This is a genomic window from Flavobacterium notoginsengisoli, assembly GCF_042686225.1.
In the GTDB taxonomy this organism is placed as follows: Bacteria; Bacteroidota; Bacteroidia; order Flavobacteriales; family Flavobacteriaceae; genus Flavobacterium; species Flavobacterium notoginsengisoli.
In genome coordinates, this window is sequence record NZ_JBHUOT010000013.1 from 1 (window position 1) to 187,987 (window position 187,987).

Here is a 187,987-nt window from a genome sequence, read left to right on the forward strand (position 1 = left end):
TACCTGCGAAATAACGGCTAATTTAAAGCCTAAGTTGTAATCTCGCTGACTACGTCGCTCTTTTTTAAATTCTGGATTATTCATAAATAAGTCAATTTTATGTCAACTTATTTCAGGACGAGACAAACTATATAAAAAAGCCCAGTGTAAATACCTGAGGCTTTTTTTATTTGTTCTTAACGAACCTTTGCGTACAATTTAATATTCTTTGCAGTTAAACTCAAATCATTTAATTGATATTCTTTTTTCTTTAAAACATAAGATGCTGATTGATAATAAGCAATAGTTTCGTCTGCTAAATTTTTATTTTCCGTTTTTAAAGGAATCTGATCATAATAGATTTGAAATTCTGGCAAAACACCTTCTTTTTTATTCAGTTTTAACTGAAATTGTTTAATCTGTTGTTTTGGAGAAAGAATGGTTAATACATTGTCTTTAATTAGTCCCAAATCCTGATAGGTTGCAATTAAAGCTCTTGGCTGATAATTGGATTTCAATACATCTTGTCCAAAAAACTTACTTTCATAATCAAAATTCAATAATCCGAATAAGGTTGGCATAATATCAATTTGCGACATTAATTGAGTATATTTTTCAGGTTTCATATCTGAAGAATAAATTAAGGCCGGAATACGGTATTTATCTAAAGGAAGTTCTGTTTTTCCGGCACTCGAAGCGCAGTGATCGGCAATAATTACAAAAACAGTATTTTTAAACCAAGGTTGTTTTTGGGCTTTATTAAAAAACTGTTTTAGTGCATAATCTGTATATTTTACACCGCCGTCACGAGATTTAATATTTCCCGGAATATCAATTTTATTATTTGGATAAGTAAAGGGTCTGTGATTGCTAACCGTCATTATATGATTGAAGAAAGGCTTATTTTGTTTCGCTTCAGAATTCATGATTTTAATTGCCTTATTATACATGTCTTCGTCACAAACGCCCCATACATTTGAGAAAGTAATTTCTTTGGGTTCAAAGCTCGATTTGTCAATAATCTGATATCCGTTTCCGGAATAAAAATCCTGCATATTGTCAAAGAAAGCATCTCCACCGTACATGAATTTTACATTGTAGCCTTTTTTTAGAAAAACAGATCCTGTAGAAAATTTGTTTTTATTGTCTTCTCTTTTTACAACACTTTCTCCCGCAGTTGGTGGTAGACATAAAGTTACAGCTTCAAGACCACGAACAGTTCTGTTTCCTGCTGCGTAAGTATTAGTAAATAAAAGGCTTTTTTGCGCTAAGCTGTCTAAAAACGGTGTTATATTTTGTTTGTTTCCATACGCTTTCATAAAATCAGCACTAAGACTTTCTACTGTAATTAAAACAACGTTTTTACGTTTTTCTACTGAATCATTAGTGACTTTTTGTATCGTGTTTTGTCCGGAAATTGCTGGTATCTGTTGTTTCAAAAGTGCGAAAGCTTTCTGATCAGGGATAGTTTTATAGAATTTAAAATAATCCAGTTTATTATTCTGAAAAGCCAGGTAGAATTTGTATATTCCGTTAGACTGCAATTCGTTAACAAAAATATTTTTTGAGTTTTCTGTTTTAGCCAGACCCGGCACAGCAAACAAAGAGAAAACAAACAACGTACAGTAAATAGCTGTTATTTTTAATTTTTCGGAAATGTTTGGTATTTCATCAATATAATTTCGTGAATATTTGATGATGAAGTACGTAATAGTTCCGGTAATAATAAATAATGCAGAAAATATCGGAACAACAGGATAAGACTGCATAATGTTTCCTATAACTTCATTAGTGTATATTAGATAATTAACAGCAATGAAATTGTATTTTACTCCAAATTCATTCCAAAAAAAGAATTCACTAATTGAATTTTGGAGGATCAATAAAACATATAAAAAGATCACAAAAGCAAAAAGCCAGAATCTAATTTTGTTACGATGTTTAGGAAGGAAAAGTAATAAGGAAAATAAAATTGTTTTAATAGAAACGAAGATTAAAATAATTTTAGGTAAAGCACCGCCGTATTCGTCAAAAATACTTTTTCCGGATACTATATAAATTAAAAGGGTAATAAAACTTCCAAGAATTACGTAACCATATGGCTTATTATATTTGGTATTAGAAACAAAAATAAGGTAAAGCCACAAGAAAGATGAAGCCAAAACAAATACAAAAAAATCTGAAATTAAACCTAAACTAAAGATCTTCAGACTTTCTGTGAATGTAAATGAACTTTGAGTAATAGGGTGAAAAAGAAGCACTATTCTCAATACGAAACTCACAATAAAGTACAATAGGGCAAGATTGTAAAAAGGCGAAAGTTTTTTGTAAAAAGTCATTATAAATATTTTTTTACAAAATTAGTTGCGATTCATTAACGTGAGATTAAGTTCGACTTTAACCTTACTTAGCAATAACTTAAAGTTTGCTTAAGATATTGGTTTTCTTTATATCTTTAAGCTAAGCATTTAGTTGTGACTTTTAAATACTATATCTTTGATACAGAAAATTAATGCGAATCTTAATAAATTACGATAAATGCATATTTTAATAGTTGAAGACGAATTAGGAATTGTACAATTCTTAAAACAAGGTTTACATGAAGAAGGTTATCAGGTAACCACAGCAAATGACGGTTCTAAAGGTTTTGAACTCCTTCAGGAACAAAAGTTTGATTTAATTCTTTTGGATTGGATGCTTCCTAAAATTAACGGACTTGATCTCTGTAAAGCCATCCGGGTTAAAGATCAAATAACCCCAATCATTTTTTTAACTGCTAAAGATACTGTTCAGGAAACTATTGAAGGTCTTAAAGCAGGAGCCAATGACTATATCAAAAAACCTTTTAGTTTTGAGGAATTAGTAGAACGTATAAAAGTTCATTTCAGAAATAAAAAACAAACCGAAATCTTAACACTCGGAACGATTACTATTGATTTATCGAAACACATCGTCTTAAAAGACGAAGAAGAAATTTCACTTACACAAAGAGAATTTGAATTGCTAACGTATTTGATTCAACATAAAGGGAAAGTCTGTACGAGAAATCAGATTTTAAGAGATGTTTGGGAGATAAACTTTGAATATGATACTGGTGTAATTGATGTTTTTATGAATGCTATTCGTAAAAAATTGAACCTTAAAATTGAAGAAGATTATATTAAAACCATCCGTGGCATTGGATATATTGCCAATGATTAAAAACAATGACATCATTATCTTTTAAAAACAGAATTGCTCTAAATTATATTCTAACAACCGGACTTTTGGTTTTGGTAGCTTTTTCGGCTATTTATTTTATTGTAAAACTTACGGTTTACAACCATATTGATGAAAACTTAAATATCGAGATTCAGGATCATTTAAAGGAAATCAGGATGGAAAACAAAAAAGTAATCTTTATGGATGTTGAAGAATGGGAGGAACGGGAACATAATTCGGTTGATGTGAATCCTGTTTTTGTCCAGTTTTTGGATTTAAACAAAAAGATTATCGAAAAATCACCTAATTTAAAGAATGAAAAATTGATTTTTCATGAAAATAAAGAACATTTTCAGCTTTTTGATACCAAATTATTAGGAAGTAAAATTCGTCAGATTCAGGTTCCCTTGCATGTCAAGTCAAAAAAAGTTGGTTATCTGATTATTGCAATGTCATTATCAGATTCTTCAAAAGTTTTAGAGAATTTGCTGGATACTTTAATGATTGCGTTTCCAATTATTTTATTGTTACTGTTTTTTCTAGCTCGTTTTTTTGCCGGAAGAAGTATAAAACCAATAAATGAGATCATAAATACCTCAAAAATTATCACAAAAGATAACTTAAAAACGAGGATTCCGCTTCCAAAAACAAGAGACGAATTGTTTACACTTTCTAAAACAATCAATAATTTATTAAACCGAATTGAAGATGCCATAGAGCGTGAGAAACAATTTACTTCAGACGCTTCTCATGAATTACGAACACCTTTAACGGTTATTAAAGGAACACTTGAAGTGCTGATACGTAAGCCTAGAGATAGCAAGGAGTATGAAGAAAAAATAAATTACTGTATTAATGAAGTGGATCACCTAAATTCTTTGGTTGATCAACTATTAATGATGGCTCGTTTTGAGAATCAAAAACAGAATATCCGTCAGGAAAATGTTTATTTAAATGCAATTGTTTTAGATGTACTGACTTTAAATTCAGAGAAAATAAGAACTAAAAAGCTTAATGTTATTTTAGATGCCAAAGAAGAATTTAATGTTTATTCTGATAATTATTTGATCGTTACTATTCTTCGAAATATTATATCGAATGCAATAAAATATTCAAAAGACAATACAGAAGTTAAGATTTCATTGTCGAGAGAGGACAATAAAATTAATTGTGTCGTTTTAGATCAGGGAATTGGGATTGCAAAGGAGGATTTGGAATCTATTTTGAATCCGTTTTTCAGATCAGATTCCTTAAATCATTCTGAAATAAAAGGAACAGGACTTGGTTTGTTCATTGTAAAGCGAATGACCGATTTACTTGAAATTAAATTTAAAATTGAAAGTGAAATTGGAAAAGGAACCAAAGTTTCATTGTTTTTTGATGAATTTGATAATTCATTAAAGTAATTTAAATATTAGTGCATATAAAGCAGTCTGAAATGTTTTTTAACAATAAACTATCGTTAAGTTAAAATAAAAATTGCTTTTTAATTAATTTATCTATTATATTTGCAACCGAATCAAAGAAGTAAAAAACAAAACAAATCATGATTTCAATTCAATTACATCATCATCATTTACATTATTGCTCTCAAGCGATGTGTTAATGGTATGCATGTAAATCATCATATTTTAAAACCCGTTTGAGTACATCAAACGGGTTTTTTAATTCTAACTCTTTGTACTCAAACTCTAAACCAACAAACAACTAAAAAAAATGAGTACTTTAAAAATTGCAATTCAAAAATCTGGACGTTTAAACGAAGACAGCATTCAAATCTTAAAAGACTGCGGAATCTCAATCAACAACGGAATTGACCAGTTAAAAGCAGAAGCTTCAAATTTCCCTCTTGAAGTTTTGTATTTAAGAAATTCAGATATTCCACAATATTTGATTGACGGAGTAGTAGATTTAGCTATTGTTGGCGACAATCTTTTAGTAGAAAAAGGAAAAGGAATTGAAGTAGTTCAAAAACTGGGCTTTTCTAAATGTAAGGTTTCGGTAGCAGTTCCTAAAACATTCGAATACAGTTCTGTACAGGATTTAGCAGGTTTAAGAATTGCAACATCTTATCCGAATACAGTTAACGAATATTTTAGTAAATTCGGTTTAACTGTAGACATTCACCAAATTTCAGGTTCTGTAGAAATTGCACCAAATATTGGTCTTGCAGACGCGATTGTAGATATTGTTTCAAGTGGCAGTACTTTGTTTAAAAACAATTTAAAAGAAGTTGAAGTTATCTTAAAAAGTGAAGCGGTTTTAGCTGTTTCTCCAAAAGTTTCTCCGGAAATCCAAAAACACATTGATACTTTGAAATTCAGAATTCAGGCAGTTTTAAGAGCAAGAAATTCTAAATATATTTTGATGAACGTTCCTAATGATAAAATCGATGCAGTTGGAAAAATTCTTCCGGTTTTAAGAAGTTTAACGGTTCTTCCTTTGGCACAAGAAGGCTGGAGCAGTGTTCACTCTGTAATCGATAAAGATACTTTTTGGGATGTAATTGATCAATTGAAAGAAGTAGGAGCAGAAGGAATTTTAGTTTGTCCAATTGAGAAAATGGTGCTTTAAAAAAGGAAAAGATACAATTTCAAAAAGCCAAATTTCAATACTTAATTTTAGAGAACAGCTTTGCGAACTTTTTTAGACAAAGAAAATAAAAAACCTTGCGCACTTTGCGGTAAAAAAGTTGCGAGGGTAAAAACACAAAAGCATGAATAAGATAAACAATCCAAAACCAGAAACCTGGTCAGATATATTAAAAAGACCAACTCAAACCATTGACGATATTGAAGTTACGGTAAAAGAAATTTTCAGGGAAGTTCAGAAAAAAGGCGATGAAGCTGTTGCGAAATACACTTCGATTTTTGACGGAATCTCATTAGAGAATTATGAAGTAACTTCAGAAGAAATTGCCGAAGCGGTTAGTTTAATTCCTAGTGAATTAAAAGAAGCCATTGAATTAGCTAAAAACAATATCTATAAATTTCACAAAGCTCAGAAAACCGATAGAGTTGAAGTTGAAACTATCGAAGGCGTAAATTGCTGGCAGGAAAAAAGACCAATTCAAAAAATAGGATTATACATTCCAGGCGGAACAGCTCCTTTGTTTTCAACGGTTTTGATGCTCGCAGTTCCTGCAGAAATTGCAGGCTGTAAAGAAATCGTATTGTGTTCTCCTCCTGATAAAAAAGGAAAAATAAATCCAGCTATTTTATACGCCGCAAATTTATGCGGCGTTACTAAAATCCTGAAAGTTGGAGGAATCCAAGCAATTGCTGGAATGACATTTGGGACACAATCAATTCCTAAAGTATATAAAATCTTCGGTCCAGGTAATCAATTTGTGACTGTTGCAAAACAATTAGCGACTCAGTTTGGTGTTGCAATCGATATGCCGGCTGGACCATCAGAGTTATTAATTGTTGCTGATGATACTGCAGTTCCTGCATTTGTAGCTTCGGATTTATTATCTCAGGCAGAACATGGAACAGATAGTCAGGTGATTTTAGTTTCAACTTCAAAAAAACTGATTGACGAAGTAGAAAAAGAAGTTCAATCACAATTAGAAGTATTGCCTAGAAAAGCTATTGCTGAAAAAGCGATCGAAAACTCAAAATTAATTTATGTTGAAAATGATCAAATCGCTTTAGATTTAATCAATGAATATGGGCCAGAACACTTTATTATCTGCTCTGAATATGATGATTTCTATTGCAACGGAATCGTAAATGCAGGCTCTGTATTTATCGGAAATTACACTCCTGAAAGTGCGGGAGATTATGCTTCAGGAACCAATCATACACTTCCAACAAACGGTTACGCTAAAAATTACAGCGGTGTAAACCTGGATAGTTTTATGAAATCGATGACATTTCAGAAAATATCTGAAAAAGGAATTCAGAATATTGGTAAAGCAATAGAATTAATGGCTGAAGCCGAAGGTTTACAGGCGCATAAAAACGCTGTTACCTTAAGATTGAAGAGTTTAGAGTAAAATTAAGATAAAAGAATATAGAGATTTAACAGATCAGATGAGAAGTCTATTCTCTATATTCTATTTTCTAAAAATTAAGACAATGAAATTCGATATAAATACAATTACACGTGAAAACGTAAAATCCTTAAAACCCTATTCTTCTGCGAGAGATGAGTTTGAAGATTTTGATACAGCCGAAATGATTTTTCTGGATGCCAATGAAAATCCATATCAAAATGGCGTAAATAGATATCCCGACCCACAACAAAATTCAGTTAAAGCGATTTTAGCAAAAAATAATTTAACAAAACAAAGTCAGATTTTATTAGGAAACGGAAGCGATGAAGTGCTTGATTTGCTTTTCAGGGCTTTCTGCGAACCTAATAAGGACAATATTATTTCACTGCCTCCAACTTATGGTATGTATGGCGTTTTGGCTAACATTAATGCAGTTGAAAACAGGGAAATTTTGCTTACAATAGATTTTCAGCCACAAGTTGAAAAAATTTTAGAAGCAGTGGATGAGAATACAAAGATTATCTTTTTGTGCTCTCCAAATAATCCAACAGGAAATTCATTTTCAGATGAAAGCGTGGTTAAATTGCTTCAAAACTTTAAAGGTTTGGTGGTTATAGATGAAGCTTACATCGACTTTTCGGAAAAAGAAAGCTGGTTGGTAGAAATTGATGCTTACCCGAATTTAGTAATAACACAAACGCTATCAAAAGCGTATGGTTTGGCTGGAATTCGTTTGGGAATTTGTTATGCTTCTGAAGCTGTTATTTCAATTTTAAATAAAATCAAACCGCCTTATAACGTAAATGAATTAACGCAGCAAAGAGCAATTGAGCGTTTAAAAGATTCAGAAAAGATAAAACAAGAAATAGCTTCAATCATTGAACAAAGAGAAGAATTACTTAAAGTTTTGCTTGAAGTTGATTTTGTAGAAAAAGTGTATCCGACAGAAGCCAATTTTATTCTGGCAAAAGTCGATGACGCCAATAAAAGATACAATCAGTTAATTGAAAAAGGAATCGTAATTCGTAACAGAACCACACAACCTTTATGCGAAAATTGTCTTCGTTTTACAATTGGCACAAAAGAAGAAAATGCGGTTGTTATTAAAGAATTAAAGTTGTTAAAATAGAAGAAAGAATATAGAGCAAAGAAGAAAGAAAAAATGAAAGAGCTTTTTGGATAGAATGAAAAGTCTATTTTCTTTACTCTTTTTTCTTTATTCTCAAAAATAAAATTATGAAAAAAGTACTTTTTATCGATCGTGACGGAACGATTGTTTTAGAACCTGAAAATTATCAATTAGACAGCTTGGATAAACTGGAGTTTTATCCAAAAGCTTTTCAATATCTGGCTAAAATTGCCAACGAATTAGATTACGAACTGGCAATGGTAACCAATCAGGACGGATTAGGAACAGATAGTTTTCCTGAAAATACCTTTTGGCCAACGCAGAATTTCATTTTAAAAGCTTTTGAAAATGAAGGAGTTGTTTTTGATGAAATCTTTGTGGACAGAACTTTTCCAGAAGAAAATGCACCTACACGCAAACCAAGAACCGGAATGTTGACTAAATATTTAAACAATTCAGATTATGATTTAGCTAATTCTTTTGTTTTAGGAGATCGTTTAACTGATGTAGAATTGGCTAAAAACCTTGGTGCAAAAGCCATTTTTATGAATGATACTGACGGAGCAGGAAGTAACGAAATTTCGGCAAAACGTGAAGAATTGAACGAAACAATCGTTTTGCAAACAATGGATTGGAAGAAAATCTATGAGTTTTTAAAATTAGAAGTGCGTTCAGCATCGATTACCCGTAAAACTAACGAAACAGATATTTATATCAACTTAAATCTTGACGGAACCGGAAAAAGCAAAATCGATACCGGAATTGCCTTTTTTGACCACATGTTGGATCAAATCTCACGTCACGGACAAATGGACTTGGAAATCCTTGTAAAAGGCGATTTAGAAGTCGATGAGCACCATACAATCGAAGATACTGCAATTGCTTTAGGAGAAGTTTTCGCGAAAGCGTTAGGAAACAAATTAGGAATCGAGCGCTACGGATTCTGCCTTCCAATGGATGATTGTTTAGCGCAGGCAGCAATTGACTTCGGAGGAAGAAACTGGTTGATTTGGGAAACGGAATTTAAACGTGAAATGGTAGGTAAAATGCCAACAGAAATGTTTTATCATTTCTTTAAATCATTTACAGATGGAGCAAAAGCCAATTTAAATATCAAAGCAGAAGGAATCAACGAACATCACAAAATCGAAGCCATTTTTAAAGCTTTTGCAAAAGCCATAAAAGTAGCTGTAAAAAGAGATACAGAAAAAATGATTCTGCCTTCAACGAAGGGAATGCTTTAAAGTTTATGGTTGTTGGTTGATAGTTGTTAGCCATCAACCAATAACCATCAACCAACAACTAAAAAGAATGAAAATAGTAATTATAAATTACGGAGCAGGAAATATTCAGAGCATTATGTTTGCCATTGAAAGATTGGGTTTTAAAGCTATTTTGAGTAATGACCGTGAAGAAATTGAATCGGCTGATAAAGTGATTTTTCCTGGTGTAGGCGAAGCAAGTTCTGCAATGAGTAAACTTCGTGAAAGCGGTTTGGATAGTTTAATTCCGGAATTGAAACAACCCGTTTTAGGAATCTGTCTCGGAATGCAGCTAATGTGTAATAAAACCGAAGAAGGAAATACAGAAGGTTTGGGAATTTTTGATATTGATGTTTTAAAATTCTCCAACAAAGTAAAAGTTCCGCAAATGGGCTGGAATCAGATTTATGGTTTAAAAACCGATTTGTTTAAAGATATTTCTGAAAATGAATTTATGTATTTGGTTCACAGTTTTTATGCGCCAAATTGTGAAGAATCTATTGCTACAACAAATTACGATGTTGAATATGCATCGGCTCTGCAAAAAGATAATTTTTACGGAACTCAATTTCATCCAGAAAAAAGCGGGGGTGTTGGAGAAAAGATTTTAGGAAATTTTCTAAAAATGTAAATATTTCAATATCAATCAAAATATCAAAAATCAATTTCAATTTTTAGAGTATCTAAAATCTGAACTCTAAAATCTAAAATATTAAAAAATGAGAATAATACCAGCCATAGATATCATTGAAGGAAAATGCGTTCGTTTGTCCAAAGGTGATTATGATACCAAAATAATTTACAATGAAAATCCGCTTGAAGTGGCAAAATCATTTGAAGCTCATGGAATTGAATATCTTCATTTAGTAGATTTAGATGGTGCGAAATCAAGTAAAATCGTTAATTATAAAATCTTAGAGCAAATTGCCACACAAACCAGTTTAAAAATTGATTTTGGAGGTGGATTAAAATCAGATGATGATTTGAGAATTGCTTTTGAAAGTGGTGCAAACCAAATTACTGGCGGAAGTATTGCAGTAAAAAACAGAGAAATCTTCGAAAAATGGATTTCAGAATACGGTACAGAAAAAATCATTTTAGGCGCTGATGCTAAAGATGAAAAAATTGCGGTTTCTGGTTGGTTAGAAGAATCAAACGAAGATTTAGTGCCGTTTATTCAAGACTATCAGTCAAAAGGAATTCAGTACGTTATATGTACCGATATCGCTAAAGACGGAATGCTTCAAGGCCCAAGTTTTGATTTATACAGTAAAATTTTAGCAGAAGCTAAGGGAGTAAAATTAATCGCTTCAGGAGGAATTTCAACTTTTGATGAATTGCCAAAATTAGCTGAATTAGGTTGTGAAGGAACGATAATCGGAAAAGCGATTTACGAAGGAAGAATCAGCTTAAAACAATTAGAGAACTATATAATTGGCTTATAATTTATTGTTTCTGGTTTATAGTTACGATACGAACCAAAAATAATAAACAACCAACAATAAACATTAAACATGTTAGCAAAAAGAATTATACCTTGCTTAGATATAAAAAACGGAAGAACTGTAAAAGGCGTTAATTTCGTTGACTTGCGTGATGCCGGAGATCCGGTAGAACTGGCCGAGATTTACTCAGCTGAAGGCGCAGATGAATTGGTTTTTCTGGATATTTCAGCAACTGAAGAACGACGCAAAACATTGGTAAATATGGTGCGAAGCGTTGCAGAGAAAATCAATATTCCGTTTACGGTTGGAGGTGGAATTTCATCTGTTGAAGACGTCGATATTCTGCTGAATAACGGAGCTGATAAAGTTTCTATTAATTCATCGGCAGTAAAAAATCCGCAGTTGATAAACGATTTAGCACAGAAATTCGGAAGTCAATGCGTTGTTGTTGCTATTGATGCTAAACAAATTGACGGACAATGGATTGTGCATTTAGTTGGAGGAAAAGTGCCAACAGAACTGAATTTATTCGATTGGGCTGTTGAAGTAGCAGAACGTGGTGCGGGGGAAATCTTATTTACATCAATGGATAACGACGGAACCAAAAATGGTTTTGCAAACGAAGCTTTGGCTAAACTTTCAGAATTGGTAAATATTCCGATTATCGCTTCCGGAGGAGCTGGAAATATGCAGCATTTCGTAGATTCGTTTAAAGAAGGAAAAGCAGACGCAGCTTTAGCAGCAAGTGTTTTTCACTTCAAAGAAATCGAAATCAAAGCTTTGAAACAAGAATTAAAAAATAACAATATAGAAGTTAGAATTTGAGAAGAAATTCCAATTTTTAAATTCCAAGAATCTAAGTTTAGAAATTAATCTAAAATCTGAACTCTAAAATCTAAAATCAACTATGGAAATCGATATTAAAAGCGCACATGGCTTAATTCCAGCAATAATTCAGGATTCAGAAACAAAAAATGTTTTGATGTTGGGTTATATGAACGAAGAATCGCTTCAAAAAACAATAGAAACGCAAAAAGTAACTTTCTTCAGTCGTTCAAAACAAAGACTTTGGACAAAAGGCGAGGAAAGTGGTAACTTTTTAAATTTAGTAAGTATCAAAAATGACTGCGACGGCGACACACTTTTGATTCAGGCAAAACCTGTTGGACCAACATGTCACACAGGAGCAGATACTTGCTGGCAGGAACCAAATGAGGCAAATTATGGTTTTATTTCTCATTTAGAAAATACAATTAAAACAAGAAGAGAGAATGCTGATTCAGAAAAGAGTTATGTAGCTTCTTTATTCGAAAAAGGAATCAATAAAATAGCTCAGAAAGTAGGAGAAGAAGCTGTAGAAGTTGTTATTGAAGCAAAAGATGATAATGATGATTTGTTCCTTAGCGAAAGCGCCGATTTACTGTTTCATTACTTGATTTTATTACAGGCAAAAGGATATCAATTGAATGATGTTATTGAAGTTTTGAAGAAACGTCAAAAGTAATGTTTTGTTTCAGGTTTCAAGTTTCAAGTTTCACGTTGCTAAGCAGAACCTGAAACTTGAAACTTGAAACAATTTTATTCGACAAACTCAAAAAGAGCAAACTCTTCTGGCTGATGAAAACCAAATTTTAAACTCTTATAAGGTTGTAAAGCTTGATATTCAATCGTTTTTCCATAATCAATTCTAAAGGCATTTGCTTTCCATTTTGTGCCAATTTTAGGTTTTGTAAAGTTCGCATTTCTAATCTTTTCAAGATTTGCGAAGGGGATTTTAATTTCCACAGTATAACCCTCTGAATTGATATTACTGACGGTTTCCATTCCTTTAATATTAAAGTTAGTTTCAGTTTTCCATCCTCCGCATTCAGGCGAAATGCATTTTAAAAGTAGATCATAATTGGTTGAAAAAGCATTTACTCCAATCTCGACATAATTTTGCCCGTCTCCATCTGGATCTATAAAAATTTCCACTAAATCATCTGTATAAAAGATTTGTGCATCTTTGGTTTGTGGTTTTCCAATAATATTCGAATCGGTGCAATTGTATGCGATATACAGGTTTTCATCATTCCATAAAAAAGAAACATAAGTATTTTGCAAAGCCTTTTCTCCAGAATTGTGAATGACAAAAGGCCCTAAAAAAGGCTTGTCCCAGTCCGATAAATTTCCATCAATTCTAATTTGATTATTGGTTTTATATATGGCAATTTTTTGTGAATTGGCAACTATTGAAAACATTATTATTAAAAAGAAAATTAGTGTCTTTAATCTCATACTTATGAAATCTAAAATTTTTAAAAGCACTAAAATAAAGAAGAATAATGAATTTGAACGTTGTTAGTTACTATTGAAAGTATAATTTTCTAAAAAACTTGATTCGAATGTTTACATTTGTTGAAGATTAAGCTGGTTTAATTGCCTTATTATTTCAAATTTATAAATAATGAAAAAATACTTCGGTGGCGTAGTTTTCGCCTTTTTGATTGGTTTCAATGCCAATGCTCAGGGACTTTTGAATAAGTCAGAAACGGTTTTTACACATCAGGACACTTTGCGCGGAAGCATTACAAAAGAAAGAGCTTGGTGGGATTTAAAATATTATCATTTGAATGTAAAAGTAAATCCTTCTGAAAAATCAATTTCCGGTTCTAATACAGTTCGTTATACTGTTTTAACAGAAAATAACAGAATGCAAATTGATTTGCAACAACCAATGAACATTACAAAAGTAACTCAAAACGGAAAAGAGCTAAAGTTTGAAAGAGACGGTAATGCTTTCTTCATTACTTTGAATGAAAAACAGAAAGTGGGCGACACTAAAGAAATTATAATTTCATATAGTGGAAAACCAAAAGAAGCTGTAAAAGCACCATGGGATGGGGGATTTTCTTGGAAAAAAGATAAAAATGGAAAAGATTTTATAGCAACATCTTGTCAGGGTTTAGGCGCGAGTGTTTGGTGGCCTTGTAAAGATCATATGTATGATGAAGTTGAAAATATGTTAATCAGTGTGAATGTTCCCGGAGATTTGACAGAAGTTTCAAATGGAAGATTGCAAAGTGTCAAAAAGGAAAAAGACGGAACTAAAACCTTCAATTGGTATGTTTCAAACCCAATTAATAATTACGGCGTAAATATCAACATTGGAGATTATGTGAATTTCTCTGAAGTATTTAAGGGAGAAAAAGGCAATTTGGATTGTAATTATTATGTGTTGAGAGATAATTTAGCTTTAGCTAAAGAACATTTTAAAGATGCTCCAAAGATGCTGAAAGCTTTTGAAAATTGGTTTGGACCATATCCGTTTTATGAAGACAGCTATAAATTGGTTGAAGTGCCGTATTTAGGAATGGAACACCAAAGTTCTGTAACTTATGGAAATCAGTATAAACAAGGTTATTTAGGAAAAGATTTAAGCGGAACCGGTTGGGGATTGAAATTTGATTTTATAATTATTCATGAGTCTGGTCACGAATGGTTCGCTAACAATATCACGTATAAAGATATTGCTGATATGTGGATTCATGAAAGTTTCACTAATTATTCTGAAAGTCTTTTTCTGGAATATTATTATGGAAAAGAAGCTGGAGCTGAATATGTTATTGGATGCAGACAAAATATCGAAAATGATAAACCCATTATTGGTCATTATGACGTAAATAATGAAGGATCTGGAGATATGTATCCAAAAGGAGCAAACATGCTTCATACGATTCGTCAGATTATTAATGATGATGCAAAATGGAAATCGATCTTAAGAGGTTTAAATAAAACTTTTTACCATCAAACCGTTACTTCAAAACAGATTCAGGATTATATCAATGAACAATCAGGAGTTAACTTCAACAGAGTTTATGCACAATATTTGACAACAACCAAAATTCCTGTTTTTGAATATATGTTTAAAAACGGAACTTTAGGTTACCACTGGACAAACTGCGTTTCTAAGTTTGATATGCCTGTAAAAGTTAAAATTAACGGAGTTGAAACTGTACTGAAACCAACTACAGAATGGCAGTCTGTCAAAACAGATAATGAAGACAGAAAATTGGAAGTAGATAAAAACTTCTATGTAACAACTTCTAATATCATAGAATAGATTTTAATTCTTTAAAAAGTTCTGACGAATGATTCGTAAATTATTTTTAGTACTAATAAGCATAATTTTAATTTCTTGTATATTTAAAAGAAAAGAGAAAAGTAATGTTTTATTAGAGAAAAAAGATTCAATTGTTGTTCGTCAGGATTTTAAAAAATATTTTGACTCTTGTGGAGTTACAGGTTCAATTGTTATTTATGATAATGTAAAGCATAAATGGATTTTGTCTGATACCGTTGATACGAATGTTCAGACATTGCCAGCTTCTACTTTTAAAATTGCGAATCTTCTCATTGCGCTTGAAACAAAAACAATCAGCAGTGAAAATGATGTCGTAAAATGGGTAGGAACAACAGATACTGTAAAATACGGTTACAGGCCTGAAATTTATCATGATATGACAGTAAAAGAAGCTTTTGAAGTTTCCGCTGGCTGGGTATTTATAGAATTGGCGAAGAAAATTGGGAGAAAAAATTACGAAAAGTACCTAAAGTTATGTCGATACGGAAATGTCAATCTTTCTCAAAAAGATAGCGACTTTTGGAACTTTGGTGATTTTGCCATTTCGCCTGTTAATCAGATTGAATTTGTAAAAAAGTTATATGAAGAAGAGTTACCTTTTTCAAAGAGAAATATGCAGATTGCAAAAAATGTAATCCTAAGTGAAACAGGTTCTGATTATAAAATTTATTCAAAAACCGGATGGACTCGCGAAAAAGGTTTCAATATCGGCTGGTGGGTAGGTTATATTGTAAAAGAAAATGGAACTTATTTTTTTGCTACCAGACTTTTACAAAATCGAAACAGTAATCGAGCTGATTTCGGAAGTTGTCGAAAGGATATTACCAAAAAAGTGTTTAAGGAATTGAAAATTAAGAGTTTTTAAGAAATTGTTTTTTAAGATATTAAACCCAACAGGTTTTAAAACTTGTCAGGTTTATTTTTTTTTTACATAGTTTGTCATTTCGACTGAAAGGAGAAATCACACTCGAAACTCTACAAAGATTGGCGATTATCTTTGCAGAAATGTTAGTTTGATTTCTCCTTTCAGTCGAAATAAAAAAAAGGTTTTAAAAACAATAGTTTTTAAAACCTTTTTTATTGGAATTTTAAAAAATTGGAATTTAAACCTATCGATTGTTCAACTTCGCTTTTTCCTTTATAATATCGGCAATTTTTCTGTTTTCGATTTTGCTTTCCAGCCACGAAATGATATCTAAATATAAGAAAGCTCTTTTTTCGTAAGTATTCTTTTCAAGCTCAACAAAACGAGCGTGCATTTTTTTGAATTCTTTCTTAATGTCGGCAGGATAAAAGTTGTTTAAATTTCTAAGGAATTTGATGATTTCTTTCTGGACTTCATGTAAATCATTCATTTTCAGTAAGAATTTGTAGGTGCTTTTCAGATGATTCTCTAAGTAATAATCTTTTCCAAGTTCATAATGTGCAATTAAAGATAACAATCTCGCAAAACACATTAAATCTTCACGCATTGTTAAGTTCTTGTTATTAATAATTTTATCTAAATAATTGATGCATTCGTTGTATTTTTCGATACCAAAATAAATAGAAGCAATTTTATAGAAGAACACCATTTCGTGATGCTCATCAAGATGTTCACTATGAATCTTAAGCTTACTTAAAATCTCAGGAATTAAATATTCGCTTTCTGCGAAAGTACCTGCTAAAATATGCAGATTTAATTTGTTGTTGTAGACATATAGGAAAGATAGTGATGCAAGATTGTCATTTGTTGGAAATTTAGGATCTGCAATGGTTTCTTCCAGAAGATTAAGGTATTTCTTGAAATTAGATTTATATTTTAGCATATAAAGGGATTCTAAGAAATAATGATTTCCTTTTAAAAAGAATACAGGATTCAAATAAATCATGTTCGGATTATCATAGAATAATTGTACCCATTTATAAGCATATTTATAACTGGCCAAAAAGTCTTGAACCAAAAAGCTTCGCCAAAGATTAGCATTGTAAAACCAGTATTTTTCGCGAAAGCCAAATTTACTTTCATCTAGTTTTGCAATATGTCTATTGAAATAATCGTCTATATATTTATATTCTTCATCACTTTTTACGTAGCCGGTTTTTAGCATTATTCCGTATAATTGAAGCGATAAATTCGATAATTTACTTGAAATGGTATTTCGGTAGTTTAATTCTTTAGCTTGAACAACCAATTCGTCAGCACGGCCTTGAATACTTCGGGTAATATATTGCGATTCGATCAGTTTTTCAAACTCAACAATTTCATACGCCATATATTTTTCATCATTTTCAAGCGCCTGTTGTTTGGTTTTGTCTAAAATTTTTAAACTCTGTTTGTATAATCCTTTATTATAAAGAATAACAGCAAAATCCATTTGTTCACGAAGCTGATAACGAATATTCTGGCTCGGAATATTCAATCGGATACTAACTAAAATTTGTTTGTATAAGTATGATTTTAAGTTAGATAGCTGTACCTTTTGAATTACACCACTCTTGAGAATGAGTTTTTCATCATACACTTCAGATTTATCCAAAATGTTGAATAATTCGATAAATTTTGTATTTGAACTCGTCTCTAATCGGCTTGCAAAAATTTTAAACTGCCTTTTTTCTGATTTCGAAAGTGATTTGATTAAAACAAATAAGAAATCTTTTTGATGGTTAGCCATTGTAAAAAATAATAATGTAACTTATTGATAATAAAGAATTTAATAAGGTATAAATCGTTTTATGAACAGTATAATTTCATTAAAATGAATTTCGTACTGCGATAGTACAATATATATTTGTTATCAAGATGTGAAATTACATTAAATTAATGAATATGAATAGAGAGAAAGTTCAAATTTTTGACACCACTTTGCGAGATGGTGAACAAGTTCCAGGATGTAAGTTAGATACTAAGCAAAAATTAGTTATCGCAGAACGACTAGACAAAATGGGAGTTGACATTATCGAAGCAGGTTTTCCTGTGTCAAGTCCGGGCGATTTTTTATCGGTCTCTGAGATTTGTAAAATTGTAGAAAATGCAACCGTCTGCGGATTAACAAGAGCCGTAAAAAACGACATTGATGTTGCTGCAGCTGCTTTAAAGCATGCTAAGAAACCTAGAATCCATACTGGAATCGGAACTTCAGAATCTCATATACTCCACAAATTACAAACTACGCCTGAAGATATTATTGCCAGAGCAAAATATGCTGTATCTCACGCAAAATCTTATGTAGAAGATGTAGAATTCTACGCAGAAGATGCTGGTAGAACAGATAATGCGTTCTTAGCAAAAGTTTGTGAAGAGGTTATTAAATCCGGAGCTACAGTATTGAATATTCCTGATACTACAGGATATTGCCTTCCGGAAGAGTATGGTGCAAAAATTAAATACTTAAAAGAAAACGTAAAAGGAATCGAAAACGTAATCCTTTCATGTCACTGTCATAATGATTTAGGAATGGCAACTGCAAATTCTATAGCAGGAGCTATCAATGGAGCGAGACAAATTGAATGTACTATTAATGGTATTGGTGAAAGAGCTGGAAACACAGCACTTGAAGAAGTGGTAATGATTTTCAAACAACACCCTTATTTAAATTTAGACACAAACATCAATACGAGAGAATTAAACGAAATGAGCCGTTTAGTTTCTGAAAGTATGGGAATGATTGTACAGCCAAACAAAGCAATCGTAGGAGCTAATGCTTTTGCGCACAGTTCTGGAATTCACCAGGATGGTGTAATCAAAAACAGAGCAACTTACGAAATCATGGATCCGCTTGAAGTTGGTGTAAACGAATCCTCAATTATTTTAACTGCAAGAAGCGGAAGAGCTGCTTTGGCTTATAGAGCTAAAAAAGTAGGTTACGAGCTTACAAAAACACAATTAGACATTGTATATATTGAGTTTTTAAAATTCGCAGATATAAAAAAAGAAGTAGTAGACGCAGATATTCATCAAATTATCGAAGCTTCTAAAATTGAAGGAGAATTAATTAGAAGCTAATTAAAACAAGGATTAGGAACAATATTAGGATTTAAATACATAAAGAACGAGACGTTATGAATTTGAAAATTGCAGTTTTGCCGGGAGACGGAATTGGACCTGAGGTTATTTTACAAGCAAAGAAAGCTTTATATGCTATTGCTGAAGTTTACAATCATGAATTTGTTTTTGAAGATGCGCTCATGGGAGCAGTTGCGATTGATAAAACAGGAAATCCATTGCCGGAACAGACACTAAATCTGTGTTTAAATACAGATGCAGTTTTGCTTGGTGCCATTGGTGACCCAAAATATGATAACAATCCAAATGCAAAGGTTCGTCCGGAGCAGGGATTGTTAAAGCTTCGTAAAGAATTAGGTTTATTTGCTAATATTCGTCCAATTAAACCTTACAAGGCTTTAATCGAAGCTTCTCCTTTAAAAAGAGAAATTATAGAAGGAGCTGATTTTACAATTTTCAGAGAATTAACAGGTGGTGCTTACTTTGGTGAAAAGACACTGAATGAAGAAGGAACATGCGCCTCAGATTTATGTGAATATTCAGAAGAAGAAATTACTAGAATTACGCATTTAGCATTTAAATCGGCACAAAAACGTCGTAAGAAGCTAACAATGGTTGATAAAGCAAATGTTTTGGAAACTTCAAGATTATGGAGAAAAGTAGTTCAGAAAGTGAGCGAAGAGTACTCGGATGTTAAACTTGATTTCCTATTTGTTGACAATGCAGCAATGCAGTTAATTCTGAATCCGAAACAGTTTGATGTGATTTTGACTGAAAACCTGTTCGGAGATATTTTATCTGATGAAGCTAGTGTAATTACAGGATCTATTGGTTTACTGCCATCAGTATCTTTAGGAGAAAAAAATGCTTTGTTTGAGCCAATTCATGGATCATATCCACAGGCAAAAGGAAAGAACATAGCCAATCCGATTGCTTCAATTTTAGCAGCAGCACTTTTGTTAGAGCATTTTGGATTAACTAAAGAAGCTCATGTAGTCTTTAAGGCGGTAGAAAAAGCAATTGAATACAAGGTAGTTACTGTTGATTTGAAACCAGATTCAAAATTTGGAACAAACGAAGTAGGAGAGTTCGTTTCTAATTTTATTTTCAGTAAAGATGATTTGCTGTATTTTAATAATGACAATGTAAGTATTGGGCAATCTACAATTGTTTAATATTTTCTGTTAAAAAGTGAAGATAATCACAAGAAGTATTTGAAATGTTGAGATTTTATTTTTTTAGTTCCATAAGTTTGTTTACTTTTGTAACACTAAAAAATTAAAGGATGCAAATCTCAATTATTATTATTTCTGTCGTTGTTGTCAATGTGATTCACACATCTGCATCGGGAATGTTATAAATATAATTGAAAAACTATATTATAAACCTTCCAAATACTGGAAGGTTTTTTTTTGAATAAAAAATTAAAAAAAAAATAAAACTATAATGGAATTAAATAAGTACAGCAAGACCATCACCCAAGATCAAACACAGCCTGCGGCGCAAGCAATGTTGTACGGAATTGGTTTAACTGAAGAAGATTTGAAAAAAGCACAAGTAGGTATTGTGAGCATGGGTTACGATGGTAACACTTGTAATATGCACTTGAACGATTTAGCAAAAGATGTTAAAAAAGGTGTTTGGGACGCAGATCTTGTCGGGCTTATTTTTAATACCATTGGTGTTAGTGACGGAATTTCTAACGGAACAGAAGGAATGCGTTATTCCTTAGTTTCTCGTGATGTAATTGCAGATTCTATTGAAACAGTTGCAGGAGCACAATGGTACGATGGTATTATTGCAATTCCTGGTTGTGATAAAAATATGCCTGGAGCATTGATTGCAATGGGTAGATTAAACCGTCCGGCGATGATGGTTTATGGAGGATCAATTCACTCAGGAAAATGGAAAGGTGAATCTTTGAATATTGTTTCTGCTTTTGAAGCTTTAGGAAAAAAAGTAAAAGGCGAAATTACTCCGGAAGACTTTAAAGGAGTGATTCAAAATGCTTGCCCGGGAGCGGGAGCATGCGGTGGTATGTATACTGCAAATACGATGTCTTCTGCTATTGAAGCCTTAGGTATGAGTATGCCTTACAGTTCTTCTAATCCTGCTTTAAGTCAGGAAAAAAGAGATGAATGCGTTGCTGCCGGAGCTGCAATGAGAGTTTTATTAGAAAAAGATATTAAGCCAAGAGATATCATGACTCGCAAAGCTTTCGAAAATGCTATTACAATTGTAGCAGTATTAGGAGGTTCTACAAATGCAGTTATGCACTTAATCGCAATGGCTCACTCGGTTGGTATCACAATAACTTTGGACGATTTTCAGGCAATTAATGACAGAACTCCTGTTCTTGCTGATATGAAACCAAGTGGTAAATATATGATGGAAGATATTCATGAAGTCGGAGGTATTCCTTCGGTTATGAAATATTTATTAAAAGTGGGACTTATTCATGGTGATTGTTTAACTGTAACAGGAAAAACAGTGGCAGAGAATTTAGCTTCGACTCCGGATTTACAAGATGGACAAGAAGTAATCCATGAAATTCAAAAAGCTTTAAAACCAACTGGAAATATTCAGGTGTTATACGGTAACCTTGCTTCTGAAGGAGCTGTTGCTAAAATCAGCGGAAAAGAAGGAGAGTATTTTGAAGGTCCTGCTGTAGTATTTGAAGGTGAATTTGAAGTAATTCCAGGTCTTCAGGCCGGAAAAATTAAACCAGGTAATGTAGTCGTCATCAGGTATTGCGGACCAAAAGGTGGTCCAGGGATGCCTGAAATGCTGAAGCCTACATCTGCTATTATTGGTGCCGGATTAGGAAGCAGCTGTGCTCTTATTACAGACGGTAGGTTCTCTGGAGGTTCGCATGGCTTTGTCGTAGGACACGTTACACCGGAGGCTTATGATGGTGGTGGTATTGCACTAGTAAAAGATGGAGATATAATCGCTATCGATGCTGTGAAAAATACAATCGACCTGAAAATATCTGAAGAAGAATTTGCAGCTAGAAAGGCAAGCTGGGTTCAGCCGCCATTGAAAGTGCAAAGAGGAGTTTTACTTAAATATGCAAGATCGGTTTCTAGTGCTTCAACTGGCTGTGTAACCGACAATTAATTTTAAAATAACAATATCAAAAAGCAAATTTCAACATCAATTAAAATTTTAAATTGATTTTTGACATTGAAATTGAAGTTTGATTTTTGAAAAAATATATACTATGAGAATATCAGGGGCTGAAGCCGTTATAAGATGTTTGTTAGAAGAAGGTGTAGACTTAATTTATGGTTATCCAGGTGGAGCTATAATGCCGGTTTATGATGAATTATATAAATTTCAAGATCAATTGCACCATGTATTGGTTCGTCACGAACAAGGTGCAACACATGCAGCTCAGGGTTATGCAAGAGCTACAGGAAAAGTAGGGGTAGCGATTGCGACTTCCGGACCAGGAGCAACTAATTTAGTTACTGGTATTGCAGATGCTCAAATCGATTCAACTCCAATGGTTTGTATTACAGGACAGGTTGGAAGACATTTATTAGGCTCTGATGCTTTTCAGGAAACTGATATTATTGGAATCTCAACTCCGGTTACAAAATGGAATTTTCAGGTAACTGAGGCTTCTCAAATTCCCGAAATTATTGCAAAAGCATTTTATATTGCTCGTTCTGGTCGTCCAGGACCAGTATTGATTGATATTACTAAAAATGCTCAGTTCGATGAGTTTGATTTTAGCTATGAAAAATGTACTGGTATCAGAAGTTATACTCCGGTTCCTAAATTAAATTTAAATAAAGTTGCTGAAGCAGCAGCTTTAATCAATAGTGCTAAAAAACCGTTAATTGTTTTTGGTCAGGGAATTATTTTGGGACAAGCTGAAGCTGAGTTTAAAGCTTTGGTAGAAAAATCTGGAATTCCGGCAGCGTGGACAATTTTAGGTTTGTCGGCTTTGCCAACAGATCATCCTTTAAATGTTGGAATGTTAGGAATGCATGGAAATTATGCGCCAAACTTAATGACAAATGAGTGCGATGTATTAATTGCTTTCGGAATGCGTTTTGATGACCGCGTTACAGGGAATTTAAATACTTATGCTAAACAAGCCAAAGTAATTCACTTCGAAATTGATCCTGCTGAAATTGATAAAAACGTTAAAACAGAAATTGCTGTTTTAGGTGATGTAAAAGAATCTTTAGCTGCTTTGCTTCCATTAATCGATGCTAAATCACATGATTTATGGCATAATGAATTTAAAGCATTAAAAGAAGTTGAATTTAATTCTGTTATTAAAGAAGAATTAAACCCAACAAATGGTAAGGGAATTTCGATGGGAGAAACTATTGAAATGATTAACAAACATTCAAAAGGTGATGCAATTATCGTTACCGATGTTGGTCAGCACCAAATGTTTGCTTGCCGTTATGCAAAATTTAATTCAACAAAGAGTAATATTACTTCCGGCGGATTAGGAACAATGGGATTTGCATTACCTGCTGCAATCGGAGCAAAAATGGGGAAACCAGAGCGCGAAGTTGTAGCAATTATTGGTGATGGTGGTTTTCAGATGACAATTCAGGAATTGGGTACAATTTTTCAGACTCAGGTTCCGGTTAAGATTGTGATTTTAAATAATGAATTTTTAGGAATGGTACGTCAATGGCAGGAATTGTTCTTTGACAACCGATATGCATCAACAAAAATGATTAATCCAAATTTTGTTGCTATCGCAGAAGGATACCATATAAAATCTAAAAAAGTAACACAACGTGAAGATTTAGACGAAGCAGTTGCAGAAATGCTGGCTTCAAAAGATTGTTTCTTCTTAGAAGTCATGGTGGAAAAGGAAAACAATGTTTTCCCAATGATTCCAACAGGAGCATGTGTTTCAGAAATTAGATTAAGCTAAAGAGAAAAGTTTCAGGTTTTAAGTTTCAAGTTTCAAGTTCTGCAGAGAACGTGAAACTTGAAACATGAAACAAAAAAAACTAAAAAACAATGGAAGATAAAACATTTACCATATCGGTATACTCAGAAAATAACGTGGGATTGTTGAATAGAATATCAGGAATATTCTTAAAGCGTCACATTAATATATTAAGTCTAAATGTTTCAGAATCAGAAATAGAGAATGTTTCTAGATTTATTATTGTAGTAAATACTACAGAGAAATGGGTTCAGAATATTGTAGGGCAAATTGAAAAACAAATTGAAGTGATAAAGGCATTTTATCATACAGATGAAGAAACTATTTATCTTGAAAATGCACTATTTAAAATAGCTTCAAGTTTGTTGTTTGATGAGAAACAAATTCAGAACATCATTAAAGAAAGCCAGGCTACAATTGTGACTGTTTCCCGCGATTTCTTTGTGATTTCAAAATCAGGGAGACGTTCTGAGATTGAAGAACTATATGCAAAATTTAAACCATACGGAATTATGCAGTTTGTACGTTCAGGAAGAATTTCGGTTTCAAAAGAGAAGATGGAAATTTCCTCTTTGTTAGAATCATTTACAGTTTAGCTATAAATTAATCAATTATAAAATTTCATTTCATTAAATATTAAAACAAAAATGGCAAATTATTTCAATACATTACCACTTAGATTACAATTAGAACAATTAGGAGTTTGCGAATTTATGGAGCAATCAGAATTTGCAGACGGAATTGCAGCATTAGCTGGAAAAAAAGTTGTAATTGTGGGTTGTGGAGCACAAGGTTTGAATCAAGGTTTAAACATGAGAGATTCTGGTTTAGACATTTCTTATGCATTGCGTGCAGATGCAATTGCAGAAAAAAGAGCTTCTTATAAAAATGCAACTGAAAATGGTTTCACTGTAGGAACTTATGAAGAATTGATTCCAACTGCAGACTTAGTTTGTAACCTTACACCAGACAAACAACATACAGCTGTGGTAACTGCTATTATGCCATTAATGAAAAAAGATTCTACTTTGGCTTATTCTCACGGATTCAACATTGTAGAAGAAGGAATGCAAATTCGTAAAGACATCACTGTAATTATGTGTGCTCCTAAATGTCCGGGTTCTGAGGTGCGTGAAGAGTACAAAAGAGGTTTCGGTGTACCAACTCTTATTGCAGTTCACCCGGAAAATGATCCAAACGGATTAGGTTTAGATCAGGCAAAAGCATACGCTGTAGCAACTGGAGGTCACAGAGCAGGAGTTTTAAGATCTTCTTTCGTTGCTGAAGTAAAATCAGATTTAATGGGAGAGCAGACAATTCTTTGCGGGTTATTGCAAACGGGTTCTATTTTATGTTTCGATAAAATGGTTGAAAAAGGTATCGATGCAGCTTATGCTTCAAAATTAATTCAATTTGGATGGGAAACTATCACTGAGGCTTTAAAACATGGAGGTATTACAAACATGATGGATCGTTTGTCAAATCCTGCAAAAATTGAAGCTTATGAATTGGCAGAAGAATTAAAAGATATCATGCGTCCATTATTCCAAAAGCACCAGGATGATATCATTTCTGGAGAATTCTCTAGTACAATGATGGCAGACTGGGCTAATGATGATGTGAATTTATTGAAATGGAGAGCTGCAACAGGAGAAACTAACTTCGAAAAAACAGCTCCGCAAGAAGCTCCAATTTCAGAACAAGAATATTTTGATAATGGAGTATTGATGATTGCAATGGTAAAAGCTGGTGTTGAATTAGCTTTCGAAACAATGACAGAGGCTGGAATCATTGAAGAGTCTGCTTATTACGAGTCATTACACGAATTGCCATTAATTGCAAATACAATTGCAAGAAAGAAATTATTCGAAATGAACCGTGTAATTTCTGATACTGCAGAATACGGATGTTACTTATTTGATCATGCATGTAAGCCTTTATTGACTGAATTCATGAAAAAAGTAGAAACAAATATCATTGGAAAACCATTTTCAACTTCAAATGGAGTGGATAATGCTGTTTTAATTGCTGTAAACAGAGAAATTCGCCAGCATCCTATTGAAGAGGTTGGAGCATGGTTGAGAGAGTCTATGACGGCTATGAAAAAAATTGGATAATTAAGAAATTGGGAATTCCCGCAGAATTGGATTCTGTGGGATTTGCACTGTATCAATGATTTGTAATATTTTGAATTAGTAAGCACTTATTAAGATAATAGATATAGATGCATATTGCATTCACTTAACTTCTGTAAGAGTAAGTTAAGTGAAGCTGATCCCTTATAATGGGGTATATTTTCAAAAAAAATATACTTGTTGAAATTTCTGTTTTAATTAATAATGATGCTGCTATTTTCAAAATAGAGAAAAGTATTGTAAAGCAGTTTACAAGATTAATTGTTATTGAAATTTGTTAAATTTAAAAAGGCATAATATCTGTATATTATGCCTTTTTTTGCCTTTCAATTTTGGTTTAAAAAGTAAAATTTTAAATCAAATGCAAATAATTATCATATTTTATTAAAGAAATGTTTTTATTTGGTAAAATTTATGAATTAAATTATTTTAAGAATACATCCAGATTTAATACATTTATAAAAAATTCCAAGAAACAGATGAGCTATTACAAAATTGAAAATTTAGAACAATATTTCAAGCATTACAATAAGTCAATAAGAGAGCCAAGAAAATTTTGGGGAAAAATAGCCGAAGAAAATTTCACATGGTACCAACAATGGGAAAAAGTAGTTGATTTTAATATGGCAGAAGCTGAAGTAAAATGGTTTACTGAGGCTAAAGTTAACATTACAAAAAACTGTATCGACAGACATTTAAGCAAAAGAGGAGATAAAACGGCCATTATTTTTGAGCCAAATGACCCTTCTGAAGAAGCTTTACATATAACGTATAACGAATTATACGAAAGAGTATCTAAAATGGCAAATGTTCTCCGTGAGCAAGGTGTTCGCAAAGGAGACAGGGTTTGTATTTATTTGCCAATGATTCCGGAACTAGCTGTTTCAGTACTAGCTTGCGCCAGAATTGGAGCGATACATTCTGTCGTTTTTGCTGGATTTTCTGCTTCTGCAGTTTCTGCCAGAATTAATGACTGTGAGTGTAAAATGGTCATCACTTCAGATGGTGGTTATAGAGGAAATAAAACAATTGACTTAAAAGGAATTGTTGACGAAGCTTTAGAAACTTGTCCATCTGTAACAAAAGTTTTAGTGGCTAAAAGAACTAATACTGATGTCAAAATGAAAGAAGGCCGTGATATTTGGTTACAGCCATTATTAGAGACTGCTCTGGATAATAGTGTTGCTGAAATTATGGATGCAGAAGATCCATTATTCATTTTATATACTTCAGGCTCTACTGGCAAACCAAAAGGAATGGTTCATACTACAGCTGGTTATATGGTCTATACGGCTTACACATTCAAGAATGTTTTTAGCTATGAAGAAAATGATATTTTCTGGTGTACTGCAGATATTGGATGGATTACAGGGCATTCGTATATATTATACGGACCATTATTGAATGGAGCTACAACAGTAATATTTGAAGGAGTTCCATCTTATCCTGATTTCAGCCGTTTTTGGGAAATTATCGAAAAACATAAAATTACTCAATTTTATACAGCACCAACAGCTATTCGTTCGTTAGCGAAAGAAAGTTTGGATTATATTCAGAAATATCCTCTTAAATCACTTAAAGTGATTGGATCTGTTGGAGAGCCAATCAATGAAGAAGCCTGGCACTGGTTTAATGACCACGTAGGTGATAAGAGATGTCCGGTTGTGGATACCTGGTGGCAGACAGAGACAGGTGGAATCATGATTTCTCCTATTTCTTTTGTTACTCCTACAAAACCAACTTATGCTACTTTACCGTTACCAGGAATTCAGCCTGTTTTAATGGATGAAAAGCGTAATGAAATCGAAGGTAATCAAGTTGTTGGAAGTTTATGTATAAAATTCCCTTGGCCAGGAATCGCAAGAACAATCTGGAATGATCACGATCGTTATAAAGAAACGTATTTCTCTGCTTTCCCTGGGAAATATTTTACCGGAGACGGGGCATTAAGAGATGAAGTTGGGTATTACAGAATTACCGGTAGAGTAGATGATGTTGTAATTGTTTCTGGTCACAACTTAGGAACAGCACCAATTGAAGATGCAATCAATGAGCATCCTGCAGTTGCAGAATCTGCTATTGTTGGTTTCCCGCACGATATTAAAGGAAACGCTTTGTACGGTTATGTTATTTTGAAAGAAACCGGAGAAGTTAGAAACAAAGAAAATTTATCTAAAGAAATCAATCAGTATATTGCAGATCACATTGGACCAATTGCTAAATTGGATAAAATTCAATTCGTATCTGGTTTACCGAAAACACGTTCTGGAAAAATTATGCGTAGAATTTTACGTAAAATAGCCGAAGGAGATTTCTCTAATTTCGGAGATACTTCGACGTTATTAAATCCGGAAGTTGTAGAACAAATTATGAAAGAAAGAATTTCTTAAGTAATAAAAAAAATGCCTCTTAATTTTAAGAGGCATTTTTTTTTATTTATTTAATTCCCAATCTTGATTTTAGTTTCAAAAATAAGAGTCCAATCCTGTAAGCATCTTCAGAAGAAGAGTTACGATCACTTTTTGGGATTTTATAAATTTCACATAAATCGTCTAAAGAAAACTGTTTATCATTTATGTCTGTAAGTTTTCTGTACATTACATCAACATCTAAAGCCTCATTTTTTAATCGGCCACAATCTAGACGCTCTAAAGCAGCATTAAGCATTTCGACATCAAAATTAATATGATGTCCTACCAAAATTGAATTTCCGATAAAATTCACGAAAGCTTCCAAGGCGTCAGGCTCCGGCATTTTCATCATTTTACTTTCAATAATAAATTCATTAGAAAGTCCGTTATCCTGAAGGTATTTATATTGTAGCAGAACAGTTTCGAAGCTTTCTTTTATAACAATACTGTCGTCGATAACAGAAAAAGCTCCAAGAGATAATATAACATCTTTATCGGGATTCAGCCCTGAGGTTTCTGTTGATAAAACAACAAACCTGTTAGGTCTAGTTTCGAATTTTGTTAAATAATCTTTCCAGAATTCCGGATAGTCTTTATTAATATTTTTAAGCCAGTCTAGCATATTTTATGAGAATTGTGTCAATTGAAATTTACTCTTAATTAGTTCCTCGAGGTCTTTCATTGGGGCTAAAGCATTTTTTAGTTTCTCCTTATCTGTTTTCGACATTTCTCTTAAATTAATGTATTGACCAGAGTCGTCATTTTTTAATCCCTCAACAGTTCTGAATTTTGAAAGTGTTAGAAAAGCTTCAGCACAGCTTAAATAAATTTCTGCATTTTTAGAATCTGTTATTGCTAACTGCTTGAATCTTAGGTAGGTGTTTTGGATGCCTTTGATATTAGCATTCAAAATTAATAAACGTGCACCATCTATCAAAGGCATTAAGGCACGAGTTTTAATATCAAATTTTCCTTTATGTGGTCCTTCTTCTTCAACGATGAATTTTTTAAAGAAACTTAATGGAGAATTTCTTTTTAAAGCATCATTTCCTAAGAAATCAAAAAATAAAGTATTATTTACAGCATTCTTAAAAATAACATTTTCAATTGCTTCTTCAATTTTTGGCTCTCCAAAAACAATTTCATAATCAAAGAAAATACTACTCAAATCATTACTGTTTTCACCTGGAGTATTCATCCAGCTATTGTATTGTTTAGTCCAGTCACTCAGTGATTTACACCAAAGCATGTTACTGCCCATATGACCATTTGGACAATATTCATAGCCCACTTTTTCTAATATAGAAGTTGTTCTTTTTGCTAATCTTAAGAAATAATCTTTTACTTCTCGGTATTTTTCAGGAGTAACATCTTCGAAAATCAAAATACTATCCTGATCTGTTAATAAAAGTTGTTCTTTACGTCCTTGACTACCAATGCTTAACCATGCAAAACGTGCAGGAGGGGAGCCTAAATCTAAAATAGAAAGTTCTACAGCACGTTTAATAATAGCCAGATTGATTTCGCTTGCAATGTTGCTGACATGAGAAATCGGAATATTTTTCTGAATTGAATTCTGAATTAAGTCAGATAAGCGATCACGAATCTGTTTTAAGTCTTTTGGAAGCTGAGAACGCTTAATTTCTTTAATTAAAACACCAGGATTACTGGCTTGTGCGACAATAAGATCGTGTTCAGAAATTATTCCTTTTACGACAGATTTACTTGTACCATCTTTTGTAACACAAAGATGAGTAACATTATGTTTCAACATCAACAATTGCGCTTCTGCTAACGAAACATTTTCTAATACAGTAACAACCGGAGAAGACATGATTTTATCAATAGTTTCAGTAATAGGATAGCGGCCTGTTGCAATTTTTGAAGACAAATCAGCATTGGTAACAATGCCAATTGGATGATTTTTTTCGCAAATAATAATGTTATCCACCATAGACTCAGTCATTAAAATCGCAACATCTTTCACAATATGACTGGCCTGAGTTGTTAACGGCGAATTATTATAGTTAAGTGACTGAATATATTGCATTTCTGACTGCTGATCGATATAATCCGCATCAGAAACAAGCTTACCATTTGAACTAACACTGTCTTTTGTATGACGTGAATTTACCGCAAAACTCTCTAATAAAAAGTTTAAAACATCTGAATTATTAGCAACAAAAGGTCTAAAAACCGCGATTGGAATAGCATAAATGATACTTTCTTCACGTGCTTTAGCCGTCATCATGTAGTTGTTTTTAGCAAAAAACGGACGTAAACCAAAAATATCACCTTCATGGCATTTATTTATAATAGTTTCCTCAGCGTCAGCAATTGTTGTAAGATTAATTACACCAGAAGCAACTACATAAAAACTATCATGTAGCGGGTCGTTATTTTGAAATAAGACTGCATGTTTTTCTAAATTAATGACACGAATATTAGTAGCAATATCTGATAATTCCTGAAAAGTTAAATTATCAAAAGGTTTGTATTCTTTCAAAAAATCAGCAATATGCTCAGCAACTGTATTCATACGTTTTTGATAAATTTTTTAATGTATTCAATGTAAAAATAATAAAATAAACTCTTACAATGAAAGCAACTTGATGAGAATCTGGCATATTTTAAAGAAATGTTAAGAATTACTGATAATAAGGCGTTAAAAGGTTTTTTTGGAATTAAAAAAGAATCAAATCATTTGCATGGATATTACAATAAATACGATTTATGAGAATCGTATAAAACGGAATTTATTTTATTTTTTTTCAAATATGAGATTTTAAGGAAGTTTTTTAAAAACTTTAATTTTAAAACAGTATACTATAAATCATTAAAACCATACAAAATTAAATTTATTGTTTTTTTTAATTATTAGATTCTCATAAATATTTCAATATTTGATTAAATCAAATTATCGGGATAATCAGATTATTTTGCAAAAGAAACTGATCGCTGAGAATCGCATAGAATTATTTTTCCTGATATTATTTCTGAATATTGAATTCTCACAAAGTTTTATTTCTATGTTTAACAAGATGAAGGGGGATTGTAAGTCTAATTTTTTTTATGAAATTAAAAAACCTATAAAAGAAAGTATAAATTTTCTATTTTACATAATATAAATTATAGTTCATTTGTGATGTAACTAATTAACATTAACCAATGGCTTTAAAACGTTCCTCTTTAGAGAATTACACGCTATTACTTGTAGAACTAAACAAGATGCGTCACACAAATTTCAATGCGAAAACATTTTTAAAAAAAATGCGCCCATTTTGCAAAACCTCTCATTTAAAGTTCAAAACATTATTCCTAAGAATCCGTGGATCAAATATAGGAATTACAATTAAAGTTTGTACGGATTGCTTTATAGTAACTCAATCTTTTTGTGTTCACGAATTTATTTTTTACTGCAATTCTCAAAAAACTCTGATTTCAAAACTTCTTAAACATAATCTGTTAATACCTTAATATATGTCAGCAATTACAGAATTAATACAAAAACGTGAGAATTTAATATTTGAATTAGCGAGTTTAAATTTTGATTTAAACGAATATTCTAAGCATCCAGTTGAAACTGTAGATTTAATTCAGCTAAAATTTCAGCATGATTTTCTAATTAGAGAAATTCAGCAACTTGCTCAAAAAATAAATGTTTTATTCAATTCTCAGGTAACCAATTATAAAACTAAATTTTTTGAAGCTGAAAAGAAAATCACAGAAGCAATTTCGAAAAAGGAATTTACTGTAAATGATTTACCTAAAAATCATTATTCACTGTGGCAAAATGCCTAAAAATTTCATTTAGCTACTCCCCTTTCGATTTTTTCAATTGTTGCCGTAGGGTATAACGGCAACTAACTCACTCAAAACCTACTAAAAAAAATGATTTCATATAGAGAAAGGCATCAAGCCCAAACCAAATTTAAAAACAATAATCTAAAACCTACTCTTATAAATATAGACTACTTAATTATCAATTTAGAGGGTCAACCGTTTGGAGAATTTCCTGAACATTCAAAGTTTCGTTTAAAACCTTACGAATACGGAACTAAGATTTTTGAGCTAAGAGCAGACCTATATTATGAAGATCTAAAAATCGGTATTTATACAGCAAAACCACGTTCTGCAATTATGAGCGAACAATTTGCACAGCTTCAATTTGAAAACAATCTATTTTATACATTATCTAACGACGCTTTAAAAGGTGTCATAAATGCTTTTTGCGATGAAACGAACTACTTATTTAAGTCTGTTAATAGACTGGATATATGCCTTGACAAGTCTGATATCAACAATTCTTACCGTAATTTATATAGTAATGTGGTTGCAGGTAACTACCTTATTTCAGGTCGTCCGAAAAATTTACAAAGCTATTTTGAAACGTACAAAGGAAAATCAATACTTAACGGTTTCCAAATAGGAAAAAGAACATCTGACAAAATAATACGATGCTATAATAAAACGCTGTCTTTGCAATTAACTGAAAAGCCATACATAAACGAATATTACGCAAATAATGGTTTGAAAAATGACAATGTTTGGCGTTTTGAATATCAGTTAAATTCAGCGTTTTTCAGAGGATTAAACGAACATTCGAAAGGAGATGTAAATATCAGTCAGGCAATGACTTGGGGTGTTTTTGATAAAGCAAATCTTTATGAGTTGTTGAAAATTGCAAATAAAGGTTTTTTTGAACTTCGTGAGAATACTGGTAAAAGTCAAATCAATAAAGAAAAGCAAATAGTTTTGTTTGATTTTGATTTTTTACAATCCCAAATTACCAAGTTCAATCCTATAATTAAACGCTTGAAAAGGGTTGTTCTTTCTTCTACAACCATTAAAAAACGTCTTGCAAAATCTCTATTTAGAGAATATTACGCAAACAATCAGGATATATCTTATATCGTTGCTCTAAATCTTTTACTTGAAGATTTAGACATGATTACCGAAAAACCACTTATTAATTGGTTCAAAAACAAATTGCATTTCTATATGCATGAGTTTAGAACAAAGGAAAAATTAGTAAATGATTTTGACTTTGAATTATTCCACGAACATCAACTTTTATTTTTATAAGCCATGAAAACACAGAATACAAGCCAAAAAGTGACTAAAACCCAGTTAATGCATATTCTTGAATTAAGCTATAAAACTGCTTGTAAAGAATATCAAGTTATACTCGATTCCTTGGAATTAAAAAGGAGTTATTTAACTGTCCAAGACCTTATTAAGTACGGCATATTATAGGGAAAATTAGGGAAAATTGTGGAATTATAGGGAATTTTAGGGAACGTCAAATAATAGTTGCAATAACCTTTGTGAAAGAAATTTAAACAAATAAAATTTATAACAAATGAAAATTGCAACTATTACAGGCGTTACAAAATCGCCAGAACTACAAGTAACAAAAGCAATCGGTGCTTTGATTCTTTCAAGTGATGTGGCTTTATCAGCCTTAACTACTGAAAAAATCAGTATTTACATTGAACGTGGAAACGGCTCGAATGTCATTTTAGCAAACAAAGTGTTGCTTAAAGATTTCATTTTAGCAAGTACCTACGGAACTGAAAACACTCAATCCGATGCTGATAATGCAATGATTGCATTATGTGAATTGGCAGACGAAGGTTCAATTTATCTTGCAGATAAAGAGAGTATTAAAATTACTCTTGAAGATTTGATTGCAGATAAACGTTACGATTTGCACGGTATTGAAGAACCACAACAAACAAACAATTTATTTTTCTTCGAGCAAAAATCTGTTGCATCAGAAGAGTTCAACAAAAAAATTGATGTTCAGGGATTTGATTTGGCTGTCATGACTGTTGACGATTCAGTAAGTGATTTGTCTTATCAGTACTCAAATGGTCAGGTTGTAAAATATCTGCCATTCGAATTGCAAACCTTAAGCCGTGATATTGACCCGATTCAAGCTGTTCTTGCAGATGGGAAAGTTTTACAAGGCTTAACGGATAGATTAACCTTGCCTTTAGTCGCTGTGGTTGGTATTGAAATCAATAAGTCACAAGGCTCAATTATTAATTTCGTCGTAAGATGTTTAAAAACTGTGTAAACTATGGGATTTTTCAAAAAAATTGGAACGGCGATTAAGAAAAACGTTTCGTTTAAAAATTTGGTAAAGGTTGCTACTCCTATTATGGGTGCTATTCCTTTCGTCGGTGGAACTGTTCAAAATATCTCGCAGAATTTGCAAGATGCTCACGAAGCAAAAAAGGCAAATAAACAAGCCGAGGAAGAATACAACAAACAGATGGCTTTAAATACAGCAAGTCAAGCGGTTGGTGCTGTAGCAAATGCAGGTTCTCAGATTTTCGCAAAAGCTGTAACAACTGGGATTAATGACGGTTTAAGTACTGGATTTGTTCAGGGAAGCGGTCAGGTTGGTGCTACTGTTGTAAGTTCAACTATTAAAGTTTGGTTTCAAAGAAACTGGAAAATTGTTTTAGGTGCTGTCGCTGGTCTTATTGCATTGATTTGGTTTTTAAGACGTGACCGCAATAATTCAGGCAGAAGAGTTGCTCGAAAAAGATAGCAAGCCGAAAAATTACTATCGAATCTATCTTATTGTATTTCTGATAGATTCGGCAGTAATCATAGTAAAAAAACTGGCTGAAATCATATTATTAATTAAACACATTATAAAGTAATGGCACAAAATAGAAAAAATTCTAATAATCAGAATTACAATAACAATAACCAACAAAAAGTAAAGCATTCAGGCGCAAAGTATACTACTTACATGCCTGTTACAGGCCCGAATAAAGGTGTTGAACAACATTTAACAACTGGTTGGAGATTGTCTAAAGGGGAATTGATTGCAATTAAGTGTGTAACTACTAATAAATCAAATCTATCTGAAAAAGGTTGGTTTGGTTCGGTAGCATGCACTTTTACAAACACTAAAACTGGTGTTCAATCATTTCACTGGGGTACAATGCAGAAAAACGGCGGTAAAGTCGTAATTGACAGTATGGCATTTGTAATTAATCCACGTGCGAAAAACGGTGGTTACGCAGGTACGTTTATCCGTTCGAACTAATGTTTAGGTTCATACTAAAATTCCTCCCTCTTATACTTCATGAGGGGGTTGATTTACTCAAAGAGCATTTAGAAAAAAGAAAACAATTAAAACAAAATAAGTCATGAAAAATTTGAAAGGAATTGTTTCGATAATTGGTATTATCGTGAAATATGGTGCGGTTGTTACTGCAATTTTAAAAGGTATTCAGGTTGTTTCTGATGAATTAAGCAAGCTTGATTTCGGAAAAGATGAACCTGAAACCTCTGCCAAACCTTTAATTACAGAAGAAAATGAGTAATTTTTTAGGCAGAAAGGACTTAACAAGAGGTATTCGAAATAATAATCCGGGTAACTTGGTTTTGACAAATATTGCTTGGCAGGGAAAAATACCAAATGCACAAAATACAGATAAACATTTTGAGCAGTTTACAGAAGTAAAATACGGTATTCGTGCCATGCTGAGAGATTTGACAAACGATATTGACAAAGGGAAAAATACGGTAAGAAAGCTTATAACTGAATATGCACCGCCATTTGAAAATGATACGCAAAAATATATTGAAGTTATTTCAAAAGCTGTCGGTTTAGACCCTGACCAAACAATCAAAATTGTAGATGCAAAATTCTACTTAGTAATTGCACGTGCAATTATTAAACATGAATGTTCGCCCGATCATAATTTAATTTACGATTCAGACATTCAGGACGCTATTGACATTATGGGAGATTACAACCTTGCAAGCGTTACTGTAACAGCTAAAAAGAAATTCAAATTCAATTATTTGATTATTCCCGTACTACTTTTTTTTTATACTGTTTACAGCGTTACAGTCTAAACAAACGCCCAAAACGATAGAAATTATTAATTCAAAATTTAAACAAGATGTTAGATAAAATCAAACTTTTTTACGCAAACAATAAAACCGTTGCAAATGTTGTACTAGTTGCTTTAGCGGGATTCTTAGCTTATAAATTATTTAAGAAAAAATAATTATGGCTCAAAGAGAGATAGTTAATAGAACAAAGAGCCAAGCCAATACTGTTTGGCTCTTTGATTTTCTGCAAAAATACTGGCTTTTGTGCGTTGGTATCATTGTGTGTTATCCACTAATTAAAAAATGGTATTCTAAATTCACACAAGATGCTGAAGAAAAGGCTTTGGAAGATGCAGAAAAGGATTTAAAAATTGCGGTTTCTAATCCGATGACAAAAGAGATTGAATTGAACAAGATTACACCTCGTAAAGAAGTTCATGACATTGCAGAATCTTTGGCGGTTTGGTTAGGAACAAATAAGCAAACAAAAGATGCTCCTTGGTACACTTGGATAACTGAACCGATGTCTAATTTCGAAAATGAGAGAGAGACAATAAATGAGTTATTGAGAGTAAAGCAAGTTACAACTGTTCCTTTGGTAATCGGCTGTTATTATGTTATTACACGACGTGATTTAAAAGCTGATTTGAAAAAATATTTATCAACTTCGGACTTGAAAAAAGTTCCGTTATTTAATTAATTAAGTATGAATTTTATTCAATATATAGACGATACTTACGCAGTAAAAGTAAAAGAGATTAATTCATCAGAAGGTTTTTATATAAATGGTATTCAAACACCGTTTTTCATTTTATCTGTATTTATAGATAATAAACGTGTTCAAGGTGTTGATTTTTTGAATTACGATAGTTTGCCTATGCTTTCAGTTATTAATGATTTGGGCAATGTTGATTTAAATGTGATTCCAGAAAATTATTTTGCAACTGCTTTTACAGAGATTTATTTTAAAATTCCTTTTGGTGGCGATTCTGCAAGTGTGGAGATTTCAAATTTTAGCGATTTTCAAAAAAAGCCGTTAAGATATCTAAAAGAATATAAATTACCTCAATTTAGATTAGATGGTAGATTTTCTCAGGGTTCAGGTTATCAATTTGATACTAGAGTATATTCGATGCTTAATATTGGTACTATTCAGGCGGATAATAAATTTTATTTAAATAGTTATGATACTTATTTAAATCATACTCATTTAGATACAGTTTATTATCAAGGGGAAACGGTTAATTATCTTCAAAATGGATATAATTTGGTTAATAGTTTTCCAGTTCAAAATAACGGTAGTATCATTCAATTTGGTGACTTTTATGTAAAAATGACCACAAACAAAACTGGCTATCCTTATGGATTGAGAATTTACATTTTTACAGATATTCGAACTAATGAATTTTGGATTATAGCTAATTATGTGGAACAAGGCACAAGTTTAATCAAAAAAGCAGAATTTGATATTTCAACATTTGTTTGTGTAAACGGCGGTTTCAAAATTAAGAATCTTCTTCATGATGTAGAGATTCAAATCAGCAACGTTTATGGCTAATACTACTCCAACGCCATACAGTTGTACGGTCTTTAATAAGGATAAATCCATAAGACCTATAAAAATTGAGTTTTGTAAATCAATATTTTACTTGCATAATTGGTGTAAACATGTTGGATTTGATTATCACTACATTAATATTTATAATCGAAAAACAGGTAAATATATTTCTCGACAATATTTCAATGAGTATATAATAGATAAGCCTTTGTATTAAATTACAAAGGCTTTTTTATTAACTTAAATCTATTGCAGTAATACACTCTAAATTACTTGAAAATTTGGTTTGTTCTTTTTCTCCTACTGTAAAATCTTCATATCCGTCTAGATAAATTCTTATCTTATCAATAGGTTCTTTTTTTAATAAATCAATATAATCATCTAATAAAACGCTTAACATTGTTGTCCCGCAGTCAATTTCGGTGTAGGCATTAGGAATTTTAATCTTTTCCCCATTTTTAAATTGAATGTGTACATAGGAATCCTTTGATCTACAGCCTTTAATTCTTCCCCATAACATCAATGATATTTGTTGTTTTTTGTTCTTTTTTTCTACTGTCTTATTAATGATGTATGATAAACCGTCTTTTGAAAGTGAGTTGTCACTAAATGATGTATTGTAATTCCAAACTTCGTCAAAATCATCATACTTATATTCGGTGTTGCATTTATGATTTACTTTACATTGACCTTTAGATAATTTTTTGTATCCTTCTAATTGTGAATAGCAATTAATGCCTATAAACAACGTAATAATTAGTAGTTTTGTTTTCATTGATTTGATGGTTTGTTAAATTTATATTTTGGGTTTTCGTAAGAATTTTTAAATATAATTATTTATTCTTTTATAGCAATTGACAAAGTGAAATTAAAATTATTGGCATTATATTTGAAAATCTTTAGTAATTATAAACTCACAAATAAACCATTATGAAAAAAATTACTTTATTATTTTTTGTTTTTCTTGCTTTGCCGGTTATGGCGCAGGATTCGGATATGAAAGTATATCTTGAAAAAACAGAAACTGCGAGTATTGAACAATATGAGCTAATAAAAAAAGTTAATCAGTATTATCCCGATATTATGATTAGCAAAGAAGTTAAAAATAAATTCAAAAACAATTTTAAAACAAATGAATTTTTGTCGGCAGATGTTGTTTATGAAAATACATCGAAGTTTAAATTATATAACGTAACTATTTTGGATAATCGTTGTTTATCCTATACATTTTTAACTCCTGACGATGTTTTGACATTTGGAGAGGTTCGAACGTTTGATGGTAACACAGTCAGGACATTGTATAAGCTTGATAAAGGTAAATCTTTAATGCAATATTTTATTAATGGTAAATTAATCAACGAAGTAAAAGGATAAATTTACATCTTAATATCAATAAATAAGCCCCAATAAAACGGGGCTTTTTTTTATGTTCCAAATTTTTATATATTAGATTTCTTCAAAAATAGGGTTTAAAAATGCTGTTAATAAAGTTGTTAACATCTTCTTGGACATACTGTAAATCATACTATAAATTATAGGTCAAAAGTGTATATATTGTAAAAGAATCGATTCTCATACAAATTCACTTCAATTCGCTGATTTAAAATAATTTATATTCCCATTAGATTTTTTATTTCTTCTAAAAAAAAGAAATATTCTATCCTTATTTGAGAAAGTAAAATTATTTTTTTGAAATTTTAAATTCTCAGTGATTTGCAAAACAATAAATTATAATGATAAATTTTATTGAATGCATGAATTCCAGATTGTAATTCTAGACATTTATTCTAAAAGTAAAATTAAAATGTTTAAATTTTAAATTCTCAGTCATTCTATAAATAACATTTATCAATTAGCACATCATTATTCTAAAGTAAAAATCCTATATTTGAAGTTTAGGACAAATATCGACATGACAGAGAAAAAAAATACATCAAGGTAGAAATATTAAGCGTTTCCGCGAAATGCTAAGCATAAAACAAGAAGCCCTTGCTTTTGAATTGGGAGAAGATTGGAGTCAAAAGAAAATTTCCCTTTTGGAGCAAAAAGAAATGATCGAAAAAAATATTTTAGATCAGGTTGCTAAAATTCTTAAAGTACCTGTTGAAGCAATTGAGAACTTTGATGAAGATGCTGCAATTAATTTTATAGCAAATACTTTCCACGACAGCGCTGTTGCTTTTACAGATAATGCACAGGCAAACTTCAATTGTTCATTCAATCCTCTTGATAAAATGGTGGAACTTTACGAGCGTATGCTTCAGCAACAAAAAGAAATGATTGAAAAACTAGAAAAGCTAATAAAATAAAACGTTATTAGTACAATTTCTTCAAAATTACTTCTTTAGGAACTATATCAGCTCCACCACGCTTTGTAAACTGTATAACTCCCTCATCTGTTAATAAAACGGCGCTGGACGAAATTCCGTCTTTATCTTTAAGTTTGATTTGCGCTTTATCACCATGCGGATATACATATCCTGAAACTTCCAAAACTCCTGAATTTAATTCTTTATGTTCACTAGTAATTTCAGCGGTTCCAACAATCGCATAATTGGATTGTGCAATGGTTATTGTGAAAACATATTCTTTTTTACAGTCTTTACAATTCTCATTACTCCAGGTTCCTGAAAAACCGTTATGCTGCGAGAATGATTTTAAGGATATTAAAAATGCGATAAAAAGAATTTTTTTCATTGTAAATGATTTTATCAAAAATTGGAATCAAATATAAACCAAAAAAGCATCACAATATTGCGATGCTTTTTTATTAACTGAACAAAAATTATAATTTTTTCAAATAAACTGATTTTCCATTTAGTGAAACATCAATTTGGTTTGTTTTTTCGTTAAAAGTTGTTCTCAATGCATTTCCATTAAATATAGTAACGTTACCATATACATGTCCGGTTTCATTTGAAACGTAATCAAATTTAACTTTTTTGTTGTCTGGTTCAATGCCTAATTTATAACTGGAAAATTTTGTTCCTCTTAAATCAAAGTCTTGTTGTGAATCAATAATGTTTCCGTCGGCGTAAAAATTAGTAACAGATTTACTCAAAGTAATATCAGGATAATATTGATTTACTTTTTTTAAGAGCTCATATTGTGCTGTACTTGCATCTTCTTGTTTAGATGTAATAGTTTGGGCAAATGAAATAGATGTAAATAGAACTGCTACTAATAAAAGGTACTTTTTCATAATTTTTAATTTAAAGATTAATAAATAGTTATACCAAATAATGCTGGCTTTGACTTTAATTTATTGTTATAAACTCCGGGAAGTTATATAACAAGGTACGAAATCTTTACCTTTGCAAAAAATTAAAAGCCCATTTTTAATAAAATGACAACAAAAAAATACATCAAACTGATCCTTATTTTAGGTTCTTTAACTGCCCTTGGTCCTTTTTCAATTGATATGTATCTGCCTGGTTTCTCTGGTATCGCCAAAGATTTAAATACAACTGTAGCAAAAGTTTCTATGAGTTTGTCCAGTTATTTCATCGGAATTTCTGCCGGACAACTACTTTATGGTCCTTTGTTAGATCGTTTTGGGCGCAAAAAACCTTTATTTATTGGCTTACTGGTTTATATTCTGGCTTCTTTAGGATGTATTTATGTTGCTGATATTGATTCTTTTATATTACTCCGTTTTGTTCAGGCTATTGGAAGTTGTGCTGCAACTGTGGCATCTGTCGCAATGGTTCGTGATTTGTTTCCCGTAAAAGATATACCAAAAGTATTTTCACTTTTAATGCTGGTCGTTGGGCTTTCGCCTATGCTGGCGCCAACAATTGGCGGTTATGTGACAGAGGATTTAGGCTGGCATGCTGTATTCTTCATTTTAATGTGTATGGGAATTGTAATTTTAGCAGCTTCGCAAATTGGACTTCCCAACACTTATAAGCCGGATGTATCAATTTCATTAAAACCAAAACCAATTATTGCTAATTTTATTTCAGTTCTAAAAGAACCACAATTTTATACATATGCTTTTACTGGTGCAATCGCGTTTTCAGGATTGTTTTCTTATGTAGCTGCTTCTCCAATCATTTTTATGGATATTTACAAGGTTGATGCGAAGACTTACGGATGGATTTTTGCCTTAATGTCTGTTAGTTTTATTGGTTCCAGTCAATTGAATTCTATGTTATTAAAAAGATTTTCGAGTGAACAAATGATTTTTGGAGCTTTAATATCACAATCTGTTATTAGTATCATCTTTTTGATTTTAGCTCTAAATGACTTTTTAGGATTGTATCAAACTATCGGAATGTTATTTCTGTTTTTAGCTTGTTTAGGAATTTCAAATCCGAATACCGCAGGATTAACGCTTGCTCCTTTTGCTAAAAATACAGGAAGTGCATCTGCATTAATGGGGGCTATTCAATTAGGTTTAGGAGCTTTAGCTTCATTTGCCATCGGAGTTTTTGTAAAAGATTCTGTAGCACCAATGGTTGCCATTATGACCACTACAACTATTACAGCCTTTATTATTCTAAATATTGGAAAACGATTTATAAAAAATAAAGTTACACTTTCTGAAAGTGATGATGTTATGATAGCTCATTAGAAAATTGAAATTCCAATTCAAAAACTTGGCAAAATATACTTAGATGTACAATTAGCATAAAAGCCGAAATCTCACGATTTCGGCTTTATTTTTATTATAATTTCTTAAAATTTTAATTCTAGTTCTGTAGTTTTTTATCCGGTCTAATAATCATTCTAAGCGATTGATCTTTTGCAAAATAAGCCACCATCCAGTTCCAGAATGTGTTCAATCTGTTTCTGTACGTAATTAAAGAAATTAAGTGGATAAACAGCCAGATAATCCACGCAAAAAAACCTTTAAAATGCCATTTTGGACTTGGTAAATCTACCACGGCTTTTGCTTTTCCAATAATTGCCATCGAGCCTTTGTCTTTGTAAGCGAATGGTTTAAGAGGTTTATTCGTAACCATTGCTTTAAAGTTTTTAGCCAGATTTAATCCTTGCTGAATAGCAACTTGTGCAACTTGCGGATGTCCGTCAGGAAAATTTTTATCTCCGGCTGTAATAGCAGTATCACCAATAGCATAAATATGATCTACGCCATTTACTTTATTGAACTCATCTGTTGCCATTCTTCGTCCGCGGCCATAACTTTCTTTTGGAATTCCTTCGAAAATTTTAGCAGAAACTCCTGCAGCCCAGATTAAATTTTTGGTTTTAATAGTCTCTCCATTTTCGAACATTACGGTGTCATCAACATAGTCAACAACTTTCGTATTTAATTTGACTACAACTCCTAGTTTAGTTAAAGCTTCATAAGTATCTTTTTGAGATTCTTTACTCATTGGTGCCAAAAGCGCATCGCCTCCATCAACCAGATAAACATTACTTGCAGAAGTATCTAATTCAGGGTATTCTTTTAAAAGGATATTTTTACGCATTTCAGCAAACATACCGGAAACCTCCACTCCTGTCGGGCCCCCTCCTGCTACAACAATTGTAAGTAATTTACGTCTTTTACGCATATCCTTGCAAATGGCAGCTTTTTCAAGATTTTTAAGCAATGTGTTACGCATTACGATGGCGTCATTTAAGGTTTTCATCGGAATGGCATTTTTCATCACGTTTTCCATGCCAAAATAACTCGTTTCTGCTCCAGTTGCAAAAACGAGATAATCATATTCTAAATCGCCGTTACTTAAAGTGATTTTCTTTTCAGCGGGAGAAACAGATAATAATTCGCCTAAACGAAAACTTAGATTCTTTTTTCCTGCAAAAAATTTTCTAAATGGATAACTAATGCTCGAAGGCTCTAAAAATGCCGTAGCAACTTGATATATAAGTGGTGGGAAAAAGTTATAATTATTTTTATCTACAAGGGTTACTTGTATTTGAGGCTGATTTACAAGCTCTTTTGCCAGATTGATTCCTGCAAATCCGCCTCCAATAATGACTATTTTCATATAGGTTGTAATTAATAGGATTATAGAATAATTCCTTATAAAAGTACAACTTTAATATACAATGACAAAAGTCATATTATTTACTTTTTGAATTTTTTAACTGTTTTATCAACTATATCGATTTTGTTCTGTAAGACATAACTCGCCATTAATTTCTCGATTAGTTCGTCTTTCGTTAAATGATGAAAAACAGTTTTGACTTTTGTTTTTAATTCAGTTGAAAGTTCATGATTGGGTTTTGTTTTGAAGATTTGTTTGGCCCATAAAAGCATATTATTCTCTTCTAAACTTGCTGCCGTAGGTTTTTTAAACTCAGAAAATTTAATTCCCAATTCTCTTTCAAAATCAGCAATTTCGAATACTTCTTCTTGTTGCAACACAGTTAACGAAAGACCTTTTGCTCCTGCCCTTGCGGTTCTTCCGCTTCGGTGAACATAATTTTCGTAAGTATCAGGTAAATGGTAATTGATTACATATGAAATTTCTTTTACGTCTATTCCTCTCGCTGCTAAATCGGTTGCAACCAAAATATTGATATGCCCTTCACGAAATTGCTCCATAATTCTGTCACGAATTCCTTGTGTCAAACTTCCATGAAGTGCTCCGGAAGAAAATTTATTAATCGCCAGATTTTTAGCTAATTTATTGACAGCAGCTTTTGTTTTGCAAAAAATAATTCCTCTTTCTCCATCTCTTGAATTTAAAAAATGCATTAAAACTTCCAGTTTCTCTATCGGATCAACCACAATATATTCATGATCGATTCCTTCATTGCCGACAGTTTCCATGTTGGCACTTATTTGAACTACATTTTTATTCAAATAATTCTGGATCAATTGTTTAATAGCTCCGGGAAGTGTTGCTGAAAATAACAGCGTGCGACGTTTTTTAGGAAGTTCAGCTACAATTTCGTCTAAACCTTCTTTAAGGATGGCAATCATTTCGTCTGCTTCATCCAAAACTAAATATTCGGTAGTTTTTAGATTGATTGCTTTTCGCTGAATTAAATCGATTAAACGTCCCGGAGTTGCTACAACAATCTGTGCACCTTCTTTTAGTCTTTCGATTTGTGGTTTTATTGGAGTCCCTCCACAAATGGAAGCAATAGATATACTAGGAATATATTTTGCGAAATCTTCTAAGTTTCTAACAATCTGCTGTCCTAGTTCTCTTGTTGGTACTAAAATTACAGCTTGAACTGCAGTTGATTCTATATTAACTAATTGTAATAATGGAAGTCCAAAAGCGGCTGTTTTTCCTGTTCCGGTTTTTGCTAAACCTACAATATCATGATTTTCAGATAGTAAAAGCGGAATTGTTTTTTGTTGAATTTCAGTGGGTTCAACGATATTTAATTCGCCTAAAGCTTTTAGAATTGGCGCTGAAAGTCCTAATATTGAGAATTGTTTAGACATGTTCTTTAATTTGTTTAAAGTTTCAGGTTTCAAGTTACACCAAAAACTTAATAAGTTGAAAGGAGAAATCACATTTGCTTTGAAATGCTATTTCTCCTTTTATAATTATAATACTATTTTAGATTCCAATAACTTGAAACATGAAACCTGAAACAATTAAACTTTTAAATGATCAATCTGGCTCATTCATGATTTTCTCACGATATTTTTTACCAATTAATAAAGTCAATCTTTGTTTGTAATCGTCAACCAGCCATTCACGGTAGTTTTTACTGCATTGACTTAAACATTTTGAATAACGTTTGATACGGTCTTCAATATCATCATCCAGTTCTTTTGCAAGCATTTTAGCTTCCTGAAGTGTTTCAGTATTATCTACACACATTCCTGCATGCTGATCTAGAGATTTATCCAAAACAACTTTAGAACGTAAATTCTGTTTGATGATTAATTTGTGTTCTTCATCAACATCAAAACTAACATCTGCAGTTTTACTGAATTTAGCACGTAATTCCGGTGGCATGCTGTATTTGAAAAACATTTCAATTTCATGATCATCACGAAGGTTTTCCAAATAAAACTCTGGCGATTTAAAAATATGCTGCCAGTTTACAGGATCGCTCCACAAACCAAAACGTGCAGCGTTGTTCCCTAAATCAATAACTGTAAATTCATCTTTTCCAGGAAGTTTACGAGAACCACGACCAATCATCTGGAAATACAATGTCAATGATTTTGTTGCTCTGTTTAAGATAATCGTTTCAACCGTTGGTTCGTCAAAACCGGTAGTCAAAATTCCGACAGAAGTCAAAATGGCGTCTGGAGTCTTTTTAAACCATTGTAAAATGTCTTTACGTTCTTCAGAGCTGCTTGTGTTGTCAAGGTGTCGAATATCGTAACCTGCTTCTCTAAAAGTTTCATAAACATATAATGAAGTATGAATACCGTTATTGAAAATTAAGGTTTTCTTACCTAAAGAACGTTCTGTATAAGCATGAAGCAGTTTTTCCTGCATTAAAGTATTGGTATACAAATCATCCGATGATTTTACAGTATAATCACCATTGATACCTACTTTTAATGACGTTAACCCAACATCGTAGCTGTAAGTTGTTGCTTTTGCCAAAAATCCTTTATCAATCAACGAACCAATTGTATCACCCACAATAAGCTCGTGATAACTTTGGTGCATTGGCAATTTTATATTTGAACTCAAAGGTGTTGCTGTCACTCCAAGAATAAAAGCATTTTTGAATGAGTTTAACAATTTTCTAAAGGAGTTGTAATGTGCCTCATCAATAATAACCAAACCGATATTATCCAAATGAAGTTTTTCATCATTAATACGGTTTTTTAAAGTTTCTACCATTGCGACAAAACAAGAAAAATCGTTTTGGTCCGGCAGTTCTTTTACTTTACTATTGATTATTTTGTTTGTCACACCAAAACCAGTCAACATTTTTGAGGTTTGTTTACATAATTCGATACGGTGCGTTAAAACCACCACTTTTTTATCATTATGTGACAAATAGCGGCGAACGATTTCAGAAAATATTACTGTTTTTCCTCCTCCTGTTGGAAGTTGATACAGTAAATGATGTTTCGGAGGAGCATTATCTAAACGGTCAAAAATGGCATCAATATCGCCTTTTTGGTATGCATACAGCTCTTTTTTCTCTTCTCTTTGTATTTCTAAAGTGTTTTGAGACATTGTTTATTTTTGGATTTTTGCAAAAATACACCGAAAAAACAGTTATTCATCTTTTTTTAACCTAAAATAAATGTTTTTTTTAAACTAAGATTTTTTATGAGAAGGGGTTTTAATAGTCGATTTTCTCCAAAATGGCCTCAAAATCGTACTTATTTTTCCATTTTTGGTTTACAGTTTCTTCCAAAATACCATTAATTCGCAATTTAAATTCGTTAAAAATTCCATTTGAGACAATAAAATTAACAGCTTGTTCAAAAGAATTAAAGATACTTTTGTAGAATAATTCCTGCTTGATTAAATTTTGAGAAGAATACGTTTGGGCAATTTCGATATTGTACAACATAATATCAGCCAAAACAAAAGAATCAACTCCAAGCGTCATAAAATGTTTAATTAATTTCTGAGCGACAGATCTACGCATTTTAGCTTTTGGACGCCATCTTGCTCCCGGTTTTTTGATTGGAAAGTATTCGTGCGAGATTTTGACTTTTGCTTCCTGAAGAAGCTTATCTTCCTTCGGGTTAAAAACAAAGTCGTAATAGGTTTTTACAGGAGCAAATTTTTCATATAATTCAATTAGTTGTTCTTCTAATTGTTCCTTAGTCAATTCTCCTAAATATTTTTTTAAATCTCTTTTACTCATTATCAAAACTTAAGATTACAAAAGTAAATTACTTTCTCAACAAATGCCTCAAAAACCATCGATATTACTTAATTTTGCCGGCATAAACTTAAAAAATATATACATGCTCAAGATTTTCAAAGTTACCGCAATTTTAGAAGGAATCTCTTATTTAGTGTTATTTGCTAATATGTTGATTATCAAAAATAATAATCCTGAACTTTATCATACATTATTACGTCCGTTAGGAATGACACACGGCGTGTTGTTTATTGGTTATATTATTTTGGCTTTTTTATTGAAAAAATCAATGAATTGGGATTTAAAAACTTTTGCAATCATTTTAGTTGCTTCACTTATTCCGTTTGGAACTTTTTATATCGAGAAAAAGTATTTAGAAACTAAAGCAAATGCATAAGCTTTTGGATAAAATATTTAATTTTTTATACCCTGTTTTCAGAGATTGGGGAATGAGCCGTAATGTTGCGTCTTATACCAGTTTAATCTTTAATATTGCTATTTTAATAGCTCTGGCATATGTAATTTATTATGCCGCCAAATTTATATTAGTCACTTTGACGGCTGTTTTTGCACAGCGCACCAAAACAAAGTTTGACGATTATTTAATTCAAAACAAAACCACCAGATATACAGCTTATCTAATTCCGTTTTTCTTTATTTACAAAGCCGTTCCCGTAATTTTAGATAAATACGAATATTGGGAACTAATTTTCGGAAAAATAGTTGGTGTATATATCGTTCTGCTTGGATTATGGATTGTTCGAACTGTTTTTAATTCGCTGCGAGATTATTTAAAACAAAAACCGGAATACAGCGACAAACCAATTGATAGTTTCGTTCAGGTTATTATGATCGTGCTCTGGATTTTTGGAGTTGCGATGATTATTTCTACTTTGTTCGGAATCAAAAAAGGCGAACTGTTAACCATTCTTGGAACGCTTTCGGCAATTATTATTTTGATTTTTAGGGATACCATTCTTGGTTTTGTTTCGAGTGTGCAGGTTGCGATAAACGACATGGTTCGTATTGGCGACTGGATAACAATGGACAAATTTGGAGCCGATGGAGATGTTATCGAAATCAATTTAACGACAGTAAAAGTTCGAAATTTTGACAATACGATTACCACTATTCCAACTTACGCTTTAAGTTCCGATTCGTTTCAGAACTGGCGCGGGATGCAGAAATCTGAGGGAAGACGTATTAAAAGACACGTTTTAATAAAAAGCAGTACAATTCGTTTTTTAAATGATGAAGATCTACAACAATTACGAAAAGTACAACTGATAACCTCTTATATCGACAGCAGACAATCAGAAATTGACCGCTACAATGATTTGAGAGGTGTTGATAAAACGCTTTCGCTAAATGGCCGTAATATGACTAACTTAGGTTTGTTTAGAAAATATATCATGCAGTATTTAGTCAATCATCCAGGACTGAACAAAGATATGCATATCATGTGCAGACAATTACAGTCAACAGCGCATGGAGTTCCATTAGAAATTTATGTTTTTTCGAGCGATAAACGCTGGGCAAATTACGAATATATCATGGCTGATATTTTCGATCATGTTATGGCTTCTGTAAAATATTTTGATTTGGAAATATTTGAACTTCCTTCTAGGATAGGGAAATTTGAATAAAGTTATTTTGTTTCAGGTTTCAGGTTGCCTAAACCGCAAAGAACGCCAAGATTTACGCAAAGTTCGCAAAGTTTTTTAGACAAAGCTTTGCGAACTTTATGTTTTATAAGTCTTGTATATTAAAAGTCTTGTTCACAATAACTATCAGAGTTGCGGTCAAAAAATTAACTCATTCTAAGTAAAAACTTGAAACTTGAAACCTGAAACCTCAAACAAAAAACAAACTATTTAGTCACTTCTTCAAAAATAAATTCTGAATTATTGTACTCAATTGGGACTTCCGGAACAAAGCACGGAAGGTTGAAATAAGTACCAATTACTCCATTTCCTAAAAATAATTTATGATCTTTCTGTAAAAGTGCGATAGGAATTCTTTTCCAGTTTCCACCAAAAGAAATATAATAATAATCCCCTCTCAGCGTATCCCCTCTTAAATCGCCTTTTACATCTCCGGAGTCTTTTCCATATCCATATCGCGAGATTTCGTATCGACCGTAAAAACGTTTATTGTTAATATGAATATCTAAAACCGCTGTATCTTTATTATTTACAGCGCGATACAATTTATGATTGTATTTTTCTTTGTTTTCTTTCGAGTTGCAAGAAACTATTAATAAACAGAGGAATAGAAAAAATCGCATATTTTATTTTTATAAAAAACAAAAATAGGTTTTTAGCGTGGGATTATTTCGTTAACTTTAAAGAAAACTAAAAACAAAAAAACATGGAAGATAGAGACACCTTTTTAAAAGAATTCAGAGGCGAAACTTTAGGAACTGTAAGTGCTCAATCTTCTTCAGATGAGATCTTTCAAAATCAGACGATCAGGCCTATTTTAAAATTACAAAATGATTTATTTATAGCCGTTTTCATTAATTACGTAAACAAAAACAAACCTGATTTTTATTCGTATTCGGTCGAAAAGAAACTGCAGACCATCGAAAATTCCATTCAAAAAGATATTAAGTTCAGAAATTCTTTAAAAGGAATTGTAATGGCGCTTTTTACAGTTGACGAATACAATACTTATATTCAGAATTCTTCTGACTTAAATAAACGAATGATGAATTTATTAATTGACCGATTGAAAAATCAGGTACAGTTGTTTGAAGTGGAATCGGATTCTAAGTGATTTTAATGGAAATAGAAATTCTTCAAGATAAAAAACGAAGTTTATACGTTTATAAAAATAATAAACTTTTATTCTATTCTAAAGTAAAATCCAACTGGACAAACAGGATTACAGAAATTTACAATCACGATGATGTTTTGCTTTTAGAGGTGAAATATAAAATGACTCTTATAAAATCTTATTATAAGATTTTATTTCAAAATGAACTAGTTAAAGAGGATATAGTAGAAATAACAGATACGAGAATAATTTTTGATAGTAACAAAAGATTATATACAAAACAAGATTATTTTATCGCTATTTATGGTAATTATTCCTACTATTTTGAAGAAAAAAGAGTTTCTCAGTTAAAACAAAAAAATTGGCTTTCAAATCCAAAGATATTTTTAAGTATAAATGATGAAAATCTGGAATTTTTAAATCTAGTAATCTTTCATATTTTAGCAATTGAAGCAGGATATAGTTATGATTAAAATAATGTAAAATTTTATAATAGATCAATGTTTAACCAATTCCGAAGCAAATTTCCTTTAACTGATGAAAAATGGAACGAATATCTCGGTTATTTCAATCGTCTTGAAGTTCCGGCAAAAACAACACTTTTAGAAGAAAACGAAGTTTCAAAAAAACTCTACATTATAGAAAAAGGCTGTATTCGAGTTTGGTTTAACAATAACGGAAAAGATCTTACTACACAATTCTTTTTTGAAAATGAGAGTGTTGCTTCTATCGAAAGTTTTATGAAGAAACTCCCGAGTCCGACAAATATAGAAACGATTGAGTCTTCAGTTTTGTGGTGGATTCATAAAAATGATCTGGATAAAATTCTAGAAGAAATCAAAGAAATTCCAGAATTGAGGGATAGTCTAATAAATAAGCTTTTTGAGCGTACTTTTGATTATATGAAATATTTTGTTTCGTTTATAAAAGATTCGCCTGTAGAGCGTTACACTAATTTAATTAAAGAAAGACCTCAAATTATATTGCGTGTTCCGCAACATTATATCGCTTCTTATTTAGGCATAACAACTGTGCATTTAAGCAGATTAAAAAGTAAATTAGTAAATAAAAATAGTTGACAAGCCAAACTTAAATTAGCTTATATAACTTATATAGTTTGAGAAAAATTTGATAACAAATGTTATTGTCTAACCATAACCTGCTGTCTAATTTTGCTTCATAAAATTTAATAATTATGAAAGCAGCAGTAGTTTACAAAAAAGGCGAATTGCCAAAATATGCAGAATTTGCAGAACCAATCCCATCAAATGAAAATGAAGTTTTAGTTTCGGTAAAAGCGGTAGCAATCACCAATCTGGATAAAGGAATTGCAAGTGGTGAACATTATTCTTCAGAAAAAGAAAATCAGAACGGATTTGTAGTTGGAAGTGACGCAATTGGTATTTTAGAAAACGGAATACGAGTTTATGCTCGCGGGATCTCTGGGACAATTGCTGAAAAAGCTCTGGTAGAGAAAATAAGAATGATTGCATTGCCGGACGGAATTGATGATGCAACGGCCGCAGCGATGCCAAATGCGGTCGCAGGTTCGGCAATGGCACTTCGCTTTAGAGCAGGAATAAAATCTGGTGAAACTGTTTTAATAAACGGAGCAACCGGGTTTACCGGACAAATGGCAATTCAGATTGCAAAACATTATGGAGCAAAGAAAATAATTGTTACAGGAAGAAACGAAAAATCGCTTAAAAGCCTTTTAGAATTAGGTGCGGATGAAATTGTTTCACTAAAACAAAATGAGGAATCATTTGTTTCACAGTTAAGAGAAATCCATAAAAACACTCCAATAGATATTGTAATAGATTATTTGTGGGGACATTCTGCAGAGCTGATCCTTTCCATTCTAAAAGGAAACGGAAACTTTAGCCATAAAACCCGATATGTTTCTGTCGGTTCTATGTCTAGTGATACGATTCAATTGTCTGCTCAGATTTTACGAAGTGTAGATCTTCAGTTATCCGGTTCTGGATTAGGAAGCTGGACAAAAGAAGAAGTAAAATTATTATTTTCTGAAATACTTCCTGAAATGTTTCTTTTGGCTTCAAAAAAATTATTAAAAGTAAATATTGAAACAGCAAATCTAATCGATATCGAAGAAAAGTGGAATGCTGAAATCCCTGATGGAAAACGATTGGTAGTTGTTATTTAAAGCTTCTAAGTTGCTGAGTTGCTATCTCGACAGCTATTTTTCTTAGCGTTCTGGCAACTCAGCATATTAAAAATTTAGTATTTTAGTAACTCAAGCAAAACTTCTTCAAAACGATTTCTTGGTAAAAACTGATCTTCTAATGCTTTTGTAAATGGAATTGGCGAATCTAAACTCGCTACTCTTTTTACCGGAGCGTCTAGATATTCAAAACAATTTTCAATAATTAAAGCTGAGATATCACTTGCGATTCCGCCGAAAAGGGTGTCTTCCTGATAAATTATAGCTTTTCCTGTCTTTTTAACCGATGCAAAAATAGTTTCGGTATCCAAAGGTTGTAATGTTCTTAAATCAATTAGATCGGCATCGATTTCCGGATATTTGGCTAAAGTATCTAAAGCCCAGTGAACCGGAGCTCCAAAGGCAATAATTGTAACTGCATTTCCTTCTTTTATCAAAGCAGCTTTTCCAAAAGGAATGGTGTAATAGTCTTTTGGAACTTCCTGATAAATACTACGATACAGTAATTTATGTTCAAAAAACAATACCGGATTCGGATCGTTAATTGCTGTATTTAGAAGTCCTTTTGCATCGTATGGAAATGCCGGATAAACTACTTTTAAACCGGGCGTCTTAGTAAACCAGGCTTCATTGGTCTGCGAATGAAAAGGTCCCGCCTGTGTTCCGCCGCCGCAAGGCATACGAACAACGACATCTGCTTTTTCACCCCAGCGATAATGAGATTTTGCCAATAAATTCACAATTGGATTAAATCCTGTTGAAACGAAATCAGCAAATTGCATTTCTACAATGGCTTTATAGCCGTTTATAGACAATCCCATTCCGGTTGAAACAACGGCACTTTCGCAAATTGGTGTATTTCGAATTCTGTCTTTTCCAAAAACATCAACAAAGTTATCTGTAATTTTAAAAGCGCCTCCATATTCAGCAATATCCTGTCCCATAATAACAAGGTTTTTGTGACGCCATAGAGATTGCTCTAAACTATTTCGGATGGCATCTATAAAGCGAATATTTTCAGATTCAGAACTATGGCTATATTCTTCATATTGAAACTCTTCGTAAACATCATCTAATTCTCCGCTGTAAGTTGGTTCAATTTCAGGTTCGGCATTTGCTTTTGCCCAGTTTTCATCAATTTCCTGTTTGATTTCGGAATGAAACTGCTCGTCCAGTTCAGCTGTCAGAACTCCTATTTCTGTCAAATATTTTCTGTAATTGGTAACCGGATCTCTTAATTCCCATTGATCCATTAATTCCTTTGGAACGTATTTTGTACCACTCGCCTCTTCATGACCACGCATTCTGAAGGTTTTAAATTCTAATAAAACCGGATGAGGATTCTCCTGCATTTCTTCTTTAAGTTTTGACAATTTGTTGTAAACTTCCAGAATATTATTTCCATCAATAATCCAGCTTTCAATTCCATAACCAAAACCTTTATCTGCAAGGTTTTCGCAGGCATATTGTTCGTTTGTTGGTGTTGAAAGTCCGTAACCATTATTTTCAATAATAAACATTACAGGAAGTTTCCAGACTGCAGCAATATTCAAAGCTTCATGAAAATCACCTTCACTTGTTGCGCCTTCTCCTGTAAAAACAGCTGTAACTTTTTTGTTATTCTGAAGTTTATCAGCTAATGCAATTCCGTCAGCAATTCCTAACTGCGGACCTAAATGCGATATCATTCCGATAATATTGTATTCCTGAGTTCCAAAATGAAAACTTCTGTCTCGGCCTTTAGTAAAACCATTTGCTTTTCCTTGCCATTGTGAAAAAAGTCTGTGAAGCGGAATTTCCCTGGTCGTAAAAACTCCCAAATTCCGATGCATTGGAAGTATATATTCAGATTGATCTAAAACAGCAGTAACACCAACAGCAATTGCTTCCTGTCCGATTCCGGAAAACCATTTAGAAACTTTTCCTTGTCGAATTAAGATCAACATCTTTTCTTCGATTAATCGTGGTTTTAATATTTTTTTGTATAAATCTAATAATTGCTCGTTGGTTAGGTTTTGTCGGTAAAAAATCATGAGGTTTTTCTGTTTTTTAGTGTTTCAAATATAACAATTTGCGTCAATTTTATTGGATTCTGAAATATTTTTTTAGTCAGAAACGAGCTTTTAATGACTTGGTTTAAGATTATTTCCTAAAATATTCTATACCTTTGTTAACGAAAGGTGCTTATGACACCTTTTTTCTTTTAAATAAAAAATGTAAAGTATGCAAAACATTCCTAGTGTAGACTTACGTGATTTCCTTTCGGACGACCCGAAACGTAAACAAAAATTTGTAAATGAAATCGGCAGTGCATTTGAAAACATTGGCTTCGTAGCCTTAAAAGGTCATTTTCTTGATGATCAGTTGGTAGACGAACTTTATGGCGAAATTAGAAACTTCTTCGCCTTGCCAATAGAAACTAAGCATAAATATGAAATTCCTGGAATTGGCGGACAAAGAGGTTATGTTTCTTTTGGAAAAGAACATGCTAAAGGACGCAAAGAAGGAGATTTGAAAGAATTCTGGCATTTTGGTCAATATGTTGATGCAGATTCCAGATGGGCTTCAGAATACCCGGATAATGTTGAAGTGACTGAATTACCAAGATTTAATGTAGTTGGTAAAGAGGCTTATCAAAAATTAGAGAAAACCGGAGTTTATGTTTTAAGAGCTTTGGCTTTACATTTAGGTTTAGATGAGTTTTATTTTGACGAATATGCAAAAGAAGGAAACTCTATTTTAAGACCTATTCATTACCCACCCATTACTTCTGAACCGGAAAATGCAATTCGTGCAGCAGCTCATGGCGATATCAATTTGATTACGCTTTTAATGGGAGCTCAGGGTAAAGGATTACAAGTTCAAAATCATGATGGTGAATGGATTGATGCCATTGCAGAAGATGACGAATTGGTAATCAATGTTGGGGATATGTTGTCCAGACATACTAATAACAAATTAAAATCTACAATTCACCAGGTAGTTAATCCGCCTAGAGAATTATGGGGAACTTCACGTTATTCTATTCCGTTTTTTATGCATCCGGTAAGCGATATGCGTTTGGATTGTTTGGAAAACTGTATTGATGAAGAAAATCCAAAGAAATATGAGGATATATCTGCTGGCGAATTTTTACACGAACGTTTAGTAGAATTAGGTTTAATTAAAAAATAAACTGAAATAAATTCCATTTTATTAAAAATTCCAAATTCCAACTTTCTGTTGGAGTTTGGAATTTAATTTTTAAATATCTTTATACTTGGAATTTATTTTTTAGAATAAAAAAAAGATGGACTTAAAAGATCAATTAAAGAACTTGTTTCCAGATCATATTGAAACAAACGAACCGGAACAGGTTGAAGAACAAGAACATGTGTTATATGTTCAAAAAGAACCAATGATCTGTAAATTTGAAAAAAGAAAAGGAAAACCAACCACGATTATCGAAGGCTATGAAGGATCTGACGAAGATTTTAAAATTTTAGCCAAAGAAATCAAAACAAAACTAAGCGTTGGAGGAACCTTCAAAGATGATTCGATTATTATTCAGGGTGATTATCGTGATAAAATCATGGCAATCTTAAAAGAAAAAGGATTTAAAACAAAACGTGTTGGTGGTTAGATTTATAAAATTTCAATTTTAAAAATTGCTTCGCCTATTCGCTATCGCTCGAATCCAAATTCCAAGATAAAAACTTTGAACCTTTGTTGCTTTGTTCCTTTGAACCTTAAAAAAGAAAAAAAATGATTCAATCATCAGAATTAATACTAAACCCTGACGGAAGTGTTTACCATTTAAACCTTCGTCCGGAACATATTGCTCACGACATTATTTTTGTTGGTGATCAAAACCGAGTGGAAAAAATTACGCAATTTTTCGATTCAATTGAATATTCGACTCAAAAAAGAGAATTTAAAACCCAGACGGGAATTTACAAAGGCAAAAGAATTTCTGTTATTTCTACAGGAATTGGCCCGGATAATATCGATATTGTTTTGAATGAACTGGATGCTTTGGTTAATATCGATTTAAAAACTCGTGAACCAAAACAAACTTTAACCTCATTAAATATTATCAGAATTGGAACGTCAGGCTCTTTACAGGAAGGTATTCCCGTTGACAGCTTTGTAATGTCAAAATTTGGACTAGGTTTAGATAATATGCTTCGTTCCTATTTGATTGATAATGTTTCGATTACCGAAATTGAAGATGCATTTGTAAAACATACCAATTGGGATCCTAAAAAAGGAAAACCTTACGTTACACAATGCTCTGAAAAACTGGAAAAACTAATTGAATCAAATAGAATTTTTAAAGGAATTACGGCAACTGCAGGAGGATTTTATGGTCCGCAGGGAAGAGTTTTACGTTTAAATATTCAGGACGAAGAATTAAATAATAAAATGGATAATTTTAGTTTTAATGAGACTAAAATCACTAATTTAGAGATGGAAACGGCAGCAATTTACGGACTTTCTGCTCTTTTAGGGCACAACGCCTTGTCGCTTAATGCGATTATTGCCAATCGTGCTTCAGGAACTTTTAGTGCAGATCCGTATAAAGCTGTAGATGAATTAATAGCTTATACTTTGAATAAAATTGCAGGTAAAAACTAATGTTTGCTCATATTGTTGGTGAACCTATAAGAAGATTTACACTTGGAATTGGAGGGTTATTTAGATGGTGTTTGTTTAGATTTTTAAATGCTGCTATTGAAGATAAATATCCCAAAAAATTAGAATATTATCTAGATCAAAAAAATGAAACTGTAGATAAAAATGGTTTTAATACAGCCCAGAAAAATTTTCTAGCAGGAATATTTCTTTTTATATGTTTTATATTTTTAATTAATAAAATAGAATAATGTTTTTGAGAGTTGCGCGACATACCAATAATTTAAGAAAAATAGAGGATTTCTATGTTGATATTCTTGGTTTTGAACTATTGGGAGGCTTTGAAAAGCATAATAATTATGACGGAATTTTTCTTGGGAAATCAGGTTTAGACTGGCATTTTGAATTTACACAGTCCAATGTTATAGCAAATCATTCTTTTGATGAAGATGATATTATAGTGTTTTATCCCAAGACGATTTCAAATTATAACGAATTAATAAATAAGCTTACACACCATAATATAAAAACGATAGAGCCTGTTAACCCTTTTTGGAAGGAAAACGGAAAAATGATTCAGGATCCGGATGGTTATCGAATCGTAATATCATCATTAAAAGCCATAATAAACGAAATAGAATAATGTCTGAAACTCATAAAAAAATACTATTTAAATATTACAGCGATTATCTGGACGAAGTAGTTTCTGAAACCATGTGGGCAGAAATTTTAGATCTGGAAAAAGGTCTTTTTAAACTGGATAACATTCCATTTTTTGGACCATTAATTGCAACAGACGATATATTTTATGCAGAATATGATGAGACCGAAGAACGTTTCATGCATAGAAAAACAATACAAAACTCAGGAAATTCGATTGTTCAGATTGCTATTTTAGAAAAAGGTTTTGACAAAGAAATCATCCGCGAAAAATTAAAGGCAATAAATTGTTTGTCGGAAGGATTAAATGAAACTTTTTTTGCAGCAGAAATCGTGAAAGATGTAGATTATGCTTTGGTAAGAAGCCTGTTGAGTGAATATGAATCACAGGAAATTATCGAATACGCAGAGCCTTGTCTTTCTGAAAAGCACCGAACAGATTTATTGAAAAACTAAACAAACTTAAGCATACGCATACCAAACAAGCAACTTAACTTAAACTTAAAATAAATGAAAACTGTCAAAATTGCGGGTGTTCCGGAACACTTCAATTTGCCATGGCATCTCTGTATTGAGAATGGCGAATTTGAAGCTGAGAACATCGACTTAAAATGGACTAATGTTCCCGAAGGCACCGGAAAAATGTGTCAAATGCTTCGGGATGGAGAAACAGATTTGGCTGTTATTTTAACCGAAGGTATTTTGAAGGATATTTCAGCCGGAAATCCAAGTAAGATTGTTCAAATATATGTGCAATCGCCTTTGATTTGGGGAATTCATGTAGCAGCAAAATCTGATTTTCAAACCTTGAAAGATCTCAAAAACAAAAAAGTAGCAATTTCAAGAGTGGGCTCGGGATCACAATTAATGGCTTATGTCAATGCAAATGAACAAGGCTGGCAGGCAGATGATCTTGAATTTGAAATTGTAAATACAATTGACGGCGCGGTTGATGCTCTGACCAATGAAAAAGCCGATTATTTTATGTGGGAACGCTTTATGACAAAACCTCTTGTAGATCAGGGAATATTCAGACGCATTGATGACTGCCCTACTCCATGGCCTTCTTTTATTATTGCAGTTCGTGATGAATTTTTGAAAAAGAATCCTAAAGTGGTAGAAAAAATTCTGGATATCATTAATAAAACAACTGTTGATTTTAAAGAGATTCCTGAAATTGATAAAAAGCTATCTAAACTTTTTAATCAAAAAGCATCAGATATAAAAGAGTGGCTAAAATTAACACAGTGGTCACAGAAGAATTTAACAGAAAAGTCTTTTAATAAAATTCAAAATCAGTTATTTGATCTGGGAATTATTGATAAAAAAAGTATTTTTGTAGAAACCGTAAAAGCACTGTAATACTGCTTTTTTGATTCGTATGATGAAATTCCCTAAAATCGACTTTCCGCAGTTAAAATCCAAACTACAGGTGAAATCACCGTGGGACAGGATTATTATCTCGCTGTTGAGTTTTTTAATTACGATTCCGATTTTCATCATACTGCATCAAAATCTTATCGATCTGGAATGGGCATTCAATCTGGACCGTGTATTCATTTTTATATTTGTTTTTGCAGCTATATTTTTTCTTCTAATGTATCTCAGAACCATAATTATTTTGTGTATTGCAGTTTATTTATTGGTTTTGTTTTATGGAAGTGTAATTGGGAATTACGGTTTCAGTGAAATATCTGAAGATTATAATTCGATGATTTATACAATGTCGGACAATCCGTATCCTCAGGATATCATTGTGGCGAAATTGCTTCCTTTTCCCAATAAATCAAAAATTATTAATGCGATAGAATATCAGAATCCCAGAGTTCGAAATTTTGCCATTATGGCAACTACTAAACATTTTAAAGGAATCAGAGGATATTCAGATTACAGAACTATTATTCAGTGTTTTGCCGTTTTTAAAGAAATAAATGGCAGATGGAATTACGTCAACGACCCAAAAGATGGTGATTATATCGCAACCGCCAGCGAATCTTTAGATTATTTCTCCGGTGATTGTGATGATCACTCTATTTTGATGGCAGCAGCTATTCGTTCAATTGGAGGAACACCACGACTTATTCATACAAAAGGGCATATTTATCCGGAGATTTTAATTGGTTCAATGATTGACCTGGAAAAAGTAAATTACTTAATAAAAAATGTTCTTTTCGTAAAAGAAAGCTATGGTAAAAAACTGCATTACCATATTGACGAGCGCGGACAAGTCTGGATGAATCTGGATTATACGGCAACTTATCCCGGTGGACCATTCATGTATGAGGAAATACTGGGAGCCTTAACTCTCAATTAGGTTCTGTTTTTTTTGTGATTTTTGTAGTAAAAAAAATCTTCATAAATATTTGATTCCGAATAATTTAATGTCGTTTTTTTTTGTAACTTTTTCCTGTTTAACTTTTTAATCACATAATCATGAAAAACTCTAAATTATTTACCCTCGTAATTGCAGTTGTTGTTCTATTAATGGTTTCATGTCATACTAAAAGAAATAGGTTGGTGAATTCATGGAAAGTTACTGCAGTCGAAGCAAAAATACCAATGTCCGATTCTACTAAAAATGCCATTTTAACCAATGGAACGCTAACTTTTACAGAAGATGGGCATGTTACCGGGTATTTTCTTCGTGAAATAAATGATGGAACTTTTGCTTTAACAAAAAAAGGAACTAGTCTTGTTATCAAAGATGAAGTTGGTACACCTTACCCTTGTGTAAGTACAATTACGGAGGACCAACTAATTTTAGATGCCAAAGAAGCAAAAATTACCCTAAGTAAAATTTAAATATAACATACGTTGATATAAAAAACCATTCTTAAATCGTTAAGAATGGTTTTTTGATTTTTAAAACTAAAATAAATATCTTTGCACTACTCTAAATAAGTTTTAGAATATGTGAAAAATAATTTCTTTCGGAAAATTTAGTGAGTAGCCACAAACTTGTGGTACTTGATTATTTATCTATAAAAGAAAGGAATTATGCTTATTCTTCAAAATATCTCTTATCAGCATGAGAACAAAAACATGCTGTTTCAAAACATTAGTTTTACTATAAACAAAAACGACAAAACTGCTTTAGTTGGAAATAACGGTGTCGGAAAATCTACATTATTAAAAATTATTGCCGGACAATTACAATCCAATTCAGGTCAGATTATACAGAATTCAAGACCTTATTTTGTCCCGCAATTATTTGGTCAGTTTAATCATTTAACTATTTCTGATGCTTTATCTATAAAGGATAAAATAAAATCACTTAAAGAAATACTTGAAGGTGTTGTAACCGAAGAAAATTTACAATTACTAAATGATGATTGGACAATAGAAGAACGTTGTACAGAAGCATTATCTTATTGGCAGCTTGAGGATTTGGATTTAGATGAAAAAATGGAAACGCTTAGTGGCGGACAGAAAACCAAGGTCTTCTTGGCCGGAATTATGATTCATCAGCCTGATTTGGTTTTACTGGATGAGCCTAGCAATCATTTAGATTTTACCGGAAGAAAATTGCTGTACGATTTTATAAAATCTACTTCAAGTTCGCTACTGATTGTAAGTCATGACAGAAAACTTTTAAATCTTCTCCATAAAACTTTTGAGATGACTAAAAACGGTATTTCTACATACGGCGGAAACTATGATTTTTACAGTGAACAAAAAAAGATAGAAAATAATGCTTTGGAACAAGATGTTCAAAGCAAGGAAAAGGCACTTCGGAAAGCCAAAGAAAAAGAACGGGAAACAATTGAGCGTCAGAATAAATTAGATTCGAGAGGAAAAAAGAAACAGGAAAAGTCCGGTGTTGCGAGAATTATGATGAATACATTACGTAACAAGGCAGAAAATAGCAGTTCTAAGCTAAAAGATGTCCACGCTGATAAAATCAACGGAATTTCAGAAGACTTAAGACAACTTCGTTCGTCACTTCCGGCGATAGACCAGATGAAATTTGGGTTTTCTGCTACTTCATTTCATAAAGGGAAAATGATTTTCAGAGCAGAAGAATTAAATTATAGTTATGATACTGAATTGCTTTGGAAAGAAAATCTCAATTTTGAGATTCTTTCGGGGGATCGTTTAAGCATAAATGGTTTAAACGGTTCGGGAAAAACGACTTTAATTAAAATTATTATTGGAGAATTAAAACCTAAAAACGGGAATATTACCTCACTTGCGAAAAAAGTAGTTTATATCGATCAGGATTATTCACTTTTGCTTAACGATTTAAATATTTATGAGCAGGCTCAATCTTTCAATGATTGCGGCCTAGAAGAACATGATATAAAAATGAGACTGAATCGTTTTTTATTTTCTCAAAACGATTGGGATAAACCTTGCAGGGCTTTAAGCGGAGGCGAAAGAATGCGACTTATGTTATGTTGTCTCACAATTGGTAACGAAGCTCCTGAAATTATCATTTTGGATGAACCTACAAATAATTTAGATATTCAAAATATAGAAATTCTGACAGCTGCACTCAATGAATACATAGGAACATTGATTGTAATATCTCACGATGAATCTTTTTTAGAACAAATAGATATTAAAGGAAATATTGCTCTTTAGAAAAGAAAGCGTCAGAATTATTCTGGCGCTAATCTTTTGATTTCGTTACAAATCAGATCAGGTTCCTGAAGTGTTACATAATGTCCGCTTTTTTGGGCGAAAATTTGTTTGCTGTTTGAAGAAAGATGAAGTAAATCTTTTTGCAAGCTATTATGAACAGCTAAATATTCTTTTTCCAGTTTTTTATCTCTTCCTCCTTCTACTCCATTTGGATATTTTCCTGTAATAATAGTTAAGGGAACCGAACCAAAATCATTTATTTCTGATGCTTCTGTCATTAGTTTTTTATCATTTTCCAATTCCGTCATCATTCCGTCGAAAATACGATAGAAATAAGTTTTTACGTTTTTATTGAACCAATGTTCTTTTGGAACTGCAGTTGTAAAAGGAACATTGCTGTATAAAATGCGAATAACTCCAATTTCATTCAAAAAACTCAACAAAAGTCTTGGAGGTGGCTGTACCGATTTTTTTAATTCCGAAGATGATTTTTCCAGTTGTTTAGGATGGGAAACATCAACAAATACAATTCCTGCCAGATCTTTAGCATTTTCTTTAATAAATAACCTAGGCGTGATGCCTCCAAAAGAATGTCCAACTAAAATATAAGGCTTTGGACAATTGGTTTGTTCCAGAAGGCTTTTAAGATCATCAGCATATCTTCTTAATGTGATTTTTTCTGAAGGATCGCTCCACATAATTCCGGCCTTATCATAAGCTATTGTAGTGTGATTTTTAGAAAGCTTTTTCTGAATTTCCTGCCAATGCAAATAATCTCCTCCTAAACCGGATTCAAAAACGATGGTACAATTTCCTTTCCCTTCTTTTTTATAATGAATCTTTCTTCCGTCAATTTTTACAAATTCTGAATCATCCGGATACTTGCTGTCAAAATAGAGCCTTGAAATATGTTCAAATATAAAGCCAATCGCTATTAGAACTAAAAGTATTAGGGTTATTATTTTAAAAGCTTTGAATATCTTTTTAATCATTTTTAGATTATTTTATAGAAGTATAGGTTCAATTAATGTTCTCAAAATAAAGCAATTTTATTCAAAATTCAAAACTATTTATAATTATTCTAAATAACAACATCATTCTGAATGCTTTTATATAAAATTTTATTTCTTTAAAAGAACTATTGCATTGATCTTCAAAATTTTATAATAATTGCGTAAATTGCAGAGAAAGATTTTTATTACAGGAATGTATAAAGATTAAAAAAATCTGCTTTGTCCCCTCTTCAATACATTAATCCATGTTGAACTAAAATGCAAAAACTATGAAATCACGAAACAAAATTTTCTCACTTTTACTTGCTTTTACCCTTATCAGTGAAACTGTGTTGCCTTGTACAAGAGTTGTTTATGAAGGTTTAAATGGAACGATAATTACAGCCCGATCAATGGACTGGCGCAGTGAGATACCGGCCAACTTATGGATTTTTCCACGTGGTATTGAAAGAAACGGTGAAGTTGGAACAAGTTCTGTAAAGTGGAAATCGAAATATGGTAGCGTAATTACAAGTTCGTGGGACATTGCTTCATCTGATGGTATGAATGAAAAAGGGCTAGTTGGTAATCTTTTATGGCTTGTAGAATCACAGTATCCAAAATTTGAAAAGAATGGTAAAGTCAAAGGTTTAGCAGTTTCATTGTGGCTGCAATATGTTTTAGATAATTTTTCTACAGTTTCTGAAGTTGTAGCGGCTTTGGAGAAAGAAGAATTTGTAGTAGCTTCGTCGCACATTCCGGGTACAAATATCTTTGCAACTGTACATTTATCTGTCTCTGATGCTACTGGAGATAATGCGATTTTTGAATACATTAATGAAAAACTGGTAATTCATCATGATCGAAAATATGTCACGATGACAAACTCCCCTATTTTCAACGATCAATTGGCTATTAATACGTATTGGAAAAGTATTCCGGGAACAGTAATGCTTCCAGGAACCAACAGAGCAGCAGATCGTTTTGTAAGAGCGTCGTATTATATAGATGCAATCCCTAAAACAGATAATACAAGAAGTGCCTTGGCAAGTGTCTTTGGTGTAATTAGAAATTGTTCTGTTCCATTAGGAATTGCTTCTCCAACGGAACCAAATATTTCCTCTACCCGCTGGAGAACAGTTGCAGATCAAAAAAATCTGGTTTATTACTTTGATAATGTTTTAAATCCAAACGTAATTTGGGTAGAGTTCAATAAAATTGATTTTAGCGAAAAGGGGAAAATCAAAAAGCTGAGTTTGGCTAATAATGAAAATTATTCCGGTGAATCATTAATTAATTTTAAAGAAACAAAACCATTTCAATTTGCCGGACTTGATTAATAAATATCTCAAAATATGTTAAAGTTTAGATTTTTATAACAATTATTTAACTTTTGTAGTTAAAATAACACATTTTGATTTATATTTGGTGTACTTAATCCTAAAAACATTCTCAAATTATGAAGCATTTTTATGGTAAGGCATTATTAAGTGCCTGTTTTCTATTATTCCTTTTTAGTTGCCAAAATGATGAGGCAGATTCTCCGGCTGTTGAGCAACAAACGAACGTATTGTTTTCTGTAGATTTTGGTAACTCATATAAGGGGAGTATTAAAGGATATCTTGCTGCTTATACTCCTGAAGGTGAATTACTAAACTATGGTAGTTTAGGAGATTCTACAAAATGGGATTTAAAAGGAAAATATAATGGTGATAAAATAGATATCTTGTATTTTGAGGTAATTAATGGTTTAGGTATTCAACATATAAAAAATATTCCTGTAGGTCAAACTTTTACCAATTTGAGAAATACTGCCACTTATCAGGAAACGGACAAGAAAACTTTTAAATTTAAAGTAGAAGATTTTGGTAAAAGAGAAGGAAATGGTACCGATGAATTTGGATTTATGAGTACAGCTTATTTGAGCCGAAGCGGATATGCTACTTTCAATCCATTAAAATGGGCTAAAGTTGAAAATGGATATACTTATACGGATATAAGTTTTTCTAAAGGAAATGATCCTGGAGAAAAAGAATACGGTGCAGAGCTTCTTCTTATTGATCGAGTTACTAATAAGGCTTATATTAAATATTTAGATTTGAAAACACTTACAGAAAACTATACAAGCAGTGACGTAATTACATTAAATAAAAGTGATTTTAAAGAAGCTGATATTAAATCTGTACAGATGAATGCGAATAATAGTCCTTATGAAAACATGTTTTTATATACCTATAATAAGCAAACCGACAGAAGAGATATAATTAGATCTTTTAATCATATTATAACGGGCTATAATATTTGGTATGTGAGTAGTAATCAGGAAATGCCTATTGATTACTGGACGTTGATTTATTCAGCCAAAACAGGAAAAACCCACAACGTTATTACAAGTAATAAAGAACAAATTCCAGCCTCAGTAAATGTAAGGGAACTTTCAGGTCATAGTATAACTAAAAATGGTGATAAATTTTCTTTTAAACATGGAACAATTTTTTCCGATAAAAAGCTTTTAAAAACTTATGTTTCTTTTTTTAAATATAGATATGCTGGTAATAGTATTAGCTATTATATGAATTTTGATAGTTCCGAAAGTACAGGAACTTTAAGTTTAAAGCCTTTTACTATTCCTACAGGAATTTTAGACAAGTATCCAAAAATTAAAGAAGTTGCACAAAGAGATTGGGAAATAGGAGATTATAGTCAAGTCTACGATACAAGATCTTTTACAAATCCAATGTTAGAATATCTTAAGGACATGTTGCAATGGAAAACAAGTAATCATTCTGAAACTGAATATACAAATGAGAGTTATTCTATTAAGCTTTAATTAAAGTATATTATGTTCCGTATAAAACCTTCAAATTAACCATTTGGAGGTTTTCTTTTTAAAATAAATACCAAAAAATATTGCGCAGTCAAATGACTTCATTATATTTGCAGTCAAATAACTGCGTAATGGAAATTAGAAGAGATGTATTTCAGGCAATAGCCGACCCGACCCGAAGAGCTATATTGAGTCTGGTTGCTGTACAAGCAATGACACCTGGTGCAATTGCTGAGAACTTTAATTCGTCAAGACAGACGATTTCGAAACATATTCAGATTTTAAACGAATGTGAATTGTTGCATCAAACACAAAACGGAAGAGAAATTTATTATCATTTAAATCCTCAAAAAATGAAAGAAATTGACAACTTTATTGAACCGTTCAGGCAAATGTGGGATGATCGTTTCAATAAACTGGAATCGATTATGAAAAACTATAAAAAATAAAACCATGGAAAAGAAAACAAAAATTCATGCTGAAGATAACAAACACGATCTCATTATTACCAGAGAATTTGATCTACCTGTCGAATTGCTCTTTAAAGCTTATGAAGAACCCGAAATTGTTGCACAATGGATGGGAACTAAAGTCATAAAGTTAGAAAGTAAAAAATTCGGCGCATGGGAATTTGAAACCAGCGATCCTAACGGAAATGTTGTTTTTAAAGCGAGTGGCGTTATTCATGATTTTGTTTCAAATGAAAGAATTGTACGCACTTTTGAAATGGATCATATCAATTTTGCACCACAATTGGAATTTTTAGAATTCGAAAAACTTAGTGATGAGTCCAGTAAACTTACCATGCAGATTATCTACAAATCGATTGAACACAGAGCAAATCAATTGAAACTACCATTTGCACAAGGTTTAAATATGGCACATAACAGATTAGAAGAAATTGTAACTAAAATAAAATCATGAGTAAACGAAACAAAATTATTTATTGGATTGCTACGCTTTGGCTGGCTTTAGGAATGATATCAACCGGAATTGTACAATTAATGCAGATCAAAGAAGAAACAGAAATGATGAATCATTTAGGTTATCCGCTTTATTTTTTAACTCTTTTGGGTGTGTGGAAACTTTTAGGGGTGATTGCAATTTTAATTCCGAAATTTGGTTTGCTGAAAGAATGGGCTTATGCTGGTTTTTTCTTTGCCATGTCCGGAGCTGTAGTTTCTCATTTGGCAGTTGGCGATAGTGCAAAGGAACTTTTTGGACCAATACTATTAATTGTCCTGACTATCGTTTCCTGGTATTACAGACCTGCCAATAGAAAATGCTTTACTAACTAAAATTTGAATGTGATGAGAAAAGAATTGACACTCAACGAACAGGAAGAAATTTTAAACACGCTTGAAAAACGTTTTGAGAAAAATAAAAACAGACACACAGATTTAGATTGGAAAACTATAGAAACGAAATTAAAAGCCAATCCTGAAAAATTATGGTCTTTGGATGAAATGGAAAGAACTGAAGGGGAACCTGATGTTATTGGTTTTGATGAAGAGACGAAAGAATATCTCTTTGTAGATTGTTCTCCTGAAAGTCCAAAAGGTCGAAGAAGTGTTTGCTACGATCACGAAGCGCTCGAAAAACGAAAAGAACACAAACCTCATAACAGTGCTATCAATATGGCTGAAGAAATGGGAATTGAAATTTTAAATGAAGAACAATATAAAGAACTTCAAAAGTTTGGAAAATTTGATACTAAAACATCAAGCTGGATTTTAACTCCTGTTGAAATTAGAAAATTAGGAGGTGCCATTTTTTCTGATTTTAGATACAATACCGTATTTGTTTATCATAACGGTGCAGAATCCTATTATGCCGCGAGAGGATTTCGTGGTCTATTGCGAGTTTAGGCTAAACAAAAACCTCCTAAATATTTTAGGAGGTTTTTGTTTTAATCACGGAGAATCTTTTCCATTTTCTTTCCTTTGGCTAATTCATCTACAAGTTTGTCCATATAACGAATTTTCTGCATTAACGGATCTTCTATTTCTTCTATTCGATAACCACAGATAACACCTGTAATTTTTGAGGCATTTGGATTTAGTTTTGGAGCTTCATCAAAGAAAGTCTGCAGATCTGCTTTATTTTCAATTTGAGCTTTAAATTGAGTTTCGTTATAACCTGTTAACCATAAAATTACAGTATCTACTTCTTCTTTAGTTCTTCCCTTCTTTTCTGCTTTCTGGATATACATTGGGTAAACACTCGCAAATATTATTTTGTATACTCTGTCGTTTTTCATTCTGGTTCTTTTAAGTTTTTAATTAGTTCTCCCGGGTTGAGTTGTTCTCATATCCATATTCTTCGAGAGGATCATAGTTAACAAATCGAATCATTTCGTCACTTGAACCTGAATATGTTTCAGATCGAAGCTTTCTTTCTTTATTTTTTTCAATCAGATAAATTTCGATTTTTCTATCCATGATATCTACCCGTGCAAATTCAATTAAATGATCTTTTTTAAGTTTTAAAAATGTTGTACTTGAACCTGCGTAAACACTTAAAGCATCAATACAATCCAGCTTTTTATTATATTGAAGATTAGGATACAAATCTGAATTTTTTATTTCTATAAATTTATGCTCTTTATTTGAAAAAATAAACAATTTTCTAATATCATTGGCTCCTCTCGCAGCTGTTGAATAATGAATTGTAAAATCATTGAGTCCATCATTATTGAAATCATCTATTTCTGTGATCAAAGGAACGTCACTTTCTTTCTTTAAAGAATAGTTTTGAATATTGGTCCATTTGCCTTTTTGCTTTAGAAAAAGTTTAAAATAAACAGTCGTACTAGTATCAATCGTAGTCTGTGTAATTTCAATTTTATATTTTCCTTTTTGAGCAATTTTAGTACTGTCAATAAAAGTTTCAGTTTCTGCAAAACGCTCTGTTGCTTCATTTTTACTTGGTTTTACTTGATTCTTTACTCCCTTTTGATTAATAATTATCTGGGAAGAAGTTTTATTATTTTCAGCTGATTTATTAGTGCAGTTAATTAGCAAAATAAAAATCATTAACAATCGAATATTTCTCATTTGTATTTATTTAAGCTTAAAATTATAAAATTAGTTAAATCAACAGCAGAATATAAAATGCGATAGTATAGAAAAATAATTTACCTTAGTTACTAAAATTATAAAAATTTTAAGATGGAAGAGTTAGTAAATAAAGATAAGTCAACAGAACCAAAAGTTACGGGACTTGGTGGTATTTTCTTTTTTATGGATAATCCGAAAGAAACTAAAGACTGGTACGCTAAAAATTTAGGATTAGAAATTAACGAATGGGGTTCTTCAAGTTTTGAATCCAGAAATATTAATAATCCGGAAGAAATTGAATCGACGCAATGGTGTCCATTTAAGAAAGGTGACGAATATTTTTCGCCTTCCAAAAAAGAATTTATGGTGAATTATCGTGTTCAGAATATTGAAGGACTTTTAGAAAAGCTTAAAGCAAACGGAGTCACCATTCTCGATGATATAGAAACGTATGAATACGGAAAATTTGTTCATATTATGGATACTGAAGGAAATAAAATTGAGCTTTGGGAGCCAGTTTAATTATAGGTTGTAAGGTGTTAATTGTCAATAAAATATATGTTTTGTAAGAAAGAATATGTTTAATACATTAGTTAAAATAAATTGTCATTCAAAAAGTGGTTTTTAAGACAAATTGCCGGCAATTTTTTAGAAAAGTTTTATTGTTGTGAGATTAATTGTGCCGAGATGGATAAAACTGTTTTGTTTGCGCATCATGGTCGCGGATGTACAATTGTAGCTTCTAAAATTTGTGAAAATGTCGTGATCTTTCAAAATGTTTCCATAGGAGCTAATTTGAAGTATAATAAAATTACTGATGAATGGGAAAATGTCGGAAATCCGGTTATTGCCAGAAATGTTATTATTGCTGATGGTGCTAAAATTTTAGGACCAATAGTAATTGGAGAGAATTCGGTTATTGGTGCCGGATCCATTATAACTAAAAGTATTCCTGCAAATAGTGTAACGTATGGTGTAAATCGATTTAAACCAAAGGATAGTAATTATGATTTTATATTTAATAAGAACATGATTAACCCACAGAAAATAATAGAAGCAAATAAAAAGTTAGTAGCAGATTTTAATAAACAATTCGATAAATAATCTGAGTTTAAAATGAAGGAAATTCTACAAACAAATCGTCTTATACTGAGAGAATTGACTATTGAAGATTCCGGATTTTTGTATGAATTAAATTTGAATCCGAATGTTATTAGATATACCGGAGACAGAAAATTTGACAGTATTGAGGATGCTAAGTTTTTTCTGGAAAATTATAATGATTATAAGCTAAATGGTTATGGACGCTGGGCTGTTATTGATAAAACAACAAAAGATTTTCTTGGATGGTGCGGATTGAAATATGACAAAGAAAGAAATGAAACAGATATAGGCTTTAGATTCTTCGAGCAATACTGGAACAAAGGCTACGCTACTGAAAGTGCAAAAGCATGTCTGCAATATGGATTTGAAAAATTAAAACTTGAAATTATAATAGGAAGAGTTAGAACAGAAAATATTGCTTCTATAAAAGTTTTAGAAAAACTCGGACTTATCTATAAAAAAAAAATTCGATTTTGACGGACAAAAGGGTTTGATATATCAAATTGAAAAGGTAAATACAAAAAAACTCCATTAGAAATAATGGAGTTTTTTATAGTATATATGAAAAATGTCTAGTTCCAAATTTCATTCATTTCAGTTAAAATAATCGGTTTGCCTTCCGTCACGACAATAGTGTGTTCGTGCTGAGCCATAAAACCACCTTTATTTCCAATCATTGTCCATCCATCGTTCAGTGTTTCGGCATAAGTAGAAGTTGTTGAAATAAAAGTTTCAATGGCTACAACTGAATTCTTTTTAAATCTTGTCACATTAAAACGATCTCTGTAATTAGCAATTTCGTGTGGCGCTTCATGAAGACTTCTCCCTACTCCATGTCCGGTTAGGTTTTTAATGACTTTAAAGCCTTTTTTCTTTGCTTCAGTTTCAATTAGAAAACCAATATCAGAAATACGAACACCGCCTTTTATATTATGAATTGCTTTGTGCAGGATTTGTCGAGAAGCTTCCACTAATTTTTGATGTTCGTTTATATCCTCTCCAATCACAAATGATCCACCATTATCTGACCAAAAACCATCTAATTCAGCAGAAACGTCAATATTGATTAAGTCTCCTTCTTGTAAAATTCTTTTATCCGAAGGAATTCCGTGACAAAATTCGTTTCCAACGCTAATACAAGTCCATCCCGGAAAACCATACGTTTCATAAGGTGCAGATTTAGCTCCAAGATCATTTAATATTTGTCCGCCATAGTCGTCTAATTCTTTGGTTGACATACCGGCTTTGGCAAATTTTCTCATTTCTTTTAAAGTGAATGCTACAGCTTCACTCGCTTTTTTCATTCCGGCTAATTCTGCTTCTGTTGTAATAGACATGCTTTTTGTTTTTGAAATTTTTCAGGCTACTAATTTACGGCTTTAAATTTTATTACTCTTTGTCTTTGGTTATTTTTAAAAACATAGAATGATAGTTATTTACTTGTCTGAAAAAGAAAACAAAAAAGAAACTGGTTTCTAACACATAGTTTTTGCTATGTGTATTAATGCAAATGAAATGCCTTTAAGCGATTTTTAAAACTATGTTTCTATGTGTTTAAAAACTATACCCAAAGTATTTTTATGACAATTTAATCTAAAACGATAGATTTTAAAAATAAAAACTCCAAAATCGAATGACTTTGGAGTTTTGTTATTATCTGAAATTCCATTTTACCACGGACTTTCTTCGCTTTCGTCTTTAATGTCATTACTGAAAAATTTTCCAGTTGGACCATTTTCATCCGTAAGAGTATGTTTAATGATAAAACTTGAAGCGCTTTCTACACTTCCCGGTCCATTGAAATGATTAAAATCTGTTGCTGTATAACCTGGATCAATAGCATTTACTTTAAAACCTAATTCTTTTAATTCATAAGCTAAAGTAACTGTAAAGGCATTTAAAGCTGTTTTGGATGAAACATAAGAAACGGCTTTAAACGGATAATAATCCCAGGTTGGATCGCTGTGTAATGTTAGTGAGCCCAAACCGGATGTAATATTACTTATTCTTGGATTTTTAGATTTTTTAAGCAGTTCAAGAAATGTCTGAGTAACTCTTATTACACCAAAAAAGTTAGTATCAAACACATTCTGAATATTTTCAACCGATGTTGTAGAAGAATCTTGCGGCATATTTCCTAAAATTCCGGCATTATTAATTAGAATATCCAGTTTTCCCTGCTCCTTTTCTACAATACTTTTGGCTTCTAAAACACTTTCCTGATTTGTGACATCAATTTGAATAGCTTTTATGTTTTTAAATCCATTTTGAGTTAGTTCATTTACAACTTCCTCCCCTTTTTGAAGGTTACGGCTTCCCAAATAAACAAATAATCCTTTTTCTGAAAGCTGTTTTGCTATTTCTAAACCTATACTTCTATTTGCCCCTGTAATTAATACTGAATCCATTTTTTATCTTTTTAAATTATTGATTACAAAGTTGCATCGATTAAAAATAAAAACATTTGCCAAATGGCAAAAAGCAACTTTAACGGATATTTTTTCGAATGCGGCTTAAAGAAGATTGTGTGATCCCAAGATATGAGGCCAAATAAGACAGCGGAACACGATTGATTACATTTGGAAACATTTCCATAAAAGATAAATAGCGTGTTGTAGCATCCTCAGAGACCAGCGGACTTCTTCGGGATACTTTTAGTATTAAAGCTTTATTGATGATTTTATGAACGATTTTATCCCAGCCTATAATGGTATTAAGAAGTTCTTCCCAGTCCTTTTTAGAAAAAACAATCATTTTGCAATTGGTAACGGCTTCAACATAAGCCGACGAACAAATACTGTTTTCAAAACTTTCTAAATCGACAACCAGATTGTTCTCGTCAATAAAATATTTAGTGATTTCTTCGCCTTTGTTGTTGTAATAACAAACCCTCATAATTCCTTCTACGATAAACCCAACTTCAACGGAAACTTTTCCGGCCTCAGAAAAATAACTTTCTTTTTTAATTTCTCTTTCCTGAGCTTTGCTTAAAATTAAATCAATTTGTTGCTGATTTAAACTGCCAAACTGCAATATGTATGCTACTAATTCTTTCATGTGTGAAAGTTAGGAATAAGTTTTTGATAGAAATTTGTCATATGGCAAAAAGAATAATGTTATGTTTATATATTAGCAAATCTATAATTATGTATGTCTTAAAATTATTGAATGAAGAAAACTGAAAAGAAAAAAGAGTTGTATTTCGAAAAGGTTTATGACAATATTAGAAATAAAGGATATCATATCACTGCTGTATTAGAAGAGGATGATGTTACTCCTTTTGCATATTCGACTGGCATATTTGAAAATTTTAAAATACCGGAATTATTTATATCTGGACTAGGGCCTAATTTGTCAGGAGAAATTATTCGAAATTATGCTGAAAAATATAAGTTTAGCGAAATTTCTTTAAATGAAAAGATAGATGATTTAATAGAGAATTTTCCAGTTTGTTTTATAAAAGTGAAAATTGAAAATTTATCAGAGTATGTATTGACATCTATCAAATTTTATGAAAATCGAGAATATACTTATTTACAACTTATATTTCCGGATTTAAAAGGTAGATTTCCAAATGAGTCGGGATATGATTATGACCAAACAATAGTTGGAGAATTTTTGTTTTAAATTTACATTCCCGGCCAATACAAAAAATTAAATTTATGTCCATCAGGATCGGCAAATGTAAAAGTATAACCTTTTTCGTAGTTTTCAGGTTTCGAGACTATTGTCCCTCCTGCTTTTTGAACTATTTCAGCCCATTGTTCCACTTCTTCCCTACTTTGAGCTGCTAAAGAAAATATAACTTCATTTTCATTTAAAGTATTAGTCAATTTTCCTTTTAAGGCATTTTCAAGCCTTTGGGCAATAAAAAAATTGATTATAAAATTATTCTCGGCAATAGAGAAACTGACTAATTCATCTGTTTCTTTTCCGTTTTGACTAAATCCTAAACCAGAATAAAATTGAATTGTTTTTTCTATGTTCTTTACGGCAAGATTTGCCCATATCATTTTCGTTTTCATTTGTTTTAGTTTTATATGAATAGATAGTTTGGTAAAGTTAAGCAATTTAGCTCTTAGTTTGTTTTTAAAGATATTTCTTATATTAGCTTAAACAGATTTTAAAGAAAACAATAGTATCTGATATGAAAAACATATTCATTTTGTTAGTTTTATTTTTAAGTATTTCAACTATCCGTTCACAGCAAAAGAAGAATACTAAAGCAATAACAAAACCTACTGCTCTAAATACAACTCCAAAACTGGAAAAGCGAATTGAAACCATTAAAATCAAAGGGCATTTATATGATGTTTATTTAAGACATGAAAAAGAACTTATGTCTCAACAAACTACACAAGATACGTTAGTTACCTATGACTTTACATTTAAAAATACGAAGTCGAGCGCAATTGCAAGAACAGCACAAAAATATGCGACCATAAAAGGTAAAATTGCCAGAGAAGGATTCTACAGAATAATAAACGACACCTTGGTAGTAACAGTTGATTATTATGATCCGTATCATGGTGGCAGATTTATCGATTATTATGTTCCTGATAAAAAGGGCTGGTTACGTCAAGTAAAAGACGAAATGAGAGGTATTGATACCGATACTGTTTCGGATCGATACATTAAAACAGAAAAGATGAAAGTGCCATATAATGGAAAAAATTAAAAACAAGTATTTATGAAAATTTTAAAATCATTCTCCTCATTAGTCGCCTTAGTTCTGACTGGATGTGTTGGAAATATGAATCCTACAGGAGGAAATTCTTCTCCTGATTATCCTTATTTTATTACGACAGAACCCATGATGGTGAAGAAAATTATGGTTCCAAAAGGTACAAAACTGACTTATGACGAACACTTTTTTGTATCGGGAGAACAAAGTCATAAAATGAGTGAAAAAAGACTAACTACAATAAAATTGCCGGAAGGACAATTCATAAATTGGGGCGGAGTTCCTGTATATGAAATTTACAAGTTTTTTAATTCCGAGATGCGTGGCTATTCTGTCTACGCGGACTTTAGTAAATTGAGTGCCGACAAAAAGACGAAATTTTCTGAGCTCTGGCAAAGCTGTAGCAATGATATAGGGATCACCATTAAAAATGAAGACGATTGGTCGTTCAATAAAGAAAATATAGCCGATGTAGAAAGCTGTAGTGTCTTATATCAGCGTTATTTTAAGGATGATGCCAAACAACAGGGTTTTCTAAATGAAATGTTGACAGAGCTTAGGAAAGTTAACACCAAGTAATATATCTTCGTTATTATAAATAAGCCTTTTAAAAATTATGATCTTAGCTTTTGATACCTATTATTTTGACCAAAAAGCCAAAACAGTTTGCCTTGAATTTTCTGAATGGAATGAAGATAAAAACTTTAAAGTTTACTCAGAAATCATTGATAATGTCGAAGAATATATTCCAGGAGAATTTTACAAAAGAGAATTACCTTGTATTCTAAGTTTACTAAATCAAATCGATTTATCAATTGTAGAAGCTATTGTTGTAGATGGTTTTGTTTATTTAGACGACGAACAGAAATATGGCTTAGGTGGTTATTTATATGAAAAACTAAATAAACAAATTCCGATTATTGGCGTTGCTAAAACAAATTTTGCTTCTATAGAAAAGAATAAAAAAGCTTTGTTCAGAGGAGATAGCAAGAAACCGTTATATATTACTTCTATTGGGATTGATCTGGAGGAAGCTTTTAAAAAAGTCAAAAGCATGCATGGTGAATTTAGATTTCCTACTTTACTAAAAGAATTAGATAGATTAACAAAAGAAATTTGATTGAAAAAAAGCTCCAAATTCATTTAGATTTTGGAGCTTTTTTGTTATTAATTTGAAGTACTCAGAAAACGATAATACTCTTTAATCTTATTTTGCAGTCTATTGGCTAAATACTGATTTCCGTCTTTTAATTCGCTCAGTATTATTTCAGCTTCCTGAATATATTTCAGTTTCTTTTCATCATCCCAATAATATGGTGGTTCGTATAAATTACAGATTCGATCGGCCATTTTAACAGCCCAGACTTCTATAGGTTGTTGTTTAATTCTGCTTAAACTGTCAAGCATTTTCTCAAGAGAATCTTCTATTTCTTCATTTTTAGTTAATGCTAAAACTCCTGAAGCCACTTCACTCCCAAATAAATCATTTACTCTTTCAAAATTAAATGAAGTGTCTTCAATGGTATCATGAAGCATTGCACATTTAACAGCTAAATCTGAATTCATATTTTCTGTTAAACGACTGGCATTTAAAACTTCAAAAACAACGCTTCCGATATGATTGATATACTCTACCCTTTCGCCTTCATTACTTCCACCATATTTTTGCCCGTCATGAAGTTTTGAAACCAATTGCCAGGTATTCTGAATTTCGTCTATTGACCAGTCTTTTTGTTTTTGCATATCTCTCCCGAATGTTTTTTAGATTTATGTAATTTATTGCTTTTTTCTAACATCTCCAACAATTCAACGTTCATTATATATTTTCTATTGTTGGAATGATTGTTATATTAGCCTAAAATATCCCTGAATCGAATTATTAATGATCAATACCGAAAAACAATTAAGAACAATTCCTTTTCCGGATTTAGCAAATGTATTTCATACAATCAATGGTAGAGAAAAATTTATATTTCTTCCATTGGTGAGTGTTCAGTTTGATAATCATTCAGAATTTGAAAACAGACACTTTCATTTTATTTCAATTTGGGATACTGGAACTTATGAAGATGATTTTTTTAATGAGTTTAGAAAAGATATCAGATGTATTAAATTCAAACTAGAAGACAATAAATATTGTTATTTAGGAAAACCAAACTTTCCTTTTGTTGATTTACTTCCCAATGCCTATGATTTAATTGAAAGTCATTTTCAAGAGCATCTAGAGTATTATTTAAGACCTAAAAGTTTTAGAGAATTTTCAGATGAAAATGGAGTTTTCAATAAAGGACGTGAAATAATCTTAAGCAAGTTGAAAGATTTTGACAAAGCTGATGCAGCATATTATTATGAAAGAATCATTCAGTACTTGTATACTAAGAAAAAATATGAGCTTTTTGATAAAATTAATTCTGACTTCTCTTATTCAGAGCTATTTATTGGACGCACCACAACCAAAGAAAATGTAATTGCGACCTTTAATGATGAAGGAAAATCAGATCATGAAATAATCAATAATTTGCTAGGAAAACCTAATTGGCTCCAAAAACCGGAAGATATTTCTAAAGATCTTAGTTTAATTTTTGTAGGAAGTGTTTCAGAAAATGACTTTACAAATGGTTCTGCTGAAATATATCTTTTCTGGGATAAACAAAATGAAGAAGTATATCAATTTTTTCAATGGACTTAATGCCGTTTAACCTAAGATAAACTCTTTAAAAGCGGTATATTAAAAACTAACTAAATTTTTAAAAGTATTATGAACGAATATCTTGAAAAAAATCACAATATTTCTGACTGGTTCTATAGTAGTTATTATGGATCTAAGTTGGAAAATTTAAATGGAAGCATTCGATTTATGAAGCAGACTGCTTACGATTTTGATACAGATATTAATACCTATAAATTAGTTGACGGAACAGATTGTTTTTCTTTTGAGTTTAACAGACAAAAAGAAATTATCAGGAGATTAGATGGAAAGGAAAGATTTGAAACCAAATACAAGAATTTTAAAGATAAAAAAATAACTTCAATAGAATATTTACCGGATAATTCTATTGAATTGTATGAATATGATGAAGCGACAGATTTAGCCATTAAGTACATAAACATCAATAAAGATGGGGTCAGAAAAGAAAAAGAATTAAAAATCGAGAAGTTAAAAGATCGTTCGATGATTCATCACAACGAGCATTTTAGCAACTATTATAATGCTAACGACAGGATAATACTTCAAAAAGCAAATTATAGTGATTTAGAGTTTGTTTACGATTATTCTACGTTTGTAAAAAAAGGATATTATACGAAAACAAGTAGGGAGAAGGATAAAATAAATTCAATTGAAAGGTTCAGTCAGGACGACTATATTCTTCAGAGTATCATGAATCATGATGGTATATTTTCCAGTAAAAGAATGTTCTTTTATGATGAAACGAATCAGTTGATACAATGTTTAATCTTTTTTGATGACGATTCATTTGAGAACCACTACTATTTTTACAATGAAAAGGGATTATTAATCGAAGATAAAATTTCTTATCCGGGAGGAAAAATTGGAACTTGTGATTTTTTTGAATATGACATCCATGATAATGTAATAAACAGTCGTGATCGTTCTTATCAATACAAATATGATGAACATGGAAACTGGATTGAACGAATTGAAATTGCAAGTGCCAGAAATGAAATCCTCTATAAAATAACAAGAGAGTTTGAATATTTTCCCAGAGGATTACATATTGTCTAATGTTGATGCTTTTTGGGCTTTTGTTTAATTCAAAATTATCATTATTCAAGCTAAATAAAAGTATTTTAATAATTTGAAGAAGATAGCTTTATATCTTTTAAGGAAATATTTTCGTCTTTGGCAGTTTAGTTTTCAAATATTCTAAATCTTCCTTTTTATATATTCCTGTACCACAAAAGTTAATTTCTTTCAAATTGGACGGAAATAAATTCCAGGTTAGATTGGTAAGTCTTGTATCGGAAAGCCCTAAAATTTTCAAGTTTTTCAATAAAGATAATGTCCTTGGTATTTTATTTAATGGGCAATTTTCAATTCTAAGTGTTTTCAATTTTTTCAATCTGGATATTAAATCGGGAATTTCGGTAATATCTGTTCCTCTAAGCATTAAGTATTGCAAAGATTCTATTTCAAATATCCATTCAGGGAAAGTCTTCAATGGAAAATTCAAGACTGAAATTTTTTTAAGTTTTTTAAGATTTCCAATTACAGCTGGAAGTTCAAAATCATCCAAATAATAAATAGAAGTTTCGGCTTGTATTTCTAATATTTCCAGATTTATAAACTTTGAAAATATTTCTCCCTTATCTTTTAGGTTCTGATTATAGGACATTAGAGAGAGTTTCTTGCAATTTTCAGGATTCTTCAGGGCTTCATCCAAAGAAGAAAATTTAGTTTTTCGAAAGAGATACATAAATTGCATGAAGTTTTTATTAGATTTAGTATAGCAAACTTATAAAACATTTAAAATAACAAATCTTATTATGAGAAAATTTGTTTTAGTAATTATCTATTTTGTAATATTTCAAACATACGCCCAAGATAAAAAAGCTGTAAGCTGGATTAATGAAAATGCAATTAAAATTGAAGATGCAAATCCGGATACAAACCTTACAATATTTAACAATAACATTCCTCAGAAGTTTTTGAATGCTAAAGTTTTCGGTTTCGGAGAAACTACTCATCAGGGAAAAGAGTTTTTCGATTTAAAGGCTAAATTCTTTAAATATTTGGTTTTAAACGAAGGTGTTAAAGTATTTATTATGGAAGATTCCTACACTTCAGAAGCTGGAATAAATGAATGGATTACCGGTGGAAAAGGTAATGCAGAAACCATTGTCAGGAACTTTAGCATCGGATTTTGGTCTTGTAAAGAAGTGGTCAGTCTTTTGCAATGGATGAGGAATTATAACCTAGGGAAAAGCAAGAATGAACAAATTCAATTTTATGGTATGGACATTCAAAATGTAAAAAACCTCGATCAGGAAATAAGAGGTTTTGTGAAAAAATATAATCTACCTGTTAGTGAAGAACTTCTTTTAGTAGTAGATAATTGTGCAGAAAAAAAAGTAGATTACAATGTATCAACTGATTGGGCAGACATTCAATTGCCTAAACTAAGCCAAATTGAGAGTATTTTACTCGATTCTAAAAAAAGTAGTACAACAGAGATTATTGACGAATATAATTCAACGCTAAGAGCTTTGAATTATTTATCGCAATACACCTATTACGTTCAAAATTATTCTGGCAAATTTAGAGATTTAAAAATGTTTGAGAATGCCAAATGGATAGTAGAAAATAAAACAACAAACGGAAAAGCATTTATTTGGGCTCATAATGCGCATATTGACTTCAAAGGATTTAATAATCCGGGAAGAAGAAACAGTGTTAATAATTTAGGAAAACATTTAAAAGAATACTATAAAAACGATTATTACAGTGTTGGGTTTGATTTTGGTACTGGCACACAAGCAGGCTATTTTTCTGACAAAGATGAAAAACCGAGTTGGAAAAAAATTGAATTAAATAAACCTTACGCCAATACTTATGCGGAAACGTTTATTGAAGCTAAGGACGAAATTTACTTTATTGACATGTCTAAAGCCTTAAACGGCAGCTCCTCGGATTTCTTTAGAAAGAGCTCCAAACAAATATTTGCAGGAGGTGGTGGTTTTAATCCTAAAAAAAATCATTTGCATAAAAAAAATCTTTCGGAAATGTTTGATGGATTAATCTTTGTCAAAAATATTACACTTCCTACCAATAATCTGGTTGCGCAATAATTATTTAGGTTTAGCTAAAAAATGAAAAAAATAGTAATAATGTTAGCTTTAGTAACAACGATGGTTTTTTCCTGCAAACAAGACAGTAAATCAGGAATGGATTTTATTGAAGCTGAAAGGTTAGAATCAGTAAAAAATAGAGATAAGAGTAAAAAATCAACTAGTAATGTTAGTAAAAGTATTTATACAAAATATGTGTATGCTAATTCTAAAGGAGAAAATATTGTAATACAAAACAGCTTTCCAAAAGGCGGAATGAAATATAAGGATTTAAAAGGAAACGAATATGTTTATGCTGTATTTTGGACTCGAATAATCAATAAAAATACTAATCCTGTTGAATTAAAAATTAATTTTCCTCCAAACTCATATGAGATTCAAGATTTACCTGGAAAATACTACAAAATATTGATCCCTTCTGATATAATGACGCTGGATAAAATACCTTTGTTTAATTATGGTTTAAAAGATTTAGATTCTTTTTTTGACAATAATATTGATAAATCGTCTTTATTAAAAAGAACAATTAAACCAAAAGAATCTAATGGATTTTATGTTGTAATACTTCGCTTGATTGGTGGAGATAAATATGGTGTTTTAAGAACAGAATTGAGCTTAAAAGGGCAAAATCTTTTTTATAAAATTCGGGATAAAGAAATTCAATGTGGAAGTATAGAAATAAAATAGACTTTCTACAAAAGCAAAAAACCTGTACATCTTTCGATTTACAGGTTTTTTGCTTTTGTGGGGAGAGCAGGATTCGAACCTGCGAAGTTCACACAGCAGATTTACAGTCTGCCCTCGTTGGCCGCTTGAGTATCTCCCCAAACTTTAAGTATAGATTTATAATCTATGAATACTTTAAAAAGTCAAAAAAAAAATCCTTAATTTCTTAAGGAGTCTTTTGTGGGCGATGAGGGGTTCGAACCCCCGACCCCCTCGGTGTAAACGAGGTGCTCTGAACCAGCTGAGCTAATCGCCCTATTTTACTAGGTTGCTATCACATTTTGTGATTGCGAACGCAAATATACAATTAGATTTTATATCTGCAAGTTTTCTTTTGAAAATTGTGGGCGATGAGGGGTTCGAACCCCCGACCCCCTCGGTGTAAACGAGGTGCTCTGAACCAGCTGAGCTAATCGCCCTATTTTACTAGGTTGCTATCATTTTGTGATTGTGAGTGCAAATATACAGCTAGATTTTGTATTTGCAAGCATAATTTGAAAAATAGTAAAACTTTTTTTTGATTTTTTATTTAGAAACCTATTTTTCAAACTCTTAAAAAAGAAACAAATTTTACTATTTTCTTATAATTTCGTTAAAAAGTAAAATTCAGTCTGCTAATTCTTGATATTCCTTTGTAGTAATTCGACTTAGTCATACATTTGCATACCTAAAAATAGTATATCCTATATGGCACGATTTAAAGAAAATGATTTGCCTAAATCAAAAATAACGGCTACTTCACTAAATAAAGCAAAAACAATTTTCACATACGCAGGACATCACAAATGGAAATTCTTCATTGGATTAATCTTTCTGCTTTTGACAGGCGCTACTGCCCTTGCCTTTCCTAAATTAATGGGAATGCTGGTAGATTGCGTGAAAAATAAAGATAACGACCAAGCTAATACAATTGCCTTAGGTTTAATCGTAATTCTGTTTTTGCAATCTTTCTTCTCATTCTTCAGATTATCGTTATTCGTAAACTTTACTGAAAACACACTGGCAAATTTACGTTTGGCTTTGTATACCAATTTAGTTAAGCTACCAATGACTTTCTTTTCACAAAAAAGGGTTGGTGAATTAAACAGTAGAATTAGTGCCGATATTACGCAGATTCAGGATACTTTAACTTCGACTATAGCAGAATTTTTACGTCAGTTTATTTTAATTATTGGTGGTATAATTCTTTTAGCTACCGAAAGTTTTAAACTTACTTTACTAATGCTCGCTGTAGTGCCTTTAGTGGCTATTGCAGCTGTGATTTTTGGAAGATTTATTCGAAAATATTCCAAACAAGTACAAGATCAGGTGGCTGAAAGTCAGGTAATCGTGGAAGAAACCATGCAGGGCATTAGTATTGTGAAAGCTTTTGCTAACGAATGGTATGAAATTGCCCGTTACAAAGGGAAAATTCATGAAGTAGTAAAATTGGCTATTAAGGGCGGAAAATATCGAGGTTACTTCGCCTCTTTTATCATTTTCTGTTTATTCGGCGCTATAGTTGCCGTGGTTTGGTACGGAGTTCGTTTAAGTATAGGAGGAGAAATGAGCGTTGGTCAATTAATTTCATTTGTACTATACTCTACTTTTGTCGGGGCTTCTTTTGGAGGAATTGCTGAATTATATGCACAGATTCAAAAAGCAATTGGTGCAACTGAAAGGGTGTTTGAATTATTAGAGGAAACTCCTGAAAAAATTAATCCTGAATATAAAGGAGCTCAGGAAAAAATTAAAGGAAATGTTACTTTTAATAATGTAGCTTTTAGTTATCCAACACGTCAGGAGGTTCAGGTTTTAAAAGATGTTAATTTTACAGCCGAATTCGGTCAGAAAATTGCTATCGTAGGTCCAAGTGGTGCGGGAAAATCAACTATTTCATCTTTATTGCTTCGTTTTTACGATATCACTTCAGGTGAAATTAAAGTGGATGGAAAGGATATTTATGATTACGATTTAGAAAACCTTCGTGGAAATATGAGTATTGTACCTCAGGACGTAATTTTGTTTGGTGGAACTATTAAAGAAAATATAGCCTACGGGAAACCAGATGCAACCGACGAAGAAATTATTCAGGCTGCAAAACAAGCAAATGCCTTCAATTTTGTTGATGGCTTTCCGGAGAAATTTGAAACTTTGGTTGGTGAACGTGGCGTAAAATTATCAGGCGGACAACGTCAACGTATCGCAATCGCAAGAGCTTTATTGAAAAACCCAAGTATTTTGATCTTAGATGAAGCAACATCATCTTTAGACAGCGAAAGCGAAAAACTGGTTCAGGAAGCTTTAGAGGTATTAATGGAAGGAAGAACAAGCATTATCATTGCGCACAGACTTTCAACCATTAGAAATGCGGATAAAATCTTAGTTCTGGATAATGGAAAAATTTCTGAAGAAGGAACACATCAGGAATTGATAAATCTGGAAAACGGAATTTATAAAAACTTAAGTAACTTACAATTTAGTAATTCTTAAAAGAAAATTCCAAATTCCAATAAAAAAGCTTCAATGAAAATTGAAGCTTTTTTATTATGTAAACTGTAAACTGAATACTCAGGAACTGAACAATGAAAAACTATTCTTTCCCTTTTCTACGTTTACGTTCTGCTTTAATCATCGATAATTCACGGCTTGTTTGTCCTGCAACAGAAGTGTTTTCTTCAGCACGACGAATTAAATACGGCATAACATCTTTTACAGGTCCAAAAGGAAGATATTTTGCCACATTATAACCATTTTCAGCTAAATTATAACTTATATTATCGCTCATTCCGTATAATTGTCCAAACCAGATTCGGTTATCATTTTTAGCAATTCCTTTTTGAGCTAATATTTCCATCAATTTATAAGAACTTAGTTCATTATGAGTTCCTGCAAAAATGGACATTGTTTCTAAATGATCTGCCATATACTGTACAGCTGCATCATAATTATCATCTGTAGCTTGTTTGGAAACACAGATTGGAGAAACATATCCTTTTTCTTCCGCTCTTTTGTTTTCTTTCTCCATATAAGCACCACGAACTAATTTCATTCCAATATAAAAACCTTCTTTTTTTGCTACTTCATGAAGGCCTTTTAAATAATCTAAACGATCCCAACGGTACATTTGTAAAGTGTTAAATACAATCGCTTTTTCTTTGTTGTATTTACGCATCATATCCGTAACTAAATTATCTGCTGCATCCTGCATCCAGCTTTCTTCACCATCAATCAATAAGGCTACGTCTTTTTTATGAGCCTCGCTACAGATTTTATCAAAACGGGCTACTACTCTATCCCATTCTGCTTGTTCAGCTGCTGACAAAGTTTGTTTCTCTCCTAATTTCTCGTACAATTCAAAACGTCCTAATCCTGTTGGTTTAAAAACCGCAAACGGAATAGCAAGACGTTCTTTTGCAAACTCTACAGTTCTCAATGTCATTGCCAGAGCTGCGTCAAACTGCTCTTCTTCTTCTTTTCCTTCAACTGAATAATCTAATACAGATGAAACACCTTTTGTAAACATTTTATCTACTACAGTAAGGCAGTCATTTTCGTTTACACCACCACAAAAATGGTCAAATACAGTAGCACGAATTAATCCTTCAACCGGAAGGTGCGCCTTTATGGCAAAATTAGTAACAGCAGTACCAATTCGCACTAAAGGCTCGCTGTCAATCATTTTAAAAAGAAAATAAGCCCTGTCAAGTTCTGTGTCACTTTTAAGTGAGAATGCAACCTGGGTGTTATCGAATATTTTTTCCATTAAGTTTAGTTTTTATGCAAAGATAAAGAGTGTTTTGAATATTCTTCACAAAACAAGACGATATTTTTGAGTATCCTTAATAAGATTATCAAAAAAACTAAATTATAAAGTAATATGACTGCTCTCTTAATTATAATGTAGATAAATAAGGTATATAAACCCGTATTTCAAACAAATTAGACATAAAGTTTGAAGATTATTTCGTTAAAAATGCTTTATTTTTGCGCTTTCAATTAACTAAAGAATTATGAACTCTATTCAGGCCAACAATTACTTCGTACATTTTAACCACAATGCTTACGAAGCTTTAAATAAACATTTAAGAGAAAATAAATATTCTAATATATTTATAATTGTCGATGATCAGACTAATGAATATTGTCTTCCTAAATTCATTCCGCATTTAGAAACAGAATTGGTAATTGAAATTATCGAGTTTGAAGCGGGTGAAGCCAATAAAAATATTGAAACCTGTATCGAAATCTGGAATATTTTAACAGAACTTGGAGGCGATAGAAAATCACTTGTAATTAATGTCGGAGGTGGTGTTGTTACAGATTTAGGTGGTTTTGTTGCTTCTACTTTTAAAAGAGGTGTAGATTTTATCAATGTTCCTACTACTTTATTATCTATGGTTGATGCTTCTGTTGGAGGAAAAACAGGAGTTGACTTAGGAAATCTTAAAAACCAGATTGGAGTTATTAATGTACCTCAAATGGTTTTAATTGACACTGAATATCTGGAGACTTTACCACAAACTGAAATGCGTTCCGGTTTAGCAGAAATGCTGAAACATGGTTTGATTTACGACGCACCTTATTGGAGACAATTTTCAGATTTAAAATCGATTGTTTTCGACGAATTAGATCAATTGATTTATCGTTCAGTTGAAATTAAAAACGAAATTGTTATTCAGGACCCAACGGAAAAAAATATACGCAAAGCATTGAATTTTGGGCACACATTGGGGCATGCTATAGAAAGTTACTTTTTAGAAAGCGAAGATAAAACTACTTTATTACACGGAGAAGCTATTGCAGTGGGAATGATTCTGGAAAGTTATATTTCACTGAAGAAAGACCTAATTTCAACGGAAGAATATCGTGAAATTAAAGCAGTAATTAAAGGCATTTATGATGATGTAATTTTTGAAGAAGAAGATATTGATCCGATCCTAGAATTGCTGATTCACGACAAAAAAAATGAATACGGTACAATTCAATTTGCACTGATTGAAGGAATCGGAAAGATAAAAATTAACCAATCCGTTGAAAATAAATTAATTCTGGACGCGTTTCAAGATTATAAATCTTAAACTTTTTTTAATCGAAAGCGTTGCATTTGGTATATTTTATTTTTTACATTTGCCCCATGAAAACAAACAATCAGCGAAGACAATTTAGCTCTTACAGAAACCGTCTCAATAGTTCTTTATTAAGAATGTTGAACCGTTTTTATAATAGTAAAAGTCCATTCTGTTTTGATGTTTTCCAATGTTCAAAAGCCGAGCATGAAAAACTGCCGATTATATTTGCAAATATTAGAGTTTGAATTTAAGATTTAGCATAAAAAACACTAAATTTAAAATACAATTACAATCTCTAAAACTTTGACAAATAAATGAATACAAAATATTCTGATCTAATAAACCAAACATACTACTTCCCACAAGAGGAATTTAAACTTAATAAAGATAACCTTTTGTTTCACAATATCGATTTAATGAAATTGGTTGAACAATATGGTACTCCATTAAAGTTTACTTACCTGCCTCAGATTTCTGAAAACATCAATAAGGCAAAAGCCTGGTTCAGAAAATCAATGGAAAAGAATAAATACGACGCAAAATACTATTATTGTTATTGTACTAAGAGTTCTCATTTTGAGTATATCATGAATGAAGCTTTCAAGAATAATATTCACATTGAAACATCATCTGCTTTTGATGTTAATATTGTAGAAAATTTACTTGAGAATGGAAAGATCAACAAGAGTACTTATGTAATTTGTAATGGTTTCAAAAGAGATGAATACATTACGAATATTGCAAGATTAATTAATAGCGGGCATAAAAACACTATTCCAATTATTGATAATTACGAAGAATTAGATTTGCTTCAGGCAGAAATTAAAGGGAAATTTAAAATTGGAATCCGTATTGCTGCTGAAGAAGAACCTAAGTTTGAGTTTTATACTTCGAGATTGGGTATTGGGTACAAAAACATAGTTTCTTTTTATAAAAAACAAATTCAGGAGAATGATAAATTAGAGCTTAAAATGCTTCACTTTTTCATTAATACCGGAATTAATGACACATCATATTACTGGAATGAGCTTGTAAAATGTATTAAAGTTTACATCGCACTTAAAAAGGAGTGTCCTACTCTTGACGGTTTGAACATTGGAGGTGGTTTCCCTATTAAAAACTCACTTGCCTTTGAATATGATTATCAATACATGATTGATGAAATCATCAATCAGATTAAAATTGCTTGTGATGAAGCCGAAGTGGATGTTCCAAATATATTTACGGAATTTGGATCGTTTACTGTAGGTGAAAGCGGTGGTGCAATCTATCAGATTTTGTATCAAAAACAACAAAATGATAGAGAAAAATGGAATATGATTGATTCCTCTTTCATAACCACTTTACCAGATACTTGGGCCATAAACAAACGTTTTATTATGCTGGCGGTAAACCGTTGGAATGATACTTACGAACGGGTTCTGTTAGGAGGTCTGACTTGTGATAGTGACGACTATTATAATTCTGAACAAAACATGAATGCCATTTATTTGCCAAAGTACAATAAAGAAAAACCTCTTTATATTGGTTTCTTTAATACTGGCGCTTATCAGGAGACAATTGGAGGATACGGTGGTCTTCACCACTGTTTGATTCCGCAGCCAAAACATATTTTAATAGATCGTGACGAAAACGGAATTCTGGCAACAGAAGTTTTCTCAGAACAACAGACTTCTGACGATGTTTTGAAAATTTTAGGCTACAAAAAAAAGTTATAAAAAAAACGGCAAATTAAGTAATAGAAATATTTAGAAAATTCTTAATTTGCATTAACATCCAAAAAGGTTAAACTTTTTAATTCAAAAAAAAAACAAAAAAAATGAAAGGACCAATCAGTCAGTTTATTGAAAAACATTATTTGCATTTCAATTCTGCTTCACTAGTAGATGCTGCAAAAGCATACGAGCAGCAATTAGCCGATGGTGCAAAAATGCTGGTAAGTATGGCTGGCGCAATGAGTACAGCAGAAATTGGAAAAATTTTTGCTGAAGTAATCAGACAAGACAAAGTACAAATTATCTCATGTACCGGAGCAAATCTGGAAGAAGACATCATGAATTTGGTAGCTCATTCACACTATGAAAGAGTTCCAAACTACCGTGATTTAACTCCGGAAGACGAATGGGCTTTATTGGAAAGAGGATTAAATCGTGTTACAGACACTTGTATCCCTGAACATGAAGCGTTCCGTCGTTTACAAAAACACATTTACAAAATTTGGAAAGATGCAGATGATAAAGGAGAACGTTATTTTCCGCATGAATTCATGTATAAAATGTTGTTATCTGGTGTACTGGAAGAATATTATGAAATTGACTTAAAAGATAGCTGGATGTATGCAGCTGCAGAGAAAAATTTACCAATTATCGTACCGGGATGGGAAGATAGTACAATGGGAAATATCTTTGCTTCATACGTAATTAAAGGTGAATTAAAAGCATCTACCATGAAATCTGGTATCGAATACATGACTTTCTTAGCAGATTGGTATTCTAAAAACAGTTCTAATGGTATTGGATTCTTCCAAATCGGCGGTGGTATTGCTGGTGACTTCCCTATCTGTGTGGTGCCAATGTTGTACCAGGATATGGAAATGCACGATGTTCCATTCTGGAGCTATTTCTGCCAGATTTCAGATTCGACAACTAGTTATGGTTCTTATTCTGGAGCAGTTCCAAATGAAAAAATCACTTGGGGTAAATTAGACATCAAAACCCCTAAATTTATTATTGAATCGGATGCTACAATCGTTGCTCCGTTAATTTTCGCATATTTATTAGATTTATAAAATAATTTATGAAAAGAGTTATAGTAGACTACGCTAAACTTACCAATGAAATTTTAAACCTTTTGGTTGAAAAGTTTCCTGATGGTTACGATGATTCGGATGTAATCCGTTTTAGAAATGCTAAAAACGAATTGGTTGAAGCTGTTGAAGTTCGTACTGAAGACACTATTTACTTAGTAAAAATTAGTACTAAACTTGCTGACAGAATTGAAAACTACGATGAAGATGATGATTTAGATGTTGATGTAGATGCAATTGCGCCAGTTAAAGGAATGGATCTTGATGATGATATCAACGATGATGAGGATGAAGATGACAATCAAGACAAACCTGATGCTGATGGCGGAGATGACGATGATGACGATGACGATGACAATGATAAGGCAGATACTGATTACGATGAAGATGAAGAGGATGAAGATTAATTCATTTTCTTTAAAATAAATAAAAGGAACTCTATTTTGGGTTCCTTTTTTTATATTTTGAATTAAACTTTAAATGAAATTTATATTTTTGTGTTTTGTAAGATTATTTTTAAATTATTTAACGCAAAAATTATACGCCTATGACTTCAGAAATTTTACACGCTACTTTAAAAGAAAACTTTGGTTTTGAAAAATTCAGACCCAATCAAGAGACTATTATATCTACAATTCTTTCCGGGCAAGATGCTTTAGCAATTATGCCAACCGGTGGAGGAAAATCGATATGCTTTCAGCTTCCGGCCCTTATTTTACCTGGAATTACAATTGTAATCTCACCTTTGATTGCCTTGATGAAAGATCAGGTTGATAGTTTGAAAACAAACGGAATAGCAGCTTGTTATATCAATAGTTCACAATCTGCACAAGAACAACAGTATTATATTGATAATTTAAAATCCAATCATTTTAAATTAGTTTATATTGCGCCTGAAAGTCTTTCTTATCTAGATATGGCTTTTAACGAGCTAACAATTAGCTTAATAGCTATTGATGAAGCGCATTGTATTTCATCTTGGGGACATGACTTTAGACCTGCTTATACTAATTTAGGTTATTTAAAAAGCCGCTTCCCTTCTACTCCCGTTTTGGCATTAACTGCAACAGCTGATAAAGCTACCCGTACAGATATAACCAAACAATTAAATTTAATAAGACCTAAAACTTTTATAGCTTCTTTTGATAGAAAAAATTTAAGCTTAGAAGTACGTCCAGCTTTAGATCGTGTCAAACAAATTGTTGATTTTGTTTCAGACAAGCCTAATGAATCCGGAATTATTTACTGTCTCAGCCGTAAAACAACCGAGGAACTTGCTGAAAAATTAAAGAAAAACGGAATTACAGCAAAAGCGTATCATGCTGGATTAGATAATGAAACTCGTGCTAAAACTCAGGATCAGTTTATTAATGACGATTGTCAGGTTGTTTGTGCAACGATTGCTTTCGGAATGGGAATTGACAAATCTAACGTTCGCTGGGTTATTCATTACAATCTGCCAAAAAATATTGAAGGTTACTATCAGGAAATTGGAAGAGCGGGACGTGATGGCCTTCCAGCTGAAACCATTTTATTTGAAAGTTATGCAGATGTTATCCAGCTTCAAAAATTCGCTTCTGAAGGATTGAACTCCGATATACAGCTCGCAAAATTAGATCGTATGAAACAATATGCAGATGCTGTAAGCTGTCGTAGAAAAATTCTACTTTCTTATTTTGGTGAATTGGTAACTGAGAATTGCGGAAACTGTGATATTTGTAAAAATCCTCCAACTTTTTTTGATGGTACGATTCTCGCGCAGAAAGCACTTTCGGCCATTACAAGATTACAAGAATCTGAACCTTTAGCTGTAATTGTTGATTTTCTGCGAGGCTCGAGAAACGCATATATTTATGAAAAAAATTATCAGGATCTAAAAACGTACGGAATTGGTGCTGATGTGTCCTGGTACGATTGGAATCAATATCTTATTCAGCTTATAAATTTAGGATATTGTGAAATTGCTTTTCACCAACATAACAAAATACTACTTACTCCTTTTGCCAAAAAAGTTTTATTTGAAGGCGAAAAAGTAAAATTAACTACTGTTGTTAAGAAAGTTATCGATAAAACAGTAATTAAAGAAACAAAAACCAAAGCAGCTAAAAATTCCCTTTTTGAGACGCTTCGTAAATTGCGTTATGAAATTGCACAGGAAGAAGAAGTTCCAGCATATGTAATTTTTAGTGATGCCTCTTTGCGTCAAATGGAAATTTTAAGACCAATGAGTGATGAAGAGTTTCTTGCTGTTGAAGGTGTAGGAAAAGCAAAACTAGAAAAATATGGAGATGATTTCATTAAAGCAATTATTGAGTTTGAAAGAAACAAATCGGTAGTCAAAAAAGAAAAAAAAGATAGCACATATTCAAAAACTTTAGAATTATTTCAAAGCGGACTTTCAGTTGCGGAAATTGCCGGAGAGCGAAATTTAGGAGAAACTACCATTATTTCTCATTTAGCTAAATTATATGTTGATGGAAATGATATAGACTTAAGTCAGTTTATTTCAGAAGATGAAATTTTGAAAATTGAAAAAGCCCAAATTGAATTAGAAAGACCTGAAGCATTACGACCATATTTTGAATATTTTGAAGAAAAAATGTCTTATGATAAAATTCGGTTTGGATTAGCTTTTTTAGAGAGGAAACAAAAATCAGTTTTGTCATCTTGACGAAAGATCAAAAAAGAAATTTTTCATTGCTCGCAATGATAAGATTGTAACAAAAAACAAACCCGACAAATTTAAAAATTGTCGGGTTCTTTATGTTTTAAAATTCAGGCTTTTACAAATATCTTTCTTCGAAAACTTTTTGATGATGTTTTTGATGTCCAATTATCACAAAACCTAATGCTCTAACAGAAATCGGATTACCAGACGCAGTTCCTATTCTTTTAAGCTGTTCGTTAGATAAACTTTTATAAAACAATAAATTAGAATGTCTTACGGCAGAAAGCTCCGTTAACAAATCTTGTAGATGTCTTGAATTAGCATCGGTATTATCAGCATAATCCTGTTCCTCAAAACTTGGAAGAGGAGTTTTATCATTTCTTGAAAAACGTAATGCTCTGTAAGCAAAAATACGTTCAGTATCAATGACATGTTGGATAATTTCTTTAATAGTCCACTTTCCTTCGGCATAACGATAATCAAATTTATCCATTGGAATGTTTTGAACAAATCGGATAAACTCATGAAGAGAAATTTCTAACTCTTCAATTAATTTTCCATCCCCTGCTTGTTTTAGATAAGTCCCAAAATGACCTGAATATTCATTTTCTAATATATCGCTGACATTCATTCTTTTTATAAAATTAAATTTATAATTCTGTTTTATGCTGAGTTTCTACTTGCATTAGTATTTCCAAAAAGAGATCTCGTTACAATTTTTTCATAAACTTTGATCAAATCTTCGTTTGGAGTTTCTGCTTTATTTAACTCATTAATTCTAAGTAAAGCATATTGCTGAATTGTCAATAAAGGCAATACAATACGCTCTCTAATTTGAATTGAGGCAATACCATCAGGATAATTTTCCATCAAAGTTTTATGTCCTGCAATTTTTAAAAGTAGTCTTTTTGTTTCTAAAAACTCAGTGTGAATAATATTCCAAAATTCTCCAAATTCAGGATCCTTACTCATATATGCTGTTAAAGGCAAGAATGATTTTGCTAATGACATCATACTGTTTTCCAGTAAAGTTTTAAAGAACAATGAATTGTGGTACAAATCACTTACTTTGTCCCACTGATCGCTTTCTTCAAAATGTTTCAAAGCAGAACCAACACCAAAGAATCCTGGTACGTTTTGCTTTAATTGACTCCATGAACCTACAAATGGAATTGCTCTTAAGTCAGCAAAATCAAGAGATTCTGATTTACTTCTTTTAGATGGACGACTTCCAATGTTTGTTTTAGAATAATATTTCAGCGTACTCATTTTTTCCAAATACGGAATAAACTTCGGATGGTTTTTAAAACTTAAATATTTTTGATAACCTAAATCTGCTAACTGATTCAAAATCTGAGTTTCATCAGCAGATAGTTCATTTTTATCTTTGGCAAAAACCTGATTGGTAACACCGGCAGTTACCAAGTTTTCAATATTATAACGGCAAGAATCTAAAGTTCCGAAATTAGAACTGATAGTTTGTCCCTGAACAGTAATCTGAATTTCATTATTTTCAATTTTTGGTCCCAGAGAAGCATAAAACTTATGTGTTTTTCCTCCTCCACGTGCAGGTGGTCCTCCACGCCCGTCGAAGAAAATAGCTTTAATTCCGTATTTTCTGGAGATTTCAGTTAATGAAATTTTTGCCTGATAAATACTCCAGTTGGCCATTAAATAACCACCATCTTTTGTACCATCAGAAAAACCAAGCATGATAGTCTGCTTATTTCCTCTTGATTTTAAATGCTTTGCATATTCAGGATTAGTATATAACTGCTCCATAATAGAATGAGCATTTTGCAAATCATCTACAGATTCAAAAAGAGGAATAATATCAACCGTAGGATTTTCCCAATTATTCAGACGAATCATGGCAAAAGTTTCCATTACGTTCAAAGCACTTTCATTATTACTGATGATATAACGATTTGCACCTTCTTCACCATTGTTTTTCTGAATTGTTTTGATAGCCTGAACAGACTCTAAAGTTGATCTAGTAATCTCATCTTCAAAATCAGCCGGATTTAAATCTCCTTTAACTTTCGACAAAACATCGATTTTTTGATCTTCTGTCAATTCATAATAATTTTCAGGAAAAATAGCCGAACCAGATTTCTGGTAATGATCAACTACATCCTTAAATACTTTGTTGTGAATTTTACTGTTTTGACGAATATCTAAAGTCGCAAAATGGAATCCAAATAAATTGATTTTTACCAATAGTGCTTCTAATTCATCTAAATACAGAGACTGATGTTTTTCGATTATAATCTCTCTTATAGTATTCAATTGCGTCAATAATTCATCCAAAGTGATAAAAATATCTCCTTTAGAATAAAATACAGAACGGTAAAGTTTATGTTCAAGATCAGCTACCAAAGTATCTACACCAGAGAAAGTTAGCTTGCGCTTAAGATTTCTCATTTCTACATAATAGCATTTCAAAATTGAAGTTCTTAAGCGATCTGCAACTTTAAGTGTAATTTCTGTAGTAACGAATGGATTTCCGTCGCGGTCACCTCCCGGCCAGAAACCTAGTTTGATTAATTGGTTCTGAATTGGAGTTCCGTCATTAATGTTTTTTTGAAGGTAATGAACAATTTCCCCTGCTGTAGCATAAAATACGTTTTCCAAATACCAGATCAAACTTACTGCCTCGTCATAAGGATTTGGTTTTTCATGCTGGATAAAAGGTGTTTTTCCTAACTGCGCTAGTAATTGTTTGATTTTAAGCAAATCATTTTGGCGAATTGCTTCAGTCAAATCATTAATAATACCCAGAACTGGTCCAGGATAAAATTGTGTAGGGTGCGCTGTCAAAACCGTACGAACATTGAAATTTTCTAAAAACTCAACTAATTCGTCGTCTTTTTCCTTAGCATCTGATTTTTCCTTAATATCGCGTAGAGATCCTCGCCCTTCCATGTTGTTAACCTCCGGAAAAGCGGCATCTTCAATAGCATCAAATAATACAATTTGTCGTTCAATATATTGAATAAATCGAAACATTAAATCGACCTTTTCTGTTTCAGATGCATTATTTAAAAATTTATTAGAAAAGAAATCAAAAATTTCTTTTGGAGTTTCCTGTTTTTTAAAGCCCGTTTCGCAAGTTTCTGTAAATAATGGTAGTAAAACCCCCGTATTATCTATAGAATCAAATGGTAATGTTATAAAAACACTATTATAAATGTGGTATTTTGAGAGAACGTCCTGATTAAAACGCTCAATTTTCGGCAACGTATACATAATCGTGTTATAGTTGGTTGGTTAATTAGTCATAAAAAAACCCCAAGAATAAACTTGAGGTATATTTTAATATAGCATTCAAGAAGATTTCTTACATATTTTTGAAAATAGTATGCATCAAACGTTTCTTATCGTTTATACTTTCTTCTAATGAGATCATTGTTTCAGTTCTGTAAACACCATCGATGTCATCAATCATGAAGATAACTTCTTTTGCGTGTTTAGTATCTTTTGCTCTAATTTTGCAAAAAATATTGAATTTTCCTGTAGTTACAGAAGCTACAGTAACGAATGGAATTTGGTTAATTCGCTCTAATACAAATTTTGTCTGAGATGTATTGTTTAAAAATACACCTACATAAGCAATAAATGAATACCCTAATTTATCGTAATCTAAGGCTAAAGAAGAACCCATTATTATACCTGCGTCTTCCATCTTTTTTACTCTAACATGTACTGTTCCAGCAGATATCAATAATTTTTTTGCAATGTCAGTAAACGGAACTCTCGTATTGTCTATTAACATATCTAAAATCTGGTGATCTACTTCATCTAAACGAAATTTACTCATAATTGTTTAATTAATATTACTAATTGCTATTACAAAGTATAAAATTATATATAAAAAACAACAAATTCACATAAAAATTAACTTTTTATTAATCCGTTAACAAATTTAACATTTTTATTTAAATAAAAATTTGCTTTTTGATCCACTTTTGGAAAGTTTATGAAATCATCCGAATATTCTTCGCCTTTTGCGTCATATTCATAATGTCCAAAGAAATTTTCCAACTCACCTACTTCAGCAATGTAAGCGTTAAAATGAATCTTATTTTCGATTAATTCTTCTTTGTATTGAGCGACAAAATTCGTAATAATTTCGATACCATCATAATTTATTTTGACATTTTTATACATAAAATCATAAAAAACCACATTATTTTGTGAAATATTCAAATATTCACCAATTCGATTATCCACTAAATCGTTTTCGGAAATTAGTTGGAAGCTTGAAATTAACGAGAAAAATATGTATTTACGTGTAATTTCCCTTTCATAATCCCCTGGGTAATGTCCTGCTTCAAATAAGATTGTTGGAACTCCTAAAAACTGAAAAGTGTCTCCGATACAATTAATATTAAAAGAATCATCAAAACGGCCAACCTGTCCTGGGATATATTCCTGGAGTACTTTATTGATCCCTGCTATGATATTTATAGCTTTTTGTCTGTTTTCATTTACTTCTCTTTCTTCATTATAAGAGGGTGCTAAAAAAGATACAGTTGCTGGTTTTCCATCAGTTCCTGCGCCAAAAATTGTGCGTTGATCATGAAGATTAAAACAGTAGTGTGGTTTAAAGTTTTCAAACACGTTACGCAATACATTGCTTTCTGGCTGTGTTAAGTTTTGAGAATCGCGATTTAAGTCAATTTCGTTTGCATTCGCTCTCGTATATAATCTTGCGCCGTCCGGATTTAATATAGGAATACATAAAAAAGTAAAAGTTTCCAGCATTCTTTTGGCAAAATCAGTTTTGCCATTTAATAAATTGATATAATCAAATAAGGCTTTTGTGGTGGTACTTTCATTTCCATGCATCTGTGACCACAAATATATGCGAGTTGAACCGGTACCAATTTGGTAACTATATATAGGTTCTCCCAAAACAGATTGACCAATAAGTTGTACTTGATTATTTGTGTTTAATTTATCTAAAAGAGGTTTTATATGGTCTAAAGTCAAATATCTTCCAGATATAGTTGGCTCTTTGTATTGTGTAAAAAGTTGTTCTAAATTCATTTTGTCTTGATTAGTTTACAAAAGTAAACATCTTTATTTTTACAATTGTGAAAGACGAAAAGCTTTAACAATTTAATATTGTAAACATTTTTTTGAAACAGTTATGAGAATAAAGTGAAATAACCAATTGCGTTTTTTATTTTTATAAATTTTTAAATTTAATATATTGTAATTCAACATTTAAAGTTATTTTATTTAATGTTTTGTTTTAGATAAAAGTTGCACTTTTAACGAATTAAAGGAATGTAAATTGTTTTGCCAATTCTTTTTGTTTACATTTGTAAATAGTTGATTTTGAATAAATAATTTACAATGGTAAACATAGATGATTTTGTAAAGAGACTTGAAATTATACTGGAATATTACAGTCTGAACGCTTCTGCATTTGCTGACAAAATAGGAATACAACGTTCAAGTATGTCTCATCTTTTATCAGGAAGAAACAAACCTAGTCTGGATTTTGTAACGAAAATTCTGGAAGTTTTTCCGGAGGTGAATCTGTATTGGATTTTAACTGGAGAAGGAAATTTTCCGGATCATAATAGTAAAGATTCAAAATTTTCTACTGCTCTTCCACTTTCTCAAAACTCTGACCAAACTCAATTTTCTAATCTTAAAATAAAAAATGAGAAAGACGAAACAGAAATCCTTTCTGAATTAGGAAACAAAAATATAGATGTAAAAGATGATGAAATCGAAAAAATTGTTTTTTTCTACAAAAATGGTACTTTTAAGACCTACTCTTTGTAATGAAAAATTTAGAGCATATTTGGAGACAAGTTCAGGAAATTTTCAAATATGCGATTCTCACGCGTTAGGAGAAATTCTCAGAAATTACAATTCAATGCCATTTTCAGGAATTTTACCCAAAACTCCTTTATAGTGATTTTTTAGAATTTCATAGTCTGCTTCGAAATTTCCTGTTGGATAAAATGGTTTCCCCAGATTTACTTCTTTTTTGCCCCAGTCAAAAGCAACAGGGACAATCGGTACTTTCGCTTTGAGCGCAATAAAATAAAATCCGGTTTTTATCTCGTCTACTTTTTTTCTGGTTCCTTCCGGAGCAACAGCTAAACGGAAAACTTCTTTCCTGTCAAAGATTGCTACAATTGCATCTACTTTATTTAATCCTCCAGTTCTGTCTAAAGGTTCTCCACCAACATTTCGAAAATAGAAACCAAATGGAAATTTAAATAACTCCTTTTTAGCAACAAAATTCATCTGAAGTCCGGATATTCCCCGCGTAAAAAAACCTATATAAAAGTCATGATTGCTTGTATGGGGCATCACAACTAGTACACATTTTTTTACTTCGGCATTTTCAATTCCCACTATCTTCCAGCCCATTAGCTTATAAAAGATGAATTTGTATAATAGTTTTTTCATGAAAGATGTAATATTTGATGCAAAATAAAAGATTTAATGGTAAATTTGAGTAAAAGCATACAAAATGATTCGCAAATTTTTCAGTTACATTATACCTATTAAAATATTTAAAAAGAAATCTGCCAGAAGCAAAATGATTGAAGTGACATGGGCAAATGGCGAACTGGTTCTGGATACTGAAAATACAAATTATTCCTATGGAAGTCTTCAACGGATATTAAGGTACGGACTTCGAAATATTGGTTACGAGAATATTTTAAAAATGGATCATATTTTGTTACTGGGAGTTGCCGGTGGAAGCGTTGTTAAAACTCTTGTTGATGAGATTCAATATAAAGAAAAAATTACCGGAGTCGAAATTGATTCTGAAATGATTCAAATCGCGAACCAATACTTTAATCTCAATCAAATTCAGCAATTAGAAGTTGTAATAGATGATGCTTTTGAGTTTGTTTTAAAAACCAAAGACAAATACGACCTCATTATTATAGATATTTTTGAAGATACACATATGCCTAATTTTTTGTTTGAAAAGTTTTTCTTAGATCGAATTTGTATTTTATTAAAAGACGAAGGATATATTTTATTTAATACTATGATATTAGATGAAGCCCATAACGTTCGAAACAGAAAGTATCTTTCTGAAGTAAACCCGAAATTGTTTACCGCAAAAATGCTTCCACGGATTGAAGTCCACAACGAATTAATAATTATAAAAAAAGTAGCCTAATTTCATGAGACCCCTTACTTCCATTTTAAACGCCTTACCTCCTACTAAAATAATTGATGAAACAGTTCATGTTTCGGAATATGCACCGATTAATCTCTCCGTTTCAAATCAGGAATTGATTGATGCAAAACTGAATACATCAGAAGATTTTGAAAAGTATATTTCAGATTATCTGGAAAAAAACAATGCAAAAGTTGCTTATGGCGGTTATATAGAAGGACGTTCCTTATATCAAAGAAGCTCGATTTTTTTGAATGAATCAAAACCGGAACGAAATATTCATATTGGTCTAGATTTATGGACAGATGCCGGAACCCCGGTTCTTGCTGCTTTAGACGGCAAAGTTCATAGTTTTAAAAATAATATTGGATTAGGAGATTACGGCCCAACTATAATTTTGGAACACGAAGTAGAAAATGAAAAATTTTATACTTTATACGGACATTTGTCGTTAGAAAGTATAGAAAACTTAACGATCGGAGACTATTTTAAAAAAGGTAAAAAAATTGCTACCTTAGGAAATGCCTCAGTAAATGGAGATTATGCACCGCATGTCCATTTTCAAATCATACATAATATTGAAAATTACTGGGGAGACTATCCTGGTGTCTGCAATACTAAAGACCTGAATTTTTATATCGAAAATTGTCCCGATCCTAACTTATTATTAAAAATTACTTAAATAGTTATGAAGAAAGCAGGATTGATTATATGTTTGTTATTACTAATTGGATGTAAAACTAAAACCGTAAACAGAGATACAGAAGATTTAAAAATCAAAAAAGTTAGCGGAACTGAAATAAACTCAAGTCAGCAGCAAAAGGCTTATGATTTAGGGAAAAGAGTGCTGTCAACTTGTAATACTTCAAAATTCAAACCCTTTAATGAAACTGAAGTGACCAAATCGGTAATGGAAAATACAACTGAGGAGCGTTTGACTAAGACCTGCCAAAGGTTTAGACAGTATTACGGAAGTTTTATAGATTTAAAATTGGATGGAGTTTATAAAACCAAACATGAAGTCATTTATCGCTATCATGCTTTATACAGCAAGAAAGTCGCTAACAAAGAATTAAGAGTTTTTGTAAATGATGAAAATCTCATTTCTGCCATAAAATCAATGGATTGGGATGAAAAATTTGATGCTAAATTGGCTAATCAATAAATTAAAAATATGAATTTAAAATTAACCCTTCTTCTATTATTGTTTATTTCGACATTTGCAAAAGCACAACACTCAATTAGTGTGAAAGGCTCAGCTCTTTTTCCTGCAACACAGGAATATACTTTTATTTGTGAAAAATATGCTTTTACAGGCGAAGCCAAAATTCAAATAGCAAAAACAGAAAAAGGCGGTATTTTAAAGATTACTATCGATACTGCAAATGATAAAGCCCGAATTGCGGGTGGTTTGTATGTAGATTTGGCAAATGCAGATGTCATTGCCTGCACGGATAAAAATGTAAAAGAATCGAATGAAGGAAAAACAACTTCTTATTACTATTTCACTCCGGCAGAATGGTTAAAATTGAAAAAAAATGATATTTACGCTGTTAGGTTTATTATTTCAGGAGGTCCAACTACTTTTGGAAATCAGACAGGGTATTTTACAGCTTACAATAAAATGAATTATTTCTCGACAGCATTCGATAAAAGCAAAAAAACATTTGATACAGCTAAAGAAATTAGTGTTTTATAATGATTTTTCAATCTAATAAATCTTATATTTAACATTAAAATTTTCCTATGAATGCAAATGAAACCCTAATAACAAAATTTTATACCGCTTTCGCAAATGCCGATGCAAAAACAATGAGCGAATGTTATCATCCGAAAGTTCATTTTATTGATCCTGCTTTTGGTTTGCTTAAAGAAAATCAGGTTTCAAAAATGTGGGAAATGCTGCTTTCAAAAAGTAAAGGAAATTTAAAAATTGAGTTCTCCAATGTAAAAGCAGATGATTCTACTGGTTCTGCCAATTGGGTTGCAACATATAATTTCAGTAAGACAAATAGAAAAGTTGTCAATAAAATTAGAGCCGAGTTTGTTTTTAAGGACGGATTAATTATCAAACATACTGATAATTTTGACGTATGGAAATGGTCAAAACAAGCCTTCGGCCCTATGGGATACTTATTGGGATGGACAGGTTTTTTCCAGAAAAAAGTACAGAAACAGGCATTACTGTCCCTACAAAAATTTCAAGAATCAAAATAAAACCTTTTTTCATTTTATATTTGCCTTTCGCCCGATTATAATTTATTGTTACTTATTGTTTTGTAGTAAAAGTATTAATCTTAAATACTAATGAAAGAAATCGTACACAAAAAATTAAATCAATTACAGGCAACCGCAATTTGTGGTAATGATATTAGTTCTTCCTGTCTGTATGTTTCTGCTTTAACCATTTTATATGCGGGACAGTATGCCTGGATTTCTCTTTTAATTGTTGCCATTGTCTTATTTCTGTTCAGAAAAATTTATGGAGAAGTTGTCGGAGCAATTCCTTTAAATGGTGGTGCTTATAATGTTTTACTAAATACTTCAACTAAAAGATTGGCTTCTTTGGCCGCAACTTTAACTGTTTTGTCTTATATGGCAACAGCTGTAATTTCGGCCTCAGAAGGAATGCACTATTTACACGGAATTTTCGAAAGTTTGAATATTACAATTGCTACCGTTGTTGTATTGGTTTTGTTTACAGGATTAGCAATTTTAGGAATTGGTGAATCAGCTTTTGTGGCGGTTATCATTTTCCTTACACATATAGGAACTTTAACACTATTGGTTTTAGCCTCAATTTGGTTTGTTTTAACTCATGGTTTAGCAACCTTCCACATTAACTGGCATACTCCTATCGCTTACGAAAGTATTAAAACGGCACTGTTTCTGGGTTTTTCTGCAGCTATGCTGGGAATTTCTGGTTTTGAAAGTTCTGCCAATTTCGTTGAAGAGCAAGAACATGGCGTTTTCCCTAAAACACTTCGAAACATGTGGGGAATTGTTAGTTTCTTTAATCCGGTTATTGCTATTTTGCTTATCAGTGTAATTCCCTTAACTGAAGTAGGAGAAAATAAAGAATCTCTCCTGGCGCATTTAGGACAAACAACCGGGGGATCCTGGCTGGCGTGGCTGATTTCAATTGATGCCGTTATGGTACTCTGTGGAGCAGTTTTGACTTCATTTGTCGGTGTTTCCGGACTTTTAAACCGAATGACATTAGATAGAATTCTTCCAAATTATTTTCTTAAAACCAATAAAAGAGGAGCCCATTACAGAATTGTAATAAGTTTTTTAATTCTTTGTATTTCAGTACTTTTTGCAACAAGTGGACATTTAGAATCTTTGGCAGGAGTTTATACTTTTTCATTTCTAGCCGTAATGGCTTTATTCGGGATTGGAAATTTACTGTTAAAGTACAAACGAAAAAAACTTCCAAGACCCGAACGTGCCAGAGGTATCGCAGTTGTTGCCGCAGTTTTATTTGTAATTGCTGCTTTTATTGGAAATATGGAACTTAATATCAATTCATTCTATACTTTTCTGCAATATATGATTCCGGCTTTATTGTTTATTGGTATCATGCTCAACCGCGTTATGCTAATTCGCCTGCTAATTGAAGCTTTAGAATATTTCTATCAGCCACTCAGAAAAATGGTTATTGTAAGTAATCGCTATCTACAAAATTTAAGCTCGCAAATTAATTCTCAGGAATTTGTGTTTTTTACCAAAGGAGATGACATCACGATTTTAAACAAGGTATTGCAATATGTCGAAGATAACGAAACAACCAAAAAACTAAAAATTGTTCATATCAAAAACGACTCAACCAATAATGAAGCACTTAAAAAAGACCTCGAAGTTTTAGATCGCGCCTACGACGGAATTGATATAGAATACTTAGAAATTCAAGGTACTTTTGGTCCGGAAATAATTGACGAGCTTTCTCAAAAATGGAAAATTCCTAAAAACTTTATGTTTATAGGATCTCCTGGAAACAAGTTTTCTTATCGTGTTTCAGATCTTGGTGGTGTGCGTTTGATAATGTAATTTTTTAGAAGCAGGAACATTTATTTTTTGTATAACGTCTAGTCCCGCTATCCGTTTCAATCTTTTCCTTTTTAAAGAAAAAAGTAAAAGGATTTACACTTCTATCGGGGCTAAATTAGAAAAATCCGTTCTCATAAGAAATAATAAACCTGACAGAATTTTTAAAAATGAACATGCCCCAAAAAGTTAGACACTATTTGAGGCATTTTTATGAATAAAAATCTGTTTTGATCTTTATAATCTGTAGCTAAAAAACTTTAATCAATTAAGATTTAAACCAGTTCTCCACTAATTCATCTTCAAATGAAGTAGGATTTTTGTGAATAAACTCATTTCGGTTTTTGTCATAAGAATAATCCAAAGCCCATTCTTTATGATTTGCCGCCAATTCTTTAATGCTCGCACAAACAAAAGCAATTTCTTTATCTGTAGTTGTTGGATGAATCGACATTCTAATCCATCCCGGTTTTTTGATCAAATCGCCAATTGTAATTTCATTAACCAATTTATTAGAAGTTTCCTGATCGACATGCAATAAATAATGACCATAAGTTCCTGCACAGCTGCATCCGCCTCTGGTCTGAATTCCAAAACGATCATTCAGGATTTTTACTCCTAGATTGAAATGAAGGTCATCAATAAAAAATGAAATTACGCCAAGACGTTCTTTATGTTGTCCTGCTAAAATTTTAATATTGGAAACAGGTTCTAATTCATCAAAAACATAATCTACGATTTCGTGCTCACGCTGCATAATATTTTCAATTCCCATTTCCTCTTTAAGCTCAATAGCCAAAGCTGTTTTGATAACCTGAAGAAAACCTGGAGTTCCACCGTCTTCACGGTCTTCTATGTTATCGATATATTTATGCTCGCCCCAGGGATTTGTCCAGCTTACAGTTCCTCCTCCCGGACAATCAGGAATCATATTGTTATATAATTTTTTATTAAAAATTAAAACACCAGAAGTTCCCGGGCCACCTAAAAATTTATGTGGAGACATAAAAATAGCATCCAAATAAGCTTCAGGATCAGCAGGATGCATGTCTACTTCTACATAAGGTCCCGAACAAGCAAAATCAACAAAACAAACACCATTATATTTGTGCATTAATTTTGCAGCTTCATGAAAAGGTGTTCTCAATCCTGTAACATTAGAACAAGCTGTAATTGAAGCGATTTTTATTGTTCTGTTGTTGTACTTTTCTAATAAAGCTTCCAGATTTTCTAAATTAAATAGTCCTTTTTCACATGATGGAATAATCTCTACATCAGCAATCGTTTCCAGCCACGAAGTCTGATTGGAATGATGCTCCATGTGCGAAATAAAAACAATTGGTTTCTTTTCGGCAGGAACATTAGTAAAGCTCTTTAGGTTCTCAGGAATTTTCAACCCTAAAATACGCTGGAATTTATTGATAACTCCTGTCATTCCTGTTCCATCTGTAATTAAAACATCATCATTGTTTGCATTGGCGTGACGTTTAATAATATGTCTGGCATGATGATACGCTTTTGTCATAGCTGTACCCGAAACAGTAGTTTCAGTATGTGTATTGGCTACAAAAGGGCCAAATTCGTTCAATAATTTTTCTTCAATTGGACGATACAATCTGCCACTGGCAGTCCAGTCAGTATAAATAATTGATTTTCTGCCATAAGGTGACGTAAATTCCTGATTTATACCGACAATATTTTGCCTAAAATCCTGAAAATAAGTTTCCAAAGTGATGGTACTATTTTTGCTATTCATTGGTTGTGCCTTGTGTTTGACTGCAAATATATTGCTTTTTTATAAAATTGCGAATTTATCAATAGTAAACTTCAAATATTACATTCCTGTCGGGTATCTTTAGTTAAAAGAACTTTTTTTTAATAAATTATCATAATATCCTATCGAATTAATAGGCATTAAACTAATAGTAAAGTATTAATTATGGGAAATTTATCAGTAGCTACCTTTGGTGGTGGTTGTTTTTGGTGTATAGAAGCTGTAATTCAGCGTTTAAAAGGTGTAGAATCAATAAAATCGGGTTACTCAGACGGATTTATAAAAAATCCGGCTTACCGGGAAGTTTGTACCGGAAGGACAGGACATGCAGAAGTTATTCAGGTAACTTTTAATCCTGACATAATTTCATATCATGACTTAATTTTTATATTCATGACAAGTCATGATCCAACAACTTTAAATCGTCAGGGAGGTGACAATGGAACTCAATACCGCTCGATTATTTTATATCACAATGACGAGCAAAAAGAAATAGCAGAAAAAGTATTTGAAGAAGTACAACCGGCTTATGCTGATCCAATTGTTACGCAATTGAAGTCTTTTGAAGTTTTTTACGAAGCAGAAGATTATCATCAAAACTATTATAATGAGAATCAGGAAGCAGGATATTGCCAGGTAGTAATTGATCCGAAAATTCAAAAACTAAAAAAAATGTACGCTGATATGTTGGTGGACTAATTTTTTATAGGTTAGCCATAGATTAAATGGATTAAAAAGATTTTCTTTCTTTTTTGCCACGAATTACACGAATTCTCACGAAATTTTTTTTTAATTTAACAAAAAAGAATGTGCATTTGTATAATTCCTGGCCAGCAAAAAATTCTTTTAATCTTTATAATCTGAGGTAAAACAAGAAAGAAAAAAGTAAAATGAAAAATTTAAAAATAAACAATCGATTTACAGCCGAATTACCTGCTGATCCAGAATTGACAAACGAAATTCGTCAGGTAAAAAATACGCTGTTTTCGTATGTAAATCCAACAAAACCTTCAGATCCAAAACTAATTCACGCTTCGGAAGAAGTAGCGGAATTGGTTGGGATTTCAAAAGAAGAAATTCAGTCAGATGAATTTTTAAATGTTTTTTCAGGAAAAGATATACTGGAAGAAACACAGCCTTATGCGATGTGTTATGCTGGACATCAGTTTGGAAACTGGGCAGGACAATTAGGAGATGGTCGTGCTATAAACTTAACCGAAGTTGAAAATAACAATAAATTTTACACGCTTCAGCTTAAAGGAGCCGGAAAAACTCCTTATTCCAGGACAGCAGATGGTCTGGCTGTTTTGCGTTCTTCTATAAGAGAATATCTTTGCGCCGAAGCCATGCATTATTTGGGAGTTCCTACAACCCGATCACTTTCTTTGATGCTTTCCGGAGATCAGGTGTTGCGTGATATTTTATACAATGGAAATCCTGCTTACGAAAAAGGTGCTGTGGTTTGTCGTGTTGCTCCGTCATTCATACGTTTCGGAAGTTATGAAATGTTGACCGCCAGAAACGAACTTAAGAATTTGAAACAATTTGTAGAATATACAATTAAGCATTATTTTCCTGAAATCACTGGAGAACCAAAAGATCAATATATACAGTTCTTTCAAAAAGTTGCAGATACCACCAGAGAGATGATTTTACATTGGCAGAGAGTGGGCTTCGTACACGGTGTTATGAATACTGATAATATGTCAATTCATGGAATTACGATTGATTATGGTCCTTATGGCTGGTTAGAAAATTATGATCAGGACTGGACGCCAAATACAACAGATAGTCAAAACAGAAGATATCGTTTCGGAAATCAGCCTCAGGTTGCGCAATGGAATTTATTTCAATTGGCCAATGCACTTTATCCGCTTGTTAACGAAGCTGCGCCTTTAGAAAAGATTCTTGATTCTTTTATAGTTAATTTTGATAAGGATTACAAAATAATGTTTTTGAGTAAATTAGGAATCTTTACTTTAAGTGATTCTGATGATAAAATCATAAAAGGTCTTGAAGAAATTCTGCAATTATCAGAAACAGATATGACTATATTTTTCAGAAACTTAAATCAGATTCAAAAAGAAGATTCTGTAGAACAGGCATTCGAAAAGATTGAATATGCGTTTTATTTGCCACAAGAAATTAAAGGAGCTGTTCTAAATGCGTGGCAAAAATGGCTTTCAGTTTACTTAAAAAGATTAGCAAGTGAAGAGCTTTCAGATAAAGAAAGAGCCTCTAAAATGAATTTTATAAATCCAAAATATGTGCTTCGCAATTATATGGCTCAATTGGCTATTGATGAAGCCGATAAAGGTAATTATGGTTTAATTGATGAATTATTTCAACTTTTAAAGAAACCTTACGATGAACAACCGGAATCAGAAAAATGGTTTGCCAAACGTCCGGATTGGGCCAGAACTAAAGTAGGCTGCTCAATGCTTTCTTGTAGTTCTTGATATTTTTTTGGGCCACTAATTCACGAGTTATTTTAGCTATTAAACATATAAATTCGTGAATTAGTGACTAAAAATTATTTATTAGTAATAAAATCCAGAATCATAGTTGCATGGATTCTTGAGTTTTCTATAAACCATTTGTGTGTCTGCATACCGCCACAAACAACACCAGCCAAAAATAAACCTTCTACATTGGTTTCCATAGTTTCAGGATTATAAACTGGTATTTTCAGTTCATCATCGGAAAGCTGAATTCCCATTTTTTCCAGAAAATTCAAGTCTGGTTTATATCCTGTTAAAGCTAGAACAAAATCATTTTCGATTGTAATTGTACCGTCTGGAGTTTCTATTTCCACTTCATTTTCAGATATTTCTGTAATATTGGATTGAAAATAGGCCTTTATACTTCCCTCTTCTATTCGGTTTTCAATGTCTGGTTTTACCCAGTATTTAACGCGATTATTGATTTCATTTTTACGAATTACCATTGTAACGTCAGCTCCTTTTCTCCAGCATTCCAATGCTGCGTCTACAGAAGAATTGTTCGCTCCAACAACCAAAACTTTTCTAAAAGCATACTCATGTGCTTCTTTATAATAATGACACACTTTGCTAAGATTTTCTCCGAAAACGTTCATTTCAATCGGGATATCGTAGAATCCTGTTGCAATGATAATATTTTTAGATTGATACTCTTGCTTGTTTGTTTTAACATCAAAAATTTCATTATTATTTTTTTGAACGCTGACAACTTGTTCAAACAAATTAATATTGAATTTAAAATAACGGTGAATATTTCTATAATACTCTAAAGCTTCCTGACGTCCTGGTTTTGGAGCCAGACAATTAAATGGAATATCGCCAATTTCTAACCTTTCTGCAGTAGAGAAAAAAGTCATGTAAAGCGGATAGTTAAAAATACTATTTACGATAGCTCCTTTTTCTATAATTAGGTATTGAAGGTTTTTCTTTTCGGCTTCAATCGCGCAGGCAAGGCCAATTGGCCCTCCACCTACTATTATAAGATCGTATAGTGATTCTGTCATTTTATTTTTGCCAGTCTTTAAATGGATTCTTACTTAAATAGGCATTGTAATATCTTTCATCATTAGTCACTTCTTCGCCAACCCAATCCGGTTTTTCGAAAGCTTCTGTTTCAGAACTCAATTCAATCTCAGCCATTACTAATCCTTCATTTTCTCCATAAAATTCATCTACTTCGTAAACATGAATCCCTGATTTTATTTCGTAGCGTGTTTTTTCAATTTTACCTTTCTCACACAATTTCAAAAGTTCTGTTGCTTCGTCTAGCGGAATTTCATTTTCCCATTCAAAACGTGACATACCGCCGCTTTGACTTATTCCTTTTATTGTAATAAATCCTTTGTTTCCTTTAATTCTAACCCTAACAGTTCGTTCCGGAACAGAACTCAAATAGCCCTGAGCAATTTTATTTTGAGTAAAAGCCTGATTCTTGAAGTCGTCAGATTTGACAAGAAATTTTCTTTCTATTTCGACCATTTTTAAATCTAAATTATTTTTTATGCAAGTTACTCATTTTAGTCAAGTCTTTGAAAAGATAAGAAATGAAAAATATGTTAATTTAAAATCTGACATATGGATTGCAAAAACATTAAAATAACTGATTATTAATACATTACGTGTTATTTTTTTAGTTAAATTTGATAGAATCTTAACTTCATCATCTATGTCTAAAAAAGCACTTTATCTATTAGGCATTGCAATAACCATTGTTTTAGGTACATTTTTATATCTAAAATTTTGCTGCAACTGCTCTGAGAAAATTACAACGGATGATACTCCAAAAACAGTTTCAATACCTGTTCAGGAGCCTAATTTTGTTCCGTTTGTATTAAATGGTCCGGGAATTGAATATCAAACCAATGATAATCTCAAGTTCCTTAAAAACAACGCGACTTTAATAATGCCTGTCAGTGATTCTGTCATTAATGGTATTCAAGAATTAAAGACATTCCTGGTTTCAAACCCTCAACAAAAAGTAACGATAACGGGCTATGCAACATCAGATGAAACAAATACTACAACTTTTGAAAATTTGGGTCTGGCAAGAGCAAATGAAGTCAAGAATTACTTTGTATCTGAAGGATTATCAGAAAAGCAATTCAACACAAAAGGGGAAATTATAGAAAAATGGAAAATGAGTGCAGATACACTTCTAGGTCCGGCAAACTATACGTTTGATAGTATAGATTCTATTGCAACAGCAACTACTGATGAATGGACCGCTTTAAGGAATAAAATTAATGAAAATCCTTTAATTCTACACTTTAACACAAATCAGTCAAGAGAAACTTTAACTACACTTGAAAAGCAAAAAGTTGCGGATATTGTGAAATATACTGAACATGTAAAAGAGGCTGTCGTTTTAGCCGTAGGGCATTCTGATAATGTTGGAAATCGTGATTCAAACATTGTTTTAGGACAAAAAAGAGCAGAATTTTCTAAAAAATATCTTTCCAAAAATGATATTGACGCTGAAAGGATTGAAACACAATCTAAAGGACCGGATGAGCCAATTGGAGATAATAATACTTCTGAAGGAAAGGCATCAAACAGAAGGACTGTAATTACTATTAAATAATTAATCAAAACATACGATCATGAATATACCTTGTATCTTAATACCTGTGCTAGTGGGATTAATCTGTGGAATTTTAGGTTACTTACTAGGAAAAATGAATTCAAAAAATGATGATTCTCTTGCGTTATCGCTTCAGGCTGATCTGGATGCCTGCAAAGCTAATACTCGAAATTTAAATGCAAGAATATCAACTCTGGAAGCAGATTTAGCAGCAGCCAAATCTAATCCGGCTCCACAATCATTTGCTGCAACAGCTCCAACTTTAATACCGTTTAACAGTGAGTTAGCCGCAACTGTTCTCGGTAAGAAAATCAAAGAGAATGACTTAAAAGTTGTGGAAGGAATTGGGCCAAAAATCGAAGCTTTGTTTAATGATGCCGGAATAAAAACCTGGTATGATCTTTCACAAGCTTCAACCGAAAAATTACAATCTATTCTCGATGCCGGCGGAGAAAATTACGCTATACATAATCCAAGTACATGGCCTAGACAAGCTTTGATGGCTTATCAGGGAAAATGGCAGGAACTGAAAGACTGGCAGGATAGCCTTCTAGGCGGAAAAGAATGATTCATTTAAGGTTCAGAGCGACAAAGAAACAAAGTTGCAAAGGTTTAGCTTTTACGCAGAAGCTTTGTCTTCTTTGCTTTTTCTTTAATTAATTATACAAAAAAGGTACAAAGTTTTTTACTCTGTACCTTTGTTATTTTGTCACTTTAAAAAAAGTCTTTTTGCCATTCTTTTGTTGTATTATACCACAATCTCCCGTTTTTAACTTCTAATGGACAATCTACATTATTAGTATATAATGCTCCTGTTCCTAAACCTTGCGGCATTTCTGAATTCTGAAGAAAAGTCCATTGTGCAATAGCATTTAAACCAATGTTGCTTTCTAACGCAGAAGTGATCCACCAGCCAATATTGTATTTATCTGCTAATAAAATCCATTCTTGTGTTCCTTTAAATCCTCCAATAAAACTAGGCTTCAAAATAATGTATTGTGGTTTTATTTCCTGTAGTAATTTTTCTTTTTCTTCAAATGAAAATATACCAATAAGTTCTTCATCTAATGCAATTGGAAAAGGTGTTTCTTTACACAATTGAGCCATTTCAAGAATATTTCCTTGTCTGATTGGTTGTTCAATACTATGTAATTGAAATTGATTTAATTGATTTAATTTAACTAAAGCTTCTGTTAAAGAAAAAGCACCATTTGCATCGACGCGAATTTCTATTTCTTCAGGCGAAAAATGACTCCTTATAAACTTCAACAATTCCAATTCTTTTTCAAAATCAATTGCTCCAATCTTAAGTTTTATACAATTAAAGCCATCTGTTAATTTATCTTCAATCTGTTGTTTCATAAAAGAAGATTCTCCCATCCAAACCAATCCATTTATGTTGATTGAGCTCAAATTTTTAGTAAAATCTGATGGAAACAAAAGATATGGATTTTCACTTTTTAATGATAAAAACGCCATCTCAATTCCAAATTGAATTGACGGAAACTCTAATAAAGCTTCCCAAAGTGCTTTTTCTCCTAAATGGATATTTTCGCAAGTCCATTTCAATTTTTCTTCGTAATCTTCACGATCATCTGCACTTAATCCTCTCAGAATTCCGCACTCTCCAATTCCTTTTTTATCGTCTTTTTCCAGAATAATAAACCAGGTTTCCTTTTCTGTCATAATTCCGCGCGACGTTCCGGACGGTCTTTTAAATTCTAATAGATACTTGTAATAGGATGCTTTCATTTTTAAAGGTACTAAGGTGCTGAGATACTGAAATGCTAAGTTTTAAAAAAGACTTTACAGAGCTTTTGATAACTGAAAATCTTAATTGTATAATTTTAAGATTCTTTCAAAATCTTTCGAAGGTAAACCTGCTTTTTCAAAAACCTGAAAATCAAGTTTTGTTTTCTCAATCCAGCTTAAACTATCGGTAACATTTTGAGTTTGGTATTTTTTATAGATTGTTTTTGCAGCACTATAATCGTTATTAACTAAATATGCATGTGCGAGATTAAGTTTTACCAATAACTCTGTATCATCCAGTTTTTCTCCTTCCTGAAGTACTTTTAATGCTTTTGCATACTGTTTGGTCAAAATATAACAATAGCCCAAAGAACTATAATCTAAAGCTGTTGCTTTCCCCTCATTAACAATAGTATTTAATTTCGGAATTGCTTCATTGTATTTTTGCGCTTTGATTAAAGAAGAAGTTTGTTTTCTTAAATCATTGAAAACATTTTTAGAGATATCCGAATCTTTATAACAGGCATTTCCGAAATCTTTATAAACTTTTGTTTTTTCAACGGCTAATAATTTCTGAAACTCATCATAACGATATTGTTTCATTATTTTATTTAAAATACAAACACAAAAATCATCTGAATTAGCCATTTTTTGTGCCATTGTAGAAGTTTTACACAAACTTATGATTTCATTTTTGTTATCCTGATTCCAACCGCGATTCAGTTTAGTATCAACCCAGGGTACAACTTCTAAAACTACTTTCTGACTTAGAATCCAGTTTTTGCTTTCGAAACCAAACCAGATTGTACTAATATTTTCTTTTAAACAAGAGGATTTATTAACAGATAATCGTTTGGCATCTTTGCTTACAGGTTCTGCCTGAGAATAACAAGCATCATTGATTTTACCGTTTGCAACATATTTTTTAGCGTTTTCGTTTGAGGTAAAAATGGAATAAGTACATTGATCGTCTCCCGAAATTTTAGACATCAAAAACACCGCACCAGCCGATCCCTGACTTACTCCTGAAGGATCTGGAATTGCTTTTAATAAGGAAACTAAGCTATTGGCCATTTCCTGATTTTTATCTAAAAGTGTAATTCGGTATACGATTTCTGTAGTTCCTACTGGAAGGTCTTCTGTTGCAATAGAGATTCTATCTCTTGCAGGTACTATAATTTCTTTTGTAGTTGCACGTTCTTTATCCCAGTAACCATCTTTTTGAGCAAAAGTGTTGTAAGAAACTACAATAAATAGAAAGAGGAATATTTTTTTGAAAGTTGAATTTTGTGAGGATGTTTGAATTGCCACAGATTTCACAGATTAAAATGATTTTTATTTTAAAAACTCCAGTATTTCAATAACATAGATTGTGCCAAATAACTTTCTTATGGAACCGACATTCTTTTGTGTGGTCCCGATAGTTATCGGGAGCCACAAAAGATATTTCATATATCGGCATTAGCTTCTTATTATAATTCTATCGATTCTCCGATTTCTAAAAGCATCAAATCTTTTCCTTTGTCGAAAAATTTACGGATAGCATCTTCATGATTGATTTCAATATAACCGAAAGTATCAAAGTGATATCCTAAAATCTTATCACATTCTACAAAGTCTGAAGCTATAATGGCATCTTCAATATCCATTGTAAAATTATCGCCAATAGGAAGAATTACTAAATCTAATTCCGTACGAAGCGGAATCAATTTCATATCATAAGTCAAAGCAGTATCACCTGCGATGTAAATGTTTTTGTGTTCACCTTCGATTACAAATCCTCCTGGGTTTCCTCCGTAAGTTCCGTCAGGAAAACTGCTTGAGTGAATTGCGTTTACATATTTTACTTTACCAAAATCAAATTTCCAGCTTCCACCATGATTCATTGGGTGCGAATTGAATCCTTTACTTCCATAATAAGTAGCGATTTCAGCATTTGAAACAATGACAGCATTTGTATTTTTTGCAATTGCTTCAACATCCAAAACGTGATCTCCATGAGCATGCGTAAGCAAAATATAATCTGCTTTTAGGACATTGATATCAATACCTGCTGCTTTTGGGTTTCCGGTAATAAATGGATCCACAATAATATTTTTTCCTCCTACTTCAATTGCCAGAGAAGCGTGTCCGTAATATGTAATTTTCATTTTTGTTTAATTTTAAGTTTAAAGTGTTTCTTATCTTCCACCTAAAAACAAGTTTACAATGATATCTGAAATTAACGAAATCATACAAACCGTTAGTAAAATTGAAAGTAAAAAAGTGCTTAGTGCCAGTTTTTTTAATTCCGGATCTAATAATTTAGGATCCTGATTTTTATAAACTGTAATTAAATGTTTAGTTAAAGGAATATAAGCCAATAAGAATAAATACTGATCAAAATTATAATCACTTAAAATAGCAAAAATTACTACTAAAAGCATTGCTGTAACGATCAAGGTATAATGATAGACTTTAGCATTTGCAGCGCCAATCTGTACCACAATTGTATTTTTCCCAGCCTTTTTATCTGATTCCTGATCGCGCATGTTATTTAAATTTAAAACCCCAACACTCAACAATCCTATTGAGATTGCAGGGAGAATTAAAAGCGGATCTACTTCTTTTGCATATAAAAAGTTTACCCCCAAAGTACTTACTAATCCAAAAAAAATAAAAACGAATATATCTCCAAAACCTCGATATCCGTAAGCTGAATTCCCTACCGTATATTTAATTGCTGATACAATTGCAGCAATTCCTAATAATAAGAAAAAGATAGAATAACCAAAATTGTCTTTTCCAAATGCAAAATAGATTAAGATTATTGCAGATAACAAAGTCAGAAATGAAGTAATCATAATCGCTTTCTTCATTGCCGCGGGTGTGATAACGCCGCTCTGTATCGCACGTTGTGGCCCAACTCGATCTGCATTATCAGTACCTTTTACTCCATCTCCGTAATCATTGGCAAAATTGGATAAAACCTGTAAACCTAATGTTGTTAAAAGAGCGAAACCAAAAATTTTCCAGCTGAATACTTCTGTCGGCGTATTAATAGTTTCTGTTGGATTTGATAAAGCATAAATACTTCCAACTATAATTCCGGAAACTGATAAAGGCAATGTGCGCAATCTTGCGGCTTCAATCCAATGTTTCATATTGTAATTTTAGATTTAAGAATGTAGATTTTAGATTATTTATATTCTGATTAAAAATGGATAGACTGAAAATCTAATATCTGAAATCAGAAATCTAAAATTATTTAAGGCAACCATTTATTTTCGCCGAAATTTGGTTTTCTTTTTTCTAAGAAAGCATTTCTTCCTTCTTTTGCTTCTTCTGTCATATAAGCCAAACGAGTTGCTTCTCCTGCAAAAACCTGCTGTCCAACCATACCGTCGTCAGTTAAGTTCATGGCAAATTTTAGCATTTTAATAGAAGTTGGTGATTTTTGAAGAATTTCCTGCGCCCATTCGTATGCAGTAGCTTCCAGTTCATCATGAGGAATTACAGCATTTACCATTCCCATTTCAAAAGCTTCCTGAGCAGAATAATTTCTACCCAAAAAGAAAATTTCACGCGCTTTTTTCTGTCCTACCATTTTAGCTAAATACGCAGATCCGTAACCTCCGTCAAAACTAGTTACATCAGCATCTGTTTGTTTAAAAATGGCATGTTCTTTACTTGCAAGCGTCATATCGCAAACGACATGTAAACTATGTCCTCCACCAACGGCCCATCCTGGCACAACAGCAATTACAACTTTAGGCATAAAACGAATTAAACGCTGTACTTCAAGTATATTTAAACGATGCTGACCATCCTCACCAACATATCCCTGATGTCCACGTGCGTTTTGATCACCTCCGCTGCAGAAAGAATAAACCCCGTCTTTTGTTGAAGGACCTTCTGCAGAAAGTAAAACAACTCCAATTGAAGTGTCTTCTTGTGCATCATAAAAAGCCTGGTATAATTCTGAAGTGGTTTTAGGGCGAAAAGCGTTTCTAACATTTGGTCTGTTAAAGGCAATTCTAGCTACTCCATTGCATTTTTTATAAGTTATATCTTCAAATTCTCTGGCTGTAATCCAATCCATTTTGATTTTTGTATTTAAATATTATAGTGTAAAAATAAGGCATTTTTATAATTTTACCTACTCAATTCGGGTTTAGTCGTGACGAAATCGATGCACAATGTTAACAATTGGTATTTACTTACAAAAAATAACATTTTTTAACATTAGTTTAGAAAAATAATAATTAATTTTACATCCTAGAAATCAGCTAGATACATTTTATTTGCTTGATTTTAGATTGATTTTCTTTCACTGATTTATTAACCTAAAAAATGATTTTTTTGAGAAAATTTAAAAAATTTGTCGCTCATTTTTTTAGGGTTTTCATTAACAAACCTCAAATTAAAGAGCAAATGATTTATGTGTTTGTCGAAACTTCAAAAAGAAAAAAGTAACACCTAAGGTTAAATGTTAGAATTGTATCTATAATTAGTATATAAAGGATAACGAAAAGAGGAAAAGTACTAATTCACACTTTCTAAAAGTTATTTATAAACCAATGGAGTAGCCGTGAAATTCTCTTTTTGCTTTTAAGATATTTACATTAATTGTTTAAAAGACATACCGTCAATAGGATAATCTCTAAAATACGTAAAGCTATTATTCTGAGATGGATTCGAATTATTTTATTTCTGTTTTTTTTTAATTACAATTTTTTTTAAAACTAGAATAAAAAGCAAAAGGCTGCTCGTAATGAGCAGCCTTTTGTGTTATAATAACTTCGCAAATTCAAAAAAACAAATTCTAAATTATTGTGTCCAATTGTAATTTGGAATTTAAGATATTTAGTTTATCAGGTAAATACCGTCTTCTTTAATTTCAATCAGTCTTTCTTTGTACAATGTGCCAATTGCTTTTTTGAATGATTTTTTACTCATTTTTAAAACAGTCTTGATGTCTTCCGGATGAGAATTATCATTTAGCCTTAGAAAACCTCTGCTTGCTCTTAATTCACTTAAGATTTTTTCTGCATTAGGTTCAATGCTTTCAGCTCCTTGTGCCTGAAGTGCTACATCAATTTTGTTATCAGGACGTATATTTTTAATATAGCCACGTAATCTTTGACCGGTTCTGATAGAATCGTCGTAAACTTCATCTTTGTATAAAAGACCTTTGTGTTGTTCGTTTATAATAACATTGATTCCCATATCTGTAATATGAGAAACGATCAGATCTACTTCTTCCCCTTTTTCAACAGTCAATTGATCATTGTTTAAGAACTGATTCGTTTTACTTGAGGCAACTAAACGATTAGTTTGTTTATCCATGTATAAATAAACTAAGTAACGTTTTCCTTTTTCCATCGGACGGGCTTGTTCTTTGAATGGCACAAGAATGTCTTTTTCCATCCCCCAATCCATGAACGCACCTACATTGTTGATATAATTTACTCGTAAAAGGGCAAATTCATTTAATAAAATGTAAGGGACCAAAGTCGTTGCAACTGGTCTCTGTTCGTGATCTAAATAAACAAAAACGATTAATTCTTCGCCAATTTCAAATTCTTTTGGAACATATTTATTTGGAAGTAAAACGTCGTGAACACCTTCAGGGTCATTTTCAGGATCTCCTAAAAACAAACCAACTTTGGTATCACGTAATATAGTCAGGGTATTGTATTTTCCTATTTCAAGCATTTTTTTAATATTCTAAGCTGATTAAACAACTAAGTTTTGTGTAGCAAAGGTACGAAGTTTGAAAATGTTAAATCAAAAATGTTTGATATAAAATAAAAGTGCCGGTATACAGCACTTTTATTATTATTCTAAATATGTTAAGAGGATTAATTTAAACTCTTAAAATATTGTTTTAAAATAACATCATTTTCAGTTGTTGGCGTAAAAATCTCTAATATTGCCGGAGCATTGTTTGTACTATATAACGATTCAATTCCAGTCGTCAATGAGTCTGAATCATTAGCTGTAAAATAATTACAGTGATACATTTTGGCCAAATGTTCAGCAGTTAGATGATGTGACGTTTCAAAATAAGTATTGAAAACCGGTTTTTCCTGATGCCCCGGAAGGATTCTAAAAATTCCTCCTCCTCCATTATTCACTAAAATAATTTTAAAATTTTCAGGAATATAAGAGTTCCAAAGTGCATTACTGTCGTATAAAAAGCTGATATCGCCAGTAATGAAAATATTTTGTTTTGAATTACCAACTGCAGCTCCAATAGCTGTTGAAGTGCTTCCGTCAATTCCGCTGGTTCCTCTGTTACAGAAAACTTCGATTGATTCGTCAATATCTATTAATTGAGCATAACGAATTGCTGAACTATTGCTTATCTGCAAAAGACTGTTTGGAGGAAGTGATTCTATTACTTTTTCAAAAACTTTAAAATCCGAGAATCCAATTTCTCTTAAATATTCTTTTCTTCTTTTCAGTCTTTCTTTATAAACAGAATCAATATTTTTAAAATAATCACTTTCCGCAAAAGTTGTTTTTGGAAGCAAATCTTTAAAGAAATCATTTGGCTGCATTTCAACATGTTTTGTCAATGCGCCAAAAGTATCGTAAGCACGTAAGGTATCTATATGCCAATGATGGTTCGGTTTGTATTTTCGCAAAAATGCTTTGATTCTTTTAGAAACCACCATTCCTCCAAATGTGATTAAAACTTCAGGGTTAAATTCCTTAAAATCAGAATCGTCAAACGGTGTAATTAAAGTATCAATACTATTAATAAAGTTAGGATGATGAAGATTAGATGTTGTTTCTGTAAGTACTACAATTGAAGGATCAGAAGCTAAATTTTCGATAATTCCCCTGTCTATAGTATTGGCTTCGTTTACTCCTACCAGAACTAATTTTCTCTTTGCATTATTCCAAATAGAAACAAACTGATCAATATTTTCTATTGTATTTGAATTATTCTCTGGAGTAAAATTGGTAATTTTTGGTTTAACTGAAAGTTCTTCTGTAGTTTCATATAAAGGTTCTTCAAACGGCGCATTAATATGAACAGGTCCTTTTTTCAAAATAGCTGTTTCAATAGCCTGATTTATTTTTAAGTCATTTTCTTCTGAAGCTTCTTCCGTAAGATTGGCATTAAAAACAGAATGATTTAGAAAAACATTTTGCTGACGAATCGTTTGACCATCACCAATATCAATTTTACTCTGCGGACGATCGGCAGAAATGACAATGAATGGAATTTGGCTGTAAAATGCTTCTGCCAAAGCCGGATAATAATTCAATAAAGCAGATCCTGAAGTACAAACTACCACTGTTGGTTGTTTGGTTTGTTGTGCAATTCCCAAAGCAAAAAAAGCAGCACAACGTTCATCTGCTATACTGTAACATTTAAAATTAGGGTTTTGAGCAAATCCAATGGTTAAAGGGGCATTTCTGGATCCTGGAGAAATAATAATATTGATAATGCCCTTGGCAGATAAAATTTCGATAATGCTTTGTGCAAGCGCTATTTTGGGGTAAATCATTCCGGTCGTGTATTACTTTTATAAAGAAAATCAATTAATTGATTTTTCTTAATCATGCTTACAAAGTTACGAACTTCACAGTTGATTTAAGTTATAATTAGGAATATATTAAGTCTCTTTCTCAAAAAAGAGGATATATTTGTAAAATCGAATTATTAATAAAAGCCTGACTTAATTATGCGTTTCTTTTTTCTACTATTTTTTGCCATTACTTTTCAAAATGCAAATTCTCAAAATCAATTTGTTCCTGTTGATATTCCGTACAAGACGGCATTGGAAGCTGCTAAAAAAGAAGGAAAACCACTTTTCGTAATGCTTTATGCAGATTGGTGTCCGCATTGTAATTTGATGAAAAGTGAAGTTTTAAGCGATCCTGCAGTAATTGATTTTTTGAATAAAAACTTTGTCTGTACTTATAAAAACATTGAAAAAGAAGAAGGAATCGCTTTAAAGAGTAAATTCAATACCAAATCCCTTCCTACTTTTTTATTTATTGATACTAATGAAACGCTGATTTATGCTTTAAAGGGAGAAATGAAAAAAGCAGAGTTTCAAAATGAACTTCGCTATGCTTTAAATCCAAAGATGCAATTGCCTTATTTGGAAAAAGAATTCATGGCTGACCCAAGTAATTCTGACAAGTATTTTACTTATTTGAATACTTTAAAAAAAGGAAAAGACAGAACTGAATTATCTCCGGCAACTCACACATATTTAAACACGCAATCTGATGCACAATTAATCAGCGAATTAAACTGGAGAGTTATTGCAAATGGTGTTACTGATATTAAATCCAGAGAGTTTCAGTATGTTTTAAAACATCAAAAAGAATTTGCTGCAGTGGCTTCTCAAAGTAGAATTGATCGTAAGATTGAAAGTATAGTAAATGAACTGCTTCGTCCGTTAGTTGATAATTTAGATACAGTCAATTATTATAAACAAAGAGAAATTGCAAAATCTATCAGATTGCAGAAAACGGATTCTCTGGTTTTCAAATATGATTTATCTTTGGCAGAAAGAACCGAGAAATGGGATTTTTACAAAAAGGTTACACTTGAAGAAACTGAAAAGTTAGCCTGGAAAGATGCGAGTTTCTTAAAAGATATCGGAAACACTTATTTTAAGCATATTAACGATACTGAAAGCCTGAAAAAAGCAATTTTTTGGGTAAGTCATTCTTTAGAATTAAATGATTCTTATGACGGAAACTTACTAGAAGCTAAACTTTACAATAAAATAAAAGACAAAAAGAAAGCTTTAGAATATGCTAAAGAAGCCAAAGTCATCGCTAAGGAAATGGGCTGGGACGCCAAAGAAGCAGATACTCTACTAGCAGAACTAAATAAAAAATAATTATAGTATAATGAGCATTATTTTAAGACCGGCAACTGAAAATGATTTAGAGAAGATTCTTGATATCGTAAACCATTCTATTTTACATACAACCGCCAATTACAGTTATGAAATCCAGACATTAGAAGTCCAGAAGAAATGGTTTGATGATAAAACAGCTAAAAATCTTCCGATTGTTGTAGCAGATTTAGACGGTGAAGTAGTTGGTTTTGGAAGTTATGGTCAGTTTAGAGAAAAAATCGGTTATCAATTTACAGTAGAGCACTCAGTTTATGTGGTTGATAATGTAATAGGAAAAGGAATTGGTTCTAAACTTTTAACAGAATTAATTCGTTTAGCAAAAGAACAAGGTTATCATGTTATGATTGGCGCTATCGATGCTGATAATGCAGGGAGTATTGCTTTTCATGAACGATTTGGTTTTGTCGCAACAGGAACAATTCGGGAAGTAGGTTACAAATTTGATCATTGGCTGGATTTGGTATTTATGCAGTTGATTTTGGTTTAACCGCTAAGAACGCAAGGAGTTTACACAAAGTTCTTTTTTTGTCATTCTGAGGAACGAAGAATCACAAAAGTATTTCCATACAGTAATTCTTCAATCTTTGTCGAGTTTCTGATGTGATTCTTCGTTCCTCAGAATGACAAAAAAATCCACAATATGTGGATTTTTTTGTTTAGATAGTTATTTTTTAGCTTTTTATCCAATTAATAACTTCAGGATCTGTTGGTAAAGTTTTTGGTTTAATCACTTTTACCAATTCTCCTTTTTCGTTAATCAGGTATTTTTGAAAATTCCATTCTACTTCAGAGTCCTGCAGACCGTTTTTAGACTTCTGGGTCAGGAATTTATATACTTCGCACATATCATTTCCTTTAACTGAAACTTTGTTCATCATAGGAAAAGTTACACCGTAGTTCTGCTGGCAGAAGCTTTCGATTTCTTTAGCCGTTCCTGGTTCCTGAGAAGCAAAATTATTTGCAGGGAAACCAACAATTACAAAACCTTTATCCTTGTATTCTTTGTAAATCGCTTCTAAATCTTTGTATTGTGGTGTTAAACCACATTTTGAAGCTGTATTTACAATCATGATTTTTTTGCCTTTCAAAGACGCAAAGTCAAAAGTATCTCCGGATAAATCTTCGACTTTAAATTGATAAATGTTTTCTTTTGCCATAATTTCTTTTTTAGGTTTATGGCTCGTTTGAGCCTGAACTTGTGAGGCTATCATAAATAATGCACTACAAAATAAAATTGCTATATTTTTCATCGTATAATTTTTTATAAAATTAGTTAAAATCCACTTTAGTAAAATGCTTTTAAGTCTTTAAATTTTATTAATCAAAAGTTAAATAAAAAAATGAAGCCTAACGTTAATCAGACGTTAGGCTTCCCCCCATACAAACAAATCAAACCATGAATTAATTATTATGCAATCTTTATTAATAAAATAATAGTTGTTTAAAATTATAGTTGATGCCCCGGTTATATTGAAAATCTTTTTATCCCCCAATGCCTAACGCACTTTCAAAATATTTTTAAATGGCTTGTAATATTGTATCTGTCTGAATCTTAACTTAACCGTTATGGCATAATAAAAAGTCTTCGATTTGGAAGTCCGGGTACATCAACTATATTATTTTTTCATTTTCAAAATTTAAAGAACATTCTTTTTACTGTTTATAGAGTTTAACAAATACTAAAATAAATGCTAACAAAACGAACATTATTATAAAATTCATAATCTTAAAAGTTTATTATTTATAATCAATTCGTCAATCTCAACTACATTTTAAATTGACTTTTAACTGCTTCTCTTTTAAAGTCGTTCTTATTAAAAACGGTCATCGCTAACACAGTGGTTAATCCGACGATCAGTACTTTTATTATTAACTTGCTATCCATAATATTGTTTTTTAAAGAACGACTTTATATTTATAACTCCAATGCCACCTGTTTTTCTATTTATGCATTGGCTATTTTTCGTTATCGTATTATTATGTTCTTTTTCTTACTTCTAAATACATTTACGTAATTGGATAGTTTTTGGTTTTAAAAAAAAGTAAAAAAAATCATCTTTTTTTCAAAACCCTTGATTTTCCTAGGTTTTTGACTACAAAAAAAAATAAAAAAAATCCAAAAAAAATAAATTACCTTTATAACAGTTACCACTAAATGTCTAAATTTTCAAGTTTAAACCTAAAATCCAAATCTATGAGTCAAGAAGAGTTGCTAGTTTTAATTTACAAAAAAGACCAAAAAGCTTTTACACATTTGTATGACATGTACTCTAAAAGCTTATTTTCTGTTATTCATGTTTTAATCAAAAATCGAGAGGAAGCCGAAGATGTCCTTCAGGATGTCTTCGTGAAAATCTGGAAAAACATCGATTCTTACAACGAAAGCAAAGGCCGATTTTATACCTGGATCCTTAATATTGCCCGTAATACTTCGATTGATAAACTACGTTCTAAAAACTTTAATAACAGTCAAAAAAACCTTTCCTCGGATAATTTCGTAAATCTGTTAGATGACAGTAATAAATTAACCAACAAAATTGATGCAATCGGAATTCAGGAGTTTGTAAAAAAACTGAAACCAAAATGTATTGAGATTATTAATTTATTATTCTTTAAAGGATATACCCAGCAAGAAGCTTCAGAAGAATTGGCAATGCCACTGGGAACTATCAAGACACAAAACAGAAACTGTATTAACGATTTACGTAATTATTTAAAAATCTAATGGAAGCACAAGAATATATAGAATCAGGAATTCTAGAGTTGTACGTTTATGGCTTATTAAGCGAAAAAGAGAACCTGGAAATAGCTGAACTGGCAAAAAAAAATCCTGATGTAGATCAGGAAATTATTTCGATAGAAAAGGCTGTAATAGCTTTATCGTCAAGTTTCTCTCCTTTTCATTCTGTAGCAAATTTTGAGAAGATTAAAGCTCGTCTGGAACTGAAACATGGTAAAGTAGTCGACATGAAACCAGCTTCAGGATGGTCACAATATGTGGGCTGGGCAGCAGCTGTTTTATTACTGCTAGGTTTAGGATACCAAACGTTAGAATTGTCTAAAACCAAAGAAGCCGTATCTACTGTTGGAAATGAAAAGAATAAAATCCAAAGAGATTATGCTTTCTTAGATCAACAGAATAAACAGACTGAGAAAAACTTAAGTATTGTTAGAGATATTAAAAATACTGGAGTTACACTTGGCGGTCAGGCCGTTTCTCCAACCTCTTTTGCCAAAGTATATTGGAATAAAGATACCAAAACAACTTATATTGATGCCGCTGGTTTACCAACGCCACCAAAAGGAATGGTTTATCAGGTATGGTCTTTAAAATTAAGTCCGGTTCTTACACCGACAAGTATTGGTTTACTGGATAATTTTGAAGGAAATACTCAAAAAATCTTTGCTGTAAGTCAAACCGATTCTGCAGAAGCTTTTGGAATTACTTTAGAGCCTGCAGGCGGAAGTCCAACACCAACTATGGAACAGCTTTATACTTTAGGAAAAGTTTAAAAATATAACTTAATATAAAAGAAAAAAACTCTTAATTAATAATTAGGAGTTTTTTTGTATCTAAAACTTAAATAAAAAAGCCCAGCATAAAACTGAGCTTCTTTCTGTGAATCAATAATTAATTCAATGATCTATTTTTTTACTTTTTTAGTCTTATAATATTTTCTGTATTTTGGATAAGTAACTGCTCCAATTACAGAAATTGTTATCAAACAATAATAAATCCAGCTTAAAGAATGCGCTTCTCCACTTGCGTACGAGTGTAAACCAACTAAGTGAAAGTTTACTCCATAATAAGTAAACAAAATCGAAACAAAAGCATACATACTCATCAAATTGAAGAACCATTTTCCTCTTAAAGCAGGAACAAAACGAGCGTGAATTACAAATGCATAAATCATAATAGAAATTAAGGCCCAAGTTTCTTTTGGATCCCATCCCCAGTAACGTCCCCAGCTTTCGTTTGCCCATTGACCACCCAAAAAGTTTCCAATTGTAAGCATAATCAAACCAATAGTTAAAGACATTTCGTTGATATAAGTAATTTCTTTAATATTAAGTTCCATTTTGGCTTTGTTTTTCTCTGTTGTAAAGAAAATCAATAGTAACGATACAAAACCTAAAATCATTCCTAATGCAGTTGGACCATAGCTACCCACAATAACCGCAACGTGAATCATTAACCAATAGGAATTAAGAACTGGCTGTAAGTTTGCAATTTCAGGATCAATCCAGTTTAAGTATGCCGCCATTAAAATCATAGCCGTAACGAAAGCAGATGAAGCAACTGTTAATTTTGATTTTCTGTCAAAAGCCAATCCAAAGAACATGGTTGACCAGGCTACATATACAATAGATTCATAAGCATTACTCCAAGGTGCATGACCCGAAATATACCAACGACCTATTAACCCTAATGTATGAAGCGCAAATAACAACCCAATTATAACATGGAATACGTTTATTATAATACGAAGCCATTTTTTCTCAAAGAAAATGTTGACAATAATAAAGATGAACATAAAGCTAGCCGCTGTAATGTACCAATAAGTCAATTTCTGAAAAACGTCGTATTTGTTATAGGCAATCTCTGCATCGATTTTTTGTTCGCTAGGCATTACTTTGGCTCCAAATTTCTTTTGAAAACCATGAATACTTTCGACTAAATTATCAGCTGTGTCAAAGTTTTTAGCGATAGAACCATTATTCAAAGCACTAAAATATAAAGGCAGAATTTGTTTCACGTAAGTAGAATCCATTCCTTTAAATCCAGCTGCTTCACGTTCCATATACGAAACCCATTTATGATTTGGATCATTTGGAACCGGGAAAATCTTTAGAATACTGCCACTTAATGCAGACTCCATTAAGTTTACTTTTTTATCTGTTTCGATGTAATCTTTCTCGAACTGGTTTGGATTTGCAGCTTTGTAAGCAGCATCTAAATAAGGCGATAATTTATAATTTCCCTGCTCATCAAAGAATTTTACAAACGGAGCATATTTATCCTTTGAATCAATACCAATAATTTTTCGGATACTGTCATTTCCAGATTTAATGTAAATTAATGGAACCTGAATCCAAACCTGTGCGTATTGCGTCATAGATAAGAATACCTGGTCAGAATTCATTTCATTATATTTATCACTGTGACTTACTTTACGAAGTAATTCAGATGAAAAAGTATTAATAGGTTTCATTCTTCCTCCTGCATCCTGAATAATAAGACGTCCAAATTTTGCAGCGTGTGCTTCAGGAGCTTTATAGATATTTAATAAAGAATCTAACTGTTTCTTGCTTGGCGGTGCAGTAACATGATTAGCGTGATCGTTTGGATCTGCTGAATGTGTGTGATCATGATCGTGTGAGTGAACATGTGGTGATTGCTGCGCAAAACTACTCAGACTCAACATTAAAACTAAAATCGTAATTAGCTTTTCTTTTTTCTTTTTAACTGCTTCCAGTTTACGTTTCAAATCGCCAAAACGAGAATGTTTTGTAAACATAATTGCCATTAGACCTATATACAACAGATAATATCCAAAATAAGTAATGTTTGTTCCCCAAAAATCATGATTTACAGACAAAACGGTTCCTTTTTCGTCCGGATCAAATGAAGACTGGAAAAAACGATATCCTTTATAATCTAATACATGATTCATAAAAATATCAGCATTAAAAGTTTCTGTAGAATCCTGAACGGTTACTTTACTTTTGTATGAAGAGTAACTTTTTTCTGTACCCGGATATTTTTCAGCAATAAAATCATTTAGTTTTATTTTGAAAGGTAAAATATAGGCTTTACTTCCAAAGAATATAGAATATTCAATGTTGCCAATTTTAACGGTTTTAGGTTCTCCAACTTGACCTTTAGATCCAAAAACCATTACTTCTTTCTCCTGACCTTCGGCTTTAACTTTAAGAACTAAAGCATCTGTATGCGATTTTGCTCTATAATCGTTATTAGATTCATATTCTACTTTTCCTTTCATTGCAGGATCTGGAAATACAATTCTGATATCCCCAATACTATATAATGAACGCATCATCAAAGGCTGAACATCATCTTTAGTTACTTTGCCTTTTAATTGATCGGCCATTCTCATAAATTCTCCTTCAAAAGGGGTTTGAATAGTGTATTTATCGCCTTTTGTATTAATATTTATTGCTCCGTCTGTTTGCTTATTTAAAGCAAACAAAACATTGTGAATATTCTGAACTTCACCTTCTTTAAGATAATGTTCTTCACGACCGCCGGCTCCGGCTTCAACCAATTTAAGGTATAAAATGCCGTTCGGATCTTGTTTAACTACTTCTTTCGCTCCCATTATATAATTTGAGTACGAAATTTCAAATGGAGTTTCGTCAAACTTTCCGGAAATACTAAAGTCATTATTGGTTACAGGAGAAAGCAAAAGATTTTTTTCAAAAACTCTTCTTTTCATTTCTCCTTTGTATTCGCCGTCAACAAAAACGGTCAAAAAAGTTTTATCTGAATAGATTTGATTTTCTGCCGCTCCTTCGCGAATCGGCATCATTCCTTCATAACTAATATATCTGGTAATAAAAGCTCCTACGATGATAAAAATAAAGGCTAAGTGAAGTAATAAAGTTGCCCATTTTTCTTTTTTAAGTAATTGGTAACGCTTGATATTTCCGAAGAAGTTAATCACGAAAACTACCATTATAGCCTCAAACCACCATGTATTGTAAATTAAAATTCTGGCTGTATCTGTATTGTATTTACTTTCGATAAAAGTTCCAATACCCATTGCAAGTGCGAATGCTAAAAAAAGAACGGCCATTAAACGTGTAGAAAACAAAAAAGAGAATATTTTTTTATCCATTTTTAAGGAATTATATTGTATATAAAGTGGCACAAAAGTACTCAAAAATGTTTATTTGAGGCATGAGATATTTGTTAATAAAAACCAAATATATGGCGGTTAATTTGATCAAATTCTCAAAAACATACACTTATTACTACAAAATTATATATCATAAAAATTAATTCATTTTTTTTTATTTATTTGGACCGAAACAAAAAAAATGTACTATGGAGCTTTACTTTTGACAATTAGGAAAGAATTAAAAATATAATAAGGAATAGATTCTCTACAATCTTGCATCAAAACTTTTCGTTACAAATTATCTTTAGAAAAAATAATACTAATTTTGTTTTCATGATTCAGATAAATATAATTGGTTCGGGCAATGTTGCACAGCATTTGATAAAGGCATTTAGTGCAAGCAAAACTGTTGAACTTAAACAGGTTTTTTCAAGAAAAACGGAAGCCGTACATCATTTAGTTGATTTTGATAAAATTGTTACCAATTACAGCGAATTACAAACAGCTGATTTGCATATAATTGCCGTTTCAGACAATGCTATTACAGAGGTTTCAGATCAGCTTCCATTCAATAATCAGCTTGTTGTTCATACATCAGGAACATCTCCAATTTATCTTTTAAACGAGAAGAACAGACGTGGCGTTTTTTATCCGCTTCAGACTTTTTCTAAAAACAAAGAAATAGATTATTCAATCATCCCGTTTTGCCTGGAAGCTGAGAATACTGCCGATTTCAAACTGTTAGAAACGATTGCAAAAAGTATTTCTACTGCCGTTTATTCAATTAGTTCAGAACAAAGAAAGGCACTTCATGTAGCTGCGGTTTTTGCCAGTAATTTCACGAATCATTTATACCATTTGGGACAAGAAATCTGTGAAGAAAATCAGCTTCCTTTTGAGATTCTAAAACCTCTAATTCAGGAAACTGCAGACAAAATAAATACCCTTGACCCAGTTGATGCCCAGACTGGTCCTGCTGTACGTAATGATTCGAATACAACAGAGGCGCATGTCGCTTTTTTACAAGACGAAAACAAAAAAAACATCTATAAAATCTTAACACAATCTATACAGCGTAATGGCAAAAAGTTATAAAGAAATAATGAATGACATCACAACCTTTGTTTTTGATGTAGACGGCGTACTAACAGACAGTTCTGTTTTTGTAACCAATGAAGGTGAAATGTTGAGAACAATGAATATCCGTGATGGTTATGCTTTAAAAGCAGCAATTGAAAGTGGCTATAATGTATGTATTATTTCTGGCGGAAGCAGTGAAGGTGTCCGTATTCGTCTTCAGAATCTGGGAGTTGCTGATATTCATTTAGGAACTCCTGACAAAGTAAAAACTTTTAAAGAGTATACTGAAATTAATAATATTAACCCCGAAAACGTGTTATATATGGGAGATGATATTCCTGATTTTCATGTGATGAAATTGGTGGGTCTTCCAACTTGTCCGCAAGACTCTACTCCGGAAATCAAAAATATTTGTCGTTATATTTCTCACGTAAAAGGCGGACGAGGCGCTGCAAGAGACGTTATCGAACAAGTGATGAAAGTGCAAGGGAAATGGATGGAATATTTTAACGGGCAACATGATTAAAAAATTTTCAGTCGCAGTTTTCTGTTTCAGAAACCTTTTAGAATAAAACTTAGTATCTTAGAATCTTAGTCTCTCAGAACCTTAAAAATGAAATTCCTAAAACTTATTAGATATAAAAACTTGTTAATGCTGGCTTTTATGCAGCTTCTTTTTCGTTATGCTTTTCTAAAACAGCAAGGTATTCCTCTTGCATTATCAGACTGGCAATACGGATTATTGGTTTTAAGTACCGTTTTGTTAGCCGCAGCGGGTTATGTTATAAATAATATTTATGATGTAGCGACTGACAGTATTAATAAACCTAATGATGTTGTGGTGGGAAAAGGAATAAGTGAGACGGCTGCCTATAATATTTATATTGCCTTAAATATTTCAGGAGTTGCAATTGGTTTTATTCTCTCAAATATTATTCTAAGACCTACTTTTGCTTCACTTTTTATTTTAATAGCAACGCTTTTATATTTTTATGCCACTACCTTAAAGCAAATTATGATTTTAGGAAATTTTGTTGTGGCATTACTACTTGCTGTAAGTGTATTAATAATTGGAGTTTTTGACATTTTTCCGGCTACAACGGCAGAAAATCAGGCACAAATGGCAAGTCTTTTTTCTATTTTAATTGACTACGCCCTATTTGCTTTTATGATTAATTTTATTCGAGAGATTGTAAAAGATATAGAAGATGTAAACGGGGATTATAATCAAGGAATGAATACTTTGCCCATTGCAATAGGTATAAACAGAGCTGCAAAAATCGTTTTAGGATTTACAGTAATTCCGTTTATTTTGTCTGCATTATACGTTAATGCTTATTTCATGGAAAACAAGCTTTACTTTGCTGTCTTATATGCCAGTGCAACAGTTTTAGCTCCGTTGTTATATTTTATAGTAAAAATTTTCGATGCAAAATCTCAGAAAGATTTTCATCATTTGAGTACTATTTTAAAGTTAATTTTATTCTTTGGAATCCTGTCAATATTGGTAATTGCCTTAAACATCAGATACAATGCTTAAAGAAAAACTAAAGAAATATAAAATCATTCTCGCTTCTGGTTCCCCTCGCAGACAGCAATTTTTTAAAGATTTGGATCTTGATTTTGAAATTCGTTTAAAAGATGTTGAAGAGATTTATCCCCCAGAATTAAAAGCTGTAGAAATAACAGATTATCTGGCAGAACTTAAAGCGAAAGCATTTGAAGGAGAATTAAAGGAGAATGAAATTTTAGTGACCAGCGACACCATTGTCTGGCATCAGAATAAAGCCTTGGGTAAACCTAAAAACGCGGAAGAAGCTTTTGCTATGATTAAATCGATGTCTGGAACCACTCATGAGGTAATTACTTCTGTTTGTTTTAAAACGAATCTGTCTTCTACCCTTTTGCATGATATCACCAAAGTGACATTCAACGATTTGTCAGACGAAGCTATTTTATATTATATCGAAAACTACAAACCTTATGATAAAGCCGGAGCTTATGGCATTCAGGAATGGTTTGGTTTTATGGCAGTTGCAAAAGTCGAAGGCTCTTATACTAATGTTATGGGACTTCCAACAGCAAAAGTCTACGATTTTTTGACTACATTAGTGTAAAAATTTTTATTTATGTTTTCTTTTAAAGAGTATAGCCGCGAGATATTAGTCACCATAATTCTCATTCTTGTATTAGTTGTACTTAGAATGGTAATTGCAAAATTAGTACGACGTTTTGCTGCTTCAAGTCAGTTGTTTGAACACCGTACCAATTTAGTTATCAAGTATATTAATATTTTAATGAATATCCTGGTAACAACAAGTCTAATCGTAATCTGGGGTGTACAGACTGAGGATATTTTCTTTACTATTTCTTCTATCGCAACTGTAATTGGAGTTGCCATGTTTGCTCAATGGTCTATATTAAGCAATGTTACTTCCGGAATGATTTTATTTTTCTCTTTTCCTTTTAGGATTGGAGATACAATAAAAATACATGATAAAGATTTTCCTATTGAGGCAGAAATCGAAGATATTAATACTTTTCATGTTAGTTTAAAAACCAAAGAAGGAGAAAAAATAATTTTCCCAAATAATTTACTGCTCCAAAAAGGAATTTCAATAATTCCCGCCAAATATGAAGAAAAAGAGTTTTTTGACTAAAATCTGAATGGGAATTTTATAACGCCGAAAAAAAAAGCTGGAACAAAATATGACAATTAAAGTGTAATATTTGTTTTATAAATTCAGCTTAATTCTAAAAAAAATGACTCGGCCTATAACTTTACCTTTTTATGCAAAACTTTCTTTTATACTGGTTACCTTAATTTGTTTTGCTTTTATTTTTTGTACCGGAAAAGATATTCTAACACCAGTTTTACTAGCATTTTTATTTGCTGTTTTACTGCTCCCTATATTTAGTTTTTTTAATACTAAACTTAAATTTCCAAGACATCTGGCAGCTATAGTTTGTCTGATCATTTTTCTTTCATTCATAGTCGGGATTTTAATCTTTATCTCCTATCAGGTGACATATATGGCCAATGATTTTGAAACAATAAAGAAAAATGCCAATTCTTTTATAATAGAAATTCATAAGTTTATTAGGGAAAATTTTCAGGTAAGTATTGGTGATCAGAAAAAATATCTGGACTCAGTCACTAAAGATTCGGTTAAAACCGGACAAGCAAAATTAGGATCCTTTATCATATCCGTGAGTGATGTTCTTCTGGACAGTATGATTATTATTGTGTATACATTCCTATTCTTAATTTACAAGGAACATTTTAAGTTGTTTTTAGCAAAATTAATTAAGAAAGAAAACCATCCTGCTTTAATGGATATACTTTCACGTATAAAAGTTTCGATAAATAATTACATTGTAAGCTTAATCATCGAAATGATTGTTGTTTCGGTTCTTACCAGTTTAGGATTATGGATTATTGGTATTAAATACTTTATCTTATTAGGATTAATCACGGGGATCTTAAATCTTATTCCTTACATCGGAATTACAATTGCCGGAATTATTACGGTTTTGGCTTCTTTAACGGGATCCGGAGAAACTTCCATCATTCTGGGAATCTTAATTGTAAACATTATTGTGCAGTTTATAGACAACAATCTTCTTGTACCATTAATCATTAATTCTAAAGTAGAAATCAATGCTTTTGTTTCTATTATGGGAATTATTGTAGGAGGGGCTGCGGCAGGAATTTCAGGAATGTTTTTAGCTATTCCGCTTTTAGCAATCTTAAAAATCATTTTTGACCGAATTGATTCTCTCGCACCCTGGGGTTATCTCATGGGAAATCATGTACCGAGGAAATTTACCTGGCGAAAAAGAAAAGTTACAACAGAAAATTAAAAAGAGCGTTATTTAGTAAAACCTGCTTTTTATTCCTTAAATTCATAAACAAAAAAATATTAGAAGAAAACTACCGAATGTCTTTAAATAAAAAAATACTGTTTTTTATTATGCTTTGCTTTTGTCTACAGAGCGGATTCTCTCAGGTAGATAAAACCAAAAAAGAACCTAAAACCAGAAAAGACAGTACGGAAATCTACACAAAAATTCGTAATTATTCTAAAAAAAACAAGTTTACGCAGACCATGCATAAACTATTTTTCAGGTCTAAAAAATCAAAGAAAAAGGAAGAATTACTTGTACCCATAGATTCAACTCATTATGATGGAAAAATCATCCGTAATATAAATATTATCACTTTAGATCCTTTTGGACATTCTGTTGCTGATACGACGCAGGTGCCTAAAAACTGGGGCGAAAGAACTGGAAACAGGCTTCATTTAAAAACAAAAAAAATAGCCATAAAGAATTTATTACTGTTCAGGAAAAACACACCTTATAATACCTATAAAGTGCTGGAAACAGAACGTTTAATACGTGCACAACGTTATGTAACAGCAGTTCGGATTTCCAATCAAACTGTTGGACAGACATCAGATTCAGTAGATATTACCATTCGTGTTTTAGATTCCTGGAGTACAATTCCCAGGTTTTCTATTTCAAGTAATCAGGTTTCTCTTGGTTTTAAAGAAAAAGATTTCTTTGGTTCCGGACAGCAGTTAGAATATCGATTTACCAATCGTTTTGATGACGGCCGCAATGCTAATGAAGTAACTTACACCGTTCCGAATATTAAAAATACTTATATCGGTACCGTTCTGCATTATAAAAAAGACTTAGATAATAATTATATCAAAAGTATTGATGTAGAAAGAGACTTCTACTCTCCATTAACAAAATGGGCAGGAGGTGTTTATGTAGATGAATATTACAGAAGAGATACTTTGCGTGCTCCGGATCTTTCGTATGCTTATCAGCCAGTGAAATATATCTCTCAGGATATTTGGGCTGGTCGAGCTTTTAAAGTATTTAAAGATGAGCATGAAGCTATAACAAATCTTGTTACTACAGCCAGATTTTTAAATGTCAACTATAGTGAATCACCGACTGAACTTTATGACCCAGACCATTTTTATTCTGATGAAAAATTAATTCTTAGTGGTATCGGATTGAATACCCGAAAATTTATTAAAGACAGTTATATCTTTCGAAACGGACAGACAGAAGACGTTCCGATAGGACGAATTTATGGAGTAACATTCGGTTATCAATACAAAAATACATTTTGGAGACCTTATGTCGGAGCACAGTTTTCATTTGGAAACTATTACCGATTAGGCTTTTTGAGTATGAATTTTGAGGCAGGAACTTTTTTTCATCAATCCAAAACTTATCGTACCGCATTTTTGTTTGAGTCTAATTATTTTACGAAATTATACAGTATAGGAACCTGGAAATTAAGACAATTCGTAAATCCAAAATTGGTTATTGGAATTAATCGTGATGATGTTATCGGCGATCAGTTGAATCTTAACGAACAAAATGGTATTGCCGGATTTAATACGGCATTATATGGAACAAGCAAAGCAGTATTATCACTTCAGACACAAACTTATTCGCCTCATGCTTTATGGGGATTTCGTTTAAATCCGTTTTTTAATTATTCTATTGCCGTTTTGGGAAGCCCGGATGTGGCCATGACTAAAAGTAAACCCTACTCTAAACTAACGATAGGACTGCTTGTAAGCAACGATTATTTGGTTTTTAGTTCATTTCAACTTTCATTGTCTTATTATCCAAGTATTCCATTACAGGGTGATAATGTATTTAAAACTAATACTTTTGAAACTACAGATTATGGAATGCAAAGTTTTGAACTTGCAAAACCAAGAGTGGTTGATTACAAATAATTTTTTTCTTTTTTTTGAAAAAAATATATTTTGGACAAAAAGCTTTAAAAACCAATAATTTAGACATTAAACAAATCTAAAAATATATCGACGAAATACATTTTTTACTAGACAAAATACATCTTTATTTTTTTTGGCACAGTATATGAATATCCCTAAACAAGATTAACATTAAAAAAATAAAAAAAGATGAAAACGATAAAATTAGCAATCGCCGGATTATTTCTAATGGTTGCAAACGCCACGCAAGCCCAGGTATCGATTAACGTAAATATTGGGAATCCACCAGCTTGGGGACCTGTAGGATATACTGAAATGGAATATTATTACCTTCCGGATATTGAAGCCTACTATGATGTACGTGCTGCACAGTTCATCTATTTTGGAAGAGGAAAATGGGTAAGAACGACTTACTTGCCAAGACAATATAGAAACTATGATTTATATGGTGGTTATAAGGTAGTTTTGACAGATTACCATGGTAGAACCCCTTACACCTATTTTGATCGTCATAAAGTGAAATATTACAGAGGCTATCACGGGGCACCTCAAAGACCTTACAAACCAAGACCTGTATATGGCTATAATGAGCGTAGAGATTACAAACGTTATGATAAACATGACAAGCACGACAAACACCGTGATAGACACGACGATCACCATCATCACGATGATCACGATCACGGACGCGGGAGAAGATAATACTAAATCACTAGTTTTCAGTAATCAAAGGGTATCAAATAATTGATACCCTTTTTTTTGCTTTTTTTGTTTTGATTTTTTTTCGAAACATTGTAACTTTAGTATAAATCATTATTAAACAGCTGTTTAAATTATCTAATTTTAAAAATTAACCTTTGTTTAATGTGATTATGATATATATTTGCACCGAATTTTTAAAACTCAAATCGAAATCTTATGAAAAAGAATGTTTATCTGCTTTCATTTTTAGCAATGTCCCTTTTAATAGGCTGCGACAACAGCGATGATAACAAAAACAACAATCAAGCGCTGGATAACATTACAATTACTTCTGATCAAAACACTTTAAACCAAAGGCTTGATTACACTAATTCAGGAGTAATTTCGATCGAAAATGGTTCTTTAACAGGTAAAACTGCTGAAAACACAGTAACCAATTTTCCGCTTGTTCAAATTGCAGAGGTGAAACCTCCGGTTGATGCTAACGGAAGAACCTTACAAGCCAGTCATGTTACAGTAAACGGAAATTATGCTTATGTTTCTTATATCACGAGAGGTGATGTTTATTCGGGAGCAATTGATGTTATTGATGTTACTGATCCTTACAAACCAAAATTGGTTACATCAGCTTTAATACCAAATACAGATATTACTTCTCTTACTTACACTAACGGAAACTTAATTATTGGAGCAGCAAAAGACATCGACAAAGATCCTTTGCTTAAAAATAATCCGGCTGTAGTTTACAACATGCCTTTAAGTTCTGGTCTTCTTACAGATAAAACTACTGCAAATTACTTAGAAAGCAGAGTTACAACAGATGTAGCGGCTAATACTAGTGATTATTATGCAGTGACAGGAGATAACGGAAGTTTGTTTAAAATGAGTGCTTCAACTAAGGCTGTAACCGGAAAAGTAGCTGTTGCAGATTTACGTTCTATCGCTTTAACTTCTGATAAAGTAGTTACTTTAAGCGGAACTAAAGGAGTTAATATTTACAACCAATCAACACTTGCTTTGCAAAAAAGCTTTACAACTTCTACAGATGTAAGTGGTGCAAAAAGAACAATAGATGTTGACGGAACAAAACTTTTAGTTTCTGAAGGTCCAAATGGTCTTGGTGTCTATGATATTAACAGCGGTTCAAAATTACAGACTATTGCAATTCCAACTGCAGCTGAAGATAATGTTACTAATGCAGTTTCTGTAAACGACGGCTATGCATTCCTTGCTAATGGAGCATTAGGATTAAATGTTTATCAGTCTGGAACACAACTTAGTTTATTAGGTTCTTTAGGAATTGCCGGTTCATCAAACTATGTGAAATCTAGCGGTAATTATATTTATGTTGCCAGCGGAACAGGCGGTTTAAAAATCATTAAGATGGAAAAACCAAGCACTACATTTGCAAGCTGTTCTTCATATCCGGTTTACAATCAAGGAAAAGATTTAATTTTAAATTCTAATGATATTAAATCATATCAAGGTGCAACTGCGATTAATTCTGCCATCATTAATTCTGGCGCTGTATTGACACACTGCGGTTCTATTGCAATTTTGAATAATTTAACTTTAAATAGCGGTGGTACTTTTAACATGAGAGGAAGTTTATCTCAAGGTAAATATCAACAATCAAACCCAACGCAATTAACTATTAACAGTAATGCAACACTACAAGTAGAAGGTTCTGTTGTAATTTGGGGAGATTTGCTATTAAACAGCGGTGCTAAAATTAATTTCAGTACTGGTTCTTCTATTACAATTTATGGAAAAGTTACTAAAAATAGTGGCGTAACCATTACAGGAAATTATACTGATACAGAAAACAAACTAAAATAATATCTGGTTTTATTTTTAAAGTCAAAATATAAAAGAGCCGTTAGAAAACATCTAGCGGCTCTTTTGTTTTTTATTCCTTCGTAATTAAGGTACAATTATTGTGCGTTAACATTTCATTTAAATAATCTTCCATAAAATAATTAGTATTTTTGGGACAATTCTAAAAACACCTAACTCTTATCATGCGAAAAATACAGGTTCAAATCTTTCTTTTATTTTTTCTGGGTTTTCAGATTTCGTTTGCACAACAGCCACAAAAACCAAATTCAGTTGAAATTTATAATCAAATAAAAAAATTAAACTTTTTAGGATCTGTTTTATATCTGGCAGCGCATCCCGATGATGAAAACACGAGAATGATTTCGTATTTGGCTAATGATATGAATGCGAGAACAGGTTATTTATCTTTAACTCGTGGAGATGGCGGACAGAATTTGATTGGATCACAATTGCGTGAATTATTAGGAGTTATAAGAACTCAGGAATTAATTGAAGCTCGAAAAATAGATGGAGGCGAGCAGTTTTTTTCACGAGCCAATGATTTTGGTTTCTCTAAAAATCCAGATGAAACTTTAGATATTTGGGACAAAGATAAAGTCTTGGCCGATGTAGTTTGGACCATCAGAAAATTTCAACCGGATATTATCATTAATAGATTTGATCATCGTTCACCGGGAACAACGCACGGACATCACACCTCTTCTGCTATGTTAAGTGTTGAAAGTTTTAAATTGACAAATGATCCTAAAGTTTATCCTGAACAGTTAAAATATGTAACGCCCTGGCAAGTAAAAAGACAGTTTTTTAATCCTTCCTGGTGGTTTTACGGAAGTCAGGAAAAATTTGATACTGCCAATAAATCAAAATTCACCAAGTTAGAGACTGGTGTTTATTACACCGGAATCGGAAAATCTAATCAGGAAATTGCTGCTTTGAGCAGAAGTCGTCATCAATCACAAGGATTTGGAAGTACAGGGGTTCGTGGTGATGAAACAGAGTATCTGGAACTTATTAACGGAGAAAGTCCGAAAGACCGTGATAATTTATTTGACGGAATTGACACCAGCTGGAACCGTGTTAAAAACGGAAAGCCAATTGGCGATTTAATTTCTACTATTATTTCAAATTATAATTTCAGCAAACCATCTGCAAGTATTCCGGATCTGGTTAAAGCTTATTCTATGATCCTGGCCTTAGAAGATACGCACTGGAAAACTATCAAAGCCGAGGCTATAAAAAATATTATTGCATCTTGTGCCGGTCTTTATCTTGAAGCTGTTTCAAATGAACAGGAAGCGACTCCGGAAAGTACTATAAAACTAACCCTTGAAGCAATTAACAGATGTGCTGTTGACATGCAGCTAATGAGCGTAACAACACTTCCTGATAATAAAACAACAGTTCAAAACAGTATTTTAAAAAACAATAACGATCAAAAGATTAATCTTCAATTACAGCTGCCAAACAACATCGAATACACACAGCCGTATTGGTTAAAAGAAAAAGCAACGGTTGGAATGTACACCGTTTCGAATCAGGAAATTATTGGTATTCCCGATATAATAAGAGATACAAAAGTTATATTCAATGTAAAAATAAACGATGTAGAAATTCCATTTGAAAGAACTGTTGTTTACAAATACAATGATGGTGTAAAAGGAGAAATGTATAATTTCCTTGATATTGTGCCTGAAGTTACCACTTCAATTTTAGAAAGAGTTCTGATTTTTAGAGATACTAAAAGCAAAATGATTTCGGTAAAAGTTCGTGCCGGAAAAGATGACGTAAAAGGAAATTTACAATTGGAACTACCAAAAAGCTGGAGTGTTTCGCCAAAAGAAATTCCGTTTACTTTAGATAAAAAAGGAAATGAACAAGTATTCTATTTTGAAATAACACCTCCTGTTAATCCGGAAGAAGTTACAGCTAAAAGTATTGCTGTAGTTGAGAATAAACGTTTTGATAAAGATCAGACGATTATTGATTTCAGCCATATTACGAAACAAATGGTTTTAAAACCGGCAGAGTCAAAATGTATTAGAATTGATTTAAAAACTTCCGGAGACGCTATTGCCTACATTATGGGTGCCGGCGACGAAGTTCCTGAAAGTTTAAAGCAAATGGGATACAAAGTTTCGATTTTAAAACCGGAAGAAATTACACCTGAAAAATTAGATTCATTTAGTACTGTAATCACAGGAATTCGTGCTTATAATACTGTGAATGCTTTGGCAAACAAGCAAAATATTCTTTTCAATTTTGTTAAAGGTGGTAAAAATATGATTGTCCAATACAATACAAACGGAAAACTTGTTACCGATAAAATCGCACCTTATCCGTTAAAATTATCAAATGATCGTGTAACAGAAGAAAATGCTAAAATTACTTTCCTAGCACCTAATCATCCAGTTTTAAATACACCAAATAAAATCAGTGAAAGAGATTTTGAAGGATGGACACAAGAACAAGGCTTATATTATCCAAATGAATATGACTCAGCCTTCACTCCTATTATTTCATCTCATGACAAAGGAGAATCGGCTAAAGATGGAGCATTATTAGTGGCTCCATATGGAAAAGGATATTATATTTACACTGGTTTGAGTTTCTTTAGAGAATTACCGGAGGGAGTTTCCGGAGCCTACAGATTATTATCAAACATAATTTCGTTGAAACAACCCATTGAAGCCCCAAAGCAAGACATAAAACAATAAAATATGGAAGCTAAGAAACAAAAAAAATGGAAGAAAAGCTACACCTATGTCTTGGTCGCTAATGCAATTTATATTGCTATTTTCTTTTTAATCATGCAATTATACTCATAACCTATGCAGCTATTTGACTGGATCGTACTTATTGTAACCTTACTATTTATCGTTGGATACGGCTCGTGGAAGACCAGAGGAAGTAAAAACGTTGAAGATTTTATCTTAGGAAACAACGAAACGCCTTGGTATACTGTAGGTCTTTCTGTTATGGCAACACAAGCCAGCGCGATAACCTTTTTATCTACACCAGGACAAGCTTACCACGACGGAATGGGTTTTGTGCAATTCTATTTCGGATTGCCAATTGCTATGATTGTCATTTGTCTGACATTTATTCCCCTTTATCACAAAAGTAAAGTCTTTACTGCTTACGAGTTTCTGGAAAAGAGATTTGATGTTAAGACACGTTCTCTTGCTGCTATTTTATTTTTGGTACAGAGAGGTTTAGGAACAGGATTAACTATTTATGCGCCAGCCATTATTTTGTCTGCACTTCTTGGATGGAATTTAACGATAATGAATATCATTATTGGGGTAATGGTTATTATTTATACTTTTTCAGGAGGTACAAAAGCTGTAAACGTAACGCAGAAACAACAGATGTTTGTCATTATGTCGGGGATGTTTATTACTTTCTTTTTGATTCTTCATTATCTGCCAAATGACATGACTTTTAATAGTGCACTTCATATTGCGGGGGCAAATGACAAAATGAATATTGTCGATTTTTCTTTTGACCCTGAAGAGAAATATACTATTTGGAGTGGTATCACCGGAGGTTTCTTTTTGGCACTCGCCTATTTTGGTACAGATCAATCTCAGGTTGGTCGTTATTTATCCGGAAAATCGGTTCGTGAAAGCCAGATGGGATTAATTATGAACGGACTATTAAAAGTTCCAATGCAATTCTTTATTCTTTTGACGGGAGTTATGGTTTTTGTTTTTTTTCAATTTAATCCCGTGCCGTTAAATTTTAATCCAAATAATAAAGTTGCGATCGAAAAATCAGCTTTTAAAGAAGAATATCATAATTTGGAAGAAAAATTAGTTAAACTTTCGGAGGACAAAAAAGTAATCAACTTACTGTATATCGACCAGTTAAACCAGGATTATGATAATCCGATTCTTCGTAAAGAACTTGTTGCACTGTCTAATAAAGAAAAAGATCTTAGAGAAAAAGCCAAAGAAATTATTTTAAAAGCCGACAGCAACTCTGAAACTAATGATAAAGATTATGTATTTTTTCACTTTATCTTAAATTATCTTCCCAAAGGACTTATTGGATTACTATTGGCCGTTATTCTTTCGGCAGCAATGTCTTCAACCGCTTCTGGATTGACAGCTTTAGCTTCTACAACGGCAATTGATATTTATAAACGAAATTTAAAAACAGAAAAATCGGAGAAGCATTATCTGAACGCTACAAAATTTTTCACTTTATTTTGGGGAATTATAGCCATTCTTTTTGCCTGCGTAGGAACTCTGTTTGAAAACTTAATTCAGTTGGTTAATATTATTGGTTCTATCTTTTACGGAACCGTTTTAGGAATATTCTTAGTCGCATTTTATACTAGAAGAGTTCAAGCTAAACCAATGTTTATAAGTGCAATTATAAGTCAGTTAACGATTTTTGTGATTTTTTATACTATGGTTTATAATCAGGAAAAATTAGGTTATTTATGGCTGAATTTTATTGGAGCAATTTTGACTATTATTTTGGCAGTTGTAATACAATTTTTATTCTTTAGAGGACAAAATGACCTAGCCACAATTGAATAATAATTCGATTTATAAATTTGATATTTTAGCAAATGACAAAAGAAGATTTTTTATTTCATTTACAAGGAGCAAGTTTTGTGACTCTTAAATTTGCTGAGCGCTACGTTAAAGATAAGTTAGTTACGGATTTTAAGTACAATGTAATTCTTACGGTTGCAAGTAATATTGATGGTTCAAATAAATTCGATATTTATCCTGAAGAAAATGACATTATAAAACTTGACTTAACAGAAATTGAAGTTGTTGATCTATTGTATAGAAACAATAAAATTCCGATTTGGATTGATATTAGTGTTTTGAAATCAAGTAGAAAAAGCACCACTTTTAATCTCTTATGTTCAGGAAAATATTCCAATGATAAAAATGATTATTACTATAATCAAAATGGTTCAGGTCCCTTTGGAGTTAAAAGTCCAAAGTTACCAATAAATTACAAAGAAGGTAACAAGATTAAATTAAGACCGTTTACTATTCGATCAATCTTCTCTAAATAATCCTGATACCCTAGCCCTGATGAAAGCGGCATCCTTTTGTGCTAGTCGCGATGGCTATCAGGAGCCACAAAAGATACCGCGCACAGAAGAAATTAGCTCCTGAAAAATACAGCAAAATATCTCAAATAATTCCCTTAGAATAGTATTTAAAAAAAGACTATTTTAGTCGTACGAAAAATAATCCTAAAAAAGATTAACCAAAAACAACCTTCAACCAAACCAAAAGTTGTAAATGAAAATATCTGACGATTTAGAAAAACTACTTCCTTTTGGCTATCTTTTTTTGATTCTAATGGGAATCCTAAAAGATAGTATTTATTACTACCAATTCGGAATCAACATTTTAAGATATTCAACAATCATGGATGTCTTAATTAGTCCAATTGCCGAATTCACTTCAAATCCTATAATCTTAGGTGCAATTATTCTACTCTTTATCATCCATTTTTATCTTCCAAAATTCTTAGCAAAAAATAAAGATAAAGTTTTTGTAAAAAGATCTTTTGAATTAAAATCAACCGATGAACTTTCAACCGAAGAAACTAAAAGCTATTACAATGGCATTGCCATAAAATCTCTTATTGTTTTCTTATTATCATTTTTTTTAGGCTACGGATTAGCAGGAGGCTATTTTAATACTAAAAAATTAAAAGAGAATAGATTGGAATATAGCTATCAATTGGATTTTAATGAAGGGGAATCTAAAAATGTTTTTATAATCGGAAATAACAGTCTCTATTATTTTTACTTTGTTAAAGGTGATAAAAAAGTAAAAATTACACCTTTGGCCTCTATAAAAAACATTGAGCTTATTGAAAATAAGATGATTGATTAGAGTTTTCGACTTTTTTAATTTCCCAAAAAAACATTGTTATGAAAGATTTAAAAAAATACAGCAACAAAACTAAAGCTGCTTTTATCCTATTGATAGTGATGCTTTTAATTTTATTGGGAAATTTCAACACACTTCAAAATTCTAAAAATGTAAATGACAACATCAATGCAATTTATAAAGATCGTTTAGTGGTTGCGCATTATATTTTTCAATATTCTAAACAACTTCATTTTATCAAAACCGAAGCTGAAAAACTGAATCTAAGCGATAACACAAAAAGAATTGAGATTATTCATACTTTAGACATTGTTCATAATATTGATGATTTGTATGCCAAGACGGTTTTAACAAATAAAGAAAAACAATACTTTGATGCTTTTTTAATTTCGTGTAAAGAAATCAATAACCAGGTCGAAAATAAAAACTGGACACAAATTATTGCTTCCAGCGAAGAAGCCTTAAAAACTTTAGAAAATTTATCTCAAATTCAAATTGAGGAAGGAAAAGCAAAATTGGCTGCAGCTAATGCGATGTACGGCAAAAATAACAGCATTGGACAATTGCAGATTGCTTTACTAATTATTTTGGGTGGTATTACTTTTTATTTGTTAATTATAAAGAAAATAAAAAGGACGGTAAAAATTCCTGAACCGCCCTCCTCAAATTAATTTATTACAATTTTCTATCTTCTTCTTTTATTGAAAGATCATTTATGCTGGCAAATCGTTTTTGCATTAGTCCATTTGCATCAAATTCCCAGTTTTCATTTCCATATGCTCTAAACCAGTTTCCGTCTAGATCCTGATATTCATATTCAAAACGAACTGCAATTCTATTCTCTGTATGCGCCCAATATTCTTTTTTGAGTTTATAATTTTTCTCTCTTTTCCATTTTTGCGATAAGAATTGTACAATTTCTTCTCTACCATTTACAAATTGATTTCTATTCCTCCACTCACTGTCAATCGTGTAGGCTTTTGAAACTCTTTCTGGATCCTGACTGTTCCAAGCATCTTCTGCTAATTGAATTTTCTCTAATGCAGTTTCATAAGAGAAAGGCGGTAATGGCAATTTCTGTTCCATGATTATAAAATTAAAGTTTGAATAATTTTCTTTGTTTGATAAATAAGCTGATTTGATTTAAAAAGTTGACTTTCTATAATACAACTCTCAAAAAGTAGATACACATGATCTGCCAAAAGATTATCATTTAAAATTTCACTAAAATAGGCTCGTAAATCACTTTTATGATTTTGAATCACTACCAAAATCTTTGTATTATCTGATTGAATTTCTGATAAAATATTCAGAAAACTGCAACCTCTAAAATTTTCATTTTTGTTCATATACAGTAAGAAATCAAAAGAGGCTAAAACTTTTAGCTTTATATCTTCTTCTTTGTTAGTAAATTTTTTCAATTCTTCAAACCAAAAAAAATGACGCTGATTTAAAAAGGCAACACACAAATCTTCTTTAGATTTAAAATGCTGATAAAAACTTGCTTTTGCCACTTTTGCCTCTTCAATAATTTGATTGATGCCCGTAGCATTATATCCTTGTATATGGAACAAACTAAATGTTTTTTCTAATATTCTTTCTTTGGGTAACATAACTGGAGAATTTATACCTGCAAATGTAAAACATTTATTAATAAGAACAGACAAGTCTGTCTATTTATTTAATAAAAAAAATTCCAAAACTCGAAAGCTTTGGAATTTGTTATTTTAGTATTGAAAAATTTAAAAACTTATCTGCTCCACTCAGCAATACTGTCTTTATTCAATTTTACGTAATCTGAATTGTTTGCAGCTTCGGCAGCAGCTAAAGATGCTTTAGCAGTTTCAATAGCTCCTTTTTTATCACCTTGTTTTGCCTGAATCAAAGATTTTAATCTTGAAACATAATAAGGTTTATCTGAACTCATATCTAGAGCTTTATCTACATAAGTTCTCGCCGTTTCGATATTTCCGTTTGCCTGAAACAAATATTGTGATGCTGCATAATAATCATTCCAAGTTGGACCAGCCAAAGCTTTATCGATACTTGCAGTAGCGATTTTTGCCGTAGGAACTTCAAACTTTAAAGCAACATGAGAGTTTTCCCAAGCCATTTCTAAATATCCAAAGTTAGGATCCAAACTATTGATTCCGATTGTAAATGTTTCCACAGGAGTTGGTAAAGCGTCTTCTTTTACAGTAGTTTTTAAAGCTACGTAAGCATCACTCCAATTTTCAGGTAATCCCCAGTTATCTGTAGAAAGGTAAAAAATAACATCCCAGCTTTCGATTCTAGGCACTGTGTAAATCGCGTATTTTCCTTTTTTTAATGTTTTTCCATCGATCACTACATCGTCACCAAAGTTGATAATTGTATTTTCGTTAGCTCCGGTTCTCCATAATTTTCCAAACGGAACTAAATTTCCGAAAACCGCTCTTCCTCTTGCTCCCGGACGTGAATATGTAACTTCAACATCAGTTAAACCAACGGTTTGTTTTATGTATCCTTTTGGACTTGCTTGTGGAGTTTTTACTTGTGCTTCTGATGCTAATGGCGCTAAGATCAGGGCTAATGCAATAAGTAGTTTTTTCATTCTTATGATTTTTTTGTTTTGTTCAAATTTACAAATTCAATTACCGAACAAATGTTAAATTTTATATAATTCAGGCTTTTAGCTGTGATATTTTTTCAGCATTTAATTCGTTAAAATGATCTATAACTAAGTCAGCTTCTGACAGATCCTGTAAATTAGAATGCTCACTTTTGTATCCGACACAATAAATTCCAGCCGATTTTGCTGCTTTTATTCCATTTGTACTATCCTCGATGATAATGCATTCTTCTTTTGGCGCAATAGACAACGATGCAGCATGATTAAATATTGCGGGATTTGGTTTGGATTGCGGAAAATCTTCTCCGCTCACAATATGCGTAAAGTATTGGTGAAGATTGAATCTTGTAAATACGCGATCAATAGTTACTTTAGATGCTGATGAAGCTAAGATTAATTGTATTCCGCTATGATACAAATCTTTAATTAAATCCTCTACTCCATCCAAAAGGTATAAATCTTCTTTTGTATCGAAAGCGTCATTAAAAATATTTCGCTTTCGCTGAATCAAATCCTCCACTTCCTGTTCTACAGACGGAAAATATCCTTTTAATGCCTGAAATGTATTTCGGGTCGAAAATCCGGTAAATGAAGTATACATTTCTTCCGGAACTTCTATATTTAATTCTGAAAATTGTAAATAATAAGCATAACGATGAACGGGTTCTGTATCTACAATTACACCGTCCATATCAAAAATTACTGTTTTAATCATTTTTTTTTAAGTTTCTAAGATGCTGAGACGCTAAGGTTTTGAGTTTTTCTTTTTGTTTGAATTTGTCAAACTTTATAACTTTAAAAAACTCGCTATAAGTCTACTAAGAAGAAATCTTAGCAACTTAGAGCCTTAGCCACTTAGCATCTTTATTTAGTCAACAAATGTCTAATTACTGTTTCTGCAGCATGTAAACCAAATAATCCCGGCATATAGCTGTTTGTTCCGTAAAAAGATTTTTTAAAGTTTTTTCCATCAGTTAATTTCAAGCTTTTTTCGTCCTGAATTTCAGATGAGAAAACTACTTTTAATTTATTGATTTTAGCTTCTTTTAAGCGTTTACGAATTGTTTTTGAAAAGTAACAGTTTATAGTTTTAGAAATATCTGTAACTTTTACTTTTGAAGCCAGCATTTTTCCGCCTGCTCCCATACTACTAATGATCTTTACTCTTTTGCGTTTAGCAGCAATAATCAAATTTAATTTTGGTGTAATACTGTCAATGCAATCTAAAACATAATCAAATTCAGGAGAGACAATCTCGAAAGCGCGTTCCGGAGAAAGAAATTCCTGTACTCTGGTAAGATTTAATTCCGGATTAATATCCATTAAACGATCTCCTACAATCTTAATTTTTGGCTGTCCAACCGTGGAATGTAAAGCGGGTAACTGTCTGTTGATATTGGTGATATCCACAACATCTCCATCCACAATTGTCATGTTTCCTACTCCGGCTCTTGCTAAAAATTCTGCTGCAAAAGATCCGACACCACCTAATCCTACAACTAAAACATTAGATTTTTGCAAATTTTCTAATCCTTCTTTCGTAAACAAAAGCTCAGCTCTTTCTGTCCATTCTGCCATATATTCTTAATTTTGTTTTTTTTTATTTGTTTAAAAATTTGTTTCAGGTTTTCGGTTTTCAACTTTTAAAAACACTTTTATAGTTACCTGAAATAATAGTATTTAACTTATTTATATTTAATTCTTTATATTTTGAAGCGACTTCATAAACCTGTTCAATTGTTTCCTCCATTGTATCCGTTTCCAAAAAGAAACGATCGTTTGGAATACTTTGAAAAACCTTTTCCAAATCAGGATTCTTTAAGAGATATTTTCCAAACGAAAGATAAAATCCTGCCGTGATCAACTGCTCAGCGACTTGCTTATTTTTCGAAAATCCATGAATAATCATTGGCACGGAGATTTTCAATCTTTTCTTTATTTCAATTACTTCCTGAAAAGCCGCTACACAATGTATAACAACAGGTTTTTTAAATTGTTCCGCTAAAGCTAATTGCTTTTCGAAAACAGAAATCTGCAGATCAAATGCAACCTCAATCCTTTTATCTAAGCCGCACTCTCCTATTGCTAAACAATTCTGAGTTTGTAATTTTTCTTCAATAATCTTCAAATCATCATCTATTCGGTTTTCCTCAATATACCAAGGATGAATTCCAATCGAATAAAATGGAATTGACTCATCAAAATCTTTTGGATATTGATTAACCAATTCTAAAATATTGGATTGATTACTAAATTGATGGGTATGAAAATTAAAATATTCCATTAATGAAAGGTCTTTACACCAGCTTTAATTTCAATTTTCAAATCATTTTCCAAAGGGACCAAAGGGCAGGAATACTTGTAATTATAAGCACAATAAGGGTTGTACGCCTGATTAAAATCGATTGCTATAGTATTTCCTTTTGGAATTTCTAAATCAATATAACGACCACCAATGTAACTTTGTTTTCCGGTTGTTAAATCTGAAAAAGGCAGAAAAAGATGGTTCTTGTATTTTTCCTGAACGATAAGTTCTAAACTCTGGTAAACAGCAAGCTGAAAAGGTTTTCCGTTTATTTTAAAATTTAAAGTTCCGTATTTTATATATTTTGGAGTACGGGTTCCTGAAGTTTTCATTTCAAAAACTTTTCCGCCTTTTGCTTTTACCAAAGTAGCATTAACAAAATAAGTCTCAGAAATAGGATAAAAATCTAAACTTTTAAAAGTCTTTAAATCTTCTGCCATTAACGGACTTGTCTTAGGATCAGCATATTCTGAATTCAGCTTCTTCTGAAATTTTTCGGCTTCACTCTTACTGAACTTTTTTTGGCTAAAGCCAATATTAAAAACCAACAATAAAAGCAGGACGTTTACAGTTCTCATCTTAGAAATTTTCTGCAAAAATAGTTCAAAAGTAACAAAACAACAACCACTTAACGAGACAAAGTTTCCTAACTTTGTGACGATAATCTATCAAATACAATGCTTAAAAACGCTTTTACCAATTACATCAACAACTTTAGAGGATTTACAAGAGAAGTTTGGATTCTGGCCACTATTACATTTATCAATCGTGCCGGAACAATGGTACTTCCATTTTTATCCAAATATCTTAAAGAAGATCTTCATTTTACGTATAATCAGGTTGGATGGATTATGGTTGCTTTTGGTTTCGGATCTATGCTTGGTTCCTGGCTCGGAGGTAAACTTTCGGACAAAATCGGGTTTTATAAAATCATGATTTTCAGCTTATTTACCAGCGGGGTATCACTCTTCTTTGTTCAGTACATTACAACATTTTGGGCGTTGTGTGCTGCTATGTTTGTTCTAATGACAATCGCAGATATGTTTAGACCGGCTATGTTTGTTTCGTTAGGAGCTTATGCGAAACCTGAAAACAGAACCCGCGCACTGACACTTGTTCGTCTTGCTGTAAATCTTGGTTTTGCCGCCGGACCTGCATTGGGTGGATTAATTATTATGGGAATGGGGTATTCAGGTCTTTTTTGGGTTGATGGTGCTTCCTGCATTATTTCGATTTCAATCTTTGCTCTATTGGTAAAAGAAAAGAAAAAAGCTGATCATGGTGATAAAACCGAAAGTGCCGTAGAAGTAAAATCTGTTTTTCATGATAAAATTTTCTGGGTTTTCTTATTTGTGAGTTTCATAACAGCAATGATTTTCTTCCAGCTATTCACTACTCTTCCTTTATATCATAATGAAAAATTTGGTCTGAGCGAATTCCAAACCGGATTATTAATGACTCTCAATGGACTTTTGATTTTTTCTTTGGAAATGCCAACAGTTGGATTTTTAGAAAGAAAAGCTTTTCCAAAGATTAGAATCATTATTATAGGCTCTTTTATTATGGCGTTGAGCTTCTTTTTATTACTTATTAATTTCTGGGCTGGAATATTGATAATCAGTATGATTTGTATTTCTATCGGAGAAGTATTAACCTTTCCTTTTTCTAATGCTTTTGCCTTAAGTCGCGCACCACGAGGACAGGAAGGTCGCTATATGGCTCTTTATACTATGAGTTTTAGTCTTGCTCATATTATTAGTTCTAAACTGGGCTTTGAAATTATAACTCGTTTTGGCTATCAAATTAACTGGCTTTTTATGGCTTGCATTGGAGTAATTGCAACTGGATGCTGTATATGGATTAAAAATGCATTGGTAACCCAGAAAACTCTTTAATAAAAACTTTAACTTCTTAATCTATTACTATTCAATTTATTACAATTAAATTTGAATAGCATTTTTGTACCTAAAAGCGAAATCAAACTTAATTTTTAGTTAAATAACTATTTTTATAGTTGTGTAACTAAAAAAATAGTTGTAGGTTTGAATTAAAATTAGAGAAGATGCAGAAGTTAACCAACAAAGAAGAAGAAATCATGATGATTTTATGGAAGCTTAAAAAAGCTTTTGTGAAAGAAATTCAAGCAGAAATAACCGAAGATCAGCCACATTACAATACTTTATCAACTATTGTGCGTAATCTGGAAGAAAAAGGATATGTAGGGCATAATGCCTTTGGAAACACACATCAATACTTTCCTGTTATCAAAATTGAAGACTACAGAAAAGGATTTATGAAAACAGCAATTGACAATTACTTTAATAGTTCTTATAAAAGTATGGTTTCATTTTTTGCTAAAGAAGAAAAAATTTCAGCTGACGAACTACGTGAAATTTTATCAATGATCGAGAATAAGGACGAAGAAAAATAATTTTTATGGAAGCAATTTTTGTATATATCGCCAAATCAGCAGTTTTAATGCTTTTGTTTTATTGCGCTTACTTTTTTCTGCTTCGCAAAGAAACATTTTTTAACAGCAACAGATGGTTCTTGCTATCAGGCTTGATTGTCTCATCAATTTTGCCATTATTAAGTTATACAAAGATTGTGTGGACTGATGCAACTCAAAACTTAAATACGAACATTGAATCGGCTTTATTATCTATTCCGGAAAAACAAAATTCAGACATCAATTGGAATTATGTGATTCTGGCATTTTACGGAATTGGCCTTCTAATTTTTCTTTTAAAATTGGCAATTGATTTTTACAGCTTAAATGCTATCATAAAAGGAAAAAAAGTAAAACAGCAAGCAGATTTTAAATTCATAGATACTCAGGAAAACATTGCGCCTTTCTCCTATTTTGAGTATATCGTTTACAACTCATCATTGTACACAGCTACAGAATTAGAGAATATTATCGAACACGAAAAAGTTCACAGCGATCAAAACCATACTATAGATGTATTATTTTCAAGGTTTTACAGCATCATCTTCTGGTTTAACCCAATAGTTTGGCTTTATAAAAAAGCAATTACTCAAAATCTGGAATTTATAGCAGATAAAGAAGCTTCTAAAAAACTAGCAGACAAAAAAGTGTATCAATACACACTTTTAAAAATAACAACGCATGAAAACTGCGTTGCCATTACCAATCATTTTTATCAATCATTAATCAAAAAACGAATCGTCATGTTAAACAAAAATCAATCAAAAAAGAGGAATTCATGGAAGTATTATGTTGTAATTCCTGCATTGGCAGCCTTTGTTTTATTATTTCAAATTGAAGTAATTGCCAAAGAGAGACCACAAATTGTAAATGAAAATGAATCAAACATTAAATCTGTAGATGTTTATAAAATTCGTAAAAACTCAACAGATGCAGAATTGAACGAAATCAAAAATAATTTACAAAAGAATCATAACATAAAATTTGAAGCTTCTGATGTTAGGAGAAATTCTTCTGATGAATTAACGTCAATTGTAGTTGATATTAAAAAAGGAAAGCAGCGCGCAAAATCGGTACAATCTTCAGATAAAGCTATAAATGAATTTGGAGTTCTTGTTATCACTTATAAAAATGGTGATAAAAAAATCGGAATTCAAACAATAAATGATTCAAATAAGGAATCAAAAGTTGCAACAAGTAAGGACATTACAGCTGTGAATGCAAATACTGATAAAAAAAATGATACTAATTTATCATCTTCAGATTCACAAATTATCATCACTAACAATCCAAACTCTAAAACCAATACCAATGTTAACATTAATTCTTTTACTAGTACAAAAACTAACAGTGATACTAATTCAAATATTAGCACTGTTGTAACTACAGATTCAGACAGCAAAACAAGTACTAAAATAACTATTGTTGGAGAGAAAGGTAATATTGCGTTTGCAAGCCCTGCAAAAAAAAATAAAGCAGAAGGGACTCCGCTAGTCATTATCGATGGAGAAGAAATGCCTGCTAATTATGACCTAAAAAGAATTGATTCAAAGCATATTGAAATGATTAATATTTATAAAGGAGAAGATGCCATTAGTAGATATGGTGAAAAAGGTTCTAATGGGGTAATTGAAATTGAACTCAAAGCAGGAGACAAACACAATAAATAGTAATAAAACATTCAAAATGCAAAAACTAACCAATAAAGAAGAAGAAATCATGCATATTTTATGGAAGCTCAAAAAAGCTTTTGTAAAAGAGATTCAAGCAGAGATTTTAGAAGATCAGCCGCATTACAATACTTTGTCTACCATAGTTCGTAATCTGGAAGAGAAAGGTTATGTTGCGCACAATGCTTTTGGTAATACGCATCAATATTATCCGGCAGTGAGTATAGAAGAGTACCGAAAAGGTTTTATGAGTACTGCTATTGACAATTATTTTAATAGCTCTTACAAAAGTATGGTTTCATTTTTCGCTAAAGAAGAAAAAATTTCTGCAGACGAATTACGAGAAATCTTAGATATGATCGAAAATCCAAAAAAAGGTAAATAATCAAAATACTATGGAAGCACTTTTCATTTTTATTCTAAAGTCAAGCGGATTGTTAACGTTGTTTTATTTTGCTTACATCATTTTACTACGTAAAGAAACCTTTTTTAACAGTAGTCGTTGGTTTTTAATTGCCGGTTTAATCACTTCTGTTGTGCTGCCTTTTATAGTTTACACTAAAATAATCTGGATTCAGCCAGCTCCAGTACCTGAACCAGTTGTTGTAAAAACAGCTGGTATTGAGCCTGCTTCTGTTACTATTCCCGTTAGTACTAAAAATGTTGTTTCATATGAACCACAATCTGTTTCTAACGTAATTGAAAAAGAAAAAGGTTTAGAAGTAAATTGGGCTCTAATTTTAATTGCTGTTTATAGTATTGGTTTTACTGCTTTCATGTTAAAATTTATACTTGACTTTTACAGCTTAAATTCTGTATTAAAGGGACAAAAGATTAAACAGCAGGAGGATTTCAAATTTATAGATGTAAATGAAAATATAGCACCGTTTTCTTATTTCGATTATATAGTGTACAACTCATCACTTTACACTTCTACGGAATTAGAGAATATTTTAGAACACGAAAAAGTACACAGCGACCAAAATCATACTGTCGATGTTTTAATTTCGAGAGTCTTCTGCATCTTATTTTGGTTTAATCCAATTGTATGGCTTTATAAAAAAGCAATTCTGCAAAATCTTGAATTTATTGCTGACAGTGAAGCTTCTAAAAAAATAGCAGACAAAAAAGCCTATCAATACACGCTTTTGAAAATCACAACACACGAAACTTGTGTTGCCATCACCAATCATTTTTATCAATCATTAATCAAAAAACGAATTGTCATGTTAAACAAAAATCAATCAAAAAAGAGAAATTACTGGAAGTATTATGCGGTAGTTCCTGCTCTTGGCGCCTTTATTCTTTTATTTCAGATAAAAACGATTGCACAAGAGAAAAAACAGGATTTAGCTGTTATTCAAAAAGATACGGTTAAAGATACCCAAGAAGTAATTAAAATTACAAAAAACACTACTGATCAGGAATTACAAGCAATCAAAACTAAGCTAAAAACAGATCATAATCTTGATGTCGAAGTATCTGACGTAAAAAGAAATTCTGACAAAGAATTAACCGCTATACAAATTCAGACAAAATCGGATTCAGGGAAAAAGCAAACTATTAAAATCGATAGCAATAAAGCGATCAAAGACTGTGAGCTTGCAATTGGAACTGATGAAAATGGAACAAAAGCCATTGTAATTAGTACTGATAAAAATTTCAAAGCGCCAATGATGATGAGAAACGAAAGAGTTATTGTTCGTAATTCAGGCGATTCAGATGTCACACCTCCTACGCCTCCAACTCCACCAGTTTTTCCTTCAGGACCACTGCCTGTCGCTCCAGCAGTAGATATGTCAAAAATGCCAAAACCTCCTGTTGCTCCAAAAAATCCAATGGATAAAGTGGCAATGAAGAAGTTCGAAAAAGAAATGGACGAATTTGAAAAAAAGATGGAAAAATTTCAACCAAATATAGACGCAATGTCTGCTTACGGTAATGCTGTTAGTGAAATTATGTCTAAACGTGAAGCTATCTTTGAAAAAGAAATGGAAAAGTATGAACTTGCAATGGAAAAATTCAACGAAAAGATGGAGAAATTCAATTACAATTTCAAGTTTAACTTTGGGGATGATTCTAATGAATATGAAAATGACATGAAGCAATATGAAAAAGACATGAAACAGTATGAGCTTGACATGAAACAACACGCTAAAGATATGAAACAACATGCTAAAGATATGAAACAACATTATAAAGACATGAAAGCTATGGAGAAAGATAATCGAAAAGCTTAATAATTCTTAATTGATAAACCAGTGTTTTTTTGCACTGGTTTTTTCTTTATAATAAACTGTTTTAATCTTAAATATCAAAAAGATGAAAATGTATTTGGTACTCTTTTTTTTGTGTTTTAATGCTTTTATTATTGCACAAGGAAATAATTTGGGAAAAGATGTTTTTACAGCAATGGATAAGACTGCCTCAATATTGCTAAATAAATCAAAGGCCAATTCAATTTCTATCGGAGTTGTAAAAAACGGAAAAACATATACCCGTCATTATGGCGAAATTGATAAAGGTAAAGAAAACATTGCTACTAACAATACTGTTTTTGAAGTAGCTTCTATTACAAAATTATTTACAGGTTTACTTACAGCTCAGGCAGTTTTGGAAGGAAAACTAAAACCTGACGATGATATTCGGAAATATTTGAATGATCGTTACCCAAATTTAGAATATAATGGGACACCTATTACAATAAAAGATTTAGTTTCGTTCCGAACTGGATTCAGCACTGACCTTCCAAATACAGAAGAATTAAGAAAAAATCGTAATGACAGTAGTTATCTAGCTTTTAAGAGAATAGATGAAACTTATACACGTGAAATTTTCTTTGAAGATCTTAAAAAAATAAAACTTGACACCTTACCCGGAACCAAATTTAAATACAGTAACGGAAGTCTTAATCTTACAGCGCATATTCTTGAAAATGTATATCAGAAAAGTTACGAAACGCTTTTAAAGGAAAATATACTATCAAAGTTAGATATGAAATCAACAGGAATTAATTTAAGTCCTGATATAATTATAGCAAATGGTTATAATTTAAAAGGAGTATTAATGCCTAGCATTTCAGACAATCTTTGGGGTGCAGCCGGCCGGCTAAAATCTACTTTAAGTGATCTGACTAAATTTATTGTGTATGAATTAAATACAAAAAGTAAAATCATTCAGGAGTCACAACAAAATCTGTTAAACAGCCCTACGACGTGGAACGGATATTTTTGGGATTATATTCAAGTTGATGAAAATGGAAAAAACTGCTGGAAACACGGCGGGGCATTTGGAACCCAAAATATGCTTGTAATTTATCCTGAAAAACAATTAGGTTTTTCTATTATTGTAAACATAAGTGATGAAAATACTGCCAATGCTTTAGGTGAAGCTGTGACAAGGCTTTCTAGTGATTTGTTAAGTGAGAATAAGAAGCAATCTGGTATTTATGGTTATAAGATAGTTAATGAAAAAATTATTTTTACGTATGAGCATGACAAAACATTAAATGCAGATTTAGTTAAAAGTGTATCTATTGCTGGTTCATTTGATAATTGGAATCCAAATGACAGTTATTTTCAAATGATTCGAAAGAATAAAAATACTTTTGAGTTAACTATTCCAAAATCAAAACTAGAAAAAAATAAAACACACTTATTTAAGTTCGTCATTAATAAAACAGGCTGGATGGAAGCCCCTAAAAATGCTATTAACAGAGAGGTAGATGGTGATAAAAACCTGATTCTTAAAATGTGAATTTCATACTATTAAGAACTCAAAAGACTTTGTTTCAAACACAAAGTCTTTTTTTATATATCTTTGCAAAAAAAATCTCCTATGTATAAAATTTTAGCCAAACTCAACAAGATACTTTTTCCAAGCTTTACTAAACAAGGTTTAGACATCGCAAAGGCAAAAAAATGGCAAATGGCTATAATTGGTTACCGTGCTTATGTAACAAAACGTGCATTAAGCAATTAGCATTAATACAATACGTCTACTTAAGTAGAGAAATCGCTTTATGCGAATCGTTCATGAAAAATAAAGAAATAAACCTTCCTCCTGTTCCGGCAGTGTTATTAGCAATTATTAGTGTACAGTGTGGTGCTGCAATTGCAAAAACACTATTTCCTGCAATTGGAGCTGCTGGTACTGCGTCTCTCCGTATTGGCATTTCAGCTTTAATTTTATTACTGGCTTACAGGCCAAATTTAAAAACAATTACTCCTACACAATGGAAAATCGTAATTCCATATGGTTTGTCCTTAGGCGCAATGAATTTAATATTCTATCTAGCAATAGAAAGAATTCCAATTGGATTGGCCGTTACACTTGAATTTGTTGGACCGTTATTACTGGCAATTGCGGGATCAAAACGTTTAATTGATTATTGTTGGGTTCTGCTTGCTGCAATTGGAATCTTATTGATTGCTCCCTGGACAAATGACCGCTTAGATCCTTTAGGAATTTTATTTGCTCTTTTAGCCGGAGCATTCTGGACTGCATATATAGTTTTAGGAGGCAAAATATCCAAAATAATGAATGGTGGGCAGGCCGTCTCGACCGGAATGTTATTTGCAGCGATATTAATCCTGCCGTTTGGTTTTCTGGAAAACGGGCTAACGAATCTGACTCCAAAATTCTTTGGTATGGGAGTCGCTTTAGCGCTTTTATCGAGTGCGATTCCATTTACTTTAGAAATGAAAGCTTTAGGTCAATTACCACCACGAACTTTTAGTATTTTAATGAGTTTAGAGCCTGCTGCAGCTTCTATCTGCGCTTTTATATTTTTACAAGAAAAATTAAATTTTTATGAGATTTTGGCTGTAGTTTGTGTAGTAATTGCTTCTACAGGCAGCACGTTAACTGCTAAAAGATAAAAAACTCAATAAATAGTATTTACTGAGCTTTTGAAATTGTAGGTTTTGTTACTGGAGATAATTATTTCTTTGGTAATAATACAGTGTCAACCACATGAATTACTCCATTTGACTGATTAACGTCTGCAATTGTCACTTTCGATTTGTCGCCTTTTTCATCTGTAATGTACAAATCTTTACCTTCCATCCAGGCTGTCAATGTACCACCATTTACTGCTTTTATAGTTGCTTTACCTTTTCCTGCTTTTATTGCTTTAGCAATATCAGCTGCGCTCCATTTTCCTGCAACTACGTGATAAGTCAAAATGTTTTGAAGCATTTTTTTATTTTCAGGTTTTAGTAATGTCTCAACTGTTCCTTTTGGTAATTTATCAAATGCTGCATTTGTTGGAGCAAAAACTGTAAAAGGACCTTTTCCTTTTAAGGTTTCAACTAAATCTGCCGCTTTTACTGCTGCTACTAATGTTGTATGATCTTTTGAGTTAACTGCATTTTCAATAATATTTTTATTTGGATACATTGCTGCTCCACCCACCATTACTGTTTTTTGAGCGAATGATGTAAATCCAAATGCCAAAGCTAAAATTACTGTAGCTAAAATTTTTGTAGTTTTCATAATTAATTTTTTAAGTTATAAAGTCATTTACGTCGATATAATTGTTTTGGTTTTACGAAAAATCAACAGATTGAAAGATAACATTAAAAAAAATGCAATATCCATTGAGGAACAAGGCTTTAATCTTTTAAAATATTTTAATTATTTTTAAGAAGTCTCTGAATTTTGCATTCTTTTTATTGTTAAATTTAGATTCAAAATCTAATCATTATGAAAAATCTACCTCAAAAAATCAGAAGTAAAAAACTTAGTTCACGAGTGGATTTAACCGCAATGGTCAGCGTTTCTTTTTTACTGATCATATTTTTTATGGTTGTTGGAGAGTTGGCTAAACCCAAAATTGTCGATTTAAGTTTGCCTCAAAAATATGATGATGAAATATGGCGGAATGTTATCACATGCGGTCACGTTGATGTAAATCGGATTGTAACTGTCTTACTAGACGATAATAATAAAATAATTACGTATTCTGGTCTTTTCTTTAGTCCTATAAAAGAATCGAAAAAAGTAGATTATGGAAATAATGGAATTCGTAAAATATTATTTGAAAGAAGTAATTCAATTCGAGAATATTCAGCCGCAATGGGAAGAACAAATTATGGTCCAATTGTAATTATAAAACCAAGCAAAAAAAGCAATTTTAAAAACTTAGTTGATATTTTAGATGAAATGGCTATTGGAAAAATTGATACTTATGCAATTGTAAATGAATTTACTCCAGAAGAGACACAATTATTAGCTTCTAATTAATAAATTAACTTGTTTATGAAAAACCTACCGCAAAAAGTCAGAAGTAAAAAACTTAGCTCACGAGTGGATTTAACCGCAATGGTCAGTGTTTCTTTTCTACTGATTATATTTTTTATGGTGGTTGGAGAGTTAGCTAAACCTAAAATTGTCGATTTGAGTTTACCAGATTATGATATACGAACATGTACTTGGCGCGGAGGTTGTGGTGAAGAAAGAACAACAACAATATTACTTGGTGAGAATAATAGATTAATTTCTTATACAGGACTTTTAGCTGTTCCAATAAGCCCTGCAAAAGAAATCAATTATGGTAAAGAAGGTATCAGAAAAGAGCTTTTGTTAAGAAATAAAGAAATGCTTAATTATTCTGCGAAATTAGGAAAACCTGGAAGAGGTATTGTTGTTATTATTAAACCTGGCAAAAAATCAAATTTTAAAAATCTTGTAGATATTTTGGACGAAATGGCAATTGCTAAAATTGATACTTATGCAATAGTAAATGATTTCAGTCCAGAAGAATCCAAATTACTAGCTTCAAATTAAAATTTAAATATCCAAAACTCATCGCTATGAAAAACATACCTAAAAAAATAAGAAGCAAAAAACTTAACTTACGAGTTGATTTAACCGCAATGGTCAGTGTTTCTTTTTTGCTGATTATATTTTTTATGGTCGTTGGAGAATTATCGAAGCCTAAAACGATTGACATAGATTTTCCGGATCACGAATGTTGCGATTGTCCCTACCCAAATCGAGAAGGTGAAAATAGATCTATAACTTTAATATTGGGAGAAAATAATCGGTTAATTTATTATATGGGACTATTAGATACCCCAATAATTGCTCCAAAAGACATCAAATATGGCAAAGAAGGAATTCGAAAAGAATTGTTAAAAAGAAAGAGTGCTCTATTGAAATATTCTTCAAAAACAAAAAAACCTGACAATCTTGTTGTCATTATAAAACCAACGAAAAAATCAAATTATGGTAATCTAGTAAATATTCTTGACGAGTTAGAAATAGCCAATATTGATTCTTATGCAATTGTTCCTGAATTTACTCCAGAGGAAACTAAGTTGCTGGCTTTGAAATAAAAACTTTAGTTTGATATAAAAAGAAAGTCCCACAATCATGTGGGACTTTCTTTTTATATCTTAATGAATTTCATATTTGAAGTTCCTTTGTCTGATTTTACTCTTATAAAATAATTGCCAGTTTTTAGCTTCGAAACATCAATATTTGAAGTCGTATTTGCATTTGGAACCGCAATTATTATTTGTCCTAAAATATCATAAATTTCAAAAGATTGTATTTCTATATTTTCAGCTTTAGAAATATTTAAAATCTGACTACTCGGATTTGGATATAAAACAAAATACTTAGAAAAATCAAAATCTGGATTTCCTAAAGTTGTTTTAAAAGTTGAAGTTGCTTTATTGGTCAGAATTGGGAAATTATAATCAAAATAAATATTCGCATCATTACTAAATGAATCTCCAACCTTTAAGGTTGGTTTTGTTTTGATTTTAAAAGCTACATAACCATCATTATTAGCATCATCAAAAGGAAGATTAATATTTTCGAATATAAATTCCACTTTATTTCCTTCTGAAATTTTAGTTACAAAAGAATGACTTGAACTGGTTGGAATTAAGGTTGATATATCAAATTTTGACAAATCAATTACATCTTTCACAACTACATTTTGGGCTTTGTAAGTTCCTGTATTTTCAAAACGAATCATATAATGAACATACTCTCCTATTAAATCTGGAGTAATAATATTACCTTCTAAGCAGGTTTTATCATTTGGATCATATGAACCAACAACTGTCTGCTTGAGTGTAAATATGTTATCCTGTGGAGTTTCATCATTACTTAAAGTTTTAATTTCGACTATGTAAGACAATATGTCTCCAATATTTATAGCTGGAGTCTCTGTAGGTCTATTTACTTTAAAAGATAGTAGTATTTCTCTACTTTCAAACGGCTTTAGATTAGCAAAACCCCATTCCACTGTATTAACTGAATTATTATTAGCTTCAATATCTGAAGAAATAAATTCTAACACAGCATCATCAAACTTTAAAGTAACTAATCCTGATTCAATAGTATTTCCTTTGTTTTTATAGACGATTTTATAATTAGCATCAAAACCTGGTCTTGCATCATCAACAGGAAGCAGTGTAACTTCCAAATCTGAGTGAATCCCATTTGAAGTGATGCAAAAATCCTGAATAAATGGATTAGCTTCAGTCGGAAATTCCACACTAGGAGTAGATGGTGTAACATTAAAGAATGATGGATTTTCTAAAATTATTGGTCGAATGGTATGTTTCCCGGCTTGTACATAAAAGTTGTATTTACCAGAATCATCAGTAATAAAATCCTGATTGATATTTCCGTTTGTGATATTAAATTTTAGAAAGGGAAAAATTGGATCATGAATATCACAGCCATTAGCATCAGAATCCCACTTTTGAGTACCTTTTACATTATATGAAACTCCACCTGGCATAAATGTACAGTACGAACTTACCACACATTGGCCAGCTAAATAGGAAACATTATTTATATTAGCTTGCAGATTTGATATTTCGGCCTCATCTGCACAAATAAATTTCAGTTCACTTTTAAATGTATTATTTCCAATACTTAAAGTTTCAAAACTACCGTTTTTAACAAACAGAGAATTTAATAGATAGTTATTGGAAACATTGATAGTTCTCGCACTATACATTTCTGATGCATCTAGTGTGGTAAGTTTATTACCCTTACATGTTAAATTCTGCAGTTTACCAATCCCCGTCATTTTTAGTTCCGAAAGATCTGTCGAACTGCAATCAATTTTTATTAAACTTGGCAGATTATCTAATACTAAAGTAGTCGCAATTATAGAAGTTTCACCAAAACTAAATCCTACACATTCAACTAATTCTAGTAATGGTAAATTTTTTATTTTTAAATTCTTTATTGCATTTTGTGAACAATATAAATTCACTAACGAATTGAGTCCTGTTAAATCTAATTCTTTTAATCCATTGGTGTTGCAATTTAAATATGATAAATCAGCAAGTCCAGTTACTTCTAAACTTAATATCATATTAGATTTACAATCTAGATACTTCAATTTTTTTAAATTAGTCGCGTCTAGCTTAGTAATTCTATTTCCTTGAATTTTCAAAGTCACTAGATTAGTAAAATACTCAATACCTGTAACATCTGTGATGAAATGATTTTCGTCTGAGATTTCGTAAACTTTTAGGGCTTCAGAAACATCTATTTCTTTATCACCATTAGCATCTACGTTTAAATAACTCCCCTTACTATCTCTAGTATAGTTTCCTGATAACAAATCAGATTTAAATTGTTGACTGGGGAAATTAATAATTTGCGCACTCAGATTATTAAAAAAACATAAAATAAGCAATAAAATGTAGAGTTTCTTCATATGTTGTATTTTCATACAAAAATAACTTTTTAACACAATAACACAACTTTTTCTGTTAAATTTCATATAGAAAACATTGAGCACAAAAAAAGTCCTGCATTGCTGCAGGACTTCTTATTTATAAAAAAGCTAAGAATTATTTTTTCTCAGTTTTTTCCATTTTAGCTTTTAAAGCAGCTAATACATCATTGTTGTCACCTAAAGTCGCAGCTGGTGCGTTTGTAGATGCAGATGTAGTAGTTTCAGCAGCAGCTTTCACGTTTTTCTCTTCTTCTTCACGGAAGATAGCAGTGTGAGAAGCAACTACTCTTTTAAATTCTTTGTTGAATTCAATTACTTTGAAATCAGCAGTATCACCTTTTTTCAATTTCTTTCCGTCTTCTTTTTCAAGGTGACGAGTTGGAATGAAAGCAACGATATCATCTCCGAATTCTACAGTAGCTCCTTTGTCAACGATTTCAGAAATTTCACCATTGTGGATAGTTCCTACAGCGAAAGAATCTTCGTATTGATCCCAAGGATTAGCAGTAGTTTGTTTGTGACCTAAAGATAATTTACGTCCTTCAACATCTAATTCTAATACAACTACATCAAGTTTCTCACCAACATTTACAAATTCAGATGGGTGTTTAATTTTCTTAGTCCAAGAAAGGTCAGAAATGTAGATTAATCCATCAATTCCTTCTTCTAATTCTACGAAAATACCAAAGTTTGTAAAGTTTCTAACGATACCTGTATGTTTAGAACCTACTGGGTATTTAGAAGTAATGTCAGTCCATGGATCTTGAGTTAATTGTTTGATACCTAATGACATCTTACGATCATCTCTGTCAAGAGTTAAGATAACAGCCTCAACAACATCTCCAACTTTCACGAAGTCCTGAGCAGAACGTAAGTGAGTTGACCATGACATTTCAGAAACGTGGATTAAACCTTCAACACCTTCAGCAACTTCGATAAATGCACCGTAATCAGCGATTACAACTACTTTACCTTTAACTTTATCACCAACAGTTAAGTTAGCATCTAAAGCATCCCATGGGTGAGCGTTTAATTGTTTCAATCCTAATTGAATTCTTGTTTTCTCATCATCGAAATCAAGGATTACAACGTTTAATTTTTGGTCTAATTCAAGAACTTCACTTGGGTGGTTGATTCTACTCCAAGAAAGGTCAGTAATGTGAATTAATCCGTCAACACCACCTAAGTCAATGAACACACCATAAGAAGTAATGTTTTTAACAACACCTTCTAATACTTGTCCTTTTTGTAATTGACCGATGATTTCTTTTTTCTGTACTTCAATATCAGCCTCGATAAGCGCTTTATGAGATACAACAACGTTTTTGAATTCGTGGTTGATTTTTACCACTTTGAATTCCATCATTTTGTTTACATATACATCGTAGTCTCTAATTGGCTTAACGTCAATTTGAGATCCTGGTAAGAACGCCTCGATACCGAATACGTCAACGATCATACCTCCTTTAGTTCTACATTTAACAAAACCGTTAACGATTTCTCCAGTTTCATTAGCTGCAATAACTCTATCCCAAGATTTGATAGTACGTGCTTTTCTGTGAGATAATACTAATTGACCTGTTTTGTCCTCACGGATGTCGATTAATACTTCAACTTTGTCACCTACTTTTAAGTTTGGGTTGTAACGGAATTCGTTTAAAGAAATAACACCTTCAGATTTAGCATTGATATCAACGATAACGTCTCTATCTGTAATTCTAACAACAACTCCTTCAACTACTTCTTCTTGATCTGTAGCGATGAAAGTTTTTGATACTAGTTCTTCAAACTCTTGTAAGTTTTTCTCATCTACTGCATCAATTCCTTCTTGGAAGTTATGCCAGTTAAAATTTGCTAAAAACTCTTCTTGTGATTTTAATTGTTCAGACATGCTGATAAAAAAATTTGTATTCTGCTTTTCTCGAGTTTCTCTATGCGATAGAAAATACAGAAGTTGTTTTACATAAATGGTTGATACCTAAAGGAAACTCTTCTCCACCAAAAGGTTTGCAAAATTACTACAAATATTTATAATAGCAAAACAATTCTAAATGATTATCAGTCAATTGCTCAGAAGCAGACGTTTTTGTTTTTTTTTAAGACGTAAAGTCCCGCTATCCGCTCCAATCTTTTATGCCGAACTCCGGCATAAAAGGATTTCCACTTCTATCGGGGCTAGGTTAGAATATTTAGTGTTTTTAATATCTTTATTTCTGCATGTAAAGAGCCTAACAGATTTTAAAAACTTATCATACCTAATCTAATTCTAACATCAAACCCGACAGGTTTTCAAAACCTGTCGGGTTTACTATGCGTAACTATCTTTGTCAAAGTTTTACGAAACCTGCAAGTTTTGGTTTTCTATCTTTACATTAAAACTTATCTCAGCTTTCAAAGCTTTAAAAACCTTAATAATAGTATCAATTGTTGCACTATTTGTACTGCTTTCTAGCTTAGAAATTTGAGCTTTTTTAACCCCAATCAAATCTCCTAATTGTTCCTGAGTTAGATTTCTTTCTTTTCTGGCAGTTTTAATCATTCTGCCCAAAATTTCCATACTAAGTTCATATTCGTATTGATCTCTTTCAGGTGTACCAATTTCCCCAATAACTTCATCTTTCATTTCAGAAAGCGAATATGATTTCATTTTATTTTCCGCCATAATTTTCATTTATTTTACTTTCAAAATACTTTATTTTGATTCTATTTGCTCTATCAATTTCGCCTGAAGGAACTCTATCCACCTTCTTTATAAAACCATGAGTAGCGAAAACCAAAGTTTGCTTGCTATCAGATTTATCCCAAAAAGCCAAAAGTCTAATTTGATTCCCTCCATATCTAACTCTGAATTCCCAAATATCATTTTTAAGCTTTTTAAAAAGCTTTGGATCTAGATTCTTTTCTGCTGAATCAATATTGTAAAGAACTTTAGTACTTACTTTTTTATCCAGTTTCAATATAAATTCTCGTGCTTCCTCTAAAAATTTTGTTTCAAAATATTTCATCAAACCTATACATAACAAAAATACCACAAAAGTTTCTAAGTTTGGAAACTTTTGTGGTATTTTATATTTTAATTAAATATTATTCTAGACAATGTCCTTCCTAAGAATCATAATCGAATTTTAATGACTCAAATTCTCAACCTCTTTCGGATCATGTTTATGTTTAAACAAAACAGCAAAAGCAATTGCAATTACTAAAGCATAAGCAGCAAACGAAAGCCAGATCGTATGCCAGTCTTTCATTAAAATCGGATTTGCAAAAATTCCATCTGTAGAAACTGAATTCCCTTGACCTTTTACAAATTCTAACATTTTAGAATTCGTTATATCTGTTTGCAAAAATCCTGCTAACTCAGTTGTACTGACAAATGATTTCGTAAAGAAACGATCAATTGCCCAACCTGAAGTCAAACTTCCTAAAACTGCTCCTACTCCATTGGTCATCATCATAAACAATCCTTGTGCAGAAGAACGAATTTTAGAATCGGTATTGCTTTCTACGAATAACGAACCGGAAATATTAAAGAAATCAAATGCCATTCCGTACACAATACAAGAAAGAATAATCATCCATAAACCTCCAACTGGATCACCAAAAGCAAACAATCCGAAACGTAAAACCCACGCCAGCATACTAATCAACATTACTTGTTTGATTCCGAAACGTCTCAAGAAGAATGGAATTGCCAAAATAAATAGTGTCTCAGAAACCTGAGAAATTGACATAATAATAGTCGAATATTTAATTACAAAAGAATCTGCATATTTTGGAAAATGCTTAAATTCATCCAAAAACACATCTCCGTAAGCATTTGTCAATTGCAGTGCTCCTCCTAAAAACATAGAAAAAACAAAAAACAAAGCCATTTTATAATTACCAAATAATTTAAAAGACTCTAACCCTAATGTTTCAATCCAGGTTGCATTTTCTTTTATTAAACGCTGTGGTTCACATTTAGGTAATGTAAAAGCATAAAGTCCTAAAATTAAAGCTCCTGCTCCGGCAATATAAAACTGATATTCTGTTGCTTTACTACCACTTAAATTAGTAATCCACATTGCAACAATAAAACCAATTGTTCCCCAAACGCGGATAGGCGGAAAATCTTTTACAATATTCTTATTATTAAGCTTTAAAGAAGTGTATGATATAGAATTACTTAAAGCAATTGTAGGCATATAACAACACATTGCCAAAAGCATAACTATAATAAAAGTATCAGGAGTTGCAACTTGTGCTATACCAAATAAAACTACAGCATAAAGAATATGAAGTACTCCATAAAGTTTTTCAGCATTCACCCATCTATCAGCAATAATTCCTGTAAGTGTAGGCATAAAAAGAGAAGCGATTCCCATGGTTCCGAAAACTAGTCCAAATTGTGTTCCTTCCCAGTTTTTTGTCCCAAACCAATAATTTCCAATTGTTATAAGCCAGGCTCCCCAAACAAAAAATTGAAGAAAGCTCATTAAAATCAATCTGTTTTTAATACCCATATAGTAATTTTATTTTTTAGTAAAAATGAAGCGGTAAAACTACCATTTAAAATAATATCTGCAAAAAATTATATCGTTTTAACAACATCATTCACCAATTCCAGAACAGCATTAAACTGCTCTTCCTTATTTAAGTAAGAATTATCTATCTCAATTGCGTCATCAGCAATTACTAATGGAGAATCTTCACGATGGGTATCCATATAATCACGATCCACTACATTTTTCAAAACTTCTTCGTAAGTAACATTATCTCCTTTTTGCTGTAATTCATCAAAGCGTCTTTGTGCACGCGTTTCTGCGCTCGCAGTCATGAAAATTTTAAGTTCAGCATTAGGGAAAACAACCGTACCAATATCACGGCCGTCCATAACAATAGCTTTATTGGTTCCCATTTCCTGCTGCTGTTCTACTAATTTGGAACGAACTTCTGAAACAGCTGCTACCTGGCTCACAAAATTAGAAACTTCAATTGTTCTAATTTGCTTTTCGACATTCTCACCATTCAAATACATTTCAGCAAAACCCAGGTCTGCATTAAATCTAAATTCTAGTTTAATATTTGATAATGCTTCTATCAAAGCTTCTTTTTTAAAGAAATCTGCACTTATCAAATTATTCTGCATAGCAAAATAAGCCACAGCGCGGTACATCGCTCCTGTATCTACGTAAACATATTCTAATTCTTTTGCTAATTGTTTTGCAAGAGTACTTTTACCTGTTGAAGAAAATCCGTCAATAGCAATAGTAATTTTTTTCATTCTATATATTATTTATTGTGGTGGCGGAGGTGGTTCTTCTAAAGAATCCTCCTTTTTAATCTCTTTTATTTTCTTTGAACGACAAGCTTTTACCTTTTTCAATTTATTAAAAACTGTTTTATCAAGCCCGGTATAATCATATCCAATATTCTTGTTGCTTTCAGAATCGACAAAAAAAACGATAATTAATATTAATTTTATGTTGATTCAAAAAAGTAATTGTTCTTTTTAAAGTAACACCATAATTCAAAACATAAATCTCAAGCTCATTCTTTTCTTTGTTATACAAGATTTTTTCAATCTTATGCTTTTCTATTTCTCCTGAGTTTCCTTCATTTGAAACCAACTCCTCTTCATTAAATCTGAACCATAAAGGTTTACAATAATTATAAAATTGATTTTCGCCCTCTGTTTTCCCCAAACAGAACCAATCTTTATTAACATATTGCTTCATCATATGTGCTAAATCATTTTGCGAATGCAAAACGTTAAAACAAAGAAAAACATATATAATATAACCGTATTTCATAAAAAAGCAATAAAAAATCTTCTATTACAAGTCATGTAAAATGAGACTTCATAGAAGATTATCTAAAAATCGAATACAAATTTAACGATTATTCCTGAAAGTAATTTAATAATAAATATCCATAAGGATATTTGACTTCGAACCGTCAATTATTTTTTCTATTCTTTTAAAAAACTGTTCATTTACCATTGGACAACCATGACTGTTACTGATGTAATAATCTTGTTCTTCGTAAGGAACGGCAGAATAATGATGAAGTACAATGGCTCTTTTTAAGGCATTATTATTACTTTCTTCCAGACCTGCCAATCGATAGGCTTTTCCAAAAATACCTTTATAGGTTTTGCCTACAGCATACCTTCCTAACGCAGTACAATTAGAATTTGGCAAATTGCTAAATTTAAGCATACCCTTGATGCCGGTTTCAGAACCGGAACCATGTGCAACTAAACCTTGATCTATAACTTCATGTTTTTCTAAATCATAAACAAAAAAGCGATTTTTCCCTGAAGGAACTTTCATATCTATTAAAAAAGCAATTTTTTGATTGTATTTAGAATCGACATTAATCATATTTTTTATCTCAGCTATTCTATTGTTAATTCTTTCCATTTCTATTGAAGAAATAGCTTCATCCCTAAAAGAAAGACTGGAAAACGTATAAAAGCTTATAAACGCAAATAGAAACAAACATATTTTTTTCATGTAACTATTGAAAATTTAAAATTAAACCAAAAAGACTTGTATTAGCCGCCAATGTATATCGGGAATAAGAATAATTAAATTTCAGTTTGTTTAATTTTAAACCAAAACCTAAAGAAACTCCGGAAAAATTTCGTTGTTCATCAACCCTTAATTCTTCTCCTCGTCTAAAATTATATCCCACCCTTAAATTAAATGCTCTTTTAGGAAAAAGTTCTACACCAAATGCAACATGTCTTAGTGCGTTATTAAAAAATGAAACTTTCTCGGGATTGGTTGAACCGTCTATATTTGTTTCTCCGCGATTAGGATTCGAAAAAGAAATATTCCATTGCTGCAAATTTTCCAAGGTGAGATGCCAGCGAATTGGTACATGTTCAAGTTCCTGAGAAATACCGGCAACAATTTCAAAAGGCAAATTCTCTTTTATTCCGGAATAAGTAGTAAACTGCGTTCCTATGTTGCGAAACACCAAAGCAAAATTGATGTCATTTTTTTCATCCAAATACAAAAGCCCTAAATCAACAGCTCCTCCGATAGAATTATAACTTTCTAATGACGAGGTGATCAGTTTGGCATTTGTACCGATAAAAAAATTTGTATAAGGAACGTTGTACGCATATCCTACGGTAAGAGCACCTTCACTTCCGGTAAAATTAGAGGTTGCCTGACCATTTTCATCATAACCTTCAAAAGAACCATAATTAACATAACTTACACCTGCATAAAAAGTCTGCAAATGCCTGTCATAAGTATAAGCGTATGAAGCTGTACCATAAGACGCTTCCCCGTAATAACTCCCGTAATTTATCGCCAAATGATTGTCCATATCCGCATTTATAAGAGCTGGATTAGACATGGCCTGATTAACATCTTCATCATATATCGTAATAATATCTCCTCCTAACGCCGCCTGTCTTGGTGAAGTAGTCAAATTTAAAAATTGATAGGTGTAACGTCCTCCAACTTGTCCAAACGAAGCCGAACAAATTAATAACAAAAAAAATAAAACGTTATGTTTAAACATGTCTATGGAACGCTCCTATATGGGAATAACGTAAACGCAAAGATAAAATTATATAACAGTAAAAATAAAATTAAGCCTTAATAAATTTTAATAAAAAAATTCCAAATCCCAACCGTTCAACATACAGTTTGGAATTTGGAATTTAAAAATATTGATGTTTAAAATTGAAGTTTATTTCAATGTTTTTGCGTTTTTCACACTTTGATCTGTTAAAGCAATTGCTAAAACTTCGCTCATTTCTTTTACATAATGAAAAGTAAGCCCTTCTAAATATTCCGCTTTAATTTCATCAATATCCCTTTTATTTTCGTGGCAAAGAATAATTTCTTTTATTCCGGCTCTTTTTGCAGCCAGGATTTTCTCTTTAATTCCGCCAACCGGCAAAACTTTTCCACGTAAAGTGATTTCTCCTGTCATAGCAAGGCTTTTCTTTACCTTCTTCTGAGTCAAAAGTGAAACTAAAGAAGTCAGCATTGCAATACCTGCACTTGGACCGTCTTTTGGAGTAGCTCCTTCCGGAACGTGTAAATGAATATTGTATTTTTGGAAAATTTCTGTACTCAAACCTAATTTCTTAGCATTTGCTTTAATATATTCTAAAGCAATAGTTGCTGACTCCTTCATTACGGTTCCCAGATTTCCTGTAATAGTCAAAGCTCCTTTACCTTCAGAAATCAACGATTCTATAAACAAAATATCACCGCCAACACTTGTCCAGGCTAAACCAGTTACAACACCGGCAACATCATTATTTTCATATTTATCACGCTCTAATCTCGGAACACCTAAAATAGCAACAATATCTTCGTCTGTAACTTTTTTATTATACTCCTCTTCCATTGCTACCGATTTCGCAGCATTTCTGATTACCTGAGCTATTTTGGTTTCTAAATTACGAACACCAGATTCTCTTGTATAACCTTCAACGATTTTTTCTAATTGTTTTTTACCAATAGTTAAATCTTTTGCGGTTAAACCGTGCGCTTCTAATTGTTTTGGAAAAAGATGTCTTTTAGCAATCTCCACTTTTTCTTCAATTGTATAACCTGACATTTTGATAACTTCCATTCTGTCGCGCAAAGCTGGCTGAATAGCTGCCATATTATTTGAAGTAGCAATAAACATTACTTTAGACAAGTCATATCCCATTTCAAGGAAATTATCATAAAAAGCACTATTTTGCTCTGGATCTAATACTTCCAGTAAAGCTGAAGACGGATCGCCGCTGTTTCCACTTGATAATTTATCGATCTCATCTAAGATAAATACCGGATTTGAGGTTCCTGCCTTTTTCAAGCTTTGGATAATTCTTCCCGGCATTGCTCCAATATAGGTTTTTCTGTGTCCACGAATTTCAGCTTCATCGCGTAAACCACCTAACGAAATACGTACATACTCACGTCCTAAAGCTTCAGCAACAGAACGTCCAATAGAAGTTTTACCAACTCCCGGAGGTCCTGTTAAGCAAATAATTGGCGATTTCATGTCATTTCTCAATTTTAAAACTGCTAAATGTTCAATCATTCTTTTCTTCACTTCTTCCAATCCGAAGTGATCTTTATCTAAAACTTTTTGTGCAAATTTTAAATCAAATTTGTCTTTTGAATATTCACCCCAAGGCAATTCTAAAAACAGTTCTAAATAGTTTCGTTGAATGCCAAAATCAGGTGACTGCGGATTCATTCTACGCATTTTTGACAATTCTTTCTCGAAATGTTTCTGCGTTTTTTCATCCCATTTTTTGGTTTTCGCTTTCAATCCCATTTCGTCCATTTCTTCTTCCTGCGAAACACCACCCAATTCTTCCTGAATGGTCTTCATTTGCTGATGAAGAAAATATTCACGTTGTTGCTGATCTAAATCGAAACGAACTTTTGACTGAATGTCATTCTTCAATTCTAATTTTTGAAGTTCAACATTCATATAACGCAACGTTTCTAAAGCACGCTCCTTTAAACCATTTATAGATAAAAGACCTTGTTTCTCTTTTACAGATAAATTCATGTTGGAAGAAACAAAATTGATCAAAAACGACTGGCTTTCAATGTTTTTAATTGCAAAAGTAGCTTCAGATGGAATATTTGGACTTTCTTTAATAATTTGAATAGCTAATTCTTTTACAGAATCTAAAATAGCTGTGAATTCAGAATCACTTTCATCAGGACGTTCTTCTGCTACTTCTTTAATAGTCGCTGTCATGTAAGGCTCTTCAGAAACTACTTCATCAATTTCAAAACGTTTTTTTCCTTGAAGTATAACTGTAACATTTCCATCAGGCATTTTTAACACGCGTAAAATACGGGCAACAGTTCCTATTTTATGAATATCATCTTTTGACGGATCTTCGTCTTCTTCATTAATTTGAGATACAACACCTATAATTTTTCCACCTGCATTGGCATCATTAATTAATTTAATTGATTTATCTCTTCCCGCAGAAATTGGAATAACAACTCCCGGAAATAAAACGGTATTGCGTAAAGGTAAAATTGGCAGAGAAACAGGAAGCTCTTCATTATTCATTTCCTCTTCGTCTTCCGGTGTTAATAAAGGAATTAATTCTGCTTCTGAATCAAATTCCTGAAGTGACAGATTGTCAATAGTGAGTATTTTATGATTTGACATGATAATATATAAGTCGTTTTGTCATTAAAAAATTTATGCTATCTGTAAAATAGGCATTGCATAACGAAGTTTTACTTGAAAACATAACATGTCATTCAATTACAAGATAGGCCATAAAATTAGACAATCATTATGCCAAATGCAAAATAAGTCAGTTCTAAAATTGGATTTAGTTTTTCATCAGATAAAAAATAAAATTAATTTTATCAAAAGTGTAACAAATAAAAAAAAGCAAAGTCCTTTATAAAAACCAAAAGCCATTACTTGAGTCAAAACAACCAAAATATCGAAGAATTAATTGCGCTTTGTAAAAACAACAATCAAAAAGCGCAGTTTGAAATTTATAATCGTTATTGCAAGGCGATGTATAATGTTGCTTATCGTATTGTAAAAGATGAACATTTTGCACAAGACGTTATGCAGGAAGGATTCTTAAAGGCTTTTACAAAAATTAATGACTATAAACAAGAAGTGGCTTTTGGAGCATGGTTAAAAAAAATAATCATCAATTATAGTATTGATTTTTACAGGAAAAACAATTCTTTTCAAGTGGAAGACTTAAGTAAACAACTTTATAAACTTGAAGAAAATGATGGAATTATTTCTGAAAATATTGACTTAAACAATCTTAAAGTAAAACAGGTACTGGATACTATTTTGCAATTAAAAGACAATTACAGAATGGTATTGACATTGTTTTATATCGAAGGTTATGACCAGGAAGAAATCTGTGAAGTTTTAAACATTTCCTACGCAAATTGCAGAACAACCCTGAGCAGAGCAAAAGATAGTTTAAGAAAAAGATTGGAAGAAATATAAAATGAATTGGAATTATGGAAAATGAAAAAGACAATTTAGAGAAATTATTCAGCAAATTTGAAAATCAATGGGATGTTCAGGATTTAAATCCGGATCATCAAACGGATTTTCTTCAAAAATTAAATAAAAAGGAAAAAACACCAAAGAAAAAATATTGGTTTGCAACAGCTGTTGCTGCTTCGATTGTTTTAATGATGGGTGTTTCAATCTTTTACAAAAATGAAAATCCAAAGGAATTCAAATTTGCTTCAAAAGAAACTAAACGTACCGATTCTATTTTCAATATTCTGATTGATAACGAACTTGTTAAATTAAAAGAAAAAAGCTCACCAGAAAACGAACAGATTATTAATGACGCATTACAACAAATGAAAACTTTTGATGCCGATTACCAAAAAATCATTAATGAACTACAGAAAAATGGTGAAAATAAACAGATTATTTACGCTATGATCAGTAATCTGCAAACCCGAATTTCTTTTTTGCAAACTGTTCTGAAACGAATTGAAGACAACGAAAAATTAAAAAACACATCAAATGAAGAAACACTATAACTTAATAATCTTATTTCTTTTGATTCCTTTTTTAGGATTTTCAAATGACGATACCTTTATTACCAAACAAAAAAACATTAAAAAAACCTATATCGTAAACTCAAACGCAGGAATTGATATAGACAATAAATACGGCAACATTTCTGTATCTACATGGGATGAAGATAAAATTGATTTGGATATAACAATCAAAGTCAATGGTCCGAATGAAAACTGGGTAAACGAACGTTTAAATAGTATTGACGTAAATATTACAGCTCTTAAAGGTTTGGTTTCAGCAGTAACCAATCTGGGAAATTCCACTCTAAAGAGCAAAGGAAGTAACAACAGCTTCGAAATCAATTATGTTATTAAAATTCCTAAAAACGGTTCCGTTAAACTAGTTAACAAATATGGTAATATCTCTACTCTAAATTTAGAAGGAAATTCAAATATAAGCTGTAAATACGGAAAAGTGACACTAGGAAAACTTAACGGATCCGGTAATCAAATAGAAATTGCTTATTGCCAAAACTCAACTATTGATTATGTAAGAGCCGGTTCTATCGATGCGCGTTATTCCGGTCTTAAAATTAACGAATCCGGAAATTTAAACTTAAACGCAAGTTATACCGACGTAAATCTTGGCGAGGGACAAAACATTAAATACGATTGTAATTACGGTAATTTTAAGTTTCAAAAAATTAACTCTCTAAATGGTTCCGGAAATTACTTAACGATTAATATCGGTGAGATTTCAAGCAACTTTAGTTTTGATACAAATTACAGCAAAATTAATATTGGAAGCGTAACAGAAAAAGCGGGAAATATAAATATTAATTCTGGTTACACCGATATTTCACTTGGCTATGCGGCTAATTATCCTTTTGATTTTGATATTTCTGCCAGATATTCAAATATTAAACATGACAATACATTAGATATTTCTCTTTCTGAAACCAAAAGTAATACTAAAAGAATAAGCGGTTTCTACAAGAAAAAAGGACAAAACAAAGTCAATATCAATTCTAATTACGGAAATATTTCGCTTATAAAAAATTAATCATCTAAAAATCAAAACAATGAAAAAGACAATCTTACTACTAACTGTCGTGGCACTTTTTGCAAATACAGTTGTTAATGCACAATGGTCTACTGACAAAAACAAAATAACAGGAAATGGAAAAGTTGTTACCGAAACCAGAACAACCGGAGATTACGACGGTATTAAAATAGCCGGTTTCTTTGATGTAGAGTTGGTCGCTGGAAAAGAGGGAAAAATCACAATTAAAGGAGAGGAAAATTTACTGCCTTTAATAAAAGTTGAAGTTGAAGGAAATGATTTGAAAATTTATGTAGAAAAAGGAAATCAAATTCGCAGCAGTTCAGGAAAGAAAATTGAAGTTACAGTTCCGTTTGAAAAAATTTCAGATTTAAGTTTAGCTGGATCGGGCGATATTAAATCTAAAGATGTTATTAAAAACGAAAGTCTTATCATCAAATTAGCCGGATCAGGAAATTTTACTCTGCCTGTTGATGCTAACAACTTAGACTTAAGTGTCAGCGGTTCCGGAAATATCAAGTTAAAAGGTACTGCTGATAAATTTACAACTAAACTTTCCGGTTCCGGAGATATTGATGCTTCTAATTTAAAATCTAAAATAGTTGAGGCAAATGTATCGGGTTCAGGAAATAGTAAAGTGACTTGTAATGAAAGTATAACAGCAAGAGTTGCTGGTTCAGGAAATATTAAATATATAGGAAATCCTGAGAAAAAAGATGTAAAAGTATCAGGATCAGGATCAATTACTAAAGGTTAATTAAAAAAAATATCACGAATTCCAAAATTATCATCAATCAATAATAATCTGCAATTCGTGATATTGATATCAAAAAGGCGTTTTAATTTAGTTTGAAACGTCTTTTTTATGTACTCTTCTTAAAAGGAATATTGACGTAATAAAGAAAATTGCCAAAATTACAATTGCAGCTCTTGGACTTCCGGTGATCTGGTCAATAATACCGTAAACACACATTCCGATTACGATTCCGATTTTTTCTGCGACATCATAAAAACTAAAAAAGGATGCGGTATCTTCTGTTTCCGGCAATAATTTTGAATAGGTTGAACGTGACAATGCCTGTATTCCTCCCATTACAAATCCGGCAACAGTTGCCATTACATAGAAATGCGTTGGTAAAGTAATAAAAAACGCAAGTGCACAAAACACTGCCCAGATAGCATTAATAAAAATTAAAGTTGGGACATTGCCAAATTTTTCAGAAGCTCTTGATGTTAAAACAGCTCCTACAACTGCCACTAACTGAATTATTAAGATACAAACAATCAAACCTATTGTACTTTGTTCTTTAGTTTCCCACTGAATTTCCTGTGCCCCAAAATAAGTTGCCACAAGCATCACGGTCTGAACCGCCATACTCGAAACAAAAAAACCTCCTAAATAGCGCTTTAATGGAATGTTTTCGTTTAACAAAGCCCAAACTTTTTTCAGTTCTTTAAAACCATTGAACACAACAGATTTTGTTAATTTTTGCCCAGTCTCTTTACTTCCTTTTGGTAAATAATAATAAGTATATTGGCTAAACAATATCCACCAAACACCTACCATTACAAAAGAATATCGCATAGCTTTCATTGCAGCTTCTCCTTCTGTCCCAGAGATTCCGAATAATTTTGGTTTCATAATCATCGCTAAATTGATGATTAACAAAATAACACTTCCTATGTAACCCAGAGAATATCCTTTAGCACTAATTCTATCCTGCTGATCTTCAAAAGCAATATCCGGCAGATAAGAATTATAAAAAACCAAACTTCCCCAATAACCAAGTAATCCTAAGAAATAAAATAGTAATCCGACATAAATATTATCTAAATCGAACCAATATAATCCCATACAGGACAAAGCTCCTACGTAACAGAAAAACTTCATGAATGATTTTTTGTTTCCAACATAATCTGCAATTCCAGATAATAAAGGAGAAATAAAAGAAACCACCATAAAAGCAAAAGCAGTAATAAAACTAATTAATGCCGAATTTTTAAGGTGCATTCCAAAAACATCAATGTAGTGATCACGATCCGAAAACAAAGCTTCGTAAAAAATGGGAAATACTGCTGAAGCAATTGTCAAAGTATAAACAGAATTGGCCCAATCATAAAATGCCCATGCATTTAAAAGCTTCTTATCTCCCTTTTGTAGGTTTTTCATAGAAATGGTTTTGTTAATAGGCTACGAATTTATCTAATTTTTATGATAATCAAATAGAAAATTTTTAATTCGTACATTATTAAATTATGAACTTCAATAAAAATAAAAAAGCTATTCAAAAATGAATAGCTTTTAGAAATTATATTTTTATAATAGGTCTTATTTGATAGTACCTACTTTAAGTGCAATTGCTTTAGCTTCCGGAATTAATGCTTTTATATTTGCAATTCTGGTAGCATCAGAAGGGTGCGTACTCATAAATTCAGGTGTTCCTGATGCGCCGGATTTTGCAGCCATTCTTCCCCAAAAAGAAACAGCATCTTCTGGATTATAACCTGCAATAGCCATTAAAGTCAAACCAATTTTATCGGCTTCACTTTCATTACTTCTGCTAAAAGGAAGCATTACTCCTACTTCAGTTCCCATTCCATAAGCCTGCGAAAATATTTCTCTTGTCTGAGCTGTTTTATTAGTCGTTGCAGCATCTAAAACTGCTCCACCTATTTGTTGTAATTGAGCTGCACTCATTCTCTGAGCACCATGATTGGCTAAAGCATGTGAAACCTCATGTCCCATAACTGTTGCCAAACCTGATTCATTTTGTGTTACTGGCAAAATACCGGAATAAACTACAATTTTTCCTCCCGGTAGGCACCAAGCATTGACCTCTTTATTATCAACTAATTTATATTCCCAGCGATAATCTTTTAAATACTGCGATTGTCCTAAATAGGCTAAATATTTTTCAGCTGCTAACTTAATTTTATATCCAACAGTTTCAACAAGTTTTGCGTCTGATGTTCCTGTTATTACTTTATTCTCAGACAAAAAAGTACTGTATTGTTGAAATGAAGTAGGAAACAATTCACTGTTTGAAACAAAATTCAAGTTTTGTTTTCCTGTTATTGGGTTGGTTGCACAGGATAAAACTAAACTGCTGAAAATCCCTAAAAACAAATATTTTTTCATAATTCGAGCTATTTTCGAACAAAAATACAATTATTAAAAATTACAATTTTATACAATAAGTCAAAAAATTATCAGAATTTTAACTACTCTCCTACAATATGAAGCTCATTAAACTCTTTATCAACGATTAAGAAATTATTTGATTCAAAACTAACATGATCAAATTCTATTTTTTCATTGTCAATCTCAATTTCTGTTACTTTAAATGGCAGCCCAATAAGGTTAATTTTATATTTGCTGTAAGGAGTATCATATTTTCCTTCTTTATGTAACTGAATGATTAATTCTTTTTCTTTTCCAATAGTTCTCAAAGATAAAAAGCTATAACGGCCTTTTTTGTAATCATATCCATCTTGTGCATCTTCATAAACTTGTGATTTCTCTTTACCATTTTTATAATATACATCAAGAGTCAATTCATCAAACTCTAATTCACCTACGTACTGTTGAACCGGATATTTTGGAATAATCGCCCCAGCTTTTATAAAAACAGGAATTTCATCAAATTTAGTATCAATCCAGATTTCTCTTCCACCAACAAACAACTCATTTGTCCAATAGTTATACCACTCACCTCTTGGCAGATACATACGTCTACCTACAGCATTAGGTTCAAGTATTGGGCATACTAAAATCTGGTTTCCAAAGATAAATTCGTCGTTACGATAATGCGTTTGCGTGTCATCCTGATCATAATAAACCAAAGGCTTTAACATTGGAACTCCCTCCTCAATATACTGCCAGAACATAGTGTATAAATAAGGTAATAATTGGTAACGAAGGCTAACAAATTTTCTGGTAATGTTAATCACTTCCTGATCAAATGACCAAGGCTCCTGATTTCCATGATCTCCTGAAGAATGCGTTCTGCAAAATGGATGAAAAACACCTAACTGAATCCAGCGGGCATATAATTCTCCTGAAGGTTGTTCTGCAAATCCACCAATATCAGAACCAGTAAACCCCATTCCGGAAATTGACATTCGCTGCACCTGAATATTCGCTATCCATAGATGCTCCCAGGTAGCCACGTTATCTCCTGTCCAGGAAGATGTATAACGTTGTGCGCCTGAATAAGCCGATCTTGTTATTACAAAAGGACGCTTTGGATAAGCAAATCGTTTTACACCATGATAAGTTGCCCTTGCCATTTGTGTGCCGTAAATATTATGTGCTTTTCTATGGCTGCAAGGATTTCCATCGTAGAAGTGACGAACGTCCATCGGAAATGTTTTATTTGGAACCTCCATCACAGCTGGTTCGTTCATATCATTCCAAACTCCTTTAACGCCTATTTCTGAGACTAATTCTTTAAATAAACCAGCCCACCATTCTCTAACTGCGGGATTTGTATAATCAGGAAAATTACATTCTCCTGGCCATACTTTACCTTTCATATAAGGCCCATCAGCTCTCTTACAAAAATAATCTTTCTCTAAAGCTTCTTTATAAACCCAATAATCTTTATCTATTTTAATTCCCGGATCTATAATAACTACTGTTTTAAAACCATCTTCAGCCAGTTCAGCAACCATTTTTTTAGGATCTGGAAAATAGTTTTTATTCCATGTAAAACATCGGAATCCTTCCATATAATCGATATCCAGATAAATGGCATCGCAAGGAATTTGCAATTCCCTAAATTTGGATGTGATTTCTTTTACTTTACTTTCGGGGTAATAACTCCATTTACATTGATGGTATCCCAAAACCCAAAGCGGCGGTAATTCTGGTTTTCCAGTCAAATCTGTATAAGTTGTCACCACATCCTGCATTTGAGGCCCATAAATGAAATAATAATTCATTTCACCACCTTCTGCCCAAAAACTGGTAATATTTCTTCTTTCCTGACAAAAGTCAAAGAAAGTTCTAAATGTATTATCAAAAAATATTCCGTAGGATTGTTTGTTGTGTAATCCAATATAAAAAGGAACTACTTTATATAAAGGTTCTTGATCTTTTTGATAAGCATATTGATCTGTAGCAAAGTTTTCAACTCTCTTTCCCTTTAGGTTCATCTGAGTTGCTTTATCTCCAAGACCATAATAACATTCTCCGTCTTTAGAGAATTTACTCATTTTTACAATATTCCCGCCATATTCATAACTTTCTTCCCAATGAAAACCAAGTTCATCTTCCAAAATAAGAAAATCGTTTAAATCATAAACCGCAAGACGAAGATCGGCTTTCTGAATTTTACATTTTACTTTACTGGTTCGTATTTCGAAATAAGTTTCCTCTTCTGTAACTTCTAAAAAATTATAACCGTGAAGCTGTGTTTTATCAATCGCATACGAAAAGTCATTACTAAAATAGCCTTTTGTAGTAAATCGAAATCTAATTAAGCTGTCTCTAAGAATAGTGACTTTTAAGATTACTTTGTTATCCGTATTGAAAAAAACCGAATCGCCTTCATGTTCATAAGAAACGATTTTCGATGGATATAAATCGCCTTTGTATTCTAATGATGTGTTTGTAATCATACCGCCAATGAATTAATTATAACAATAATCTCTATTTCAAACATACAAAAAAAGTTAGTAAAGGGCTATGAATAAAAGGTTTATTCACGAAAACGTTTTTTCTGATTAAGAATTGAATTAGAGGTCAAAAAATCGAAAAATCAATAATTTTAGAACGATAAAATGATAAAAAAGTACTTCTAAAATTATTTGTCAGATTTTATTTAAACGAAAGAATAGACGGTTACGCTTAAAGGGGGTAAAATTAATTCAATCGAAAATGCTCTTCCATCATAAGGTTTTGAATCCACTTTTAATAATTTTCCATTTTCAATTCCGCTACCTCCGTAAATCAAAGCATCACTATTAAAAATCTCTTTCAATTGACCTTTATTTGGAATTCCTATTCTATAATTTTCTCTTACAACCTGTGTAAAATTACAAATCACTACAACATTTTCATCTGCATTATTTCCTTTTCTAATATAAGATAAAACCGCATTCTGATGATCGGAATAATTTATCCACTCAAAACCTTCTCCTGAAAATTGTTTTTCATACAGAGCAGGATATGTTTTATAAAGCTGGTTTAAGTCTGTTATTAATCTCTTTATACCTGAATGGAAATCATATTGCAGCAAATGCCAGTCTAGGCTCTGTTCAAAATTCCATTCCTGAGTTTGTCCAAATTCCGCTCCCATAAACAATAACTTGGTTCCTGGATGTGTGAACATATAACCGTATAATAATCTCAAATTAGCAAAGCGTTGCCATTCATCACCAGGCATTTTATAAATAAGAGATTGTTTACCATACACTACTTCGTCATGAGAAAATGGAAGCATAAAATTTTCAGTAAATGCATATGTCATCGAAAATGTCAAATCGTTCTGATGATATTTTCTATAAACAGTTTCTTTTTGAAAGTACTTTAAAGTATCGTGCATCCATCCCATCATCCACTTCATTCCAAAACCTAAACCTCCAGTAAAAGTAGGTCTGGAAACCATTGGAAAAGAAGTACTTTCTTCAGCAATAGTTTGGACTCCATCAAAATTAGCATAGATTACTTCATTAAATTCTTTAAGAAAACTTATGCTGTCTAAATTTTCTCTTCCGCCATAAATATTAGCTTCCCATTCGCCATCTTTTCTGGAATAATCAAGATACAACATCGAAGCAACAGCATCAACTCGTAATCCGTCAACATGATAATTCTGAAGCCAGAAAACAGCATTACTAATTAAGAAAGCACGAACTTCATTTCTTCCGTAATTAAAAACTAAGCTTTTCCAATCCGGATGATATCCTTTTCTTCTGTCTGGATGTTCATATAAATGAGAGCCATCAAAATAGCCTAAACCATGAGCATCATCTGGAAAATGTGATGGAACCCAATCCAAAATCACTCCAATTCCTTCTTGGTGCAATCTATCCACCAAAACCATAAAATCCTGTGGTTTTCCAAAACGTGAAGTCGGCGCAAAATACCCTGTTAATTGATAACCCCAAGAAGGATCATAAGGATATTCCATAATTGGCATAAATTCTACATGCGTAAAACCCGTTTCTTTAACGTATCTAACCAAATCATCTGCTAATTCGAGATAACTCAAAAATCGATTATGTTCTGCTCGTTTCCAAGAACCTAGATGCACTTCGTAAACAGAATATGGTCTATCTAATGCATTTTTCTCTTTACGATGCTGCATCCAGTTTTCATCTTTCCATTTATAATCCAAATCCCAGACTACAGAAGCTGTATGCGGTGGTTTTTCGCAATACAGAGCAAACGGATCAGCTTTCTCTGTTACGACGCCATCAATATTCGATTGAATTTTATATTTATAAAGAGCACCTTTGGAAATCTCAGGAATAAAACCTTCCCAAATTCCAGAAGAGTCCCAGCGAACATTTAAATTATACTCTCCTTGTGTCCAATAATTAAAATCACCAACAACCGAAACTGACTGAGCAGTTGGAGCCCAGACCGCAAAATAAACGCCTTTTACTCCATTAACTTCAATTAAATGTGCTCCTAATTTTTCATATAATTTGAAGTGTTTTCCAGCTTTGAATAAATCTATATCAAAATCGGTAAATAAAGAATGTGCGATTACTTTTGTCATGTTTGTTTGTTAAGGCAAAAATTGATATTGATATTGATATTGAAAACTATTCTATTCTAAAATTATCTGATAATGTAACTCCTTTTTTAATCACAACAATTCCGTCTTTTATACTGTATAATTCGTTAGTAAAATTATCCAAATGCTTTCCACCGCTAATGTGAACATTGTTTCCAATACGCACATTTTTATCTATTAAAGCATTTTGAATAAAACAATTTTCCCCAATACCAACATGAATTTTACTGATGCTGCTTTCATGATTCAATTCGTCAAGATCCTGATAAAAATCATTTCCCATAACGTAACAGTTTTCCAAAACAGTTCCTTCGCCAATTCTAGAACGAATACCAATTACAGAACTTTTAATTTCTTTGGCATTTATGATGCATCCTTCCGAAATCAAAGATTGATTAATAATTGAGTTTCTAAATTTAGAAGGCGGTAATAATCTTGGTCTTGTAAAAATTTTATTCTCGTTATCAAATAAATTAAATTCTGGGATATCTGCTGTTAGACCAATATTTGCTTCGAAGAACGATTCAATGTTTCCAATATCTGTCCAATAACCTTCATATTGATAACTTAATATTTTATGCTTTCCAACGGCTTGCGGAATAATTTCTTTTCCAAAATCTTTCGTTTCCTGATTAGACATTAACTCCTCTAACAATGGTTTATTAAAAATATAAATCCCCATTGAAGCCAAGTATTTTTTCCCTTTTTCTTGCATTTGTTCACTTACTTCTGATTCCCATTCAGGCAATAAAGAAACGTGTGGCTTTTCGATAAAAGCATGAATATTATTTTCGTGATCAGTTTTAAGAATTCCAAATTCAGGCGCATCTTTAGCATTTACAGGTAAAGTTGCAATAGAGATTTCTGCATCAGCAGCAATATGAGCTTCCAGCATTTCGTTAAAATCCATTTGATACAACTGGTCACCTGAAAGAATCAATGCGTGATCAAAATCATGTTTTAAAAAGTGTGACATACATTGCCTAACTGCATCAGCGGTTCCCTGAAACCAAGTTGGATTATCAGGTGTTTGTTCTGCAGCCAGAATATCAACAAACGACTGGCTGAAAATACTAAAATTGAAAGTGTTTTTGATATGAGCATTTAAAGACGCAGAGTTAAACTGTGTCAAAACAAATATTTTAAAAATATCCGAATTGATACAATTGGAAATTGGAATATCAACTAAACGATATTTTCCTCCAATTGGAACAGCTGGTTTTGATCTCGTTTCGGTTAATGGGAATAAACGCGATCCCTGTCCTCCTCCTAAAATAATAGCAACTACATTTTTCTTTTTAAATTTCATTTTTCTCAATTATTAGGTTGTATATTTCGATATAATCCTGGCACACTCTTTCCCAGGAATGATCTGCTGCCATTCCTCTCTGTATTATTTTATTGAAATGTATTTTATCAGCGTACAATTGAACAGCACGATTAATAGAATAAATTATATCGCCAACAGAAGCCTGATCATGGCAAATTCCATTTCCATTGTCACCAAAATCAATTACAGTATCTCGTAAACCTCCGGTTCTCCTGACAATTGGAATTGTTCCGTAACGCATGGCATACATTTGATTTAAGCCGCATGGCTCTACTCTTGAAGGCATTAAAATATAATCTGAACCAGCATAAATTAAATGGGCCAATTCTTCATTGTAACCTATAAAAACATTATAATTTCCTTTATAATCATTTCGCAGCTGTGTAAGTTGTAATTCTATTTCAGAATTTCCTGAACCTAAAATCAGGATATTAATCTCTTCAAAATGCTCTGACAGAGCTAAAGCCGAAGCTTGTGGTAATAAGTCTCCTCCCTTCTCTTCAAATAAACGCCCAATAAAACTAAAAAGCGGTTTTGAAGGATCGAGTTCAAATTGTTCACATAACTTTTCTTTATTTTTCTTCTTTCCTGATTCAAAATCTTCTGTCGAATAATTTTCAGCAATCATTAAATCTTTCAAAGGATTCCAGACTTCAAAATCAATTCCGTTTAAAATACCTTTTGATTTACTTCGAACTGACTGAAACAGACTTTCTAATCCATTTGCAGCATAGTTAATTTCGTTCAAATAACTCGGAGAAACAGTTGTAACAGCATTCGCACATTTAATCCCGACTGCTAACGAGTTGACACAATTATTCCATTCTAATAGTCCAATATGTTTTAAATCAAAATCTGGGAGATAATACAATTTATCAAATCCAAACCAGCCTTGGTACAACCCATTATGAATGGTTATGACCGTTTTTACATCTTTAAGAATTTCATATTTATAAGCTACTTGTAGTAAAAATGGAACTAATCCTGTATGATGATCATGACAATTAATAATATCAGGAATCTTATTACGAGCTATAATCCAGTCTAAAGTTGCAATTTGAAAAGATAAAAAACGCTCAATGTCATCTTCATATCCATAAACATTTGGGCGATTAAATAAATCATTAATTTCTATGAGATATAATTCATAACCTAATTTATCTGTAGTCTCTTTAAGCACACTAAAAGGAAAATCAAAATTTCCAAGTTTCACTGTTCCCCAATGAACACATTCAAAATCATTTTCTTTTCTAAACTTTGTATCATAACAAGGAACAACAACTCTAACCTTATGCCCTGCATTAGTTTGATACTTAGGTAATGCGCCCACAACATCAGCCAAACCGCCAACTTTTGCCATTGGATAACATTCTGCACTTATATGAAATATCTCCATTTCAGAAATTAATTTGTGATTATTTTTTAAGAAACAATCATTAATATGCTACTTTTATCTTTTTTTAAATTTAGCAAAAAAACAAGCATAGTACTGCTTTCCAACAAGTTTTATTGAAATGGCAAAAAAGGCAATTAATCCTATTAAATCATTAAAAATTCCACAGATAATTATAGTATCTGCCAAAGTTTGTGCATTTGTATCGAAAAACCTCGCTACCAAATTTGCGGCAAAAATATTTACAACACCAATAAAACATAAAGTTCCCAAACGAGAATTTGAGATGGATCACAAAAGTTCCCAGCAAATTTTACAGGTTAAAGCAATCAATAAAAACATAAGAATATATCACTATGGTCAGAGTGAACACAAAGTATTATTAGTTCATGGTTGGTCCGGACGAGGAACTCAACTGTTCAAAATTGCTGATGAGTTATTGCAAAATGGCTATTCTACTATCAGCTTTGATGCTCCGGCACACGGAAAATCAGATGGGAAGACAACTATAATGTCTGAATTTATAGCTTCTATACTTGAAATTGAAAAACAATTTGGACCGTTTGAAATTGCAATCGGACATTCACTTGGCGGAATGTCTGTTTTAAATGCTATAAAAGATGGTCTAAAAGTAAATAAAGCAGTTGTAATTGGTAGTGGTGATATTGTACAGGATATTTTAGATGAATTTATCTCAAAATTAAAGCTTGAAAATGAGTTTAGTGAACGTTTGAGGATATTCTTCGAAGATAAGTATCAATTAAAGATGGATGATTTTTCAGCATACAAAGCAGCACAAAAAATTAAAATTCCTGTCTTGGTAATACACGATAATGATGATCCTGAAGTTCTTGTAAAGGCTGGAATTCACATTCATCAAAACCTTGAAAATGGTTCATTATTTTTAACAGACGGATTAGGGCATCGAAAAATACTTGGAAATCAAAATGTTATAAAAAAAACATTAGAGTTCATTAAAACGAAGTAACTTTACATGTAACTATCTAGATATCAATACAAAATAAAATTAAGATGGATTTATTTGGTGAAGCAGAAAATTGGGAAACTAAATTAAACCCAATTTTAAAAAAATACAAAGAAAGAAAACATCCTTTAGACTATCAAAATACTTATCAACTTTTGGTTATGGTAGTTTTATCTGCTCAAGACTCTGATGCTAATATTAATTCTATTTCTCCTGTTTTATTTGAAAAGTACCCAACACTAAAAAATTTGTCAAAAACTGACTTCGAATCTTTCTTACCATATATAAGTAAAGTACGTAATCATACAACTAAAGCGCAATGGCTTTTAGAAATTGCTAAAACAATTCAAAATGATAAAGATATTCCTTTAACAATGACTAGATTGACCTCCTTAAAAGGAATTGGAAGAAAATCAGCTAATGTTATTTTAAGAGAAACTGGTAAACCTGCAGAAGGAATTATTGCTGATTTACATGTAATTCGTGTCGCACCAAGAATTGGAATTATAAAAGAGTCAAAAGATGGAAATAAAGTTGAAAAAGATCTAATGTCAGTATTACCAAAAAATATCTGGTCTGAAATTGGGATGGCAATTTCATTTTTAGGAAGAGAAACCTGCAGACCAAAACCAAAATGCGAAGAATGTCTTTTAACTGATATCTGTAATTATTACAATACAGAATTTCCCAAGAATTGAATTACTTTTTTCTTGTATCAATCAAATAAATAATTTTCCAGGAATCCTTATCTTTAAACAGAGTGAATGCATTTACGCCTGAGTGACTTTGCTTATCATTAATATAAAACTGATATGGAGCCCATACATGAGCCATTCTACCATCAATCTGAATATTACAACTCAATATTTTCTCCTGAAATTTCATTTTTACAGGAATTGATGCAATAGCTTTATAAAATTCTTCCGGACTTTCATTAGTTAATTTATTTCCTGTAACAGAATTCTCACTAATGGACTGTAAAACCATTTTATCGGCACAAACAGTTTTCATTTTTATTGAATCTCTCTGGTGGAATCCTTCAAAGAAAATCTCTATAGATTTTTGAACTTCTTGCTTTTGCGCTTTACTTGCTAATCCTAAGAATAAGAAAAAAAGAATACAGTACGCCCTCATAATAAATCAGTTAAAATCAAACTCCAAATTGTAAAAGATGATGATCTAAATGTTTAGCAAACATATTATTCCATTCTTTTGAAGTTAGTTTTCCAAAAGAAAGGGATTCTTTGCCCTCAAATTCATTTTCTCCTAATTCTTGTGTTTTTATGATATAAGAAATCAGCCTATTCTTTTCCAGTTCAAAATTACAATCTCCTTTAATAATAAATTGTGGTGCCGTACTAAGGTTTCTTGGATAAGGCTTTTCGCCTACTATTTTATTTTTAGCTAAAAATTTCAATAAAAGTTTAATTAAAAAATTTGGCTTAGGATGGATATTATCATAGACCATTTCATATGTTACATTACAATGAGCCAGCATTTGATCAACAGACATTTTACCCCAAAGAGGTTGAGAATCCAAATTTAATTGATCGATACGATTTATAAAAACGTCACAATCTTCTTTTGAGAATATATTTTGCATAAAATTAATTTTGGTAAATAATAGCAGAAGTAAAAATATAAAATTTATCTAAGTTTTACCATTAGTATTTTTCTAATTCTAAAACTATAATCCAAAAAAAAACTTCAATTAGCTTTGCTAATTGAAGTTTTAGTACTCAGAGCGGGACTTGAACCCGCACGAACATTGCTGTTCACTGGATTTTAAGTCCAGCGTGTCTACCAATTTCACCATCCGAGCATTATGTGGTACCTCCAGGGATCGAACCAGGGACACATGGATTTTCAGTCCATTGCTCTACCATCTGAGCTAAGGTACCATTTTTACTTATAATAAAATAAGCAAAAGTTAGAATAAAAAACCCTGTTCTATTTGGACAGGGTTTTCAAAAGAAAGGCGACGACATACTCTCCCACAAAACTGCAGTACCATCTGCGCAGGCGGGCTTAACTTCTCTGTTCGGGATGGGAAGAGGTGAGCCCCGCCGCAATAACCACCTTAAG

Annotated in this window: 183 protein-coding genes, 5 tRNA genes and 1 rRNA gene; 116 read left to right on the top strand and 73 right to left on the bottom strand. The window is 32.0% G+C overall.

The genetic code is table 11. The annotated features are described in order from the left end of the window. Positions 1-176: 176 nt before the first annotated feature. A complete protein-coding gene (locus tag ACFS3A_RS23015; RefSeq protein ID WP_379827915.1) occupies positions 177-2,318 on the bottom strand; it encodes an LTA synthase family protein in 2,142 nt (713 codons plus the stop codon). A gap of 199 nt (positions 2,319-2,517) precedes the next feature. Between ACFS3A_RS23015 and ACFS3A_RS23020 the strand changes: the two genes are divergently transcribed. The 10 genes from ACFS3A_RS23020 (at position 2,518) to hisIE (ending at position 12,520) form a co-directional block, all read left to right on the top strand. Then, positions 2,518-3,180, top strand: coding sequence for a response regulator transcription factor (locus ACFS3A_RS23020; protein WP_379827916.1), 663 nt, complete (start codon positions 2,518-2,520; stop codon positions 3,178-3,180). 5 nt (positions 3,181-3,185) lie between these two features. Beyond that, entirely contained in the window at positions 3,186-4,586 is a 1,401-nt protein-coding gene (locus tag ACFS3A_RS23025) for a sensor histidine kinase (RefSeq protein ID WP_379827917.1), read from the top strand. A gap of 310 nt (positions 4,587-4,896) precedes the next feature. Beyond that, on the top strand, positions 4,897-5,754 hold the full coding sequence (gene hisG / locus ACFS3A_RS23030; protein WP_379827918.1) for an ATP phosphoribosyltransferase: 858 nt from the start codon (positions 4,897-4,899) through the stop codon (positions 5,752-5,754). 142 nt (positions 5,755-5,896) lie between these two features. Then, complete coding sequence (gene hisD / locus ACFS3A_RS23035; protein ID WP_379827919.1) at positions 5,897-7,180, top strand: histidinol dehydrogenase; 1,284 nt, start codon at positions 5,897-5,899, stop codon at positions 7,178-7,180. A gap of 82 nt (positions 7,181-7,262) precedes the next feature. After that, positions 7,263-8,309, top strand: a complete 1,047-nt coding sequence (hisC, locus tag ACFS3A_RS23040) for a histidinol-phosphate transaminase (protein ID WP_379827920.1) — start codon at positions 7,263-7,265, stop codon at positions 8,307-8,309. A gap of 107 nt (positions 8,310-8,416) precedes the next feature. Continuing rightward, complete coding sequence (gene hisB / locus ACFS3A_RS23045) at positions 8,417-9,553, top strand: bifunctional histidinol-phosphatase/imidazoleglycerol-phosphate dehydratase HisB (RefSeq protein ID WP_379827921.1); 1,137 nt, start codon at positions 8,417-8,419, stop codon at positions 9,551-9,553. Between the two features lie 67 nt (positions 9,554-9,620). Beyond that, positions 9,621-10,202 carry an imidazole glycerol phosphate synthase subunit HisH gene (gene hisH / locus ACFS3A_RS23050; RefSeq protein ID WP_379827922.1) on the top strand — a complete coding sequence of 194 codons (582 nt, stop codon included), beginning with the start codon at positions 9,621-9,623 and terminating at the stop codon, positions 10,200-10,202. Positions 10,203-10,290: 88 nt separating this feature from the next. After that, positions 10,291-11,016, top strand: coding sequence for a 1-(5-phosphoribosyl)-5-[(5-phosphoribosylamino)methylideneamino]imidazole-4-carboxamide isomerase (gene hisA, locus ACFS3A_RS23055; RefSeq protein WP_379827923.1), 726 nt, complete (start codon positions 10,291-10,293; stop codon positions 11,014-11,016). A 69-nt stretch (positions 11,017-11,085) separates the two neighbouring features. After that, positions 11,086-11,841, top strand: coding sequence for an imidazole glycerol phosphate synthase subunit HisF (hisF, locus tag ACFS3A_RS23060; protein ID WP_379827924.1), 756 nt, complete (start codon positions 11,086-11,088; stop codon positions 11,839-11,841). 82 nt (positions 11,842-11,923) lie between these two features. Beyond that, positions 11,924-12,520, top strand: coding sequence for a bifunctional phosphoribosyl-AMP cyclohydrolase/phosphoribosyl-ATP diphosphatase HisIE (hisIE, locus tag ACFS3A_RS23065; protein ID WP_379827925.1), 597 nt, complete (start codon positions 11,924-11,926; stop codon positions 12,518-12,520). A 74-nt stretch (positions 12,521-12,594) separates the two neighbouring features. Here hisIE and ACFS3A_RS23070 read toward each other — a convergent pair whose 3' ends face one another. Then, complete coding sequence (locus ACFS3A_RS23070; protein ID WP_379827926.1) at positions 12,595-13,257, bottom strand: carbohydrate-binding family 9-like protein; 663 nt, start codon at positions 13,255-13,257, stop codon at positions 12,595-12,597. 205 nt (positions 13,258-13,462) lie between these two features. Here ACFS3A_RS23070 and ACFS3A_RS23075 point away from each other — a divergent pair, with 205 nt between their 5' ends. Together ACFS3A_RS23075 and ACFS3A_RS23080 are read left to right on the top strand one after the other, a co-directional pair. Then, entirely contained in the window at positions 13,463-15,118 is a 1,656-nt protein-coding gene (locus ACFS3A_RS23075) for a M1 family metallopeptidase (RefSeq protein ID WP_379827927.1), read from the top strand. Between the two features lie 28 nt (positions 15,119-15,146). Beyond that, on the top strand, positions 15,147-16,004 hold the full coding sequence (locus ACFS3A_RS23080; RefSeq protein ID WP_379827928.1) for a penicillin-binding transpeptidase domain-containing protein: 858 nt from the start codon (positions 15,147-15,149) through the stop codon (positions 16,002-16,004). 244 nt (positions 16,005-16,248) lie between these two features. Here the strand turns inward: ACFS3A_RS23080 and ACFS3A_RS23085 are convergent, their stop codons facing one another. Then, entirely contained in the window at positions 16,249-17,793 is a 1,545-nt protein-coding gene (locus ACFS3A_RS23085; RefSeq protein WP_379827929.1) for a hypothetical protein, read from the bottom strand. Positions 17,794-17,948: 155 nt separating this feature from the next. On the opposite strand from ACFS3A_RS23085, the gene ACFS3A_RS23090 reads away from it, so the two are divergent. The 7 genes from ACFS3A_RS23090 to acs all read left to right on the top strand — a co-directional run bounded on the left by ACFS3A_RS23090 (position 17,949) and on the right by acs (position 28,579). Beyond that, positions 17,949-19,124: a 2-isopropylmalate synthase gene (locus ACFS3A_RS23090; RefSeq protein WP_179004526.1), complete on the top strand. Its 1,176-nt coding sequence runs from the start codon at positions 17,949-17,951 to the stop codon at positions 19,122-19,124. Between the two features lie 56 nt (positions 19,125-19,180). Beyond that, positions 19,181-20,299, top strand: coding sequence for a 3-isopropylmalate dehydrogenase (gene leuB, locus ACFS3A_RS23095; RefSeq protein WP_379827930.1), 1,119 nt, complete (start codon positions 19,181-19,183; stop codon positions 20,297-20,299). A gap of 271 nt (positions 20,300-20,570) precedes the next feature. Further along, entirely contained in the window at positions 20,571-22,244 is a 1,674-nt protein-coding gene (gene ilvD, locus ACFS3A_RS23100) for a dihydroxy-acid dehydratase (protein WP_379827931.1), read from the top strand. A gap of 103 nt (positions 22,245-22,347) precedes the next feature. After that, positions 22,348-24,036, top strand: a complete 1,689-nt coding sequence (gene ilvB, locus ACFS3A_RS23105) for a biosynthetic-type acetolactate synthase large subunit (protein ID WP_379827932.1) — start codon at positions 22,348-22,350, stop codon at positions 24,034-24,036. An 89-nt stretch (positions 24,037-24,125) separates the two neighbouring features. Next, positions 24,126-24,650 carry an acetolactate synthase small subunit gene (gene ilvN / locus ACFS3A_RS23110; protein ID WP_379827933.1) on the top strand — a complete coding sequence of 175 codons (525 nt, stop codon included), beginning with the start codon at positions 24,126-24,128 and terminating at the stop codon, positions 24,648-24,650. A gap of 51 nt (positions 24,651-24,701) precedes the next feature. Then, a complete protein-coding gene (ilvC, locus tag ACFS3A_RS23115) occupies positions 24,702-26,171 on the top strand; it encodes a ketol-acid reductoisomerase (protein WP_379827934.1) in 1,470 nt (489 codons plus the stop codon). A gap of 497 nt (positions 26,172-26,668) precedes the next feature. Continuing rightward, positions 26,669-28,579 (top strand): acetate--CoA ligase, encoded by a 1,911-nt coding sequence (acs, locus tag ACFS3A_RS23120; protein WP_379827935.1) that lies wholly within the window; start codon positions 26,669-26,671, stop codon positions 28,577-28,579. Between the two features lie 46 nt (positions 28,580-28,625). On the opposite strand, the gene ACFS3A_RS23125 is transcribed toward acs, so the two are convergent. Next, on the bottom strand, positions 28,626-29,222 hold the full coding sequence (locus ACFS3A_RS23125) for a 3'-5' exonuclease (RefSeq protein ID WP_379827936.1): 597 nt from the start codon (positions 29,220-29,222) through the stop codon (positions 28,626-28,628). A gap of 3 nt (positions 29,223-29,225) precedes the next feature. Then, the gene (locus ACFS3A_RS23130) at positions 29,226-31,139 is read right to left on the bottom strand and encodes a DUF294 nucleotidyltransferase-like domain-containing protein (protein WP_379827937.1); all 1,914 of its coding nucleotides are present in this window, start codon (positions 31,137-31,139) and stop codon (positions 29,226-29,228) included. A 941-nt stretch (positions 31,140-32,080) separates the two neighbouring features. On the opposite strand from ACFS3A_RS23130, the gene ACFS3A_RS23135 reads away from it, so the two are divergent. The 9 genes from ACFS3A_RS23135 (at position 32,081) to ACFS3A_RS23175 (ending at position 38,024) form a co-directional block, all read left to right on the top strand. After that, positions 32,081-32,401, top strand: coding sequence for a hypothetical protein (locus ACFS3A_RS23135; protein ID WP_379827938.1), 321 nt, complete (start codon positions 32,081-32,083; stop codon positions 32,399-32,401). 90 nt (positions 32,402-32,491) lie between these two features. Further along, positions 32,492-33,685: a hypothetical protein gene (locus ACFS3A_RS23140; protein WP_379827939.1), complete on the top strand. Its 1,194-nt coding sequence runs from the start codon at positions 32,492-32,494 to the stop codon at positions 33,683-33,685. 277 nt (positions 33,686-33,962) lie between these two features. Beyond that, positions 33,963-34,682, top strand: coding sequence for a hypothetical protein (locus tag ACFS3A_RS23145; protein ID WP_379827940.1), 720 nt, complete (start codon positions 33,963-33,965; stop codon positions 34,680-34,682). Between the two features lie 3 nt (positions 34,683-34,685). Beyond that, positions 34,686-35,162 (top strand): hypothetical protein, encoded by a 477-nt coding sequence (locus ACFS3A_RS23150; protein ID WP_057117986.1) that lies wholly within the window; start codon positions 34,686-34,688, stop codon positions 35,160-35,162. 114 nt (positions 35,163-35,276) lie between these two features. Beyond that, positions 35,277-35,669 (top strand): hypothetical protein, encoded by a 393-nt coding sequence (locus ACFS3A_RS23155; RefSeq protein WP_379827941.1) that lies wholly within the window; start codon positions 35,277-35,279, stop codon positions 35,667-35,669. 103 nt (positions 35,670-35,772) lie between these two features. Further along, positions 35,773-35,949 (top strand): hypothetical protein, encoded by a 177-nt coding sequence (locus ACFS3A_RS23160; protein ID WP_379827942.1) that lies wholly within the window; start codon positions 35,773-35,775, stop codon positions 35,947-35,949. Continuing rightward, positions 35,942-36,487, top strand: coding sequence for a hypothetical protein (locus ACFS3A_RS23165; protein WP_379827943.1), 546 nt, complete (start codon positions 35,942-35,944; stop codon positions 36,485-36,487). Before ACFS3A_RS23160 ends, ACFS3A_RS23165 begins: the two co-directional genes overlap by 8 nt. Before the next feature lie 157 nt (positions 36,488-36,644). Next, on the top strand, positions 36,645-37,166 hold the full coding sequence (locus tag ACFS3A_RS23170) for a hypothetical protein (protein ID WP_144212749.1): 522 nt from the start codon (positions 36,645-36,647) through the stop codon (positions 37,164-37,166). Positions 37,167-37,172: 6 nt separating this feature from the next. Beyond that, positions 37,173-38,024, top strand: coding sequence for a hypothetical protein (locus ACFS3A_RS23175; protein ID WP_379827944.1), 852 nt, complete (start codon positions 37,173-37,175; stop codon positions 38,022-38,024). A 235-nt stretch (positions 38,025-38,259) separates the two neighbouring features. On the opposite strand, the gene ACFS3A_RS23180 is transcribed toward ACFS3A_RS23175, so the two are convergent. Next, positions 38,260-38,799, bottom strand: a complete 540-nt coding sequence (locus ACFS3A_RS23180) for a hypothetical protein (RefSeq protein ID WP_379827945.1) — start codon at positions 38,797-38,799, stop codon at positions 38,260-38,262. Positions 38,800-38,954: 155 nt separating this feature from the next. Here ACFS3A_RS23180 and ACFS3A_RS23185 point away from each other — a divergent pair, with 155 nt between their 5' ends. Together ACFS3A_RS23185 and ACFS3A_RS23190 are read left to right on the top strand one after the other, a co-directional pair. Further along, positions 38,955-39,398 (top strand): hypothetical protein, encoded by a 444-nt coding sequence (locus tag ACFS3A_RS23185; RefSeq protein WP_379827946.1) that lies wholly within the window; start codon positions 38,955-38,957, stop codon positions 39,396-39,398. 590 nt (positions 39,399-39,988) lie between these two features. Beyond that, positions 39,989-40,333 (top strand): XRE family transcriptional regulator, encoded by a 345-nt coding sequence (locus ACFS3A_RS23190; RefSeq protein ID WP_379827947.1) that lies wholly within the window; start codon positions 39,989-39,991, stop codon positions 40,331-40,333. A gap of 7 nt (positions 40,334-40,340) precedes the next feature. Here the strand turns inward: ACFS3A_RS23190 and ACFS3A_RS23195 are convergent, their stop codons facing one another. Together ACFS3A_RS23195 and ACFS3A_RS23200 are read right to left on the bottom strand one after the other, a co-directional pair. Further along, positions 40,341-40,721 carry a hypothetical protein gene (locus ACFS3A_RS23195; protein WP_379827948.1) on the bottom strand — a complete coding sequence of 127 codons (381 nt, stop codon included), beginning with the start codon at positions 40,719-40,721 and terminating at the stop codon, positions 40,341-40,343. 88 nt (positions 40,722-40,809) lie between these two features. Then, positions 40,810-41,226 carry a hypothetical protein gene (locus ACFS3A_RS23200; RefSeq protein ID WP_379827949.1) on the bottom strand — a complete coding sequence of 139 codons (417 nt, stop codon included), beginning with the start codon at positions 41,224-41,226 and terminating at the stop codon, positions 40,810-40,812. A 144-nt stretch (positions 41,227-41,370) separates the two neighbouring features. On the opposite strand from ACFS3A_RS23200, the gene ACFS3A_RS23205 reads away from it, so the two are divergent. Continuing rightward, positions 41,371-42,600, top strand: a complete 1,230-nt coding sequence (locus ACFS3A_RS23205; RefSeq protein WP_379827950.1) for a multidrug effflux MFS transporter — start codon at positions 41,371-41,373, stop codon at positions 42,598-42,600. 118 nt (positions 42,601-42,718) lie between these two features. Here the strand turns inward: ACFS3A_RS23205 and ACFS3A_RS23210 are convergent, their stop codons facing one another. The 4 genes from ACFS3A_RS23210 to ACFS3A_RS23225 all read right to left on the bottom strand — a co-directional run bounded on the left by ACFS3A_RS23210 (position 42,719) and on the right by ACFS3A_RS23225 (position 47,753). Then, on the bottom strand, positions 42,719-43,984 hold the full coding sequence (locus tag ACFS3A_RS23210) for an NAD(P)/FAD-dependent oxidoreductase (RefSeq protein WP_379827951.1): 1,266 nt from the start codon (positions 43,982-43,984) through the stop codon (positions 42,719-42,721). An 80-nt stretch (positions 43,985-44,064) separates the two neighbouring features. Then, a complete protein-coding gene (locus tag ACFS3A_RS23215) occupies positions 44,065-45,399 on the bottom strand; it encodes a DEAD/DEAH box helicase (protein WP_379827952.1) in 1,335 nt (444 codons plus the stop codon). Positions 45,400-45,571: 172 nt separating this feature from the next. Then, positions 45,572-47,110, bottom strand: coding sequence for a DEAD/DEAH box helicase (locus ACFS3A_RS23220; RefSeq protein ID WP_379827953.1), 1,539 nt, complete (start codon positions 47,108-47,110; stop codon positions 45,572-45,574). Positions 47,111-47,219: 109 nt separating this feature from the next. Beyond that, positions 47,220-47,753 (bottom strand): DUF6155 family protein, encoded by a 534-nt coding sequence (locus ACFS3A_RS23225; protein WP_379827954.1) that lies wholly within the window; start codon positions 47,751-47,753, stop codon positions 47,220-47,222. Positions 47,754-47,856: 103 nt separating this feature from the next. Here ACFS3A_RS23225 and ACFS3A_RS23230 point away from each other — a divergent pair, with 103 nt between their 5' ends. Beyond that, positions 47,857-48,150 (top strand): DUF3817 domain-containing protein, encoded by a 294-nt coding sequence (locus ACFS3A_RS23230; RefSeq protein WP_111291103.1) that lies wholly within the window; start codon positions 47,857-47,859, stop codon positions 48,148-48,150. Continuing rightward, a complete protein-coding gene (locus ACFS3A_RS23235) occupies positions 48,143-49,399 on the top strand; it encodes a mechanosensitive ion channel family protein (RefSeq protein WP_379827955.1) in 1,257 nt (418 codons plus the stop codon). The genes ACFS3A_RS23230 and ACFS3A_RS23235 overlap by 8 nt, the downstream gene beginning before the upstream one ends. Positions 49,400-49,623: 224 nt before the next feature. Here the strand turns inward: ACFS3A_RS23235 and ACFS3A_RS23240 are convergent, their stop codons facing one another. Next, positions 49,624-50,040 (bottom strand): hypothetical protein, encoded by a 417-nt coding sequence (locus tag ACFS3A_RS23240; protein WP_379827956.1) that lies wholly within the window; start codon positions 50,038-50,040, stop codon positions 49,624-49,626. Between the two features lie 83 nt (positions 50,041-50,123). On the opposite strand from ACFS3A_RS23240, the gene ACFS3A_RS23245 reads away from it, so the two are divergent. The 4 genes from ACFS3A_RS23245 to ACFS3A_RS23260 all read left to right on the top strand — a co-directional run bounded on the left by ACFS3A_RS23245 (position 50,124) and on the right by ACFS3A_RS23260 (position 52,698). Next, positions 50,124-50,531: a glyoxalase gene (locus tag ACFS3A_RS23245; protein WP_379827957.1), complete on the top strand. Its 408-nt coding sequence runs from the start codon at positions 50,124-50,126 to the stop codon at positions 50,529-50,531. A gap of 5 nt (positions 50,532-50,536) precedes the next feature. Next, positions 50,537-51,004, top strand: coding sequence for a hypothetical protein (locus ACFS3A_RS23250; protein WP_379827958.1), 468 nt, complete (start codon positions 50,537-50,539; stop codon positions 51,002-51,004). A 27-nt stretch (positions 51,005-51,031) separates the two neighbouring features. Then, complete coding sequence (locus ACFS3A_RS23255) at positions 51,032-51,610, top strand: Crp/Fnr family transcriptional regulator (protein WP_379827959.1); 579 nt, start codon at positions 51,032-51,034, stop codon at positions 51,608-51,610. Between the two features lie 116 nt (positions 51,611-51,726). After that, a complete protein-coding gene (locus ACFS3A_RS23260) occupies positions 51,727-52,698 on the top strand; it encodes a quinone oxidoreductase family protein (RefSeq protein ID WP_379827960.1) in 972 nt (323 codons plus the stop codon). Positions 52,699-52,772: 74 nt separating this feature from the next. Here the strand turns inward: ACFS3A_RS23260 and ACFS3A_RS23265 are convergent, their stop codons facing one another. Beyond that, positions 52,773-54,749, bottom strand: coding sequence for an alpha-ketoacid dehydrogenase subunit alpha/beta (locus tag ACFS3A_RS23265; protein ID WP_379827961.1), 1,977 nt, complete (start codon positions 54,747-54,749; stop codon positions 52,773-52,775). Positions 54,750-54,939: 190 nt separating this feature from the next. Between ACFS3A_RS23265 and ACFS3A_RS23270 the strand changes: the two genes are divergently transcribed. From ACFS3A_RS23270 to abc-f, 10 genes are all read left to right on the top strand, one after another. Further along, positions 54,940-55,890: an isopenicillin N synthase family dioxygenase gene (locus tag ACFS3A_RS23270; RefSeq protein ID WP_109193478.1), complete on the top strand. Its 951-nt coding sequence runs from the start codon at positions 54,940-54,942 to the stop codon at positions 55,888-55,890. Between the two features lie 115 nt (positions 55,891-56,005). Further along, positions 56,006-56,338 (top strand): translation initiation factor, encoded by a 333-nt coding sequence (locus tag ACFS3A_RS23275; protein WP_379827962.1) that lies wholly within the window; start codon positions 56,006-56,008, stop codon positions 56,336-56,338. Positions 56,339-56,460: 122 nt separating this feature from the next. Beyond that, a complete protein-coding gene (locus ACFS3A_RS23280; RefSeq protein WP_379827963.1) occupies positions 56,461-57,333 on the top strand; it encodes a nucleoside phosphorylase in 873 nt (290 codons plus the stop codon). Then, positions 57,333-57,581 (top strand): hypothetical protein, encoded by a 249-nt coding sequence (locus ACFS3A_RS23285; protein WP_379827964.1) that lies wholly within the window; start codon positions 57,333-57,335, stop codon positions 57,579-57,581. Before ACFS3A_RS23280 ends, ACFS3A_RS23285 begins: the two co-directional genes overlap by 1 nt. Continuing rightward, complete coding sequence (locus ACFS3A_RS23290) at positions 57,581-57,973, top strand: VOC family protein (RefSeq protein WP_379827965.1); 393 nt, start codon at positions 57,581-57,583, stop codon at positions 57,971-57,973. The genes ACFS3A_RS23285 and ACFS3A_RS23290 overlap by 1 nt, the downstream gene beginning before the upstream one ends. Then, a complete protein-coding gene (locus tag ACFS3A_RS23295; RefSeq protein WP_379827966.1) occupies positions 57,973-58,446 on the top strand; it encodes a DUF4265 domain-containing protein in 474 nt (157 codons plus the stop codon). Before ACFS3A_RS23290 ends, ACFS3A_RS23295 begins: the two co-directional genes overlap by 1 nt. Positions 58,447-58,500: 54 nt before the next feature. Beyond that, complete coding sequence (locus ACFS3A_RS23300; protein ID WP_379827967.1) at positions 58,501-59,352, top strand: substrate-binding domain-containing protein; 852 nt, start codon at positions 58,501-58,503, stop codon at positions 59,350-59,352. Between the two features lie 19 nt (positions 59,353-59,371). Then, the gene (locus ACFS3A_RS23305; protein WP_379827968.1) at positions 59,372-60,304 is read left to right on the top strand and encodes a transglutaminase; all 933 of its coding nucleotides are present in this window, start codon (positions 59,372-59,374) and stop codon (positions 60,302-60,304) included. Between the two features lie 119 nt (positions 60,305-60,423). Continuing rightward, complete coding sequence (locus tag ACFS3A_RS23310; RefSeq protein ID WP_289659814.1) at positions 60,424-60,792, top strand: hypothetical protein; 369 nt, start codon at positions 60,424-60,426, stop codon at positions 60,790-60,792. Between the two features lie 195 nt (positions 60,793-60,987). Continuing rightward, entirely contained in the window at positions 60,988-62,574 is a 1,587-nt protein-coding gene (gene abc-f / locus ACFS3A_RS23315) for a ribosomal protection-like ABC-F family protein (protein WP_379827969.1), read from the top strand. Positions 62,575-62,591: 17 nt separating this feature from the next. Here abc-f and ACFS3A_RS23320 read toward each other — a convergent pair whose 3' ends face one another. Next, on the bottom strand, positions 62,592-63,566 hold the full coding sequence (locus ACFS3A_RS23320) for an alpha/beta hydrolase (protein WP_379827970.1): 975 nt from the start codon (positions 63,564-63,566) through the stop codon (positions 62,592-62,594). Between the two features lie 290 nt (positions 63,567-63,856). Here ACFS3A_RS23320 and ACFS3A_RS23325 point away from each other — a divergent pair, with 290 nt between their 5' ends. The 6 genes from ACFS3A_RS23325 (at position 63,857) to ACFS3A_RS23350 (ending at position 68,261) form a co-directional block, all read left to right on the top strand. After that, complete coding sequence (locus ACFS3A_RS23325) at positions 63,857-64,906, top strand: linear amide C-N hydrolase (protein ID WP_379827971.1); 1,050 nt, start codon at positions 63,857-63,859, stop codon at positions 64,904-64,906. Positions 64,907-65,025: 119 nt separating this feature from the next. After that, positions 65,026-66,396 carry a hypothetical protein gene (locus ACFS3A_RS23330; protein WP_379827972.1) on the top strand — a complete coding sequence of 457 codons (1,371 nt, stop codon included), beginning with the start codon at positions 65,026-65,028 and terminating at the stop codon, positions 66,394-66,396. A 128-nt stretch (positions 66,397-66,524) separates the two neighbouring features. Then, positions 66,525-66,842 carry an ArsR/SmtB family transcription factor gene (locus ACFS3A_RS23335; RefSeq protein ID WP_109193468.1) on the top strand — a complete coding sequence of 106 codons (318 nt, stop codon included), beginning with the start codon at positions 66,525-66,527 and terminating at the stop codon, positions 66,840-66,842. A 4-nt stretch (positions 66,843-66,846) separates the two neighbouring features. Beyond that, a complete protein-coding gene (locus tag ACFS3A_RS23340) occupies positions 66,847-67,317 on the top strand; it encodes an SRPBCC domain-containing protein (RefSeq protein ID WP_379827973.1) in 471 nt (156 codons plus the stop codon). After that, positions 67,314-67,691, top strand: a complete 378-nt coding sequence (locus ACFS3A_RS23345) for a DoxX family protein (RefSeq protein ID WP_379827974.1) — start codon at positions 67,314-67,316, stop codon at positions 67,689-67,691. The genes ACFS3A_RS23340 and ACFS3A_RS23345 overlap by 4 nt, the downstream gene beginning before the upstream one ends. Before the next feature lie 12 nt (positions 67,692-67,703). Then, the gene (locus ACFS3A_RS23350) at positions 67,704-68,261 is read left to right on the top strand and encodes a DUF4256 domain-containing protein (protein ID WP_379827975.1); all 558 of its coding nucleotides are present in this window, start codon (positions 67,704-67,706) and stop codon (positions 68,259-68,261) included. Between the two features lie 41 nt (positions 68,262-68,302). Here the strand turns inward: ACFS3A_RS23350 and ACFS3A_RS23355 are convergent, their stop codons facing one another. Next, positions 68,303-68,653: a DUF2200 domain-containing protein gene (locus tag ACFS3A_RS23355; RefSeq protein ID WP_379827976.1), complete on the bottom strand. Its 351-nt coding sequence runs from the start codon at positions 68,651-68,653 to the stop codon at positions 68,303-68,305. Positions 68,654-68,675: 22 nt separating this feature from the next. After that, positions 68,676-69,449 (bottom strand): XAC2610-related protein, encoded by a 774-nt coding sequence (locus ACFS3A_RS23360; RefSeq protein WP_379827977.1) that lies wholly within the window; start codon positions 69,447-69,449, stop codon positions 68,676-68,678. A 114-nt stretch (positions 69,450-69,563) separates the two neighbouring features. Here ACFS3A_RS23360 and ACFS3A_RS23365 point away from each other — a divergent pair, with 114 nt between their 5' ends. From ACFS3A_RS23365 to ACFS3A_RS23375, 3 genes are all read left to right on the top strand, one after another. Next, complete coding sequence (locus ACFS3A_RS23365) at positions 69,564-69,974, top strand: VOC family protein (protein ID WP_379827978.1); 411 nt, start codon at positions 69,564-69,566, stop codon at positions 69,972-69,974. Positions 69,975-70,139: 165 nt separating this feature from the next. After that, positions 70,140-70,556: a serine O-acetyltransferase gene (locus tag ACFS3A_RS23370; RefSeq protein WP_379827979.1), complete on the top strand. Its 417-nt coding sequence runs from the start codon at positions 70,140-70,142 to the stop codon at positions 70,554-70,556. Positions 70,557-70,568: 12 nt separating this feature from the next. Beyond that, complete coding sequence (locus tag ACFS3A_RS23375) at positions 70,569-71,033, top strand: GNAT family N-acetyltransferase (RefSeq protein WP_379827980.1); 465 nt, start codon at positions 70,569-70,571, stop codon at positions 71,031-71,033. A gap of 95 nt (positions 71,034-71,128) precedes the next feature. On the opposite strand, the gene map is transcribed toward ACFS3A_RS23375, so the two are convergent. The 3 genes from map to ACFS3A_RS23390 all read right to left on the bottom strand — a co-directional run bounded on the left by map (position 71,129) and on the right by ACFS3A_RS23390 (position 73,613). After that, a complete protein-coding gene (gene map, locus ACFS3A_RS23380; RefSeq protein WP_379827981.1) occupies positions 71,129-71,893 on the bottom strand; it encodes a type I methionyl aminopeptidase in 765 nt (254 codons plus the stop codon). A gap of 333 nt (positions 71,894-72,226) precedes the next feature. After that, on the bottom strand, positions 72,227-72,964 hold the full coding sequence (locus ACFS3A_RS23385; RefSeq protein WP_379827982.1) for an SDR family oxidoreductase: 738 nt from the start codon (positions 72,962-72,964) through the stop codon (positions 72,227-72,229). Positions 72,965-73,043: 79 nt separating this feature from the next. After that, positions 73,044-73,613, bottom strand: coding sequence for a Crp/Fnr family transcriptional regulator (locus ACFS3A_RS23390; RefSeq protein WP_379827983.1), 570 nt, complete (start codon positions 73,611-73,613; stop codon positions 73,044-73,046). A gap of 111 nt (positions 73,614-73,724) precedes the next feature. Here ACFS3A_RS23390 and ACFS3A_RS23395 point away from each other — a divergent pair, with 111 nt between their 5' ends. Then, positions 73,725-74,183, top strand: coding sequence for a DUF4262 domain-containing protein (locus tag ACFS3A_RS23395; protein ID WP_379827984.1), 459 nt, complete (start codon positions 73,725-73,727; stop codon positions 74,181-74,183). A 2-nt stretch (positions 74,184-74,185) separates the two neighbouring features. On the opposite strand, the gene ACFS3A_RS23400 is transcribed toward ACFS3A_RS23395, so the two are convergent. Continuing rightward, positions 74,186-74,581, bottom strand: a complete 396-nt coding sequence (locus ACFS3A_RS23400) for a VOC family protein (RefSeq protein ID WP_379827985.1) — start codon at positions 74,579-74,581, stop codon at positions 74,186-74,188. A gap of 122 nt (positions 74,582-74,703) precedes the next feature. Here ACFS3A_RS23400 and ACFS3A_RS23405 point away from each other — a divergent pair, with 122 nt between their 5' ends. The 3 genes from ACFS3A_RS23405 to ACFS3A_RS23415 are packed head-to-tail and all read left to right on the top strand — an operon-like array spanning position 74,704 to position 76,360. Further along, positions 74,704-75,234, top strand: a complete 531-nt coding sequence (locus tag ACFS3A_RS23405; protein WP_379827986.1) for a hypothetical protein — start codon at positions 74,704-74,706, stop codon at positions 75,232-75,234. Between the two features lie 12 nt (positions 75,235-75,246). Continuing rightward, positions 75,247-75,819 carry a hypothetical protein gene (locus tag ACFS3A_RS23410; protein ID WP_379827987.1) on the top strand — a complete coding sequence of 191 codons (573 nt, stop codon included), beginning with the start codon at positions 75,247-75,249 and terminating at the stop codon, positions 75,817-75,819. A gap of 37 nt (positions 75,820-75,856) precedes the next feature. Then, on the top strand, positions 75,857-76,360 hold the full coding sequence (locus ACFS3A_RS23415) for an endonuclease V (protein ID WP_379827988.1): 504 nt from the start codon (positions 75,857-75,859) through the stop codon (positions 76,358-76,360). A gap of 47 nt (positions 76,361-76,407) precedes the next feature. Here ACFS3A_RS23415 and ACFS3A_RS23420 read toward each other — a convergent pair whose 3' ends face one another. Then, a complete protein-coding gene (locus ACFS3A_RS23420; RefSeq protein ID WP_379827989.1) occupies positions 76,408-76,983 on the bottom strand; it encodes an HD domain-containing protein in 576 nt (191 codons plus the stop codon). 139 nt (positions 76,984-77,122) lie between these two features. On the opposite strand from ACFS3A_RS23420, the gene ACFS3A_RS23425 reads away from it, so the two are divergent. Further along, entirely contained in the window at positions 77,123-77,929 is an 807-nt protein-coding gene (locus ACFS3A_RS23425) for a hypothetical protein (RefSeq protein ID WP_379827990.1), read from the top strand. Positions 77,930-77,998: 69 nt separating this feature from the next. Beyond that, entirely contained in the window at positions 77,999-78,985 is a 987-nt protein-coding gene (locus ACFS3A_RS23430) for a hypothetical protein (RefSeq protein WP_379827991.1), read from the top strand. Between the two features lie 97 nt (positions 78,986-79,082). Here ACFS3A_RS23430 and ACFS3A_RS23435 read toward each other — a convergent pair whose 3' ends face one another. Then, complete coding sequence (locus ACFS3A_RS23435) at positions 79,083-79,643, bottom strand: leucine-rich repeat domain-containing protein (protein ID WP_379827992.1); 561 nt, start codon at positions 79,641-79,643, stop codon at positions 79,083-79,085. A 103-nt stretch (positions 79,644-79,746) separates the two neighbouring features. Here ACFS3A_RS23435 and ACFS3A_RS23440 point away from each other — a divergent pair, with 103 nt between their 5' ends. After that, positions 79,747-81,048, top strand: a complete 1,302-nt coding sequence (locus tag ACFS3A_RS23440) for an erythromycin esterase family protein (protein WP_379827993.1) — start codon at positions 79,747-79,749, stop codon at positions 81,046-81,048. Positions 81,049-81,069: 21 nt separating this feature from the next. Beyond that, positions 81,070-81,735, top strand: a complete 666-nt coding sequence (locus tag ACFS3A_RS23445; protein WP_379827994.1) for a hypothetical protein — start codon at positions 81,070-81,072, stop codon at positions 81,733-81,735. Between the two features lie 58 nt (positions 81,736-81,793). Here ACFS3A_RS23445 and ACFS3A_RS23450 read toward each other — a convergent pair. The 3 genes from ACFS3A_RS23450 to ACFS3A_RS23460 form a co-directional block, all read right to left on the bottom strand. Beyond that, a tRNA-Tyr gene (locus ACFS3A_RS23450) sits at positions 81,794-81,874 on the bottom strand. A gap of 81 nt (positions 81,875-81,955) precedes the next feature. Next, positions 81,956-82,030: transfer RNA gene (locus ACFS3A_RS23455), tRNA-Val, on the bottom strand. 88 nt (positions 82,031-82,118) lie between these two features. After that, positions 82,119-82,193: transfer RNA gene (locus tag ACFS3A_RS23460), tRNA-Val, on the bottom strand. A gap of 268 nt (positions 82,194-82,461) precedes the next feature. Between ACFS3A_RS23460 and ACFS3A_RS23465 the strand changes: the two genes are divergently transcribed. After that, complete coding sequence (locus tag ACFS3A_RS23465) at positions 82,462-84,246, top strand: ABC transporter ATP-binding protein (protein ID WP_379827995.1); 1,785 nt, start codon at positions 82,462-82,464, stop codon at positions 84,244-84,246. A gap of 100 nt (positions 84,247-84,346) precedes the next feature. Here the strand turns inward: ACFS3A_RS23465 and ACFS3A_RS23470 are convergent, their stop codons facing one another. Beyond that, entirely contained in the window at positions 84,347-85,519 is a 1,173-nt protein-coding gene (locus ACFS3A_RS23470; RefSeq protein WP_379827996.1) for a proline dehydrogenase family protein, read from the bottom strand. Positions 85,520-85,766: 247 nt separating this feature from the next. On the opposite strand from ACFS3A_RS23470, the gene aroB reads away from it, so the two are divergent. The 5 genes from aroB (at position 85,767) to recQ (ending at position 92,302) form a co-directional block, all read left to right on the top strand. Beyond that, the gene (gene aroB / locus ACFS3A_RS23475; protein ID WP_379827997.1) at positions 85,767-86,834 is read left to right on the top strand and encodes a 3-dehydroquinate synthase; all 1,068 of its coding nucleotides are present in this window, start codon (positions 85,767-85,769) and stop codon (positions 86,832-86,834) included. Between the two features lie 305 nt (positions 86,835-87,139). Further along, on the top strand, positions 87,140-88,543 hold the full coding sequence (locus tag ACFS3A_RS23480; RefSeq protein ID WP_276173514.1) for an arginine decarboxylase: 1,404 nt from the start codon (positions 87,140-87,142) through the stop codon (positions 88,541-88,543). A gap of 101 nt (positions 88,544-88,644) precedes the next feature. Then, entirely contained in the window at positions 88,645-89,613 is a 969-nt protein-coding gene (locus tag ACFS3A_RS23485) for a deoxyhypusine synthase family protein (RefSeq protein WP_379827998.1), read from the top strand. Between the two features lie 8 nt (positions 89,614-89,621). Then, positions 89,622-90,038 (top strand): DNA primase, encoded by a 417-nt coding sequence (locus ACFS3A_RS23490; RefSeq protein ID WP_379827999.1) that lies wholly within the window; start codon positions 89,622-89,624, stop codon positions 90,036-90,038. A 140-nt stretch (positions 90,039-90,178) separates the two neighbouring features. After that, positions 90,179-92,302 carry a DNA helicase RecQ gene (gene recQ, locus ACFS3A_RS23495; RefSeq protein WP_379828000.1) on the top strand — a complete coding sequence of 708 codons (2,124 nt, stop codon included), beginning with the start codon at positions 90,179-90,181 and terminating at the stop codon, positions 92,300-92,302. A 112-nt stretch (positions 92,303-92,414) separates the two neighbouring features. Here recQ and ACFS3A_RS23500 read toward each other — a convergent pair whose 3' ends face one another. The 4 genes from ACFS3A_RS23500 to ACFS3A_RS23515 form a co-directional block, all read right to left on the bottom strand. After that, on the bottom strand, positions 92,415-92,930 hold the full coding sequence (locus tag ACFS3A_RS23500; RefSeq protein ID WP_379828001.1) for a DinB family protein: 516 nt from the start codon (positions 92,928-92,930) through the stop codon (positions 92,415-92,417). A 32-nt stretch (positions 92,931-92,962) separates the two neighbouring features. Further along, positions 92,963-95,548 (bottom strand): phosphoenolpyruvate carboxylase, encoded by a 2,586-nt coding sequence (locus ACFS3A_RS23505; protein WP_379828002.1) that lies wholly within the window; start codon positions 95,546-95,548, stop codon positions 92,963-92,965. A 91-nt stretch (positions 95,549-95,639) separates the two neighbouring features. Next, on the bottom strand, positions 95,640-96,119 hold the full coding sequence (locus ACFS3A_RS23510) for an Lrp/AsnC family transcriptional regulator (protein ID WP_008468989.1): 480 nt from the start codon (positions 96,117-96,119) through the stop codon (positions 95,640-95,642). A 77-nt stretch (positions 96,120-96,196) separates the two neighbouring features. After that, a complete protein-coding gene (locus tag ACFS3A_RS23515) occupies positions 96,197-97,351 on the bottom strand; it encodes a M14 family metallopeptidase (protein WP_379828003.1) in 1,155 nt (384 codons plus the stop codon). A 312-nt stretch (positions 97,352-97,663) separates the two neighbouring features. Here ACFS3A_RS23515 and ACFS3A_RS23520 point away from each other — a divergent pair, with 312 nt between their 5' ends. Next, positions 97,664-98,101 carry a helix-turn-helix transcriptional regulator gene (locus tag ACFS3A_RS23520; RefSeq protein ID WP_379828004.1) on the top strand — a complete coding sequence of 146 codons (438 nt, stop codon included), beginning with the start codon at positions 97,664-97,666 and terminating at the stop codon, positions 98,099-98,101. 84 nt (positions 98,102-98,185) lie between these two features. On the opposite strand, the gene ACFS3A_RS23525 is transcribed toward ACFS3A_RS23520, so the two are convergent. Beyond that, positions 98,186-98,737, bottom strand: coding sequence for a 1-acyl-sn-glycerol-3-phosphate acyltransferase (locus ACFS3A_RS23525; protein WP_379828005.1), 552 nt, complete (start codon positions 98,735-98,737; stop codon positions 98,186-98,188). 64 nt (positions 98,738-98,801) lie between these two features. Here ACFS3A_RS23525 and ACFS3A_RS23530 point away from each other — a divergent pair, with 64 nt between their 5' ends. From ACFS3A_RS23530 to ACFS3A_RS23555, 6 genes are all read left to right on the top strand, one after another. Next, the gene (locus ACFS3A_RS23530; protein ID WP_379828006.1) at positions 98,802-99,467 is read left to right on the top strand and encodes a spermidine synthase; all 666 of its coding nucleotides are present in this window, start codon (positions 98,802-98,804) and stop codon (positions 99,465-99,467) included. Between the two features lie 4 nt (positions 99,468-99,471). Next, a complete protein-coding gene (locus ACFS3A_RS23535) occupies positions 99,472-100,149 on the top strand; it encodes a peptidoglycan DD-metalloendopeptidase family protein (RefSeq protein ID WP_379828007.1) in 678 nt (225 codons plus the stop codon). 6 nt (positions 100,150-100,155) lie between these two features. Continuing rightward, entirely contained in the window at positions 100,156-100,632 is a 477-nt protein-coding gene (locus ACFS3A_RS23540) for a hypothetical protein (RefSeq protein ID WP_379828008.1), read from the top strand. 9 nt (positions 100,633-100,641) lie between these two features. Continuing rightward, a complete protein-coding gene (locus ACFS3A_RS23545; RefSeq protein WP_379828009.1) occupies positions 100,642-101,166 on the top strand; it encodes a hypothetical protein in 525 nt (174 codons plus the stop codon). 47 nt (positions 101,167-101,213) lie between these two features. Next, positions 101,214-101,684: a nuclear transport factor 2 family protein gene (locus ACFS3A_RS23550; protein WP_379828010.1), complete on the top strand. Its 471-nt coding sequence runs from the start codon at positions 101,214-101,216 to the stop codon at positions 101,682-101,684. 90 nt (positions 101,685-101,774) lie between these two features. After that, entirely contained in the window at positions 101,775-103,517 is a 1,743-nt protein-coding gene (locus ACFS3A_RS23555) for an APC family permease (protein ID WP_379828011.1), read from the top strand. Positions 103,518-103,782: 265 nt separating this feature from the next. On the opposite strand, the gene ACFS3A_RS23560 is transcribed toward ACFS3A_RS23555, so the two are convergent. Further along, positions 103,783-105,270: an aminotransferase class V-fold PLP-dependent enzyme gene (locus ACFS3A_RS23560; RefSeq protein ID WP_379828012.1), complete on the bottom strand. Its 1,488-nt coding sequence runs from the start codon at positions 105,268-105,270 to the stop codon at positions 103,783-103,785. Between the two features lie 183 nt (positions 105,271-105,453). On the opposite strand from ACFS3A_RS23560, the gene msrA reads away from it, so the two are divergent. After that, on the top strand, positions 105,454-105,987 hold the full coding sequence (msrA, locus tag ACFS3A_RS23565; protein WP_379828013.1) for a peptide-methionine (S)-S-oxide reductase MsrA: 534 nt from the start codon (positions 105,454-105,456) through the stop codon (positions 105,985-105,987). A 191-nt stretch (positions 105,988-106,178) separates the two neighbouring features. Further along, the gene (locus ACFS3A_RS23570; RefSeq protein WP_379828014.1) at positions 106,179-107,747 is read left to right on the top strand and encodes a protein adenylyltransferase SelO; all 1,569 of its coding nucleotides are present in this window, start codon (positions 106,179-106,181) and stop codon (positions 107,745-107,747) included. A 74-nt stretch (positions 107,748-107,821) separates the two neighbouring features. Here the strand turns inward: ACFS3A_RS23570 and ACFS3A_RS23575 are convergent, their stop codons facing one another. Continuing rightward, on the bottom strand, positions 107,822-108,793 hold the full coding sequence (locus ACFS3A_RS23575) for a YpdA family putative bacillithiol disulfide reductase (RefSeq protein WP_379828015.1): 972 nt from the start codon (positions 108,791-108,793) through the stop codon (positions 107,822-107,824). Between the two features lies 1 nt (position 108,794). After that, the gene (locus tag ACFS3A_RS23580; RefSeq protein WP_379828016.1) at positions 108,795-109,268 is read right to left on the bottom strand and encodes a CYTH domain-containing protein; all 474 of its coding nucleotides are present in this window, start codon (positions 109,266-109,268) and stop codon (positions 108,795-108,797) included. A gap of 187 nt (positions 109,269-109,455) precedes the next feature. Between ACFS3A_RS23580 and ACFS3A_RS23585 the strand changes: the two genes are divergently transcribed. Together ACFS3A_RS23585 and ACFS3A_RS23590 are read left to right on the top strand one after the other, a co-directional pair. Beyond that, a complete protein-coding gene (locus ACFS3A_RS23585; protein WP_379828017.1) occupies positions 109,456-110,370 on the top strand; it encodes an OmpA family protein in 915 nt (304 codons plus the stop codon). A 19-nt stretch (positions 110,371-110,389) separates the two neighbouring features. Further along, positions 110,390-110,938 (top strand): hypothetical protein, encoded by a 549-nt coding sequence (locus tag ACFS3A_RS23590; protein ID WP_379828018.1) that lies wholly within the window; start codon positions 110,390-110,392, stop codon positions 110,936-110,938. Positions 110,939-111,084: 146 nt separating this feature from the next. Here the strand turns inward: ACFS3A_RS23590 and ACFS3A_RS23595 are convergent, their stop codons facing one another. The 7 genes from ACFS3A_RS23595 to menD all read right to left on the bottom strand — a co-directional run bounded on the left by ACFS3A_RS23595 (position 111,085) and on the right by menD (position 119,627). Then, complete coding sequence (locus ACFS3A_RS23595; RefSeq protein WP_379828019.1) at positions 111,085-112,122, bottom strand: o-succinylbenzoate synthase; 1,038 nt, start codon at positions 112,120-112,122, stop codon at positions 111,085-111,087. An 81-nt stretch (positions 112,123-112,203) separates the two neighbouring features. Next, positions 112,204-113,442, bottom strand: a complete 1,239-nt coding sequence (locus tag ACFS3A_RS23600; RefSeq protein WP_379828020.1) for a tetratricopeptide repeat protein — start codon at positions 113,440-113,442, stop codon at positions 112,204-112,206. 152 nt (positions 113,443-113,594) lie between these two features. Then, the gene (locus ACFS3A_RS23605) at positions 113,595-114,272 is read right to left on the bottom strand and encodes a metal-dependent hydrolase (RefSeq protein WP_379828021.1); all 678 of its coding nucleotides are present in this window, start codon (positions 114,270-114,272) and stop codon (positions 113,595-113,597) included. A 30-nt stretch (positions 114,273-114,302) separates the two neighbouring features. Further along, entirely contained in the window at positions 114,303-115,265 is a 963-nt protein-coding gene (menA, locus tag ACFS3A_RS23610; protein ID WP_379828022.1) for a 1,4-dihydroxy-2-naphthoate octaprenyltransferase, read from the bottom strand. A 104-nt stretch (positions 115,266-115,369) separates the two neighbouring features. Beyond that, entirely contained in the window at positions 115,370-116,203 is an 834-nt protein-coding gene (locus tag ACFS3A_RS23615) for a 1,4-dihydroxy-2-naphthoyl-CoA synthase (RefSeq protein WP_053473251.1), read from the bottom strand. A gap of 764 nt (positions 116,204-116,967) precedes the next feature. Further along, positions 116,968-117,819 carry a CvfB family protein gene (locus tag ACFS3A_RS23620; protein WP_379828023.1) on the bottom strand — a complete coding sequence of 284 codons (852 nt, stop codon included), beginning with the start codon at positions 117,817-117,819 and terminating at the stop codon, positions 116,968-116,970. Positions 117,820-117,965: 146 nt separating this feature from the next. Continuing rightward, a complete protein-coding gene (gene menD / locus ACFS3A_RS23625) occupies positions 117,966-119,627 on the bottom strand; it encodes a 2-succinyl-5-enolpyruvyl-6-hydroxy-3-cyclohexene-1-carboxylic-acid synthase (protein ID WP_379828024.1) in 1,662 nt (553 codons plus the stop codon). Between the two features lie 177 nt (positions 119,628-119,804). Here menD and ACFS3A_RS23630 point away from each other — a divergent pair, with 177 nt between their 5' ends. Beyond that, positions 119,805-120,980, top strand: a complete 1,176-nt coding sequence (locus tag ACFS3A_RS23630) for a thioredoxin family protein (protein WP_379828025.1) — start codon at positions 119,805-119,807, stop codon at positions 120,978-120,980. Positions 120,981-120,990: 10 nt separating this feature from the next. Further along, positions 120,991-121,488: a GNAT family N-acetyltransferase gene (locus tag ACFS3A_RS23635; protein ID WP_379828026.1), complete on the top strand. Its 498-nt coding sequence runs from the start codon at positions 120,991-120,993 to the stop codon at positions 121,486-121,488. 184 nt (positions 121,489-121,672) lie between these two features. Here the strand turns inward: ACFS3A_RS23635 and ACFS3A_RS23640 are convergent, their stop codons facing one another. After that, entirely contained in the window at positions 121,673-122,251 is a 579-nt protein-coding gene (locus ACFS3A_RS23640; RefSeq protein ID WP_379828027.1) for a glutathione peroxidase, read from the bottom strand. A 944-nt stretch (positions 122,252-123,195) separates the two neighbouring features. On the opposite strand from ACFS3A_RS23640, the gene ACFS3A_RS23645 reads away from it, so the two are divergent. Continuing rightward, the gene (locus ACFS3A_RS23645) at positions 123,196-123,726 is read left to right on the top strand and encodes an RNA polymerase sigma factor (protein ID WP_379828028.1); all 531 of its coding nucleotides are present in this window, start codon (positions 123,196-123,198) and stop codon (positions 123,724-123,726) included. Next, complete coding sequence (locus ACFS3A_RS23650; RefSeq protein WP_379828029.1) at positions 123,726-124,514, top strand: anti-sigma factor; 789 nt, start codon at positions 123,726-123,728, stop codon at positions 124,512-124,514. Before ACFS3A_RS23645 ends, ACFS3A_RS23650 begins: the two co-directional genes overlap by 1 nt. A gap of 131 nt (positions 124,515-124,645) precedes the next feature. On the opposite strand, the gene ccsA is transcribed toward ACFS3A_RS23650, so the two are convergent. Beyond that, positions 124,646-127,861, bottom strand: a complete 3,216-nt coding sequence (gene ccsA / locus ACFS3A_RS23655) for a cytochrome c biogenesis protein CcsA (RefSeq protein WP_379828030.1) — start codon at positions 127,859-127,861, stop codon at positions 124,646-124,648. Positions 127,862-128,197: 336 nt separating this feature from the next. On the opposite strand from ccsA, the gene ACFS3A_RS23660 reads away from it, so the two are divergent. From ACFS3A_RS23660 to ACFS3A_RS23725, 14 genes are all read left to right on the top strand, one after another. Further along, on the top strand, positions 128,198-128,959 hold the full coding sequence (locus tag ACFS3A_RS23660) for a Rossmann-like and DUF2520 domain-containing protein (RefSeq protein WP_379828031.1): 762 nt from the start codon (positions 128,198-128,200) through the stop codon (positions 128,957-128,959). Continuing rightward, the gene (locus ACFS3A_RS23665; protein WP_379828032.1) at positions 128,943-129,470 is read left to right on the top strand and encodes a KdsC family phosphatase; all 528 of its coding nucleotides are present in this window, start codon (positions 128,943-128,945) and stop codon (positions 129,468-129,470) included. Before ACFS3A_RS23660 ends, ACFS3A_RS23665 begins: the two co-directional genes overlap by 17 nt. 87 nt (positions 129,471-129,557) lie before the next feature. After that, on the top strand, positions 129,558-130,484 hold the full coding sequence (locus tag ACFS3A_RS23670; RefSeq protein ID WP_379828033.1) for a geranylgeranylglycerol-phosphate geranylgeranyltransferase: 927 nt from the start codon (positions 129,558-129,560) through the stop codon (positions 130,482-130,484). Further along, positions 130,477-131,061: a Maf-like protein gene (locus ACFS3A_RS23675; RefSeq protein ID WP_379828034.1), complete on the top strand. Its 585-nt coding sequence runs from the start codon at positions 130,477-130,479 to the stop codon at positions 131,059-131,061. Before ACFS3A_RS23670 ends, ACFS3A_RS23675 begins: the two co-directional genes overlap by 8 nt. A gap of 12 nt (positions 131,062-131,073) precedes the next feature. Continuing rightward, positions 131,074-131,604, top strand: a complete 531-nt coding sequence (locus ACFS3A_RS23680) for a mechanosensitive ion channel domain-containing protein (protein WP_379828035.1) — start codon at positions 131,074-131,076, stop codon at positions 131,602-131,604. A 103-nt stretch (positions 131,605-131,707) separates the two neighbouring features. After that, on the top strand, positions 131,708-132,808 hold the full coding sequence (locus ACFS3A_RS23685; protein ID WP_379828036.1) for an AI-2E family transporter: 1,101 nt from the start codon (positions 131,708-131,710) through the stop codon (positions 132,806-132,808). Positions 132,809-132,885: 77 nt separating this feature from the next. After that, on the top strand, positions 132,886-134,718 hold the full coding sequence (locus tag ACFS3A_RS23690) for a hypothetical protein (RefSeq protein WP_379828037.1): 1,833 nt from the start codon (positions 132,886-132,888) through the stop codon (positions 134,716-134,718). A gap of 189 nt (positions 134,719-134,907) precedes the next feature. Further along, positions 134,908-135,420: a hypothetical protein gene (locus tag ACFS3A_RS23695; protein ID WP_379828038.1), complete on the top strand. Its 513-nt coding sequence runs from the start codon at positions 134,908-134,910 to the stop codon at positions 135,418-135,420. Between the two features lie 216 nt (positions 135,421-135,636). Next, entirely contained in the window at positions 135,637-137,259 is a 1,623-nt protein-coding gene (locus ACFS3A_RS23700) for a hypothetical protein (protein ID WP_379828039.1), read from the top strand. Between the two features lie 182 nt (positions 137,260-137,441). Continuing rightward, positions 137,442-139,973 carry a PIG-L family deacetylase gene (locus tag ACFS3A_RS23705; protein ID WP_379828040.1) on the top strand — a complete coding sequence of 844 codons (2,532 nt, stop codon included), beginning with the start codon at positions 137,442-137,444 and terminating at the stop codon, positions 139,971-139,973. 114 nt (positions 139,974-140,087) lie between these two features. Beyond that, positions 140,088-141,806, top strand: coding sequence for a sodium:solute symporter (locus ACFS3A_RS23710; protein ID WP_379828041.1), 1,719 nt, complete (start codon positions 140,088-140,090; stop codon positions 141,804-141,806). A gap of 32 nt (positions 141,807-141,838) precedes the next feature. After that, the gene (locus ACFS3A_RS23715) at positions 141,839-142,300 is read left to right on the top strand and encodes a hypothetical protein (RefSeq protein ID WP_379828042.1); all 462 of its coding nucleotides are present in this window, start codon (positions 141,839-141,841) and stop codon (positions 142,298-142,300) included. Between the two features lie 232 nt (positions 142,301-142,532). Further along, the gene (locus tag ACFS3A_RS23720) at positions 142,533-143,135 is read left to right on the top strand and encodes a hypothetical protein (RefSeq protein WP_379828043.1); all 603 of its coding nucleotides are present in this window, start codon (positions 142,533-142,535) and stop codon (positions 143,133-143,135) included. A gap of 38 nt (positions 143,136-143,173) precedes the next feature. Next, positions 143,174-143,803: a hypothetical protein gene (locus ACFS3A_RS23725; protein WP_379828044.1), complete on the top strand. Its 630-nt coding sequence runs from the start codon at positions 143,174-143,176 to the stop codon at positions 143,801-143,803. A 4-nt stretch (positions 143,804-143,807) separates the two neighbouring features. Here the strand turns inward: ACFS3A_RS23725 and ACFS3A_RS23730 are convergent, their stop codons facing one another. From ACFS3A_RS23730 to ACFS3A_RS23760, 7 genes are all read right to left on the bottom strand, one after another. Beyond that, positions 143,808-144,218: a DUF1348 family protein gene (locus ACFS3A_RS23730; protein ID WP_379828045.1), complete on the bottom strand. Its 411-nt coding sequence runs from the start codon at positions 144,216-144,218 to the stop codon at positions 143,808-143,810. 2 nt (positions 144,219-144,220) lie between these two features. Beyond that, positions 144,221-144,745, bottom strand: a complete 525-nt coding sequence (locus ACFS3A_RS23735) for a TetR/AcrR family transcriptional regulator (protein WP_379828046.1) — start codon at positions 144,743-144,745, stop codon at positions 144,221-144,223. Between the two features lie 137 nt (positions 144,746-144,882). Next, positions 144,883-145,725, bottom strand: a complete 843-nt coding sequence (locus ACFS3A_RS23740; protein WP_379828047.1) for a DUF2911 domain-containing protein — start codon at positions 145,723-145,725, stop codon at positions 144,883-144,885. Between the two features lie 70 nt (positions 145,726-145,795). Continuing rightward, complete coding sequence (locus tag ACFS3A_RS23745) at positions 145,796-146,458, bottom strand: HAD family hydrolase (protein ID WP_379828048.1); 663 nt, start codon at positions 146,456-146,458, stop codon at positions 145,796-145,798. 149 nt (positions 146,459-146,607) lie between these two features. Next, the gene (locus ACFS3A_RS23750) at positions 146,608-147,321 is read right to left on the bottom strand and encodes a tRNA threonylcarbamoyladenosine dehydratase (RefSeq protein WP_379828049.1); all 714 of its coding nucleotides are present in this window, start codon (positions 147,319-147,321) and stop codon (positions 146,608-146,610) included. 58 nt (positions 147,322-147,379) lie between these two features. Continuing rightward, positions 147,380-148,027: a TatD family hydrolase gene (locus ACFS3A_RS23755; RefSeq protein ID WP_379828050.1), complete on the bottom strand. Its 648-nt coding sequence runs from the start codon at positions 148,025-148,027 to the stop codon at positions 147,380-147,382. Further along, a complete protein-coding gene (locus ACFS3A_RS23760; protein ID WP_379828051.1) occupies positions 148,027-148,626 on the bottom strand; it encodes a DUF1684 domain-containing protein in 600 nt (199 codons plus the stop codon). The genes ACFS3A_RS23755 and ACFS3A_RS23760 overlap by 1 nt, the downstream gene beginning before the upstream one ends. 99 nt (positions 148,627-148,725) lie before the next feature. Between ACFS3A_RS23760 and ACFS3A_RS23765 the strand changes: the two genes are divergently transcribed. The 8 genes from ACFS3A_RS23765 to ACFS3A_RS23800 all read left to right on the top strand — a co-directional run bounded on the left by ACFS3A_RS23765 (position 148,726) and on the right by ACFS3A_RS23800 (position 157,047). Next, complete coding sequence (locus ACFS3A_RS23765; protein ID WP_379828052.1) at positions 148,726-149,943, top strand: MDR family MFS transporter; 1,218 nt, start codon at positions 148,726-148,728, stop codon at positions 149,941-149,943. Positions 149,944-150,110: 167 nt separating this feature from the next. After that, positions 150,111-150,479 (top strand): BlaI/MecI/CopY family transcriptional regulator, encoded by a 369-nt coding sequence (locus ACFS3A_RS23770; protein ID WP_379828053.1) that lies wholly within the window; start codon positions 150,111-150,113, stop codon positions 150,477-150,479. 5 nt (positions 150,480-150,484) lie between these two features. Continuing rightward, positions 150,485-152,167, top strand: coding sequence for a M56 family metallopeptidase (locus tag ACFS3A_RS23775; RefSeq protein WP_379828054.1), 1,683 nt, complete (start codon positions 150,485-150,487; stop codon positions 152,165-152,167). A 16-nt stretch (positions 152,168-152,183) separates the two neighbouring features. Beyond that, on the top strand, positions 152,184-152,552 hold the full coding sequence (locus ACFS3A_RS23780; RefSeq protein WP_379828055.1) for a BlaI/MecI/CopY family transcriptional regulator: 369 nt from the start codon (positions 152,184-152,186) through the stop codon (positions 152,550-152,552). A 10-nt stretch (positions 152,553-152,562) separates the two neighbouring features. Then, the gene (locus ACFS3A_RS23785; protein WP_379828056.1) at positions 152,563-154,407 is read left to right on the top strand and encodes a M56 family metallopeptidase; all 1,845 of its coding nucleotides are present in this window, start codon (positions 152,563-152,565) and stop codon (positions 154,405-154,407) included. An 82-nt stretch (positions 154,408-154,489) separates the two neighbouring features. Next, complete coding sequence (locus tag ACFS3A_RS23790; RefSeq protein ID WP_379828057.1) at positions 154,490-155,923, top strand: serine hydrolase; 1,434 nt, start codon at positions 154,490-154,492, stop codon at positions 155,921-155,923. 81 nt (positions 155,924-156,004) lie between these two features. Continuing rightward, positions 156,005-156,148 (top strand): SsrA-binding protein, encoded by a 144-nt coding sequence (locus tag ACFS3A_RS23795; RefSeq protein ID WP_379828058.1) that lies wholly within the window; start codon positions 156,005-156,007, stop codon positions 156,146-156,148. A 53-nt stretch (positions 156,149-156,201) separates the two neighbouring features. Further along, positions 156,202-157,047, top strand: a complete 846-nt coding sequence (locus tag ACFS3A_RS23800) for an EamA family transporter (RefSeq protein WP_379828059.1) — start codon at positions 156,202-156,204, stop codon at positions 157,045-157,047. A gap of 61 nt (positions 157,048-157,108) precedes the next feature. On the opposite strand, the gene ACFS3A_RS23805 is transcribed toward ACFS3A_RS23800, so the two are convergent. Continuing rightward, complete coding sequence (locus tag ACFS3A_RS23805; RefSeq protein WP_379828060.1) at positions 157,109-157,663, bottom strand: fasciclin domain-containing protein; 555 nt, start codon at positions 157,661-157,663, stop codon at positions 157,109-157,111. A gap of 210 nt (positions 157,664-157,873) precedes the next feature. Between ACFS3A_RS23805 and ACFS3A_RS23810 the strand changes: the two genes are divergently transcribed. Genes ACFS3A_RS23810 through ACFS3A_RS23820 form a run of 3 tightly spaced genes read left to right on the top strand, consistent with a single transcriptional unit; the run spans position 157,874 to position 159,507 of the window. Next, entirely contained in the window at positions 157,874-158,413 is a 540-nt protein-coding gene (locus ACFS3A_RS23810) for an ExbD/TolR family protein (protein ID WP_379828061.1), read from the top strand. Between the two features lie 15 nt (positions 158,414-158,428). Continuing rightward, entirely contained in the window at positions 158,429-158,956 is a 528-nt protein-coding gene (locus tag ACFS3A_RS23815; protein ID WP_379828062.1) for an ExbD/TolR family protein, read from the top strand. Positions 158,957-158,982: 26 nt separating this feature from the next. Continuing rightward, on the top strand, positions 158,983-159,507 hold the full coding sequence (locus ACFS3A_RS23820; RefSeq protein ID WP_379828063.1) for an ExbD/TolR family protein: 525 nt from the start codon (positions 158,983-158,985) through the stop codon (positions 159,505-159,507). Between the two features lie 53 nt (positions 159,508-159,560). Here the strand turns inward: ACFS3A_RS23820 and ACFS3A_RS23825 are convergent, their stop codons facing one another. The 10 genes from ACFS3A_RS23825 to lon all read right to left on the bottom strand — a co-directional run bounded on the left by ACFS3A_RS23825 (position 159,561) and on the right by lon (position 172,031). Further along, entirely contained in the window at positions 159,561-161,879 is a 2,319-nt protein-coding gene (locus ACFS3A_RS23825; protein WP_379828064.1) for a DUF7619 domain-containing protein, read from the bottom strand. Between the two features lie 121 nt (positions 161,880-162,000). Further along, the gene (gene rpsA, locus ACFS3A_RS23830; RefSeq protein WP_144212501.1) at positions 162,001-163,776 is read right to left on the bottom strand and encodes a 30S ribosomal protein S1; all 1,776 of its coding nucleotides are present in this window, start codon (positions 163,774-163,776) and stop codon (positions 162,001-162,003) included. 444 nt (positions 163,777-164,220) lie between these two features. Next, positions 164,221-164,547 (bottom strand): helix-turn-helix domain-containing protein, encoded by a 327-nt coding sequence (locus ACFS3A_RS23835; RefSeq protein WP_379828086.1) that lies wholly within the window; start codon positions 164,545-164,547, stop codon positions 164,221-164,223. Next, a complete protein-coding gene (locus ACFS3A_RS23840; RefSeq protein WP_379828065.1) occupies positions 164,534-164,890 on the bottom strand; it encodes a type II toxin-antitoxin system RelE/ParE family toxin in 357 nt (118 codons plus the stop codon). The genes ACFS3A_RS23835 and ACFS3A_RS23840 overlap by 14 nt, the downstream gene beginning before the upstream one ends. A 120-nt stretch (positions 164,891-165,010) precedes the next feature. After that, positions 165,011-166,387: a nucleoside permease gene (locus tag ACFS3A_RS23845; protein WP_379828066.1), complete on the bottom strand. Its 1,377-nt coding sequence runs from the start codon at positions 166,385-166,387 to the stop codon at positions 165,011-165,013. A 68-nt stretch (positions 166,388-166,455) separates the two neighbouring features. Further along, positions 166,456-167,148 carry a (d)CMP kinase gene (cmk, locus tag ACFS3A_RS23850; RefSeq protein WP_379828067.1) on the bottom strand — a complete coding sequence of 231 codons (693 nt, stop codon included), beginning with the start codon at positions 167,146-167,148 and terminating at the stop codon, positions 166,456-166,458. Positions 167,149-167,308: 160 nt separating this feature from the next. Continuing rightward, positions 167,309-167,677, bottom strand: coding sequence for a hypothetical protein (locus ACFS3A_RS23855; RefSeq protein ID WP_379828068.1), 369 nt, complete (start codon positions 167,675-167,677; stop codon positions 167,309-167,311). Positions 167,678-167,782: 105 nt separating this feature from the next. Further along, entirely contained in the window at positions 167,783-168,382 is a 600-nt protein-coding gene (locus ACFS3A_RS23860) for a murein L,D-transpeptidase catalytic domain-containing protein (RefSeq protein ID WP_379828069.1), read from the bottom strand. Positions 168,383-168,386: 4 nt separating this feature from the next. Then, a complete protein-coding gene (gene porQ / locus ACFS3A_RS23865; RefSeq protein WP_379828070.1) occupies positions 168,387-169,406 on the bottom strand; it encodes a type IX secretion system protein PorQ in 1,020 nt (339 codons plus the stop codon). A 171-nt stretch (positions 169,407-169,577) separates the two neighbouring features. Beyond that, the gene (gene lon / locus ACFS3A_RS23870) at positions 169,578-172,031 is read right to left on the bottom strand and encodes an endopeptidase La (RefSeq protein ID WP_379828071.1); all 2,454 of its coding nucleotides are present in this window, start codon (positions 172,029-172,031) and stop codon (positions 169,578-169,580) included. A gap of 264 nt (positions 172,032-172,295) precedes the next feature. On the opposite strand from lon, the gene ACFS3A_RS23875 reads away from it, so the two are divergent. Genes ACFS3A_RS23875 through ACFS3A_RS23890 form a run of 4 tightly spaced genes read left to right on the top strand, consistent with a single transcriptional unit; the run spans position 172,296 to position 175,203 of the window. Continuing rightward, positions 172,296-172,850, top strand: a complete 555-nt coding sequence (locus ACFS3A_RS23875) for an RNA polymerase sigma factor (protein WP_379828072.1) — start codon at positions 172,296-172,298, stop codon at positions 172,848-172,850. 14 nt (positions 172,851-172,864) lie between these two features. After that, complete coding sequence (locus tag ACFS3A_RS23880; RefSeq protein ID WP_379828073.1) at positions 172,865-173,404, top strand: anti-sigma factor; 540 nt, start codon at positions 172,865-172,867, stop codon at positions 173,402-173,404. Further along, complete coding sequence (locus ACFS3A_RS23885; protein ID WP_379828074.1) at positions 173,388-174,446, top strand: hypothetical protein; 1,059 nt, start codon at positions 173,388-173,390, stop codon at positions 174,444-174,446. The genes ACFS3A_RS23880 and ACFS3A_RS23885 overlap by 17 nt, the downstream gene beginning before the upstream one ends. A gap of 19 nt (positions 174,447-174,465) precedes the next feature. Next, the gene (locus ACFS3A_RS23890; protein WP_379828075.1) at positions 174,466-175,203 is read left to right on the top strand and encodes a head GIN domain-containing protein; all 738 of its coding nucleotides are present in this window, start codon (positions 174,466-174,468) and stop codon (positions 175,201-175,203) included. Between the two features lie 87 nt (positions 175,204-175,290). Here the strand turns inward: ACFS3A_RS23890 and ACFS3A_RS23895 are convergent, their stop codons facing one another. The 6 genes from ACFS3A_RS23895 to ACFS3A_RS23920 all read right to left on the bottom strand — a co-directional run bounded on the left by ACFS3A_RS23895 (position 175,291) and on the right by ACFS3A_RS23920 (position 184,920). Then, positions 175,291-176,616, bottom strand: coding sequence for an MFS transporter (locus ACFS3A_RS23895; RefSeq protein WP_379828076.1), 1,326 nt, complete (start codon positions 176,614-176,616; stop codon positions 175,291-175,293). 159 nt (positions 176,617-176,775) lie between these two features. Then, positions 176,776-177,585, bottom strand: coding sequence for a M48 family metallopeptidase (locus ACFS3A_RS23900; protein ID WP_379828077.1), 810 nt, complete (start codon positions 177,583-177,585; stop codon positions 176,776-176,778). 83 nt (positions 177,586-177,668) lie between these two features. Then, positions 177,669-180,068, bottom strand: a complete 2,400-nt coding sequence (locus ACFS3A_RS23905; protein WP_379828078.1) for a glycoside hydrolase family 31 protein — start codon at positions 180,066-180,068, stop codon at positions 177,669-177,671. Positions 180,069-180,271: 203 nt separating this feature from the next. Continuing rightward, positions 180,272-182,176, bottom strand: coding sequence for a 1,4-alpha-glucan branching protein GlgB (glgB, locus tag ACFS3A_RS23910; RefSeq protein ID WP_379828079.1), 1,905 nt, complete (start codon positions 182,174-182,176; stop codon positions 180,272-180,274). A 46-nt stretch (positions 182,177-182,222) separates the two neighbouring features. Next, positions 182,223-183,503, bottom strand: a complete 1,281-nt coding sequence (locus tag ACFS3A_RS23915) for a glucose-1-phosphate adenylyltransferase (RefSeq protein ID WP_379828080.1) — start codon at positions 183,501-183,503, stop codon at positions 182,223-182,225. Beyond that, complete coding sequence (locus ACFS3A_RS23920; protein WP_379828081.1) at positions 183,493-184,920, bottom strand: glycogen synthase; 1,428 nt, start codon at positions 184,918-184,920, stop codon at positions 183,493-183,495. The genes ACFS3A_RS23915 and ACFS3A_RS23920 overlap by 11 nt, the downstream gene beginning before the upstream one ends. 118 nt (positions 184,921-185,038) lie before the next feature. On the opposite strand from ACFS3A_RS23920, the gene ACFS3A_RS23925 reads away from it, so the two are divergent. Both ACFS3A_RS23925 and ACFS3A_RS23930 read left to right on the top strand, forming a co-directional pair. Next, complete coding sequence (locus tag ACFS3A_RS23925) at positions 185,039-185,905, top strand: alpha/beta fold hydrolase (protein ID WP_379828082.1); 867 nt, start codon at positions 185,039-185,041, stop codon at positions 185,903-185,905. 44 nt (positions 185,906-185,949) lie between these two features. Beyond that, a complete protein-coding gene (locus tag ACFS3A_RS23930) occupies positions 185,950-186,600 on the top strand; it encodes an endonuclease III domain-containing protein (protein ID WP_379828083.1) in 651 nt (216 codons plus the stop codon). 1 nt (position 186,601) lies between these two features. Here ACFS3A_RS23930 and ACFS3A_RS23935 read toward each other — a convergent pair whose 3' ends face one another. The 5 genes from ACFS3A_RS23935 to rrf form a co-directional block, all read right to left on the bottom strand. Beyond that, positions 186,602-187,036 (bottom strand): nuclear transport factor 2 family protein, encoded by a 435-nt coding sequence (locus ACFS3A_RS23935; protein ID WP_379828084.1) that lies wholly within the window; start codon positions 187,034-187,036, stop codon positions 186,602-186,604. Positions 187,037-187,052: 16 nt separating this feature from the next. Further along, positions 187,053-187,505: a DUF1569 domain-containing protein gene (locus ACFS3A_RS23940; RefSeq protein ID WP_379828085.1), complete on the bottom strand. Its 453-nt coding sequence runs from the start codon at positions 187,503-187,505 to the stop codon at positions 187,053-187,055. A 133-nt stretch (positions 187,506-187,638) separates the two neighbouring features. After that, a tRNA-Leu gene (locus ACFS3A_RS23945) sits at positions 187,639-187,724 on the bottom strand. Between the two features lie 6 nt (positions 187,725-187,730). Continuing rightward, positions 187,731-187,803: transfer RNA gene (locus ACFS3A_RS23950), tRNA-Phe, on the bottom strand. 72 nt (positions 187,804-187,875) lie between these two features. Beyond that, positions 187,876-187,985: ribosomal RNA gene (rrf, locus tag ACFS3A_RS23955) — 5S ribosomal RNA — on the bottom strand. Positions 187,986-187,987 lie beyond the last annotated feature (2 nt).

Coding starts and splice junctions, on each gene's coding strand:
- ACFS3A_RS23420 (WP_379827989.1), bottom strand. CDS start 76,983: ATGCAAAAACAAAAAGACTGGTCAATAGACGAAATTCAGAATACCTGG.
- ACFS3A_RS23795 (WP_379828058.1), top strand. CDS start 156,005: ATGTATAAAATTTTAGCCAAACTCAACAAGATACTTTTTCCAAGCTTT.
- ACFS3A_RS23230 (WP_111291103.1), top strand. CDS start 47,857: ATGCTCAAGATTTTCAAAGTTACCGCAATTTTAGAAGGAATCTCTTAT.
- ACFS3A_RS23765 (WP_379828052.1), top strand. CDS start 148,726: ATGCTTAAAAACGCTTTTACCAATTACATCAACAACTTTAGAGGATTT.
- ACFS3A_RS23930 (WP_379828083.1), top strand. CDS start 185,950: ATGGATTTATTTGGTGAAGCAGAAAATTGGGAAACTAAATTAAACCCA.
- ACFS3A_RS23080 (WP_379827928.1), top strand. CDS start 15,147: ATGATTCGTAAATTATTTTTAGTACTAATAAGCATAATTTTAATTTCT.
- ACFS3A_RS23705 (WP_379828040.1), top strand. CDS start 137,442: ATGCGAAAAATACAGGTTCAAATCTTTCTTTTATTTTTTCTGGGTTTT.
- ACFS3A_RS23585 (WP_379828017.1), top strand. CDS start 109,456: ATGTCTAAAAAAGCACTTTATCTATTAGGCATTGCAATAACCATTGTT.
- ACFS3A_RS23665 (WP_379828032.1), top strand. CDS start 128,943: ATGGCAAAAAGTTATAAAGAAATAATGAATGACATCACAACCTTTGTT.
- ACFS3A_RS23775 (WP_379828054.1), top strand. CDS start 150,485: ATGGAAGCAATTTTTGTATATATCGCCAAATCAGCAGTTTTAATGCTT.
- ACFS3A_RS23440 (WP_379827993.1), top strand. CDS start 79,747: ATGAGAAAATTTGTTTTAGTAATTATCTATTTTGTAATATTTCAAACA.
- glgB (WP_379828079.1), bottom strand. CDS start 182,176: ATGACAAAAGTAATCGCACATTCTTTATTTACCGATTTTGATATAGAT.
- ACFS3A_RS23650 (WP_379828029.1), top strand. CDS start 123,726: ATGGAAGCACAAGAATATATAGAATCAGGAATTCTAGAGTTGTACGTT.
- ACFS3A_RS23735 (WP_379828046.1), bottom strand. CDS start 144,745: ATGTTACCCAAAGAAAGAATATTAGAAAAAACATTTAGTTTGTTCCAT.
- ACFS3A_RS23280 (WP_379827963.1), top strand. CDS start 56,461: ATGATTCAATCATCAGAATTAATACTAAACCCTGACGGAAGTGTTTAC.
- ACFS3A_RS23205 (WP_379827950.1), top strand. CDS start 41,371: ATGACAACAAAAAAATACATCAAACTGATCCTTATTTTAGGTTCTTTA.
- ACFS3A_RS23530 (WP_379828006.1), top strand. CDS start 98,802: ATGATTCGCAAATTTTTCAGTTACATTATACCTATTAAAATATTTAAA.
- ACFS3A_RS23255 (WP_379827959.1), top strand. CDS start 51,032: ATGTTTAACCAATTCCGAAGCAAATTTCCTTTAACTGATGAAAAATGG.
- ACFS3A_RS23510 (WP_008468989.1), bottom strand. CDS start 96,119: ATGAGTAAATTTCGTTTAGATGAAGTAGATCACCAGATTTTAGATATG.
- ACFS3A_RS23570 (WP_379828014.1), top strand. CDS start 106,179: ATGAAAAATTTAAAAATAAACAATCGATTTACAGCCGAATTACCTGCT.
- ACFS3A_RS23325 (WP_379827971.1), top strand. CDS start 63,857: ATGAAATCACGAAACAAAATTTTCTCACTTTTACTTGCTTTTACCCTT.
- hisB (WP_379827921.1), top strand. CDS start 8,417: ATGAAAAAAGTACTTTTTATCGATCGTGACGGAACGATTGTTTTAGAA.
- ACFS3A_RS23920 (WP_379828081.1), bottom strand. CDS start 184,920: ATGGAGATATTTCATATAAGTGCAGAATGTTATCCAATGGCAAAAGTT.
- ACFS3A_RS23155 (WP_379827941.1), top strand. CDS start 35,277: ATGGCACAAAATAGAAAAAATTCTAATAATCAGAATTACAATAACAAT.
- ACFS3A_RS23810 (WP_379828061.1), top strand. CDS start 157,874: ATGAAAAATCTACCTCAAAAAATCAGAAGTAAAAAACTTAGTTCACGA.
- ilvN (WP_379827933.1), top strand. CDS start 24,126: ATGGAAGATAAAACATTTACCATATCGGTATACTCAGAAAATAACGTG.
- ACFS3A_RS23210 (WP_379827951.1), bottom strand. CDS start 43,984: ATGAAAATAGTCATTATTGGAGGCGGATTTGCAGGAATCAATCTGGCA.
- ACFS3A_RS23200 (WP_379827949.1), bottom strand. CDS start 41,226: ATGAAAAAGTACCTTTTATTAGTAGCAGTTCTATTTACATCTATTTCA.
- ACFS3A_RS23580 (WP_379828016.1), bottom strand. CDS start 109,268: ATGGTCGAAATAGAAAGAAAATTTCTTGTCAAATCTGACGACTTCAAG.
- ACFS3A_RS23220 (WP_379827953.1), bottom strand. CDS start 47,110: ATGTCTCAAAACACTTTAGAAATACAAAGAGAAGAGAAAAAAGAGCTG.
- ACFS3A_RS23150 (WP_057117986.1), top strand. CDS start 34,686: ATGGGATTTTTCAAAAAAATTGGAACGGCGATTAAGAAAAACGTTTCG.
- ACFS3A_RS23535 (WP_379828007.1), top strand. CDS start 99,472: ATGAGACCCCTTACTTCCATTTTAAACGCCTTACCTCCTACTAAAATA.
- ACFS3A_RS23730 (WP_379828045.1), bottom strand. CDS start 144,218: ATGGAACAGAAATTGCCATTACCGCCTTTCTCTTATGAAACTGCATTA.
- ACFS3A_RS23815 (WP_379828062.1), top strand. CDS start 158,429: ATGAAAAACCTACCGCAAAAAGTCAGAAGTAAAAAACTTAGCTCACGA.
- ACFS3A_RS23235 (WP_379827955.1), top strand. CDS start 48,143: ATGCATAAGCTTTTGGATAAAATATTTAATTTTTTATACCCTGTTTTC.
- ACFS3A_RS23260 (WP_379827960.1), top strand. CDS start 51,727: ATGAAAGCAGCAGTAGTTTACAAAAAAGGCGAATTGCCAAAATATGCA.
- ACFS3A_RS23590 (WP_379828018.1), top strand. CDS start 110,390: ATGAATATACCTTGTATCTTAATACCTGTGCTAGTGGGATTAATCTGT.
- ACFS3A_RS23605 (WP_379828021.1), bottom strand. CDS start 114,272: ATGAAAATTACATATTACGGACACGCTTCTCTGGCAATTGAAGTAGGA.
- ACFS3A_RS23145 (WP_379827940.1), top strand. CDS start 33,963: ATGAAAATTGCAACTATTACAGGCGTTACAAAATCGCCAGAACTACAA.
- ACFS3A_RS23925 (WP_379828082.1), top strand. CDS start 185,039: ATGGCAAAAAAGGCAATTAATCCTATTAAATCATTAAAAATTCCACAG.
- ACFS3A_RS23185 (WP_379827946.1), top strand. CDS start 38,955: ATGAAAAAAATTACTTTATTATTTTTTGTTTTTCTTGCTTTGCCGGTT.
- ACFS3A_RS23015 (WP_379827915.1), bottom strand. CDS start 2,318: ATGACTTTTTACAAAAAACTTTCGCCTTTTTACAATCTTGCCCTATTG.
- hisC (WP_379827920.1), top strand. CDS start 7,263: ATGAAATTCGATATAAATACAATTACACGTGAAAACGTAAAATCCTTA.
- ACFS3A_RS23860 (WP_379828069.1), bottom strand. CDS start 168,382: ATGAAAAAAATATGTTTGTTTCTATTTGCGTTTATAAGCTTTTATACG.
- ACFS3A_RS23240 (WP_379827956.1), bottom strand. CDS start 50,040: ATGCGATTTTTTCTATTCCTCTGTTTATTAATAGTTTCTTGCAACTCG.
- ACFS3A_RS23180 (WP_379827945.1), bottom strand. CDS start 38,799: ATGAAAACAAAACTACTAATTATTACGTTGTTTATAGGCATTAATTGC.
- ACFS3A_RS23915 (WP_379828080.1), bottom strand. CDS start 183,503: ATGAAATTTAAAAAGAAAAATGTAGTTGCTATTATTTTAGGAGGAGGA.
- ACFS3A_RS23405 (WP_379827986.1), top strand. CDS start 74,704: ATGAAAAACATATTCATTTTGTTAGTTTTATTTTTAAGTATTTCAACT.
- ACFS3A_RS23515 (WP_379828003.1), bottom strand. CDS start 97,351: ATGAATTTAGAACAACTTTTTACACAATACAAAGAGCCAACTATATCT.
- ACFS3A_RS23750 (WP_379828049.1), bottom strand. CDS start 147,321: ATGGCAGAATGGACAGAAAGAGCTGAGCTTTTGTTTACGAAAGAAGGA.
- hisF (WP_379827924.1), top strand. CDS start 11,086: ATGTTAGCAAAAAGAATTATACCTTGCTTAGATATAAAAAACGGAAGA.
- ACFS3A_RS23135 (WP_379827938.1), top strand. CDS start 32,081: ATGTCAGCAATTACAGAATTAATACAAAAACGTGAGAATTTAATATTT.
- ACFS3A_RS23470 (WP_379827996.1), bottom strand. CDS start 85,519: ATGGAAAAAATATTCGATAACACCCAGGTTGCATTCTCACTTAAAAGT.
- ACFS3A_RS23340 (WP_379827973.1), top strand. CDS start 66,847: ATGGAAAAGAAAACAAAAATTCATGCTGAAGATAACAAACACGATCTC.
- ACFS3A_RS23560 (WP_379828012.1), bottom strand. CDS start 105,270: ATGAATAGCAAAAATAGTACCATCACTTTGGAAACTTATTTTCAGGAT.
- ACFS3A_RS23845 (WP_379828066.1), bottom strand. CDS start 166,387: ATGGGTATTAAAAACAGATTGATTTTAATGAGCTTTCTTCAATTTTTT.
- ACFS3A_RS23555 (WP_379828011.1), top strand. CDS start 101,775: ATGAAAGAAATCGTACACAAAAAATTAAATCAATTACAGGCAACCGCA.
- ACFS3A_RS23800 (WP_379828059.1), top strand. CDS start 156,202: ATGAAAAATAAAGAAATAAACCTTCCTCCTGTTCCGGCAGTGTTATTA.
- ACFS3A_RS23740 (WP_379828047.1), bottom strand. CDS start 145,725: ATGAAAAAACTACTTATTGCATTAGCCCTGATCTTAGCGCCATTAGCA.
- ACFS3A_RS23225 (WP_379827954.1), bottom strand. CDS start 47,753: ATGAGTAAAAGAGATTTAAAAAAATATTTAGGAGAATTGACTAAGGAA.
- ACFS3A_RS23385 (WP_379827982.1), bottom strand. CDS start 72,964: ATGGATTCAGTATTAATTACAGGGGCAAATAGAAGTATAGGTTTAGAA.
- ACFS3A_RS23595 (WP_379828019.1), bottom strand. CDS start 112,122: ATGAAAGCATCCTATTACAAGTATCTATTAGAATTTAAAAGACCGTCC.
- ACFS3A_RS23345 (WP_379827974.1), top strand. CDS start 67,314: ATGAGTAAACGAAACAAAATTATTTATTGGATTGCTACGCTTTGGCTG.
- ACFS3A_RS23265 (WP_379827961.1), bottom strand. CDS start 54,749: ATGATTTTTTACCGACAAAACCTAACCAACGAGCAATTATTAGATTTA.
- ACFS3A_RS23685 (WP_379828036.1), top strand. CDS start 131,708: ATGACTCGGCCTATAACTTTACCTTTTTATGCAAAACTTTCTTTTATA.
- ACFS3A_RS23250 (WP_379827958.1), top strand. CDS start 50,537: ATGGAAATAGAAATTCTTCAAGATAAAAAACGAAGTTTATACGTTTAT.
- ACFS3A_RS23215 (WP_379827952.1), bottom strand. CDS start 45,399: ATGTCTAAACAATTCTCAATATTAGGACTTTCAGCGCCAATTCTAAAA.
- ACFS3A_RS23075 (WP_379827927.1), top strand. CDS start 13,463: ATGAAAAAATACTTCGGTGGCGTAGTTTTCGCCTTTTTGATTGGTTTC.
- ACFS3A_RS23835 (WP_379828086.1), bottom strand. CDS start 164,547: ATGGCGGAAAATAAAATGAAATCATATTCGCTTTCTGAAATGAAAGAT.
- ACFS3A_RS23935 (WP_379828084.1), bottom strand. CDS start 187,036: ATGAGGGCGTACTGTATTCTTTTTTTCTTATTCTTAGGATTAGCAAGT.
- ACFS3A_RS23275 (WP_379827962.1), top strand. CDS start 56,006: ATGGACTTAAAAGATCAATTAAAGAACTTGTTTCCAGATCATATTGAA.
- ACFS3A_RS23770 (WP_379828053.1), top strand. CDS start 150,111: ATGCAGAAGTTAACCAACAAAGAAGAAGAAATCATGATGATTTTATGG.
- rpsA (WP_144212501.1), bottom strand. CDS start 163,776: ATGTCTGAACAATTAAAATCACAAGAAGAGTTTTTAGCAAATTTTAAC.
- ACFS3A_RS23520 (WP_379828004.1), top strand. CDS start 97,664: ATGGTAAACATAGATGATTTTGTAAAGAGACTTGAAATTATACTGGAA.
- ACFS3A_RS23900 (WP_379828077.1), bottom strand. CDS start 177,585: ATGAAAAAATATTTGTTTTTAGGGATTTTCAGCAGTTTAGTTTTATCC.
- ACFS3A_RS23480 (WP_276173514.1), top strand. CDS start 87,140: ATGAATACAAAATATTCTGATCTAATAAACCAAACATACTACTTCCCA.
- msrA (WP_379828013.1), top strand. CDS start 105,454: ATGGGAAATTTATCAGTAGCTACCTTTGGTGGTGGTTGTTTTTGGTGT.
- ACFS3A_RS23140 (WP_379827939.1), top strand. CDS start 32,492: ATGATTTCATATAGAGAAAGGCATCAAGCCCAAACCAAATTTAAAAAC.
- ACFS3A_RS23710 (WP_379828041.1), top strand. CDS start 140,088: ATGCAGCTATTTGACTGGATCGTACTTATTGTAACCTTACTATTTATC.
- ACFS3A_RS23350 (WP_379827975.1), top strand. CDS start 67,704: ATGAGAAAAGAATTGACACTCAACGAACAGGAAGAAATTTTAAACACG.
- ACFS3A_RS23335 (WP_109193468.1), top strand. CDS start 66,525: ATGGAAATTAGAAGAGATGTATTTCAGGCAATAGCCGACCCGACCCGA.
- ACFS3A_RS23890 (WP_379828075.1), top strand. CDS start 174,466: ATGAAAAAGACAATCTTACTACTAACTGTCGTGGCACTTTTTGCAAAT.
- ACFS3A_RS23505 (WP_379828002.1), bottom strand. CDS start 95,548: ATGTATACGTTGCCGAAAATTGAGCGTTTTAATCAGGACGTTCTCTCA.
- ACFS3A_RS23355 (WP_379827976.1), bottom strand. CDS start 68,653: ATGAAAAACGACAGAGTATACAAAATAATATTTGCGAGTGTTTACCCA.
- ACFS3A_RS23690 (WP_379828037.1), top strand. CDS start 132,886: ATGTCTTTAAATAAAAAAATACTGTTTTTTATTATGCTTTGCTTTTGT.
- ACFS3A_RS23300 (WP_379827967.1), top strand. CDS start 58,501: ATGAAAACTGTCAAAATTGCGGGTGTTCCGGAACACTTCAATTTGCCA.
- ACFS3A_RS23170 (WP_144212749.1), top strand. CDS start 36,645: ATGGCTCAAAGAGAGATAGTTAATAGAACAAAGAGCCAAGCCAATACT.
- ACFS3A_RS23820 (WP_379828063.1), top strand. CDS start 158,983: ATGAAAAACATACCTAAAAAAATAAGAAGCAAAAAACTTAACTTACGA.
- ACFS3A_RS23395 (WP_379827984.1), top strand. CDS start 73,725: ATGAAGAAAACTGAAAAGAAAAAAGAGTTGTATTTCGAAAAGGTTTAT.
- ACFS3A_RS23940 (WP_379828085.1), bottom strand. CDS start 187,505: ATGCAAAATATATTCTCAAAAGAAGATTGTGACGTTTTTATAAATCGT.
- ACFS3A_RS23745 (WP_379828048.1), bottom strand. CDS start 146,458: ATGATTAAAACAGTAATTTTTGATATGGACGGTGTAATTGTAGATACA.
- ACFS3A_RS23370 (WP_379827979.1), top strand. CDS start 70,140: ATGGATAAAACTGTTTTGTTTGCGCATCATGGTCGCGGATGTACAATT.
- ccsA (WP_379828030.1), bottom strand. CDS start 127,861: ATGGATAAAAAAATATTCTCTTTTTTGTTTTCTACACGTTTAATGGCC.
- ACFS3A_RS23365 (WP_379827978.1), top strand. CDS start 69,564: ATGGAAGAGTTAGTAAATAAAGATAAGTCAACAGAACCAAAAGTTACG.
- aroB (WP_379827997.1), top strand. CDS start 85,767: ATGAACTCTATTCAGGCCAACAATTACTTCGTACATTTTAACCACAAT.
- ACFS3A_RS23545 (WP_379828009.1), top strand. CDS start 100,642: ATGAATTTAAAATTAACCCTTCTTCTATTATTGTTTATTTCGACATTT.
- ACFS3A_RS23375 (WP_379827980.1), top strand. CDS start 70,569: ATGAAGGAAATTCTACAAACAAATCGTCTTATACTGAGAGAATTGACT.
- ACFS3A_RS23295 (WP_379827966.1), top strand. CDS start 57,973: ATGTCTGAAACTCATAAAAAAATACTATTTAAATATTACAGCGATTAT.
- ACFS3A_RS23085 (WP_379827929.1), bottom strand. CDS start 17,793: ATGGCTAACCATCAAAAAGATTTCTTATTTGTTTTAATCAAATCACTT.
- ACFS3A_RS23825 (WP_379828064.1), bottom strand. CDS start 161,879: ATGAAAATACAACATATGAAGAAACTCTACATTTTATTGCTTATTTTA.
- ACFS3A_RS23485 (WP_379827998.1), top strand. CDS start 88,645: ATGAAAGGACCAATCAGTCAGTTTATTGAAAAACATTATTTGCATTTC.
- ACFS3A_RS23645 (WP_379828028.1), top strand. CDS start 123,196: ATGAGTCAAGAAGAGTTGCTAGTTTTAATTTACAAAAAAGACCAAAAA.
- map (WP_379827981.1), bottom strand. CDS start 71,893: ATGTCTATTACAACAGAAGCAGAATTAGCCGGAATGAAAAAAGCGAGT.
- hisD (WP_379827919.1), top strand. CDS start 5,897: ATGAATAAGATAAACAATCCAAAACCAGAAACCTGGTCAGATATATTA.
- ACFS3A_RS23525 (WP_379828005.1), bottom strand. CDS start 98,737: ATGAAAAAACTATTATACAAATTCATCTTTTATAAGCTAATGGGCTGG.
- ilvD (WP_379827931.1), top strand. CDS start 20,571: ATGGAATTAAATAAGTACAGCAAGACCATCACCCAAGATCAAACACAG.
- ACFS3A_RS23465 (WP_379827995.1), top strand. CDS start 82,462: ATGGCACGATTTAAAGAAAATGATTTGCCTAAATCAAAAATAACGGCT.
- ACFS3A_RS23360 (WP_379827977.1), bottom strand. CDS start 69,449: ATGAGAAATATTCGATTGTTAATGATTTTTATTTTGCTAATTAACTGC.
- hisG (WP_379827918.1), top strand. CDS start 4,897: ATGAGTACTTTAAAAATTGCAATTCAAAAATCTGGACGTTTAAACGAA.
- ACFS3A_RS23410 (WP_379827987.1), top strand. CDS start 75,247: ATGAAAATTTTAAAATCATTCTCCTCATTAGTCGCCTTAGTTCTGACT.
- ACFS3A_RS23125 (WP_379827936.1), bottom strand. CDS start 29,222: ATGCTAGACTGGCTTAAAAATATTAATAAAGACTATCCGGAATTCTGG.
- ACFS3A_RS23130 (WP_379827937.1), bottom strand. CDS start 31,139: ATGAATACAGTTGCTGAGCATATTGCTGATTTTTTGAAAGAATACAAA.
- ACFS3A_RS23415 (WP_379827988.1), top strand. CDS start 75,857: ATGATCTTAGCTTTTGATACCTATTATTTTGACCAAAAAGCCAAAACA.
- ACFS3A_RS23905 (WP_379828078.1), bottom strand. CDS start 180,068: ATGATTACAAACACATCATTAGAATACAAAGGCGATTTATATCCATCG.
- hisIE (WP_379827925.1), top strand. CDS start 11,924: ATGGAAATCGATATTAAAAGCGCACATGGCTTAATTCCAGCAATAATT.
- ACFS3A_RS23680 (WP_379828035.1), top strand. CDS start 131,074: ATGTTTTCTTTTAAAGAGTATAGCCGCGAGATATTAGTCACCATAATT.
- lon (WP_379828071.1), bottom strand. CDS start 172,031: ATGTCAAATCATAAAATACTCACTATTGACAATCTGTCACTTCAGGAA.
- ACFS3A_RS23675 (WP_379828034.1), top strand. CDS start 130,477: ATGCTTAAAGAAAAACTAAAGAAATATAAAATCATTCTCGCTTCTGGT.
- ACFS3A_RS23880 (WP_379828073.1), top strand. CDS start 172,865: ATGGAAAATGAAAAAGACAATTTAGAGAAATTATTCAGCAAATTTGAA.
- ACFS3A_RS23090 (WP_179004526.1), top strand. CDS start 17,949: ATGAATAGAGAGAAAGTTCAAATTTTTGACACCACTTTGCGAGATGGT.
- ACFS3A_RS23245 (WP_379827957.1), top strand. CDS start 50,124: ATGGAAGATAGAGACACCTTTTTAAAAGAATTCAGAGGCGAAACTTTA.
- recQ (WP_379828000.1), top strand. CDS start 90,179: ATGACTTCAGAAATTTTACACGCTACTTTAAAAGAAAACTTTGGTTTT.
- ACFS3A_RS23195 (WP_379827948.1), bottom strand. CDS start 40,721: ATGAAAAAAATTCTTTTTATCGCATTTTTAATATCCTTAAAATCATTC.
- cmk (WP_379828067.1), bottom strand. CDS start 167,148: ATGAAAAAAATTACTATTGCTATTGACGGATTTTCTTCAACAGGTAAA.
- porQ (WP_379828070.1), bottom strand. CDS start 169,406: ATGTTTAAACATAACGTTTTATTTTTTTTGTTATTAATTTGTTCGGCT.
- ACFS3A_RS23895 (WP_379828076.1), bottom strand. CDS start 176,616: ATGAAAAACCTACAAAAGGGAGATAAGAAGCTTTTAAATGCATGGGCA.
- ACFS3A_RS23165 (WP_379827943.1), top strand. CDS start 35,942: ATGAGTAATTTTTTAGGCAGAAAGGACTTAACAAGAGGTATTCGAAAT.
- ACFS3A_RS23715 (WP_379828042.1), top strand. CDS start 141,839: ATGACAAAAGAAGATTTTTTATTTCATTTACAAGGAGCAAGTTTTGTG.
- ACFS3A_RS23500 (WP_379828001.1), bottom strand. CDS start 92,930: ATGAATGTCAGCGATATATTAGAAAATGAATATTCAGGTCATTTTGGG.
- ACFS3A_RS23615 (WP_053473251.1), bottom strand. CDS start 116,203: ATGGATTGGATTACAGCCAGAGAATTTGAAGATATAACTTATAAAAAA.
- ilvB (WP_379827932.1), top strand. CDS start 22,348: ATGAGAATATCAGGGGCTGAAGCCGTTATAAGATGTTTGTTAGAAGAA.
- ACFS3A_RS23660 (WP_379828031.1), top strand. CDS start 128,198: ATGATTCAGATAAATATAATTGGTTCGGGCAATGTTGCACAGCATTTG.
- ACFS3A_RS23805 (WP_379828060.1), bottom strand. CDS start 157,663: ATGAAAACTACAAAAATTTTAGCTACAGTAATTTTAGCTTTGGCATTT.
- ACFS3A_RS23390 (WP_379827983.1), bottom strand. CDS start 73,613: ATGAAAGAATTAGTAGCATACATATTGCAGTTTGGCAGTTTAAATCAG.
- hisA (WP_379827923.1), top strand. CDS start 10,291: ATGAGAATAATACCAGCCATAGATATCATTGAAGGAAAATGCGTTCGT.
- ACFS3A_RS23695 (WP_379828038.1), top strand. CDS start 134,908: ATGAAAACGATAAAATTAGCAATCGCCGGATTATTTCTAATGGTTGCA.
- ACFS3A_RS23025 (WP_379827917.1), top strand. CDS start 3,186: ATGACATCATTATCTTTTAAAAACAGAATTGCTCTAAATTATATTCTA.
- ACFS3A_RS23320 (WP_379827970.1), bottom strand. CDS start 63,566: ATGATTAAAAAGATATTCAAAGCTTTTAAAATAATAACCCTAATACTT.
- ACFS3A_RS23020 (WP_379827916.1), top strand. CDS start 2,518: ATGCATATTTTAATAGTTGAAGACGAATTAGGAATTGTACAATTCTTA.
- ACFS3A_RS23070 (WP_379827926.1), bottom strand. CDS start 13,257: ATGTTTTCAATAGTTGCCAATTCACAAAAAATTGCCATATATAAAACC.
- ACFS3A_RS23575 (WP_379828015.1), bottom strand. CDS start 108,793: ATGACAGAATCACTATACGATCTTATAATAGTAGGTGGAGGGCCAATT.
- ACFS3A_RS23785 (WP_379828056.1), top strand. CDS start 152,563: ATGGAAGCACTTTTCATTTTTATTCTAAAGTCAAGCGGATTGTTAACG.
- ACFS3A_RS23670 (WP_379828033.1), top strand. CDS start 129,558: ATGAAATTCCTAAAACTTATTAGATATAAAAACTTGTTAATGCTGGCT.
- ACFS3A_RS23175 (WP_379827944.1), top strand. CDS start 37,173: ATGAATTTTATTCAATATATAGACGATACTTACGCAGTAAAAGTAAAA.
- ACFS3A_RS23330 (WP_379827972.1), top strand. CDS start 65,026: ATGAAGCATTTTTATGGTAAGGCATTATTAAGTGCCTGTTTTCTATTA.
- ACFS3A_RS23620 (WP_379828023.1), bottom strand. CDS start 117,819: ATGCTTGAAATAGGAAAATACAATACCCTGACTATATTACGTGATACC.
- ACFS3A_RS23310 (WP_289659814.1), top strand. CDS start 60,424: ATGAAAAACTCTAAATTATTTACCCTCGTAATTGCAGTTGTTGTTCTA.
- ACFS3A_RS23290 (WP_379827965.1), top strand. CDS start 57,581: ATGTTTTTGAGAGTTGCGCGACATACCAATAATTTAAGAAAAATAGAG.
- ACFS3A_RS23755 (WP_379828050.1), bottom strand. CDS start 148,027: ATGGAATATTTTAATTTTCATACCCATCAATTTAGTAATCAATCCAAT.
- leuB (WP_379827930.1), top strand. CDS start 19,181: ATGAATTTGAAAATTGCAGTTTTGCCGGGAGACGGAATTGGACCTGAG.
- ACFS3A_RS23270 (WP_109193478.1), top strand. CDS start 54,940: ATGCAAAACATTCCTAGTGTAGACTTACGTGATTTCCTTTCGGACGAC.
- abc-f (WP_379827969.1), top strand. CDS start 60,988: ATGCTTATTCTTCAAAATATCTCTTATCAGCATGAGAACAAAAACATG.
- ilvC (WP_379827934.1), top strand. CDS start 24,702: ATGGCAAATTATTTCAATACATTACCACTTAGATTACAATTAGAACAA.
- ACFS3A_RS23640 (WP_379828027.1), bottom strand. CDS start 122,251: ATGAAAAATATAGCAATTTTATTTTGTAGTGCATTATTTATGATAGCC.
- hisH (WP_379827922.1), top strand. CDS start 9,621: ATGAAAATAGTAATTATAAATTACGGAGCAGGAAATATTCAGAGCATT.
- ACFS3A_RS23425 (WP_379827990.1), top strand. CDS start 77,123: ATGATCAATACCGAAAAACAATTAAGAACAATTCCTTTTCCGGATTTA.
- ACFS3A_RS23305 (WP_379827968.1), top strand. CDS start 59,372: ATGATGAAATTCCCTAAAATCGACTTTCCGCAGTTAAAATCCAAACTA.
- ACFS3A_RS23840 (WP_379828065.1), bottom strand. CDS start 164,890: ATGAAATATTTTGAAACAAAATTTTTAGAGGAAGCACGAGAATTTATA.
- ACFS3A_RS23160 (WP_379827942.1), top strand. CDS start 35,773: ATGAAAAATTTGAAAGGAATTGTTTCGATAATTGGTATTATCGTGAAA.
- ACFS3A_RS23490 (WP_379827999.1), top strand. CDS start 89,622: ATGAAAAGAGTTATAGTAGACTACGCTAAACTTACCAATGAAATTTTA.
- ACFS3A_RS23630 (WP_379828025.1), top strand. CDS start 119,805: ATGCGTTTCTTTTTTCTACTATTTTTTGCCATTACTTTTCAAAATGCA.
- ACFS3A_RS23790 (WP_379828057.1), top strand. CDS start 154,490: ATGAAAATGTATTTGGTACTCTTTTTTTTGTGTTTTAATGCTTTTATT.
- ACFS3A_RS23720 (WP_379828043.1), top strand. CDS start 142,533: ATGAAAATATCTGACGATTTAGAAAAACTACTTCCTTTTGGCTATCTT.
- menD (WP_379828024.1), bottom strand. CDS start 119,627: ATGATTTACCCCAAAATAGCGCTTGCACAAAGCATTATCGAAATTTTA.
- menA (WP_379828022.1), bottom strand. CDS start 115,265: ATGAAACATTGGATTGAAGCCGCAAGATTGCGCACATTGCCTTTATCA.
- acs (WP_379827935.1), top strand. CDS start 26,669: ATGAGCTATTACAAAATTGAAAATTTAGAACAATATTTCAAGCATTAC.
- ACFS3A_RS23885 (WP_379828074.1), top strand. CDS start 173,388: ATGAAGAAACACTATAACTTAATAATCTTATTTCTTTTGATTCCTTTT.
- ACFS3A_RS23725 (WP_379828044.1), top strand. CDS start 143,174: ATGAAAGATTTAAAAAAATACAGCAACAAAACTAAAGCTGCTTTTATC.
- ACFS3A_RS23700 (WP_379828039.1), top strand. CDS start 135,637: ATGAAAAAGAATGTTTATCTGCTTTCATTTTTAGCAATGTCCCTTTTA.
- ACFS3A_RS23190 (WP_379827947.1), top strand. CDS start 39,989: ATGCTAAGCATAAAACAAGAAGCCCTTGCTTTTGAATTGGGAGAAGAT.
- ACFS3A_RS23760 (WP_379828051.1), bottom strand. CDS start 148,626: ATGAGAACTGTAAACGTCCTGCTTTTATTGTTGGTTTTTAATATTGGC.
- ACFS3A_RS23445 (WP_379827994.1), top strand. CDS start 81,070: ATGAAAAAAATAGTAATAATGTTAGCTTTAGTAACAACGATGGTTTTT.
- ACFS3A_RS23430 (WP_379827991.1), top strand. CDS start 77,999: ATGAACGAATATCTTGAAAAAAATCACAATATTTCTGACTGGTTCTAT.
- ACFS3A_RS23550 (WP_379828010.1), top strand. CDS start 101,214: ATGAATGCAAATGAAACCCTAATAACAAAATTTTATACCGCTTTCGCA.
- ACFS3A_RS23635 (WP_379828026.1), top strand. CDS start 120,991: ATGAGCATTATTTTAAGACCGGCAACTGAAAATGATTTAGAGAAGATT.
- ACFS3A_RS23855 (WP_379828068.1), bottom strand. CDS start 167,677: ATGAAATACGGTTATATTATATATGTTTTTCTTTGTTTTAACGTTTTG.
- ACFS3A_RS23540 (WP_379828008.1), top strand. CDS start 100,156: ATGAAGAAAGCAGGATTGATTATATGTTTGTTATTACTAATTGGATGT.
- ACFS3A_RS23400 (WP_379827985.1), bottom strand. CDS start 74,581: ATGAAAACGAAAATGATATGGGCAAATCTTGCCGTAAAGAACATAGAA.
- ACFS3A_RS23285 (WP_379827964.1), top strand. CDS start 57,333: ATGTTTGCTCATATTGTTGGTGAACCTATAAGAAGATTTACACTTGGA.
- ACFS3A_RS23780 (WP_379828055.1), top strand. CDS start 152,184: ATGCAAAAACTAACCAATAAAGAAGAAGAAATCATGCATATTTTATGG.